Origin of the sequence: Stenotrophomonas sp. ESTM1D_MKCIP4_1 (genome assembly GCF_003086895.1) — a bacterium.
Lineage (GTDB): Bacteria > Pseudomonadota > Gammaproteobacteria > Xanthomonadales > Xanthomonadaceae > Stenotrophomonas.
The window spans coordinates 553,701-782,346 of sequence record NZ_CP026004.1 but is presented as its reverse complement, the minus strand read 5'-3'; the positions used below and the strand labels follow the sequence as shown (position 1 = coordinate 782,346).

At 67.3% G+C, this 228,646-nt stretch carries 196 protein-coding genes, 1 other RNA gene, 1 pseudogene and 3 riboswitches (2 of these 201 only partly in view); of the genes and pseudogenes, 78 read left to right on the top strand and 120 right to left on the bottom strand.

Going from position 1 to position 228,646, the window contains the following annotated elements:
• Positions 1-414, top strand: partial view of an SGNH/GDSL hydrolase family protein gene (locus C1924_RS03485; protein WP_108764095.1) — the 3' portion only. It extends 288 nt beyond the left edge of the window; the window shows 414 of its 702 coding nt (coding positions 289-702); its start codon lies beyond the left edge, outside the window; its stop codon occupies positions 412-414.
• A 127-nt stretch (positions 415-541) separates the two neighbouring features.
• Here C1924_RS03485 and C1924_RS03480 read toward each other — a convergent pair whose 3' ends face one another.
• The 3 genes from C1924_RS03480 to C1924_RS03470 form a co-directional block, all read right to left on the bottom strand.
• Positions 542-1,813, bottom strand: a complete 1,272-nt coding sequence (locus C1924_RS03480) for a HAMP domain-containing sensor histidine kinase (RefSeq protein WP_108764094.1) — start codon at positions 1,811-1,813, stop codon at positions 542-544.
• A 150-nt stretch (positions 1,814-1,963) separates the two neighbouring features.
• Positions 1,964-2,677: a response regulator transcription factor gene (locus C1924_RS03475; RefSeq protein ID WP_002811889.1), complete on the bottom strand. Its 714-nt coding sequence runs from the start codon at positions 2,675-2,677 to the stop codon at positions 1,964-1,966.
• Positions 2,678-2,764: 87 nt separating this feature from the next.
• Entirely contained in the window at positions 2,765-3,409 is a 645-nt protein-coding gene (locus C1924_RS03470) for an arylesterase (RefSeq protein WP_108764092.1), read from the bottom strand.
• 75 nt (positions 3,410-3,484) lie between these two features.
• On the opposite strand from C1924_RS03470, the gene C1924_RS03465 reads away from it, so the two are divergent.
• From C1924_RS03465 to C1924_RS03455, 3 genes are all read left to right on the top strand, one after another.
• Complete coding sequence (locus C1924_RS03465; protein ID WP_108764091.1) at positions 3,485-4,132, top strand: ATP-binding cassette domain-containing protein; 648 nt, start codon at positions 3,485-3,487, stop codon at positions 4,130-4,132.
• Complete coding sequence (locus C1924_RS03460) at positions 4,129-6,645, top strand: FtsX-like permease family protein (protein ID WP_108764090.1); 2,517 nt, start codon at positions 4,129-4,131, stop codon at positions 6,643-6,645. The genes C1924_RS03465 and C1924_RS03460 overlap by 4 nt, the downstream gene beginning before the upstream one ends.
• 68 nt (positions 6,646-6,713) lie before the next feature.
• On the top strand, positions 6,714-7,067 hold the full coding sequence (locus tag C1924_RS03455; RefSeq protein WP_108766955.1) for a DMT family protein: 354 nt from the start codon (positions 6,714-6,716) through the stop codon (positions 7,065-7,067).
• 77 nt (positions 7,068-7,144) lie between these two features.
• Here the strand turns inward: C1924_RS03455 and C1924_RS03450 are convergent, their stop codons facing one another.
• From C1924_RS03450 to C1924_RS03430, 5 genes are all read right to left on the bottom strand, one after another.
• Complete coding sequence (locus tag C1924_RS03450) at positions 7,145-8,071, bottom strand: DUF6607 family protein (RefSeq protein WP_108764089.1); 927 nt, start codon at positions 8,069-8,071, stop codon at positions 7,145-7,147.
• A 71-nt stretch (positions 8,072-8,142) separates the two neighbouring features.
• Positions 8,143-8,745 carry a Hemin transport protein gene (locus tag C1924_RS03445; RefSeq protein ID WP_079220664.1) on the bottom strand — a complete coding sequence of 201 codons (603 nt, stop codon included), beginning with the start codon at positions 8,743-8,745 and terminating at the stop codon, positions 8,143-8,145.
• Between the two features lie 5 nt (positions 8,746-8,750).
• Complete coding sequence (locus C1924_RS03440; protein WP_174208935.1) at positions 8,751-10,937, bottom strand: TonB-dependent hemoglobin/transferrin/lactoferrin family receptor; 2,187 nt, start codon at positions 10,935-10,937, stop codon at positions 8,751-8,753.
• A 149-nt stretch (positions 10,938-11,086) separates the two neighbouring features.
• Positions 11,087-11,281, bottom strand: coding sequence for a hemin uptake protein HemP (locus C1924_RS03435; RefSeq protein ID WP_005412278.1), 195 nt, complete (start codon positions 11,279-11,281; stop codon positions 11,087-11,089).
• A gap of 271 nt (positions 11,282-11,552) precedes the next feature.
• Positions 11,553-12,524 (bottom strand): aldo/keto reductase, encoded by a 972-nt coding sequence (locus C1924_RS03430; RefSeq protein WP_108766953.1) that lies wholly within the window; start codon positions 12,522-12,524, stop codon positions 11,553-11,555.
• A gap of 190 nt (positions 12,525-12,714) precedes the next feature.
• On the opposite strand from C1924_RS03430, the gene C1924_RS03425 reads away from it, so the two are divergent.
• Both C1924_RS03425 and C1924_RS03420 read left to right on the top strand, forming a co-directional pair.
• Positions 12,715-14,013, top strand: coding sequence for a nucleoside transporter C-terminal domain-containing protein (locus tag C1924_RS03425; RefSeq protein ID WP_108764088.1), 1,299 nt, complete (start codon positions 12,715-12,717; stop codon positions 14,011-14,013).
• Positions 14,014-14,038: 25 nt separating this feature from the next.
• On the top strand, positions 14,039-15,004 hold the full coding sequence (locus C1924_RS03420) for a ribokinase (protein WP_108764087.1): 966 nt from the start codon (positions 14,039-14,041) through the stop codon (positions 15,002-15,004).
• Between the two features lie 101 nt (positions 15,005-15,105).
• Here C1924_RS03420 and C1924_RS03415 read toward each other — a convergent pair whose 3' ends face one another.
• On the bottom strand, positions 15,106-16,281 hold the full coding sequence (locus C1924_RS03415; RefSeq protein ID WP_108764086.1) for an MFS transporter: 1,176 nt from the start codon (positions 16,279-16,281) through the stop codon (positions 15,106-15,108).
• A 93-nt stretch (positions 16,282-16,374) separates the two neighbouring features.
• On the opposite strand from C1924_RS03415, the gene C1924_RS03410 reads away from it, so the two are divergent.
• From C1924_RS03410 to C1924_RS03400, 3 genes are all read left to right on the top strand, one after another.
• Positions 16,375-17,343, top strand: a complete 969-nt coding sequence (locus tag C1924_RS03410; protein WP_108764085.1) for a LysR family transcriptional regulator — start codon at positions 16,375-16,377, stop codon at positions 17,341-17,343.
• A 134-nt stretch (positions 17,344-17,477) separates the two neighbouring features.
• Complete coding sequence (gene dusB, locus C1924_RS03405) at positions 17,478-18,473, top strand: tRNA dihydrouridine synthase DusB (RefSeq protein ID WP_108764084.1); 996 nt, start codon at positions 17,478-17,480, stop codon at positions 18,471-18,473.
• A gap of 81 nt (positions 18,474-18,554) precedes the next feature.
• Complete coding sequence (locus C1924_RS03400; protein ID WP_108764083.1) at positions 18,555-19,382, top strand: class I SAM-dependent methyltransferase; 828 nt, start codon at positions 18,555-18,557, stop codon at positions 19,380-19,382.
• 104 nt (positions 19,383-19,486) lie between these two features.
• Here C1924_RS03400 and C1924_RS03395 read toward each other — a convergent pair whose 3' ends face one another.
• The 4 genes and pseudogenes from C1924_RS03395 to C1924_RS03380 form a co-directional block, all read right to left on the bottom strand.
• Positions 19,487-20,542, bottom strand: a complete 1,056-nt coding sequence (locus tag C1924_RS03395) for a metal-dependent hydrolase (RefSeq protein WP_108764082.1) — start codon at positions 20,540-20,542, stop codon at positions 19,487-19,489.
• 172 nt (positions 20,543-20,714) lie between these two features.
• A pseudogene (locus C1924_RS20695) lies at positions 20,715-20,816 on the bottom strand (UDP-2,3-diacylglucosamine diphosphatase); the annotation flags it as partial.
• A 120-nt stretch (positions 20,817-20,936) separates the two neighbouring features.
• Positions 20,937-21,737: a UDP-2,3-diacylglucosamine diphosphatase gene (locus C1924_RS03385; RefSeq protein WP_108764081.1), complete on the bottom strand. Its 801-nt coding sequence runs from the start codon at positions 21,735-21,737 to the stop codon at positions 20,937-20,939.
• Positions 21,734-23,443, bottom strand: coding sequence for a lysophospholipid acyltransferase family protein (locus tag C1924_RS03380; RefSeq protein WP_108764080.1), 1,710 nt, complete (start codon positions 23,441-23,443; stop codon positions 21,734-21,736). The genes C1924_RS03385 and C1924_RS03380 overlap by 4 nt, the downstream gene beginning before the upstream one ends.
• A gap of 325 nt (positions 23,444-23,768) precedes the next feature.
• On the opposite strand from C1924_RS03380, the gene metK reads away from it, so the two are divergent.
• Both metK and C1924_RS03370 read left to right on the top strand, forming a co-directional pair.
• Entirely contained in the window at positions 23,769-24,980 is a 1,212-nt protein-coding gene (gene metK / locus C1924_RS03375; protein ID WP_108764079.1) for a methionine adenosyltransferase, read from the top strand.
• Between the two features lie 185 nt (positions 24,981-25,165).
• Positions 25,166-25,672 carry an acyl-CoA thioesterase gene (locus C1924_RS03370; protein ID WP_108766952.1) on the top strand — a complete coding sequence of 169 codons (507 nt, stop codon included), beginning with the start codon at positions 25,166-25,168 and terminating at the stop codon, positions 25,670-25,672.
• A gap of 98 nt (positions 25,673-25,770) precedes the next feature.
• On the opposite strand, the gene ppc is transcribed toward C1924_RS03370, so the two are convergent.
• Together ppc and C1924_RS03360 are read right to left on the bottom strand one after the other, a co-directional pair.
• Positions 25,771-28,482: a phosphoenolpyruvate carboxylase gene (ppc, locus tag C1924_RS03365; protein ID WP_108764078.1), complete on the bottom strand. Its 2,712-nt coding sequence runs from the start codon at positions 28,480-28,482 to the stop codon at positions 25,771-25,773.
• 273 nt (positions 28,483-28,755) lie between these two features.
• Complete coding sequence (locus tag C1924_RS03360; protein ID WP_108764077.1) at positions 28,756-31,266, bottom strand: prolyl oligopeptidase family serine peptidase; 2,511 nt, start codon at positions 31,264-31,266, stop codon at positions 28,756-28,758.
• 125 nt (positions 31,267-31,391) lie between these two features.
• A riboswitch (S-adenosyl-L-homocysteine riboswitch) is annotated at positions 31,392-31,475 on the top strand.
• Positions 31,476-31,511: 36 nt separating this feature from the next.
• Here C1924_RS03360 and ahcY point away from each other — a divergent pair.
• The gene (gene ahcY / locus C1924_RS03355) at positions 31,512-32,957 is read left to right on the top strand and encodes an adenosylhomocysteinase (RefSeq protein ID WP_108764076.1); all 1,446 of its coding nucleotides are present in this window, start codon (positions 31,512-31,514) and stop codon (positions 32,955-32,957) included.
• 188 nt (positions 32,958-33,145) lie between these two features.
• On the opposite strand, the gene C1924_RS03350 is transcribed toward ahcY, so the two are convergent.
• Complete coding sequence (locus tag C1924_RS03350) at positions 33,146-33,901, bottom strand: energy transducer TonB (protein ID WP_108764075.1); 756 nt, start codon at positions 33,899-33,901, stop codon at positions 33,146-33,148.
• 98 nt (positions 33,902-33,999) lie between these two features.
• Here C1924_RS03350 and ybaK point away from each other — a divergent pair, with 98 nt between their 5' ends.
• Positions 34,000-34,473 (top strand): Cys-tRNA(Pro) deacylase, encoded by a 474-nt coding sequence (gene ybaK, locus C1924_RS03345; RefSeq protein ID WP_108764074.1) that lies wholly within the window; start codon positions 34,000-34,002, stop codon positions 34,471-34,473.
• Complete coding sequence (locus C1924_RS03340; protein WP_108764073.1) at positions 34,473-34,916, top strand: hypothetical protein; 444 nt, start codon at positions 34,473-34,475, stop codon at positions 34,914-34,916. Before ybaK ends, C1924_RS03340 begins: the two co-directional genes overlap by 1 nt.
• 45 nt (positions 34,917-34,961) lie before the next feature.
• Here C1924_RS03340 and C1924_RS03335 read toward each other — a convergent pair whose 3' ends face one another.
• From C1924_RS03335 to C1924_RS03320, 4 genes are read right to left on the bottom strand one after another with little or no spacing between them, the layout of a single operon-like run.
• Entirely contained in the window at positions 34,962-35,519 is a 558-nt protein-coding gene (locus C1924_RS03335) for a DUF3228 family protein (RefSeq protein ID WP_108764072.1), read from the bottom strand.
• A gap of 47 nt (positions 35,520-35,566) precedes the next feature.
• Positions 35,567-36,298, bottom strand: coding sequence for a LytTR family DNA-binding domain-containing protein (locus C1924_RS03330; protein WP_108764071.1), 732 nt, complete (start codon positions 36,296-36,298; stop codon positions 35,567-35,569).
• Complete coding sequence (locus C1924_RS03325) at positions 36,295-37,341, bottom strand: histidine kinase (protein WP_108764070.1); 1,047 nt, start codon at positions 37,339-37,341, stop codon at positions 36,295-36,297. The genes C1924_RS03330 and C1924_RS03325 overlap by 4 nt, the downstream gene beginning before the upstream one ends.
• Positions 37,342-37,367: 26 nt before the next feature.
• Positions 37,368-38,294: an alpha/beta hydrolase gene (locus tag C1924_RS03320; RefSeq protein ID WP_108764069.1), complete on the bottom strand. Its 927-nt coding sequence runs from the start codon at positions 38,292-38,294 to the stop codon at positions 37,368-37,370.
• Positions 38,295-38,496: 202 nt separating this feature from the next.
• Here C1924_RS03320 and metF point away from each other — a divergent pair, with 202 nt between their 5' ends.
• Together metF and C1924_RS03310 are read left to right on the top strand one after the other, a co-directional pair.
• Complete coding sequence (gene metF / locus C1924_RS03315; RefSeq protein ID WP_108764068.1) at positions 38,497-39,324, top strand: methylenetetrahydrofolate reductase [NAD(P)H]; 828 nt, start codon at positions 38,497-38,499, stop codon at positions 39,322-39,324.
• A gap of 41 nt (positions 39,325-39,365) precedes the next feature.
• Positions 39,366-39,947, top strand: coding sequence for a DUF4124 domain-containing protein (locus tag C1924_RS03310; RefSeq protein WP_108764067.1), 582 nt, complete (start codon positions 39,366-39,368; stop codon positions 39,945-39,947).
• 43 nt (positions 39,948-39,990) lie between these two features.
• Here C1924_RS03310 and C1924_RS03305 read toward each other — a convergent pair whose 3' ends face one another.
• The 3 genes from C1924_RS03305 to C1924_RS03295 form a co-directional block, all read right to left on the bottom strand.
• Positions 39,991-40,944, bottom strand: coding sequence for a Nudix family hydrolase (locus tag C1924_RS03305; RefSeq protein WP_108764066.1), 954 nt, complete (start codon positions 40,942-40,944; stop codon positions 39,991-39,993).
• Between the two features lie 101 nt (positions 40,945-41,045).
• The gene (gene secA / locus C1924_RS03300; protein ID WP_108764065.1) at positions 41,046-43,778 is read right to left on the bottom strand and encodes a preprotein translocase subunit SecA; all 2,733 of its coding nucleotides are present in this window, start codon (positions 43,776-43,778) and stop codon (positions 41,046-41,048) included.
• A 260-nt stretch (positions 43,779-44,038) separates the two neighbouring features.
• Entirely contained in the window at positions 44,039-44,992 is a 954-nt protein-coding gene (locus tag C1924_RS03295) for a M23 family metallopeptidase (protein ID WP_108764064.1), read from the bottom strand.
• 12 nt (positions 44,993-45,004) lie between these two features.
• On the opposite strand from C1924_RS03295, the gene C1924_RS03290 reads away from it, so the two are divergent.
• Positions 45,005-45,454, top strand: a complete 450-nt coding sequence (locus C1924_RS03290) for a DUF721 domain-containing protein (RefSeq protein WP_108764063.1) — start codon at positions 45,005-45,007, stop codon at positions 45,452-45,454.
• Positions 45,455-45,736: 282 nt separating this feature from the next.
• Here C1924_RS03290 and lpxC read toward each other — a convergent pair whose 3' ends face one another.
• The 15 genes from lpxC to mraZ all read right to left on the bottom strand — a co-directional run bounded on the left by lpxC (position 45,737) and on the right by mraZ (position 62,564).
• On the bottom strand, positions 45,737-46,648 hold the full coding sequence (lpxC, locus tag C1924_RS03285; RefSeq protein WP_079220636.1) for a UDP-3-O-acyl-N-acetylglucosamine deacetylase: 912 nt from the start codon (positions 46,646-46,648) through the stop codon (positions 45,737-45,739).
• A gap of 184 nt (positions 46,649-46,832) precedes the next feature.
• Positions 46,833-48,068 (bottom strand): cell division protein FtsZ, encoded by a 1,236-nt coding sequence (gene ftsZ, locus C1924_RS03280; RefSeq protein ID WP_079220635.1) that lies wholly within the window; start codon positions 48,066-48,068, stop codon positions 46,833-46,835.
• Between the two features lie 161 nt (positions 48,069-48,229).
• Entirely contained in the window at positions 48,230-49,465 is a 1,236-nt protein-coding gene (ftsA, locus tag C1924_RS03275; protein ID WP_079220634.1) for a cell division protein FtsA, read from the bottom strand.
• Complete coding sequence (locus tag C1924_RS03270; protein ID WP_108764062.1) at positions 49,462-50,211, bottom strand: cell division protein FtsQ/DivIB; 750 nt, start codon at positions 50,209-50,211, stop codon at positions 49,462-49,464. Before C1924_RS03270 ends, ftsA begins: the two co-directional genes overlap by 4 nt.
• Positions 50,208-51,170, bottom strand: coding sequence for a D-alanine--D-alanine ligase (locus C1924_RS03265; protein WP_108764061.1), 963 nt, complete (start codon positions 51,168-51,170; stop codon positions 50,208-50,210). The genes C1924_RS03270 and C1924_RS03265 overlap by 4 nt, the downstream gene beginning before the upstream one ends.
• The gene (gene murC, locus C1924_RS03260; RefSeq protein WP_108748530.1) at positions 51,167-52,603 is read right to left on the bottom strand and encodes a UDP-N-acetylmuramate--L-alanine ligase; all 1,437 of its coding nucleotides are present in this window, start codon (positions 52,601-52,603) and stop codon (positions 51,167-51,169) included. The genes C1924_RS03265 and murC overlap by 4 nt, the downstream gene beginning before the upstream one ends.
• Positions 52,604-52,643: 40 nt before the next feature.
• A complete protein-coding gene (murG, locus tag C1924_RS03255) occupies positions 52,644-53,741 on the bottom strand; it encodes an undecaprenyldiphospho-muramoylpentapeptide beta-N-acetylglucosaminyltransferase (protein WP_108764060.1) in 1,098 nt (365 codons plus the stop codon).
• Positions 53,738-55,057, bottom strand: coding sequence for a putative lipid II flippase FtsW (gene ftsW / locus C1924_RS03250; RefSeq protein ID WP_108764059.1), 1,320 nt, complete (start codon positions 55,055-55,057; stop codon positions 53,738-53,740). The genes murG and ftsW overlap by 4 nt, the downstream gene beginning before the upstream one ends.
• Before the next feature lie 2 nt (positions 55,058-55,059).
• On the bottom strand, positions 55,060-56,145 hold the full coding sequence (mraY, locus tag C1924_RS03245) for a phospho-N-acetylmuramoyl-pentapeptide-transferase (protein ID WP_079220628.1): 1,086 nt from the start codon (positions 56,143-56,145) through the stop codon (positions 55,060-55,062).
• Complete coding sequence (murF, locus tag C1924_RS03240) at positions 56,135-57,529, bottom strand: UDP-N-acetylmuramoyl-tripeptide--D-alanyl-D-alanine ligase (RefSeq protein WP_108764058.1); 1,395 nt, start codon at positions 57,527-57,529, stop codon at positions 56,135-56,137. The genes mraY and murF overlap by 11 nt, the downstream gene beginning before the upstream one ends.
• The gene (locus C1924_RS03235; RefSeq protein WP_108764057.1) at positions 57,526-59,034 is read right to left on the bottom strand and encodes a UDP-N-acetylmuramoyl-L-alanyl-D-glutamate--2,6-diaminopimelate ligase; all 1,509 of its coding nucleotides are present in this window, start codon (positions 59,032-59,034) and stop codon (positions 57,526-57,528) included. The genes murF and C1924_RS03235 overlap by 4 nt, the downstream gene beginning before the upstream one ends.
• Positions 59,031-60,878 (bottom strand): penicillin-binding protein 2, encoded by a 1,848-nt coding sequence (locus C1924_RS03230; RefSeq protein ID WP_108764056.1) that lies wholly within the window; start codon positions 60,876-60,878, stop codon positions 59,031-59,033. Before C1924_RS03230 ends, C1924_RS03235 begins: the two co-directional genes overlap by 4 nt.
• Positions 60,875-61,138 carry a cell division protein FtsL gene (ftsL, locus tag C1924_RS03225; RefSeq protein WP_079220624.1) on the bottom strand — a complete coding sequence of 88 codons (264 nt, stop codon included), beginning with the start codon at positions 61,136-61,138 and terminating at the stop codon, positions 60,875-60,877. Before ftsL ends, C1924_RS03230 begins: the two co-directional genes overlap by 4 nt.
• The gene (gene rsmH / locus C1924_RS03220) at positions 61,135-62,103 is read right to left on the bottom strand and encodes a 16S rRNA (cytosine(1402)-N(4))-methyltransferase RsmH (RefSeq protein ID WP_108764055.1); all 969 of its coding nucleotides are present in this window, start codon (positions 62,101-62,103) and stop codon (positions 61,135-61,137) included. The genes ftsL and rsmH overlap by 4 nt, the downstream gene beginning before the upstream one ends.
• A 14-nt stretch (positions 62,104-62,117) precedes the next feature.
• The gene (gene mraZ / locus C1924_RS03215; protein WP_004143635.1) at positions 62,118-62,564 is read right to left on the bottom strand and encodes a division/cell wall cluster transcriptional repressor MraZ; all 447 of its coding nucleotides are present in this window, start codon (positions 62,562-62,564) and stop codon (positions 62,118-62,120) included.
• A 323-nt stretch (positions 62,565-62,887) separates the two neighbouring features.
• Here mraZ and C1924_RS03210 point away from each other — a divergent pair, with 323 nt between their 5' ends.
• The gene (locus C1924_RS03210) at positions 62,888-63,676 is read left to right on the top strand and encodes an NRDE family protein (RefSeq protein WP_108764054.1); all 789 of its coding nucleotides are present in this window, start codon (positions 62,888-62,890) and stop codon (positions 63,674-63,676) included.
• 105 nt (positions 63,677-63,781) lie between these two features.
• On the opposite strand, the gene rnpB is transcribed toward C1924_RS03210, so the two are convergent.
• The 3 genes from rnpB to rsmI form a co-directional block, all read right to left on the bottom strand.
• Positions 63,782-64,133: RNase P RNA component class A (gene rnpB, locus C1924_RS03205), an RNA gene on the bottom strand.
• A 77-nt stretch (positions 64,134-64,210) separates the two neighbouring features.
• Entirely contained in the window at positions 64,211-65,029 is an 819-nt protein-coding gene (locus C1924_RS03200; protein ID WP_108764053.1) for a PDZ domain-containing protein, read from the bottom strand.
• A 359-nt stretch (positions 65,030-65,388) separates the two neighbouring features.
• Positions 65,389-66,207 (bottom strand): 16S rRNA (cytidine(1402)-2'-O)-methyltransferase, encoded by an 819-nt coding sequence (rsmI, locus tag C1924_RS03195; RefSeq protein WP_108764052.1) that lies wholly within the window; start codon positions 66,205-66,207, stop codon positions 65,389-65,391.
• Between the two features lie 81 nt (positions 66,208-66,288).
• Here rsmI and C1924_RS03190 point away from each other — a divergent pair, with 81 nt between their 5' ends.
• The 5 genes from C1924_RS03190 (at position 66,289) to C1924_RS03170 (ending at position 71,445) form a co-directional block, all read left to right on the top strand.
• Entirely contained in the window at positions 66,289-68,010 is a 1,722-nt protein-coding gene (locus tag C1924_RS03190; protein WP_108764051.1) for a penicillin-binding protein activator, read from the top strand.
• Positions 68,000-68,368: a YraN family protein gene (locus C1924_RS03185; protein WP_174208934.1), complete on the top strand. Its 369-nt coding sequence runs from the start codon at positions 68,000-68,002 to the stop codon at positions 68,366-68,368. The genes C1924_RS03190 and C1924_RS03185 overlap by 11 nt, the downstream gene beginning before the upstream one ends.
• Positions 68,369-68,513: 145 nt before the next feature.
• Entirely contained in the window at positions 68,514-69,158 is a 645-nt protein-coding gene (locus C1924_RS03180; protein WP_108764049.1) for a metal-dependent hydrolase, read from the top strand.
• Complete coding sequence (locus tag C1924_RS03175) at positions 69,155-70,540, top strand: FAD-linked oxidase C-terminal domain-containing protein (RefSeq protein WP_108764048.1); 1,386 nt, start codon at positions 69,155-69,157, stop codon at positions 70,538-70,540. The genes C1924_RS03180 and C1924_RS03175 overlap by 4 nt, the downstream gene beginning before the upstream one ends.
• 497 nt (positions 70,541-71,037) lie before the next feature.
• On the top strand, positions 71,038-71,445 hold the full coding sequence (locus C1924_RS03170; RefSeq protein WP_108764047.1) for a hypothetical protein: 408 nt from the start codon (positions 71,038-71,040) through the stop codon (positions 71,443-71,445).
• A 138-nt stretch (positions 71,446-71,583) separates the two neighbouring features.
• Here the strand turns inward: C1924_RS03170 and C1924_RS03165 are convergent, their stop codons facing one another.
• From C1924_RS03165 to C1924_RS20510, 3 genes are all read right to left on the bottom strand, one after another.
• Positions 71,584-72,093 carry a fimbrial protein gene (locus C1924_RS03165; RefSeq protein WP_108764046.1) on the bottom strand — a complete coding sequence of 170 codons (510 nt, stop codon included), beginning with the start codon at positions 72,091-72,093 and terminating at the stop codon, positions 71,584-71,586.
• 29 nt (positions 72,094-72,122) lie between these two features.
• Positions 72,123-74,615 (bottom strand): fimbria/pilus outer membrane usher protein, encoded by a 2,493-nt coding sequence (locus tag C1924_RS03160; protein WP_108764045.1) that lies wholly within the window; start codon positions 74,613-74,615, stop codon positions 72,123-72,125.
• A 116-nt stretch (positions 74,616-74,731) separates the two neighbouring features.
• Positions 74,732-75,619: a fimbrial protein gene (locus tag C1924_RS20510; RefSeq protein WP_254051206.1), complete on the bottom strand. Its 888-nt coding sequence runs from the start codon at positions 75,617-75,619 to the stop codon at positions 74,732-74,734.
• Between the two features lie 285 nt (positions 75,620-75,904).
• Here C1924_RS20510 and C1924_RS03150 point away from each other — a divergent pair, with 285 nt between their 5' ends.
• From C1924_RS03150 to C1924_RS03140, 3 genes are read left to right on the top strand one after another with little or no spacing between them, the layout of a single operon-like run.
• A complete protein-coding gene (locus C1924_RS03150; RefSeq protein WP_108764044.1) occupies positions 75,905-76,417 on the top strand; it encodes a fimbrial protein in 513 nt (170 codons plus the stop codon).
• 58 nt (positions 76,418-76,475) lie between these two features.
• Positions 76,476-77,195 carry a molecular chaperone gene (locus C1924_RS03145; protein WP_108764043.1) on the top strand — a complete coding sequence of 240 codons (720 nt, stop codon included), beginning with the start codon at positions 76,476-76,478 and terminating at the stop codon, positions 77,193-77,195.
• A 44-nt stretch (positions 77,196-77,239) separates the two neighbouring features.
• Entirely contained in the window at positions 77,240-77,611 is a 372-nt protein-coding gene (locus tag C1924_RS03140; protein ID WP_108764042.1) for a DUF805 domain-containing protein, read from the top strand.
• 101 nt (positions 77,612-77,712) lie between these two features.
• Here C1924_RS03140 and thiL read toward each other — a convergent pair whose 3' ends face one another.
• From thiL to C1924_RS03115, 5 genes are all read right to left on the bottom strand, one after another.
• Positions 77,713-78,669, bottom strand: a complete 957-nt coding sequence (gene thiL / locus C1924_RS03135) for a thiamine-phosphate kinase (RefSeq protein WP_254051257.1) — start codon at positions 78,667-78,669, stop codon at positions 77,713-77,715.
• Positions 78,670-79,007: 338 nt separating this feature from the next.
• Positions 79,008-79,487 (bottom strand): transcription antitermination factor NusB, encoded by a 480-nt coding sequence (nusB, locus tag C1924_RS03130; RefSeq protein WP_108752162.1) that lies wholly within the window; start codon positions 79,485-79,487, stop codon positions 79,008-79,010.
• Complete coding sequence (gene ribH / locus C1924_RS03125; RefSeq protein WP_010481977.1) at positions 79,484-79,951, bottom strand: 6,7-dimethyl-8-ribityllumazine synthase; 468 nt, start codon at positions 79,949-79,951, stop codon at positions 79,484-79,486. Before ribH ends, nusB begins: the two co-directional genes overlap by 4 nt.
• Positions 79,952-80,108: 157 nt before the next feature.
• Complete coding sequence (gene ribB / locus C1924_RS03120; protein WP_108764040.1) at positions 80,109-81,209, bottom strand: 3,4-dihydroxy-2-butanone-4-phosphate synthase; 1,101 nt, start codon at positions 81,207-81,209, stop codon at positions 80,109-80,111.
• Positions 81,206-81,832 carry a riboflavin synthase gene (locus tag C1924_RS03115; RefSeq protein WP_108764039.1) on the bottom strand — a complete coding sequence of 209 codons (627 nt, stop codon included), beginning with the start codon at positions 81,830-81,832 and terminating at the stop codon, positions 81,206-81,208. The genes ribB and C1924_RS03115 overlap by 4 nt, the downstream gene beginning before the upstream one ends.
• A gap of 77 nt (positions 81,833-81,909) precedes the next feature.
• Positions 81,910-82,054, bottom strand: a riboswitch (FMN riboswitch).
• A gap of 333 nt (positions 82,055-82,387) precedes the next feature.
• On the opposite strand from C1924_RS03115, the gene C1924_RS03110 reads away from it, so the two are divergent.
• Both C1924_RS03110 and C1924_RS03105 read left to right on the top strand, forming a co-directional pair.
• Positions 82,388-83,014 (top strand): hypothetical protein, encoded by a 627-nt coding sequence (locus C1924_RS03110; protein WP_108764038.1) that lies wholly within the window; start codon positions 82,388-82,390, stop codon positions 83,012-83,014.
• A gap of 139 nt (positions 83,015-83,153) precedes the next feature.
• On the top strand, positions 83,154-84,032 hold the full coding sequence (locus tag C1924_RS03105; RefSeq protein WP_108764037.1) for a hypothetical protein: 879 nt from the start codon (positions 83,154-83,156) through the stop codon (positions 84,030-84,032).
• A gap of 76 nt (positions 84,033-84,108) precedes the next feature.
• On the opposite strand, the gene ribD is transcribed toward C1924_RS03105, so the two are convergent.
• From ribD to C1924_RS03070, 7 genes are all read right to left on the bottom strand, one after another.
• Positions 84,109-85,194, bottom strand: a complete 1,086-nt coding sequence (ribD, locus tag C1924_RS03100) for a bifunctional diaminohydroxyphosphoribosylaminopyrimidine deaminase/5-amino-6-(5-phosphoribosylamino)uracil reductase RibD (RefSeq protein ID WP_108764036.1) — start codon at positions 85,192-85,194, stop codon at positions 84,109-84,111.
• Between the two features lie 123 nt (positions 85,195-85,317).
• Entirely contained in the window at positions 85,318-85,839 is a 522-nt protein-coding gene (gene nrdR, locus C1924_RS03095; RefSeq protein ID WP_108764035.1) for a transcriptional regulator NrdR, read from the bottom strand.
• 95 nt (positions 85,840-85,934) lie between these two features.
• On the bottom strand, positions 85,935-86,369 hold the full coding sequence (locus C1924_RS03090; protein ID WP_108764034.1) for a hypothetical protein: 435 nt from the start codon (positions 86,367-86,369) through the stop codon (positions 85,935-85,937).
• Positions 86,362-86,823: a hypothetical protein gene (locus tag C1924_RS03085; RefSeq protein WP_108764033.1), complete on the bottom strand. Its 462-nt coding sequence runs from the start codon at positions 86,821-86,823 to the stop codon at positions 86,362-86,364. Before C1924_RS03085 ends, C1924_RS03090 begins: the two co-directional genes overlap by 8 nt.
• Before the next feature lie 121 nt (positions 86,824-86,944).
• Entirely contained in the window at positions 86,945-88,198 is a 1,254-nt protein-coding gene (glyA, locus tag C1924_RS03080) for a serine hydroxymethyltransferase (RefSeq protein ID WP_108764032.1), read from the bottom strand.
• 131 nt (positions 88,199-88,329) lie between these two features.
• Positions 88,330-89,823, bottom strand: coding sequence for a hypothetical protein (locus tag C1924_RS03075; protein WP_108764031.1), 1,494 nt, complete (start codon positions 89,821-89,823; stop codon positions 88,330-88,332).
• Between the two features lie 489 nt (positions 89,824-90,312).
• The gene (locus tag C1924_RS03070; protein WP_108764030.1) at positions 90,313-90,786 is read right to left on the bottom strand and encodes an RcnB family protein; all 474 of its coding nucleotides are present in this window, start codon (positions 90,784-90,786) and stop codon (positions 90,313-90,315) included.
• A gap of 254 nt (positions 90,787-91,040) precedes the next feature.
• Here C1924_RS03070 and ettA point away from each other — a divergent pair, with 254 nt between their 5' ends.
• Together ettA and C1924_RS03060 are read left to right on the top strand one after the other, a co-directional pair.
• On the top strand, positions 91,041-92,705 hold the full coding sequence (gene ettA, locus C1924_RS03065; protein WP_108764029.1) for an energy-dependent translational throttle protein EttA: 1,665 nt from the start codon (positions 91,041-91,043) through the stop codon (positions 92,703-92,705).
• Between the two features lie 92 nt (positions 92,706-92,797).
• Entirely contained in the window at positions 92,798-94,114 is a 1,317-nt protein-coding gene (locus C1924_RS03060) for an NCS2 family permease (protein ID WP_108764028.1), read from the top strand.
• Between the two features lie 235 nt (positions 94,115-94,349).
• On the opposite strand, the gene C1924_RS03055 is transcribed toward C1924_RS03060, so the two are convergent.
• The 4 genes from C1924_RS03055 to C1924_RS03040 form a co-directional block, all read right to left on the bottom strand.
• On the bottom strand, positions 94,350-95,375 hold the full coding sequence (locus C1924_RS03055) for a fimbrial protein (protein ID WP_108764027.1): 1,026 nt from the start codon (positions 95,373-95,375) through the stop codon (positions 94,350-94,352).
• The gene (locus C1924_RS03050) at positions 95,366-97,990 is read right to left on the bottom strand and encodes a fimbria/pilus outer membrane usher protein (RefSeq protein ID WP_343125677.1); all 2,625 of its coding nucleotides are present in this window, start codon (positions 97,988-97,990) and stop codon (positions 95,366-95,368) included. Before C1924_RS03050 ends, C1924_RS03055 begins: the two co-directional genes overlap by 10 nt.
• 33 nt (positions 97,991-98,023) lie before the next feature.
• On the bottom strand, positions 98,024-98,749 hold the full coding sequence (locus C1924_RS03045; RefSeq protein WP_108764026.1) for a fimbria/pilus periplasmic chaperone: 726 nt from the start codon (positions 98,747-98,749) through the stop codon (positions 98,024-98,026).
• A 74-nt stretch (positions 98,750-98,823) separates the two neighbouring features.
• Complete coding sequence (locus C1924_RS03040) at positions 98,824-99,372, bottom strand: fimbrial protein (protein ID WP_108764025.1); 549 nt, start codon at positions 99,370-99,372, stop codon at positions 98,824-98,826.
• 432 nt (positions 99,373-99,804) lie between these two features.
• On the opposite strand from C1924_RS03040, the gene C1924_RS03035 reads away from it, so the two are divergent.
• Entirely contained in the window at positions 99,805-100,170 is a 366-nt protein-coding gene (locus tag C1924_RS03035; RefSeq protein WP_108764024.1) for a type 1 fimbrial protein, read from the top strand.
• A 33-nt stretch (positions 100,171-100,203) separates the two neighbouring features.
• Here C1924_RS03035 and pncB read toward each other — a convergent pair whose 3' ends face one another.
• From pncB to purL, 17 genes are all read right to left on the bottom strand, one after another.
• Entirely contained in the window at positions 100,204-101,394 is a 1,191-nt protein-coding gene (gene pncB / locus C1924_RS03030) for a nicotinate phosphoribosyltransferase (RefSeq protein WP_108764023.1), read from the bottom strand.
• Between the two features lie 142 nt (positions 101,395-101,536).
• Positions 101,537-102,376, bottom strand: coding sequence for a glycosyltransferase family 2 protein (locus C1924_RS03025; protein ID WP_108764022.1), 840 nt, complete (start codon positions 102,374-102,376; stop codon positions 101,537-101,539).
• The gene (locus tag C1924_RS03020) at positions 102,373-103,227 is read right to left on the bottom strand and encodes a glycosyltransferase (protein WP_108764021.1); all 855 of its coding nucleotides are present in this window, start codon (positions 103,225-103,227) and stop codon (positions 102,373-102,375) included. The genes C1924_RS03025 and C1924_RS03020 overlap by 4 nt, the downstream gene beginning before the upstream one ends.
• Positions 103,228-103,460: 233 nt before the next feature.
• Positions 103,461-105,683 carry a type II secretion system secretin GspD gene (gene gspD / locus C1924_RS03010; protein ID WP_108764019.1) on the bottom strand — a complete coding sequence of 741 codons (2,223 nt, stop codon included), beginning with the start codon at positions 105,681-105,683 and terminating at the stop codon, positions 103,461-103,463.
• A 9-nt stretch (positions 105,684-105,692) separates the two neighbouring features.
• Positions 105,693-106,487 (bottom strand): general secretion pathway protein GspN, encoded by a 795-nt coding sequence (locus tag C1924_RS03005; protein WP_108764018.1) that lies wholly within the window; start codon positions 106,485-106,487, stop codon positions 105,693-105,695.
• On the bottom strand, positions 106,477-107,184 hold the full coding sequence (gene gspM, locus C1924_RS03000) for a type II secretion system protein GspM (RefSeq protein ID WP_108764017.1): 708 nt from the start codon (positions 107,182-107,184) through the stop codon (positions 106,477-106,479). Before gspM ends, C1924_RS03005 begins: the two co-directional genes overlap by 11 nt.
• Complete coding sequence (locus C1924_RS02995; protein ID WP_108764016.1) at positions 107,159-108,322, bottom strand: PilN domain-containing protein; 1,164 nt, start codon at positions 108,320-108,322, stop codon at positions 107,159-107,161. The genes gspM and C1924_RS02995 overlap by 26 nt, the downstream gene beginning before the upstream one ends.
• Positions 108,319-109,182 (bottom strand): general secretion pathway protein GspK, encoded by an 864-nt coding sequence (locus C1924_RS02990; RefSeq protein WP_108764015.1) that lies wholly within the window; start codon positions 109,180-109,182, stop codon positions 108,319-108,321. Before C1924_RS02990 ends, C1924_RS02995 begins: the two co-directional genes overlap by 4 nt.
• Complete coding sequence (locus C1924_RS02985) at positions 109,179-109,811, bottom strand: type II secretion system protein J (RefSeq protein WP_108764014.1); 633 nt, start codon at positions 109,809-109,811, stop codon at positions 109,179-109,181. Before C1924_RS02985 ends, C1924_RS02990 begins: the two co-directional genes overlap by 4 nt.
• Positions 109,808-110,227 (bottom strand): prepilin-type N-terminal cleavage/methylation domain-containing protein, encoded by a 420-nt coding sequence (locus C1924_RS02980; RefSeq protein WP_108764013.1) that lies wholly within the window; start codon positions 110,225-110,227, stop codon positions 109,808-109,810. The genes C1924_RS02985 and C1924_RS02980 overlap by 4 nt, the downstream gene beginning before the upstream one ends.
• A complete protein-coding gene (locus tag C1924_RS02975) occupies positions 110,224-110,718 on the bottom strand; it encodes a GspH/FimT family pseudopilin (RefSeq protein ID WP_108764012.1) in 495 nt (164 codons plus the stop codon). The genes C1924_RS02980 and C1924_RS02975 overlap by 4 nt, the downstream gene beginning before the upstream one ends.
• A gap of 6 nt (positions 110,719-110,724) precedes the next feature.
• On the bottom strand, positions 110,725-111,168 hold the full coding sequence (gene gspG, locus C1924_RS02970) for a type II secretion system major pseudopilin GspG (protein WP_108764011.1): 444 nt from the start codon (positions 111,166-111,168) through the stop codon (positions 110,725-110,727).
• A gap of 49 nt (positions 111,169-111,217) precedes the next feature.
• Positions 111,218-112,438 carry a type II secretion system F family protein gene (locus tag C1924_RS02965; RefSeq protein ID WP_108764010.1) on the bottom strand — a complete coding sequence of 407 codons (1,221 nt, stop codon included), beginning with the start codon at positions 112,436-112,438 and terminating at the stop codon, positions 111,218-111,220.
• 24 nt (positions 112,439-112,462) lie between these two features.
• Positions 112,463-114,184, bottom strand: a complete 1,722-nt coding sequence (gspE, locus tag C1924_RS02960) for a type II secretion system ATPase GspE (RefSeq protein ID WP_108764009.1) — start codon at positions 114,182-114,184, stop codon at positions 112,463-112,465.
• Between the two features lie 143 nt (positions 114,185-114,327).
• Entirely contained in the window at positions 114,328-116,190 is a 1,863-nt protein-coding gene (locus C1924_RS02955) for a S8 family peptidase (protein ID WP_108764008.1), read from the bottom strand.
• A 188-nt stretch (positions 116,191-116,378) separates the two neighbouring features.
• A complete protein-coding gene (locus C1924_RS02950; protein ID WP_108764007.1) occupies positions 116,379-124,781 on the bottom strand; it encodes an ESPR-type extended signal peptide-containing protein in 8,403 nt (2,800 codons plus the stop codon).
• A gap of 441 nt (positions 124,782-125,222) precedes the next feature.
• Complete coding sequence (gene purL, locus C1924_RS02945; protein WP_108766949.1) at positions 125,223-129,107, bottom strand: phosphoribosylformylglycinamidine synthase; 3,885 nt, start codon at positions 129,105-129,107, stop codon at positions 125,223-125,225.
• A gap of 958 nt (positions 129,108-130,065) precedes the next feature.
• Between purL and C1924_RS02940 the strand changes: the two genes are divergently transcribed.
• A complete protein-coding gene (locus C1924_RS02940) occupies positions 130,066-132,180 on the top strand; it encodes a glycosyl hydrolase family 18 protein (protein WP_108764006.1) in 2,115 nt (704 codons plus the stop codon).
• 119 nt (positions 132,181-132,299) lie between these two features.
• Here the strand turns inward: C1924_RS02940 and C1924_RS02935 are convergent, their stop codons facing one another.
• Together C1924_RS02935 and xerD are read right to left on the bottom strand one after the other, a co-directional pair.
• Positions 132,300-133,082 (bottom strand): DsbC family protein, encoded by a 783-nt coding sequence (locus C1924_RS02935; RefSeq protein ID WP_108764005.1) that lies wholly within the window; start codon positions 133,080-133,082, stop codon positions 132,300-132,302.
• 98 nt (positions 133,083-133,180) lie between these two features.
• Positions 133,181-134,158, bottom strand: a complete 978-nt coding sequence (xerD, locus tag C1924_RS02930; protein ID WP_108764004.1) for a site-specific tyrosine recombinase XerD — start codon at positions 134,156-134,158, stop codon at positions 133,181-133,183.
• 56 nt (positions 134,159-134,214) lie between these two features.
• On the opposite strand from xerD, the gene C1924_RS02925 reads away from it, so the two are divergent.
• Positions 134,215-134,706, top strand: a complete 492-nt coding sequence (locus C1924_RS02925) for an RDD family protein (protein ID WP_108764003.1) — start codon at positions 134,215-134,217, stop codon at positions 134,704-134,706.
• Between the two features lie 70 nt (positions 134,707-134,776).
• Here C1924_RS02925 and C1924_RS02920 read toward each other — a convergent pair whose 3' ends face one another.
• From C1924_RS02920 to lptF, 3 genes are all read right to left on the bottom strand, one after another.
• On the bottom strand, positions 134,777-135,634 hold the full coding sequence (locus tag C1924_RS02920) for a hypothetical protein (protein ID WP_108764002.1): 858 nt from the start codon (positions 135,632-135,634) through the stop codon (positions 134,777-134,779).
• A 124-nt stretch (positions 135,635-135,758) separates the two neighbouring features.
• Positions 135,759-136,859, bottom strand: a complete 1,101-nt coding sequence (lptG, locus tag C1924_RS02915) for an LPS export ABC transporter permease LptG (protein WP_108764001.1) — start codon at positions 136,857-136,859, stop codon at positions 135,759-135,761.
• Positions 136,856-137,938: an LPS export ABC transporter permease LptF gene (gene lptF / locus C1924_RS02910; protein ID WP_108764000.1), complete on the bottom strand. Its 1,083-nt coding sequence runs from the start codon at positions 137,936-137,938 to the stop codon at positions 136,856-136,858. The genes lptG and lptF overlap by 4 nt, the downstream gene beginning before the upstream one ends.
• Before the next feature lie 104 nt (positions 137,939-138,042).
• Here lptF and C1924_RS02905 point away from each other — a divergent pair, with 104 nt between their 5' ends.
• The 4 genes from C1924_RS02905 to C1924_RS02890 all read left to right on the top strand — a co-directional run bounded on the left by C1924_RS02905 (position 138,043) and on the right by C1924_RS02890 (position 143,871).
• Positions 138,043-139,521 carry a leucyl aminopeptidase gene (locus tag C1924_RS02905; protein WP_108763999.1) on the top strand — a complete coding sequence of 493 codons (1,479 nt, stop codon included), beginning with the start codon at positions 138,043-138,045 and terminating at the stop codon, positions 139,519-139,521.
• 96 nt (positions 139,522-139,617) lie between these two features.
• The gene (locus C1924_RS02900; RefSeq protein WP_108763998.1) at positions 139,618-140,043 is read left to right on the top strand and encodes a DNA polymerase III subunit chi; all 426 of its coding nucleotides are present in this window, start codon (positions 139,618-139,620) and stop codon (positions 140,041-140,043) included.
• Between the two features lie 72 nt (positions 140,044-140,115).
• Positions 140,116-142,944: a valine--tRNA ligase gene (locus tag C1924_RS02895; protein WP_108763997.1), complete on the top strand. Its 2,829-nt coding sequence runs from the start codon at positions 140,116-140,118 to the stop codon at positions 142,942-142,944.
• Between the two features lie 105 nt (positions 142,945-143,049).
• Positions 143,050-143,871 (top strand): EamA family transporter, encoded by an 822-nt coding sequence (locus C1924_RS02890; protein WP_108763996.1) that lies wholly within the window; start codon positions 143,050-143,052, stop codon positions 143,869-143,871.
• Positions 143,872-143,915: 44 nt separating this feature from the next.
• On the opposite strand, the gene rimI is transcribed toward C1924_RS02890, so the two are convergent.
• From rimI to pssA, 3 genes are read right to left on the bottom strand one after another with little or no spacing between them, the layout of a single operon-like run.
• On the bottom strand, positions 143,916-144,413 hold the full coding sequence (rimI, locus tag C1924_RS02885) for a ribosomal protein S18-alanine N-acetyltransferase (RefSeq protein WP_049418508.1): 498 nt from the start codon (positions 144,411-144,413) through the stop codon (positions 143,916-143,918).
• A complete protein-coding gene (locus C1924_RS02880) occupies positions 144,410-144,916 on the bottom strand; it encodes a hypothetical protein (protein WP_108763995.1) in 507 nt (168 codons plus the stop codon). The genes rimI and C1924_RS02880 overlap by 4 nt, the downstream gene beginning before the upstream one ends.
• Positions 144,913-145,689 carry a CDP-diacylglycerol--serine O-phosphatidyltransferase gene (gene pssA / locus C1924_RS02875; protein WP_049418505.1) on the bottom strand — a complete coding sequence of 259 codons (777 nt, stop codon included), beginning with the start codon at positions 145,687-145,689 and terminating at the stop codon, positions 144,913-144,915. The genes C1924_RS02880 and pssA overlap by 4 nt, the downstream gene beginning before the upstream one ends.
• A gap of 80 nt (positions 145,690-145,769) precedes the next feature.
• On the opposite strand from pssA, the gene C1924_RS02870 reads away from it, so the two are divergent.
• The 3 genes from C1924_RS02870 to C1924_RS02860 all read left to right on the top strand — a co-directional run bounded on the left by C1924_RS02870 (position 145,770) and on the right by C1924_RS02860 (position 149,015).
• The gene (locus C1924_RS02870) at positions 145,770-146,147 is read left to right on the top strand and encodes a DUF4124 domain-containing protein (protein ID WP_108766948.1); all 378 of its coding nucleotides are present in this window, start codon (positions 145,770-145,772) and stop codon (positions 146,145-146,147) included.
• A 565-nt stretch (positions 146,148-146,712) separates the two neighbouring features.
• Positions 146,713-148,404, top strand: a complete 1,692-nt coding sequence (locus C1924_RS02865) for a proline--tRNA ligase (protein WP_108763994.1) — start codon at positions 146,713-146,715, stop codon at positions 148,402-148,404.
• Between the two features lie 224 nt (positions 148,405-148,628).
• Positions 148,629-149,015: an H-NS histone family protein gene (locus C1924_RS02860; protein ID WP_108763993.1), complete on the top strand. Its 387-nt coding sequence runs from the start codon at positions 148,629-148,631 to the stop codon at positions 149,013-149,015.
• Positions 149,016-149,108: 93 nt separating this feature from the next.
• On the opposite strand, the gene C1924_RS02855 is transcribed toward C1924_RS02860, so the two are convergent.
• Positions 149,109-150,368 carry a threonine/serine exporter family protein gene (locus tag C1924_RS02855; protein ID WP_108763992.1) on the bottom strand — a complete coding sequence of 420 codons (1,260 nt, stop codon included), beginning with the start codon at positions 150,366-150,368 and terminating at the stop codon, positions 149,109-149,111.
• Positions 150,369-150,460: 92 nt separating this feature from the next.
• Here C1924_RS02855 and C1924_RS02850 point away from each other — a divergent pair, with 92 nt between their 5' ends.
• The 5 genes from C1924_RS02850 to C1924_RS02830 all read left to right on the top strand — a co-directional run bounded on the left by C1924_RS02850 (position 150,461) and on the right by C1924_RS02830 (position 155,106).
• Complete coding sequence (locus tag C1924_RS02850) at positions 150,461-151,582, top strand: ABC transporter permease (RefSeq protein WP_174208932.1); 1,122 nt, start codon at positions 150,461-150,463, stop codon at positions 151,580-151,582.
• 1 nt (position 151,583) lies between these two features.
• The gene (locus C1924_RS02845; protein ID WP_108763990.1) at positions 151,584-152,411 is read left to right on the top strand and encodes an ABC transporter ATP-binding protein; all 828 of its coding nucleotides are present in this window, start codon (positions 151,584-151,586) and stop codon (positions 152,409-152,411) included.
• 3 nt (positions 152,412-152,414) lie between these two features.
• Entirely contained in the window at positions 152,415-153,341 is a 927-nt protein-coding gene (locus tag C1924_RS02840; protein ID WP_079220561.1) for an MlaD family protein, read from the top strand.
• On the top strand, positions 153,338-153,979 hold the full coding sequence (locus C1924_RS02835) for an ABC-type transport auxiliary lipoprotein family protein (RefSeq protein ID WP_108763989.1): 642 nt from the start codon (positions 153,338-153,340) through the stop codon (positions 153,977-153,979). The genes C1924_RS02840 and C1924_RS02835 overlap by 4 nt, the downstream gene beginning before the upstream one ends.
• Before the next feature lie 164 nt (positions 153,980-154,143).
• Complete coding sequence (locus tag C1924_RS02830) at positions 154,144-155,106, top strand: glycosyltransferase family 2 protein (RefSeq protein WP_108763988.1); 963 nt, start codon at positions 154,144-154,146, stop codon at positions 155,104-155,106.
• 19 nt (positions 155,107-155,125) lie between these two features.
• Here the strand turns inward: C1924_RS02830 and C1924_RS02825 are convergent, their stop codons facing one another.
• From C1924_RS02825 to C1924_RS02815, 3 genes are read right to left on the bottom strand one after another with little or no spacing between them, the layout of a single operon-like run.
• Positions 155,126-155,713 carry an alpha-ketoglutarate-dependent dioxygenase AlkB gene (locus C1924_RS02825; protein WP_108763987.1) on the bottom strand — a complete coding sequence of 196 codons (588 nt, stop codon included), beginning with the start codon at positions 155,711-155,713 and terminating at the stop codon, positions 155,126-155,128.
• A 50-nt stretch (positions 155,714-155,763) separates the two neighbouring features.
• A complete protein-coding gene (locus tag C1924_RS02820) occupies positions 155,764-156,396 on the bottom strand; it encodes a CoA transferase subunit B (RefSeq protein ID WP_108763986.1) in 633 nt (210 codons plus the stop codon).
• A 1-nt stretch (position 156,397) separates the two neighbouring features.
• Positions 156,398-157,132, bottom strand: coding sequence for a CoA transferase subunit A (locus C1924_RS02815; RefSeq protein WP_108763985.1), 735 nt, complete (start codon positions 157,130-157,132; stop codon positions 156,398-156,400).
• Positions 157,133-157,271: 139 nt separating this feature from the next.
• Here C1924_RS02815 and C1924_RS02810 point away from each other — a divergent pair, with 139 nt between their 5' ends.
• On the top strand, positions 157,272-158,618 hold the full coding sequence (locus C1924_RS02810; RefSeq protein ID WP_108763984.1) for a phosphomannomutase: 1,347 nt from the start codon (positions 157,272-157,274) through the stop codon (positions 158,616-158,618).
• 11 nt (positions 158,619-158,629) lie between these two features.
• On the top strand, positions 158,630-160,033 hold the full coding sequence (locus tag C1924_RS02805) for a mannose-1-phosphate guanylyltransferase/mannose-6-phosphate isomerase (protein WP_108763983.1): 1,404 nt from the start codon (positions 158,630-158,632) through the stop codon (positions 160,031-160,033).
• On the opposite strand, the gene C1924_RS02800 is transcribed toward C1924_RS02805, so the two are convergent.
• The 5 genes from C1924_RS02800 to rfbB all read right to left on the bottom strand — a co-directional run bounded on the left by C1924_RS02800 (position 160,018) and on the right by rfbB (position 165,035).
• The gene (locus C1924_RS02800) at positions 160,018-161,448 is read right to left on the bottom strand and encodes a hypothetical protein (protein WP_159094747.1); all 1,431 of its coding nucleotides are present in this window, start codon (positions 161,446-161,448) and stop codon (positions 160,018-160,020) included. The genes C1924_RS02805 and C1924_RS02800 overlap by 16 nt on opposite strands.
• 188 nt (positions 161,449-161,636) lie before the next feature.
• Positions 161,637-162,527 (bottom strand): dTDP-4-dehydrorhamnose reductase, encoded by an 891-nt coding sequence (rfbD, locus tag C1924_RS02795; protein WP_108763981.1) that lies wholly within the window; start codon positions 162,525-162,527, stop codon positions 161,637-161,639.
• Positions 162,524-163,081 (bottom strand): dTDP-4-dehydrorhamnose 3,5-epimerase, encoded by a 558-nt coding sequence (rfbC, locus tag C1924_RS02790; RefSeq protein WP_108763980.1) that lies wholly within the window; start codon positions 163,079-163,081, stop codon positions 162,524-162,526. The genes rfbD and rfbC overlap by 4 nt, the downstream gene beginning before the upstream one ends.
• Positions 163,078-163,965 carry a glucose-1-phosphate thymidylyltransferase RfbA gene (gene rfbA / locus C1924_RS02785; protein WP_108763979.1) on the bottom strand — a complete coding sequence of 296 codons (888 nt, stop codon included), beginning with the start codon at positions 163,963-163,965 and terminating at the stop codon, positions 163,078-163,080. Before rfbA ends, rfbC begins: the two co-directional genes overlap by 4 nt.
• Positions 163,966-163,979: 14 nt before the next feature.
• Complete coding sequence (gene rfbB, locus C1924_RS02780; RefSeq protein WP_108763978.1) at positions 163,980-165,035, bottom strand: dTDP-glucose 4,6-dehydratase; 1,056 nt, start codon at positions 165,033-165,035, stop codon at positions 163,980-163,982.
• Positions 165,036-165,320: 285 nt separating this feature from the next.
• Here rfbB and C1924_RS02775 point away from each other — a divergent pair, with 285 nt between their 5' ends.
• From C1924_RS02775 to C1924_RS02725, 11 genes are all read left to right on the top strand, one after another.
• Positions 165,321-166,067 (top strand): electron transfer flavoprotein subunit beta/FixA family protein, encoded by a 747-nt coding sequence (locus C1924_RS02775; protein ID WP_032976362.1) that lies wholly within the window; start codon positions 165,321-165,323, stop codon positions 166,065-166,067.
• Entirely contained in the window at positions 166,067-167,005 is a 939-nt protein-coding gene (locus C1924_RS02770) for an electron transfer flavoprotein subunit alpha/FixB family protein (RefSeq protein WP_108763977.1), read from the top strand. Before C1924_RS02775 ends, C1924_RS02770 begins: the two co-directional genes overlap by 1 nt.
• Positions 167,005-167,988, top strand: a complete 984-nt coding sequence (locus tag C1924_RS02765) for a lysylphosphatidylglycerol synthase transmembrane domain-containing protein (protein WP_108763976.1) — start codon at positions 167,005-167,007, stop codon at positions 167,986-167,988. Before C1924_RS02770 ends, C1924_RS02765 begins: the two co-directional genes overlap by 1 nt.
• 113 nt (positions 167,989-168,101) lie before the next feature.
• A complete protein-coding gene (locus tag C1924_RS02760; protein WP_108763975.1) occupies positions 168,102-169,520 on the top strand; it encodes a UbiA family prenyltransferase in 1,419 nt (472 codons plus the stop codon).
• Positions 169,517-170,830 (top strand): FAD-binding oxidoreductase, encoded by a 1,314-nt coding sequence (locus tag C1924_RS02755; RefSeq protein ID WP_108763974.1) that lies wholly within the window; start codon positions 169,517-169,519, stop codon positions 170,828-170,830. Before C1924_RS02760 ends, C1924_RS02755 begins: the two co-directional genes overlap by 4 nt.
• 2 nt (positions 170,831-170,832) lie before the next feature.
• The gene (locus C1924_RS02750; RefSeq protein ID WP_108763973.1) at positions 170,833-171,564 is read left to right on the top strand and encodes an SDR family oxidoreductase; all 732 of its coding nucleotides are present in this window, start codon (positions 170,833-170,835) and stop codon (positions 171,562-171,564) included.
• 1 nt (position 171,565) lies between these two features.
• Entirely contained in the window at positions 171,566-172,510 is a 945-nt protein-coding gene (locus tag C1924_RS02745) for an NAD-dependent epimerase/dehydratase family protein (protein WP_108763972.1), read from the top strand.
• A 7-nt stretch (positions 172,511-172,517) separates the two neighbouring features.
• Complete coding sequence (locus tag C1924_RS02740) at positions 172,518-173,777, top strand: hypothetical protein (protein ID WP_108763971.1); 1,260 nt, start codon at positions 172,518-172,520, stop codon at positions 173,775-173,777.
• 325 nt (positions 173,778-174,102) lie between these two features.
• A complete protein-coding gene (locus tag C1924_RS02735; protein ID WP_174208931.1) occupies positions 174,103-175,398 on the top strand; it encodes an NAD(P)/FAD-dependent oxidoreductase in 1,296 nt (431 codons plus the stop codon).
• Positions 175,395-175,796 carry a GtrA family protein gene (locus C1924_RS02730; protein WP_108763969.1) on the top strand — a complete coding sequence of 134 codons (402 nt, stop codon included), beginning with the start codon at positions 175,395-175,397 and terminating at the stop codon, positions 175,794-175,796. The genes C1924_RS02735 and C1924_RS02730 overlap by 4 nt, the downstream gene beginning before the upstream one ends.
• Positions 175,793-177,175, top strand: a complete 1,383-nt coding sequence (locus C1924_RS02725) for a hypothetical protein (protein ID WP_108763968.1) — start codon at positions 175,793-175,795, stop codon at positions 177,173-177,175. Before C1924_RS02730 ends, C1924_RS02725 begins: the two co-directional genes overlap by 4 nt.
• Before the next feature lie 354 nt (positions 177,176-177,529).
• Here the strand turns inward: C1924_RS02725 and C1924_RS02720 are convergent, their stop codons facing one another.
• The 9 genes from C1924_RS02720 to C1924_RS02680 form a co-directional block, all read right to left on the bottom strand.
• Positions 177,530-179,791 (bottom strand): glycosyltransferase family 2 protein, encoded by a 2,262-nt coding sequence (locus C1924_RS02720; RefSeq protein ID WP_254051204.1) that lies wholly within the window; start codon positions 179,789-179,791, stop codon positions 177,530-177,532.
• A 112-nt stretch (positions 179,792-179,903) separates the two neighbouring features.
• Positions 179,904-181,316, bottom strand: coding sequence for a class I SAM-dependent methyltransferase (locus C1924_RS02715; RefSeq protein WP_216821575.1), 1,413 nt, complete (start codon positions 181,314-181,316; stop codon positions 179,904-179,906).
• Positions 181,313-182,653 carry an ABC transporter ATP-binding protein gene (locus C1924_RS02710; RefSeq protein WP_108763967.1) on the bottom strand — a complete coding sequence of 447 codons (1,341 nt, stop codon included), beginning with the start codon at positions 182,651-182,653 and terminating at the stop codon, positions 181,313-181,315. Before C1924_RS02710 ends, C1924_RS02715 begins: the two co-directional genes overlap by 4 nt.
• Complete coding sequence (locus tag C1924_RS02705; protein WP_254051256.1) at positions 182,643-183,389, bottom strand: ABC transporter permease; 747 nt, start codon at positions 183,387-183,389, stop codon at positions 182,643-182,645. Before C1924_RS02705 ends, C1924_RS02710 begins: the two co-directional genes overlap by 11 nt.
• 104 nt (positions 183,390-183,493) lie before the next feature.
• Positions 183,494-184,678, bottom strand: coding sequence for a cystathionine gamma-synthase (locus C1924_RS02700; protein ID WP_108763965.1), 1,185 nt, complete (start codon positions 184,676-184,678; stop codon positions 183,494-183,496).
• Positions 184,679-184,800: 122 nt separating this feature from the next.
• On the bottom strand, positions 184,801-186,171 hold the full coding sequence (locus tag C1924_RS02695) for a pyridoxal-phosphate dependent enzyme (RefSeq protein WP_108763964.1): 1,371 nt from the start codon (positions 186,169-186,171) through the stop codon (positions 184,801-184,803).
• Between the two features lie 411 nt (positions 186,172-186,582).
• On the bottom strand, positions 186,583-186,819 hold the full coding sequence (locus C1924_RS02690) for a YdcH family protein (protein ID WP_004141535.1): 237 nt from the start codon (positions 186,817-186,819) through the stop codon (positions 186,583-186,585).
• 324 nt (positions 186,820-187,143) lie between these two features.
• Positions 187,144-188,028, bottom strand: coding sequence for an OmpA family protein (locus tag C1924_RS02685; protein ID WP_108763963.1), 885 nt, complete (start codon positions 188,026-188,028; stop codon positions 187,144-187,146).
• Positions 188,025-188,390 (bottom strand): DUF4398 domain-containing protein, encoded by a 366-nt coding sequence (locus tag C1924_RS02680; protein WP_032968485.1) that lies wholly within the window; start codon positions 188,388-188,390, stop codon positions 188,025-188,027. The genes C1924_RS02685 and C1924_RS02680 overlap by 4 nt, the downstream gene beginning before the upstream one ends.
• Before the next feature lie 121 nt (positions 188,391-188,511).
• On the opposite strand from C1924_RS02680, the gene C1924_RS02675 reads away from it, so the two are divergent.
• The 3 genes from C1924_RS02675 (at position 188,512) to C1924_RS02665 (ending at position 192,501) form a co-directional block, all read left to right on the top strand.
• Positions 188,512-189,642, top strand: coding sequence for a PilT/PilU family type 4a pilus ATPase (locus C1924_RS02675; protein ID WP_108763962.1), 1,131 nt, complete (start codon positions 188,512-188,514; stop codon positions 189,640-189,642).
• Between the two features lie 110 nt (positions 189,643-189,752).
• Positions 189,753-191,036, top strand: coding sequence for a putative DNA modification/repair radical SAM protein (locus C1924_RS02670; protein ID WP_108763961.1), 1,284 nt, complete (start codon positions 189,753-189,755; stop codon positions 191,034-191,036).
• Positions 191,017-192,501 carry a UdgX family uracil-DNA binding protein gene (locus tag C1924_RS02665; protein ID WP_108763960.1) on the top strand — a complete coding sequence of 495 codons (1,485 nt, stop codon included), beginning with the start codon at positions 191,017-191,019 and terminating at the stop codon, positions 192,499-192,501. The genes C1924_RS02670 and C1924_RS02665 overlap by 20 nt, the downstream gene beginning before the upstream one ends.
• 22 nt (positions 192,502-192,523) lie before the next feature.
• Here C1924_RS02665 and maiA read toward each other — a convergent pair whose 3' ends face one another.
• Positions 192,524-193,192, bottom strand: a complete 669-nt coding sequence (gene maiA / locus C1924_RS02660) for a maleylacetoacetate isomerase (protein ID WP_108766945.1) — start codon at positions 193,190-193,192, stop codon at positions 192,524-192,526.
• Between the two features lie 14 nt (positions 193,193-193,206).
• Complete coding sequence (locus C1924_RS02655; protein WP_108763959.1) at positions 193,207-194,196, bottom strand: fumarylacetoacetate hydrolase family protein; 990 nt, start codon at positions 194,194-194,196, stop codon at positions 193,207-193,209.
• Between the two features lie 929 nt (positions 194,197-195,125).
• Here C1924_RS02655 and C1924_RS02645 point away from each other — a divergent pair.
• From C1924_RS02645 to C1924_RS02635, 3 genes are all read left to right on the top strand, one after another.
• A complete protein-coding gene (locus C1924_RS02645) occupies positions 195,126-196,547 on the top strand; it encodes a DEAD/DEAH box helicase (RefSeq protein WP_108763957.1) in 1,422 nt (473 codons plus the stop codon).
• A 232-nt stretch (positions 196,548-196,779) separates the two neighbouring features.
• Positions 196,780-197,403, top strand: a complete 624-nt coding sequence (locus C1924_RS02640; RefSeq protein WP_108766944.1) for a hypothetical protein — start codon at positions 196,780-196,782, stop codon at positions 197,401-197,403.
• A gap of 92 nt (positions 197,404-197,495) precedes the next feature.
• Positions 197,496-198,119, top strand: a complete 624-nt coding sequence (locus tag C1924_RS02635) for a hypothetical protein (protein ID WP_108763956.1) — start codon at positions 197,496-197,498, stop codon at positions 198,117-198,119.
• Positions 198,120-198,638: 519 nt separating this feature from the next.
• Here C1924_RS02635 and C1924_RS02630 read toward each other — a convergent pair.
• On the bottom strand, positions 198,639-201,233 hold the full coding sequence (locus tag C1924_RS02630; RefSeq protein WP_108763955.1) for a M14 family zinc carboxypeptidase: 2,595 nt from the start codon (positions 201,231-201,233) through the stop codon (positions 198,639-198,641).
• Between the two features lie 70 nt (positions 201,234-201,303).
• Positions 201,304-203,943, bottom strand: coding sequence for a TonB-dependent receptor (locus C1924_RS02625; RefSeq protein ID WP_108763954.1), 2,640 nt, complete (start codon positions 203,941-203,943; stop codon positions 201,304-201,306).
• 191 nt (positions 203,944-204,134) lie between these two features.
• Here C1924_RS02625 and queD point away from each other — a divergent pair, with 191 nt between their 5' ends.
• Both queD and C1924_RS02615 read left to right on the top strand, forming a co-directional pair.
• Complete coding sequence (queD, locus tag C1924_RS02620) at positions 204,135-204,497, top strand: 6-carboxytetrahydropterin synthase QueD (RefSeq protein WP_108745908.1); 363 nt, start codon at positions 204,135-204,137, stop codon at positions 204,495-204,497.
• Positions 204,498-204,612: 115 nt separating this feature from the next.
• Entirely contained in the window at positions 204,613-204,966 is a 354-nt protein-coding gene (locus tag C1924_RS02615) for a phasin family protein (RefSeq protein ID WP_108766943.1), read from the top strand.
• Positions 204,967-205,258: 292 nt separating this feature from the next.
• Here C1924_RS02615 and C1924_RS02610 read toward each other — a convergent pair whose 3' ends face one another.
• Both C1924_RS02610 and C1924_RS02605 read right to left on the bottom strand, forming a co-directional pair.
• Positions 205,259-206,731 (bottom strand): HAMP domain-containing sensor histidine kinase, encoded by a 1,473-nt coding sequence (locus tag C1924_RS02610; RefSeq protein ID WP_108763953.1) that lies wholly within the window; start codon positions 206,729-206,731, stop codon positions 205,259-205,261.
• Positions 206,728-207,447, bottom strand: coding sequence for a response regulator transcription factor (locus C1924_RS02605; protein ID WP_108766942.1), 720 nt, complete (start codon positions 207,445-207,447; stop codon positions 206,728-206,730). Before C1924_RS02605 ends, C1924_RS02610 begins: the two co-directional genes overlap by 4 nt.
• Positions 207,448-207,591: 144 nt before the next feature.
• On the opposite strand from C1924_RS02605, the gene msrB reads away from it, so the two are divergent.
• The 4 genes from msrB (at position 207,592) to C1924_RS02585 (ending at position 212,376) form a co-directional block, all read left to right on the top strand.
• Positions 207,592-208,167: a peptide-methionine (R)-S-oxide reductase MsrB gene (gene msrB, locus C1924_RS02600; RefSeq protein ID WP_108763952.1), complete on the top strand. Its 576-nt coding sequence runs from the start codon at positions 207,592-207,594 to the stop codon at positions 208,165-208,167.
• A 2-nt stretch (positions 208,168-208,169) separates the two neighbouring features.
• Positions 208,170-209,939 carry a cytochrome c biogenesis protein CcdA gene (locus C1924_RS02595; protein WP_108763951.1) on the top strand — a complete coding sequence of 590 codons (1,770 nt, stop codon included), beginning with the start codon at positions 208,170-208,172 and terminating at the stop codon, positions 209,937-209,939.
• A 15-nt stretch (positions 209,940-209,954) separates the two neighbouring features.
• Entirely contained in the window at positions 209,955-210,692 is a 738-nt protein-coding gene (msrA, locus tag C1924_RS02590; protein WP_108763950.1) for a peptide-methionine (S)-S-oxide reductase MsrA, read from the top strand.
• A 241-nt stretch (positions 210,693-210,933) separates the two neighbouring features.
• Positions 210,934-212,376 carry a PLP-dependent aminotransferase family protein gene (locus C1924_RS02585; protein ID WP_108763949.1) on the top strand — a complete coding sequence of 481 codons (1,443 nt, stop codon included), beginning with the start codon at positions 210,934-210,936 and terminating at the stop codon, positions 212,374-212,376.
• A 167-nt stretch (positions 212,377-212,543) separates the two neighbouring features.
• On the opposite strand, the gene bioD is transcribed toward C1924_RS02585, so the two are convergent.
• Entirely contained in the window at positions 212,544-213,221 is a 678-nt protein-coding gene (gene bioD / locus C1924_RS02580) for a dethiobiotin synthase (protein WP_108763948.1), read from the bottom strand.
• Positions 213,222-213,288: 67 nt separating this feature from the next.
• Between bioD and C1924_RS02575 the strand changes: the two genes are divergently transcribed.
• Positions 213,289-213,771: a GAF domain-containing protein gene (locus C1924_RS02575; protein ID WP_108763947.1), complete on the top strand. Its 483-nt coding sequence runs from the start codon at positions 213,289-213,291 to the stop codon at positions 213,769-213,771.
• A complete protein-coding gene (locus C1924_RS02570; RefSeq protein ID WP_108763946.1) occupies positions 213,768-214,118 on the top strand; it encodes a TfoX/Sxy family protein in 351 nt (116 codons plus the stop codon). Before C1924_RS02575 ends, C1924_RS02570 begins: the two co-directional genes overlap by 4 nt.
• A gap of 89 nt (positions 214,119-214,207) precedes the next feature.
• On the opposite strand, the gene C1924_RS02565 is transcribed toward C1924_RS02570, so the two are convergent.
• The gene (locus C1924_RS02565; protein WP_108763945.1) at positions 214,208-214,786 is read right to left on the bottom strand and encodes a histidine phosphatase family protein; all 579 of its coding nucleotides are present in this window, start codon (positions 214,784-214,786) and stop codon (positions 214,208-214,210) included.
• Between the two features lie 142 nt (positions 214,787-214,928).
• A riboswitch (cobalamin riboswitch) is annotated at positions 214,929-215,152 on the top strand.
• 115 nt (positions 215,153-215,267) lie between these two features.
• Between C1924_RS02565 and btuB the strand changes: the two genes are divergently transcribed.
• A complete protein-coding gene (gene btuB / locus C1924_RS02560) occupies positions 215,268-217,115 on the top strand; it encodes a TonB-dependent vitamin B12 receptor (protein WP_108763944.1) in 1,848 nt (615 codons plus the stop codon).
• A 192-nt stretch (positions 217,116-217,307) separates the two neighbouring features.
• Here the strand turns inward: btuB and gph are convergent, their stop codons facing one another.
• From gph to C1924_RS02545, 3 genes are read right to left on the bottom strand one after another with little or no spacing between them, the layout of a single operon-like run.
• A complete protein-coding gene (gene gph / locus C1924_RS02555; protein WP_108763943.1) occupies positions 217,308-217,964 on the bottom strand; it encodes a phosphoglycolate phosphatase in 657 nt (218 codons plus the stop codon).
• A 46-nt stretch (positions 217,965-218,010) separates the two neighbouring features.
• Positions 218,011-218,802, bottom strand: coding sequence for a class I SAM-dependent methyltransferase (locus C1924_RS02550; protein WP_108763942.1), 792 nt, complete (start codon positions 218,800-218,802; stop codon positions 218,011-218,013).
• On the bottom strand, positions 218,799-219,728 hold the full coding sequence (locus tag C1924_RS02545) for a LysR family transcriptional regulator (RefSeq protein ID WP_108763941.1): 930 nt from the start codon (positions 219,726-219,728) through the stop codon (positions 218,799-218,801). The genes C1924_RS02550 and C1924_RS02545 overlap by 4 nt, the downstream gene beginning before the upstream one ends.
• A gap of 108 nt (positions 219,729-219,836) precedes the next feature.
• Here C1924_RS02545 and C1924_RS02540 point away from each other — a divergent pair, with 108 nt between their 5' ends.
• Positions 219,837-220,475, top strand: a complete 639-nt coding sequence (locus tag C1924_RS02540; RefSeq protein WP_108763940.1) for an NAD(P)H-binding protein — start codon at positions 219,837-219,839, stop codon at positions 220,473-220,475.
• Positions 220,476-220,810: 335 nt separating this feature from the next.
• The gene (locus tag C1924_RS02530; protein ID WP_108763939.1) at positions 220,811-221,722 is read left to right on the top strand and encodes an MBL fold metallo-hydrolase; all 912 of its coding nucleotides are present in this window, start codon (positions 220,811-220,813) and stop codon (positions 221,720-221,722) included.
• A 142-nt stretch (positions 221,723-221,864) separates the two neighbouring features.
• On the opposite strand, the gene dinB is transcribed toward C1924_RS02530, so the two are convergent.
• Entirely contained in the window at positions 221,865-222,959 is a 1,095-nt protein-coding gene (gene dinB, locus C1924_RS02525) for a DNA polymerase IV (protein WP_108763938.1), read from the bottom strand.
• 191 nt (positions 222,960-223,150) lie between these two features.
• Here dinB and fabA point away from each other — a divergent pair, with 191 nt between their 5' ends.
• Positions 223,151-223,666 (top strand): 3-hydroxyacyl-[acyl-carrier-protein] dehydratase FabA, encoded by a 516-nt coding sequence (gene fabA, locus C1924_RS02520; protein WP_108748387.1) that lies wholly within the window; start codon positions 223,151-223,153, stop codon positions 223,664-223,666.
• On the top strand, positions 223,666-224,874 hold the full coding sequence (fabB, locus tag C1924_RS02515) for a beta-ketoacyl-ACP synthase I (protein WP_108763937.1): 1,209 nt from the start codon (positions 223,666-223,668) through the stop codon (positions 224,872-224,874). The genes fabA and fabB overlap by 1 nt, the downstream gene beginning before the upstream one ends.
• Positions 224,875-224,979: 105 nt before the next feature.
• Here the strand turns inward: fabB and C1924_RS02510 are convergent, their stop codons facing one another.
• Genes C1924_RS02510 through C1924_RS02500 form a run of 3 tightly spaced genes read right to left on the bottom strand, consistent with a single transcriptional unit; the run spans position 224,980 to position 227,422 of the window.
• Complete coding sequence (locus C1924_RS02510; RefSeq protein ID WP_108763936.1) at positions 224,980-225,663, bottom strand: HAD family phosphatase; 684 nt, start codon at positions 225,661-225,663, stop codon at positions 224,980-224,982.
• Entirely contained in the window at positions 225,660-226,361 is a 702-nt protein-coding gene (locus tag C1924_RS02505; RefSeq protein ID WP_108763935.1) for a pseudouridine synthase, read from the bottom strand. Before C1924_RS02505 ends, C1924_RS02510 begins: the two co-directional genes overlap by 4 nt.
• Positions 226,358-227,422, bottom strand: coding sequence for a class I SAM-dependent methyltransferase (locus C1924_RS02500; protein WP_108763934.1), 1,065 nt, complete (start codon positions 227,420-227,422; stop codon positions 226,358-226,360). The genes C1924_RS02505 and C1924_RS02500 overlap by 4 nt, the downstream gene beginning before the upstream one ends.
• A gap of 158 nt (positions 227,423-227,580) precedes the next feature.
• Here C1924_RS02500 and C1924_RS02495 point away from each other — a divergent pair, with 158 nt between their 5' ends.
• Positions 227,581-227,844 (top strand): hypothetical protein, encoded by a 264-nt coding sequence (locus C1924_RS02495; protein ID WP_108763933.1) that lies wholly within the window; start codon positions 227,581-227,583, stop codon positions 227,842-227,844.
• A gap of 61 nt (positions 227,845-227,905) precedes the next feature.
• Here the strand turns inward: C1924_RS02495 and C1924_RS02490 are convergent, their stop codons facing one another.
• Positions 227,906-228,196: a DUF3247 family protein gene (locus C1924_RS02490; RefSeq protein WP_108763932.1), complete on the bottom strand. Its 291-nt coding sequence runs from the start codon at positions 228,194-228,196 to the stop codon at positions 227,906-227,908.
• A 45-nt stretch (positions 228,197-228,241) separates the two neighbouring features.
• On the bottom strand, positions 228,242-228,646 hold the final stretch of the coding sequence (locus tag C1924_RS02485) for an ATP-binding protein (protein WP_254051203.1). The gene runs 1,581 nt beyond the window's last position; only the last 405 of its 1,986 coding nucleotides appear in the window; its start codon lies off the right edge, out of view; it ends in the stop codon at positions 228,242-228,244.

Here is a 228,646-nt window from a genome sequence, read left to right as displayed (position 1 = left end):
AGCACCTGGTACGCCGGTCAGATCGTGGTGCCGTATGCGCCCTGCAAGGTGTTCTTCTATGCCGGCGACAACGACCTCAACAGCGGCCGCAGCGCGACCCAGGTGCGCGATGACGTGGTGGCCTTCGTGCAGCGCGTGCACCGCGACCTGCCGAACACCAAGGTGGAATACCTGTCGATCAAGCCCAGCCCGTCGCGCGCACACCTGCTGCCGGCGATCAACCAGGCCAACGCGCTGATCAAGGCTGCGCTGGCCAAGCTTCCCAACACCGGCTACACCGACATCTACACCCCGATGCTGGGCGCCGATGGCCAGCCGGATGCGAAGCTGTTCCGCGAGGACATGCTGCACATGACCCCCGCCGGCTATGCGATCTGGACGAAGGCCGTGGCGCCGAAGGTGACGTGCGATTGAGGATTGACCGGCATGGGTAGATGCCAACTTTGGTTGGCATGCGCCGCAGTGGAGCGGGGTCAGAGCCCGTTGCGTCGCAACGGGATCCGACCCCGGGCCACCGCAACGGGATCCGACCCCGGCCGGGTCAGCGGAAGATGACCGTCGCTTCGGTGCCCTTGCCGGGCTCGCTGGCGAGGCTGACCTTCCAGCCGAAGCGGTCGCACAGCCGGCGCACGATCGACAGGCCCAGGCCGGTGCCCTGCGGACGGTCCGGCTCGGCGCGGTAGAACGGCTCGAAGGCACGCGCCAACGCCTCGGCCGACATGCCGATGCCGGTGTCACGCACCACGACACGGTCAGCGGTCACCTGCACGTCGATGCGGCCTTCATCGGTGTAGTTGCAGGCGTTGCGCACCAGATTGCTGACCACCACCTGCAGCACCCTCGGCGGCGCATGCAGCTGCACCGGGCCCGCGCTGTGCAGGTGCACCGCCACCGGCCGGTTGGCCAGCAGTTCGTTGGCGTTGTCCACCTCGTAGCGGACGATGTCGTTGACATCGAACAGTTCGATCTGCGGTTCGATGTCGGCCTCACGGGCCAGAATCAGGAAGGCATCGATCACCGCCTCCATGTCCCGCCCGGCACGCTGGATGCGCTGCAGGCTGCGGCGCAGGCGCGGCTCCAGGCTGTCATCGCCCAGTGCCATGTCACTGGCCACGCGGATCACGGTCAGCGGCGTGCGCAGTTCGTGGCTGGCATCGCGGGTGAAATTACGCTCGCGGGCCACGTGGTCGGTCACCCGGTTGGCCAGTGAGTGCAGCGCAGCCGCCAGCTGGCGGGTCTCGCCCTGCATGTCCGCCGGCAGCTTGTCCGGTTCAAGGTCGGCGGCCTCGGGGTGGCCCGGATCCCAGCGCGACACCCGCCGCGCCAGCCAGTTCACCGGCGACACCAGGCGCTTGGAGGCCCGGTAGGTCACCCAGCTGGCGCCATACACAGCCAGCAGGGTCAGCAGCACCGGTACGATGCCGAACCAGAACGCCAGCATTTCCGCACGTGAGCGCAGGAACACCAGGTACAGGCGGCCTTCGGCCCGGGCATCGACCAGCACCAGCTGGTCATCGCCAGGCAGCTCATGGAAACCGGGTTCGAGGTTGCGCAGATTGGCCGGCAGCGACAGGCTCGAGCGCCCACGCTCAAGCAGGTAACCGCGGATGTTCTGGGTGTTGGGCGGCGGCTGCGTGGGCGAGGCCTCGTGCAGCGTCCAGTAGTAGGCGGCCTCTTCGCGCAGGGCAGCGCCCACCAGGCTGTGCTTGATCACCAGCGACACCAGCCAGGCGCCGAGCAGGATGCCCACGCTGGCCAGCACTGCCTGCAGGATGAAAGCGATACGGATCTTGCGCGGCAGGCCGTGCGGCATTGCGGGGTCCCGGTCGAAGCGCTGCGATTATAGGCAGCGCGCCGCGCCGTCGTCGTGCACGGACGGTGACCGCCGGCACGGCCCGCGGCCCGTCCCCTGCCCCGCGACCCGGCCGGAGCCGGGGCGGGCCTGTTCCTGAACCGGCATGGCTCAGGCCATCGGCTGGGCGATGTCGGCGATGCGGTAACCGGCGCTCTGCACGGTATGCAGCAGCGGACGGTCGAACGGCTTGTCGATGATCTTGCGCAGGTTGTACAGGTGGCTGCGCAGGGTATCCGAGTCGGGCAGGCCGTTGCCCCAGATCTCGCGCTCGATTTCCTGGCGGGTTACGACACGCGGCGATTCCCGCATCAGGATGGTCAGCAGGCGCAGACCGATCGGCGAGAGCTGCAGTTCGGTACCGGCGCGGGTAGCGCGCATGCTGACCGGATCGAGCACGAGGTCGGCGACCTTGAGCACTTCCGAACCCACCTGGCGACGTTCGCGGCGGATCAGCGCGCGCAGGCGGGCTTCCAGTTCCTGGATGGCGAACGGCTTGGTCAGGTAATCATCGGCACCGAAACCCAGGCCGGTGAGCTTGTCATCCAGCGTGTCGCGCGCGGTCAGCATCAGCACCGGGGTCGACTTGCGGGCGTCGTTGCGCAGGCGGCGGCACACTTCAATGCCATCCAGGCGCGGCAGCATCAGGTCCAGCACGACCACGTCGTAGCTGTTTTCAGCCGCCAGACGGTAGCCGTCCAGGCCATCCTGCGCATAGTCCACCTCGAAGCCACGGCCTTCCAGGTATTCGCCGATCATCTCGGAGATGTTGCGGTTGTCCTCGACCACCAGCACCAAGCCGGAAGTCTCCTTCGTCTGACGCATGTGAGTACCTCTGTCTTCAGCTTTGTGAAACATGCCCGATCGACGGTGGACGCGATGTGAAGTTCCGTCAAGACGCTGAAAAAAGATTCAGAGCAGGGGTTTCAGCAGTGGCCATACGTTGTCCAGTACCCTGGGCTGGGCCTGTGCAGTGGGGTGCAGCCCGTCGGCCTGCATCAGCCCCGGCTGCAGGGCCACGCCCTCCAGCAGGAACGGCAGCAGCGGCACCTTGTACTGGTCGGCCAGCGCGCGGTAGGCAGCGGCCAGGCGCTGGCGGTAGGCCGGCCCGTAGTTGGGCGGCACGTCGATCCCCAGCAGCAGCACCTTGGCCCCGGCCGCGCGGCTGGCCAGCAGCATCTTTTCCAGGTTGCCCCGCACCTGTGCAGGGGTCAGCCCGCGCAGGGCATCGTTGCCGCCCAGGGCAATGACCACCACGGTCGGCTTTTCCCTGGCCAGCAGGCCCGGCAGGCGGGTCAGCGCGCCGGCGGTGGTTTCCCCGCTCATGCTGGCGTTGACGATGCGCGGCGGGGTTTTCGACTGCTGCCTGACCCGCTTGTCCAGCAGGCTGACCCAGCCTGCGTCGGCCGGGATATTGTGGGCAGCACTGAGGCTGTCGCCGAGCACCAGCACCGTGCCGGCCGGACCTTTGGCACACGCCAGGCCGGAGTACAGCAGCAACCCTAGCAGCAGCACCATCATCGTGCCGGCTTGCCGGCTCCATCCCGTCATACGCATTGGAGTCTCCTCATCGACAGCCTGTCCCCCCGCAGCGCGCCCGTCGCCATCGCCGTCGACCAGGTCGGCAAATCCGTGCATGGCCCGGAGGGTGAAGTCCACATACTGGACAACATCACCCTCACCGTCCATGAAGGCACCAGCGTGGCGATTGTCGGGGCCTCCGGTTCCGGCAAGACCACCCTGCTCGGCCTGCTGGCCGGGCTGGACCTTCCCAGCCGTGGTGGCATCACCCTGGCCGGGCAGGCGCTGGGCACGCTGGACGAGGAGGCGCGCGCGCAGCTGCGTGCACGCGAGGTCGGCTTCGTGTTCCAGAGCTTCCACCTGCTGCCGGCGCTGACGGCGGCGGAAAACGTCGCGCTGCCGCTGGAACTGGCCGGCCGCGAGGATCGCGCGCGTGTCGATGAGGTACTGGCCCAGGTCGGCCTGTCCCATCGCGCCCGCCACTACCCGCGGCAGCTGTCCGGCGGCGAGCAGCAGCGCGTGGCGCTGGCCCGCGCCTTCGTCACCCGCCCCCGCATCCTGTTTGCCGATGAACCCACCGGTTCACTGGACCAGGCCACCGGCCAGCACATCAGCGACCTGCTGTTCGAGCTCAATGCCGGCAGCGGGACCACCCTGGTGCTGGTCACCCACGATCTGCGCCTGGCCCAGCGCTGCCAGTACATCCACCGCATCGACAACGGCCGCCTGCAGGCCGTCGAGTACGGGGCGCAGGCATGAACCTGCTGCGGCACGCCTGGCGCGCACTGCGCCGCGAAGCCCTGGCCGGCGACCTGCTGACCGTGTTCGCCGCGCTGGTGCTGGGCGTGGCGGTGATGACCGCGGTCGGCACGCTGGTGAACCGGGTGAATCTGGCATTGACCGGCAGCGCCGCCGAGATGCTGGGCGGCGACCTCGGTGTGGCCGGCCGCAGCGATCCGCCCGCGGCCTTCGCCGAGGAAGCACAACGGCGCGGCCTGGCCCACACGCGCATCGCCGGCTTCGGCAGCGTCCTGTTCAATGGCGACGCCAGCCAGATGGCCAGCATCAAGGCCGTGCAGGCCGGCTACCCGCTGCGCGGCACGCTGCGGGTGCGGGCCACGCCGGGCGGCGCGCTGATTGCCGACGCGGGCATGCCGCCGCAGGGCCAGACCTACGCCGACCCGCGCTTGCTGCAGGCACTGGGGTTGAAGGTCGGCGATGCGCTGGAGTTCGGGGCAGGCGCGCTGCGCGTGGCCGGCATCATCGAAGCCGAGCCTGATACCGGCGGCGACCTGCTGACGCTGTCTCCCACCCTGCTGGTGAACCGCGCCGACGTGGACGGCACCGGCCTGCTGGGGCCCGGCAGCCGCATCAATTACCGGCTGATGGTGGCCGGCGCGCCGGACCAGGTGGCTGCCTACCGGCAGTGGCTGCTGCCCCAGGCGAAGGGCATGCGTCTGCTGAGCGTGGATGACACCCAGCGCGGCGTGCGGCAGGCGTTCGATCTGGCCGGCCGCTTCCTCGGCCTGAGTGCGCTGCTGGCCGTGCTGCTGGCCGGCGTGGCCACCGCGCTGGCAGCCAACCGTTTCGCCCTGCGCCGCATCGACCAGGTGGCGATCCTGCGCTGCCTGGGCGCACGCCAGCGCGACATCCTGGCAGGCCTGGCGCTGCAGCTGCTGATGCTGGCGGTGCCGGCCTGCGTGCTCGGCATCGGCCTGGGCATGGCCGCACAGGAAGGTCTGGTGCAGGTGCTGGGCAGCCTGGTGCCGCAGCGCCTGCCGCTGCCCGAGGCGACCCCGGCCCTGACCGGTGCGGGCATCGGCCTGCTGCTGTTGTTCGGCTTCGGCCTGCCCCCGCTGCTGCGCCTGCGCGGGGTGCCACCGATGCGCGTGCTCAACCGCTCCTTCGCTGCCCTGCCCCCGGCGTCGCTGCTGGCCTATGTGGCCGCGCTGGGTGCCAGCCTGGTGCTGGCGGTGCAGGTGACCGGTGATCTGAAGCTGGCGCTGTGGGTGCTGGGTGGCCTGGCCGCGCTGGCCGTGGCCGCCGGTGTGGTCGGCTTCGTGCTGCTGCAGCTGCTGCGCGGCCTGCAGCACCGCCTGCATGGCAACTGGCGGCTGGGCCTGGCCGCACTGACCCGGCGCCGCATGCTGGCGGTGATGCAGCTGGTGGGGCTGTCGCTGTCGCTGTGCGCGCTGCTGCTGCTGGCCGTGACCGGCCCGGGACTGCTGCAGCAGTGGCGCGAACGCCTGCCGGAGAACACCCCCAACTACTTCCTGATCAACATCCAACCCGAGCAGCGCGATGGTGTGCTGGCAGCGCTGCAGGGGCTGGGTGCGGCCGATGCCAGCGTTGAACCGATGGCCACCGGCCGCCTGATCGCGATCAACGGCAAGCCCCCGCTGCGCGTGGACCGCGCGCCGGAACAGAACGGCCAACCCGCACAGGGCGAGGGCCAGCGCGACGATGATGACGAGAACCGGCCGTTGAACTTCAGCTGGCGCAGCACCTTCCCGCCGGCCAACACCCTGGTCAACGGTACCTTCTGGAAAGCCGACAGCACCGCACCGGAAGCCTCGGTGGAGATCGGCTGGGCCAGGCGCTACGGCGCGCACCTGGGCGACCGCATCACCATTGCCGTGGGCGAGCAGGAACGTGAGTTCACCGTCACCAGCGTGCGCAAGGCGGACTGGAACACCTTCCGCCCGAACTTCTTCGTGTTGCTCAACCCCAATGCGGTGGGCGATACGCCGCACAACCTGCTGTCGGCCTTCCACCTGCCGGCGGGCAAGGCGGCGGGCCTGGGTGCGCTGGTGCGCGAGCAGCCCAACCTGTCGCTGCTGGATGTGGATGCAGTGATTTCGCAGGTGCGCGAGGTGATGAACCGCGTTGCGCAGGCGGTGCAGCTGGTGATGGTGTTCAGCCTGCTGGCCGGCGTGCTGGTGCTGCTGGCCGCCCTGCAGGCCACGGCCGGCGAGCGCCGCTACGACAGCGCGGTACTGCGTACGCTGGGCGCGACCCGGCGCCAGCTGCGCGGTGCGGTACTGGTGGAGTTCGGCGCATTGGGTGCGCTGGCCGCGCTGCTGGCGGTGGGCGCTGCCGCCGGCATCGGCGTGGCGGTATCGCAGAAGGTGTTTGAACTGCCGCTGCTGCCGCCCTGGCCGGGCCTGCTGCTGGGTGGCGTGGTGGGCATCGGCCTGAGCCTGCTGGCCGGCTGGTGGGGTACGCGGGCGATCCTGCATACCCCGCCGGCGCTGGCCCTGCGCGAGGCCTGACGCGGCCATGACACGCAACGGGTGGGGCCGGCGGTATGCTGCGCGCCCCACCCGATGAGATCGCCCGGATGCCCGGCACGTCGTTCGCCGCTTACCTGTACCCCGTGTTGCTGCTGCTCGGCAGCAACATCTTCATGACCTTCGCCTGGTACGGCCACCTGAAGTACAAGAGCGCGCCGTTGATGATGGTCATCATGGTCAGCTGGGGCATCGCGTTCTTCGAGTACTGCCTGCAGGTGCCGGGCAACCGCCTGGGCAGCGCGGTGTATTCGGCGCCGCAGCTGAAGGGTATGCAGGAAGTCATCACCCTGGTGGTGTTCGCGGTGTTTTCCGCGTCCTATCTCGGCCAGCCGCTGAAGTGGAACCACTACGCGGCGTTCGGGCTGATCGTGCTGGCCGCGTTTTTGATGTTCAAGGAATAACGGCATCCACGCATGGCGTGGATCTACTGACGAATGACGGCATCCACGCCATGCGTGGATGCGGTTGCGGCCCGGGGTTACCGGGCCTTTTCCACGAACTCGGCGAACACGGCGTCGATCTGCGAATCCTTCACCTTCTTGCCCGACTGGATGTCGTCGGCCTGGGTGAACAGCGGGATGATCATCGCCATGCCGTCGAGCTTGGTCTTCAGGTGCACGCCCGGGGCCTGGGTCAGGAAACCGTCCCAGCGCTGGCGCACCTTGGCCCAGTAGCCGGCCGTGGCCTTCCAGTAATCGCGCGCCGGGCTGAAATCGACCTCGGTGGTCTTGATGTAGTCATTGAAGCCGAACTCACGGGCGATCTCCACCTGGCTGCTGTCGGCATTGCGCTGCACCTTGGTGTTGAACTGTTCGTGGGTCCAGCCATTGGGCGTGAGCGTGTGGCGGTTGACCACGGCCAGGGCGTTGTAATCGCTGCGCTTGGTGTATTCGCGGCGCGGCAGGGGGCGCCAGCTGATGTCACTGGTCCAGGTCGGCACGTTGTTGTCGTAGGTCCAGGTGCCGGTGCCGCAGTAGCGCGGCGCGTCGCTCACCTCGTACACGCACTGGGTCCAGGCGCCCTTGTTGGTGGCCGCAGCGATCGTGCGCACCTGCCAGGTCTGGTCGGCACTGAACTCGAACCGGTTCGGTGCTTCATACACCCAGTCCTGGCGCCAGTGCTTGGTTACATGGCCGCTCTTGGCATCCACCAGCAGGTGCTGCAGGACAACGCGGCGCGGGCTGTCTTCAACCACGATCACCACTTCGTTGCCGGCGCTGCGCATGGCCGGCGCACGCTCGTAGCCCGGCTTCAGCAGCACGGTTTCATCGAAGGCGAAATCCACGGTGTATTCGCCCTGCATGGCCAGGATGCTGGCGTGGTCGCGGGCGATATCGGAGGGCTGCGCGCTGGCTGCACCGCTTGCGGCGATCAGCACCATCACGCTGGCTGTCTGCAACTTCATCTGGAATTCCTTCGGGGTATCACGTTCGATGGGTGGCCATCCCTGGCCGCATTCGATCCTTCGGGTTCGGATTACAGGCGGACCAGCGGCAGTTCGCCCGGAATGCGCGGGGCCGGCCTGCGGGCGGCATCGGCGCAGCAGCAGTCGTCAATGGACAGCTCGCCTTCGGCGCCTTCCAGCCGCGCGATGCGGCGCGCCGTTGCGGCGCCCAGCGAGGACAGCGTGGACAGGCTGGCGGCCAGGGTGCGGCCTTCGTCGGCGGCATGCAGTCGCAGCGCGCACAGGCGCCAGCGCTGCCCTCCCAGGTGGCCGGCCAGGCGCCGCCACAGGCGCTCACCAACGCTGCCTTCGGCATCATGTTCCGGGCCCGGCGGCAGCGATGCCACCAGCCGGTCCCACGCCAGGAAATCGCTGTCCGGCAGCAGGTACAGGCGCCAGACGCAGCGGCCACGCCCGTCGAGGAAGCACAGGCTTTCGCGCACCCCTTCGCTGTCCACGCCCTGGCAGGCGTGCACCGAAACGGCCTGGCGCCAACCGCCCAGTTCGCTGCTGTCGGCGTGGTACAGGCACAGCACGGTGCCCAGCGCGGCCAGCTGCGCCGGCGTGGGCCAGGCCTGCAGCGCGTGGTGCGGCAGGAAGGACGACAGACGACGTGCAGACAGGGCTCGGCTCATGGGGTTCACCAGGAAACGGCAAGGCTGGCCGACAGCGTGCGGCCGGGGCTGGTATAGCGGTCCAGGACGGTGCTGCTGGCCGACAGGGTCGAGCCCACGTTGGACCAGTCGATGTAGCGCTTGTCACCCAGATTGAACACACCGACGTTGAAGGTGGCACCCGGCGCGAAGTTCCAGTGCGCCATCAGGTCAGCCACGCCGTAGCCGGCCGGGCGGTAGACGGTCGCTGTCGCGACGCGGTCCTTGCGTTTGACGAAGGTGCCGGCCAGTTCGACGCCCCAGGTGTCGGTGTCGTACATCAGGCCGACGGTGCCGCGCAGCGGGTCGATGGAATCCAGCGGCGTATCTTCGGTCTTGTTGTCACCGCGCGACCAGGCCACCGCACTGCGCAGTGCCCAGCCCTGCAGCGCCGGACTGACCTGGCCGAAATCCACGCCGGCCTTCAGTTCGGCACCGTAGATGCGCGCGTCGGCGATGTTGCGCGACTGGAACACCATCAGGCCCTGGTCATTGGTTCCGACCATCGACTGCGACTCGATGAAATCCTTGTAATCGTTGTAGTAGCCGCTGAGGCTGACATAGGCCACCGGCGCGGCGAACCGCAGGCCCAGCTCCACGCCATCACTGGTTTCCGGCTTGAGGTCCGGGTTGGGAATGGCCGTGTAGCCGAACGCGAAATTGGTGAAGCCGAGATTGACGTCGTTGTACGGCGGCGAGCGGAAGCCACGCGAATAGCCGGCAAACAGCGACCACGCATCGGTGAAGCGGTAGACCAGGCCGAACTTCGGCGACACGCTGGTCTTGCTCAGCTTGGATACCGGTACGCCGGGATTGTCTTCGGCGAAGATGCTGTCCACTTCCGGCTTCAGCTCGTAACGGTCCACGCGCACACCGGGCACCAACGAGAGCCTGCCGTCGGCCAGGCGCATTTCATCCTGCGCGTACAGGCCCAGCTCGGTGGTCCTGCTGATCGGGAAGTCGCGCACCGGGAAGATGTCGGGCAGCAGCGTGCTGGTGACCTGGCCGGTGGCCAGCACCTGGTAGCCGTCGCGCTTCTGGCGGATGTCCGTGCGCGCGCCGTCGAAACCGTAGGTCAGCGCGTGTTCGACGCTGCCGGTGCTGAACGCCTTGTTGAGCTGCAGCTGCAGGCCCCACGCACGCTGGTCGAAATTGAACTCGCGATGACGACGGCTGCGGTTGGCGCGGCCTTCATCGGTGATCTGGGTGGTTTCGCTGTGCTGGGTGTACAGCTGCCAATGCAGGCTGTCAGCAAAGCCCTTGTCCAGCGCATCCATTTCATGCGCGAAGGACACCCGCGTGCGGTTCTGCGTATCGCGCGCCTTCATGCTGGTCGTGGTCGTGCGGTCGATGGAAGACAACACATCGGTATCGGTGTTGTCTTCGTTGCCTTCCACGGTCAGCCGGAAGCGCTGGTCTTCGCTGGGCGCATACACCAGCTTGGCCAGGCCGCTGCGACCGTCGCGATCCTGCGGGTTGGCTGCGGTGCGGGTGTTGTCGAGGCTGCGGATGTCGCCCTGGTTGTCGGTTTCCTGGCCCTGGCGATGGTTGATGTTGACCATGCCGCTCCAGTGCTCGCCGCCCCAGGCGCCGGTGACGCCGCCCAGCAGGCCCTTCCACTCGCCGTCATAGCCGAATTTCAGGCCTGCGTAGCTGTCCTTGCCGTCCTTCAGGTAATCGGCCGGGTCCTTGGTGACGAAGGCCACCACGCCGCCGAGGGCGTCCGAGCCGTACAGGGAACTGGCCGGACCGCGCACGATCTCCACCCGCTTGAGCGTGTCCAGATCGGTGAAGTTGCGGTTGGCGTTGGAGAACGAGCCGATGCTGAAACTGGTCGGCATGGCAATGCCATCAGTCTGGATGCGCACGCGGTTGCCGTCCAGGCCACGGATGCGGATGCTGCCCAGGCCGAAGCGGGTGGCGCTGCGGCCGGCCGACAGTCCGGGTTCGTAGCGGATCAGGTCCTTGATGTCGTGCACCAGCTGCCGGTCCATCTGCTCGCGGTCGATCACATCGACCGTGGCGGCCACGTCACTGACCGCACGTTCGGTGCGGGTAGCGGTGACCTGCACCCGATCGAATTCGCGCGTCTCCGGCGCGGCATCGGCAGCAGCGTGGGCGGACAGCGGCAGGGCCATCCACAGGGCAACGGACAGGGCGGTCGGGCGGGTCATCGGCGGTGATCGATCAGGCAGGGGGAGCCCCCGGCCACCGGCACGCAGAACGTGCACGGACAGCCGAGGGGGAGAGAGCGGGAGCGGACGGGTCGCCCACCCTGCCAGCGTGGCCGGCAGGAGGGAGGGCGGCGGGCGACCAGACCGCGTTACTTGGTCAGGATCAGCTTGTCGTTGCTGGTGTGGCGCAGCCGGTAGAAACGGTCGCCGTGCTGGATCAGGATTTCGCGGCGGCCCTTCAGCAGGGCTTCGCTGTCGATCACTTCTTCCGGCGGGACGACACGCACCGGGCGGTCGCGCAGGGTCAGCGTTTCGGGGCGCAGCAGTACAGGTTGAGCATTCATGAGCATCTGGACTCGTGCGAGGGACGATTCAGATGATAATGATTCTCAGTTAACAATCAACAACCATTCTCAATTCCATTGATGGGATTTATGATCGAAATCGCAATTTCGATAGATCGCATCAATCGAAAGCGGTGGCGTCGAACCCTGCTCGACTGCTTTGGCCCTTGTAGAGTCGAGCCTTGCTCGACTGCTTTTCGATGCCAGACAAGCGGCATCCGCGCTTCGCGCGGCGTCGAGCAGAGCTCGACACTACCAAGAGCAGGCGCGGTCAGATGAAGGCTGCTTCCACCTTCGCCCAGCCGGCGTCGTCCACCTGCTGCAGGACCTCCAGCGCCTGCAGGTTCTGCAGCAGCTGGCTGACCCGGCTGGCGCCAAGGATCACGCTGGAAACATTGGGATTGCGCAGGCACCAGGCGATCGCCAAGCTGGCCGGGGCATGGCCGAGCTCAGCGGCCACCTCGCTGAAGCGGCGCACCTGGGCAAGGCGCACGGCGGCGTTCTGGCCCAGCACCAGGTCCTGCAGCCAGCCCATGCCCTCGCGGCCCAGACGCGCGTCAGCCGGAATGCCCTGGTCGTACTTGCCACTGAGCAGGCCCGAGGCCAGCGGCGAGAAGATGGTCGTGCCCAGCCCGGCACTGGCATACAACGGGGCGTATTCCACTTCCACCCGCTCACGATGCAGCAGGTTGTACTGCGGCTGCTCCATCGAGGGCGCCTGCCAGTTGTGGCGCGCGGCGATGTCCACCGCCTCTTCGATCTGCGTGGCCGACCATTCCGAGGTCCCCCAGTAGAGCACCTTGCCCTGCCGCACCAGCGTGTCCATGGCATGCACGGTCTCGGCGATGGGCGCGTCCGGATCCGGGCGGTGGCAGTAATAAAGGTCCAGGTAATCCACCCGCAGGCGCTTGAGCGCGGCGTGGCAGGCGTCGGTGACGTGCTTGCGCGACAGGCCGCGCTGGGTGGGGCGCGGGTCCTTGGCGCTGCCGAAGAACACCTTGCTGGACACGCAGTAGCCATCACGCGGCAACCGCAGGTCGGCGATCACATCGCCCATTACCTGCTCGGCGCGGCCGTTGGCGTAGCCCTCGGCGTTGTCGAAGAAGTTGATGCCGTGATCCCAGGCGGCGGCCACCAGGTTACGGGCCTCGTCACGCGGCACCTGGTCGCCGAAGGTCACCCAGGCGCCAAAGGACAGGGCCGACACCGGCAGGCCGGTGGAACCAAGGCGACGGTAGAGCATGCGATTCTCCTGTTGCAGGCCCGCATACGGGCCGGGATCGAGCACCATTCTACCCGCGCCCCGCGGCGGCAACCCCTTGCCGTTGCTGGCTTGTTCGATGCCGATGCCCCCCCGCACGCCGCTTTTCCTTGCCCCAGCCCCGGCCCTGCACTAGGCTTCCCGTTTTTCGCGCGCCCCCGGGGGAGCTCTCATGGTCGAAGGTTTGGGCAGGATCGGCTTCGGCCTTTTCGGGTTGGCGGTGCTGATCGGCATCACCTGGCTGTTTTCCAACAACAAGCGTGCGGTGGACTGGAAGCTGGTCATCACCGGTATCACCCTGCAGATCGCGTTCGCGGCGCTGGTGATCCTGGTCCCCGGCGGGCGCGACGTGTTCGATGCCCTGGGCAAGGGCTTCGTCAAGATCCTCAGCTTCGTCAATGAAGGCTCGGGCTTCATCTTCGGCTCGTTGATGGACACCCAGAACTACGGCTTCATCTTCGCCTTCCAGGTGCTGCCGACCATCATCTTCTTCTCGGCGCTGATGGGCGTGATGTACCACCTGAACGTCATGCAGGCCATCGTCCGCGTGATGGCGTGGTCGATCACCAAGGTGATGCGCGTGTCCGGTGCGGAAACCACCAGCGTCTGCGCCAGCGTCTTCATCGGCCAGACCGAGGCGCCGCTGACCGTACGCCCGTACATCGCGAAGATGACCCAGTCCGAGCTGCTGACCATGATGATCGGCGGCATGGCCCACATCGCCGGCGGCGTGCTGGCGGCCTACGTGGGCATGCTCGGCGGCGGCGATCCGGCGCAGCAGGCCTTCTACGCCAAGCATCTGCTGGCAGCCAGCATCATGGCGGCCCCGGCCACCCTGGTCGTGGCCAAGCTGCTGATTCCGGAAACCGGCACCCCGCTGACCCGCGGCACGGTGAAGATGGAAGTGGAAAAGACCTCCAGCAACATCATCGACGCGGCTGCCGCCGGCGCCGCTGATGGCCTGAAGCTGGCGCTGAACATCGGCGCGATGCTGCTGGCCTTCATCGCCCTGATCGCCCTGCTCAACGCCCCGCTGACCTGGATCGGTGATGTCACCGGCCTGGCCGCTGCGATCGGCAAGCCGACCAACCTGTCGACCATCTTCGGTTACGTGCTGGCCCCGATCGCCTGGGTCATCGGCACCCCGTGGGCCGACGCCACCACCGTCGGCTCGCTGATCGGCCAGAAGGTCGTCATCAACGAGTTCGTGGCCTACACCGAGCTGTCGCAGATCGTGAACGGCCAGATCGCGGGCGTGTCGCTGTCCGACGAAGGCCGCCTGATCGCAACCTACGCCCTGTGCGGCTTCGCCAACTTCAGCTCGATCGCCATCCAGATCGGCGGCATCGGCGGCCTGGCCCCGGAACGTCGCCACGACCTGGCCAAGTTCGGCCTGCGCGCCGTGCTGGGCGGTACCATCGCCACGTTCATGACCGCGACCATCGCCGGCGTGCTGACGCACTTCAGTTGAACCCTTGTTTGAGAAGAAATCCCCTATGAGCAGCAGTGTCGTTGTCGTCGGTTCCTTCAATGTCGATCACGTGTGGCGGTGCGAAGCGCTGCCGGCGCCGGGTGCGACCATTGCCGGCCGCTACAGCACCGGCCCGGGTGGCAAGGGCTTCAACCAGGCCGTGGCGGCCTGCCGTGCCGGCGCCGACACCACGTTCGTGTGTGCGCTGGGCGATGACGTCGGTGGCGCCACGGCGCGTGCGCTGGCCGCGCAGGATGGCTTCGCACTGATCGCCGAGGCCAGCAGCGAGCCCACCGGCACCGCAGGCATCTACGTCGATGCCCGTGGCCGCAACACCATCGTCATCGGCCCCGGCGCCAATGCCGCGCTGAGCACCGGGTTCCTGGAGCAGCAGCAGGCCCTGCTGGCCGGCGCCAAGGTGGTGCTGGTGCAGCTGGAATCGCCGGTGCAGACGATTGAAGCAGCCCTGGCGGCAGCGCGCGAAGCCGGTGTCACCACCGTGCTGAACGCCGCGCCGGCAGATGCCCCGTCCAGCATCGGCCTGCTGAAGCTGGCCGATGTGCTGACCCCGAACGAGACCGAGTTCGCTTCGCTGCTGGGCCGTCATGTCGGTGAGCGCGTGGATGCCGACGACGTGGCCGCACTGGATGGCGCCAGCCTGCACGCGCTGTGCCGCAAGCTGGTCGGCAACGGCACCGTGGTGGTGACCCTGGGCGCGGTGGGCGTGTTCGTTTCGCATGCCGACGAGAACCTGCGTGGCGATACCCAGCCGTACTACCGCGTGGGTGCCGAGCAGGTACAGGCGATCGACACCACCGGGGCCGGCGATGCCTTCAACGGCGCGCTGGCGGCGTCCATCGCCCAGGTACCGGACGCGCCGTTCGCCCGCCATGTGCGTTTCGCCAACCAGTTCGCCGGCCGCTCCACCGAAAAGGAAGGCGCCGCCGCGGCGATGCCGCGCTTCACCCCGGCCGACGCTGAAGTGAAATAACGCTCCATTGCTGGAGTAGATCCACGCCATGCGTGGATGAGAAGCCCGGGCATGCAGATGCCCGGGCTTTTTCATTCAGCGGCGGGCAGCGCCGCGCCCACCTATTGCCAGCGTCGCAGCAGCAGGCCCCCCGCGATCACCAGCAGTGCCACGGCCGCCGCTGCCGCGCCCAGCGACACCAGGCCGCTGCGCTCGATCACCCCGCCGCCCAGCAGGGCACCCAGGCCGATGCCGGCATTGGCGGCCGACACGTTCAGGGTGCCGGCCAATGCCTGGGCCTGCGGTGCGGCACGCATCACCCGCACCTGGCACAGCGGGAACAATGCGGTGTGTGCCACGCCCCACACCGCCAGCGCAAGGACTGCCAGGGCGCGATGTTCTGCCAGCGCGGTGCTGCCCAGCATGCCCAGGGCGAGCACGGCACAGAAAACCAGCGTCGCACCCAGCGGCGCGCGGTCCACCCAGCGCCCGCCCAGGAAGTTGCCCAGCAGGCCGACGGCACCGAAGCCCATCAACCACCAGCCGACCTGTGCGGTGGGGATGCCCAGCAGGCGTTCGAGGACATCGGCCAGATAGGTGTAGGCCGCGAACATCGCGGTGAACACCAGCACGGACAGCAGCACATTGCCGAGCAACGCAGGCCCACGCACGGCCTTGAGCTGATCGCCCAGTCGGCGCGACGGCGCGGCCGCTGTCGACGGCAGCCAGATCCACAGCGCCGCCGCCATCAGCAGCGGCAGCGCTGCGAGCAGCCAGAAACTGCCGCGCCAGCCGACGCTGTCGGCGGCCAGTGTGCCCAGCGGGATGCCAAACACCATCGCGGCGGCGATGCCCATGTAGACGCGTGCGACTGCCCGCCCCTGCTGCCCGGCAGGCGCCAACTGTGCCGCCGTTTCACTGGCAGTGCCCCAGAACACAGGCAGGGCCAGCGCAGGCAGTACCCGTGCCACGGCGAGTGCCCACGGCTGTTGGGCCAGGGCGGCCAGGGCGTTGGAGACCGCAAACAGCACGAGGATGGCAATGAACAGCCGCCGCCTGTCGATGTGGGAAAGCAGCGCGGTCAGCGGTGGGCCGGCCAGCATCACCGTGAAGGCGAACAGCGTGACCAGCCGCCCTGCCGATGCAATGCTCAGCCCCAGATCACGGGCCAGTGCCGGCAGCAGACCGACGATCAGGAATTCGGTGGTGACAATGAGAAAGGCGGAAACCGCCAGCAGGACCGTTGCAAGGGTGCGGTGCCCGCTGTCGATGGGCGTGGTGGGTGACGGAGGGGACATGCGCAGCCGAGGTGAAGGGGCTGCCCAGCGTATTCACTCCCTGGATTCCGAATACTGCTATTTTTTCCAGAGATTCCGGAATCCAGCTCTCCAATGCTCCCGAACGAACGGTTGCGCGGCATCGAGGCGTTCGTCGCCACCGCTGATGCGGGCAGCTTCACCGCCGCCGCGGAACGCCTGCACCTCACAGCTTCGGCCGTGGGCAAGACCGTGGCCCGGCTGGAAGCACGCCTGGGCGCGAAACTGTTCGAGCGCAGTACCCGGCGCCTGCGCCTGACCGAGTCCGGTGAGGGCTTCTACCGCACCTGCGTGAGGGTGCTGGGCGAACTGGCCGATGCCGAATCGGTGCTGGCAGCCCACGCAGGCGCACCCGTGGGTGGGTTGCGGGTGGATGCGCCCGCTACCTTCGGGCGCCTCAAGGTCTGGCCGGTGCTGCTGGCGCTGGCCGAGGCCCATCCCCGGCTGCAGCCGCGGGTCACGCTGAGCGACCGCTTCGTGGACCTGCACGAGGACGGCATTGATCTGGCCGTGCGCATTGGCGGGCCCGAGCCACTGCCCTCCACGCTGGGAAGTCGCCTGCTCGGCTACGAGTGCCTGCGTTTCTGCGCCTCCCCCGCTTACCTGCAGCGGCAGGGCACGCCTGTATCTGCGGCCAGCCTGTCCGATCACGATGGCGTGCTGTTCGGCCGCGCCGACGGCAGCGTCGGGCCATGGCAGGTGGCCGAGGGTGGCCAGCACACGCTTCCCATGCAGGCACGTGCACGGCTGGTGGTAGGCAGCGCCGAGGCCCAGGTGGCCGCCGTCGAAGCAGGATTCGGCATCGCCCAGCTCGCCACCTGGCTGACCGACGATGCGCTGGCACGCGGCACGCTGGTACCGATCCTGCCTGCCCTCGACTGCCGCGGCCTTCCCCTGCGGCTGCTCTGGCCGCAGGGCCGGCAGCTGCTACCGCGCGTGGACGTCGCTCTGCAGCGGCTGGCGGCATCGCTGCACATCGCGCCGGTGCCGGCCGCCTCTGCCGCCGGTCCGCGCAGCGCGTCCACACCCAGCCGCCCACCATGATCCTGCCGTGGGGGCGGTGGAAGCGACGATCAAGCATCTGCTGATGCCCGTGTGGCATGAGGTCGGTCCGGATTGGCCTGAACAGGCGCGGCGCTGACGGCGCGGCGGGGAGCCCTGCGGCCTACAATGGGTGCATGCAGATCGGCCCGTACACCATTGCCCCCAACGTCGTGCTGGCCCCCATGGCCGGCGTCACCGACAAGCCCTTCCGCCTGCTGTGCAAACGGCTGGGTGCGGGTCTGGCCGCTTCGGAAATGACCATCAGCGACCCACGCTTCTGGAACACGCGCAAGTCGATCCACCGCATGGACCACGAGGGCGAGCCGGCCCCGATCAGCGTGCAGATTGCCGGTACCGAGCCGCAGCAGCTGGCCGATGCGGCGCGCTACAACGTCGACCACGGCGCGCAGATCATCGACATCAACATGGGCTGCCCGGCCAAGAAGGTGTGCAACGCCTGGGCCGGATCGGCGCTGATGCGCGACGAACTGCTGGTGGCGCGCATTCTCGAAGCCGTGGTCAACGCGGTGGACGTGCCGGTCACCCTGAAGATCCGCACCGGCTGGGACTGCGACCACCGCAACGGGCCGGTGATTGCCCGCATCGCCGAAGACAGCGGCATCGCTGCACTGGCCGTGCACGGGCGCACCCGCGACCAGCATTACACCGGGCAGGCCGAGTACGGCACCATCGGCGAGATCAAGGCCGCGCTGCGCATTCCGGTCATCGCCAACGGCGATATCGATTCCCCGCAGAAGGCGGCGCATGTGCTGCAGCAGACCGGCGTGGATGCGGTGATGATCGGCCGTTCCGCGCAGGGCCGGCCGTGGATCTTCCGCGAGGTGGCGCACTACCTGGCCACCGGCAAGGAACTGCCGCCGCCGTCGCTGGCCGAAGTGCGCGACATCCTGCTGGGCCACCTGCATGCGCTGCATGCGTTCTATGGTGAGCCGCAGGGCGTGCGCATCGCCCGCAAGCACCTGGGCTGGTACGCCAAGGACCGTCCTGAAAACGCGGCCTTCCGCGCGGTGGTCAACCGTGCCGAAGATCCGGCCAGCCAGATCGCGCTGACCACCGAGTATTTCGACCGCCTGATTGCCGGAGAACCGGCGATGCCTTCCGCCGCCTGACCACCCGTCCACCGTAGAGTCGAGCCTGCTCGACTGGCCTCCCCGAACAGTCGAGCAAGCTCGACTCTACAAGAGCACCCCATGACCCCGCCGATCTCTTCCCCGACCTACCTGCACGGTTTTTCCGGTACCGAACAGCAACGCTTGATGACCCAGGCTCGCCTGCTGGAATCGAGCATCTTCAGCCAGATCGACTACACCGGCGCACGCCACCTGCTGGAAGTCGGCAGCGGTGTCGGTGCGCAGACGGAAATCCTGCTGCGCCGTTTCCCGGAACTGCATGTGACCGGCGTGGACCTGAGCGAAGCACAGCTGGCCACCGCGCGTGAGAATCTGGCGCGCACGCCTTGGTGCAGCGACCGCTATACCCTGCAGCAGGCCGATGCCGGCGAACTGCCGTTCGAGGCCCGCAGTTTCGACTCCGCCTTCCTGTGCTGGGTGCTGGAACACGTGCCCTCCCCCGCCCGCGTGCTGAGTGAAGTGCGCCGCGTGCTGGCCCCGGGTTCGCCGGTCTACATCACTGAAGTGATGAACGCCTCGTTCCTGCTGGATCCGTACTCGCCGCACATCTGGCGCTACTGGATGGCCTTCAACGATTTCCAGCACGACCACGGCGGCGATCCGTTCGTCGGCGCCAAGCTGGGCAACCTGTTGCTGGCCGGCGGCTTCCGCGATGTGCACACCGAGATCAAGACCATCCACCTGGACAACCGCGAACCGGCACGTCGCAAGACGATGATCGCCTTCTGGGAGCAGCTGCTGCTGTCGGCCGCTGACCAGCTGCTGCAGGCCGGTGCCGTGGATGAAGAGACCGTGGAAGGCATGCGCCGCGAGTTCCGCCTGGTACAGAACGACCCGAACGCGGTGTTCTTCTATTCCTTCGTGCAGGGCCGCGCGACGGTGTATTGAGGAAGCCATCCACGCATGGCGTGGATCTACTGCTGGGCCCTGCTGATGCTGGCCCTTGCGGCCATCCACGCATGGCGTGGATCTACCGGGCCGCGCGGCACGGGTCAGGGATCGATGCGTGGGGTCGCCGCCGCTGGCGCATGCCAGATCCGCTGCCACATCGCCGCCAGCCGGCGGCCAACATCGGCGCGCGCGGCAGGGCTGCTGTAATCCGCGCGCCGCTGCTGCGGCACGATCCCACGCCACTGGCCATCCACCTGCTCGGCCACGGCGAAGTTGAACGTGTAGTCCGGTTCCAGGCCCATGCGCAGATCGCTCAGCACCAGCTGTCCATCCACCACCTGCGCACGCATGAATCCGCGGTTGAACCACTGCAGCCGCTGCACCGCCGGAAGGGCGGAGGCCTCGCGCAGCGCCTGCACGTTGGACGGATAGCCTTCAAACCGCATCGGCCCGTGGTCGGCCACCAGCGAACGGTCGCCTACCACGTAGCCGTTGGGGGTCATGGCCACCACCCGCCACAGCAGCGTATTGAACGGCATCGGCACGGAGAGGCGCGGCGCATCACCCAGGCCCATCGCGGCCAGGCTCTGCTGCGCGGCGCGGTCGACCTGCGCTTTGGCCACCAGGCCCCAGCCCAGGTAGGCCGTGCTGACCAGCAGCGACGCCGCCAGCACCTTGCCAGCCCACGGCCGTGCACGGGCAAACCAGGCCACCACGCAGCCCAGCAGCAGCCACACGGTATAGGCCGGGTCGATGATGAAAACGCTGGACCCCATCGTCGGATGCGGCTGCAGTGGCCACCACAGCTGGGTGCCATAGACAGTGAATGCGTCCAACAGCGGATGGGTGACCAGCGCCAGTTGGATCGCCCAGAACCAGCGCTGCGGTGACTGCGCGACCCGACCGTTGCCGAAGCGCTTGAACAGCCACCAGATCAGGGCTGCCACCCACGGCAGCACCAGCAGCGAATGGCTGAAGCTGCGGTGGTCGACCATGTTGGCGACCGGATCGGCAGCGGCGAAACCCAACCACAGCGCATCGAGGTCGGGCAGCGTGCCCAGGGCCGCACCGGCAAGCAGCGCGGCACGCCGGTGGCCAGGCGGAGCAACGGCAGCGGCGACGGCGCCACCAAGAACGATCTGGGTCAAAGAGTCCATTCGCCGATGCTAGCGCGATGGCGCGCGCAACGTCGATGTGTGATGGGCCGAGCGGCGGAACGGCGGAACGGCGGTAGAGTCGACTGTCAGTCGACTATCGCGCGAAGCGCGGGATTTTCGCGGGGTGACGGAAGAGCAGTCGACTGACAGTCGACTCTACCCCCCGCCCTCATCACGCAGCCTGCCGGATACGGGCGCCGGGCAGTTCCACCAGCGTCTGCCCATGGTGGTCCAGCAACCGCAGCGCGCCGTCGTGGTCTTCAGCCAGCGTCGATGTGTGATGGGCGGAACGGCGGTAGAGTCGACTGTCAGTCGACTATCGCGCGAAGCGCGGGATTTTCGCGGGGTGACGGGAGGGCAGTCGACTGACAGTCGACTCTACCCCCCGCCCTCATCACGCAGCCTGCCGGATACGGGCGCCGGGCAGTTCCACCAGCGTCTGCCCATGGTGGTCCAGCAACCGCAGCGCGCCGTCGTGGTCTTCAGCCAGCGCGGTCAGGCTTTCCACCCAATCGCCATCATTGGCGTACACCAGGCCATCTCGCTCGACCAGTGCGGCGCGGTGGATGTGTCCGCAGATGATGCCGTCCAGCCCACGCCGTCGCACATCATCCAGCCCCGCCTGGACGAAACGCGCGATGTAGCGTTCGGCCGCTCCACTGCGCTTCTTCAGGAATTCGGACAGCGACCAGTAGCGCATGCCCAGCCGACGCCGCACCGTGTTCAAAGCCTGGTTGCCCGTCAGGATGCGGTAGTACAGCCAGTCGCCGAAGCGTTCCTGCAGGCCACCGAAGTGGGTCACGCCGTCGTAGTCGTCGCCGTGCGCCACCAGCAGCCGGCGTCCGTCAGCAGTCACGTGGATGGCACGGCGGCGCACCTGCATCGCCGGCAGCATCAGCCCGCACACATGGCGCAGCGAGGCATCATGGTTGCCGGGGATGTAGATGATCTCGGTACCGGCACGGCGGAGCGCGTGCAGCGCCTGGATGACATCGCTGTGCGAAGCGCGCCAGTGTGCGCGCCGATGTGCCATCCACCACAGATCGATGATGTCGCCGACCAGGTACAGCCGCTCGCAGCGCAGCTGGCCGAGGAAGGCGGCCAGTTCGGCCGCGTGGCAATGGCGCGACCCGAGGTGCACATCGGAGACGAACACTGCGCGCCGATGCGGCGACAGGTTCGCCAGCGCGCTCATGCCGGCATTCCCGCATCACGCAGGTAGCGTTTGCGCTTGTTCGGGCGGATTGCCTGCAGGTCCACTTCGATCAGGCCATCGATCGAGTTGCTGAAATCCGGATCGACACCGAAGGCGAGGAAGCGCGCGCCACCGGGCTCACACAGATCGGTGTACTGCCGGTACAGCGTCGGCACGCCGGTGCCCAGCGTGGCCAGGTTGGCCTTGAGCACATCGAAGGCCGCACCGGCATCGAGGTCACCAAAGCTGGGCGGTGCAGCGAAGTACTGGAACGGCTGGTTCGATTCGACCAGACCGCTGCGGCCACCGTAGTAGCGCTGGTAGTAGGCCACCAGTTGCTCGCGCGCCTCACGCGGCAGCGCGGCGCTGATCGACACCGCACCGAACAGATAACGAATGCCCGGCTGGCACTGCAGATAGGCGCCAATGCCCTGCCACAGGTAATCCAGGCTGCGGCTACCCCAGTAGTCGGGCACCACGAAGCTGCGGCCCAGTTCCAGGCCTTCGGCAATGCGCGGGATCGCGTCGTCGGAATAGCGGAACAGTGAGGCGCTGTAGAGCCCGCCCAGGCCGCGGCGGGCCAGGGCCTGGGCACCCCGCATGATGCGGTAGGCACCGGCAATGCGCTGGGCGCTGCCATCCCAGATCACGATGTGCTGGTACTGCAGGTCGAAGTCGTCCAGGTCGCGGCTGCGGCCAGTGCCCTCGCCCACCTCGCGGAACGTCAGTTCGCGCAGACGGCCCAGTTCGCGCAGCAGGGCCGAATCGGCCGTGCCGCTGGCCAGCAGGATCTGCTTGCCGTCGCCGGTCTTGCCCAGCACGGTGGCTCTGGCGATATCGGCGGCCACCTGGGCCGGTGGCTCCGGCGCGGCCAGCGGCTCGGGTCCGGTCGGCGTGCTGCCGGCGCGGCTGCCAGCGGGGCCCAGCGCGTACAGCGCCCGGCGCACGGCCAGCAGCTGCGCGCCGGGGTCACCCTGGCCCAGCTGCATCGGATGGCCGATGCGCAGGCGCAGCGGGCGGCCGCGGTGGGCGAACATCTCGCGCGCCAGCAGGGCGGTTCCGGCCGGCTTGAACAGGGTCGAAGCGCCGTAGAACAGCGCCGAGTTGCGCGCTTCCACCCGCACCGGCAGCACCGGCGCAGCGGCCGCACGGGCGAAACGCACGAAGCCGCGCTGCCAGCGCCCGTCGCGGATGCCCTGCAGCGACAGCCGGGACACCTCGCCCGCCGGGAACACGATCACGCACTGCTCGGCATCCAGCGCCTGTTCCACCGCGTGCAGGCTGCCGCGCTGGGCTTTGCCGCCGAGGATGCGCACCGGCAACAGCAGGTCCTGCAGGGGGACGATGGCGCCCAGCAGATCGTTGGCGACGATGCGTACGTCGCGCCGTACCCGCCCGACCGCATCCAGCAGGGCCAGCGCGTCCAGCGCACCGGAGGGGTGGTTGGCGACGATCAGCAGCCGGCCCGTGGCTGGAATCCGGGCCAGGTCCTGCGGGTCGACCTGGTAGCCGCTTTCGAGGAACGCCAGCCCGGCGGACACGAAATCGAAGCCGCGCAGATGGGCGCTGCGCTGCAGGAAGGCCTCCACCCGGTCCAGACGGGACCAGCGGCCCACGGTGCGCAGCAGGGGCCGCGCCAGCCGCCCCCGCGGGCCGTGGAACCACTCGGGGAAACGTTGCTGCAAGCGCTGCTGGAGTTCCTGCATGGCGTGGTCACTGATGCCCGGCGGCCGGATTGGCCGAGAGCCTGCGCCCGCCACGCGGCAGGCAGATGGCGGTTTGGCGGCAGAACGATGACGGCCCTGGCCCGGCGCCGGTTCAGGCCGGAGGGCCGCCGGACGCCCCTGCCAATGGTCACGCCAGTGGAACACTGCCTGCGCACCATGGGCCCCTGCCGCCCGCCAGGCCTTGTCGCGACGGGCACAACACCTTAACCACCGCCAACCCGTACGGGTTCACAATGCACAGGCGGCGCACCACGTGTATCATGCGCGCCCATCTTTCCATCCGAATCAAGGGATATACCGCCTGATGTCCAGCTATCTCTTCACCTCCGAGTCGGTCTCCGAAGGCCATCCGGACAAGGTTGCCGACCAGATCTCCGATGCGGTGCTGGACGCGATCCTGACCCAGGACCAGCGCGCCCGCGTGGCCTGCGAGACCATGGTCAAGACCGGTGTTGCCATCGTGGCCGGTGAAATCACCACCAGCGCCTGGATCGACCTGGAAGCGCTGACCCGCAAGGTCATCACGGACATCGGCTACGACAGCTCCGACGTCGGCTTCGACGGCGCCACCTGCGGCGTGCTGAACCTGATCGGCAAGCAGTCGCCGCACATCGCCCAGGGCGTGGACCGCAAGAAGCCGGAAGAAATGGGCGCGGGCGACCAGGGCCTGATGTTCGGCTACGCCACCAATGAAACCGACAGCTTCATGCCGGCGGCGATCCACCTGTCGCACCGCCTGGTCGAGCAGCAGGCCAAGATCCGCAAGAAGCGCAATTCGCCGCTGTCCTGGCTGCGCCCGGACGCCAAGAGCCAGGTCACCCTGCGCTATGAAAACGGCGTGGTCTCGGCCATCGACGCCGTCGTCCTGTCCACCCAGCATGCCCCGGGCATCAAGCAGAAGGACCTCATCGAGGCCGTCCGCGAAGAGATCATCAAGCCGGTGCTGCCGGCCAAGTGGCTGCACAAGGGTACCAAGTTCCACATCAACCCGACCGGCAAGTTCGAGATCGGCGGCCCGGTGGGCGACTGCGGCCTGACCGGCCGCAAGATCATCGTCGACACCTACGGCGGCTGGGCCCGTCACGGTGGTGGCGCCTTCTCCGGCAAGGACCCGTCCAAGGTCGACCGTTCGGCTGCCTACGCTGCCCGCTACGTCGCCAAGAACGTGGTTGCCGCCGGCCTGGCCGACCGTTGCGAAGTGCAGGTTTCCTACGCCATCGGCGTGGCTGAGCCGACCTCGATCTCGGTCACCACCTTCGGCACCGGCAAGATCAGCGACGACAAGATCGAGAAGCTGATCCGCAAGCACTTCGACCTGCGCCCGTACGGCATCATCAAGATGCTGGACCTGGTGCACCCGATGTACCAGCAGACCGCCGCCTACGGCCACTTCGGCCGCAAGCCGAAGGAATTCAGCTACATCAACGGCGAAGGCGAGACCGTCAACGCCACGGCCTTCTCCTGGGAGAAGACCGACCGCGCCGCCGCCCTGCGCGCCGACGCAAAGCTGAAGTAAAGTCGGCTGATAAAGCCGACGGGTAGAGCCGACTGTTAGTCGGCTTACCTCCCAGAAGGGCCGCGAAAGCGGCCCTTCTGCTTTCTGGTAGAGCCGGCCGCTGGCCGGCTTTTTAATGGCCGATGGCGATCGCCGCGTGGTTGCCGGCCAGCGGCCGGCACTACCGGTTCCGATACAATCGGCGCATGTCGACTGAACTGAAAACCCACCAGCTGTCCATGACCGTGCTGATGTCGCCGGATATGGCCAATTTCTCCGGCAAGGTCCATGGTGGCGCCATCCTGCGCCTGCTCGACCAGGTCGCCTACGCCTGCGCCAGCCGCTATGCGGGCAGTTACGTGGTCACCCTGTCGGTGGACCAGGTGATGTTCCGCCAGCCGATCGCGGTGGGCGAGCTGGTCACTTTCCTGGCCTCGGTGAACCATACCGGCACCTCGTCGATGGAGATCGGCATCAAGGTCGTGGCCGAGGACATCCTCAAGCGCAGCGTGCGCCATGCCAACAGCTGCTTCTTCACCATGGTCGCCGTGGATGAAGACGGCCGGCCGACGCCGGTACCGCCGCTGCAGCCGGCCAGTTCAGATGAAAAGCGCCGCCAGGCCGCCGCGCAGATCCGCCGCCAGCTGCGGCAGGAAATGGAACAGCGGCACCTGGAACTGCTGGCCTCCAATCCACCTTCACCGGAGGATTGACCGCGAACCCGGTAGTGCCGGCCGCTAGCCGGCAATCACGGGGTACCCACGATTCATGAGGTTGCCGGCCAGCGGCCGGCACTACCGTTGCATGGCGGTCAACCGGTGTTCTGCACGCCCTGCGAAACGCCATTCACGCACGCCACCAGCGCGCGCAGCAGTTCGTCATCCTCGCGCCCGCTGGCCCGCCAGCGCTGCAGCAGATCCACCTGCAGCACACTGATCGGATCCACATAGGGATTGCGCAGCCGGATCGACAGCGCCAGCCGCGCATCGTGGTCGAGCAGGGTCTGCTGGCCCATCAACGCCAGCAGCCAGTGCCGGGTGAGTTCAAGCTCACGCTGCACCTGCGGGAAGAACCGCCCGTGCAGATCGCCGGACAACTGCGAGAACTGTTCGGCAATGGTGATATCGCCCTTGGACAGCACCATCGCGATGTCGTCGAGGAAGGTGCGGAAGAACGGCCAGTCGCGTGCCATCCCGCGCAGCGTCTGTTCGTGGCCGGCATCGACTGCCGCCTGCAGGCCGCTGCCCACGCCGTACCAGCCGGGGATGACCGCACGCGCCTGGCTCCAGGCGAACACCCACGGAATCGCGCGCAGGTTGCCCAGCGCCGCGTCCTGGCCCAGCCGGCGCGACGGTCGCGACCCCAGCGTCGTCCGTTCGATAACGTCGATCGGCGTAGCCGTGCGGAAGTAATCCATGAAGCCCGTCTGGCCGACAAAGGCGCGATACACCTCGCTGCTGGCCGCTGACACGGCGTCCATGACCGGCCGCCAGTCGTCCTCGCGCGGCTCGGCCGCACGTGGGCGCAGGCTGGCACGCAGCACCGCACCGGTGGCCTGTTCCAGTGAGCGCAACGCCAGCGCGCGGATGCCGTACTTGCGGTGGATCACTTCCCCCTGCTCGGTCACCCGCAGGCGGCCATCGATGCTGCCGCGCGGCGACGCATCCACGGCGTGGGTAGTCTTGCCACCGCCACGGCTGATGGAACCCCCACGACCATGGAAGAAGGTCAGGCGGATGCCGGCCTCGGCCGCCACCTCCAGCAGCTCCACCTGCGCACGCTGCAGGCCCCAGCGCGAGGCGGCAATGCCGCCGTCCTTGCTGCTGTCCGAATAACCCAGCATCACCATCTGCACGTCGTCACGCGCACGCAGGTGCGCGCGGTACACCGGGTCCTCCAGCAGGTCGCGCAGGGTGGCGGTGCCGCGCTTGAGGTCATCCACGGTTTCAAACAGCGGCGCGATGTCGAGCGGCACACCGCCATCGGCAGCGACCAGGCCACCGCGACGTGCCAGCGCCAGCACGGCCAGCACGTCGCCGCGATCGTGTGCCATGGAAATGATGTAGCTGCCCAGTGCATCCCCGCCATGGCGCGCACGCGCATCGGCCAAGGCTGCGAACACGGCATCCAGGCGCTGGTTGCCCTCGTCATCGCCCCTGGGCAGCAGCGCTTCGCCGCTGGCATGCGGTCCAAGCAGGCGCGCACGACCCAGCGCGTCCAGCGCATGCCAGGCGTCTTCGCCACCCAGTACCGCAGCGAGCGCGCGTGCATGCACGCTCGATTCCTGGCGCACATCCAGCCGCGCCAGATGGAAACCAAAGGTCTTCACCCGCCACAGCAGCCGCTGCACGGCAAAGCCGCCGGCATGTTCGCCACGGTTGGCACGCAGGCTGTCGAGGATCAGCTGCAGGTCGTCAATCAGTTCATCCGGGCCGGCGTACGCCCCTTCGCCATCATCCAGCGTGGCCTGCAGGCGCGCACGCATGCGGTCGTTGAGCAGGCGGTACGGCATATCGGCATGACGCGGCCGCGACTGCACCTGCGGCAGCAGCTGCTGGTAATGCGCCACGCGCGACTGCAGTGCATCACTCACCCCCACCCGCTCGGTGGATTGGCTGAGCAGACTGGCCAGCTGCAGCAGTTCTTTCTGGTAACGGCCGAGCACGGCCCGCCGCTGCGCATCGAGCGTGTTGCGGATGGTGCTGGCATCCACGTTCGGATTGCCATCCATGTCCCCGCCCACCCAGGTGCCGAAACGCAGCAGGCGCGGCAACGGCAGTTCTTCGCCATAGGTATCGCGCAGCGCCTGCTGCAGCGATTCGTACAGCACCGGAATCACCCGGTACAGCACCTGCACCAGGTAGAAGCCAACGTGTTCGCGTTCGTCATCGACCGTCGGCCGCACTGGCGAGGAATCGGTGGTCTGCCACGAAGCCGTCAGCGCCATGCGGAAGCGCGCGGCATCGGCCGCCGCCTCACCCGGCGTGCGCTGGCCATCCAGGTTGTCCACCAGGCTGGCCACCATCAACTGTTCTTTTTCCAGCAGCGCGCGGCGCACCGCCTCGGTCGGGTGTGCGGTGAATACCGGTTCGATGTCGATGCGCGGCAGCCACTGCGCCAGCTCGTCCAGGCCGACGCCCTGCGCCTTCAGGTGCTGCAGCGCGTCCTGCAGGCCATCGGGCTGCGCGCCTGCGGTTCCGGCGCGCTGGTAGTCGCGGCGGCGGCGGATGCGATGCACGCGCTCGGCGATGTTGACCACCTGGAAGTACGTGCTGAACGCACGCACCATGGTTTCGGCCTGCTGCGGGGTGCGTCCGGCCAGGCCATCGGCCAGTTCGGACAGCGGCGCCTGGTTCTCGCGCCGCGCGATCGCGCGGGTGCGCACGTCCTCGACGTCATCGAGGAAGGCTGCTGAGACCTGTTCGACCAACAGGTCGCCGACCAGTGCACCCAGCCGGCGCACATCATCGCGAAGCGGAAGATCGGGAGAAGCGAATTCGATGCTGCTGCGGTACTCGTTCATCGGCGACGCACGAACCTCGGGGCATGATCCGTCGCCAAGCCTACCCCAGTTGACCGCCGTTGCTGCGTCGCGGAAATGGTTTCATCTGCACGTATCGTCCGGCTACAGATACACATCGGGAAAATACCGACGGGGTAGAGTCGACCGTTGGTCGACTATTGCGCGTAGCGCGCGATTTCCAGCGTCTGACAGAACGGCAGTCGACCAACGGTCGCCTCTACCCCGTTGCAACCAGCGGCCCCCATTGCAGGAGCCGCCATCTTGGCGCGCGGATCAGCGCTTCTTCTTCGCTTTGCCCTGCTCTGCCGGGCCAATGGTCTGTTCCAGCCAGCGCTCGCTCTCGGCCAGCATGGTCATGATCGACTCGCGCGCACGGTAGGCGTGAGATTCGTTCGGCAGCATCACCAGCCGCGCCGTGCCACCCAGGCCCTTCACCGCAGCGAACATGCGCTCGCTCTGGATCGGGAACGTGCCGGAGTTGTTGTCGTCCACACCGTGGATGAAGAGGATCGGATCCTTGATCCTGTCGGCGTAATTGAACGGCGCCATCTTCTGGTAGACGTCCTGCGCCTGCCAGTAGTTGCGCTCCTCGGCCTGGAACCCGAACGGGGTAAGCGAGCGGTTGTAGGCACCGCTGCGGGCGATACCCGCCTTGAACAGGCGGCTGTGCGCCAGCAGGTTGGCGGTCATGAACGCACCATAGGAATGGCCACCGATGGCGATGTGCTCGCGGTCGGTCACGCCACGGCGCACCACTTCGTCCACCGCTGCCTGTGCATTGGCCACCAGCTGTTCGATGTAGGTGTCGTTGGGCTCCTTGTCACCCTCGCCGATGATCGGCATGGTCGGGCTGGCCAGCACCACGTAGCCCTTGGCCAGGAACGCCTGCGGGCCCCAGTAGCTGATCGCGTTGAAGCGGTACGGCGAGTCGGTCACCTGGCTGGCAGCCGCGGCGCTCTTGAACTCACCCGGGTAGGCCCACATCAGCAGCGGCCGCGGGCCATCGCGCTTGGGGTCATAGCCCGGCGGCAGCAGCAGCGTGGCGGTCAGGTCCACGCCATCGGCACGCTTGTAGCGGATCTGTTCCTTCTGCACGCCCTTCAGCTGCGGCAGCGGGTGGGCAAAGTGGGTCAGCGCGCGCGGCGCGGCATCGGCCTGGGCCAGCGACTGCACGTAGAAGTTGGTCGGCTCGTCCGGGCTTTCGCGGGTCAGCAGCAGCGAGGTGCCTTCCTGGTCCAGCAGCGCGACCGGCGCCGAATACGCCGGTGCCTGCGAATGGAACAGGCGGGTAGCCGTGCGGCTTTCGATGTCGAAGCGGTCGATGAAGGGACGGTCGCCTTCCGGCGATGCACCCTGGCCGTACAGGAAGATGCTGCGGCCATCGGCGGTGGTCTGCAGGCGGCTGCGGCCGTTGACGTCGCGCACCACGCCGGCACGGCCCGGGTCGTTGTAACGGTCCTGTGCGTCACGGTCCCACAGCAGCTGCGGCGACTGCGTCGCATCGTCCGGGGCAATGCGCCAGGTCTTGGTCCTGCGCGTCTTCCACCACGATTCGCTGAGCAGCGCCAGATCACCCCGGCCCCAGGTGATGCCACCAAAGCGGCTGCCCAGCTGGGCCAAGGTCACCGGCGGCGTCTCGAACGGCGCGGCCTGCATGAACACGGCGTCGCGCACCTTGGCCTCGCGGTTCGGGTCACCACCGTCCTGCGCTTCGGCCCAGACCAGGGTGGCCGGTGCATCGGCACGCCAGCTGATATCACGCACGCCGGTCACCTCGGCATCGTTGCCGGTCGGCAGCCCTTCCACCAGCGGGCGCGATGCCACGCTGTGGGCGAGCTGGCCATTGCGGTCCAGTACGTCGATGCGGCGCGGGAAGCTGCCCACCGGCACCACGTAGGAATACGGGCGCTGCACGGTCTGGCTGAGCAGGTAGTTGCCGTCCGGCGAGGCGGACAGGCCGAGGTAGATGCCGGCCATGCCGATGGCGCGGGACTGCCCGTCGAGGCCGACCTGCACCGGCTGCGCACGCGCGTAGTAGTCGAACAGGCGCGCGTCGGCTTCGTTCTTCAGCAGGTCCTGGTAGGTGCGGATGGACACCACGCCACTGCTCTTGCCGGTCTGCTGCACGGCCGGGCCGATAGGAATGCCATCGGCCGGCGGCGGATCACCCGCGTTGGCCACACGGGTCATCACGATCAGGCCGCGGCTGTCGGGCAGCCACTGGTAGCCGTCACCGAACACGGTGTTGAGGCCGGTCCGCAGGCGGCGCGCACTGGCATTGGCCACGTCCACCAGCCACAGCTCATTGGCGCCGCTGGCGGCGTCCACCTGGTTGAAGGCCAGCCACTTCTGGTCGGGCGACCAGGCCAGGCCGGCGATCGACAACTGCGGCGGCAGGCCGCTGATCTGCCGTTCCTTGCCGTCGGCCACGTTCATCAGCCACAGCTTCTGGCCGAAGCTGAAGCGGCTGTCGGAGAACGTGCGCGGATTGATGCGGATGCCAGCCAGCTTCAGTTCCGGCTGCGCCACCACCTGGATGGACGGCAGCGGCGGCATCTGCATCAGGGCGGCCACATCGCGGCGCGGCGACAGGAACAGGCCAGGCGCACGCGGCGCATCGACCACCGCCTGCAGCGCGGCCGACGGCAGTTCGTAGCCGGTCTCGCCCTTGGCCGCGGCCACCTGCGGGGAGTCGGCCGACCAGGCCTGCGGAACCACCGCCAGCAGGGCCATGGACAGCACCAGGCCGGTCCAGCGCCGGCTGCGGCGCGCGTGCTTGCTCATCGTTCGTCCTGTTTTTGGATGCGTGAAGACCTTCGACCTTAACAGGCACCGACCCGCACCCCATCTGCCGATGGTTGGGTCGCTCCGGTTCCCCCCCCGGGGCCGCGATATACTGGGCGTTCTCCCCTGCCGAGGGGCGCTGCGACCGGAACCCATGAGGCCCGGCCAGGCTCGGTAAGGTGGCTTTGTAACAACGGCGCCCGGCTAGATGCGAGTACCCGCTCGCCCACAACCGGAGCTACTGCATGAACGCTGTTGCCAAGACCTTCTCCACCGAAGGTGACTACAAGATCCGCGACATCACCCTGGCCGACTGGGGCCGCAAGGAACTGGACATCGCCGAGCACGAGATGCCGGGCCTGATGTCGATCCGCCGCAAGCACGCCACCAGCCTGCCGCTGAAGGGCGTGCGCGTGACCGGCTCGCTGCACATGACCATCCAGACCGCGGTGCTGATCGAGACCCTGAAGGATATCGGCGCCGACGTGCGCTGGGCCTCCTGCAACATCTTCTCGACCCAGGACCACGCCGCTGCGGCCATCGCCGCCACCGGCACCCCGGTGTTCGCCTGGAAGGGCGAAACCCTGGAAGAGTACTGGGACTGCACCCTGGACGCGCTGACCTTCACCCTGGCCGACGGCACCCTGACCGGCCCGGAGCTGGTGGTGGACGACGGCGGTGACGTCACCCTGCTGATCCACAAGGGCTACGAACTGGAAAACGGCAGCGACTGGGTCAACACCGCGTCTTCCTCGCACGAAGAACAGGTCATCAAGAACCTGCTCAAGCGCGTGGCCGTCGAGCGCCCGGGTTACTGGGGCCGCGTGGTGAAGGACTGGAAGGGCGTCTCCGAAGAGACCACCACCGGCGTGCACCGCCTGTACCAGCTGGCCCAGGCCGGCACCCTGCTGATCCCGGCGATCAACGTCAACGACTCGGTCACCAAGAGCAAGTTCGACAACCTGTACGGCTGCCGCGAATCGCTGGCCGATGGCCTGAAGCGCGCGATGGACGTGATGCTTGCCGGCAAGGTGGCGGTGGTCTGCGGCTACGGCGACGTCGGCAAGGGCTGCGCAGCCTCGCTGCGTGCCTACGGTGCGCGCGTCATCGTCACCGAGATCGACCCGATCTGCGCCCTGCAGGCGGCGATGGAAGGCTATGAAGTCAACACCATCGAATCGACCCTGGGCCGTGCCGACCTGTACGTCACCACCACCGGCAACAAGGACATCATCCGCATCGAACACCTGAGCGCGATGAAGGACCAGGCCATCGTCTGCAACATCGGCCACTTCGACAACGAGATCCAGGTCGATGCACTGGTGGCGTTCCCGGGCGTGCAGCACGTGAACATCAAGCCGCAGGTGGACAAGTACATCTTCCCGAACGGCAACGCGATCTTCCTGCTGGCCGAGGGCCGCCTGGTGAACCTGGGCTGCGCCACCGGCCACCCGAGCTTCGTGATGTCCAACTCGTTCGCCAACCAGACCCTGGCCCAGATCGACCTGTGGGCCAACAAGGACAGCTACGAGAAGAAGGTCTACCTGCTGCCCAAGCACCTGGACGAAGAAGTCGCCCGCCTGCACCTGGAAAAGATCGGCGTGAAGCTGACCACTCTGACCCAGGAACAGGCCGACTACATCGGCGTGCCGGTGGAAGGCCCGTTCAAGCCGGACCACTACCGCTACTGATGCCTGCGGGGTGCCGGCCAGCGGCCGGCACTACCGGTGCATGCGACACACGGAACGGGCGCCTTCGGGCGCCCGTTCTGCGTTTGCCGCACCCCGTTCCGGGGTCGGATCCCTTTCCACAGGAAAGGGCTCTGCCCCCTGCCCGCACAGTGCCGCGAGTGCTCGCGGATGAGCCGCACCGCGCGTGCTCAGAAATCGAAGTTGATCGGAATCCTGACCAGGCTGACCTCCGGCGGATCGCTGCGCTTGCTGGTGAACGTCCAGCTCGAAACTGCGTTGAGGGCCGCCTGGTCCAGCACGGCATGGCCACTGGACCCGGCAATCATCTTCCCGGTAACCCGACCCTCGCGGTTGATCACCATCAGGATGACGGTTGTGCCCTTCATGCCCTGGCTGAAGGCTTCCTGCGGATATCTGGGCGGAGGCGACGACAGCGGCCACCAATCCACCGGTGGCGCATCCTTCGCATCGGTGTCGACCAGGCAGCGCTCCGGCACGCGGATGCCCAAGCGGGTGTGCTGCCTGGGATCCACGTCCATCGCGATACCGCGACAGTTGCCTGCCAGCGCAGAGAGGAACAAAGCCTGCCGCCAGGTTGCCTGGATATCCGACCCCACCCCGGTGAAACGGCACTGGTCACCCTTGCGGTGCGAGGCCATTGACACCATGCCGGCATCGATGAGATCGCGCACGGCTTTTCCACGCGTGCAACGACCTTCATCGGCCAGCGCTGGCCCGGCAGCCACCATCATGCCGGCAAGCACACCTGCCGCGATCATCCTCTGATATGCCACGCCACTCCCCTGTGCGGTGTCCTGTTGCGCCCAGTCTGCCACGTACGCGCCAATGCGGGCAGCGGCCGCTGGCGTAGGTCCACGCCATGCGTGGAGGCAGGGGATAGATCCACGCCATGCGTGGATGCCGGGGTAGTAGATCCACGCCATGCGTGGATGCCGGGGTAGTAGATCCACGCCATGCGTGGATGCTTTTCGGCAATAGCCTCAGTCAAGGCAAGCCATGCACCACGCGCTACGATGCCTCCATGACGCCCGCCATCAACCTGCTCAAGCGCGAGAAGATCGCCCACACCGTGCGCAGCTACGTGCACGACGCACACGCCGAGTCCTACGGTGGCGAAGCCGTGGAGAAACTCGGCCTGGACCCGGCGCAGGTATTCAAGACCCTGCTGGCCAGCACCGAAACCCACGAATTGCTGGTGGCGATCGTGCCGGTGGCCGGCCAGCTGGACCTGAAGGCACTGGCCGAAGCCGCCGGCTGCAAGAAGTGCGAGATGGCTGCGGCCGATGCCGCCCAGCGCGCCACCGGCTACCTGGTCGGTGGCATCAGTCCGCTCGGCCAGAAGAAGCGCCTGCGCAGCTTCCTCGATGCCAGCGCGCAGGCGCTGCCAACGCTGCACGTCAGCGCAGGCCGCCGCGGCCTGGAAGTGGAACTGGCACCGGCCGACCTGCTGCGCCTGACCGCAGGCCACTACGCGTCCATCGGCAAGCCACGCTGATGGATGAGCCCGACGCTCTGCTGCAGGACCTGCTGAGTGGCGATGCCACACGCATCCATGCCTCGGCGTGCCGGGTGGCGGTGACGTTCGACCACACACTGCTGAACGCACTGGCGCCGCACGCCGATCGTATCGAACGGGCCTGCGCCGGGGTGACGCTCGGCGGCGCCCTGCTGGCCAACCAAGTGCATCTGCAGGCGGCGCTGCAACGCCTGCGCTACTGGCAGGCACGGACCGGCTGCCTGTGCGCGCTTGCGCCGACGTATCTGTTCTTCGATCCCCGCAAGCTGATCGCACAGGGGCATATGCAGCTGCTTTCGGTAGGCGACGCTGAGGACGGCTGGGGCGAATGCCACTACGTCGCCTGCACGCAGTGCGGCCAACGCTGGGAAGCGACCGACCGCGAATACCATTACCCGTGGTGGGAGTGGAAGACCGCCTGACGGAAGATCATCCACGCATGGCGTGGATCTACTGGGGCCAATGGTTCACGGCCGCCAGTTGGCGTTGTTTTCCCAGAACTGCACCGCGCGCTGGTAAGCCTCCCTGTCCAGCGGGACGCCGGAACCGCCCTCCTCCACACCCAGCGCATTGCGCATCATGGTGATGGGCGCCATCGGCACCTCTTCCGGTTCGGCGGTGTAGATGCAGCCGACGATGCCCCAGTCCGCGTCGATCGGCGAGCCTTCCTTCGCCAGCTGCTCGGCGCTGTACAGGATCACAACAAGATAGTTCGCGCGCGGCGATTCCACGCCCTCGAACCAGCGCACCAGCACCGGCAGCTCCTCGCGGTTGCGCGCTTCGTAGCCGCTGCGCAGCAGGTGGCGGTTGGCCTCGGTCACCGGCACGGTCAGGCAGCGCGTGCTGGTCCAGTTGTCGTACACGAACAGCTTGCAGAACGGCGCGTAACCATCGAGTACCTTCAGCGGCGCATGCGCGTTGAGGTGCGCCTGGAACTGCTCGGCGCTGACGTCCTGGATGGTGTTGGCGCGCGGCACGCGCGGGAACAGGCGGGGGCGGGCGAAATCGGTGAGGACGATGGACATGGCGTGTGGTTGGAGTATCTGGCGCACAGGGTAACCGCTGCGGTCAGCTACAGCGCCATCCGCTCACGCAGCTCACGTGCCTGCCGGCGTGAGACTTCCACCTCGCTGCCGTCATCCAGCGTCAGGTCGTAACCATCTCCCACGCTGGGGCTGACCGCGCGGATCCGCCGCAGGTTCACCAGCGTATTGCGGTTGGCCCGTAAGAACAGCTCCGCGGGCAGGCGTGCTTCCAGTGCGCTCAGACTGCGTGCCAGCAACGCGTTCTGGTCGCGGAACCACAGGCGGGTGTAGTTGCCATCCACCACCAGCCGGCGGATCTCTCCCACGGCCACGAACCAGCAGCGTTCACCGTCGCGCACGAATACCTGGTCCTGCACCGCCAGCGCACTGCGTGTTGCGGTGATCCCACCCTCTTCCGCCTGCGGAGGGCGGGCGCGCTGCAGTGCTTCCAGCAACCGCGGCGCTTCCACCGGCTTCACCAGGTAATCCAGCGCGTTGGCCTGGAAGGCACGCACGGCATAGGCGTCATAGGCGGTAACGAACACCACCGCCGGTACGGCATCCAGTCCCTCCAGCACGTCGAAACCGCTGCCGGACGGCATCTGCACATCCAGCAGCACCAGGTCCGGTTTCAGCTGGTCGATGGCCTGGCGCGCCGCCGCCACGTCATCGGCTTCGCCCACGCACTCCACCCACGGCAGCGCTGCCAGCAGCGTCTGCAGTTCCTGCCGCGCCAGCCGCGCATCGTCAACGATCAGTACCCGCAACAGCGCACTCATTGCATGATCTCCAGCAGGGCCCGCATCCGCTCGCCGTCAGGCTGCAGGGTAAACCGCCCGCGTGTGCCCAGCTGTGCCCGCAGATACGCCAGCCCCACGCCATGCCCATCGGTCGGTTCGCTGGTGCTGCCCAGCGGGTTGTCCACCTGCAGCCGCAGCACGTCGCCCTGCAGACTCGCGGCGATATGCACCTCGCCGCCTCCGGCACGGCAGGCGATGCCATGCTTGATCGCATTCTCCACCAGCAGCTGCAACGCCATCGCCGGCAGCCGCGCCTGCATCGCGTCGGCATCGATGTGCTGGCGCACCTGCAACCGCTGCTCGAAGTGGATCGCCTCGATGGCCAGGTAGTCGTCGACCACGGCCAGCTCGTCGGCAAGGCTCACCGGTTCGCGGCGGTTGTGTGCCAGCGCCTGCCGCAACGTGCGCGACAAGCGGGTCACCATGTCGCGTGCACGCTCGGGGTCTTCCAGGATCAGCGCGCGCAGGTTGTTCAGCGCATTGAACATGAAGTGGGGGTTCAAGCGCGCCCGCAGCGCATCGCGTTCCAGCGCACTGCGCTCTGCTTCCGCACGCAGGCGCGCCAGTTCGGCCTGGCGCGCACTGCGCAGGCCGTGCAGACCGGCCCACAGCGCGGTCCACAGCCCCAGTATCACCACGGTGTTGAGCCAGTAGAGCAGGCGCGCGACCAGGCGGAAATCACCTGATCGGCCGCCGAAATCCACCCATCCCATCGCCAGCGCCGGCTGCAGCACGGCGGTCAGCAACAGCTGGGCCAGCGCCGCGCCCAGCAGCACCGCCAGCGCCAGCCGCAGCACCAGCGCGCCCAGGTCCAGCCGCCACCAGTGCCAGCGCAGCGCCAGCGCGCGCACGCCGCCGCTGATGCCATACAGCAGCACGGCCAGGCCGACGCTGATCAGCGTGCCACCACTGCCGGCACCGCCCGCGAACGCGCCGGTCGTGGCCAGGCTGAGCACGCAGAACAACGCCCAGCCGAAAGTGTTGACCAACCAGAAGCGCAGAGTGGATGTGGATGCGTGCATGGCAGTGGCGGCCAATGAAGGAAGGATCAGCGGTGGCTGTCCAGGAACGCCTGCACCTGCCCACGCAGCCACTGCGGATCATCCCACATCAGGAAGTGGTGGCCGGTCGCGCTCAGTTCGATGCGCACGCCGGGCAGCGCGGCGTACTGCGACTGGAAGATCGCGCGCGCCGACGCCTCGGTCGCACCGAACGCCTGGTAGGACGCCCACGCGCCCAGCACCAGGGTGGGCGCGCGGATGGCGGCCACCTCGCCGCGCAGGTCAGTCACCATCACCGAGTACATCGCATCGGCGGTGGTGGCGCGATCACTGTCGCGGCCCCAGCGCTTCAGTTCGGGCAGGCGCGCGGGGGTGGCGGTCATCGGGCCCAGTGCGGCATCGGCCTGTGCCTGGTAGCTGGCCGGATCTGCGGCCAGCATCGACGCACGCAGCTGCTCCGCCATGGGCCGCACGCTCTGCGCGGTGGCCTGCGGGTTCTGCATGCCCGCGTAGAACGGCACCGCGTCGACGATGACCAGCGGCCCCAGTGCCTGCGGCTCCTTCACTGCCATCTGCAGCGCCAGCACACCGCCCAGACTGTGGCCAATCACCGCTGGATGATCGATCGCGTGGTCGTGCACATAGGCCAGCAGCTGGTCACGCATCGACGACAGGAAGTCCGCCGGGCGCGGATCGGCCGCACGGGCGCCGGCAAAGCCGGGCAACTGCACCAGATGGCACTGCACGTCCTTCAGCGCCAGGCAGGTCTCGCGCCAGACGTCGGCGCTGCTGTTCAGGCCGGGAATCATCAGCAGCGCGCGACCACGGCCGACCACCTCCACCTGCACCGTGCCGCTGCCGGCAGGCGTCGCGGCATGGGCCGGGCCCGAACCGAGGACAGCCATCGCCATGCCCAGCATGGCCATCCGGGCCAGGGCCTTCATCGCGTAATACAGCGCCAGCATCATCTTCATCGCGTGGTTCCTCCAGGGACGGGTGCGTGGGGTATGACGCCAGCGTGGCGGCCCTGCGCGCCGGCCGGGTGCACTTCCGGAGCAACGGCCGCTGCAGCGGGTGAACGGTCGCTGCGCTGGGCCACCTCTTCACGTCGCAACGCTTCACATCCATCTTGATGGAGCGATATACTCGAATACACCCGCCGTCACCGCCCGTGCCATGACCGCCATCAGCTTCGAGTTCTACCCGCCCAAGACCGATGAGCAGCGTGGCCAGCTGGACCGTGCTGCTGCCCGGTTGAAGACCTACGCGCCCGAATACGTGTCCTGTACCTTCGGTGCGGGCGGCTCGACCCTGAGCTACACCTCCGAAACCGTGCGCCACCTCAAGCAGCACCACGGCTTCGAGGCGGCACCGCACCTGTCGTGCGTGGGTGGCACCCGGCAGGAGATCCGCGAACTGCTCAAGCTGTACCGTGCCATCGGCTGCCGCCGGATCGTCGCCCTGCGCGGCGACCTGCCTTCGGGCATGGGGTTTCCCGGCGACATGCGCTATGCCGCCGAATTGATCGAATTCATCCGCGCCGAGCATGGCGATGCCTTCCACATCGAAGTCGGCGCCTACCCGGAAACCCATCCGCAGGCGCCGGATGCGTTGACCGACCTGAAGCACTTCAAGGCGAAGATCGATGCCGGCGCCGATGCCGCCATCACCCAGTACTTCTACAACGCCGATGCTTACTTCCACTTCGTCGATGAAGTGCGGGCGCTGGGCGTGCAGGTGCCGATCACCCCGGGCATCATGCCGATCGCCAACTTCAGCCAGCTGCGCCGCTTTTCCGAACAGTGCGGCGCCGAGATCCCGCGCTGGATCAGCCGGAAGATGCTGGCCTATGGCGATGACAGTGCGTCGGTACGCGCCTTCGGTGCCGAAGTGGTGGCCAGGTTGTGCCAGCGCCTGGTGGAGGGCGGCGCGCCGGGCCTGCACTTCTACACGCTGAATCTGGCCAAGCCGACCGTGTCGGTGCTGGCGCTGCTGGATGCCTGAAAGCACGCCGCGTCATCACGTTCGACGCTACCCTGTCGGGCATGAAAGCTGTCCTGTCCCTGCTGCTGGTGCTGCTGTCCGCCACGAGCGTCGATGCCCACGCCCAATCCACCCGCTTGAACCGCTGCACCGATGCGCAGGGCCAGAGCGTCTACACCGACCGCCCCTGTGACAGCCTGGGCGCGCAGTCGCGGCGCCCGCCGCCGCCACCGGCCGGCAGCACCCTGCAGCGCGACAGCCTGGGCGCCAGCTGCCCGCGCCGCCTGAGCGAGCTGGTGCAGGCCCTGCACGACGCGGTCAACACCCAGGACGTCAACCGGCTGTCCACGCTGTACCTGTGGAGCGCGGTCTCCGACGCCGGGGCACAGCGCATCCTGGGCCAGCTGGAATCGGTGGTGCGGCGGCCGCTGGTGGACGTGGTGCCGGTGTATCCGCAGCAGGACGTCGAGATGCCGGTGGTCGAGGGTCAGAGCGCTGCTGCGCAGGGAACCGCCCCTGAGACGACTGCACCACGGCATCCGGTGGGCCTGCGCCTGGAACAGACCCTGCCGGGCAGTGCGACGCGCGCGGCGACGGTGCTGGGGCTGCGGCGGCAGTACGGGTGTTTCTGGATCACCTTGTAAGGTCGCATCCACGCATGGCGTGGATCTACTGACGGGGCGTGCATCACGCCGGCCACAGGCCGCGGATCGCGGCGATGCCCTGGCCGCCGTGGCGGCGGGCCTGGCTGACCTGGCCGGCATCCAGCCCGCCCAGCGCGTAGATCGGCAGCGATACCTGGGCGCGCAGCGCGGCGAAGGCATCCCAGCCCAGCGGCGTAGCCTCGGGATGGCTGGCGGTGGCCTGCACCGGGCCCAGCACCGCGAAGTCGCAGCCCAGCTGCTGCGCGGCCTGCAGCTGCTGCAGGTCGTGGCAGGACGCGGCTACCAGTTGGCCTTCGGGCAGCGGCCGCTGCGACAGCTGCAGCAGCTGTTCGCTGCCCAGGTGCACGCCCACGCCCAGTGCACGGGCCAGGTCGATATCGCGGTTGAGCAGCCACTGCACGCCCTGCCGGTGCGCCTGCAGCGCCTGCTCGATCAGCACCTGCCGCTGCGGATGCGCGGCCGGCAGCCGCAGCTGGATGCGCTGCTGGCCCGCAGCCACTGCCCGCTGCAGCTGCTCCTGCCAGCGCTGTACGCCGGTTTCGCCCGCGTCAGGCGCGGGCGTGATCAGGTAGCGGTCGGGCTGGCGCAACGCGGCCACCACCGGCAGGTCGGCCGGCGGCATCGAATAGCGGCCCAGCTTGTCCGCGGCCACCCAGGTGATGGCCTGGCCCTCGCGCCCGCGCGGGGTGCCCTTCCAGCTGCGGATATGCCGCACTTCCAGGGTGAGGTGCTTGTCCGGGTAGTGCTGCGGCACGTCCATGATCCACTCGCCGATCTCGGCCTCGATGCCGAGCTCCTCGCGCAGTTCACGCACCAGCGCCTGTTCGGAACTCTCGCCCGCCTCGCGCTTGCCGCCGGGGAATTCCCACAGGCCGGCCATGTCGCGGTTTTCGGTACGGCGGTTGAGCAGCACACGGCCACGGACGTCAGTAATGACGCCGGCCACGACATGGATCGATCGTTTCGGGGAAGGCATGGGGGCAGAATGCCGAATCGACCGGGCCCGGCGCAATGCCGGCAGCGGGCCCGCGCCCTCGCCCACAACGAAGAAGCCCCGCTTTCGCGGGGCTTCCGGGGTCAGCTCAGCTGGCCGTGGCAGTGCTTGTACTTCTTGCCACTGCCGCAGGGGCACGGATCGTTGCGGCCGATCTTCGGCTCGTCACGCTGCAGCGGCGACACACCCTGCTGGGCGGCCTCCACCTGCGCGGCTTCCTCGTCGGCGCTGTAGCTGCCGGCATCCTGGTGCTGGAACTGCGACTGGCTCAGGCGGGCTTCCACCTGCTGCCGTTCGGCCGCTTCCAGCGCCTGCACTTCCTCATCGCTGCGGATGCGCACGCGGGCCAGCAGGGTCACTACTTCGCGCTTGACGTTCTCCAGCATGTCCGAGAACAGCTCGAAGGCTTCCTTCTTGTACTCCTGCTTGGGCTGCTTCTGCGCGTAACCGCGCAGGTAGATGCCCTGGCGCAGGTAGTCCATGCGGGCCAGGTGTTCCTTCCAGCTCTGGTCGAGCACGGTCAGCATCACGTGCTTTTCCAGCGCACGCATGGTTTCCTCGCCCACGCCGGCTTCCTTCTCGGCGAAGTGCTGGTTGATGCGTTCCTGCACCTTGGCAGCGATGCCTTCGGCGTCCAGTTCCTCGTGCGACTTGACCAGGTCCACCAGCGACATCTGCAGGCCGAAATCCGACTCCAGGGTCGCTTCCAGGCCACGCAGGTCCCACTGTTCGTCCACCGAGTTCGGCGGCACGAAGCGGGCGACGATGTCGAAGATCACGTCGTCGCGGATGCCATCGACGTTGTCCTTCACCGATTCGGCGTCCAGCAGTTCATCACGCTGGGCGTAGATCACCTTGCGCTGGTCGTTGTTGACGTCGTCGAAGTCCAGCAGGTTCTTGCGGATGTCGAAGTTGTGGGCCTCGACCTTGCGCTGCGCCTTTTCGATCTGGCGGCTGACCAGGCGGTCCTCGATGACGTCGTCTTCCTTCATGCCCATCATGCGCATGGCCTTCTGCACCCAGTCGGAGGCGAAGATGCGCATCAGGTTGTCTTCCAGCGACAGGTAGAAGCGGGACGAACCCGGATCACCCTGGCGGCCCGAACGGCCACGCAGCTGGTTGTCGATACGGCGCGATTCATGGCGCTCGGTACCCACGATGTGCAGGCCGCCGGCGGCCTTCACCGCGTCATGGCGCTTCTGCCATTCGGCCTTGACCGCAGCCTTCTGCTCGTCGGTCGCGTCCTCGCCCAGGGCGTGGATTTCCGCTTCCAGCGAACCGCCCAGCACGATGTCGGTACCACGGCCGGCCATGTTGGTGGCGATGGTCACGGCGGCCGGACGACCGGCGTTGGCGACGATGGTCGCTTCGCGGTCGTGCTGCTTGGCGTTGAGCACTTCGTGCTTCACGCCGGCCTTGCTCAGGTGCTCGGACAGCATTTCCGAGGTTTCGATCGAGGTGGTACCCACCAGCACCGGCTGGCCGCGCTTGGCGCACTCTTCGATGTCGGCCAGCACCGCATTGAACTTGCCCTTGCGGTTGAGGAACACCTGGTCCGGGCTGTCCTTGCGGATGGTCGGGCGATTGGTCGGGATGACCACCACTTCCAGGCCGTAGATGCTCTGGAACTCGAACGCTTCGGTATCAGCCGTACCGGTCATGCCGGACAGCTTCTTGTACATGCGGAACAGGTTCTGGAAGGTGATGCTGGCCAGCGTCTGGTTCTCGCGCTGGACCGGCACGCCTTCCTTCGCTTCCACCGCCTGGTGCAGGCCGTCGGACCAGCGGCGGCCGGCCAGGGTGCGGCCGGTGAACTCATCGACGATGACCACTTCGCCATCGCGCACGATGTAGTCCACGTCACGCTGGTAGATGGCGTGCGCGCGCAGGGCGGCGTTGAGGTGGTGGACCACGGTCAGGTTCTGCGGCGCGTACAGGCCCTCGGTCTCGCTGTCGAGGATGCCGGCGTCCACCAGCAGCTGCTCGGCATGCTCCATGCCCGCTTCGGACAGGTGCACCTGCTTGCCCTTCTCATCGACCCAGAAATCGCCCTCGCCGTCTTCCGCTTCCTGCTTGACCAGGTTCGGCACGACGCGGTTGACGCGGATGTACAGCTCCGGGGAATCGTCGGCCGGGCCGGAGATGATCAGCGGGGTACGCGCTTCGTCGATCAGGATGGAGTCGACTTCGTCGACGATGGCGTAGTGCAGGCCGCGCTGGTAGCGGTCGGCCTTGGACAGCGCCATGTTGTCGCGCAGGTAGTCGAAACCGAATTCGTTGTTGGTGCCGTAGGTGATGTCCGAGGCATAGGCTTCGCGCTTGTCGCTGTGCGGCATGCCCGGGTAGACCACGCCCACGCTCAGGCCCAGCCAGTTGTACAGCTTGCCCATCTGGGCGGCGTCGCGGCGGGCCAGGTAGTCGTTGACGGTGACCACATGCACGCCCTTGCCTTCCAGCGCGTTCAGGTACACCGGCAGGGTCGCCACCAGGGTCTTGCCTTCACCGGTGCGCATTTCTGCGATCTTGCCCAGGTGAAGCACCATGCCGCCGATCAGCTGCACGTCGTAGTGGCGCATGCCCAGCACGCGGCGGCCGGCTTCGCGGCAGACCGCGAAGGCTTCCGGCAGCACCTTGTCCAGGGCTTCACCACCGGCGATGCGCTGCTTGAACTCCGGCGTCTTGGCCTGCAGCTGCTCGTCGGAAAGCTTCTCGATCTCCGGCTCCAGCGCATTGATCTTGGCGACGATGCGGTTGAGCTGGCGCAGCTGTCGTTCGTTACGACTGCCAAATACGCGGGTAAGCAGGCTGTTGATCATTGAAGGAACCGGGTTGGATGGACACAGCGGCCCGGTCGTCCCCCTGGGGATCCGTCCGCCGCAAACGAAACAGGGCGCCTGGCGCCCTGTCGATGGCAACACCCATTGTAGCTTGGGACGGGCATGAGGGGTTTCAACCCTTCGGCGATGGGGTCAGAGCCCTTCCGCGTTGCGGAAGGGATCCGCCCCCGGGCGGGTCCGGCGGATCGGGGTCGGATCCCTTTCGCCACGGCGAAAGGGCTCTGACCCCGGCGCTGGGTTCAGCCGCGGCTGATGCGGCCGACCGGCGTGTTGCCGCCGTCACCCAGGAACTTGCGCGGGTTGACCACGTTGCCGTTTTCCCACACCTCGAAGTGCACGTGGGCACCGGTCGAGCGGCCGGTTGAACCGGCCTTGGCCACTTCCTGGCCGGCACGGACCAGGTCACCGACCTTCACCACCAGGCGCGAGTTGTGCGCATAGCGGGTGACATAGCCGTTGCCATGGTCGACGTCGACCACGTTGCCGTAGCCGCCCTTCACGCCGGCGAAGCTGACCACGCCATCGGCCACGGACATCACCGGGTCGCCGACGCGGGCGTGGAAGTCCATGCCCTTGTGGGTGGCGGCACCGCGACCGAACGGATCGGCACGGGTGCCGAAGCTGGACGTGATGTAGGTGTTGCGGATCGGCATGCGCGAGGGCACGGCGTTCTGCTGCAGCTGGTGGTCGAACATCAGCGATTCCATCACCGACAACTGGCGGCCTGAAGCAGCAAAGCGCTGCTCCAGCACCTGTAAGTCGGCGTTGACGTCCTTCACCGGGATGTCCGCGGTCGGGCCGCCGGCATCGCCGTCACCCAGGCCGGGGGTCTCGTTGAAGTCGAACTCGCCGTCTTCCAGCTTGCCCATCTGGGTCAGGCGCTCGCCGAGGGCGTTCAGGCGGGTGGCCTGTGCCTGCAGCTCGCCCAGCCGGGCGGCCAGTGCGTTGACCTGGGTCTGCGCATCGCGCTGGACCTTGGCCAGTTCCGCTTCCTGGCGGTCGACCTTGGCCTGCAGGCGCGAGTCGTTCAGCGCGCTGGCGCCAAAGCCACCGGCAAGGCCGATAATGCAGCCTACCCCGAGCACGCTGCCCAGCAGGGCGCGGGGGCGGTCCTCGAAATAGAACCGCAAACGCGCGATCGGCGATTTGGCCTGCCCTTCACGCGTTTTGATTACGATCTTTTTGAATGCCATCAGTGAGTTTTCATGTCTGAGCCGAAATCCAGCGTTCGTCCCGCGACCAGGCCGAAACCGGCGCTGGATGCAGTGATGGCGGACAAAAGCGGGAACCCTCTGCGTCGTGCCTTGTGGCTCGACGCGCTGGACCGTCAGTTGCGCCCCCAGTTACCGCCCGCGTTGCGCAACCGTTGCCGGCTGGCCAATGTGGACGGGGAACACCTCGTTTTTCTCGTCGAATCCCCGGTCTGGCATGCCAAGGTGCGGCTTGCCGAAGCCCAGTTGCTCGACGCGGCCCGGTCCATCGGGCTGAAGGCCACCAAGGTGACCATCAAGACTGCGTCTCCCACTCCCACGCGCTCCCCAGCGCACGACAACCGGAATGGCCCCCACGCAGTTTCAGCCGCCACGCACAAAGGGCTACGCGACGCCTTGGCGGCCCTGCAGGATGCCCCGGTCAAACCGAAGCACGGGTCCTGAGAACAACGGAGCATCCAGCTCCGATCCCCGTCGCGCGTGTCACCGCAGCGTGAAACATTTTCGGGGGCCGGGTCGCATCCTAGCCGCCCGGAGTGGTCGAGTCGTTAGATTGTTGTTAAATAATCGTTATGTTCAGGCTTTCCCGCGCTCTGGTTCACAAAACCGTGATCCGGAACCGACAGTCGCGTCACGCGCTGCGCCATTCAGCCCGCCGCGCCCGGAAACGACAACGCCGCCCTGGAAGGCGGCGTTTTCTGTTTTTATTTCAACAACCTGCGGCGGTCAGGCGTAAGCGGGAACCGCGTACACCACCGGATCCTCGGCCGTCGGCGACTCGTAGGTCACCCACTCCCACGCGGTGGCGTCGGCCATCAGCGCGCGGACCAGCTTGTTGTTGAGCGCATGGCCGGACTTGAAGCCTTCGTAGGCGCCCAGCACCTGGCCGCCGGCCAGATACAGATCGCCGATCGCATCGAGGATCTTGTGGCGCACGAATTCGTCGGCGTAGCGCAGGCCGTCTTCGTTGAGCACGCGGAACTCGTCCAGCACGATGGCGTTGTCCATCGAACCGCCCAGGCCCAGGTTGCGCTCGCGCATGTACTCCAGGTCACGCATGAAACCGAAGGTACGCGCGCGGGAGATTTCCTTGGTGTAGGCCATCGTGGAGAACTCGATTTCCTGGCGCGACTGCTTGGCCGGGATCATCGGGTGGTCGAACTGGATGGTGAAGCCCAGCTTGTACCCTTCGTACGGGGTGAAGCGGGCCACCTTGTCGCCCTCGGTCACTTCCACGGTCTTCAGCACGCGGATGAAGCGCTTGGGCGCATCTTGTTCCACGATGCCTGCCGACTGCAGCAGGAACACGAACGGGCCGGACGAACCGTCCATGATCGGCAGCTCGGCCGAGGACAGTTCGACGATGATGTTGTCCACACCCAGGCCGGCCAGCGCCGACATCAGGTGTTCGACGGTCTGGATCTTGGCGTCGTTGCAGGTCAGGCCGGTGCACAGGGTCACTTCGGTGACCAGCTCGGCCTTGGCCGGCACTTCCACCACCGGGTCCAGATCCACGCGCCGGAACACGATGCCATGGTTGACCGGTGCCGGGCGCAGGGTCATGTAGACCTTGTCACCGCTGTGCAGGCCAACGCCGGTGGCGCGGATCGTGTTCTTGAGGGTGCGTTGCTGGATCATGGGGGTAGACCGGAAGTGACACGCTAGATTAACACGCAGGGTCCCATACCCCGGCTGAAACGCCTTTGAAGGCTGCCGGTGGGACACACGTCAAGCAGGGCCGCCGGGCCCATCCTGGCCCGGCGCCCGCATTTTCAGGACATGGTGGCGCTACCCGGGGGGGACAAGCCCCGGGAGGCTCCGCTCAGTCCGCCTGGCGGCGCAGGAAGGCCGGGATGTCCAGGTAATCGTTGGGCAGCTCGGCCGATGCCGGCGCCGAGGAAGCCGGCGCCGACGGGGTCGAAGCGGCCACGCTGTCACTGCTGGCACGACGCAGGCCCAGGCCCATGCCGCCCACTGCCTTGGACACCGCGTCGCCGCCGTTGTCGAAGTCGCCGAACTCCGGCTGGCCGGTGGTGGCGTTGCGGACCAGCTTGATCGGCGCGCGTTCGCCCGGGCGCTGGCTCTTGCTGGCCGACACGCGGTTCAGGCCGGTGGCCACCACGGTCACGCGCACTTCGTCCTGCATGTCCGGGTCGAGCACAGTACCCACCACCACGGTGGCGTCTTCGGAAGCGAAGCCGTCGATGGTGCGGCCGATCTCGTCGAACTCGGCCATGGTGAAGTCGGCACCGGCGGTGATGTTGACCAGGATGCCGTTGGCACCGGCCAGGTTCACGTCGTCCAGCAGCGGGTTCTGGATGGCGGCTTCGGCGGCGGCCTGGGCACGGTCATCGCCACGGGCGGTGCCGGTACCCATCATCGCCAGGCCCATTTCAGACATGACGGTGCGCACGTCGGCAAAGTCGACGTTGATCAGGCCCGGACGCACGATCAGATCGGCGATGCCCTGCACGGCGCCCTGCAGCACGTCGTTGGCGGCACGGAAGGCCTGGATCATGGTCGCGTTGCGGCCCAGCACGGTGATCAGCTTTTCGTTCGGAATGGTGATCAGCGAGTCGCAGTGCTGGCTCAGTTCCTCGATGCCCTTCAGCGCCACCTGCATGCGGCGACGGCCTTCAAACGGGAACGGCTTGGTGACCACGGCCACGGTCAGGATGCCCATTTCCTTGGCCAGCTGCGCCACCACCGGTGCAGCGCCGGTGCCGGTGCCGCCGCCCATGCCGGCGGTGATGAACACCATGTCCGCGCCCTGCAGGGCGTCCATGATGCGCTCACGGTCTTCCAGCGCGGCCTGGCGGCCGACTTCCGGGTTCGCGCCTGCGCCCAGGCCCTTGGTCACGTTGGTACCCAGCTGCAGCTGCAGCTTGGCACCGCAATTCTTGATGGCCTGCGAGTCGGTGTTGGCGGTGATGAATTCCACACCATCCACTGCCGAGTTGACCATGTGCGCCACGGCATTGCCGCCGCCGCCGCCCACGCCAACCACCTTGATCACCGCATTGGGTGCCATCTTTTCGATCAGTTCAAAATGCGCCATGTCCGTGTCCTCGTTGTATCCGCTTGTCGGTGGCATGGGCGTTCAGGCCTCCTGCCTTTGCGCGTCATGTTGCCGATGCGGCTGTGTGGGTTGTGTGTTGCGTTGTTGCGTCTTGTTGCCGGTAATGCAACCGGGCAGGCCCGGGTATTGCAGGTTCCGCGTCAGAATTCGCCGCGGAACCAGGTCTTCAATTTCTTGAACATGCTGCCTGCGCGTCCGGTCGGCAGCGACGGCCGGCGCGGATGCTCGTTCTGGCTGCCCATCAGCAGCAGGCCCACGCCGGTGGCATGCACCGGGTTGCCCACCACTTCGCCAAGGCCGGTGACGTGCTGCGGAATGCCCACGCGTACCGGCATCTGCAGCATTTCCTCGGCCAGTTCGACCACGCCTTCCATCTTCGAGGCGCCACCGGTCAGCACCAGGCCGGCACGCACCAGTTCCTCGAAGCCGGAGCGGCGCAGTTCGGCCTGCACCATCTCGAAGATTTCCTCGTAGCGGCCCTGTACGGCCTGAGCCAGCGAATGGCGCGGCATGCGGCGCGGCGGGCGGTCACCCACCGACGGCACCTGGATGCTTTCCTCGGCGGTGGCCAGCTGGGCCAGGGCGCAGGCATAGCGCACCTTGATCTGCTCGGCTTCCGGGGTCGGCGTGCGCAGCATGTGCGCGATGTCGTTGGTCACGTGGTCGCCGGCGATCGGCAGCGAGGCGGTGTGGCAGATCGCACCCTGCACGAACACCGCGATATCGGTGGTGCCCGCGCCCATGTCGACCAGCACCACGCCCAGTTCCTTTTCGTCGGCGGTCAGCACCGCCACGCTGGAAGCCAGCGAGGACAGCACCAGGTCGTCCACCTGCAGGCCGCAGCGCTGCACGCACTTGCTGATGTTGGCGGCAGCGGACTGCGCGCAGACCACCAGGTGGGCGTGCACTTCCAGGCGCACGCCGGTCATGCCGACCGGGTTGCGGATGCCTTCCTGCGAATCATCCAGCACGTACTCGCGCGGGATGGCGTGCAGGATCTTCTGGTCGGCCGGAATGGCCACCGCCTTCGCTGCGTCGAGCACGCGATCCAGGTCGCCCCAGGTCACTTCCCCGTCGCGGATCGGCACGATGCCCGGCGAGTTCTTGCACTGCACGTGGTTGCCGGAAATGGAGGCATACACCGAGCGGATCTCGCAGCCGGCCATCAGCTCGGCCTCTTCCACCGCGCGCTGGATGGACTGCACCGTCGATTCGATGTCCACCACCACGCCGCGCTTGAGGCCACGCGACTCGTGCGAGCCGATGCCGATCACTTCGATCGGGTTGCCCGGCGAATACTCGCCCACCAGCGCCACCACCTTGGAGGTGCCGATATCCAGGCCGACGATCAGCGATTTATCACCCTTGCGATTCATGTCCTTTCCTGCGTTCTTCTGGCCGGGGTCGCGGGTGCGCCGGCCGGCGTGGCCGGCGTTCCCCAGCTCAGGGTGAAACCATTGGTGTATCGGAGGTCGGCGCGCTCGATCGGCGCGGCCTGGTTGGCCAGCTGCGGCAGCACGCGCACGAAGCGCTGCAGGCGCGAGCGGGCATCGTCACGGCCGACCACCACTTCGGTGCCATTGCTCAGCAGCAGCGACCAGCTGCCGCGCGCGTCCATGGTCAGGCGGCGCACGTCCACGCCGGCCGGTGCGAACAGCGCGCGCGCATCGTTGTACAGCTTCACCACTTCTTCGGTCTGGCTGTCCGGGCCATCCAGCTCGGGAAGCTGCAGGTCGGCCAGCTTCTTCGGCGTGGGGAACAGCTTGCCCTGCTCGGAAAGCAGGCGGTCTTCGCCCCAGCGCGCGAACGGCTTGTGCTCGACCAGCGTCACTTCCAGCACGTCCGGCCACTGCTTGCGCACCTGCGCGCTTTCCACCCACGGCAGCTTTTCCAGGGCGTCCTGCGCGTCCTGCAGCTTGACCGCGAAGAAACCGGCATGCGCATACGGCAGCAGCACCTGCTGCAGCTGTTCCGCCGGCACCCGCTTGAATTCACCGTGCACGCGCAGCTTCGCCAGCGGCCAGCGCTCAGCGCCAACCCAGCCATTGACCACGGCCACCACCGGTAGTGCCACCACCGACAGGGCCAACAGCCAGACGAAGATGCGCAGCAGCGCGTTCATGCGTGCGATGCCTCCAGGGTCTGTTCAAGCACGCGCCACACCAGCTCCTCGAAACCGATGCCGGCCTGCGCCGCGGCCTTGGGCACCAGCGAGTGGCTGGTCATGCCCGGGGCGGTGTTCACTTCCAGCAGGAAGAAGCGGCCGCTGGCGCGATCGCGCATCACGTCCACGCGGCCCCAGCCAAGGCAGCCGGCGGCGCGGAACGCGGCCAGGGCGATGCGGCGGATCTCTTCCTCGTCAGCGCCGTCCAGGCCCGGGCACAGGTACTGGGTGTCCTCGGCGATGTACTTGGCGTTGTAGTCGTACCACTGGCCCTTGGGCACGATGCGGATGGAGGGCAGCGCGACATCACCGAGGATGGCCACGGTCAGCTCATCGCCCACCACCATCTGTTCCATCAGCAGCTGGCCGTCGTAGCGCGCCGCCAGGGCCACCGCTTCGTCCAGGCCGGCCTCATCGGTCACCCGGCTGATGCCCACGCTGGAACCTTCATTGGCCGGCTTGACCACCACCGGCAGGCCGAGTTCGGCGGCCAGCGCATGGACCGTGGAGGCTTCCACTTTCCTGTACTGCGGGGTCGGCAGGCCCAGCGACAGCCACACCTGCTTGGTGCGGATCTTGTCCATGCTCAGCGCCGAACCCAGCACGTCCGAACCCGTGTACGGCACGCCGAAGGCGTCCATCAGGCCCTGCACGATGCCGTCCTCACCGCCACCGTTGTGGCCATGCAGGATGTTGAACACGCGGTCGACGCCACCGGCCGCCAGTGCCCTGGCCAGCGCCGGGATGCCGTCCACGGCGAACGCATCAACGCCGCGCGACTGCAGCGCCTGCAGCACGTTGCGGCCCGAATCCAGCGACACCTCGCGTTCGCTGGAGCTGCCGCCCAGCAGCACCGCGACGCGACCGAACACGGCCGGGTCGGTGCTGCGCAGCGGCGGGAAGGTCAGCGCGCTCATGCCTGGCCCTCCACCTTGAAACCTTCCACGGCGATCTGGCTGGCCACGGCGCCGATGTCACCGGCCCCCATCATCAGCAGCAGGTCACCATCCTGCAGCACGTCCGGCAGCACGCTGGCCAGTTCGGCAGCCTTGCCAACCACGACCGGCTCGCTGCGGCCGCGCGCACGGATGGCGCGGGCCAGCGCATGCGAATCGGCACCGGCAATCGGCTCCTCGCCGGCCGGGTAGACCTCGCTCAGCACTAGTGCATCAACACTGGACAGCACCGCAGCGAACTTGTCGAACTGGTCGCGGGTACGGCTGTAACGGTGCGGCTGGAAGGCCACCACCAGGCGCTTGTCGGTCCAGCCGCCGCGGGCAGCGGCAAACACCGCTTCCAGCTCGCTGGGATGGTGGCCGTAGTCGTCGATGATGCGCACCTTGGCGCCGCTGGCGGTGGTCACTTCGCCCAGATCGTTGAAGCGACGGCCCACGCCGGCAAAGCTTTCCAATGCACGTGCGATGGCATCCGGGGCGACGCCCAGCTGCCAGCCCACCGCGGCTGCGGCCAGCGCGTTCAGCACGTTGTGCTTGCCCGGCAGGGCCAGCACCACTTCCTGGCTGGTGCCCTGCGGCAGACGCAGGGTGAAGCGCATGCGCGAGCCTTCCTGCACCACGTTCTCGGCGCGCACATCGGCCTGCGGGCTCATGCCGTAGCTCATCACATGGCGCGGAGTCTTCGCTGCCAGCGCGGCCACTTCCGGGTCGTCGATGCACAGCACGGCCAGGCCGTAGAACGGCAGGCGCTGCAGGAATTCGGCGAAGGCCGCCTGCACGCGGGCGAAGTCGTTGCCGTAGTTTTCCAGATGGTCGGCATCAATGTTGGTGATGATCGACATCAGCGGATTCAGGCGCAGGAAGCTGCCATCGCTTTCGTCGGCCTCAGCCACCAGCCACTGGCCACCGCCCAGCTTGGCGTTGGCACCGGCGGCCAGCAGCTGGCCACCGATGACGAAGGTCGGGTCCAGGCCACCTTCGCTCAGCACCGCGGCAGTCAAGCTGGTGGTGGTGGTCTTGCCGTGCGTGCCGGCCACGGCGATGCCGCGGCGGAAGCGCATCAGCTCGGCCAGCATGGCCGCGCGCGGCATGATCGGAATGCGCTGGCTGCGCGCTTCCATCAGTTCCGGGTTGTCTTCGCGGATGGCGCTGGACACCACCACGCAGTCAGTGCCCAGCACGTTGGCGGCCGAGTGGCCGCGCATGATGCGCGCACCCAGGCCGGCCAGGCGGCGGGTGGCCGCGTTGTCGGCGTTGTCCGAACCGGAGACTTCATAGCCCAGCGTCAGCATCACTTCGGCGATGCCACTCATGCCGGTGCCGCCGATGCCGACGAAATGCACGCGCGGGAACGCGCGCACCAGGTCGTTGGTGTCATGCAGGCGGCGGATCATGCGCGGCCTCGCGCGTGGCAGGCGCTATGGCAGGCCTTCTTCATACTGCTTCCTCAAGAATGATATCGGCGATGCGCTCGGCGGCATCGACCTTGGCCAGCGCACGCGCGGCTTTCGCCATCTGCATGCGGCGGGCGGGATTTTCGGACAGTTCGCGCAGCAGTGCGGCAATGCCGTCGGCCAGCGTTCCATCCTGCTTCAGCAACACGGCCGCGCCACGCTCGACCAGGTACTCCGCATTGCGGGTCTGGTGATCGTCGACGGCAGCAGGGAACGGCACCAGCACGCTGCCCACACCCACCGCGCACAGCTCGGCCAGGGTGGACGCGCCGGCGCGGCACACCACCAGGTCGGCCCAGGCGAAGGCATCGGCCATGTCGGCAATGAACGGCGTGATCTCAGCCTGCACGCCCGCTTCGGCATACGCCTGCACGGCTTCACCATGCAGCTTTTCACCGCTCTGGTGGCGCACCTGCACCTGCACGCTGCCCGCCAGCGCGGCGATGGCCTGCGGCACACCGGTATTGAGTGCACGCGCGCCCTGGCTGCCGCCCACCACCAGCAGCCGCAGCGGGCCCTGGCGATCGGCGAAGCGCTGTTCCGGCGGCGCAATGGCGGCGATTTCCGCGCGCACCGGGTTGCCCACGAACTCCTCGCCCTTGGCGAAGGTGCCCGGGAAGCCGGTCAGCAGGCGCCGCGCGTAGCGGGACAGGATGCGGTTGGTCATGCCCGGCGCACGGTTCTGCTCGTGCACCAGCAACGGCAGGCCATGCAGGCGCGTGGCCATTCCGCCCGGGCCGGAGGCGAAGCCACCGAAGGCGACCACGGCACGCGGCTGGCGCTTGCGGATGATCATGCCGGCCGCGCGCAGCGCGCGCATCAGCCGCCACGGTGCACCCAGCAGGGCCAGCTTGCCCTTGCCGCGCAGGCCGGTGATGGCCAGGGTGTCGATCGGAATGTCGTGCTGCGGTACCAGGCGGGTTTCCATCGCACCGTCAGCCCCCATCCAGGTGACGGGCACGCCACGCTGGCGCAGCACGCGGGCCACGGCCAGGCCGGGGAAGATGTGGCCACCGGTACCCCCTGCCAGGATCATTACCGGGCGGGCGCTGGAGGTCGGGCGGGGGGCGCTGCTCATGACAGCCTCCCGAAGGTCGGTTCAATGCGCGACTGCAGACGGCTGGTGCCACGTGCAGCGGTAGGTGCAGCGGCCGCCACCGGCTCGGCCCCCATCGGCGCGCTGCTCGCAGCGGGCGCGGACGGTTCGGTCACAGGCGCAGCCATGGCGTCTTCGCCACCGCCGATACGCACGGCCTGGCGGCGCTCGGCGCGCTTGAGTTCATAGGACACGCGCAGCAGCAGGCCCATCGCCACGCAGGTCATCAGCACCGACGAACCGCCCGACGAAATCAGCGGCAGGGTCAGGCCCTTGGTCGGCAGGATGCCCAGGTTCACGCCGATCGAGACGAAGGTCTGCATGCTGATCCACAGGCCGATGCCGAACGCGATGTAACCGGAGAAGTGGCGCTTCATTTCAACGCAGCGCATGCCCAGCCAGAAGGTGCGGCCGACCAGCAGCGCGTACAGGGCCACGATCACGCAGGTGCCCAGGAAGCCGAATTCCTCGGCGGTGACCGAGAAGATGAAGTCGGTATGCGCTTCGGGCAGGTAGTACAGCTTCTGCACCGAATTGCCCAGGCCCACGCCGGTCCACTCGCCACGGCCCACGGCCATCAGCGCGTTGGACAGCTGGTAGCCGTCACCCTGCTGGTCGGCCCACGGGTCCAGGAAAGAGGTGATGCGGCGCATGCGGTACGGCTCGATGATCGCCAGCGCGCTCATGCCGACCAGGCCGATGATCACCGGCATCGACATGCGCGGCATGTTCACCCCGCCCAGCACCAGCATGCCGGCGGTGATCGCCAGCAGCAGGGTGGACGAACCGAAGTCAGGCTGCAGCAGCAGCAGCACGACCAGCGCACCGGCCACGCCCAGCGGCTTGAGCATGGCCGGCCAGGTTGCATTGACCTCGTCGCGGAAACGCACCAGGTAGCTGGACAGCCAGACGATGTAGAGCACCTTCACCGCTTCAACCGTCTGGAACTTGGAGATGCCCAGGTTGATCCAGCGGCGCGCGCCGTTGACGGTGCTGCCCAGGCCGGGCGTGAACACCGCCAGCAGCAGCACGAAGCAGCCCAGCAGCAGGATCTGGTTGTACTGCTCGATCGACTTCAGCTCGGTGCGGGCGGCCACCACTGCCAGCACGATGCCCACCGCCAGGAAGATCAGGTGGCGGTTGAGGTAGTAGAACGGGCTGCTCATCAGCGCGATCGAGCTGGACGCCACCATCACCACGCCAATGCCCGTGAGCGCGATGATCGCGCCCAGCAGCCACTTGTCGTAGCTGCCTTCGATGGCTTCGAGGCGTGTTGCCTGGCGGGACAGGTCGTTCATTCTCAGCGCACCTTCAGGGTGGCAAGGCCGATCAGCACGAGCACGACCGAGATGATCCAGAAGCGCACGATCACGCGCGGCTCCGGCCAGCCCTTCAGCTCGAAGTGGTGGTGGATCGGCGCCATGCGGAACACCCGCTTGCCGGTCAGCTTGAACGAGGCCACCTGGATCATCACCGACAGGGTTTCGATGACGAACACGCCCCCCATGATCACCAGCACCAGTTCCTGGCGGGTAATCACCGCAATCGTGCCCAGCACCGCGCCCAGCGCCAGCGCGCCGATATCGCCCATGAAGACCATGGCCGGGTAGGTGTTGAACCAGAGGAAGCCCAGGCCCGCACCGGCAATGGCCGCGCAGATGATGACCAGTTCACCGGCACCGGGAATCTGCGGAATCTGCAGGTAGTTGGCGAACACCACGTTGCCCGACGCGTAGGCGAACACGCCCAGGCCACAGGCCACCAGCACGGTGGGCATGATCGCCAGGCCGTCCAGGCCATCGGTCAGGTTGACGGCGTTGGAGAAGCCGACGATCCAGAAGTAAGCGATGGCCACGAAGCTGATGCCGGCCAGCGGCAGCGCGATCGACTTGAACATCGGGATGTAGAAGGTCAGCGCGGCGGGCACGTCGGCGGTCTGCAGCAGGAAGATGCCTGCCGCCAGGCCGAAAATCGACTGCAGCAGGTATTTCCAGCGCGAAGCCAGGCCGTTCGGGTCACGGCGCACGATCTTGATCCAATCGTCGTACCAGCCGATGGCGCCGAAGCACAGCATCACCGCCAGCACCAGCCACACGTAGCGGTTGCGCAGGTCGGCCCACATCAGCACCGACAGGGTGACGGTCAGCAGGATCAGCGAACCGCCCATGGTGGGCGTGCCGGCCTTGACGAAGTGCGTCTGCGGGCCGTCGGTACGGATCGGCTGGCCCCCCTTGAACTGGGCCAGCCGGCGGATGACCGCCGGGCCAAGCCACAACGACAGGAACAGCGCCGTCAGCGCTGCCAGGATCGCGCGGAAGGTCTGGTAGTTGAACAGCCCGAACAGGCTCTCCAACTGCTGCAACCATCGGGCCAGTTCATACAACATGCGGGGATTCCTCTCCTTGCGCCAGCAGCGCTTTGACGATCAGGTCCATGGCACTGCCACGGGAACCCTTGACCAGGCAGCGCACACCAGCGTGCAACTCATCCTGCAGCGCCTGTGACAGCGCATCATGGGTGGCGAAATGACGGCCGCCTTCGCCGAACGCGGCGGCAGCGGCAGCACTGAGCGGGCCCAGCGTGTACAGGCGCTTGAGGCCCGCCGCGCGCGAGCGCAGGCCGGCCTGTGCGTGCAGGGCCTCGGCATCCGGACCCAGCTCGCGCATGTCGCCCAGCACCAGCCAGCCCTCTTCCGGAGCGGCCGCCAGGGCATCGATGGCAGCCGCCAGCGAACCGGGGTTGGCGTTGTAGCTGTCGTCCACCAGCACCGCACCGTTGTGCAGCTGGTGGGCGATCTGGCGGCCCGGCACCGGCTGTGCGGCTGCCAGGCCCGAAGCCACCTGCGCCAGATCGATGCCAGCGGCCAGCGCCAGGCTGGCGGCGGCCAGCGCATTGCTGATGTTGTGGCGGCCCGGCAGGCCCAGCGCAATGCGCGCCTCGCCCTGCGGCGACACCAGGGTGAACTGGCTGCCCTGCGCACCCGTGCGGATGTCGCGCGCGGTGACATCGGCCGTGTGGTCCAGGCCGTAGCGCAGCACCGTGCAGCGCGCGGAGGTACCGACGAAATGCTGCTCGAACCAACGGCCGTAGGCATCATCGACATTGATGACGGCCACACCATCGGCCGGCAGGGCGGCGTAGATCGCGCCCTTGGTCACCGCCACGCCAAGCAGGCTGCCCATGCGTTCCAGGTGGGCCGGCGCAATGTTGTTGACCAGCGCGTAGCGCGGGCGGGCGATGTCGGTCAGGTAGGCGATGTCGCCCGGCTTGCCGGCGCCCATCTCGTAGACGGCGTAGTCGGCATCTTCCGGCGCATCGATCACCGCCAGCGGCAGGCCGATCTCGTTGTTGCGGTTGCCCGGATTGGCGTAGACCACCTTGTGGGCATGCGCGGCTTCCTGCTGCAGGATCGCCAGCAGCAGGCTCTTCACGCTGGTCTTGCCGTTGCTGCCGGTGATCGCGAACACCGCGGTGTCGCGGTCGCGCTGCATGCCGGCGGCGATCTTCGCCAGGGCCAGTTCGCTGTCGGCCACCAGCACCTGCGGCACGTCCAGCGGCAGCAGGCGCTCGACCAGCAGCGCGCTGGCGCCACGCGCCTGCGCGTCGGCGGCGAAATCATGGCCGTCGAACCGCTCGCCGCGCAGCGCCACGTACAGGCTGCCGTTGGCAAGGCTGCGGGTGTCATTGCTGACCGCATCGATGGCCACGTCATCGCCGTGGATCTCGCCACCGGCCCAGTGCGCGATCAGCGAAAGCAGGGTGCGCTTCATGCGATGCCCTCCCCGGCCTGCGTCGCGAGTACACCGGCCTTGGCAGCCAGCGCAGCGGCCGATACTTCGGTGTCGTCGAAGTCGTGGCGCACGCCCTTGACCTCCTGGTAGGGCTCGTGGCCCTTGCCGGCGATCAGAATGATGTCGCCCGCACCGGCGCGCTTCACCGCCAGGCCGATCGCCCGCGCGCGGCTGCGCTGCACGGTCACGGCCGAGGCATCAGTGAATCCGGCCAGGATGTCGGCCACGATCACATCGCCATCCTCGCCGCGCGGATTGTCGTCGGTGACGATGACCTGGTTGGCCAGGCGCTCGGCAATGGCGGCCATCTGCGGGCGCTTGCCGGTATCACGCTCGCCGCCGCAGCCGAACACGCAGTACAGCGTGCCCTGCAGGTGGCCGTGCAGGCTTTCCAGCGCCTGTTCCAGCGCATCGGGGGTGTGGGCGTAGTCGACCACCACGGTCGGCAGGCCGTGCTCGCCACCCAGGCGGTTCATGCGGCCGCGGATCGGCTGCAGCGCCGACAGCACCCCGGCAATCCGCTCGAGCGTCTCGCCCAGTGCATGCAGGCTGCCGGCCACGGCCAGCAGGTTGTCCACGTTGAAGCGGCCCAGCAGCGGCGACTGCACCGAGGCATGCGCACCGTCGATGACCAGCTCGAAGCCGATGCCACGCCCATCCAACTGCAGGCCTTCGGCACGCACGCGGGCATCGGCGGCGCCACGCGAGCTCAGGCCGATGGCCTGCACACCGGCCGGCAGGCCGGCAAACAGCTGGCGACCGAACGCATCATCCAGGTTCACCACCGCGGCCTTCAGGCCCGGGCGATGGAACAGTCGCGCCTTGGCTGCGCCGTAGCTGGCCATGTCACCGTGGTAATCCAGATGGTCGCGGGTGAGATTGGTGAACACCGCCACGTCGTAGTGCACAGCGTCCACGCGGCCCTGGTCCAGCGCGTGCGAGCTGACTTCCATCGCCACCGCGCGTGCACCGTCATCGCGCAGCTGCGCCAGCAGCGCATGCATCTGCAGCACCAGCGGGGTGGTGAAGCCGGTCGGTTCGACAGCGCCATAAAGTCCGGCACCCAACGTGCCGATACTTCCACTGGGCGTGCCAAGCAGGTGCCAGGCCTGGGCCAGCAGCTGCACGGTGGACGTTTTGCCGTTGGTGCCGGTCACGCCCACCATGGTCATGGCACGCGAAGGTGCGCCATGGAACTGGTCGGCCATCGCGCCCATGCGCGCGCGCAGGCCGGGCACGGCGATGGCATCGGCCGGCGCCGGCAGCTCGGCCGGGGCCGGCGGCTCGAACAGGATGGCGCTGGCACCGGCCGCGCGCGCCTGCTCGACAAAGCCCAGGCCATGCGCGCCGAAACCGGCGATGGCGACGAAGGCATTGCCGGGGCGCACGGCACGGCTGTCCAACACCAGGCCGGTCACCACGGGGTCGTGCCCTGCCAGGGCAACGTCGGGGAGCAACTGCGAAAGCAACATCGAAGGACTCATTGCGTGCCTCCCGCGGGCGGGGCCGGCACATGGTTCTGCGCGCTGGGCAGCGCGGCATCGAATTCGGCGGCAGCGTCGGCCGGCAGCGCGGTCTCGGCCGGTGGCGCCGGCAGGATGGAGGCCGAATGCCCCATCTTTCCGGACTGCTGGGCGGCCAGCCACGACTGCAGGTCGTCCAGCGGGACGTCCATCAGGCGCAGCGTGCCTTCCATTACGTTGTGGTACACCGGGGCCGATACCAGGCCACCGTAGAACTTGCCACCCTGCGGGTCGTTGATGACGATGACCGTGGCAAAGCGCGGGTTGGTGGCCGGCACCACGCCAGCGAACAGCGAGTTGTAGTGGCCACGCTCATAGCCGCCCGGGCCGGCCTTGCGCGCCGTACCCGTCTTGCCAGCCACGTGGTAACCGAGCACGGCCGCCTGCTTGGCGCCGCCCTGGGTCACCACGGTTTCCATCATGGCCACCACTTCCTTGGCCACCGCCGGGTCGATGATCTGCTTGCCTTCGTTGCGCTGACCTTTCACGAAGGTCGGCGCGATCAGCTTGCCGCCGTTGGCCAGCGCCGAATAGGCAGTGGCGATCTGCAGCGGCGTCACATTCAGGCCGTAGCCGTAGGACATGGTGGTCTTGGTGGCGCCATCCCAGTTGCCGGGGCGACGCACCACGCCACCGGATTCACCGGGGAAACCGCTGTGTGGCACCGAGCCATAGCCGAAGCGGCGCACACCGTCATAGAACGTCTGGTCGGTCATCTTGGCGGCGATCTTGGCCGCGCCGATGTTCGAGCTGCGGGTGATCACGCCGGTAACGTTCAGCACGCCGTTGTTGCGCGGCACGTCGCGGATGGTGAAGCGGGCCACCTGCATGTAGCCCGGGTTGGTATCGATGATGGTGTCCTTCGTCACCGCGCCGGACTGCAGCGCGGTGGCGATGGTCAGCGGCTTCATCGTCGAACCCGGCTCGACCAGATCGGTCACGGCGCGGTTGCGGCGCGTATCCGGCACCGCACCGTTGAGCGAATTCGGGTTGTAGGTCGGCAGGTTGACCATGGCCAGGATTTCGCCCGTGGCCACGTCCATGATCACCATCGAACCACCGGCCGCCTTGTTGGCCACCAGCGCGTTGCGCAGCTCCTTGAAGGCCAGGTACTGGATGCGGCGGTCGATGCTGAGGGTCAGGTCCTTGCCCGGCTCGGCGGCGCGCAGCAGATCGCTTTCGACCGTCTCACCCTTGCGGTTGCGGATGACGCGCTTGGCGCCGGCCTTGCCGCGCAGCCATTCGTCAAAGGCCAGTTCCAGCCCTTCCTGGCCGCGGTCGTCGATGTTGGTGAAGCCCAGCACGTGCGCCATCGCCTCACCCTGCGGGTAGAAGCGGCGGAATTCGCGCTGCGCGGCCACGCCCGGAATCTTCAGCGCGACCACTTTCTCTGCCTCGTCCGGATTGATCCGGCGGCGCAGGTACATGAATTCCTTGTCCGACTTCTGCGACAGGCGGCTGCTCAGTTCGTCCACCGACATGCCGACCGCCTGGGCCAGCTCGGGGATGCGATCCGGCGCGCGCAGCAGATCCTGCGGGTTCACCCAGATCGAAGCGACCGGCGTGGACACCGCCAGCGGCTCGCCATTGCGGTCGGTGATCATGCCGCGCGAGGTCTTGATCGGCAGCTCGCGCAGGTAACGCGCCTCGCCCTGCCGCTGGTAGAAATCGCTGTTGATGATCTGCACGTAGGCCGCACGGCCGACCAGCGACACCGAGCACAGGCCAAGCGCCAGCGCGACCCAGCGCAGGCGCTGGCGCAGGTTGAAGGCGTTGCGCGGGCGGTTGCGGCCGGCCTTGCTCATGGGCGCACCACCACCACATCGGCGGCTTCGGGGAACTTCATGCCCAGCTTCTCGCGGGCCACGCGGTCAACGCGGTTGGCTTCGGCAAGCGTGGCCTGTTCCAGCTGCAGGCGGCCGAATTCCAGGTTGATGTCATCGCGCGTGCGCTCGGCACGCGACAGCTCGATGAACGTCTGCCGATGACGGTGACGCACGAACACGACGCCGATCGCCGAGGCCACGGTGCAGGCCAACAGGATGATCAGCAGCAGCCGGCTCATGCATCGGCCTCCCGCTTCTGGGCCACGCGCAGCACAGCGCTGCGGGCACGCGGGTTGGCGGCCAGTTCTTCATCGGTGGCCTTGATGGCACCGCCGATCAGATCCAGGGTCGGCACGAAGGCGACGGCCTCGGGCAGGCGGCGGTTGGCCGGCGGCGCCTTGGCCAGGCGGTTCATGTACTGCTTGACGATGCGGTCTTCCAGCGAATGGAAGCTGATGACCGCCAGGCGGCCACCGGGCTTGAGCCGTTCCACGGCCGAATCAAGCCCGGCTTCCAGATCGGCCAGCTCGCGGTTGATGTGGATGCGGATGGCCTGGAAGCTGCGCGTGGCCGGGTGGATCTTGTCCTTGCCACGCGGCATCACCGAGGCAATGAGCTCGGCCAGTTCGGCGGTGCGGGTGAACGGCTGCTTCTCGCGGCGGGCGACGATGGCACGGGCGATGCGGCGGCTCTGCCGCTCTTCGCCGTAGGTCCACAGCACATCGGCAATCTCGCGGTCTTCGACGCGGTTGATCCACTGCGCCGCGCTTTCGCCGCTGTCCGGGTCCATGCGCATGTCCAGCGGGCCGTCCTTGCCGAAGCTGAAACCACGCTCGGCCACATCCAGCTGCGGCGAGGACACGCCGAGGTCGAACAGCACGCCATCCAGCCCTTCGGCGGTCGCATCCCACTGCAGCAGCTGGGCGAAGCTGCCACGGAAAATGGACACGCGCGGGTCCGGCGCGAAATCGCGCTCGGCCACGGCGATGGCTTCCGGATCCTTGTCCATGACCAGCAGGCGCCCCTCCGGGCCCAACTGGGTGAGCACGCCACGTGCATGACCGCCACGACCGAACGTGCCATCCAGATAACGTCCGTTTTCGATCACCCTCAGGCCGTCAATGACCTGGGTGTACAGGACCGGCAGGTGCACCGCCGGCGACTGCGACACCGGAAGGTGACCGGTCTGCGCTTCTGGGCGCATCCGGGCACCCCGGCTCACAACTTCAGGTCGAGCAACCCATCACCCAGATCCTCGTCAGACAATGTCTGCTGGATCAGGGCCCGATGCGCCTGCTCGCTCCACAATTCAAACTTGTCGCCCATACCGAGCAATACCGCCTTCTTTTCAATGCCCACCGCACCGCGGTGGCTGGCGGGAATGCTGATACGACCGTTGCCGTCCAGCTCCAGATGGGCGGCCGAGCCGACCAGCTTCTGCTGCAACAGGCGCACGACGCGCTGGGTGTTGGGCTTGGACATGACGTCGTCGCGGACCCGTTCCCATTCCGACTCGGCATACAGCCACAGGCAGCCGGCCTCGAACGGGTTGTAGGTAAGAACCAGGCGGTTGTTGCTGGCACGAGCGACGAGGTCGCGGTAAGCGGTGGGAACCGCCATGCGTCCTTTATCGTCAACTGTGATGGCCGTCTCGCCCTGGAACACGACGCGTGCACCCTTCCTTCGCCCGGTGAAACATTGAACCACGAAAACCCACAAAACACCCGGATTTCCCTCTGATGCCCACCTTAGCAGCGGCCCTAGGGTTGTCAACAACTTTTCAGCGGGGAAATCGCCAGCCACATCAATGGCTTGCAGCAATGTTTAGAGAATTGTTCAAGGCTTATCCACAAGTTGCTGATCCGTCTCAATTTTTGAGATTGAACAGAAGTTCAGGGGTGTGGAGAGCGCGTGAAACATGCGCTGCGCATTCATCCAGAACGCGGTGAAACCGGCGTCGGACTGCGCAAACCGGGCACAATGAGGCCATGTGCCTGCTTGCTCTTGGCTGGTTGCACCACCCGCGTTGGCGGCTGGTGATGGCTGGCAACCGTGATGAGTTCCACGCCCGCCCCACGGCGGCCCTGGCCCCCTGGCAGGACGAGCCGTCCATCATCGGTGGCCGCGACCTGCGCTCGGGTGGCGGCTGGGCCGGCGCCGGCCCGGCCGGCCGCATGGCCGTGGTGACCAACGTGCGCGATCCGCTGGCGGCGCAAGCCGGGCCTTCGCGCGGTGCACTGGTGGCCGATTTCCTGCGCGGCCGCGAAGCGGCGGCCGTGCACATGGACCGGCTGGCCGGCATCGCCGCCGCCTATGCCCCGTTCAACCTGTTGTTGGCCGATAACGACAGCCTGGAGTATCTGGGCAACCATCCGGCCGAGCGCCAGACCCTGGCCGCGGGCGTGCACGGCATGTCCAACGGCGCACTGGATGCGCCCTGGCCGAAGACCCGGCGGCTGATGGCCGCGCTCTCGGCGTGGCTGGAGGAAGACGGGGCCGCCGACGGGGTCGGATCCCTTTCGCAAAGCGAAAGAGCTCTGACCCCCTTATGGAATGCCCTCGCCGACGAACACCGCCCCGCCGACAGCGACCTGCCCGACACCGGCATCGGCCTGGAACGCGAGCGCTGGCTGAGCCCGGCCTTCATCCGCGGCGACGACTACGGCACCCGTGCCAGCACGGTACTGCTGATCGATGGACACGGCCACGGGCAGATGCACGAACGCCGCTTCGGCGCGCAGGGTGTATTCCTGGGCGAAAGCCGCGTCGATTTCTGACGTGACCGCACTTGCCGGCCGGCGGCCGGCACTACCAGGGGATTCCAGGCGCGTACCCGGTAGATCCACGCCATGCGTGGATGGCATCGCCGATGTAAGAAATGGAGGCGGAGCCGGCCGATAAGCCGGGTTCTGTCGTGGACAGTCATTCCTCTAGGCGTTACGTCACCGCAACGCTCAAGCAACCTACCCGGATCCAACGCGGGCCGCGCCAAAGGATCCCTATTTGGTCTTGCTCCAGGTGGGGTTTGCCGTGCCGGTCTGTTACCAGACTCGCGGTGCGCTCTTACCGCACCATTTCACCCTTACCGGCCTTCCGAAGAAGACGTAGGCGGTATCTTTCTGTTGCACTTTCCGTCGGCTTTCGCCGCCCAGGCGTTACCTGGCACCTTGCCCTATGGAGCCCGGACTTTCCTCGGCACCCCCGAAGGGATGACGCGACTGTCTGGCCGGCTCCGCCAGCGCATATTCTAGCGCAGTAGCGCCACGCCATGCGTGGCTGTGGAAACTTCGCCATCCACGCATGGCGTGGATCTACCGCCCGCGCATGACCGACAGCGCCACCAGCGGCACATCGAAGGTCAGCTCCCGCTCGAACACCTGCGAAGCGGCGCCTTCAGTCAGCCCGCCCTCGAAACGGCGGACCGTCACCGCCACGCGGTCTTCCGGCTCGTATTTCCTCAGTACCCGGCCGATGGCCAGCACCGTCGTCACCGGCGTGCCATCCACCGCCAGTACCCGGTCATGACTGCGCAGGCCAGCACGGTGGGCCGGTGAATCGACCACCACTTCTTCAATCAGGGTGCCCGCCTCCATGGTCACCCCCAGCATCGCGCGCATGCCTTCCGGACGGTCATCCGGTGCAGCCGCAGCCGCCAGAGCGATATCCGCCTGCGCGACCAGCAGCGTATCCAGGTAGGCATCAAAGCCGTTTGCCAGTGACACCAGACGAGCACAATCGGTGCGCGTGCGTGCGGGCGGCGCATCCCCGTTGGCCTCGACCGCTGCCGCCAGCGCCTGCCATTGCCGGGCCGCCACGTGCTTCACCTGGGTGGTGCTGAGCTGCCGGTACGCCCGTTCAATGCGCTCGCGCAGATCCGGCGCGCCCTGCAGGCAGGCGTCGCGGGTGTCGATCACGTCACGCGCGGCGTAATAGCGCATGCGCGCGGGTACGCCCAGTTCCGGCACGCCATCGGGAATCGCGCTGCGCTGCGGGTCGATGATCTCGTAGCCAACCAGCCCTTCGCCGCGCGCGCCGTCCTGCGCTGGGGCCGCCTGCGCGGCCAGCAATCCCACCAGCACTGCAAGCAGGCGCTGCAGTCGTATCGGTTGCGGAATCCATTGCCTTGCCATCGTTACCTCCCTGTTGTGCAGGAACGGCTGAACCTGCGTTCCAGAACGTCGGTACTTCTTTCCTTTCAACAGACAGCATGGAACACCTGCGCCAGGGCTTATCCGTGCAATGGCCCAGGCTTTGCGGGTCGAAGCCCCTGCGGGGATCCGACCCCACCCTAGTAGAGCCACGCCATGCGTGGCTGCATGGATTACGTCATCCACGCATGGCGTGGATCTACTGGGGTGCGACTCATCCACGCATGGCGTGGATCTACTGGGGTGCGACTCATCCACGCATGGCGTGGATCTACTGGGGTGCGACTCATCCACGCATGGCGTGGATCTACCGTTCGCCGGGCATGGCCCGGCGCTGCCGGTCAGCTGCCGTACAACGCCTTGCGCGGGGCGCCGGTCAGTTCGGCGGCCAGCTTGGCGGCGGTCGACGGCGGCAGGTGCTCGCTCAGCTTGGCGTAGACGTGGCGGCCATGCGCCAGCTGCGCTTCGGCATCATCGCCGGCACCCTGCACCATCACCACGAACTCGCCCTTGCGCTGGTTCTCGTCGGCCTCGACCCTGGCCAGCAGGCCGGCCAGATCACCATCCAGCACGGTCTCGAACAGTTTGGTCAGCTCGCGCGCCAGCACGGCCGGGCGCTCGCCGCCGAAGATCGCGGCCATGTCAGCCAGCGATTCGGCGATGCGGTGCGAGGATTCGTAGAACACCATCGTGCGCACTTCGCCGGCCAACGCCTGCAGGCGGTCACGGCGGCCGCTGGCCTTGGCCGGCAGGAAGCCCTCGAAGCTGAAGCGGTCGCTGGGCAGGCCGGCCACGCTGAGCGCGGCGATGGCGGCGCAGGCACCGGGAATGGGGCTGACCTTGATGCCCGCCGCGCGCGCGGCGCGGACCAGGCGGAACCCGGGGTCACTGACCAGCGGCGTGCCGGCATCACTGACCAGGGCCAGCGACTCGCCGGCCTGCAGGCGCGTCACCAGGCGCTGCGACAGGGCCTCTTCGTTGTGCTCGTGCAGGGCCACCAGCGGCTGCTGGATGCCGAAGTGGGACAGCAGCTGGCCGCTGCGGCGGGTGTCTTCGGCACAGATGGCCGCCACCGAGCGCAGCACCTCCTGCGCGCGCGGGCTCAGATCGGCCAGGTTGCCGATCGGCGTGGCGACGACATACAGGGTTGGCACACTCATTTCAGCGGTACTCACGGGGCAAGGGTAGAATCCTAGCGTGTACCTGGCCAAGGCCGCTGCCCTCATCGCATGGACCCGATCATGAACAAGCCCGCCGCACGCATCTCCGCCCTGTCGTTGTCGCTGATGCTTCTGGCCGGTTGTGCCACCACCAGCCTTGTCAGCGCCCCCGAATCGCCGGCCCAGAGCCAGGCGCTGGCGCTGATCGAACAAGGCAAGCCGCGCGACGCTGCCCTGCAGCTGGAAGCGCAGGCCGCCACCCTGCGCGGCGGTGCCCGCAGCAATACCCTGGCCGATGCGGCCTGGGCCTGGCACCTGGCCGGTGACAGCGCCCGCGCGCGCAGCCTGCTGGGCCAGCTGACCGCCCGCCAGCTGTCCGGCGCCAGCCTGCAGCGCTTCCAGCTGGCCAGCGCCGAGCTGGCACTGGCCGACAAGCAGCCGGCGCAGGCCCTGGCCCTGCTGAAGGAGCACGGCGACAGCGTGCACCCCAGCCTGCGTACCCGTTGGTACCTGGCCCGCGCCAGCGCCCTGCAGGCCAGCGGTGACAGCTTCGCCGCAGCGACCGAGCGTGCCCGCGCCCATGCCGGCCTGACCGGCACCGCCCGCAACGAGAACCAAGCCGCGATCGCCGGGCTGCTGGGCACCCTGGACGATGCCACCCTGCGCAGCCGCGCCGCGGCGCTGCCGGCCAACGACCCGCTTTACAACTTCGCCGGCCGCGCGTTGATCGCCCGCGGCCTGCCGCTGCCGCGCCCGTTCGATCGCGACGGTGCCGCCCAGTTCGATACCAGCAAGCGCCCGCCGGCCATGAGTGATGGCTACCGCCCGCCGGCGAAGATGGCCGTGCTGCTGCCGCTGAGCGGCCGCCTGGCCACCGCCGCACAGCCGGTGCGCGATGGCCTGCTGGCCGCCTATTACGGTGAAAGCCGCCGCCGCCCGGACATCAACTTCTTCGATACCGCCGGTACCCCGGCCGGTGCGCTGGCCGCGTATGACAAGGCCGTGGCCTCCGGTGCCGACTTCGTGGTCGGCCCGCTGGGCCGCGACGAAGTGGATGCGGTCTACGGCCGCCAGCCGCTGCAGGTGCCGGTGCTGGCCCTGAACCGCGGCAAGGACGCGCCGCCGGCCGGCAGCGCCGGCTTCTCGCTGGCGCCGGAAGACGACGGCATCGTTGCCGCCGAGTACCTGCGTGGCCGCGAGCGCAACCGCGCCCTGGTCATCAGCAGCAACGACGACACCGGCCGCCGTGCCGCCGCCGCCTTCGCCCAGCGCTTCGCCCAGCGCGGTGGCCAGGTGGCCGCCACGGTCTCCGTTGCCGAAGCGGTGGGTGATGTCAGCGCGCAGGTGCGCAATGCCGGCCAGATCGATGCCGTGTTCCTGGCCGTGCGTGCGCCGCAGGCGCGCCTGCTGGCGCCGCAGCTGGCCCTGGCCGGTGCCGGTGGCGCAACGCGCGTCGGTACCAGCCAGCTGACCACCGGCAGCGGCAAGGCCGAGGAAGACGTGGCGCTGGACGGCATCATCTACCCGAACGAAGCCTGGAACGTGCGCAGCGTCTCCGGCGTGCCGTCGGCCGCGCAGGTGGCCCAGACCCTGCCCAGCGCACGCGGCGCCGCCAGCCGCCTGTTCGCCTTCGGTGCCGATGCGTGGAAGATCAGCGCTTACCTGGACAAGCTGTCGAACGAGGGCGGCCTGGATGGCGCCACCGGCACGCTGTACCTGGACAGCAACGGCAACATCCTGCGTCAGCCGGCGTGGTCCACTTTCAGCGGTGGCCGCCCGATGCCGATCGTCGGTGGTCGCTGAGCATCTGCAACGGGGCTCGGCGGTGGAAGCCGCCGCCGAGCAGCACCTGCAGCAGGCCGGGTTGCAGCCGCGCGCACGCAACGTGCGCTATCGCGGCGGTGAACTGGACCTGGTGATGGACGACGCGGGCACCGTGGTGTTCGTGGAAGTGCGTTACCGCGCGAGTGCGGATTTCGGTGGCGGCGCGGCCTCGGTGGATGTGCGCAAATGCCGGCGCCTGGCCCATGCCGCGCTGTTGTACCTGCAGGCGCATCCCGCGCTGGCCGATGCGCCCTGCCGTTTCGATGTGGTGGAAGCCAGTGGCGATCCGCCGCAGCTGCGGTGGCTGCGCGATGCGTTCCGGCTGGATGACTGCTGATGCCTACCCTTGCTCTGGTAGCGGCCGAACTTGGTCGGCGCCCGCCCGCTCTGGTAGAGGCCGACCTTGGTCGGCGCTTCTGTGCCAACCAAGGTTGGCACCTACCAGAGCGCAGCCTGGCCAGCACTACCCTGGTTTGTGACTGATGCCGTCGATCATCACCCATGCCGCCGTGCCGCTGGCGCTGTGGTGCGCCGCTGACCGCGGCCGCATTCCGCCGCGCCTGCTGGCCGCCGGCGTGATTGCAGCCATGCTGCCCGATGCCGACGTACTGGCGTTCGCGCTGCACATTCCCTACGCCGATGCGTTCGGCCACCGTGGCGCCAGCCATTCGCTGCTGTTCGCCTGCGTGCTGGCGGCATTGGCCGCAGTGTTGGCGTTCTTTGCTGGCGGCCGATCCTGGTCGCCGCCACACAGCTCCGGTAGTCGCCGACCTTGGTCGGCGGTTCTGTGCCAACCAAGGTTGGCACCTACCAAGGCAGGGCCAACGGTGGCATCGCCCCTGCAGGCTGCCGCATTCGTCTTCGTCTGCGCGGCCAGCCACCCATTGCTGGATGCGATGACCTCCGGCGGGCTGGGCGTCGCCCTGGCCTGGCCGTGGAGCGAACACCGCTTCTTCGCGCCGTGGCGGCCGATCCGCGTTTCACCGTTTGCCCCGCAGTTCTTCAGCACACGTGGCCTGGCCACGTTGTTGTCGGAACTGCGCTGGGTGTGGCTGCCGCTGGCCGGCGCCGTCGTTGCCTGGAAACTGATCAACCCCACCCCTGCTGCCCCACGAGATACACCATGAGTACTGCCCTGCCCGCCGCGCTCGTTGCCGAACTGTCCACCCTGCTGGGCACGGAGGGCTGGCGCGTGGATGACGGTGCGCTGGACGCCAACGCGCAGGACAACTCCTGGCGCCGCCAGCGCCCGGAGGCCGTGGCGCTGCCGGCCGACATCGAACAGGTGCAGGCCCTGGTGCGCACCTGCCGCGCGCATGGCGTGGCCCTGGTGGCGCGTGGCGCAGGCACCGGCACCACGGGCGCCGCTGTACCGCAGCCGGGCAGTGTCGTGCTGTCGTTCACCCGCATGGACGCGATCCTCGACATCCGCGCGGGCGACCGCTGCGCCGTGGTGCAGCCGGGCGTGCTGAACGGCACGCTGCAGCAGGCGCTGGCCCCGCACGGCCTGTTCTGGGCACCCGACCCGTCCAGCGCGGAGATCTGCAGCATCGGCGGCAACCTGGCCTGCAATGCCGGCGGCCCGCGCGCGGTGAAGTACGGCACCAGCCGCGACAACGTGCTCGGCCTGGTGGCCGTCACCGGTACCGGCGAGGTGATCCGCTGCGGTGGCGCCTACACCAAGGATGCCACCGGCTATGACCTCACCCACCTGCTGGTGGGCAGCGAGGGCACGCTGGCACTCATCGTGGAAGCCACCTTGAAGCTGACCCCGCTGCCCGTCAGCCAGGCCGGCCTGCGCGTGCTGTACCGCGATGCCGATGCGGCTGCGGCCGCCGTCTCGAGACTGATGTCGCAGCCGGTCGTGCCCACCCGGCTGGAATTCATGGATGCACGCAGCCTGCAGCTGCTGCGCTTGAATGGTGCCGAGGTGCCCGAAGCCGGCGCGATGCTGCTGGTCGAGGCCGACGGCGACCACGACACCCTGCCCTACCTGCTGCAGGCGCTGGCCAGTGCCGCCGAAGGGGACGGCGTGCTCGAACTCGATGTGGCGATGGAAGGCCGCGCGCGCGACCAGCTGTGGGCTGCGCGCAAGGCGTTGTCACCCGCGCTGCGCAGCGTTGCGCCGGGCAAGATCAATGAAGACGTAGTGGTGCCGGTCTCGCGCATTCCCGATCTGGTGGCCGGCGTGCAGGCGCTGGCGCGCGAGTACACGCTGACCATCGTCACCTTCGGCCATGCCGGCAACGGAAACCTGCACGTCAACATCCTCTACCACCCGGAGGATGCCGACGAAAACGCACGCGCACATGCGGCGCTGCCGAAGATCTTCGCACTGACGCTGGCACTGGGCGGCACCTTGTCCGGCGAGCACGGCATCGGCCTGGCCAAGCGCGATTTCATGGCGCAGGCATTCACCCCGGCCACCTTGGCAACGATGCGGGCGATCAAGGCGGCGCTGGATCCGGATGGGATCCTCAACCCCGGCAAGGTGCTGCCGCCAGCGTGAGGTTTCGCCGTACGGCGACTTTGCTCGGCTTTTGTAGAGCCGAGCCCGTGCTCGGCTGCTCTTCGCCTTTGTAGAGTCGAGCCATGCTCGACTGCTCCTCGCAACAGCCGAGCATGGGCTCTGCTCTACAGGTCTGTCGCAATCGGCACGCACAGCCGGTGTGTCATCGCTTTGCGAGTTTTTCGAGCTTTCCAACTTTCCTCATTGGCAGCACAAACGCTGCGTGCAAATCATGTGGGGCCACCGACAACGGGTGGCACGGGCTTCCAATCCCGTTTGGTAACACTGTTGTTTACGCTTGTCTGCCGGCGTCGCGCATCCCCTGTGCGTGACGTCGGCAGGCAATCCGTCCGCGTGCTTCATGGCGGGCGGTGCGTGGGGGCCTCGTGCCCGCCGGCGTTTCGCAGTGTTACCACCGGTATTGGAACCACGCACCGTCCGCCACCCTCGCTGCCAAGCGGGGTGGCTCCCTTTGCCACACGCATGAGGACGCCGCCATGAGCGCCAGTCACTATCCCTTTCTGTTTGCCACCCTCGGCGAGGCCGCCGCGCGCCTGCCCGATGACCTGGCCCGCACGCTCGAAACCACGCTGTCCAGCCTGCAGGCGGGCGCCGCCAACGGCGTCACGCTGTTGGGTTGCCTGCGCACCATCCACGACGTGGATGCTGCCGATGGTCAACCATTGCCTGCCGCCGGGCGCACCCAGAGCCAACGCTGGGCCCTGTCCCGTATCGACCGCGCCAATGCTGGCCTGACCTTCCTGGTGGAACTGCTGCAGGCCAGCGAACGCGTGCGCGTGGATGGCGATGAAAGCCAGCAACTGGGGGATGGCGCGCGCGAAGCGCTGCTGCTGGCGTGTCGAGGGCTGTGCGAGTACGTGGGGTTGCAGGTGCACGCGGCCTGACAGGCTCGGTCTTCGGTTGCCGCCGGGCATGGCCCGGCGCTACCGGTGCATTGCGCGTTTGCCGCCGGGCGTGGCCCGGGGTACCGCGCCAGGGTGGGGATACTGGCGGCTGCGTTGCGCCTGCCGCAGGCGTTGCGCTTAGTCGTAATCCGCCGTCACCGTGATTTCGGTCTGCACCGCACCCGCCGTAACCGCACCCAGCGTTGGCAGGTAATACCCGGCGCGCAACGCGAAGGTCGCGGTGGCACCGGTCACCGGCACGTCAATGCCGGTATCGCCGTTTTTCAGGTAGGTCGTGCCAGTGGCGCCCTGCAGCAGCGCAACTGATACGCCGTCGGCCGCGTCGGTGGCGGCGGTGTTCTTCCAGCGCTCGGCATCGCCGTCGGCGGCGGTACCGGCGAAGGACAGCGTGGCCTTGGTCACGCCTACGCAGCCAGTGAAATCCAGCGTGCCGGCTTTGAGCTGGTTATCCCCCTGGGTGAGTTCGTTGGCTTTGACCGGGTCCAGCGTGATGGCCGGCGCGTTCAAGGTGCAGGTCCCGGGCAGCACGCGGCCGCTGATGGTGAGCGTGGCGGAATCCGCCAGTGCGGCAGGCGCGGTGGCCATCAATGCGAGGAACAAGGCGTTACGCAGGACAAGGGCAGTCATGAGAATCTCCTGTGGAAGGGAATGGCGGATCAGTACGTTTCGGGCGCGGCGGCCTGCAGGCCCCGCACGGGGGCAGCCAGGGGCACGCACAATGCCTGGCTCCACGACAGGCCGTAGCCATCGGGTGCATCGGGCATGCGGTAATCCAAGCGGCAGCGCTTCGGGCCTTCCGGGTCGACGATCAGCGTGCCGGCATCCTGCGCGCCACGCAGCTGGATGACGCCGCCCTGCCCGACGGCGCCCCTGGGCACACCGTGCTCGTCTTCCACCCGCGCAGCGAACGGCAATGGCTGGCCCAGTGCGTCGGTGGCATCGATGAACAGCGTGCGCTCGCGCGCTGCACTGAAGGCCACGCGCACGATGCTGCCGGCCGTGGGTGCCACGCGCTGCGAGGTCTGCAGCAGTTCCACCTCGATCGGCAGGCCGGACGGGTCGAGGTCGATCTGGTTCCACCGGTACGGGCTGATGTGCGGCAGCAGCGCATAGCCATTGCCCGCCACGCGCACCTGGCCGCCATAGCCCACCTGCGCCCCCTCCGCCCCTTCGGCATGGATGAGTGCGAAGCCCTCACCCACCGGCGGCCCCAGATTCATGCCACCGCGGTGCAGCGCGACGCTGCCGCTGGCCCCCAGCGACAGGTTGCTATAACTGCCGCTGCGGCTGTAGCCGGCATTGGCGTTGCCGCGGCTGCCCTGGTAGGCGGCATAGGCACTGGCGCTGCCCTGGCTGCCGCCACCGTCGCTGGCCGACAGGCTGTAACTGAGGGCACGCCTTTCGCCCAACACACCGTTGATGCCCAGCTGTGCCTGCGTACCGTTGGCGGCGTGGCTGAGCTGGCTGTTGAAGCGCGGCGTGCTGGGGCGACGGCCCAATGGCACGCTGACGGTGAGCCCGTAGCGGGTATCCGCATGCCCTGCACTGAGCTGGTAGCGCAACGCGGAAACGCCGATGTTGGCCACACCCACCACCGTCTGCACACCCAGCTGCACATCGCTGCGGCGCCGTGTATCACCCCAGTAGCGGGTATGGCCGCCGCTGAGGTACAGCGTGCTGCGCTGGCCCAGCTTCTGCGAGAAATTGACCTGGTAGCGCTGGCGGGCACGGCTGGCATGGCCCCAGTCGTCGCTGCGCACGCGGGCGAAATCGCCCAGCGACAGGTAGCCGCGCGTGCTGTAGCGGTAGGCGGCCAGACCGAAATTGGTGCCGCTGCGTGCGACATAGCGCTGGTAATTGATGCGGACGCTGTTGCCGCTGACCGGCCCGGCATGCAGCGGTTGCGCACGTGAATGGGTGACGTCTGCACCAAAGGCACCCACCGGCGTGTTCACTGCTGCACCGGCCAACAGCGACCGGTAATCCTCACCCAGCTGCGCACCCCCCAGCAGGGTCAAGCGGTTGCTGATGCCGCGTGCGTAGGTGGCCTCGGCAAAGCGCAGTTCGTCCCAGCGGTCGCTGGTGTCGCGCAGCTGGCCGACCGTAGCGCTGAATCGGCTGGCGCCCGGACGCAACGCCTGTGGCACAGCGGAGAAGTTGACGGTGAAGCGCTGCTCGCGGCCATCCGGCTCGGTAACGGTGACTTCAAGATCGCCCCCGAAGTGGGTGGGGTAGAGATCGTCGATGACGAACGGGCCCGGCGCCACCGTGGTCTCGTGGATGATGGTGCCGTTCTGGCGGATGCGTACCACCGCGTTGCCCTCGGCGATGCCACGCACTACCGGCGCAAAGCCGCGCAGCGAATCGGGCAGCATGCGCTCATCGGTGGCCAGCCGCAGGCCGGTGAAGGCGACACTCTCGAACAGTTCGCCGCCGGTATTGCCCTGCCCCAGCAGCAGCTGGCTGTCCCAGCCGGGCAGGTCGCGCTGCAGCGAACTGGCGATCACATCGTGATGGCGGCCTTCCGAGCCCTGGCTGACGGCCGAGCGATGGCGCAGCCGCCACGCGCCCAGGTTCAACCCGGCGTTGACGCCCAGGTAAGTGCTGTCGCGGCCACTGCTGCGGTTGTGGTTGAGGCTGTAATCGATGAAGCCAGCGGTGATGCCGCGATCGCGCTGGTCCGGTGCCACGTACCCGCGAGCACTGCGTGCCTGCGCCGCCTGTGGCACCCCCAGGCGCAGTTGCAATGCACTGCTGTCCAGTTCAACGGTGGCACCCTCGATAAGGCCAGGCAGATCCACACAGGTGTCCGGATCGTCATCCAGCCGGGCAAGGATGTCGTGCTTCAACTCCAGCTGCCGCACCGCTGCTGTCGGCAGGCACAGCGCGCCACCACGCACGGCAACATCCACGTTGCCCTGGAAACCCTCATTGACCAGCAGTTCCAGCGGATGTTCGCCATCGGGCAATGAATTGCCCTGCGCATAGCGCTGCATGTCGATGGCCTGACCGCCAATGAGGAAGCCACTGCTGAACTCAAGGTCGTCGGCCACGGCCGCAGGGCTCGCGCCGCACAGCGCGAAGGCAATGGCGGCAGGCAGCGCACTGCACGGCGGGACCGGTCGGGGCGGGAGGAAACGCAGAGTCATGAGAAGTGCCAGGTTGCAGCCCGCACACGCGCGGGCATCGCGGCGAAAACTGGGCATGCATGTCGTGGATGCCTATCGAATTTATTGCGACTGGAGCAATGGAGCTGAAAGCGACATCAGCGGTAATCCGCGGTGAGCACCGCCTCACCCTTGATGTCACCCGGCACAACGTCCGGACCGGTACGCAGGTAACGTGCAGTGAACTCCAGGTCTTCGGTGCCGCCGATGGACTGCCCGTGGCCCCAGCGCTGCCCGAACTGCACGGGCTGCCCGCCGCGCAGCAGCTCGATCCGGACCCCTGAGGCATCCGAATCCGCCGTGGGCCGCAGCGCACTGCCGGTAGCTGCAGGATCATTGGCATCGGCCAATGACAGGTCGACTGTGACGCCGGGGCCCGGGCAGCGCATGACCACCACGACCGGCTTCTCACCGGCGGTACCGCCGGCCCCGGCCAGCGCGTCCGCACTGATCACGTCGAGCACCGCACTGGTATCGGACAGCGTGCATGCCGGGGCCATCATGTCCACGCCAAGGCTGATCGGCACCGTGCGCCTGATGGCGGGAAAATTCTGCGGCCAGGTCGTGGCACTACCGATGAGCGTGTAGGGAACGGACGTCATCACGCCGCCGCGTGAAACGACGTAGACCGTCACCAGGGATCGATAAGCGTCCGCCGTGGGCCGTGTGCCGTTGGGATCCACGTTGCGTCCCAAGCTGAGCGGTATGGTGTTGACGTCTCCGCCCGCGTAGCCCGACGTGTGCTGGAACACGAACAACGGCGAGGTCGGCCCCATTGCATACGCAGCATAGGTCCGCCCGCTCATCTGAACGTCCTGGACATAGGTCAGGCCGGTTACCGCCAGGTCGATTTCGATGGGCTGGCGCCCCGAACAGCCGCCGAAAGGAAATGCGCTGCCCTGCCAGGGAATGGAGGCGAGGCGTTTTCCGGTGGGATCCGCATTGGCCACCGTGACGGTCCCGTCGATGGTCTGAGACGCGATCACGGATGTGCAGGCCAACGCAGGGCATGGCATCAGCAGTACAACGCTGAATACGGAAATGGATGAGCGAGAGCACAGGCGCATGTCGAGCCACACAGGAACCAGAGAGCGCGCAGTCTAGGAACACCGCATCTCCAATCCCATCCGATTAGTTGCAATCGCCGGGCCATGAACGCAATTTGCAACTAGTTTCATTGGCACCCTCTTCGTGGGCAGGGAGACTGCGCGCTGCTGACCGGGCGCAAGGCGTTCGTCGGCGTTTCCTTTCCGCTCCACCGAGAGAATCCCATGACGAACTTCATACGCGCCCTGGGCGCCTGCCTGCTGGTCGCTGTCGCGCCGGCCGCCTCTGCTGAAAAGCTGGAAATCACCGGCGAAATCATGCCCACCACCTGCGCCGTGCAGGCCGCCGCCGGCACCATCACCGTGGCGATGGGCAAGGTCGAGTTGACCTCGATCAACGCCAACACCCGCGCTGGCCAGAAGAACTTCAGCATCCTGCTGGACTGTTCCGGCTCGGGCGCCGATCAGGACGTGGGCGTGCGTTTTGGCGGTGCGCCGGATGGCGCCACCGGCAACCTCGCGCTCAACACCGGTTCCAGCGCCACCAACGTGGGCGTGGCCCTGTATGACGTCGCCGGCAATCACCAGAAGATCGGCGAAGACCCGCTGCAGTGGGTGACCATCCCCGCTGCCGGCAGCGGCCAGCTTGACTACAGCGCCTGGTATGCCTCGCCGGCCCAGAATGCCACTGCCGGCACGGCCAATGCGTCGGGCGACTTCGTGGTTGTCTACAAGTAAGACCCTGCCCGTTGCCGGCCCTGACACGGCCGGCAACGGCATGCACAAGAATCAAGCCATGAACTTTCGAGCAATCGCATGCGTCGCCGCACTGGCGGGCGCACTACCGCTGCCCGCGCACGCCGCCGTGACCCTCCAAGGCACGCGCATCGTGCACGATGCCGGCAAGGGCCGCGACGTGACCGTGCAGGCCAGCAACCGCGGCGAACAGGCGGCGATGGTGCAGGTCTGGATCGACAACGGCGACAGCGCGGCCCGGCCGGAACACGTGCGCACCCCGTTCCGGCTGACCCCGGCCGAGCCGCGCCTGCTGCAGGCGCACCAGGGGCAGGCATTCCGCATCACGTACGCGCCGCGTCCTGGTGAAGCACCGCTACCCGCTGATCGCGAATCGGTGTTCTATTTCAATCTGCTGGATATCCCGCCAAAGCCCAGGGACGCGGCGGACAAGAACCTGCTGCAGTTCGCCGTGCGCACGCGGGTGAAGCTGTTCCATCGACCGGCCGGCCTGCCAGGCAGTGCCCGCGATGCGGCTGGCCAACTGCAGTGGCGGGCGCGGGCGGGCAGCTTGCAGGTGAGCAACCCCAGCGCCTATCACGTGACGCTGAGCACGCTGTCGCTCCCCGACGGCAGCAAGGTGGACGTGGACATGATTGCCCCCGGTGCGCAGGTGAACCTGCCGCTGCCTGCCGGTACAGCGCTGCCGGCGACGCTGAAATTCCAGTGGCTGGATGACTACGGCTCGCCGCGCGATGCCGACGCGACCGTCGATCGCTGACTCCAGACGCGACGCATTGAGTCGTTCAAGAAGAACTACCCAGCATGAAAAAGATGATTACGCCCCTTACCCGCTACGCACAGTTCAGCGGGCGCGCGAGCCGCAGCGAATTCTGGTGGTTCCAGCTGTTCATCCTGATCGTCTCGATCCCGTCGTACGTGCTGGGCTTCATTGCCGGTTACGCCGATTCGCAGGCATTGGCGCTGGCATCGACCGGCCTGAGCGTGCTGATCTGGCTGACCATTGCACTGCCAATGCTTGCCGCCACCGTGCGCCGCCTGCACGACACGGACCGATCGGGCTGGTGGCTGCTGCTGGGCGTCGTCCCCATCGTGAGCCTGGTGCTGTTGGTGTTCCTGGTACTGCCCAGCACCCCGGGCGGCAATCGTTTCGGTGTGTCCGCACCGCGCGATTGATCGCGGCCGGTTACGCCCCGAATGGATCATGCGTGCCAACCAAGGTTGGCATCTACCAGGGCAACACAAAAACGCCGGGCGATGCCCGGCGTTCTCTTTGGTCAGGCGAAGTGCTGGTAACCGCCGCTGGCGGATTCGCCATCCACCTGCACGCCCTGCCCTTCGGTGATGCGCCCTATGCGGGTCAGCGGCAGGTTCAACGAATCGGACAGATACAGCAGCGCATCGCGCTGGTCGGCCGCCGCGGTGAAGCACAGCTCGTAATCATCGCCGCCGCGCAGCGCGCAGTCGCGTGCGTCTTCGCGGCCCAGCAGGGTGCGCAGTTCCGGTGAGATCGGCAGGCTGTCGGTGTCCACTTGTGCGGCTACACCACTGCGTGCGGCGATGTGGCCCAGGTCGGCCAGCAGACCATCGGACACATCCACCGCGGCGTGGGCGAAGGCGCGAAGGCGCAGGCCCAGGGTGACGCGTGGCGTCGGCCGCAGCAGGCGCAGGCGCAGCGTCTCGTAGTCAGGCAGCAACGTGGCGGCGGACACCTTCAAGGCGCCCTTCTGCCACAGGCGCAGCGCACCGGCAGCATCGCCCAGCGTCCCGCTTACCCAGATGTCATCACCCACCTGCGCGCGGTCGCGGCGCAGGGCCTGGCCGCGCGAGACCTGGCCCATCGCGGTCACGGTCAGCGACAGCGGGCCACGCGTGGTGTCGCCGCCGATCAGCGCGATATCGTGCTGGTCAGCCAGGGCGAAGAAGCCATCGGCAAAGGCGTCAATCCAGTCTTCGCTGGTATCGGGCAGCGACAGCGCCAGCGTGCACCACGCCGGGCGTGCACCCATCGCGGCCAGGTCGGACAGGTTGACGGCCAGCGTCTTCCAGCCGATATCAAAGGCGGGCGTTTCCGCCGGGAAATGCACGCCGCTGTTGAGCGTATCGGCGGTGACGACCAGTTGTTCATTGGCGCGCGGCTGCAGCAGCGCGGCGTCGTCGCCGATGCCGAGCGGAATGTCATCGCGCTCGCTTGTGCGGGCGCGGATACGGTCGATGAGGGCGAATTCGGCCAGGGACATGAGGCGCTCCGGCGGGGTGCATGGATGGGCGGCGGGCGCGAATGCGGGCGGGTCGTGCCGATGAAATGAACTTGGCGGGGCCCAGCCGACTGGAACCGACTGGGTAGAGTCGACTGTTAGTCGACTGCTCTTCCGTCCGACGTCTTGATCGCTGATCGAAAGGCAGTCGACTAACAGTCGACTCTACCAAAGCGGGTTCCCGCATGTTTCGACGATCCCGGCGGGTTTCCCCCACGTTTCGACGACCAAAGCGGGTTTCCCCATATTTCGACGATCACGCGAGCATCCAGCCGTGCCAACCAAGGTTGGCATCCGCCAGACGCGGAACCGGGTCAGTGACCCGATTCGACCTTGCGCCATTCCACGGCGGCGCGATCCAGCACGCCGTTGACGTAGGTGTGGCCATGCTCGGAGCCGAAACGCTTGGCCGATTCGATGGCTTCATTGATGACCACGCGGTACGGCACGTCCAGGCGGTAGCGCAGTTCGTAGCCGGCCAGGCGCAGCACGGCGCGTTCAATGGCGTCCACTTCTTCGATGCCACGGTCCAGGTACGGGGCGAGGGCTTCGTCGATGTCGCGGCGGTTATCCAGCACGCCATGCACCAGCGCTTCGAAATACGCCAGATCGGCAATTTCGCGGGCCTGCTCGTGGGCGAACTGGGCGATCAGCGACTGGGCGTTGCCACCGGAGATCTGCCAGGCGTACAGAGCCTGCACGGCACGGCGACGGGCGCGCGAACGCAGCACCGGGTCGATGCCATCGCGGCGGACGGGTTTACCGGAGGGCTTGCCCTGGGTGTTCTTGTTCATGGCAGTTGCTCCAGCAGATTGACCATTTCCAGTGCGGCGAGTGCGACTTCCTCGCCCTTGTTGCCGTGGCTGCCGCCTGCGCGGGCCTCGGCGTCTTCAACGCGTTCGACCGCCAGCACGCCGTTCAGCACCGGCACGCCGAAATCCAGCTGCACGCGCATCAGGCCTTCGGCGCAGCGATCGGCCACGTGTTCGTAGTGGCGGGTGTCGCCACGGATGACGCAGCCCAGGGTGAGGATGGCGGCGTGTTCATGGGCGGCGGCCAGGCGCGCGGCAACCAGCGGCAGCTCCCAGGCACCCGGCACGCGGATCACGTCGATGTTGGCTTCGGTGATGCCGTTGCCAGCCAGGCTCTGGCGGGCGCCAGCAACCAGGGTATCGGTGATGCGGGCGTTCCAGCGGCTGGCCAGGATGGCAAAGCGCGCCGACTCGGGGGTGCGAAGATCGCCTTCGTAGTGGCTCATATGCGGCTTGGGGGGTTCGATAAGGGGGTGATTCTACCGCATGGTGTGCCGACCAACGGTCGGCACCTGCCAGGGGCCGCGGGATGTCCGCCGGGCATGGCCCGGCGCTACCAGGGTCGGAGCCCGCGGTGCGGGATCCGACCCCATCGGGAGACGATTACAGGGTCACCGTCTCCACCACTTCCAGGCCGTAGCCGGCCAGACCCACCTGGCGGCGGGGGGTGCCCAGCACGCGCAGCTTGCCCAGGCCCAGGTCGGACAGGATCTGCGAGCCGGCACCATTACGGCGCCACTGGCTCACGTCCTTGTCCTTGCCCGGCACCACCGGCGCCGGCTGCTGGCGCAGGCGGGCCAGCAGGGCCTCGCCGTCGCGCGGGGCCTGCAGCACCACCATCACGCCCGCCCCTTCGGCGGCAATCGCGCGCAGGGCATCGGTGGCGGCCACGCCGAAATCATCGCGACGCCAGTGCAGCAGGTCGGCCAGCGGGTTTTCCACCTGCACGCGCACCAGGGTCGGGGTGTCCGCCACCGGGGTGCCGCGCACGAGGGCGAAATGCAGGTCGTGGGCGATGCGGTCGCGGTAGGTCACCAGCTTGAACGGGCCGAACTCGGTGTCGATCTCGCGCTCGTCCACGCGCTCGACGGTCTTTTCGGTGGCCAGGCGGTAAGCGATCAGATCGGCGATGGAGCCCATCTTCAGGCCGTGCTCGCGCGCGAACACTTCCAGTTCCGGGCGGCGCGCCATGCTGCCATCGGGGTTGAGGATCTCCACCAGCACACCGGCCGGTTCCAGGCCGGCCAGCATGGCCAGATCGACGCCCGCTTCGGTGTGGCCGGCGCGGGTGAGCACGCCGCCCGGCTGGGCGATCAGCGGGAAGATGTGGCCCGGCTGGTGCAGGTCGGCCGGCTTGGCATTGGGCTTCACCGCAGTGCGGATGGTGTGGGCGCGGTCATGGGCGGAAATGCCGGTGGTCACGCCTTCGGCCGCTTCGATGCTGACGGTGAAGTTGGTCTGGAACTGCGCGGTATTGGCCTGCACCATCGGCGCCAGACCCAGATCGGCCGCACGGGTACGGGTGAGCGGCAGGCACACCAGGCCACGACCGTGGGTGACCATGAAGTTGATGTCCGACGGCTTGACCAGCTCGGCGGCCATGATCAGGTCGCCTTCGTTCTCGCGGTCCTCGTCATCGACGATGACGACCATGCGGCCCTGGCGGATGTCTTCCAGGATCTCCGGAATGGGGGCGAAATTCATGCGGCATCTCCCTGTGCGTGCTGACCGTTGCTCGGCACACCGATCAAACGCTCTACATAACGGGCCACCAGGTCGATCTCCAGGTTCACCGCGCTGCCCACGCCGGTTACAGAAAAGGCGGTGTTGGCCACGGTGTGCGGAATGAGGGCGACCTCGAAGCCTTCGCCGTCCACTTCGTTGACGGTCAGGCTGACACCGTCCACGCAGATCGAGCCCTTCTTGGCGATGTAGCGGCGCAGGGCGGCCGGGGCGGCAAAGCGCCAGCGCTGGGCGCGCGCGTCTTCATGGATGGACAGCACCTGGCCGAGGCCATCGACATGGCCGCTGACCAGATGGCCACCAAGGCGATCGGTCGGGCGCATGGCACGCTCCAGATTGATGACCGCGCCTTCGGCCAGCTGGCCCAGCGTGGTCAGCCCCAGCGTTTCGGTGGAGGTATCGGCCTGGAAGCTGGTCGCGTCGAACGCGATGACGGTGAGGCAGACGCCGTTGATGGCGATGCTCTCGCCCATCTGCACGTGGTCGAACGGCAGGCTGCCGACGTTGAAGGTGAAGCGGACATCGCCGCCGATGGCTTCGCGAGCGGCCAGACGGCCGACGCCTTCGATGATTCCAGTAAACAAGAAACGTTCTCCGCGGAAAGTGAGCGAAAAACGCCGCAAGGCAAACAGGCGGGCGCAGGGCCTCGAAGGCCCTGTAGCACCGTCTTCTTTCATCCGGACTATACCGTCGGCTCCGGCATTGGACCGGATCTGCTGACCCCCGACCGATGGCCGGGGCGCTCGCGGGCTCGTGCGTACGCACCTACCGCCGGTGGGGAATCGCACCCCGCCCTGAAGACGTTTGTGTACCGGCGAACCGGCCCGTGCAGTGTACCAGCCCGGGCTGAACGGGGTGATGCCTGGGGTCAGAGCCGTTTGCCTTGGGCAAACGGATCCGACCCCTCCTGCTGCCTGGGCCTGGGGTCGGATCCCTTTCCACAGGAAAGGGCTCTGACCCCGCCTGGCCGCTGCAGGGGGCAGACAGATCCGACCCCCAGCTGAACCGGCCGCCACCTGTGACGCCCGTCGCTCGCAATCTGTAAAAGTTTCATTAAACTCGGATCCCGGTCGACATGAGGTCGCCACGGACTGCCGAGAGGGTGGCCCGCCAATGGACTGAAATTCACAGGAATTCCCATGCGCAAGATCCTGATCGTGGCCGCACTGCTGGCCGCCGCTCCGTTCTCGGCCTTGGCCGACGGCCTCAGCTACACCTATGTGGAAGGTGGCTGGACCCAGTTCCAGACCGACGATGACCTTCTGGACGACCCCAAGCTGGACGGTGGCTACGTGCGCGGCTCGTTCGCCCTGGCCGAACAGGTCCACGTGTTCGGCGCCTGGAACTACGCCAGCAAGTCGTACAACTACGACTACGGCCGCTACAAGCTGGAACTGAACCAGCCGGAGCTGGGCATCGGCTACCACATGCCCTTCAGCGATCGCGTGGATTACACCGCCGATATCGCCTGGGTGCGCCAGCAGGCGGAAATCACCGTGGATTCGGACATCTACAACGTTCGCCTGCGCAACAAGGACCACACCAACCTGGTGCGCGCCACCATGGGCCTGCGTGGCAAGCCCTCGGCCATGACCGAAGCCTGGATCAAGGCCGGTTACATGGATGGCGGCAACAACTTTGAAGGCACCTGGGTCGGTACCCTCGGCGGCCAGATCAACTTCACCCGGACCTGGGGTCTGGTAGGCGAGATCTCCGGCTACCGCGATGTCACCCAGTTCTCGGCCGGCGTACGCGCCAGCTTCTGATTGCTCGATCCTCGTCGTGTAATCGAACGGGCCCCGCAAGGGGCCCGTTTTTTTTTCAGCAGCTGCGATTCCATGCGCATGCGGGAATGGGCTAGGCTTGCGCGGCTTTGCACCATCCCACTGGAAATGGAACACCGTCATGAAGACTCCTCTGCGCACCCTGCTCGCCAGCGCCCTGCTGTGTGCCCCCGTGTTCGCCACCGCCGCACCGGCGCTGACGCCCGAACAGACCCTGGACCTGTACGCACGCGTGCTGATTGAAGACGATGCCGCTGCCGCGCGCACGCTCAACGATGCCCTGCGCAGCGCCCACGATGGCAACGACGCGGTGACGCCCACGCCCGGCGCGCTGGCCAAGGCACTGGCCGAACCGTGGATGGCGCTGCAGGCCAGTGTGGGTGGCAAGGTCGACGCGGCCGCCACCGAAGCGCTGTACGCCAGGGTGCTGAAGGCATCTGCCTGCCGCGCCACCGGCAGCACCATCGAAGACAACGAGTACGTGGACGACCAGAAGATCGCCACGGTCGACTTCACATGCCAGGTGGCCAACCTGGACAGCGTGCGTCCGCTGTTCGCCGCCAGCATGACCAGTGACGAGCCGGCCAGCCGCACCCGTTTCATCGAGGCTTACACGCAGGCGCTGGAACGCGGCACGCAGCGCACGGTGAAGGGCAGCCAGACGCTGTACTCCGGTGCGGACCAGGCGTACTGGTTCAGCGGCAGCTTCGATGCGCTGGTGACCCCGGTGCTGGAAGCGCTCGCCCCGTTCCAGGTGTGGATGGAAGAGGCCGAAGCAGCCAGCGCCCCGAAGGTGACTGGCGTGCCGGGCTGCGACCTGTTGTTGCAGCAGCACCGCAGCTGCGTGGCGAAGATCGCCCCGGAACAGATCAGCGGCGTGGACGCGATGGCCGAGGAACTGAAGGCCAAGGCGCAGGTGCTGTCGGCCGATGAGATGACGCAGGAGTGCAAGGCCCTGCGCCCGATCGCGCAGATGATGTGGACCGAAGAGTGCGTGTAATGCCACGGCGCCAACCAAGGTTGGCGTCTACCAGAGCACGGTAGATCCATGCCATGCGTGGATGGCCTTCACCGCATCACGCGCGCAGCAGCAGGCGAAGGTCGTCACCCACTTGGCGCTGGTCGATCACGCGCAGGCGGCGCTGCTGGTCCATCGCTTCGATGCCGAGGCCGGCCAGCAGCGGGCGGCCGCGATCACCCAGCAGCGTGGGTGCCTGATAGAGCAGCAGCTCATCGGCCCAGCCACCACGCAGCAATGCGCCGGCCAGGGTGGCACCGGCTTCGGTATGCACTTCGTTGATGCCCCGCTCGGCCAGCAGTGCCAGCACCGCGCCCAGATCGAGCCGGCCGTCGACGCTCGGCACGCTGGCGAATTCGGCGTCGGCCGCATCCGGCGCGCTGACCGCTGCATCGTGCAGGTAAAGGGTGGGTGCCCCGCCCTCGCGCACGCGGCTGCATTCCAGCGAACGCAGGCGCGCATCCAGCACCACGCGCAGCGGTGGCAGCACCTCGGTGTTGTCCAGGCGCACGGTCAGCATCGGGTCATCGGCCAGCACGGTGCCCGCCCCGGTGAGGATGGCGCCGGCACGCGCGCGCCAGTGCTGCACGTCTTCGCGTGCGGCCGCGCCGGTAATCCACTTGGAACTGCCATCGGCCATCGCGGTGCGCCCGTCCAGGCTGGCGGCCAGCTTCACCCGCAGCCAGGGACGGTTACGCTCCACGCGCGACAGGAAGCCCTTGTTGAGCTCGCGCGCCTGCGCGGCCATCAGGCCTTCGGCCACTTCGATGCCAGCGTTGCGCAGCAGGTCGAAACCGCCGCCATCGACCTTCGGGAAGGGATCGCGCATCGCCGCGACCACGCGCGCTACACCGGCCTCGATCAACGCCAGCGCACACGGGGGCGTTCGCCCGTAATGTGCGCAGGGCTCAAGGGTGACGTAGGCGGTGGCGCCACGCGCTTCGCTGCCGGCGTCGCGCAGGGCGAAGACTTCGGCGTGGGGGCCCCCGGCACGCTGGTGCCAGCCCTGCCCGACCACGCGTTCGCCATGGGCGATCACGCAGCCGACCATGGGATTGGGGCGGGTGGTGTAGGCGGCACGTTCGGCCAGACGCAGTGCGTTGGCCATGTGCAGGTGGTCAAGGACGGTGAACGGAGTGCTCATGCGGCCATGTTAACGCCGCCATCAGTGCCAACCAACGGTTGGCATGCACCCGGGCAGCGGCGCCAACCAAGGTTGGCATTTACCGGGGCGAAGTAGATCCACGCCATGCGTGGATGGAGGCTGTCAGCCCTTCTTTTTCTTCGTCAGGGCGATGACATCGCCCAGCAGCTGCAGCTGTCCGTTGCTGGATGGCAGCTCGCGCTCGAGCTTCTCGATCTCCTCGCGGAAATCGGCGACGTCCTCGAAGCTGCGGTAGACCGATGCGAAGCGCACATAGCCGACGTGGTCGAGCTTGCGCAGTTCATTCATCACGAACTCACCGACCTTGATGGACGGCACTTCGCGTTCGCCGCTGATGCGCAGCTGGTGGACCACGGCGCGCACGGCCGCTTCGATCTTTTCCTCGGGCACCGCGCGCTTCTGCAGCGCGCGGTCGAAACCGGCGCGTACCTTGCGCTGGTCGAAAGCCTCGCGGGTGCCATCGCTCTTGACGATGGCCGGCAGCTTCAGTTCGACCGTTTCCAGGGTGCTGAAGCGCTCGTTGCAGGCCTCGCACTCACGCCGACGGCGGATCGTCGCGCCGTCTTCGGAAACGCGCGAGTCGATGACCCGGGTATCGGCATGTTGGCAGAAGGGGCAGTACATGGAACGCCTGGCTCAGGGGAAGACCGGCTGGCCATCGTCATGGCAGCGTCGCAACGGTACCTGAGAAGGGCTTTTCCAGCAAATGGGGCCGGTGCTCAGGCCGCTTGGGCAACGGGGTACCGCCAGCGCAGCCAGGCCAGATGCGCGGCCGGCAGCAGCAGTGGCGGGCCAAACAGCAGCAGGGCAAAACCTTCCGCGCGCTCGGTCAGCCCGACCACTACACCCAGTACAACGGCGGGCATGGCTGCCAGGGCCCCCAGCAGCAGCAGGATCCACCAGACCCAGCCGGCCATGTGCAGGCCGGCCCGGCCACGCAGCAGGACATCACTGCCGAGGCGCAACCAGGCAACGATGCCCAGTACCCCGGCGGTCCCCCAGCCCACCAGCAGGATCTGGTTCAACAGGCGGGTTTCCTTTGCCAGGCCCACGTGAACCGCCGCCAGTGCCACGGCGCCGCCCAGCAGCACGCCCGGCAGGCCGAACAGCAGGGCCTGCGCGAGGAGAAGGCGTTTGTGCAGGCGCTCATCCAAGGCCCGTTTCCTGCGCGGACCCAAGAGCGCGCAGCCGCAGCAACATCAGCATGCCGGCAGGTACCAGCACAGGCGGCCCAGCCAGAAGCCCGGTCAGGACGCTGATGCCCAGTTCGAGGAAGTAGTACAGCGCCATCGCGAGCATGGGCAGGCACGCCAGCATGCCCAAGCCCAGCAGCCACCACCAACGCGGTGAGGCGGCGCGCAGACCGCCACTGCCATCGCGCAGCCAGATGATGCTAAGGGCGACCCAGGCCAGCAGGCCGGCAAGGGCAAGCATTCCCCACGCGAACATGGCTGCGGCGAAGCCCAGCTTGTCAGGGTCCATGGAGGCCAGGCCCAGTACACCCATGACCACTGCCATGCAGGCACCCATGCCGCCGGTCAACAGGCCAGGCAGGCCGAATACCACGGCCAGCGCGGTGTAGAGATATTTGAGGCGGCGCTCATCCATGTGCGTCGTTTCCTGGTGTGTGGGTCAAAGCCCTTTCCTGTGGGAAAGGGATCCGACCCTGCGCGGTCCTGGGTGGGGGCAGATCCCTTTCCTTTCGGAAAGGGATCTGACCCTGCTTCAATCAGCCGTAGACCGGGTACTTGCGGCATTGCGCGCTGACGGCATCGCGCACGCGGGCGATGACGGCGTCATCGTTCGGTGCGTCCAGCACGTCGGCGATCCAGTTGGCCAGGTCGACACAGTCCTGTTCGACATAGCCGCGGGTGGTCACCGCCGGGGTACCCAGGCGCAGGCCCGAGGTCACGAACGGCGAACGCGGGTCGTTCGGCACCGAGTTCTTGTTGACGGTGATGTGGGCCTTGCCCAGCGCGGCCTCCGCGTCCTTGCCGGACACGTCCTTGCCGATCATGTCCACCAGCATCAGGTGGTTCTGGGTGCCACCGGAAACGATCTTGTAGCCGCGCGCGATCAGCGTGTTGGCCATCGCCTGGGCGTTCTTCACCACCTGCTGCTGGTAGGCGGTGAAGCCCGGCTCCAGCGCTTCCTTGAAGGCCACGGCCTTGGCGGCGATGACGTGCATCAGCGGGCCGCCCTGGATGCCCGGGAACACCACCGACTGCAGCTTCTTGACCAGGTCTTCGTCGGCGCCCTTGGCGACGATGATGCCGCCGCGCGGACCGCGCAGGGTCTTGTGGGTGGTCGAGGTGACCACGTGGGCGTGTTCCAGCGGGCTCGGGTAGACGCCAGCGGCCACCAGGCCGGCTACGTGGGCCATGTCCACGAACAGGTACGCACCGACCTTGTCGGCGATGGCGCGGAAGCGCGCCCAGTCGATGACCTGCGAGTAGGCGGAGAACCCGGCCACGACCATCTTCGGCTTGTGTTCCAGGGCCAGGCGCTCGACTTCGTCATAGTCGATCAGGCCCTGGTCGTTGACGCCGTACTGCACGGCGTTGAACAGCTTGCCCGACGCATTCACCTTGGCACCGTGGGTGAGGTGGCCGCCGTGGGCCAGGCTCATGCCGAGGATGGTGTCGCCCGGCTGCAGCAGGGCGAAGTACACGGCCTGGTTGGCCTGCGAGCCGCTGTGCGGCTGCACGTTGGCGTAATCGGCACCGAACAGCTGCTTCAGGCGGTCGATGGCCAGCTGCTCGGCGATGTCCACGTATTCGCAGCCGCCGTAGTAGCGCTTGCCCGGATAGCCTTCGGCGTACTTGTTGGTCAGCTGGCTGCCCTGGGCTTCCATCACCGCCGGGCTGGTGTAGTTCTCGCTGGCGATCAGCTCGACGTGGTCTTCCTGGCGCTGGGTTTCGGCAGCAATGGCCTTGGCCAGTTCGGGATCGTAGGTTTCGATGCGGACGTCACGCGGGAACATCGGTTACTCCAGGCTGGGTAAGAGGTACAGCAGGCCCGCCATTGTAAGCCCGACGGACGCCCGGGCGGGCGCCCCGACGGCCGGCACAGGGCGCTCCTGCCCCGTGCCGGCCTGCCCGCCAGGACCCAGCCTCAGGGCCGCACCTCCAGCACATACCGGGAGGTTTCGACCGGGATGCCGGGCCATTCCACCTTGCGCAGCTCGATGCTCAACCGGCCCGCCGGCAGGCCGGTGACCGGTATCGACCACCGCCCGTCGGAATCGGGCTGGGCGGACGGCGTGCGCCCGTCCGGCAGGGTCAGTACCACGGCACCGGTAATGCCACTGGGGTCGATGCCCTGCAGGGTGGTGGTCGGGGTCACGGTCAACGGCGACGTCAGCTCAGGGCCGGCGCGCAGCAGCGGCACGGCCACGGCATCGCCCAAACCGGAGCCCAGACTAGGCAACGTGAGCCAGGCGAGCTGGGCGTAGCGGTCACCATCCACCTCGCCACTGGCAAGGGCCATGTCCTGCGGCACGGCCCCCCGGTAGTCCCAGTTGCCGGCTTCGTCGATGGACGTCAGCGCCCTCCAGCTGCGGTCCTGCGCAAGGTACTGCACCTGCAGATCGGGGCTGTCCGGCGCGACCGTTCCGTCGGTGAACAACCGGGTCTGCCCCGGCAGCACATGCAGCACCAACCGCTCGGCGCGCAACGCCCCGAACGGCGCAACCTGGACGTTCTGGCGCACCTGCTCGCCGGTGCCGGGAAGCGAGGCCTGCAGCACCACCGTGCCATGCACCGGACTCTGCACGTAGGCGGTCCAGGCATGGTTGGAGGGATTCACCGTGGCTTCGACCACGGCCCCGCCGCCCACGCTGACCCGTACCGGCCCGCGCTCCGGGGTGGCGACGCCGCGCGCGACCAGCTTGCGATCAACCGGGAAACCCGGCGCCGGCGCGGTGATGGCCAGGGGCCGGAGAATGTCCCCCTCGGCCTGCACTTCGCGGGACACCCACGCCGACGCCGGGAAGGTGTTGAGGGTGTCGACCACGCGTGCGGTGGCCAGATGGGTGCCACCGGGTACCTCGCTGAAGGTGTGCGACCAGTCGCCGGTCGGCCCGCTGCTGGCGACCCGCTGCGACTGACCCGCCACGGTCAGTTCAACGTGCGCACCCGGCAGCGCGGTGCCATGCAGTGTGACGCTGCGCCGGCCACTGGTGGCCGAGGTGATGGCCGGCGCTGGCAGTTCGATGCGCTTGGCGTAGACCACCTTCGGGCTGGGAAGATGGGTGCCATCCTCGGACGGAGAGATGAAGAAATTCGGCTGCCCGTTACGCTCGATCGAATGCAGGCTCATCGTGAGCGGAAAGCGGAAGTCGCCCGGAGTGAAGCGCCCGGGTGAGACCTTCCAGCCGCCGATGGCACCGTGGCCCGGGTCCACGAACAGATTGACCGCAGACGGCGCATCGGCGTAGCCGCTGATCGTGCCTTGCAACGTGCCGTCCATCATCGAGAAACGCGTGGGGGTGATGGTGTCGATGCGGACGAAGGATTGCGCCAGCGCGGTGCCTGGCAGGGCAGAAGCGGCGCCGAGCAGCAGCGCGGCGAACGCGGACTTGCGGCGACGGGAAATTTGGAACAACACGGCAGAACTCCTGTGGAAAGGAGCCCTGACCGTAGCGGGCAGAAGGCGCGGGATACGCGCGGCCGAGGCGCCGGATGCAGATGCGGAACCGGCGATGCGGCGAATGCGTTGATGCGGCGGGGATTGCGACGGATTAGGAATCGTTGCAATCGTGAAGGCGGTGGCGTTGTGCCTGCGCCGATAAAGGGTGGTCGCGACAGGATGCCGGGTACTGCCTGGGGTCAGAGCCCTTTCCCATGGAAAGGGATCCGACCCCGGTGGTCGGCTGCGGATTGGGGTCAGAGCCCTTTCCCATGGAAAGGGATCCGATCCCGGTGGTCGGCTGCGGATTGGGGTCAGAGCCCTTTCCCATGGAAAGGGATCCGATCCCGGTGGTCGGCTGCGGATTGGGGTCAGAGCCCTTTCCCATGGAAAGGGATCCGACCCCGGTGGTCGGCTGCGGATTGGGGTCAGAGCCCTTTCCCATGGAAAGGGATCCGACCCCGGCCTTCAACGGCTGAGCACGTATTGGGCGATGACGCCGGTGGCGATGGCAACCAGCAGCATGTTGCCGCGGTCATCGCGGATCCACTGGTGACCGTACGGCGGGCGGCGCAGGTGGTAGCGCGGGTAGTCGTTCACCACGTAGACCGGCCCGCGGTAGTAGTCGCGATAGCGGTGGCCGACCTGCCAGCCGTAGCCCGGACCCGGGCCCGGACGATAGCCGGGGCGATAGACCACCCGCGGCGGCGGCGGTGCCGGGCGGTAGCCGTGGTCGTGGCGCCAGTCACGGCGGGCGTCGCGGCGGTCCCGTTCGTAGTCGCGACGGGCCTCGCGCACGTCATGCCGGTACTCGCGGCGGTCTTCGCGGCGGTCCTCCCGCCATTCGCGGCGGTCACGGTCGTTGTCGGCAAATGCCGGGGCGACAGCGCCCAGCGCCAGCACAGAGGCCATGGCCCCGGCCACGATAAGGTTGATGCGCATGACAGACCTCTGCTGCAGTGGATGGTGATGTCCATATTGCGCAGGCGATCTGAACCGTTTCCGGCTGGAAACGCTTCCCGCTGACGCATTCCGCTTTGTATTCAGCCTTCGGCCAGCCCCGCAGCGCCCCAGCAGGCGCGGCCGGGAACCGGTTCCGGCTATAATCGGGGGTATTCCATTCAGTCTGTGCCCGCTGTCGTCCGGGAGCTTCCCGCTGACGGACGGGTGCAGGGCCGCGCCCCTACGGAGACCTCATGTCCTCGCAATACATCTACACCATGAACCGCGTGTCCAAGGTGGTCCCGCCCAAGCGGCAGATCATCAAGGACATCTCGCTGTCCTTCTTCCCGGGCGCGAAGATCGGCCTGCTGGGCCTGAACGGCGCCGGCAAGTCCACCGTGCTGAAGATCATGGCCGGCGTGGACACCGATTTCGAGGGCGAAGCCCGCCCGCAGCCGGGCATCAAGGTCGGCTACCTGGCGCAGGAACCGGAGCTGGACCCGACCAAGACCGTGCGTGAAGCGGTCGAGGAAGGCGTGGGCGAAGTGCTGCAGGCGCAGGCCGCGCTGGACGCGGTGTACCTGGCCTATGCCGAGGAAGGCGCCGACTTCGACGCGCTGGCCAAGGAACAGGAACGCCTGGAAGCGATCCTCGCCGCCGGCGACGCGCACACCCTGGAAAACCAGCTGGACGTGGCCGCCGATGCGCTGCGCCTGCCGCCGTGGGATGCCGTGGTCGGCAAGCTGTCCGGTGGTGAAAAGCGCCGCGTGGCGCTGTGCCGCCTGCTGCTGCAGAAGCCGGACATGCTGCTGCTCGACGAACCGACCAACCACCTCGACGCCGAGTCGGTGGAATGGCTGGAACAGTTCCTGGCGCGCTACACCGGTACCGTGGTGGCCGTCACCCATGATCGCTACTTCCTGGACAACGCCGCTGAGTGGATCCTGGAACTCGACCGCGGCCGCGGCATTCCGTGGAAGGGCAACTACACCGAGTGGCTGACCCAGAAAGACGAGCGCCTGAAGCAGGAAGACAACCAGGAAAAGGCCCGCCAGAAGGCAATCCAGAAGGAACTGGAATGGTCGCGCCAGAACGCCAAGGGTGGCCGCACCAAGGGCAAGGCGCGTCTTGCCCGCCTGGAAGAGCTGCAGTCGGTCGATTACCAGAAGCGCAACGAGACCAATGAAATCTTCATCCCGCCGGGCGAGCGCCTGGGCAACGCGGTGATGGAGTTCAAGAATGTCTCGAAGAAGTTCGGCGACCGCCTGCTGTTCGACAACCTGAGCTTCCTGGTGCCGGCCGGCGCCATCGTCGGCATCATCGGTCCGAACGGTGCCGGTAAGTCGACCTTGTTCAAGATGATCACCGGCCAGGAAAAGCCGGATTCGGGCGAAATCGTGGTCGGCCCGACCGTGAAGCTGTCCTACGTCGACCAGAGCCGCGACAAGCTGGAGGGCAACCACAACGTCTTCCAGGAAATCGCCGGCGGCCTGGACATCCTCAACATCAACGGCATCGAGATCCAGTCGCGCGCCTACATCGGCCGCTTCAACTTCAAGGGCCAGGACCAGCAGAAGATGGTCGGTTCGCTGTCCGGTGGTGAGCGTGGCCGCCTGCACATGGCCAAGACCCTGCTGCAGGGTGGCAACGTGCTGCTGCTCGACGAACCGTCCAACGATCTGGACATCGAAACCCTGCGTGCGCTGGAAGATGCGCTGCTGGAATTCCCGGGCAACACCTTCGTCATCTCGCATGACCGCTGGTTCCTGGATCGCATCGCGACCCACATCCTGGCGTTTGAAGGTGATTCGCACGTGGAGTTCTTCCAGGGCAATTACCGCGAGTACGAAGAAGACAAGCGCCGCCGCATGGGCGACGACGCCGCGCCGAAGCGCCTGCGCTTCAAGGCGCTGAAGTAAGAAAGAAAGAACGGCCGCGCTCTGCGCGGCCGTTCTGCATTCTGGTAGGTCACCACCGTTGGTGGTGACGCCCAATTGTTGTGAGAGACCCCATGCCCCTGTTTGAACGCCTGTTCCAGCTGCAGCAGCACGGCACCACCGTGCGTACCGAGCTGCTGGCCGGTGTCACCACCTTCCTGACGATGTCCTACATCGTCTTCGTCAACCCGGAAATTCTGGGCACTACGGGGATGGATGCTGGTGCGGTGTTCGTGGCCACCTGCCTGGCTGCGGCGCTGGGTTCGGCGGTGATGGCGCTGGCGGCGAACTTCCCGGTGGGCATGGCGCCGGGCATGGGCTTGAACGCGTTCTTCGCTTTCACCGTGGTGGGTGCGGCGGGGCTGCCCTGGCAGCAGGCACTGGGCGCGGTGTTCATTTCCGGCCTGGTGTTCCTGGTGCTGTCGCTGACCGGCGTGCGCGCGTGGCTGGTGGCGGGCATACCTTCGTCGCTGCGCTCGGCCATCGTGGCGGGCATCGGCCTGTTCCTGGCGATCATCGCGCTGCAGAAATCCGGCGTGATCATCGGCAACGAAGACACGCTGGTGGCGCTGGGGCCGCTGAACACCGCGCCACCGCTGCTGGCGCTGGGCGGCTTCCTGCTGATTGCCGTGCTGGAAGCGCGCCGCGTGCGCGGGGCCATCCTCATCGGCATCCTGGCCGTGACCGCGGCAGGCTGGGCGCTGGGTGACGTGCAGTACCACGGCCTGGTCTCGCTGCCGCCGAGCCTGGCGCCGACCTTCCTGCAGCTGGACCTGCCCGGCCTGCTGCACCACGACGGCGGTGCACCGATCGCGGTGCTGCTGCAGGTGGTGCTGGTGTTCGTGCTGGTGGAAGTCTTCGATGCCACCGGCACGCTGTACGGCGTGGTAGGCCGTGCCGGCCTGCTGAAGCTGCCGGGCGCGCAGAAGCGCTTCGGCCGTGCACTGCTGGCCGACAGCACCGCCATCGTGGCCGGTTCACTGCTGGGAACCAGCAGCACCACCGCGTTCGCCGAAAGCGCCTCCGGCGTGCAGGTGGGCGGCCGTACCGGCCTGACCGCCCTGGTGGTTTGCGCCCTGTTCCTGGCGGCACTGCTGTTCTCGCCCCTGGCGGCGATGGTGCCTGCCTATGCAACCTCCCCTGCCCTGCTGTTCGTGGCCGGCTTGATGCTGCGCGAGCTGGTGGAGGTGGACTGGAGCGACCTGACCGAATCGGTACCGGCGGCGCTGTGTGCGCTGGCGATGCCCTTCACCTATTCCATTGCCAATGGCCTGGCTTTCGGCTTCATCGCCTACGCCGCATTGAAGGCCGGTACCGGCCGCTGGCGCGAGGTGCACCCGGCGGTGTGGCTGGTGGCGACGCTGTTCGTGCTGCGCTACGCGTTGGAATGAACGGACGGGGTTGCCGGCCAGCGGCCGGCACTACCAGAGATGGGTGGCGGGGTGGCCGAGGCACCGCCCGGGAACGGGTGGCGGGGTGGCCGAGGCACCGCCCGGGAACGGGTGGCGGGGTGGCCGAGGCGGCGCCCGGGTAGAGTCGACTGTCAGTCGACTAGCGCGCGCAGCGCGGGGATTTCGGGCGTTTCATTGGAAGCAGTCGACTGACAGTCGACTCTACCGCTACCGTTCAGTTGTAGGTGATCGTGAACGTGGCGGTGCCGTTGGCTTCGCCCGGCCCTACCGTGCCCGCCTGGGTCTGGATGTAGCGCGCGCGCAGCGGCAGGGTCATCGACGAGGTGCCGGTCACCGTATCGCCCAGCATCAGGCTGTCGCCGAAGCTGATGTTCTGCTCGCTGCTGCCATTGCGGCGCACGATCTGGATGCCGATGCGGGTCGCGCTGTTGCTGCCGCTGGTGATGGCCAGCGTGCCCGGCTGGTTGCCGCTGGCCGCTGTGGCATCGAGCTGGATGCCGATCGTGCTCTGGTACTGCGCCACGTTGCTGCCTTGGCAGCGCAGGGTGATGCCGAAATCACGATCGACGGCACGCGAGCCCACGCCGGTAAAGGTGGCGTTTGGCACGCTGCCGAAATCCACCACGATGTTGCGGCTGCCCGCGTCCACTTCGCAGGTGGGGCTGACGACGGTGGTGCCCGAGCCCTTGAATGACGAGGTCAGCACGGGGCGACCGGGACCGTTGCCATCGAAGTAGTAATTGGTGAAGCGGCCATTGGGCGCGATCGTGCCTGAACCCGTCTGGGCAGCAGTCTTGATCAACTCGATCCGGAACATGCCGCCCACGATCGATACGGTGGTGTTGCCGCTGTAGTTGATCGAGTGGGGGTAATAGGTCTGGATCTCGCCCGAATCCCGATAGAGGCGGATACCCACGCCGGCGACGCCGGTCTGGTATACGTTGGCAAATGAGGTTGGGTTCTGCTGCGCAGCGTTGCTGTAGATGCCGATCAGCCGGCCCCCGCCAGTACACCGGCCGACACTGTCGCGCTGCCGGATCGGCACGCTCAGCTGCTTGATCACTCCTCCCACCGGCGTACTGGGAAGAATGACCACCTGCCCCATGTCCATCTCGACGTCCTGGGCGACATAGCCGCTGACGTTGATCGCACACGCGGCCAGCGCCTGCCCGGACAGGCCCATGCCCGCGGCCAGCAGCGCCATCACCAGGGTGCCACGGCGAATCTTCATCAGCGGCATGTGGCCTCCACGGTAGTCAGTCCGGCCGGGCCGGTGTCGGCGCCAGCGGGCACCGTGTATTCGATCGTGCAGCGCGCATCAGCGGCGCTGCCCCATTCAACCTGCAGTCGACCACTGTCATCTGCAGTACGCACGTACACACGTCCGCCCTGCCCGACCATGCCCACTGGCTGGCCCTGCAGATCCTTCACCTGTGCACCGAACGGCAGCGCGCTGCCATCGTCGCCATGCGCCTGGATCAGCAGCGCGCGCCCCTGTCGCGTCTCAAAGCGCAGCAGACTGATCGCACCGGCGTACGGGGCGATCCACTGGCTGCTTCCTTCCAGCTCGACGTCCAGCGACATGCCCTGCGGGTCGAGGGTGATGGTGTTGAGGCGGTACGGCGAAACATAGGGCACCACGGCATAGCCACGGCCGTCGATGCGCAGGCCCGGCGCATTGGCCACGCGGGCATCACGGGCGCCCTCGGCCTTCACCAGCACCAGCGTGTCGCCGCGCTGCGGGGAAAGCGTTACGCCACCGCCATGCACCACGAGGCTGCCTGTCGCGCCGATGGCCAACTGGCGGAATGCACTGGAGTAACCATAGGAGGCGCTCGTCGCGGCGTAGCGGCTGCGGTACTCGGCGTTGGCGATGCCGGTGGTGCCACCCTCGCGGCTGTCGGACAGTGCAACGCCATAGCTCAGTTCATTGTCACTGCCGGCAGAACCGGTGATGCCGAGGCGGCTGGAGTCATAGCCAGCGCTGTCACGCATGCCCACGTCGGCGCTGAACGACATCGGCTGGCGGCGGCCCTGCCCCAGCGGCACGCTCAACGACAGCAGGTACTGCGTGTCGGCGGTACCGGCGAGTCCTTCTTCGGTGCGGATGGCGGACACGCCGAAGTTCAACGAGCGCCAGGCGTTGTTGTAGCCCACCTGGTACTGCTTGCTGGTGCCGGGACGATCATAGAAGTCGCGCAGCGCGCCGGTGACATACAGCGAGCCGCCGCGAAGACCCAGCGGCTGGTTGAGGGTCACCTGGAACTGGCTGCGCTGGCGCCCACGCAGGCTGGGATCGTTGCCGCGGCCAAGGTCATCGCGCACCAGCAGAGCGTCCTGCAGGCTGTAGAAGCCACCAGTGGAATAACGGTACGCAGCCAGGGTCAGATTGGTGTTGGTCTCGCCGATCAGGTTGCTGTAGCTCAGGCGCACGCTGGCGCCGGAGCGCTCGCCCAACGTGTCCAGGCGTGTCCGCGCGTGGGTGACATCGGCAGCGAACGCACCCACCGGGGTCGACACGCCCGCCCCGTACAGCAGCGAAACGTAGCCCGTGCTCAAGGCACTGCCGCCGTAGACCGTCACCCGGTTGTCGATGCCGCGCTGCCAGGTGCCCTGCAGCAGCCACGGATCATCGCGCAGCAGGTCGTTGCGCACCTGACCGGCGGTGACTGCATAGCGCGAGACACCTGCGCGCAGCATCTGCGGCACCGAGCCGAACGGTACGCTGAAAGTGCGGCGGCGGCCATCGGCTTCGATGACCGACACTTCCAGGTCGCCGCCGTAGCCGGTGGGATACAGATCGTCGATGACGAAGCTGCCTGGCGAAACGGTGGTGGAGTAGATCAGCTGCTGGCTCTGCCGCACTTCCACCCGTGCATTGGTTTCAGCAATGCCGCGTACCACCGGCGCGTAACCGCGCAGCGAGTCGGGCAGCATGCGGTCATCGGTGGCCAGGCTGGCCCCCCGGTAGGCGATGGAATCAAACAGTTCGCCACTGGTGAACGCCTCGCCGACCGTCAGCATGCCGCGCACCTGCGCGATGCCACGCTGGGCATAGGTGGCGATGCTCTGCCAATGGCGCCCGTTGCCGTCACTCCAGGTCAGGTTGGAATCATGGCGCAGCTGCCAGCCCCCCAGGTTGATGCCGGAATTCAGGCCCAGGTACGCCGTGCGGTTGCGGCCACCGCCTTCGGTACGCGTCCTGCTGTCGACGGCATTGAAGGTGTAACCGAGGAAGCCGGCGTTGATGCCACGGTCCCACAGCGCCGGGTTGACGTAGCCGCGTGCGTGGCGTCGCAGGAACACCTGCGGAATGCTCAGGTCGTAGCGCAGGCTGCCACTGTCGAACGTGCCGAACGCATTGGCCATGCGCTGCTGCACCGGTACGCAGGCATCGTTGGATGCAGGCACGGCAGCATCCTGCTGGACCAGGACCGCCTCGGTATCGACACCGAATTCTTCCAGCAGCGGCAGGCTCAGGCAGGCGTCGACCTTGCCCTCGGCATCGGCCTTGAACTCGACGTCACGTCGTCCCTGCCACGCGCCGTTGACGTAGACATCCACCCGATAGCTGCCCGCGACCATCGGATTGCCGTTGGCGAAGGCGGCAAGATCGACCTGGCCGGCCTTGCCGGACAGGAAGCTGGAATTGAACTGGGCCTGCGCCGGTGCGGCGGCGGTCACTGCAGCGCTCTGCGCCATCAACGCCTGCTCGCCCAGGTTTGCAGGTGCTGCCACAGCCCATCCTGGGCACGCCACGCCAGCGGCCAGCAGGCACATGGCCTGCCGGATCGACAATGTCAATCTGTTTCCAATCACACTGACATTCCTTGACGACGGCCGCGGTGCAGCCATGACGGGGGGTGCTGCCTGCATGCAGCGGTTCGATCAGTTCCCGCGGGCGAGATCGACGGTGCGCTCTACGCGGCCGCCAAAATCATTGATGGTGATGAAGCGCACCTGCGTGGTTGCCGCAGGCACGGTGAATTCGAGGCTTTGACCGGGCGCGGCCATTTTTCCCTTGTCCTCCACCACCTCGTCGCGTGTGCCTGCCAGCGCATGCACTTCGGCCAAGGTGACGTGGTACGCACTCGGGTTTTCCACGCGAAGGCGGTCGCCCGTGCGGCTCCAGCGCAGCAGCGCGGGCGCTTCGTTGGCGGTACCGGGAAGCCCCTGCGGGCGATAGAAGAGCTTGAGGCGCGAGCGGAACGCCACCTGCAGCAGGTTCTGGTCGGCATCGCCCGTGCGCGTCGGCGACGGCGGCACGTCCAGCACGTTGAACCAGAAAACCGTTTCGCGGTCGGTCGGCAACGTTGCGCCGGTGAACATCACCCGCAGCGCCTGGCTGCGACCCGGCTCGACGCGACTGATGGGCGGCGTCAGCGCGAACGGCGCGTCGCTGCTGTCGGCGGTCTGGTTCGCATCACCACTGTCGATCCAGGCCTGGACCAGCGAAGGCGAATCACCCACGTTGTCCACCTGCACGGTGACTTCGCGCGCCTGGCCGGGGTAGATCACCCGCGTACCGTTGATGACGACGCCAGCGAGCGCCGTCGGGCACAAAGAGAGTGAGAACGCGGCCGTCAGCAGCGTCCGGGAAAGGAAGGCTTTCATCGGAGGAACTACCCGTGGGTGGATGCAGTGCCCCTGCCCGGTGCCAGCACCGGACAAGGGCCGTGCTGCAACGATCAGTTGTAGATGATCGTGTACTTGACGTTGGTGCTCACTTCGCCGGCCGATGCTGCGCCGGTCGCGTAGTACTCAGCGTAGTAGTTCAGGTCAGCGGTGCCGGCGGTGCCGGTGTTGACCCACTGCGAGTTGGTCTGGGCCAGGCCGGTGCTGGCGGCCTTGATCGGCAGGACGTCGAACGAGCTGCCCAGCAGCTGGACCTGCACGTTGCCGGCACCGTTGGCGGTGGTCGGGGTCTGGTTCAGCAGGCGGCCGGTCGCGAAATCAACGGTGGCACCCGGCTCGAAGTAGGTGGCGACGTTGCTGTTGGTGCCGCACTTGCTCAGGTTGATCGCGAACTGGGTACGACCGGCAGTGGCACCGGCGACGGCCAGCGAGGCCTTCGACACGGTCGGCAGGTTGACGGTGAAGTCCTTGCCGGCCGGGGTGGTGATCTGGCAGGTCACGTCGGTGACCTTGCCCTTGAAGGTGATCGTGCCATCGGCGGCGTTGGCGGCCAGCGGTGCGGCAGCAAGCAGGAGGACGGCGAACAGATTGATCTTGCGCATTTGCTTTCTAACCCTACTGAGGAATGTGGACGTAGAGGAGGAAGCAAGGAGCACTGCCGGGCATCAGACCCATCCTTGCGTCTCACCTGTGGCCGGACCCGCGATGACGCCATCCTTGGGTCCGAGTCGACAGTATAGATCACAAATGTGATCCAGTTCACGTAATAGGTGTGTCGCAACGCACATTGACGCCAAATATTTGGCGTGATAGCTCGCCATGCCTCTGACGCAGATCGAACGTGCGTCACACTCCTGCACCACGCGGTTTACGCGCGCATCACAGGGCGAGGAAGAGGCTGTATTTCAAGGCAAAAACTCAATATTTGACGTGCATCACTATTGTTCAGTGACGCACCTTCCAGATCGAATTTCTGACCCTTAAAGACTGTTCTGGCCTGTCGTTAACAGACATATGTCGAACCAGAGAACGTCATGAAGACCTCGATCCTGCTCTGTGTGGCCCTGATGGGCGTCAGTTCACTGGCACATGCCGATGGCGGCACGATCCGCTTCAGCGGCCGGATTGTCGATCCCGGTTGTTCGGCGCGCGTGGATCAGCAGCAGTTGCGCCTGGAAGGTTGCCCGCTGTCGGCCAAGGGCGCGACGGTGGCGCTGGTGGCCATGGACGAAGGGCAGAGCGCGGTGCTGCGCGATGGCAAGCGCCAGGGCCAGCAGTTGGCCGTGGCTGCCCGCAGCCTGCGCGCGGGCGATCTGGTGTTCTCGGAAAGCTATCGCCTGGAAGCCCCGAAGCAGCAGCCGCTGCAGGGCGCGTATCTGGTGCGTGTCGACTACCCCTGAACGTGATCGTTCCGGGGTAGCCGATCGGGTGGATCAGCCCTGGGGCACTTCCGGGGGCAGCTCGAACACCTGCCGCAGGTAGGACAGGTAGCCGGGGTCATCGCACATGCTCTTGCCGGGCGAATCGCTCAGCTTGGCCACCGGCTGGCCATTGCAGCGGACCATCTTGATGACGATGTTGAGCGGGGTCGGGCCCAGATCGTTGGTCAGGTGCGTACCCACGCCGAAGGCCACCTGGCAGCGGCCACGGAAATAGTCGTACAGGCGCATCACCTTGGTGATGTCCAGGCCGTCACTGAAGACCAGCACCTTGCTGCGCGGATCGACGCGGCGCTGCTGGAAATGGGCGAGCATGCGATCGCCCCAGTCGAACGGATCGCCGGAATCGTGGCGCACGCCGTCGAACAGCTTGCAGAAGTACATATCGAAATCGCGCAGGAACGCATCCAGCCCCACCACGTCGGACAGGGCGATGCCCAGGTCGCCGCGGTACTCGCGTGCCCACGATTCCAGTGCGGCCACCTGCGAATCGCGCAGGCGCGGGCCGAGGGCCTGGAAGGCCTGCAGGTACTCATGGGCCATGGTGCCGTGCGGGGTCATGCCATACAGCCGCGCGAAGTGCACGTTGCTGGTGCCGACCAGCTGCGGGCCGAGCGCATCACGCAGCAGCGGCAGCAGGCGCGCATGCCAGTCCCGCGAGTAGCGGCGGCGGCTGCCGTAGTCGGCGATGCGGCACTGCTCGAATCCGGGGGTATCGCGCAGCAGTGCGGCCTTGGCCTGCAGGCGGCGCTCACCCTCGGCGAAATCGGCGGTGGTGGTATTGCGGAACCAGACTTCGTTGATGATCGCCAGCAGCGGCACTTCAAACAGGATGGTATGCAGCCACGGACCGGTGATGTCCAGGTCGATTTCACCCGGCACCGTCTTCGACGGCGTCAGCTGGATGTACTTGCGGTCCAGGTGGAACAGGCCGAGGAAATCGGCGAAGTCGGGCTTCACGAAGCGCAGGCCACGCATGTAGTCCAGCTCTTCATCGCTGAAGCGCAGGCTGCACAGGTGGTCGATTTCCTCGTTGATCTGGTCGATGTAGCTGGCCAGGTCGATACCGGGGGTGCGGCACTTGAACCGGTACTGGACCAGGGCGCCGGGGTGCTGGTGCAGCACCGCCTGCATCATGGTGAATTTGTACAGGTCGGTGTCGAGCAGGGACTGGATGATGGCCATGGGGCAATTATGCGCCCGAAAGGGTGAATCGCGGATTCGCGGCGGCGCTGTGTAGTGCCGAGCCGATGCTCGGCTGCTCTTGCCTCAGACGTCATGGACCCGGAACGGAATGCAGCCGAGCGTGGGCTCGGCGCTACAGGGATCAGAGTGCCTTGCGCAGCAGCTTCGGCACCAGCATCGCCGCGTGTGCCCAGATCGCGCCCCACACCATCACCCGTACCGGCCACGAACGCTGCTTCGCCTCGAACTTGCTGAAGTAGCGCCACAGCCCCCGGTGCTTGTGCCATTCGACGAAGAACGGCCGCGAACGGCTGGAGACGCCACGCACATGGACCACCCGCAGGTCGTTGGCGATGGCCACCACGCCCCCGGCATCGCGGACGCGACGGCACAGGTCCAGGTCTTCGGCGTGCAGGCGATAGCCGGCGTCCCAGCCGCCGATGCGGTCGAACAGCGCGCGCGACATCAGCAGCAGCGCACCGGACAGCGCCGGCACCTGCTGCAGGGTCTGCGCCGGGTCACGCGCAATCGCAAGCCGCCCACCGCGGGCGGGCGAGCGCAGCATGGCCAGGAAATCCGGATCGCGCCGACGCACTGCGTCATCGGCGAAGCCGTGTTCGTCCACCTGCTCCACGCCCAGCAGGCAATCGCCCACTGTCTCTGCGCGCGCCCGCAGTGCGGCCAGGGTGTCCGCTTCCACCAGCAGATCGGGGTTGATGAACGCCAGCCACGGGCTGGTCGAATCCGCCACACCCTGGTTGTTGGCGGCGGCAAAACCGGGGTTGTCCGGGTTGCCGATGAAACGCACGCGCGGATCGTGGCTGGCGTGGCGCTGCACGATGTCCAGGGTGTCATCCTGCGAACCGTTGTCCACCACCCGGATCTCGGCCACGTCCTGTGCCTGGCGCAGCCGCCCCAGGCAGGCATCGATGGTGCTGCCGCTCTGGTAGGTAACGACGATGGCGGCGATGGCAGGGTTCAAGCAGGCGACTCCGACGGCGGGGGCGAGGCGAACAGGTCGCCCTGCTCTCGCGGCATTATCGCCTGCTGCACCCGTTGCTGCAGGTCATCGCGCAGTGCATGCACGGGATCGTGCATGAGGAAATCGGCCAGCCGCGGCATCCAAGCCGGCCAGCGCGTGGCAAGCGCCTCCAGATCACCCTCGCGGCTGACGGCTTCGCCGGCACGGCTGACGAAGGCGTTCTCGCACAGCACGTTGCGCCAGCCCAGCCCGGCCATGCGCAGGCTCAGGTCCACCAGGGCGGCGTTCCACCCCAGGTAACTGTCGACGTCCAGACCACCGGCACGGCGGCGCGCGTTGCCGCGTACCAGCACGGCGTGGGTCACGGCAGAGGGCAGTTCCGGGTGCAGGTTCGGCAGGCAGGCACAGGCGTGGGCCAGCAGCGCGCTGTCGGTCGGTTCCGGATTGATCTCCCCCAGGCGTGGCCACGCAGCGGTTTCACCGGCATTGCACCAGGGCGTGGCCGTGGCAATGGCGGCATCGCGGGCGAAGGCGGCCTGCAGCTGCTGCAGCCAACCGGGTGCAGGCACGCTGTCCGGGGCCAGCACGGCCACGTCCAGGCCCTCGCAGGCGCGCAGCATTTCATCGAGGTGGGCGACTTCGCCCAGCGGTCGCGAGCGGCGGGTGTATTCGGCCTGCAGCGGTGTATGCGCCAGCCAGTGTTCAACGACGGCCTGGGCACGGGGCCCGGCCTGTGCGTCATCGGCCAGCCACACGGCGGTGCCCGCCGCCGTGCCCGCATCGAGCGCGGCCAGACAGCGGTCCAGCGCGGCATCGTCCACGCCCAGCGGCAACAACACGATCGCCCCCATCCCGCCTCCGTGGTAGTCGGTGGCGGTAGCGTAGCACCGGCAGGGCTGCGCCCTGCACCCGCGGTAGTGCCGGCCGCTGGCCGGCAGCAGCAACGGCAACGGCAACAACGGGCGATCCGTGGGTGGGCGGGGTCGGATCCCGTTGCTGAGCAACGGGATCCGACCCCATGTCCAACATCGATATCTGACAGTTCATCCACGCATGGCGTGGATCTACTGCCCAGCGGCCGGCACTACCGCTTGCGGTCGCGGGAGGGGAACGGTTCCATCGCGCGGAAGCGGTTGCTGTATTCGTCGGTCAGCGTGCGTGCTTCCTGACCGTTGCGGACAATGGTCGGGGTCAGCAGCACGATCACTTCCGAGCGCTTGTTCAATTTGCCCTTGCTGCCAAACAGGCCACCGACGATCGGCAGCCGGCTCAGGCCCGGAACACCCCTGGAGGTGTCTTCATCGGAATTGGTGATCAGGCCGGCCAGCATGATCGTGTCACCGCTCTGCAGCGCCGCCTCGGTGGAGATCTTGCGGGTGTTGATCGGCGGGTTGCAGGTGGTCTTGGTCGCGTCGCAACCGGTCGGAATGGCACCGGCCGAGCTGACCTCCTGCACGATGTCCAGGAACACCACGCCATCACGGGTGATGCGCGGGCGCACCTTGAGGATCACACCCGTATCCAGGTACTGCACCGTGCTGTAGGTGCTGTCGCTGATACCCGTGTTCACCGACACCGAGTTGATCGGAATCTTGGTGCCGACGTTGAGCTGCGCTTCGGCATTGTTGCGCACGAAGATGGACGGGGTCTGCAGCAGGCGCAGGTTGGTCACCTGGTCCAGCGCGCTGACCACGGCGGCAGCGTTCTTGCCGAGGAACGTCCAACCGGTCTCGCTGCCGGTGATGGCGCCGGCAAAGCTGCCCCAGATGTTGCGGCCCAGCGCGCTGGGCAACGTGGCGCCGCCGGTGGCACCGGTGAAATCCTGGCCCTGCACGGCATTTTCAAAGAACCAGTTGACGCCGTACTTGAGGTCGCCGGTCAGGTCGACTTCGGCCACCTGTGCTTCGATGTGCACCTGCATCGGCATCACATCCAGCTTCTCGATCACCTCGCGGATCGAACGCCAGGCCTGCGGGGTGGCACGCACCAGCAGTGCATTGGTTTCTTCCACGGCCGAGACACCCACGGTGTCGCCTTCCACGTCCAGGCTGACGCTGATGTTGCCTTCCTGGCGCTGCGGCAGGTTCATCGTGCTGGCCATGCCGCCGTTGGCGCTGCTGGTGCCCGACGTGCTGCCGCCGAAATCGTTGCCGTTGACGCTGCTGTTGTCGATGCTGCGGGAGTCGCCGCCGCGGCTGTCCAGCTGCATCGGCGTTGCACCCGGTGCCAGCCCGGCTGAAGCGCCGCGGCTGTTGCGGTTGTTGCTGCTGGCAAAGGCTTCGGCCAGGCGCTGGGCCAGGTCGCGCGCCTTGATGTAGCGCAGCTCATACGAGAACAGGCGGGCACTGCCACCGGCGGTGTCGATCCGATCCAGCCACTGCTGGATCTGGTCCAGGTAACGCGCCTGCGGGGTGATGACCAGCACGGCATTGGCGTTTTCCAGCGGCAGGAAGCGGAACATGCCGGCGCTGGGCGTCTTGCTGTCCTCGCCGAACACTTTCTCCAGATCGCTGGCGACCTGCTCGGCCTTGCCCGACTGGATCGGGAACACGCCCACCGACATGCCCGAGAGCCAGTCGACGTCGAAGATCTCGACGGTGTGCAGGTAGTTTTCCAGCTCGGACCGGGTACCCCCCAGGGTGATCACGTTGCGGCCGGTGTCGACGTTGACGATGGCGTTGGGCCGCGCGTACGGCTCGAGCACCTTCTTCATTTCGCTGGCTGAAATGAACTGCAGCGGCACCACGCGCACTTCAAAACCACGCGCACTGGATGCCGGGGCGGTACTGGGCGCCACGGTACCGGCCAGTGCCTGGTCGGCGGCGACGATGTTGTAGCGGCCACCGCTGTAGACCATGCGGGCGTTGTTCCAGCCCAGCACCATTTCCAGCAGGTTCAATGCCTGTGCCGGCGACACCGGCTTGGGGGTGGCCAGGGTGACCGTACCCTGCACGCCCGGGGCGATGACGTAGTTCTGCCCCAGCATGTCGCCGAGAATGGCCTTGACCACCGCGTGCACCGACTCGCCCTCGAAGTTGAAGGTGGCGCTGCCGCCACTGGCCGAATGCAGGGCCGGTGACGGCGCACGCGCGGCCTCGCGGTTGATCATGGTGCCGCTGCCACGGCGGATGACCGCCTGCGGCGTTCCGGCGGCGGCATCCCCTTCGACCACCTGGGGATCGGCAGCGGCGGCACCGGCCTCCGGCGGCGGCGTGGTGGCACTGCGATGGACGTGCGGGCCGGACACGGTGGCGCAGCCGACCAGCAGCGTCAGGGCGAGAGACCAGGGCAGAAAACGCAGGTTCATGCATTCACTCTATCGGTTGGTGCCATCGCCCGGGGACGGCGACGGTTGTTGCTGCTGTTGCTGCAGCTGACGACGACGGGCCTGGATGCGTTCGCGGATGGCCTGCATCTGCGCTTCGCTGGGGCCGTTGTTGGCGGGGGCGGCCGGGGTGGCCGATGGCGGAGCGGCCACGCCAGCAGCTGCGTTGACGACATCGGCGCTGGGCCGCGCGCTGGTGGCGGCAGCGCTTGCTGCCGGCGGTGGTGGGGGTGGCAACGGCACGACACCAGCCGGGGGCACGGCGCCATTGGCACCGCGCAGTACCGTGGGGGGTTCACCGCCCTGCCCGTTGAAGGTGACCAGCTCCAGCACCTGGCTTCCGCTGGGGCCGATGACGGTGGCCTGGCGCGGCTCCAGGGCGACCAGCTGCCAGCCATCCACCGCTTCGCCGTTCAGGCGCAGGCGCAGTGAACGGTTCTGTTCGGTGGTGAAGGTACCCATGCTGAAGCTGTCGGTGAGCAGCACGCCGGTCAGGCGCAATGCGGCACTGCCCGCCGGTTCGCTGCCACCCAGCAGGTAGGGGCGCGGCCGGCGGTCTTCGGCAAACAGGGGACGTTCGCCGATGGCGCTGTAGCTGTCGGCGGCGGCCATGCGCTCGGCGGCCATCGGCGGCAGGCCAGGCAGCGCCGGCTGCACGCCGGCTTCGCTGATGGCGGGTGGCAGCTGGCTGCCCAGGCCGAACCCGGTCGCCAGCCAGGTCGCGCCTGCCCAGCCGGCCAGGGCCAGCAGGAAGCCGGTGCGCAGGGTGATGGGGTCACGTTTCATCGGCGCCCTCCGCGTCCACCGGCGGCTCGGCCGGTGCTGCGCCGGCATCGGCATCGGCGGCGGGCGGCACTGCGGGAGCTCCCGCCGCCGGCGCGGCGACATCGCCAGCGGCACCGGGCAACAGATAGCCCGCCAGCTCGAACGACACATCCAGGCCCAGACCCGATTCATTCGCCGATTGCTGGAAGCGCTGCGCGATCAGGTTGAGGTTGTCGACGAACAGGCGCGGGCTGCCGGTTTCCAGGCTGTGCAGCACGGTCGCCAGTTCGGCCACGCCGCAGCGCAGGCGTACCTGCATGGCCACACGCACGAACTGCGCATCGCGGCGGTTGTCGGTGAGCGGCGTGCGGTTGCTGATGGTGCAGCTGCGATTGCCCGGGCTGGCCGTGGCCACCGCATCCTGTACGCGCGCGCCCAGGGCGGCGGCGGCGGCCTCAGCGGTCGCTTCGCGCAGGAAGCCGGGGCGCTGCTGCAATGCTTCGCGGGTCTGCTGCAGGCGCTGCTCGATCTGCGGCTGCTGCTGCAGCTGCGCCTGCACGCGCTGCTGCCGCTCGCGCAGCGCGGCCACGTCGGCGTTGATGGCCAGCAGGGGTTGGGTGAACCACGGATGCACCAGCAGCAGGTAGGCCAGGCCAAGCACCGCTGCCAGCAGTGCCAGGGCCAGCCAGCGGTCACGGCGTACGCTTGGCATCGGCATCGGCCGCCTCCCGGGTGGCTGCGGCAGGCGAAGCGGCGTTCGCGGCCGGCAACGGCTGCAGTTCGGCGGTGAGGGTGAAACGATCACGGCCGCTGCTGGCACCATCGGCCTGCAGCACGCCGGTCAGGTTGACCTTGCGCCACTGCGGCGCGTCCTGCAGCAGCTGCACCAGCTGCGAGGCTTCACTGCTGAGGCCGATCAGCTGCAGGTTGTTGTTCTCGATGGCCAGTTTTTCCAGATAGGTGCCATTGGGCAGGCGCTGGGTCAGTTCGTTCCACAGCTCCACCGTGCTGGCGCGCTGGGCACGCTGCTGTTCCAGGAAAGCGGCGCCATCCAGCAGTGCCTGCAGTTCGCTGCGTTCGCTGGCCACGCCACGCGCACTGCGGGCGCTGCGCTCGACGTCATCGCGCAGCGCGTCGGCCGCTTCGCGGCGGTTGTCCAGCAGTTGTGCGGCCGCCAGCACCAGCATCACCAGTGCGGCCAGACCGAGCAGCAGGTTCCAGCGCCGCATCGGGTCATGCCGTGGCGTGCGCTGTGCCTGCGGCAGCAGGTTGACCTGCAGCGGCTGGCCCTGTGCGTCGAGTGCATCGACACCGGACAGCGCATCGGCCCAGGCGCCGACCTCGCTGCGCCAGGCATCGAGCTGGCGCAGCGGCCAGGCCACCAGTTCGACCTGCAGCAGGCCTTCACCGGCACTGCCGCGTTCACAGACGTCGTAGCTGACCTGGCTGGCCTCGAACGGCGTCTGCCGGTCGATCTCGTAGCCCACCACCGCGCGCAGGCGGTCGCCGGCCGCCATCGGCAGGCGCAGCGTGCGCCGCAGCACCTGCGGAGCGGCCAGCAGCCAGACCCGCGGCAGGCTGCGCAGGCGCGCTTCCAGCACCCGGTCCAGATCGGCGGGCGAGGTTGGCCAAGGCAGGCTGGCCACCGGTTCCAGGCCTTGCCCGGCTTCGCGCCAGACCTGCAGCAGGTCGCCCTGCCGCTGCAGCAGCAGGCGGGTCTGCGACCAGCCCAGCGCCCACTGCCAACGCGCCGGCACCCAGGCCAGCAGGGACTGCCGCCACCAGCGCAGGAAACGGCCCGCACCGGGGCCAACCCGCCCCTGCACCTGCCGCAGGCTGTCCTGCCATGCCGTCATCTTGCTGCCATTCCCTGCTCCCAGCGAAGCACCGTGTAGGTTCGTCCGGGCACACCGCCCGATCCATTGCGTACCACCGCCTGCAGGACCGACAAGCGACCGCTGCCGTCGAGGGCACGGGACTCGATACTATAGGTGCCGCTGCTGCTGGCAAGCGTTGACGGCGTCGCTCCGGAACGTTCGTCACGCTCCTGCTGGGCACGCTGCGCCAGCACCTGCTCGGCATCCAGGCCCAATGCGGTCAGCACCGGGGCCCCTGCAACGCGGGCATCCGGACGCGCCTGGCGACTGTAAAGCGTCAGGTACGGCAGCATCCGCGAATACAGCGACGCACGCATGCCCAGCACCCGCTGCAGTTCGCCCAGGGTCTCGAAGCGCTTGTTGCGCGGGCCATACGGCAGGCCGGCCGCAGCATAGTCGGGCGCCTCGGCACCGCCGCCGGGCTGCAGCAGGCTGTCTTCGTCACGCCAGTCGATGATGGCACCGGCCAGCTGCCGTGCCGTTTCCGGAGGCTCGCCCACTGCCTGCAGGAACGCGGCCAGCAAGGTTGCGTCAGCAAGATTCAGGTTGATCTTGCCGCTCTCATCCACGATGCGGATCTCGACAGGTACATCATCGAACTGCCAGCGATAGGTGCGCCCGTCAGCCTGCCAGGCCGGCCGCAGCGGGTCCTGGCGCAGTCGCAGCAGCGCGTATTCCAGGCCGGCGCGGGCACGCTCCTGGCCGCGTGCATCGTCGTCCAGCACACGCTGCTGCAGATGCTCCACGCGTGCGGTCAGCGCAAAGGCGCCGACCAGCGCGGTCATCAGCGCGATCAGCCACAGCACCAGTACCAGCGCGGCCCCCCGCTGTCCGTTCATCGCGCGCCACCCATGCCGCCTGTGCGCGGCGCTACCACCAGCGGTGGCCACGGCGTGCCGCGCTCCGGCGCGATCTGCACCTCCACCAGCAGCGGCAGCCGCCGGGTGTCATCCCAGCGCGGCAGCCAGTCGCTCATCTGCCCGGTGGCAGGATCCACGCCGCGGTAGCGCAGTGTTACTTCCTTCAATCCATCGACCAGTACTTCGGGTGGACGCGGCGGCGTTTCCGGCAGGCGCTCGCCCTCCTGCAGCAGCACCAGATCCAGCAGCAGGCGGCGCTGGCCGGGCGGGCCATCCACCTGCAGGGTATGCAGATAGGGACCACCGCGGCCCAGATAGCCGGGCAGATCGGCGACGAACTGCATGCCTTGGTCATCGCCCTGGAAATACACCGGTTCACGCGTGGGATCGGGCGCCTCGATCGGGCTGCGCAGGGCACCGCCCAGCTGCCGCCGCAGCAGCGCCTGCACGGCACGCATGCGTTCGCTGTCGGCGGCGATCTGTTCGCCACGCTGGCTGACCGTCATCGCCGCGCGCACGCTGGCAAAGGCCAACGCCAGGCCACCGGCCAGCAGTACGGTGGCCAGCATCACTTCCACCAGGGTGAAGCCGGCTGCACGACGCTTCATCGTGCGCTCTCCAGGTCCGGCGGCAGCAGGCGCAGGCTTCGCCACTGCAATCGTTCGCGTTCGCCGTCCCCCCAGCGCACCTGCAGCTGCAGTTCGGCCAGCCACGGCGCCCCCGGCGACTGCGTGGGTGCGGCATCGCCGGCACGCGGCTCGCTCCACGGCCGCACCTGCAGCTGCCACTGGTAGCGGCCCTGTTCCCACTGGCCGCTCTGGCTGCCGACCTGCAGGGGCGCTTCGATGCCGGCACTGGCCAGCAGCGACTGCGCGTGCAGCACGGCGCGGGTGCGCAGCTCGGCCTCGCGTACCTGGCGCGCACCACCGGACAGGCTGCCCAGCAGCAGCGTCAGGGCCAGCCCCAACAGCGCAAAGGCCACGATCACTTCAAGCAGGGTAAAGCCGCGCTCCGCGTGTTTCATTGCGCCCGCCACGGACCGGATCGGACCTCGCCGGTCAGCCAGCCGACATCGATGCGCCATTCGGCGGCGTCGCGCTGCAGACGGATACGGCCGCCACTGGAGCCCCCATCGGGATGGAACTCGATCACGCCCTGCCCTGCGACATCGGACAGCTGCGCGGCGCCTTCAAACCGCACCTGTATCGGCGCGGGCACCGTGCCCTGGCGCTGGTCCGCACCCTCCCAACGGTGCCCGGCCGGCTCGATCATGAAGCGCTGCGGCTCACCACGGGCGATCGCCTGCGCACGGACCATGCGCAGCTGGTTGGCGATGTCCTTGCCAGCACTGCGCAGCTGCATGCCGGCAAAGCCACGCGACAGGCCGGCCGCCGTGATCAGGCCGATGGCCGCGATCAATGCGATCACCAGCAGCATTTCCAGCAGCGACAGGCCGGTCGCACGCCGGCCCTGCAGGCGCGGGCCCGGCAGCCGACGTGGCAGGTGCAGCGTCATGCGCGATCAGGGCTCGTAGCGGATATCGGCGTCGACGCTGCTGCCGCCGGTCTTGCCATCCTTGCCCAGGCTGAGCAGATCGTAGGCCTGGCCTTCGCCCGGCGCGCGGTATTCCAGCGCATGGCCCCACGGATCGTTGAGATCGGCGGCCTTGGCGTACGGGCCCAGCCAGCCACCGACACCGGCCGGCGCGGTCACCAGGTCGTTGAGCGAAGCGGGCAGCTTGCCGGTGTCGATCTGGTAGTTGTCGATCTTCGAGGCCACGGTCTGCACCTGCGCCTTGGCGATGTTCGCCTTGCCGCGATCGGCGCCACCCAGCACGCGGCTGGCGACCAGGGTGAGCACCGCGCCGATCAGCACGATGACGATGATGATTTCCAGCAGGCTCATGCCGGTCTGGTGGCGGGCGCTGGCGAAGGACAGGCGGATCGGTCGACGGGAAGCAAGCATGGTCGGTCCTCTCAGTTGCGGTGAGTCGGGGTTGCAGGGAAAGCCATCGTCAGCCGATGGCGTTGGTCAGGTCGTACAGGGGCACCAGCACGGCCACGATGACCGCACCGACCACCGAGGCCAGCACCAGGGTGATGGCCGGCACCATCGCCGCCAGCAGGCGGTCGATGCGGCGTGCGCTGTCCTGCTCGAACGTGTCGGCGGCCTTGAGCAGCATGGTATCGAGTGCGCCGGATTCCTCGCCCACCTGGATCATCTGCAGTGCCAGGCGCGGAAAACGCTTGCCGCGTGACAGCGCCAGCGAAAGGCCGGTACCGTTCTTCACTTCGTCGGCGGCCGCCTCCAGATCCTCGGCCAGCGCGCGGTTGCCCAGCACGTTGCGGGCAATGCCCAGCGCGCCCAGCAGCGGCACGCCGTTGCGCAGCAGCGTGCCCAGGGTGCGGGCCAGGCGCGCGGTTTCCAGTTCGCCCAGCAGGCGGCCGATGCCACGCCGCTGCAGCAGCCAACCATCCAGGGCCAGGCGCGTGGCGGGCTGCCGCAGCTGCCGTTCCAGCAGCAGGGCCAGCACCGCAGGCACCACCAGCAGCACGATCCACCAATCACGTACGAACAGGCCCAGCTGCAGCACGGCGTTGGTGAACCACGGCAGTGCCACATCCAGGCTTTCGTACATCTGCGCGAACTGCGGCACCACGTAACCCAGCAGGAACAGCAGCGCGCCACCGACCACCACCAGCAGGATGGCCGGGTACACCAGTGCGTTGATCACCTTGCCCTGCAGCGCGCGGCTGCGTTCGAGGTAATCGGCCAGACGCTGCAGGGTGTCATGCAGGCTGCCACCGGCTTCACCGGCCCGCACCATGTTCACGTACAGGCGCGAGAACAGGCCGTGCTGGCGTTCCAGCGCGGCGGACAGCGGTGCACCGCCGCGCACCACGTCGCGGATGTCGGTGATCGCGCGCCGCGAACGTTCGTCCTCGGGCAGGCCCAGCAGGATGGACAGGGCGCGGTCCAGCGGCTGCCCGGCACCCAGCAGGGTGGCCAGCTGCTGGGTGAACTGCAGCAGCGCCGCGCCCTGCAACGGGCGCGGACGGAACAGGCCACGCAGGCTGCTGCCGCCGGCCGCGCCACCGTCGGCCAGCCGGGTTTCCATCGGCAGATGGCCCTGGTCCTGCAGGCGGGCGATCAGCTCGGCTTCGCTGGCCGCTTCCATCTGCCCGTCGAAGACTTCGCCGTGCGGGTTCAGTGCCTTGTAGCGATAGATGGGCATGTCAGCGTCGAGCTCCCGCGCGCATCAACCCTCCTCGGTTACGCGCAGGACTTCCTCGATGGTCGTCTGCCCGCTCAGGGCCTTGGACAGGCCGTCTTCGTACATGGTGCGCATGCCGGCCTCGCGGGCGATGCGTTCGATCTCGCCCATGCCGTCGCGGCGCATCACCGCGCGCCGCAGCGCGTCGTTCATCACCAGGAATTCCATGATGGTGGTGCGGCCCAGGTAACCGGTCGGTGCCAGTGCCGAGGGCTTCGGACGGAACAGGTGGATCGGCCCCTGCGGCTGCAGGCGGCGCAGTTCAAAACGTTCGATTTCCTCCGGCGAGGCTTCATAGCGCTCGGCGTGGGTGGGTTCCAGCCGGCGTACCAGGCGCTGGGCGAGGATGCCGTTGATGGTGGAGGTCAGCAGGTAGTCCTCCACGCCCATGTCGAGCAGGCGGGTGATGCCGCCGGCCGCGTTGTTGGTGTGCAGCGTGGACAGCACCAGATGGCCGGTCAGGGCCGACTGGATGGCGATGCGCGCGGTTTCCAGGTCGCGCATTTCGCCGATCATGATGATGTCCGGATCCTGGCGCACGATGCTGCGCAGCGCGTTGGCGAAATCCAGGCCGATCTGCGGCTTGGCCTGGATCTGGTTGATGCCTTCGATCTGGTATTCGACCGGGTCCTCGACCGTGATGATCTTGACGTCGGCGGTATTGAGCTGGCTCAGCGCGGTGTACAGCGTGGTGGTCTTGCCCGAACCGGTCGGGCCGGTGACCAGCAGGATGCCGTGCGGCTGCTCGAGCACCTTGCGGAACTGCGGCAGGAACGCATCGGTGAAGCCGAGCCGATGGAAGTCGAACACCACTGTCTCGCGGTCGAGCAGTCGCATCACCACGCTTTCGCCATGAGCGGTGGGTACGGTGCTGACGCGCAGGTCCAGTTCCTTGCCCTGCACGCGCAGCATGATGCGGCCATCCTGCGGCAGGCGGCGCTCGGCGATGTTGAGCCGGGCCATGATCTTGATGCGGCTGATGACCGCCGCAGTGAGGTTGGCCGGCGGACTTTCACCCTCCACCAGCACGCCATCGACGCGGTAGCGCACCTTCAGGCGGTTCTCGAACGGTTCGACGTGGATGTCCGAGGCGCGCAGTTCCACCGCACGCTGGATGACCAGGTTGACCAGGCGGATGACCGGTGCCTCGGAAGCGAGATCGCGCAGATGTTCGATGTCATCGACCGCACCGCCTTCGCCGTCGGCGGTTTCCACGATCGCACCCATCGCGCTGCGCCCCTGGCCGAACCAGCGCTCCACCAGGTCGTCGATTTCCGCGCGCATGCCCAGCACGGGAGTGACCGGCACGCCCAGCGCCAGCTGCACGGCCTGCTGCGGGTAGGGATCGTGCGCATCGGCAAGCCACAGGCGTACGCCGTGTTCATCCAGGGCCAGCGGGCACACATGGAACTGTTTCAGGAAGCGCAATGACAGCGGCAGACCTTCGGCCAGCGACTGCGGCGGTGCCTCGGGCAGCTGCTTGCCTTCCAGCAACGGCAAACCCAGCACATCGGCGCTGGCCTGCGCCTGGTCACGTTCGGACACCAGCCCCAGCCGCACCAGCAGGCCCAGCAGGCTGCCGCCGGCCTCGGCATGCAGCGGTCGTGCACGCGCCAGATCGCCTTCCTTGAGACGTCCACGGGCCAGCAACGCATCGAGGATGCGACCTTCGGCGTCATCGATGGCGGTGGCAGCGAGCGCGTTCACGTGACTCTCCTGTCGATCATTCCGACTTTAGCAGTTCAGCCCGGACTTCCGCTGTCCCGTCGGCGTGTTTCGTAGAAACACGAAGCCCGTCACACAGGGGTGACGGGCCTCGCTTGTTCATTTACGACAGAGCAATGGCGGACTTACTGGGTCGCCAGGATGCTCACGCCGCTGTAGGCCGCCTCACCCACCACCTTGATGTAGTAGGTGCCCGCCACCGGTGCAGCCACGCGCACGGTTTCGGTGTTGCCCGGACGGGTCGACTTGGCGTCGTTGTCGGTCGCGGTGGGCACGCGGCCCTGCGCCAGATACACCGAAACGTTGCCGCTGCCGCCGTAGGTCAGCACGCTCAGCGCCTTGCCGGCAGTGGCTTCAAAGGTATACACCGTCTCGCTGGCGGCAGCGCCGGCCAGGCCACCGAGGGCGGCCTTGTTGGTCAGCGGAATGCCCTCCGGCTCGCAGTTCTCGGTGCACGGTTCCTTCAGGGCGGCATCCAGCGCGGCCTTGGCATCGACGATGCCGGTGCCGATCGGGGTCGCGGCCGGAATGGTGGCCGGGAAACGACGGGCCGACTGCTTGAGCAGCGCTTCCAGCGCGGCCGGGCTGAGCGGATCCTTGCCGTTGGCAGCCAGTGCACTCTGCACCAGCGCCGCCACGGCGGCCACGTGCGGCGAGGACATCGAGGTGCCGCCCTTGCCCATCAGCACCCACTCGCCGCCGTCCGGGGTGGTTTCCGAATCGGAACCGACCTGCCAGATGTAGCCGTTCGGGTTGCCATCGACGCTGCCGCCACCGCCCGGTGCCGACAAGTCCACGGCGGTGCCGTAGTTGGAGTAGTAGGTGATGCCGCCGGTGACGCGGGTCGCGCCGACGGCCACCACGTTGTTGCAGCTGGCCGGACGGTAGTTGGAGGCGTTGTCGGTATCGTTGCCGGCCGCGACCACCACCAGGGTGCCGCGCGAGACCGCACCGTTGATCGCATCCTGATAGGCCGCGTCGCACGAACCGCCGCCGCCCAGGCTCATGTTGATGATCTCGGCCGGGGTGGTGTTGGCCGGGATGCCTGCCACGGTGCCGCCGGAAGCCCAGGTGATGGCATCGCTGATGTCGGCCAGGGTGCCGCCGCACTTGCCGAGCACGCGCACCGGCAGCACCTTGGCCTTGTAGGCCAGGCCGGCCAGGCCGACGCCGTTGTTGGTCACCTCGGCAATCGTGCCGGCCACGTGGGTGCCGTGCCAGGAGCTGCCTTCCGGCTGCGAGCCGTTGTAGCACTCGTTGGCCGTTTCCACCCAATCGCCGTAGTCGGTCGCGCCCGGGGCACGGCCGTCGGTCGGACGACGCGAGGATTCCTTGTCGCTGATAAAATCGTAGCCTTCCAGCAGGTTGGTGCCGAAGTCCGGCACGCCCGGCAGGATGCCGGTGTCGAGCACGGCCACGACCACGCCTTCACCCTGCGAGACGTCCCATGCGGCCGGTGCGTTCACACCGCTGGTGGCATTGAAGAAGTTCCACTGGTACTGCGCGTAGTTCGGGTCGTTGGGCACCAGCGCCGGCTGGGCATTGGCCGCGCGCAGTTCTGAGCGCTGCAGGCGCACGTTGGCCACGGCGTACTGCACCGACGGATCGGCATTCAGTTCAGCCAGCACTTTCTGCATGTCCGCGCCGCCGAGCTTCGATTTCAGGCGGATCAGATCACTGCCGGTGCCGAGCTTGCGTTCGACCTGCGGCGACAGTGCCAGCGCGCGGCTGGTGGTGCCGGTGCTGACGATGGCGCGCGACAGCGCCGACTGCACGACCGACAGCTTGCTGGAACGGTCGCTGGCGGCTGCCGTGCCGGCCTTGTACTTGACGATGATGCCGTCCACGTTCTGCTGGCTGGCGCTGGCCACGCGCGCCGGCGCCTTGGCCTCACCCGGGTTGATCGCATGGGCGGCACCGGCGCCGACGGTCAGCGACAGCACCGCGGCAGCCAGTACGTTGATGCGAAGGGTCTGCTTCTTGGTCACGTTTGAAATCCTCTTCAAGGTCATGGTTGAGCTTTCCTTACTCGACCCGCAGCGCGGGCAGAGCTCTCTACGGCCAATACTCCCTGCGACGTCCCTGGCTGGCCCACCAGGGTTGTCGTGCCTCGCCCCCTCAGGCCTCTACTGCATGGCGTGCCGGTGGCGGCTGGCCACCGGCGCGCGGTTGCTGCTTACCAGCCGAAGCCGGCACCGACGCCCACCGAGGCGTCATCACTGCTGAACGCACCGCCGAGGGTGACCGTGGCGCGATCGCTGATCGCCCGCTGGTAGCCCAGCGACATCGCCGATTCGCCGCCCTGGAAACCGATGCCGACACCGACCCGGTTCTGGGTACGGATGCCCGCGGCACTGGTGGCCATGTTGAGCATGGCCGCGCTCATCGCACCCTGGCGGTCGATGCGGCGATCCATGTGGCGCAGGCGTCCATCCACTTCACCCTTGAACACATCGAAGCTGTCGGCGACGGCCTGCACGCGGCTGTCGGTGTAGCTGTTGGCGGTGGTGATGCCGCGGTCCAGCTGGCCCTTGTTCACCGCATCGGTGGCCGCCGTACCAGCGGCCACGTTGGTGACCTGGCGTTCGTTGCCTTCGCTGCCCACCGACACTGTGTTGGCGCGGTCGGCGACCGACCCCTGGCCCAGCGCAACTGCGTTGGCAGCGGTGGCGGTGGCGCCCTGGCCGATGGCGGTGGAAGACGCTCCGCTGGCCACGGCGCCGTCCCCCATGGCGACGGCGTTGGCACCGACGGCAGGCTGCGCCGCGGTGGCCCCTTCCACGCTGGGCTTGGCCACCACGTTGGACCGCGAGGCCACTGCATCGGCCTCGGCCACGCTGGCCACCTGGGCGGTACTGGCCTGCACGCTGGCGCTGCGCAGGCTGGCACTGCGTGCGCTGCTGCCGCTGGTGCCGGCCGTGCGCTGGTCAAGCTCGGTCACCTTGCGATCCAGCGCCCCCAGTGCATCGCCGACATTGCTGTAGGTCGAGCCCTGGATGACGTAGTTCGGTGCAATGAACACGCCCTGCATGCCGACGCTGGCGCCGCCGCCGAGGATGCTGGCGGCATCGCTGAGCGACTGGAACAACTGGCCGCCGTTGATGGCCTGGCGGCTGCCGGAGGCGATGCTGCCGGCGCCGACGTTGTCGATGACGGTGCCTTCGATGCCGGACAGGGTCAGGCGGTCGCGGCTGGCATCGTCGTAGCCGACGGCGTTGGCGCTGCTGTTTTCCACGGTGGCGATGCGCGAATCGAAATCACCCACGCGGGTTTCGACCGCACCCACGCGCTGGTTGGTGACGTTGAGCTGCGAACCGGTGACGGCATCACTGCTGCCGGCGGCAATGCGGCCATCGGCCACGTTGACGATGCGGCGGGTGGCCGGACCATCGGTGCCGTTGCCGCCACCGACCGAGACCACATTGGCTTCCACCGCACGTGCGCCGGCACCCAGGGCCACCGAGTTGCTGCCGCTGACCGCGCTGCTGGCACCCAGCGCCAGCGATGCGTTGCCGATGGCGTTGGCGCTGCTGCCGACCGCATTGCTGCGGTTGCCGCTGGCGGTGGCGTTGGAGCCCACGGCCACCGCATCGGTGCCGCTGGCGGTGGCCACGCCGCTGCCGTTGGCCTTGAAGCGCTGACCGACCGCATCGGCGGTGGCGGCCACGGCGTCGAGCTGACCCTTGTTCACTGCATCGGTGGTTTCGGTACCGGCGGCGACGTTGGTGATCTGCCGCTGCGTGGCCGCGTTGCCCACCGACACCGTGTTGGCACGGGTGGCCTGCGAGCCATTGCCGAGGGCAACGCTGTTGGCCGCGCTGGCGCTGCTGTTGGCACCCAGTGCGGTGGCATCGGCCGCGTCGGCCCAGGCGTTCCAGCCGATGGCGGTGGCGTAATCGTCGGTGGCCCACGCACCGGCACCGAAGGCCGCCGCGCCGGTCCCGCTGGCACGCGCCGGGATCAGGCCGTAGTAGGTGCTGCCGCCGATCGCCACGCTCTCATCGCCGGTGGCTTCGCTGGACTGGCCCATCGCCACGGCATTGGCGCCTGCCGCGGCTGCGCCGAAGCCCACCGCCGTGGTATTGGCACCGGTGGCCGCCGAGCCGTAGCCCAACGCCGTGCCCAAGCGGCCGCTGGCTTCGCTGTAACCACCGACGGCGGTGGTGCCATCGGCGGTGGCAGTGGCGCGGAAACCGCTGGCCAGCGACTGCGCACCGCTGGCGACGGCCTCAGCGCCGTTGGCCGTGCTGTACACACCCGTGGCCTGTGCCGCGTTGCCGGTGGCGGTGCTGCTGATCTCGCTGGCCACGGCACCGCTGCCAAACGCCGCACTGTTTTCGCCGGTTGCCTGCGCCTCGTTGCCGACGGCCGCCGCGTTGGCACCCGTGGCCAGGCTGTTGAAGCCGACGGCCGTGGCATTTTCAGCCAGGGCGGTGGCGCCGCTGCCCAGCGCGGAGGCGCCGTTGCCGATGGCATTGGACGCTTCGCCTGCGGCCAGTGCGTTGTCACCTTCCACGTAGGCGCCGGCATCGCTGTCGTCGCTGCCGCTGGCCTGGAAGTACTTGCTGGTGCTTTCCGCAGTGGCGGCGACGGCATCCAGCTGGTTCTTGTTGACCGCATCGGTGCCTTCCGTACCGGCAGCCACGTGGGTCACCTGGCGCTCGCTGCCATCGCTGCCGACGGCCACCGTGTTGTCACGGTCGGCACGGGAGCCAGCGCCAAGCGCGACGCTGTTGATCCCATTGGCGGTGGCGCTGGCACCCAGCGCGGTGGACTGCGCAGCGTCGGCCCACGAGTTCCAGCCAATGGCGGTGGCGTAGTCATCGGTCGCCCAGGCACCGGCACCGAAGGCGGCCGCGCCATAGCCACTGGCCCGTGCCGGCACCAGCCCGAAGAAGGTGCTGCCGCCGATGGCCACGCTTTCATCGCCCGTAGCTTCGCTGGAATCACCCATGGCCACCGAACTGGCGCCCGTGGCGGTGGCGAACACACCGGCCGCGGTGCTGTTGGCACCGCTGGCCAGGGTGCCGTAGCCCAGCGCCGAACCGAGGCGGCCACTGGCTTCGCTGTAACCACCGACGGCAGTGGTGCCATCGGCCGAGGCCGCTGCGCGGAAGCCGCTGGCCAGCGACTGCGCACCGCTGGCGATCGCTTCGGCACCGTTGGCCGTGCTGTACACGGCCGTGGCCTGTGCACCGGCACCGGTGGCGGTGCTGCTGGTCTCGCTGGCTACGGCGCCGCTGCCCAGTGCGGCGCTGTCTTCGCCGCTGGCCTGGGCATTGTTGCCGATTGCCGCCGCGTTGCTGCCGGTGGCCAGGCTGTTGAAGCCCAGCGCGGTGGCATTGGCCGCCAGCGCGGTGGCACCGCCGCCGAGCGCGGTGGTGCCATCGCCGATGGCGTTGGCCGCTTCACCGGCCGCCAGCGCGCTGTCGCCCTCGGCCAGCGCACCGGCATCGCTGTTCTCGCTGCCACTGGCCTGGAAGTACTTGCGGGTGTTCTCTGCGGTAGCGGCGACCGCATCCAGCTGGTCCTTGTTCACCGCGTCGGTGCCTTCGGTGCCGGCCGCGACGTTGGTGATCTGGCGGGTGTTGCCCGCACCACCGACGGAGACGGTGTTGTCACGCTCGGCAATCGAGTCGGCACCCAGCGCCACGCTGTTGGCACCCTGTGCTTCTGCCGCGTTGCCCAATGCAGTTGCATTCGTGCCCGGCGCCCAGGCGCCGCCACCGACGGCGGTGGAATAATCGCCCGATGCTTCGGTGGCAAGAATGCCGAACAACGAACCGCCGACGGCCACGCTGTTCACGCCGGTGGCCAGGCTGCCTTGGCCGGTGGCGGTGGCGTAAGCACCAGACGCTTCCGAGTCGCCACCCAGCGCCACGCTGTTGGAGCCGGATGCGTTGGCGAAGTTGCCGAACGCGGTGGCGTTGAACGCCGAGGCACTGGCATAGCCGCCGATGGCGGTGCTGTAGCCGCCGATGGCTTCGGCGCCGATGCCGAATGCCGCCGAGGCGGTACCGCTGGCCACGCTTTCGCTGCCTACCGCGGTGGCGGCTTCGCCGCTGGCGGTGCTGAAGTAACCCACTGCCACGGCTTCTTCACCGCTGGCTTCGGACAACACGCCCGTCGCCGTGCTGCCGGCGCCACTGGCCACGGCGGCAGCGCCGAAGGCGGCACTCTGCTCGCCGCTGGCCTCGCTTTCCGCACCCTGCGCGGTGGCGTACTCACCGGTGGCCTGCGCATTGGCGCCGATGGCGCTGGCGTTGTCCGCCGTGGCCAAGGCATTGAAGCCGATCGCCTGTGCATTGGTGCCGATGGCATTGGCACCGCTGCCCAGTGCGATGGCGCCGTCACCGATGGCGTTGGCGGCTTCGCCGGCCGCGAGTGCATTGTCGCCTTCCACGTAGGCGCCGGCATCGCTGTCGTCGCTGCCGTTGGCCTGGAAGAACTTGTTGCCGGTACCTGCGCTGGCGGCCACGGCATCCAGCTGGGCCTTGTTCACTGCGTCGGTCGCCTGGGTGCCGGCGGCGACGTTGGTGACCTGGCGTTCGCTGCCGGCGCTGCCGACCGACACGCTGCGGTCGCGGTCAGCCACCGAGCCTGCGCCCAGGGCCACCGCGTTGTTGCCGTTGGCGGTGCTGCCGGCACCGATGGCGATGGCGCTTTCGCCACCGGCCACGGTGTTGGTGCCCACCGCGATGCTGTTGATGCTGTTGCCCAGTGCCTGGAAGCCCAGCGCCAGGCTGTAATCGCCGTAGCTGAAGGCACCGCGGCCAACCGCCGTGGAACTGATGCCGTTGGCCCAGCTGTTGTAGCCGATGGACGTCGCGCCGTTGGCACTGGCCCAGGCCGCCGGGCCGAAGGCCGAGGCGTTGGTACCGGTGGCCCACGCACCGGCACCGAAGGCAGTGGCCCCTTCTTCGCTGGCGGTGCTGTAACCGCCGACGGCGGTGCTGTCATCCGCCTTGGCGAACGCACTGTCGCCGATGGCAACGGCGTAGCTGCCGGTGGCGCGCGACTTGCCGCCCGCAGCAAAGCTGTTGTCGCCGGTTGCCTGTGCCGCGTTGCCGAAAGCGCTGCTGCTGGCACCGCTGGCCTGTGCGGCGTTGCCCACGGCCGTGGAGCCGGCCGAGGCGGTAGTGCCGATCTGCACCGGATTGCCTTCGTCATCCAGCAGCGGCTGGTTGTATTCGTCGTAGGCCTGGCCGAGGCCACCGATGGCGACCGCACCGTCGCCATCGGCGAAGGTGTTGCGGCCGAGCGCCACCGTGTCGGCGCCGATGGCAGCGGCGCCCGCGCCCTGTGCGAGGGCACCCGCACCGATCGCATTGCTGGCCGAACCGGCCGCGACCGCACCTTCGCCCTCTGCGTAGGCGCCGGCATCACTACCCTCTTCGCCCTGCGCCTGGAAGAAGCGCGCGGTGGTGTCGGCAGTGCTGGCCACTGCGTCGAGCTGGGCCTTGTTCACCGCATCGGTATCTTCGGTACCGGCCGCCACGCTGGTGATCTGGCGTTCGTTGCCTTCGCTGCCAACGGCCACGCTGTTGTCGCGCACGGCTTCGGAGTTGGCACCCAGCGCAACACTGTTGGCGCCGCGTGCCGTGGAGTAGTAGCCCACGGCGGTGCTCTGCGTACCGCTGGCCCAGCTCTGCGCACCCAGCGCGCTGGCGTTCTCGCCCGGCGCATAGGCGAAGTAGCCGACGGCGACCGATTCGGCACCGGACGCTTCGGTCAGGCTGCCGTTGGCCACGGCATGGTCGCCGCTGGCGATGGCACCGGCACCGACGGCCGTCGCTGCTTCGCCGCTGGCCTGGGTCTGCACGAAGAAGCCCAGGCCCGGAATGAGATCGGCCGGGCCACCGATGGCCACGCTGCTGGTGCCGGTGGCATTGCTCTGCGTGCCCAGCGCGGTGGAGTAATCACCCACCGCGTTGGCCACGGCACCGAACGCCGAGGACTGCGCGCCGGCAGCGTAGGCGCCCACACCGTACGAGGACGCCGCGAAGCCGCTGGCTTCGGCACTGGCACCGACGGCGGTACCGCCGACGCCGGCACTGGTCGCACCGGTTTCCACCGGCACACCGCCGCTGGTGATCAACGGATTGCCCTCTTCATCCACCGCAGCGCCACCCACGGCCACGCTGCCCGGCCCGACTGCCTGCGCGTTGTAACCGAAGGCCGCACTGTTCTGGCCGCTGGCCAGGGCGTTGTTGCCCACGGCGGTGGCGTTCTGCGCGACGGCGGTCGCGCCGGCACCGACGGCGGTGGTGCCGTTGCCGATGGCATTGGCGGCTTCGCCGGCGGCCAGCGCGTCATCGCCGTCGGCCAGGGCACCGGCATCGCTGTTGCTGCTGCCGGTGGCCTGGAAGCGCTTGGCAGTGGTGTCGGCCACCGCAGCCACGTCCTTCAGCTGGGCAACGTTCACCGCGTCGGTGTCTTCGCTGCCGGCGGCGACGTGGGTCACCTGGCGTTCGTTGCCGTCGCTGCCGACGGCCACGGTGTTGTCACGGTCGGCGGTGGAACCAGCGCCGAGCGCAACGCTGTTTGCACCATTGGCCGTGGCGCTGGCGCCCAGCGCAGTGGACTGCGCAGCGTCGGCCCACGAGTTCCAGCCGATGGCGGTGGCGTAGTCTTCCGTGGCCCAGGCACCAGCACCGAAAGCGGCCGCGCCGTAACCGCTGGCGCGCGCCGGGATCAGACCAAAGAAAGTGCTGCCGCCGATGGCCACGGCTTCATCGCCGGTGGCTTCGCTGGAATCACCCATGGCCACCGAGCTGGCGCCGGTGGCGGTGGCGAACACGCCTGCGGCGGTGCTGTTGGCACCGCTGGCCAGGGTGCCGTAACCCAACGCCGAGCCGAGACGGCCGCTGGCTTCGCTGTAGCCGCCGACGGCCGTCGTGCCGTCGGCCGAGGCCGAGGCGCGGAAGCCGCTGGACAGCGACTGTGCGCCGCTGGCGATGGCTTCGGCGCCGTTGGCGGTGCTGTAGACGGCCGTGGCCTGTGCACCCGCACCGGTCGCGGTGCTGCTGGTCTCGCTGGCCACGGCGCCGCTGCCCAGTGCGGCGCTGTCGCTGCCGCTGGCCTGGGCGTTGGTGCCGACGGCCGAAGCGTTTTCGCCGGTGGCCAGGCTGTTGTAGCCGACCGCCGTGGCCTGTGCAGCGATGGCCACCGCACCGCCGCCGAGCGCAGTGGTGCCATCACCGATGGCGTTGGCCGCTTCACCGGCCGCCAGCGCGCTGTCGCCCTCGGCCAGCGCACCGGCATCGCTGTTCTCGCTGCCGCTGGCCTGGAAGTACTTGCGGGTGTTTTCGGCCACCGCAGAGACCTCGTCCAGCTGGTCCTTGTTCACCGCATCGGTGCCTTCGGTACCGGCCGCGACGTTGGTGATCTGGCGGGTGTTGCCGGCACCACCGACGGAGACGGTGTTGTCACGTTCGGCAATCGAGTCGGCACCCAGCGCCACGCTGTTGGCACCCTGTGCTTCTGCCGCGTTGCCCAGTGCAGTTGCATTCGTGCCCGGCGCCCAGGCGCCACCACCGACGGCGGTGGAATAGTCGCCCGAGGCTTCGGTTGGCAGCAGGCCGAACAGTGCACCACCCACGGCCACCGAATTGGTGCCGGTGGCCAGGCTGCCCTGGCCGGTGGCGGTGCTGTAGGCACCGCTGGCTTCCGCATCGCCACCGACGGCCACGCTGTTGGAGCCGGTGGCAGCGGCGGCATTGCCGACCGCGGTTGCGTTGAATGCCGAGGCGCTGGACAGGCCACCCAGTGCGGTGCTGTAGCCGCCAGTTGCTTCGGCACCGACGCCGAAGCTGGCCGACGCAGTGCCGCTGGCCGTGCTGCCGGCGCCGACGCTGGTGCTGCCGCTGCCCGAGGCCTGCGCCTGCGCGCCGACGGCGGTAGCGCTGTCAGCGGTGGCCTGCGCGGTGTGACCCAGTGCGGTGGCATCGTCGCCATCGGCGGTGGCCGAGGCGCCGGCAGCCAAGGCGCCTTCGCCATCAATCTGCGCTGCATCGCTGTCATCACCGGCGCCATCGGCCTTGAAGTAGCGGCTGCCCTCGGCGGCTGCGGCGGCCAGCGCGGCCTGGGTGGCCTGTGCCTGTGCATCGAGCTGCGCACGGTTGACGGCGTCGGTGGCCGCCGTACCGGCGGCGACGTTGGTGATCTGTCGTTCATTGCCGGCTGCGCCGACCGAAACGGTGTTGGCGCGGTTGGCAGTGGAGCCGGCGCCCAGAGCAACGCTGTTGGCGGCGCTGGCGGTGCTGCCGGTGCCCACGGCCACCGCATTGCGGCCGCTGGCGTTGGCGCTGCCGTCGACCACGCACTGGTCGATCAGGCTGCTGCTGAGGGTCACACAGTTGGCGTTGCCACCCACTTCCACCGATTGCGCGGCGGCGAGGCCTGCGCCTCCCAGTCCCATGGCCAGAGCAAGCGCTGCGGCCAGTGTCACCGGCCGTACGTGGTCGGCATCGCGGCGCTGGTCGACGACCCCACCGCGTGCGTCGGAAGAGGCCAGTTCCGAGGCCACCACCAACTGACCCAACGCTTTGTTCCAGACCTTGCGATAAATCCGATTCATCGGTACGGCTCCTGATTTTTTGGACTGGTTTTGGGCAAAGCAACGCCATCGCCGGACCTTCTGGTCCAACGTCCCCTCGGGGCGTTATTCGCGTGATTTACTGCGGGTATTGCCGAACGCCGCGCAGCGACAGAAAACCGGGCGCGAGCGACGTGCGGTTACTGCGGTATGAACAGATTTGAAACAGGGCTCAAGTGTTAACGGGAACTTTCAAGGTCGTCAAGAGTTTGACGCAGGAAATGCCATTGCCGTGAACCAGTTCACTATTCCGCGTATTTATCAGCTGATTTTGTTAGGAGCGCGTGACGCACCGTTGACGCCATGTAAATGCATGTAACTGACGGGCACGGCAGGAGTTTCTGCCCGGATAATGAAAAACCCGGCAGTCGCCTGCCGGGTTTTCCGTACTTCAACGCATTGCCGCCTGCGCGGATGCTGCTATCAGCCGCACCACACGCGTGCGTTGCGGAACATGCGCATCCACGGCGAGTCACCCTGCCACTCGGCCGGGGCCCAGCTCAGGTTGAGTGCACGCGGGGTGCGTTCCGGGTGCGGCATCATGATGGTGACGCGGCCGTCGGTGCTGGTCAGGCCGGTGATGCCGTCCGGCGAACCGTTCGGGTTCAGCGGGTACTGGCTGGCCACGTTGCCATTGCCATCGACGTAGCACAGCGCCACGCGCGCGGCGGCCTGGTCCACGGCAGAATCGAACACTGCCTGGCCTTCGCCATGGGCTACGGCCACCTGCAGTCGCGAACCGGCCATGCCACGCAGCAGGATCGACGGCGACTCCACCACTTCCAGCAGCGCGGTACGGGCTTCAAACTGCTCGCTGGCATTGCGGCGGAACTGCGGCCAATGCTCGGCACCGGGGATGATGGCCTTCAGCTGGCTCATCATCTGACAGCCGTTGCACACGCCCAGGGCGAAGCTGTCTTCGCGTGCGAAGAACGCAGCGAAGGCATCACGCAGGGCGCTGCGCTCGAGGATCGAGGTCGCCCAGCCGCGGCCGGCACCGAGCACGTCGCCGTAGCTGAAGCCACCACAGGCCACCAGGCCGGTGAATTCCTGCAGGGCCACCCGACCTTCGATGAGGTCGCTCATATGCACGTCGAAGGCGCGGAAGCCGGCACGTTCAAAGGCGTTGGCCATTTCGATCTGGCCGTTGACGCCCTGCTCGCGCAGCACGGCCACGCGCGGGCGCGCACCGGTGTTGATGAACGGTGCCGCCACGTCCTCATTGAGGTCGAAGCTGAGCTTGGGCTTCAGGCCCGGCGCGGTAAAGGCACGGGCAACTTCACGCTCGGCATCGGCATTGGCGGGGTTGTCGCGGCGCTTCTGCATCGCGTGGGTAACCGACCACCAAGCGTCGAACAGCGCTTCCCAGCGCCATTCGGCCAGGCTCTCGTTGCCCAGCGACACACGCACCACCGGTGCGGTGGTCGGCCGGGCAATGCGCTGCGCACACTCGGTCAGGGCGTGGCGCTCGACCAGGTCGGCAAAGGCCGCGCGGTCTTCGCGGGCGATCTGCACCACGGCGCCCAGCTCTTCGTTGAACAGGCTGCGGAACGGATCGTCGCCCCAGGCATCGAGGGTGATGTCCAGGCCCAGGCGCGAGGTGAAGGCCATTTCGCACAGCGCGGCGAAGGCACCGCCGTCGCTGCGGTCGTGGTACGCCAGCAGCAGGCCGGACTGGCGCGCATCGCGGATCAGTTCAAAGAAGCCCCGCAGGCGCTGCGGGTCATCCAGATCCGGGGCGGCACCGGCGAACGCAGGCAGGTCACCATGGTCGGCGTGCACCTGGGCCAGGATCGAACCGCCCAGGCGCTGCTTGCCGGCCCCCAGGCCGATCAGCCACAGCTCGCTGTCCACGTCGCGGTCAAGCAGCGGGGTCAGCTGCTGGCGCACGTCGGCCACCGGCGCGAACGCCGAGATGACCAGCGACACCGGCGAGACGCTCTTGTGCGCTTCGCCCTGGTCGTGCCACTGCGCCTGCATCGACAGCGAGTCCTTGCCCACCGGGATGCTGATGTCCAGCTGCGGGCACAGCTCCATGCCCACGGCCTTCACCGCGTCATACAGCAGCGCGTCTTCACCTGGGTGGCCGGCAGCGGCCATCCAGTTGGCCGACAGCTTGATTTCATCCAGTGCATCGACCGGGGCCGCACACAAATTGGTCAGTGCTTCGCCCACGGCCATGCGTGCCGATGCGGCGGCATCGAGCAGGGCCAGCGGGGTGCGCTCGCCCAGCGACATGGCCTCGCCGGCCACGCCGTCGAAATCGGCCAGGGTGATGGCCACATCGGCCACCGGCAGCTGCCACGGGCCGACCATCTGCTCACGCGCGGTCAGGCCACCGACGCTGCGGTCGCCAATGGTGACCAGGAAGTTCTTCGAGGCCACCGTCGGGTGCGCAAGCACGCGCAGGCCGGCCTCGTGCAGATCCAGGCCGCCGGTCTTCAGCGACGGCCAGCGCGGTGCCGGCGGGTGCGCGGTATCGCGGTGCATCTTCGGCGGCTTGCCGAACAGCACGTCCATCGGCAGGTCGATCGGCGCATCGGCCGGGGTGTGGCCGGGCACGGCGCCGTAAGCCACGACAAGGTGTTCTTCGGCCGTGGCCACGCCCACCGCAGCGAACGGGCAGCGCTCGCGGGCGCACAGCGCAGCGAACTCAGCCAGGCGTTCCTGGGCCACGCCCAGCACGTAGCGTTCCTGCGATTCGTTGCACCACAGCTGCATCGGCGACAGCGACGGATCATCGGTGGGCACCTTGCCCAGGTCGATGACACCGCCGACATTGGAGTCGTGCAGCAGCTCGGGGATGGCATTGGACAGGCCACCGGCACCGACGTCATGGAAGAACTTGATGGGGTTGTTGCTGCCCATCGCCACGCAGCGGTCGATGACTTCCTGGCAGCGGCGCTCCATTTCCGGGTTGTCGCGCTGCACGCTGGCGAAGTCCAGGTCCTCGGCGCTTTCGCCGGAGGCCACCGAACTGGCGGCACCACCGCCCAGGCCGATCAGCATCGCCGGACCGCCCAGCACGATGACCGCATCACCGGCCTGCAGGCGGATCTTGTCGACCTGGATGCGATCAATCGCGCCCAGGCCACCGGCCAGCATGATCGGCTTGTCGTAGGCGCGGACCAGATCCGGCCCTTCGGGCAGCTCGAAGCTGCGGAAGTAACCAAGCAGGTTCGGGCGACCGAATTCGTTGTTGAACGCAGCGCCGCCCAGCGGACCGTCGGTCATGATTTCCAGCGCCGGGGCCATGCGCGGGTTCAGCGCGCGCGGCGCTTCCCACGGCTGCGGCAGCTCGGGAATGCGCAGATGCGAGACCGAGAAGCCGGACAGGCCCGCCTTCGGCTTGCCGCCACGACCGGTGGCGCCTTCATCGCGGATCTCGCCACCGTTGCCGGTCGAGGCACCCGGGAACGGCGCGATCGCGGTCGGGTGGTTGTGCGTTTCCACCTTGATCTGGAAGGCGCTGGCCACGCGCGGTTCGGCGCGGTATTCGCCACTGGCCGGATCCGGGCGGTAGCGTGCAGCCAGATGGCCTTCGATCACCGCGGCATTGTCGCTGTACGCGCTGAGCGTGTGCTGCGGGGTCTGCTGGTGGGTGTTCTTGATCATCCGGAACAGCGAACGGTCCTGTTCCTGGCCGTCGATGGTCCAGCTGGCGTTGAAGATCTTGTGGCGGCAGTGCTCGGAGTTGGCCTGCGCGAACATCATCAGTTCGACGTCGGACGGGGAGCGGCCCAGCGCGGTGAAACGTTCGCGCAGGTAGTCGATCTCGTCCTGGGCCATGGCCAGGCCAAGGCGCTGGTTGGCGGCTTCCAGCTGCTCCACCGGTACGCGTTCCAGTTCGCCGCGGGCCGGGGCGGTGAACAGGGCCTGGCCCTGGTCCACCGTCTCCAGCACCGACTGCGTCATCGGGTCATGCAGGGCCTTGACCAGCGCCTGCTGGGCGGCAGCGTCGGTGGGCCAGCCCTGCACGTCGATGCGAAGCCCGCGCTCGACCCGGCTGACCGGCTGGCCGGCACCGCGGACCAGTTCGGTGGCCTTGCTGGACCAGGGCGAGAGGGTGCCCAGGCGGGGCACGACGATGCGGCTGACGGCGCCGTCGGCGGCGGCTTCGGCCTGCGGCCGGGCTTCCAGGATGCGGCACAGGGTGTCCACATCGGGGGCGGCCGTGCCTTCGGGCTGCACGAAGTAGACGTGCCAGGCACCGCTGATGCGCAGGGAGGGAGCGATGGACTGCAGGCGGGATTCAAGGCGTTCGCGGCGGAACAGCGACAGGGCGGGCGCGCCCTCGAGGACCATCATGTCCGGGGAACCGTAGTTGGGAAACGGGCCCGACATTGTACCGGAACCGGGGGGTGGGTCTTTGGCCGGGCGGCGCCCGGCACCCGCAGAGGCGCCCAAGCCACGGCAACGGCCGGAGCAACAGCCGGAGCAACAGCAACAGCGGGTTTTCTGGGGGATGGCGGGGTGGCTCAGGTTGCGGGGGACGGCGCAAGTACGTCCATGGGGGCTTGGTCGCGCCTTGCTCGTGTGCGCTGTCCTGCGCACACCGCAAGACCGGGGTTGGGCGTCCTGCCCAACCCGCCCGAGGCATGCCTCGGGCCCATGCCGCTCCCCCCCCCGCAACCGGACCCACCCCGCCTTCGACAGTTTCCCGCGAGCTGCCGGAACGGCACGGGGTCGGATCCCGTTGCCTGGCAACGGGCTCTGACCCTGGTTCTGCGATGCGCGGCCGCTGGCTGGCAACAGGGAAACAAAGCAAAAGCAGGAAGTCAGGCATCGAGAGCGAAGCGACCGGCTTTTGCTTTTGAATTTTTCTTTTGTCTTTCGTGGCTGGGCGCGCAGGAACCTGTCCGTGGCCGGGCGGGTGGGTTGCGCAGGGGCGCAGGCGCCATGGATGGCGCCTACGAGCTTACATGGACGTACTTGCAGCGTCCCCTGCGCAACCCACCCGCCCGGCCAACCCACAAATTTCACAGAACGCCCAAGCCACGAGGGGCCCCGCCGATGGCAGCCAACCGCGCGCCAGCGCCGCCCTTCGCCGGAATCCCGGAATCCCGGAATCCCGGAACCATGCGCTCGCTCACGGATTGGCCGGGCAATTGATGACAACGTTGTCCCCACTTGGCCCCGGACTCTCTCCCCGGCCAGCCAGGTACCCCGTCCGCCCCCACCGTCGCCCTTACCCGGGCGACGTCCGGACCTGCGTCACGCGCGGTGCCATCCGGGCCCGCACGCCATCCGAGATCGGAGACACACCATGTACGACAAGCTTGTGCAGAGTGCCGATGTACGCAGTGCCGAACGCTCCTCCCGCTCCCCCCGCCCGCGCCGCCTGGCCTGGCTGCTGGCCCTGGCCGCCGGGGCTGCCGCCCTGCCCGGCCTGGCCCAGGCGGCCAGCTGTGCCGGCGTCGCCGAATGGAACCAGGCCAGGATCTACCGGGCCGGCGATACCCTGCAGAAGGGAGGAGTCCTGTACCGGGCGAACCAGGACATCTGGAACGCGCCGCCGGACCACCCGGCTGGGGCGCCCTACTACACCAACCTCGGTGCCTGTGACGGCAGCGGCGCCAACCAGCCGCCGGTGGTCAGCCTGACCTCGCCCGCCAACGGCGCCACCTTCAGCGCCGGCAGCACGGTCACCGTGAACGCCAGCGCCAGCGACCCCGATGGCAGCGTCAGCAAGGTCGAGTTCTTCCGCGATGGCAGCTCCATCGGCGTGGATACCAGCGCGCCGTACAGCGCCAGCTGGGCCAACGCCAGCGCCGGCAGCCACACCCTGCGTGCGGTGGCCACCGACAACAACAACGCCACTGCCAGCACCGCCACCATCACCATCACCGTCAACGCCGCCAGCGGCGATACCACCGCGCCGAGCGTGCCCGGCGGCCTGGCCGTGGGCACCCGCACGGCCAGCAGCATCGCACTGAGCTGGAGCCCCTCCACCGACAACACCGGTGGCAGCGGCCTGGCCGGCTACGATGTGTACCGCAACGGCAGCCTGGTCGGCTCGCCGTCCAGCGCCAGCTACGTCGATGGCGGCCTGACCGCCTCGACCACTTATAGCTACCGCGTCCGTGCCCGCGACAACGCCGGCAATGCCTCGGCGCAGGGTACGGCGGTCAGCGCCACGACGCTGGCCGGCACCGGCGGTGGCACCGGCAAGCGGGTCATCGGCTACTTCACCCAATGGGGTATCTACGGCCGCAACTACCGGGTGAAGAACATCGACAGCAGCGGCTCGGCCGCGCGCCTGACCCATATCAACTACGCCTTCGGCAACGTCCGCAACAACCGCTGCGAAGTTGGCGTCACCCAGCCCTCGGACCCGAACACCGGAGCCGGGGGCGATGCGTTCGCCGATTACAGCAAGGCCTTCGGCGCCGGTGAGAGCGTCAGCGGCGGCGCCGATACCTGGGACCAGCCGCTGCGTGGCAACTGGAACCAGCTCAAGCAGCTCAAGGCCAAGTACCCGAACCTGAAGGTACTGATCTCGCTGGGCGGCTGGACCTGGTCGCGCGGCTTCTCCAGCGCGGCGCGCCCGGAAAACCGCCAGGCCTTCGTTGCCTCGTGCATCGACGCCTACATCAAGGGCAACCTGCCGGTGACCGACGGTGCCGGTGGCGTGGGCGCTGCGCTGGGCGTGTTCGATGGCATCGACATCGACTGGGAGTACCCGGTGGCCTGCGGCATCGACTGCGGCAAGCCGGAAGACAATGCCAACTTCACCGCGCTGATGGCCGAGTTCCGCCGCCAGCTTGATGCGGTGCGCCCGGGGCTGCTGCTGACCGTGGCGGTGGGCGCGGGCATCGACAAGATCCGGGTGACCGATCCGGCCGCGTACCACCCGTACCTGGACTACATCAACGTGATGACCTACGACTTCCACGGTGCGTGGGATGCGAAGACCAATCACCAGTCGGCGTTGTTCGATTCGCCCAGTGACCCGTCCACTGGCGACCAGAAGCTTTACAACAGCAATGACGCCATCGAGGCCTTCATCAGCCGTGGGGTGCCGGCAGCCAAGCTCAACCTGGGCATCGGCTACTACGGCCGTGGCTGGACCGGGGTCGCCAACGGCAACAACGGCATGTACCAGACTGCCGGCGGCGCCGCACCGGGCACCTACGAGGCGGGCATTGAAGACTGGAAGGTGCTGAAGAACCTGGCGTGGCAGGGCTACACCGACAACACCGCCGGCGCCACCTGGATCTACAACGGCAGCACGCTGTGGAGCTTTGACACCCCGGCCAACATCACCCGCAAGATGGGCTACGTGAAAACCCAGGGCCTGGGCGGCGCGTTCGTCTGGGAATTCAGCGGTGACGATGCACAGGGCACGCTGACCAAGGCGGTCAGTGACGGTCTGCAGTAAGGAAAAAGCCGGGGACGCATCGCGTCCCCGGCCTCTGGCCTGTAGAGCCGAGCCCATGCCCGGCCGATGTTTCCGCAGCCGAGCATGGGCTCGGCTCTACAGCAGATGACGTGCAGCGTTCAGCGCTTGGCCGACAGCTTCTCCAGTGCTGCGCGCAGCTGTGCCGGTGGCAGGTAGCCGCCCAGCTGGGTGCCATCGGGCGCGAAGATGGCCGGCGTGCCGCTGACGCCCAGCTGCTGGCCCAGCGCGTACTGCATGGCCACCGGGTTGGTGCAGTTCTTCGCTGGCACCGCGCCGCCGCGCTTGGCATTGGTCAGCGCCTGGCGACGGTCAGCCGCGCACCAGACCGAGATCATGTCGACGTAGTCCTTGCTGCCCAGCCCCATGCGCGGGAAGGCCAGGTATTCGACGGTGATGCCGTTGCGGTTGAGCTCGGCGATGTCCTGGTGCAGCTTCCGGCAGTAACCGCACTCGATGTCGGTGAACACGCTGATGGTGTACTTCGCGTTCGGTGCCGCGAACACGATGCGGTCACCGTGGTTGGCCTTCGCCAGCAGATCGCGCCGGTAGCCCAGCAGGCCTTCGCTGTTGGCCGGGCCCTTGGCCTGGATGTCGTAGGGCTGCGACTGGAACAGGTAACGACCATCATCGGATACGTACAACAACTGGCCGGACACCAGCACTTCGCGGAACCCCGGGAACGGCGCCGAGCCGACGTAATCCACCTTGGAACCAGGGATGAGCGTGGCCAGTGCAGCGCGCACCTTCTGTTCGGGCGTGCCATTGGCGGCCGGGCTGGCCTTGGCGGCTGCGGCCGGTGCCTTGGCGGCAGGCGGTGCGGGTTGGGCGCAGGCGGTCAGGCTGGCCGCACTGAACAATGCAGCGATGGCAAATCGGAACATGGGCAATCCGCTGGGAATCAGACCCCGGATTCTGACACAGGCCCAGGTGACGGGCCGCGACCGTGCGCACGTCCGCCGACCACAGCGCCGCAGGTTGTTCAGCCGCGCGGATGGTGGCGGGCGTGCAGCTTCTGCAGGTGCTCGCGCGCCACCAGCGTGTAGATCTGGGTGGTGGACAGTGAACTGTGACCCAGCAGCATCTGCAGCGCGCGCAGATCCGCACCGCGATTCAACAGGTGGGTGGCGAAGCTGTGGCGCAGTCCGTGCGGACTGATCCGCGCCGGGTCGATGCCGGCCACCTGCGCATGGCGCTTGACCAGGTGCCAGAAGGACTGCCGGGTGAGTGCATGCAGGCTGGGCTCGACGAACAGTGGCGTCTGCCCATCGGCCAGCGCATGCACCTTGCCCTTGCCCACCAGCTGCGGCCGCGACTGCTGCAGGTAACGCTCCAGCCAGTACTGCGATTCCTCGCCCAGTGGCACCAGGCGCTCCTTGCTGCCCTTGCCGGTCACCCGCAGCACCCCCTGGCGCAGGTTCACCGCCGTCGCCGGCAGCAGCACCAGTTCACTTACGCGCAGGCCGGCGGCGTACATCAGTTCCAGCATGGCGCGGTCGCGCAGCCCCAGCGGGCTGTCGATGTCCGGCGCGGCCAGCAGCGCATCGATCTGGCTTTCAGCCAGCGCCTTGGGCAGCAGGCGGGGCAGCTTGGGCGGATCCAGCAACGCGCTGGGGTCTTCGCTGCGCTCGCCACGGCGCACGCCATCGGCGAAGAACGCGCGCAGCGCCGACAGCAGGCGTGCGTTGCTGCGCGGCGACCAGCCATGGCGGGTGCGCCAGGCAAGGTAATCAAACAGCCCCGGACGCTCGATGCCGGCCAAGCCGCCCTCGCGGCCATCCCTCCAGCGCGCCAGCCCTTCCAGGTCACGCCGGTAACTGTCCAGGGTGGCGCGGGCCAGGCCGTTCTCGGCCCAGATCGCATCGAGGAAGCGCTGGATGCGCACGCTGTCGTCGGCGCGCAGTTCCGGCAGCTGGGTGACCAGCTGGCGGCGTTCGGCAGGGGTGGACATGACGGCCATGCGTGCAGGATACGAGGCCCACTGCGGGCGCGGCCAGCTTTGCGTATGCTCGGCGCATGTCCCGCCCTGCCACCGACACGGCCACTGCGGCCACCACCGGAACGCCCCGCCCACGTGCGCTGCTGCCGTGGCGCGTGCTGGCGATGGTCTACGACGCATTGCCGGTGCTGGCGCTGTGGATGCTGGCCGGCACGCTGTTCACCCTGGCCTACACCTTCAGCGGGCATGCCCAGCGCGAGAACATCGCCCCGTTCAGTGCCTGGCAGTGGCTGCTGTGGGCGGTCTGCTGGGCGGTGACCGGGTGGTACGCCACGGCCAGCTGGCGCCGTGGCGGGCAGACCCTGGGCATGCGCCCGTGGCGGCTGAAACTGGAATCGCATGATGGCATGCCGCTGCGGCGCCGCCAGCTGTGGTTGCGCTTTGCCGTGGCCACGCTGTCGCTGCTGCTGGGCGGGCTGGGCTTCTGGTGGGCATGGCTGGACCGCCAGCGCCTGACCTGGCACGACCGCGCCAGCGGCACCCGCATGGTGCGGATGCCGAAGCGCTGAAGGAATCCGCCGGGCATGGCCCGGCGCTACCGATGTGTAGTCGAACTTGCTCGACTACGCCGCACGCGGGTCAGGTTTCCGGCAGGATCACCGCCGGCTGCGTCCAAAGATCGAAGAACTGCGACGAGAACTCGCTGGCCTTCACGCCGTCGGGCACCGACATCTTGCCGTTGAGCTTTCCCTGGGCCGTGGCGAAGTCCTGCCAGAGCTTCAGGCTGGCCTTTTTCAGGCGTTTCTGCTCACCGGCATCACTGGCAGCCAGGTACTGCGCATACAGTTCGCGCATCGGCTTGCCCTGCTCCTCGAACGCCGCCGGCAGTTCCGGCAGGCTGGCCGCGGTGAACGCAACCGTCGCTTCAGGCGTTCTGTAACCGCCTGGTCCGAACGCAGCGCGCAGATCGTCCTCGGCGTCGAGGTACTCGAAGAACCCAGGCACGTTGTAGAGCTTGGTGCGGTAATCCGATGAGGTATCCGGGCTGTTGGACATCACCATTTCCGGCAGCTCGCCCAGCAGGCCGACATCCCAGCGGCGCGGAATGAACAGGCCGGTCGCCTTTACGTACGGCCCTTCGATCTCGACGTCATTCAGCTCGACCTTCGAGGCCAGGCCGCCGGAATTGGTCTTGCTGGTGACGTACTGCTCGGTGACGATCACGTACTCACCCAGCGTCGGGTTGATCAGGCCGCCGATACCGTCGGCATAGACCACCATGCGCACCGTGCCGATCTTCTCGCTCTGCAGCCGGTACTGCCCCGGTTCCAGGCTGATGGGCACGGCGGTATGCGGCGCAATGACGTGCTGCTGCGCGTCGATGGTCAGGGTGACCGGCTTGTCGGTGGGATTGTCGATCTCGAAATCGACCGGACGTGAACAGCCCACCAGCAACAGCAGGGCAGCAAGCGAGGGAAACAGACGTGTACGGATCATGTTCATCCTTGAAGTGAAGGCGAGCGCAACGCGCGCGCTCGCAGTGAAGGCGGGCCCGCGTGACAACGTGCGGGCCCGCCGGGTCCAGTGAAACAGTTGCGGGCGGCCTCCGGCCGCGCCGACGCTATCGGCGCCGGAACAACCAGCCGGATACCGCCAGCATGACGATGGGCGGCAACGCGTAGGCAATGCGGTAATCGAACTTCAGGGCACCGGCCATGCGCCCGAAGAACAGCTGCAGCAGCCAGAAGCCCAGCGCGAACAGGATGCCCAGGAACAGGCGCTTGCCCATGCCACCACTGCGCAGCGAACCGAACGCGAACGGCACGGCCGCCAGACACAGCGCCAGCACGTTCAACGGGTAGAACCAGCGGCTCCAGTAGATGTCCTCGAAATCGCGGGCATCCAGGCCGTTGCGCTCGCGGTACTCGATGCTGGTGCGCAGTTCGGACACGCTCAGGTTGCGCGGCTTGGCGATGCCCGTCGCCAGCGCGCCAGCGTCCAGCTTGGAATCCCAAGGCTCGCGTGCGGCTTCCTCGCGGGTCGCGCCACGCTCGGCGAAGGTGTCACGCTTGACCCCGGTCAACACCCAGCCGTCCTTGTCGTGCTCGGCGGTCGCCGCATGGGTGAGCGAGGCGATGTTGCCGTCCTCGGCGATGCGGTACAGACGCACGTCGCGCAGGATCAACCGCGTTCCCTTGTCACCGACCAGCTGCTCTTCGCCACTGGCGGCATTGAGGAAGGTGTCTCCCTCGCGGGCCCACAGGCCCGAATAACGGGCCGTGGTCACATCGGTGCCCCACTTGGCGCTCATCTTCAGCGCATCGGCACGGCTCTGACCCCACGGGCCGAGGGTCTCGGCACTGATCACCATCACGCCGGTCAGCAGCGAGAGCGCGATCGCCACCGAGACGCTCAGGCGCCTGCGCGACAGGCCCAGCGCGCGCAACGCGGTCAGCTCGGAGGTGGCGGCCAGCTGGCCCAGGCCCATCAGTGCGCCGATCACCGCAGCGGTCGGGAAGAACGTATAGGCACGGCGCGGCACGGTGTACAGCACCCACGCGGCGGCATGGCCCAGCGAATAGCCGTTCTTGCCGATGTCCTTGAACTCGCCGGAGAACGCCATCACCACGTCCAGGCCGGTCAGCACCGCCCAGGTAAGCAGCACGGTGGTGAACACCGCACGGCCCAGGTAGAAGTCGAAACGCATCGGTCGCAGCGTCATGCGCGGGCTCCCTTCGGGCGCGCCAGGCGGCCATCGCGGAAATACATCCACAGCGCGAAGCCCAGCAGTGGCAGGGTCAGCCACCACAGGCCGATGGCGGGCGGAACCTTGCCGTCCGTGATCCAGCCACTGCCGATGAACATCAGGTTGGTGCCGACCATGTAGGCCAGCAGGGCCAGCATCATCCGCCCATAGCGCTGCTGGCGCGGCGAACTGCGGCCCAGCGGCACGGTCAGCAGGGCGAAGGCCAGGGCGATCAGCGGCGGGGCGATGCGGCGGTGCAGCTGGGCCTTGGCCTCGGGCCGGTCGTCACCCAGCAGCTGCAGGGTCGGCATCAGCTCGGGGTCGTCCTCGGCCTTGGCCTGGGCCCCATCCGGCAGCGCCACGTCGTTGCGGGCGAAGGTGGCCAGGCGGTAATCCAGCGCGCCCGCCAGCGGGCCCTCCACCTGGTGGCCATCGTCCAGTTCCAGGAAGCGCTGCTGCTTGCCCTCGAAGAACATGCGGCCCCCGGCGGCGGACACCACTTCCAGGCGGTCATCCTTCTGCCGCTGCAGGAACACCCGGCCCAGCTTGGTGCCATCGGGCGAAATCGAGGACAGGTAGACCACCCCGCCATTGGGCAGCGGGGTGAAGCGGCCCGGCTCCAGGCCGGCCATCAGCACGCTGCGGTTGGCGTCCTGGATCATCTGCTCGGCGGTACGGCCGGCCCAGGGGCCCAGCCACAGGGAGCAGGCCCCGACCAGCAGCACCACCGGCACCACCAGCATCAGCAGGGGCCGCAGCAGGCGCTTGGGGCCCACGCCAATGGCCGTCAGCACCGCCATCTCCGAATCGCGGTAGAGGCGGCCAATGGCCAGCAGCAGGCCCAGCATCAGCGCCAGCGGCAGGATCAGCGGCATGTAGGCGATGAACTGCAGGCCCAGCTGCGAGAACAGCAGCTTGGCCGGCAGGCGTCCGTCGGCGATGTTGCCGAGGATGTCCACCAGCACGCCGCCCACGCTGACCACCAGCAGGACGATCAGGGTAGCCAGGAAACTCTGGACGAAATCGCCCAGCAGGTATCGGTCGAGCTTCAACATGGGGCGGTGGTTTAAACTCTGGGGTTCGTTCGCGGTGCCGCCCAGTCTACTGTCTGGGCGTAAACGGCCTGCGATTGTACGGACTCGCCAATGGAATCTGCTCAATGGCCCTCGAATTCACCCTGAACCACCTCGCGCCGGCCGCCGCCAGCGTCGACTGCCTGGTGGTCGGCGCGTATGCCGACCACTCCCTGACCCCGGCCGCCCAGGCCCTGGACGCCGCCAGCGGCGGCCGCCTGGCCGCCCTGGCCCAGCGCGGCGACCTGTCCGGCAAGACCGGCGCCACCACCCTGCTGCATGACCTGCCGGGCGTCAGCGCCCCGCGCGTGCTGGTGGTCGGCCTGGGCGAGGCCGCCCGTTTCGGCGTGCCGCAGTACCTGAAGGCTGTCGGCGACGCCGTGCGCGCACTGAAGGCCGGCGCCGCCCGCAGCGCGCTGTTCACCCTGTCCGAAGTGGCCATCAAGGACCGCGACGCCGCCTGGGCGATCCGCCAGGCCGTGATCGCCGCGGACCACGCCGCCTACCGCTACACCGCCACCCTGGGCAAGAAGAAGACCGACGATGCCGGTCTGGCCCAGCTGGCCATTGCCGGTGACGACGCCCAGGCGCTGGCCCAGGGCCAGGCCATCGCCGCCGGTGTCGAGTTCGCCCGCGAACTGGGCAACCTGCCGCCGAACTACTGCACCCCGGCCTATCTGGCTGAAGTGGGCGTGAAATTCGCCGGCGAGCATGAAGGTGCCGAAGCCGACATCCTCGACGAACACCAGATGGAAGCGCTGGGCATGGGTTCGCTGCTGGCCGTGGCCCGTGGTTCGGCCAACCGCCCGCGCCTGGTCGTGCTGAAATGGTCCGGCGGCGGTGACGCCAAGCCGTACGTGCTGGTCGGCAAGGGCATCACCTTCGACACCGGTGGCGTGAACCTGAAGACCCAGGGCGGCATCGAGGAAATGAAGTACGACATGTGCGGTGGCGCCAACGTCATCGGCACCTTCGTCGCCACCGTGAAGGCGAAGCTGCCGCTGAACCTGGTGGTGGTCGTGCCGGCCGTGGAAAACGCCATCGACGGCAACGCCTACCGCCCGTCCGACGTGATCACCTCGATGTCCGGCAAGACCATCGAAGTGGGCAACACCGACGCCGAAGGCCGCCTGATCCTGTGCGATGCGCTGACCTACGCACAGCGCTTCGAGCCGCAGGCCCTGGTGGACGTGGCCACCCTGACCGGCGCCTGCCTGGTGGCCCTGGGCCACCAGACCGCCGGCCTGATGAGCAAGCATGACGATCTGGCAAACGAGCTGCTGGCTGCCGGTGAGCACGTGTTCGACCGCGCCTGGCGCCTGCCGCTGTGGGACGAATACCAGCCGATGCTGGATTCGACCTTCGCCGACGTCTACAACATCGGCGGCCGCTGGGCCGGCGCCATCACCGCCGGCTGCTTCCTGTCGCGCTTCGCCGAAGGCCAGCGCTGGGCGCACCTGGACATCGCCGGCGTAGCCAGCGATGAAGGCAAGCGTGGCATGGCCACCGGCCGCCCGGTGGGCCTGCTGAGCCAGTGGCTGCTGGACCAGGCCGCCCGCGCCTGATGCCGTACCTGCCCCTGGCCGGCGCCCGCCGGCCGGGGCATTCTCCGGCCTGCCCCCGCCCGGCACGCCGGGCCCCTGCCCGACCCGGACCCTGCCATGCCCCGCGCTGATTTCTACCTGATCGCCAAGCCCCGTTTCCTGACCGAGCCGCTGCGCCTGGTCTGCGAACTGGCACGCAAGGCCAACGATGCCGGGCTGCCCGCCCTGGTGCTGGCACGCGACCAGGCCCAGGCCGAAGAACTGGACGAACTGCTCTGGTCGTTCGACGAGGATGCCTACATCCCGCACCAGATCGTCGGCGAGGACGTGGACGAGGAAGAGGCCGTGGTGCTCATTTCCATCCCCGGGGATGAGGCGCCGATGCGCCCGCTGGTCATCAACCTGCGCGACGACCCCTGGCTGGGCCAGTGCGAGCGCGTGCTGGAAGTGGTACCGGCCGACCCGGAAGCGCGCGAACCGCTGCGCGAGCGCTGGCGCCAGTACAAGACCGCCGGCTACGACCTGAACAAGCACGACATGTGAGCCCGCGGCGGCCCCCTTGATGGGCCGCCCCGGCGCCCTGATCCTTCAACGATTACCTCCTGGTTCCCCCGCATGACCCAACTCGACTCCAGCTACGCTCCGAAGTCCTTCGAGACCGATCTCTACGAGAAGTGGGAGAAGGACGGCCACTTCAAGCCGTCCGGCAAGGGCGAGCCGTACACCATCCTGCTGCCGCCGCCGAACGTGACCGGCACCCTGCACATGGGCCATGCCTTCCAGCAGACCCTGATGGATGCGCTGGTGCGCTACCACCGCATGCGCGGCTACGACACGCTGTGGCAGGTCGGTACCGACCATGCCGGCATCGCCACCGAAATGGTGGTCAGCCGCAACCTGGCGCTGGAAGGCAAGGGCGAGACCCGCGATTCGCTGGGCCGCGAAGGCTTCATCGGCAAGGTCTGGGAGTGGAAGCAGCAGTCCGGTGACACCATCGAGCGGCAGATGCGCCGCCTGGGCACCTCGGCCGACTGGTCGCGCAGCACCTTCACCATGGACCCGCAGCCGTCCGAAGCGGTGATCGAGGCCTTCGTGCGCTGGCACGAACAGGGCCTGATCTACCGCGGCCAGCGCCTGGTCAACTGGGATCCGGTGCTGAAGACGGCGATCTCGGACCTGGAAGTGGAGAGCGCCGAGGAAGACGGTTTCCTGTGGTCGATCGCCTACACGCTGGATGAGGGCCTGAGCTACGAACACGTCGAGCGCGATGCCGACGGCGTGGAAACCCTGCGCGAAACCCGCGATTACCTGGTCGTGGCCACCACCCGCCCGGAAACCCTGCTGGGCGACACCGCGGTGATGGTGCACCCGGAAGACGAGCGCTATGCGCACCTGATCGGCAAGAGCGTGGTGCTGCCGCTGACCGGCCGCCGCGTGCCGGTGATCGCCGATGACTACGTGGACCGCGCGTTCGGTACCGGCGTGGTCAAGGTCACCCCGGCGCACGATTTCAACGATTACCAGGTAGGCGTGCGCCACAGCCTGCCGATGATCAACCTGTTCACCCCGGTGGCGGCGCTGAATGAAAACGCGCCCGAACGCTTCCAGGGCCTGGACCGCTACGAAGCGCGCAAGGCCGTGCTGGCCGAGCTGGAAGACCTGGGCATCCTGGTGGAAACCAAGGCGCACAAGCTGCAGGTGCCGCGCGGTGACCGTACCGGGCAGGTGATCGAGCCCTACCTGACCGACCAGTGGTTCGTGAAGATGGATGAGCTGGCGCGTCGTGGCCTGGAGCTGGTCGAGAACGGCAGCATCGCCTTCGTGCCGCCGAACTGGATCAACACCTACCGCCACTGGATGGCCAACATCCAGGATTGGTGCATCAGCCGCCAGCTGTGGTGGGGCCATCGCATTCCGGCCTGGTTCGATGCCGCCACCGGCAGCTGCTACGTCGGCCGTAGCGAAGATGAAGTGCGCGCAAAGAACAACCTCGGCAGCGACGTGGTGCTGACCCAGGAAAGCGATGTGCTGGAGACCTGGTTCTCCTCGCAGCTGTGGCCGTTCTCCACGCTGGGCTGGCCGAACGAACAGGCCATGGCCGAGCGCGGCTTCGACCGCTACCTGCCGTCGTCGGTGCTGGTCACCGGCTTCGACATCATCTTCTTCTGGGTGGCCCGCATGATCATGGCCACCGACAACCTGACCGGGAAGATCCCGTTCAAGGACGTCTACTTCACCGGCCTGATCCGCGACGGCCAGGGCCAGAAGATGTCCAAGAGCAAGGGCAATGTGCTCGATCCGCTGGATATCATCGACGGCATCAGCATCGACGACCTGGTGGCCAAGCGCACCGGCGGCCTGATGCAGCCGAAGATGGTGGAGAAGATCGAGAAGGCGACCCGCAAGGAGTTCCCGGACGGCATCGCCGCGCACGGTGCCGACGCGCTGCGCTTCACCATCGCCGCGCTGGCCACCCACGGCCGCGACATCAAGTTCGACATGAACCGCGCCGAGGGCTACAAGAACTTCTGCAACAAGCTGTGGAATGCCAGCCGCTTCACCCTGATGAATACCGAGGGTGCCGCGTTCAACGGCGTGCCGACGCCGCGTACCGATGCCGAGCGCTGGATCCTGGCGCGCCTGGCCGCCGTGTCCGCCGATGCACAGGGCCACTACGCCAACTACCGCTTCGACCTGCTGGCGCAGTGCCTGTACGAGTTCGCCTGGAACGAGTTCTGCGACTGGTTCCTGGAACTGAGCAAGCCGGCACTGAACGGCGCGGACGCTGCCGATGCCGACAGCACCCGCCACACCCTGCTGTACGTGCTGGAAGCGCTGCTGCGCCTGCTGCACCCGCTCACCCCGTTCATCACCGAACAGCTGTGGCAGCAGCTGGCCCCGCGCCTGGGCCTGGCCGAAACCACCCTGTCGCTGCGCCCGTACCCGACCGCCGACGAATTCGCTGGCGATTTCGCCCAGGCCGAGGCCGACGTGGAATGGCTGAAGGCGGTGATCAGTGCGGTGCGCCGCGTGCGCAGTGAACTGAACGTGGCCCCGTCCAAGCTGGTGCCGCTGCGTCTGCAGGCCGGCCTGGAACTGGACCGCGTGCGCATCGAGCGCTTCAGCGCCTCGCTGTCGTTCCTGCTGAAGCTGGACAGCATCCAGTGGCTGGGTGAGGGGGAAAGCGCACCGCCGGCCGCCGCCGCGATCGTGGGTGAGCTGAAGCTGCTGGTGCCGCTGGAAGGCCTGGTCGATCTCGACGCCGAGCGTGCGCGCCTGGACAAGGAGATCAAGCGCGTGGAAAGCGAGAAGGAAAAGAGCGAGGCCAAGCTGGCGAAGTTCACCGACAAGGTGCCGCCGGCCGTGGTCGAGCAGGAGCGCGTGCGACTGGTCGACTGGAACACCCAGCTGGCCGGCCTGCAGGAACAGCGCGCGAAGCTTTAACAGCTGCAGGCGGGTGCCAACCAGGGTTGGCATCTACCAACGCGGAATCGGAAACGCCGGGCACTGCCCGGCGTTTCCCTTTCTACCCCATGGCATCATCAGGCGATGCCGCTTTCCATCTTCCTGCTGGTCCTGGCCGCTGCTGCGCTGCATGCCAGCTGGAACGCGATCGTCAAACGCGGGCCGGACAAATTCCTCGGCACTGTGCTGGTCACCGGCAGTGCCGCGCTGCTGTCGGCCGCAGCCCTGCCCCTGCTGCCATTGCCGGCGTCGGACAGCTGGCCGTGGCTGGCCGCGTCGGTGTTGCTGCAGGTGACCTATTACGGTCTGGTCGCACGCTGCTACCAGCAGGTGGACATGAGCCTGGCCTACCCGCTGATGCGCGGCTGCGCACCGATCCTGATCGCGCTGGCCGGCAGCCTGTTCGGGCAGGCGCTGCCGCCGGCCGCATGGCTGGGCGTGGTGCTGGTCAGTACCGGCATCCTGTGCATGGCATTGGGTGCGCGCGGCGGACAGCTCGGCCTGCCGCTGCTGACAGCGTTGATGATCGCCACCTACACACTGGTCGACGCACACGGCGCGCGGCAGTCGGGAAGCGCGCTGGCCTACACGCTGTGGCTGTTCCTGCTGTCCGGCCTCCCCTTGCCGCTGTGGGCGCTGTACAGGCGGCGCAGTGCGGTGCTGGCCTATGCGCGCCAGCACTGGCCGCTGGGGCTGGCCGGCGGCGTCGGCACCACCGCCTCCTATGCGATGGCACTGTGGGCGATGACCCAGGTACCAGTGGCGATGGTGTCGGCACTGCGCGAAGCGTCGATCCTGTTCGCGCTGCTGATTTCGGTGTTGGTACTGCGCGAGCGCGTGCCGCGGGCGCGCTGGCTGGCAGCGGGATTGATCGTCGGGGGCGTGCTGGCGCTGCGGATGGCATGAACACCCCATCGGCAGTGCCGGCCACTGGCCGGCAACCCTGCCCCTTACAGCGGCGGCATCGTCTGCAGGTCGTCGCTCACCAGCTCGATGGCCATCACCAACGCATCTTCGCGGCCGTTTGCCGCCGGGTAATAACGCGGACGGCGGCCGATCTCGTTGAACCCTTCGCTGTGGTACAGCGCCAGCGCCGGCGTATTGGACGGGCGCACTTCAAGGAACACACGCTGTGCACCGCGATCACCGGCCAGGCGCACCAGCGCACGCATCAGCTGCCGGCCGAGGCCGCGCGACTGTTCAAGCGGGTCGACACAGACGTTGAGCACGTGGGCCTCATCGGCGGCGATGCTCAGCACGCCATAGCCGATCAGCAGGCCGTCACGCTCCATCGCCAGGCCGGGATAGCCGGCACGCAGGCAGTCCAGGAAGATGCCGCGCGTCCATGGATAGGGATAGCCACGTACTTCAATGGCCATCACCGCATTGAGGTCGCTTTCGCGAAGGGCACGCATCGACACCGGGCCAGGCCGGGCCACCGCACTCACGGCGCGCCCCGCTTGCGCAACGCGCGCAGCTGCGGCCACAGCGCGCGCTTGGCTGCCGGATCGCGGCGCAGTTGTTCCAGCGGCCAGCTGTCCATCAGGGCCTGCGTGGCCGGGTCGTTCGGGTTGCAGCCGGAAGCCCGCAGCAATGCGATCTGCAACCGGTCGGGCAGCCGTACCGACGGCTGGCGCGCCGTACCGCTGGCCTGCGGGCGCGTGGCGGCGGGCGCCGTATCGGGTGCCACCACCGGCGGGGTCCGCGACGGTGGCGCGGCACGTTCGTGCGGCACCCGCCCGCGTTCGGCCGAGGCATCGGACTGGCGCGGCGGCGGCCGGGGCGCTTCGCTGCGCACCGGTGCTGCAGCGGCCTCGGCCTCGGCCACGCTCAGCTGCAGGGCCGCGTCCAGCTCGGCGGCCAGCTGGCCGTCGTGGTAGACGGTGTAGCCCATGGCCTGCAGCCAGGCCTGCTGGGCCGGGGACCACAACACGGGCAGGTCCTCGCTCACGTCGCCTCGGGCTTCTTGCGCAGGCGCTGCAGGGCCCACATCACCGGGCCGGACAACGCGTAGAGGATGCCCACCACGAACAGCACACGCGGCAGGTCGATGACCGCGATGGCGATGGCGATCGGCACCAGCGCCAGCACCAGGAACGGCACGCGGTCGGAACGGGTGCCCTTGGCAGCGCCGCCCTTGAAACTCCAGAAACGGATGCGGCTGACCATCAGCAGGGCCGCGACCAAGGTCACGCCCAACGCGACGAAGCGCAGCTCGTTGCCATTCCAGCCCAACCGGCCATCGGCGAAGGCCCAGACAAAGGACATCATCAACCCGGCCGCGGCCGGGCTGGCCAGGCCGACAAACCAGCGCTTGTCGACCACCGCCACCTGGGTGTTGAAGCGGGCCAGCCGCAGCGCCGCACAGGCGGCATACAGGAAGGCCACCGCCCAGCCGAGACGGCCGAGCAGTTCGCCGTCGTATTTCAATTCGGACAGGGACCAGTGGTACATCACCAGTGCCGGGGCCATGCCGAAGCTGACCAGGTCGGCCAGCGAATCGTACTGCACGCCGAACTCGCTGCTGGTGCCGGTCAGGCGCGCAACGCGGCCATCCAGGCCATCCATCACCGCCGCCACGAACACCGCGATGCTGGCATTGACGAAATCGCCATTGGCCGCCGCGATGATCGCGTAGAAGCCGGAGAACAGGCCTGCCGTGGTGAACAGGTTGGGCAGCAGGTAAATCGTGCGCGAACGCGGCGGCGGTGTGATCGGGTCCATGGAATCCAGTTTAATCGACTTGCCAGCGGTCGGCGGCAATGCTGCAATCGGCGTTCTACGCCCATTCCGTGGAGTTTGCCATGCGTGCCTTGTCCTGCCTGGGATGCCTACTGTTGTTGGCCAGTGCCAACGCGGTGGCCGGGCCCGTCTACAAATGGAAGGATTCCAAGGGCGTGACCCAGTATTCGGAAACGCCGCCAGCCGGGGTGAAATACGAAACCCGGGAACAGGCCCGCAGCACGCAACCGGCCGCAGCGCCCACCGCCGAGGCCGCACCGGTTCCAGAGCAGTGCAGCACTGCCCGCGCCAATGTGACCCTGCTGGAAGGCAGCGGACCGGTGATGCAGGACACCGATGGCGATGGCAAGGCCGACACCGCCCTGACCCCGGAACAGCGCACCGCGCAGAAGGCCCTGGCCGAAGCCGCCATCAAGGCGTACTGCCCGCCGGCCGGTTGAGGGGGGTCCGGCAGGGCTGCGCCCTGCACCCGCTTGAAGCCGGAGCAACGGCAACGTCAAAGGCGGGCATTCCGTGGGATGGCGGGGCGGTGTCGGACTGCGGGGACGCCGCAAGTACGTCCCTGTAGGCTTGGCAGCCGCATCCATGCGGCTGACACCCCGCATTCCGACACCGCCCCGCCTCTGATAGTTGGCCGGCGGCCGGTAGATCCACGCCATGCGTGGATGAATCTCTCGGATATCGAACTGAATCTGGGGTCAGAGCCCGTTGCTGCGCAACGGGATCCGACCCCGTGCCGTTCTGGCAGATCGCGGCCAACTGTCGAAGGCGGGGTGGGTCCGGTTGCGGGGGGTGTCCGCGGCATGGATGCCGCGGCCAAGCCTACATGGACGTGTTCACGGCGTCCCCCGCAACCGGACCCACCCCGCCAACCCACGGATAGCCCGCTCTTGACGTTGACGTTGCCTTTGATTGCAGCGGGTGCAGGGCTGCAGGCCCTGCCAGTACCCCCCACCCCGGCCGGGCTGGCAGAATAGGCGTCTCTGCCGTTATCCGAAGCCGCCGATGCGCCTCTCCCAGTTCCACCTGCACACCACCAAGGAAACCCCCAGCGACGCCGAGCTGACCAGCCATCGGCTGATGCTGCGGGCGGGCATGATCCGCAAGCTGGCATCGGGCCTGTACACCTGGTCGCCGCTGGGCCTGCGCGTGCTGCGCAAGGTCGAGCGCATCGTGCGCGAGGAAATGGACCGCGCTGGCGCCGTGGAATTCCAGATTCCCACCATCCAGCCGAAGGAACTGTGGGAGCAGACCGGCCGCTGGGAAAAGTTCGGCCCGCAGCTGCTGAAGATCAAGGACCGCAAGGAACAGACCTTCTGCTACAGCCCCACCGCCGAAGAAGCGGCCTGCGATTTCGCGCGCAGCGAGCTGTCCAGCTACAAGCAGCTGCCGGTCAACTTCTACCAGATCCAGACCAAGTTCCGCGACGAGATCCGCCCGCGTTTCGGCGTGATGCGTGCGCGCGAATTCCTGATGAAGGATGCTTATTCGTTCCACCTGCACGATGAGTGCCTGGTGCGCGAATACGAAAACATGAAGTCGGCCTACAGCCGCATCTTCACCCGCCTGGGCCTGGATTTCCGCATGGTGCAGGCCGATTCCGGCGCGATCGGCGGCGATGCCTCGCAGGAATTCCACGTGATCGCCGATTCGGGCGAAGACGCGCTGGTGTTCTCCACCGGCTCGGATTATGCCGCCAACATGGAAGCGGCCGTTTCCGCCGATCCCGCGCCGCGCGCGGCCGCTGCCGAAGCCATGCGCAAGGTGGAAACCCCGACGCAGAAAACCTGCGAGGACGTCGCTGCCCTGCTCGGCATCGCGCTGGCCCGCACCGTGAAATCGGTGGCGCTGATGACCGAAGGTGGCTTCGTGCTGGCCCTGGTGCGCGGCGACCACGACGTCAACGAGATCAAGCTGGGCAAGGTCGCCGGCCTGGAAGAGCAGCGTTTTGCCAGCGAAGCGGAAATCGCTGAACACCTGGGCAGCGTACCGGGCTTCCTTGGCCCGGTCGCTCCGGCCAAGCCCATCCGTGTTGTCGCCGACCGTGAAGTGGCGGCCATGGCCGACTTCGTTGTCGGTGCCAACGACGCTGGCTTCCACCTGGCCGGCGTCAACTGGGGCCGCGACCTGGCCGAGCCGGAAGTGGCCGACATCCGCAACGTGCAGGCCGGTGACCGTGCCGTGGACGGCGGCGAGCTGAAGATCGCCCGTGGCATCGAGGTCGGCCATGTCTTCCAGCTGGGCCGCAAGTACGCCCAGGCGCTGGATGCCACCGTGCTGGACGAGAACGGCAAGGCCGCGGTCATGGCAATGGGCTGCTACGGCATCGGTATCTCCCGCGTGGTCGCTGCCGCGATCGAACAAAACCACGATGACGCCGGCATCATCTGGCCGGAGGCCATGGCGCCGTGGCAGGTGGTGGTGTGCGTGATCAACCCGAAGGGTGACGCTGGCGTGGCCGATGCGGCTGCCGGGCTGCTGCAGGAACTGCGCGATGCGGGCCTGGATGCGGCGCTGGACGACCGTGGCCTGCGCCCGGGCGCCATGTTCGCCGATATGGAACTGATCGGCATCCCGCACCGGGTGGTGGTCAGCGAACGCGGTCTGGCCGCCGGCACCTTCGAGTATCGTTCGCGCCGGGCCAGCGAGGCGGAAAGCCTGGACAGGGCCCGCCTGCTGCAGCGGCTGCAGGGCTGATCACAGGGACCGGGGTTCGCCCCGGTCTTTTTTTTTGCCGGTTTTGTGCGCACCAGCAAAATGAAGGCGGACATAATGCGGCCAAAATAGGCGCATTGGCGCCATCCGGGCGCCATGTCGCGACTGCCGATGTTTGTGTTGGGATTAATTCGTCATTATTCTGTCCCGCGACGCCACGGACCGGCTCGTCCCTGTCCCTTAATTAGTTTCCGGAGTAATCGTAGATGAGCATCGACCTGAGCGGCCTGTCGGCACGCGAACTGGGCGCCCTGATCCGCACCGCCAAGAAGCAGCAGACCATCGTGGCCAAGCGTCGCCCGATCACCAAGGTGCGCGCACAGCTGAGCAAGCTGGCCAAGGCCGAGGGCTACACCATCGAGGAACTGTTCGGCGACGCCCCGGCCGCTCCGCGCGCCCGCAAGGCGGCCAAGGCCACCAAGGCACCGGCGAAGACCGCTGGCCGCAAGCTTGGCAAGGTGGCCCCCAAGTACCGTAATCCGGCCAATCCGAAGGAAACCTGGACCGGCCGTGGCAAGCAGCCGCGCTGGATGGCCGAACTGACCGCCAAGGGCGGCAAGAAGCCGGAAGATTTCCTGATCAAGAAGGCCTGAGGCCGGGTCGGGAAGCGATGAAAAACGCCGGCGCAAGCCGGCGTTTTTTCATTCCCCTTTGTGTGGACCAACGGTCCACACCTACCGACAGCATCACAGGGTTTTTCTCGCCGGCATCAGCAGGTTGCCGAACAGCAGGCCGGCCACCAGTGCCATCACCACGTTGAGCACGGTGAGGAACACGCTCTGCCCGGCACCCACATCCTGCTGCTGCACCAGGGTCAGCACGCCGCGCAGGCTGGTGCTGCCGGGCACCATCATGATGATGCCCGGCAGGCGGATGATCGCGCCCGGACGCCCGACCAGCCGGCCGAACAGATTGCCGCCGGCGGTGAGCAGCATCGCCGACAGGAAGATGCCGGCCGGTGCGCCCCATGCATGGCCGCCAAACTTGGAAATCGCATAACCGGCCACCGAGGCCGCCATGACCCACGGATAATCCCGTCGGTTGGCCTTGAACAGCATGGCGAAGGCGAACGCCGCGGTCAGCAGCGATCCCCATTCAACCCACGGCCCCTGCGGCCGCGAGGCGCGGATGACAGGGTCCAGGCCCAGCACATCGGCCAGGGTCACCGCGATCATCGCGCCGACACTGAGTTTCATGATGGTGGTGAGCGCGCCGGCAAAACGCGCCGTACCCGATACCCAGTGCTGGCTGGCCAGTTCATTGACCGCGTTGGTGAGCGACATGCCGGGCAGCAGGACCACCAGCGAGGCGATGATGACGGTGTTGAGGTTGAGCGCACCAACGAAGGCCGCCACCAGGGTCGCGACCATGCCGGCCAGCAGCGCGGCCAGTGCTTCGGCTGCCTCGCGGGTGGCCGGGCGGCGGTCGGTGACCATGCCCAGCAGGCCGATCATCATGCCGATGACACCGGCCGTGGCGATGTCCAGCCACGGCAGCTTCCACATGCCAGCCACACCCGCCGCGCCCAGGCTGAAGGACAGGATGGTGCGCAGCTTGCCGCGTCGGCCGGGGTCCTTGTCCAGCTGGCGCAGCGCGGTGTGCCCCTGGGCGATGCTCATGCGGCCGTTGGAGACTTCCTCGGCGATGCGGTCGGCCACGCTCAGCTTGTGCAGGTCGTTCTCGCCCGGCGCCAGGCGGATCACCCGGGTGATGTCGCTGGAACCGATGGCCTGCGCCGGGTCGCTGAAACTGAGGATGATGCCGGTGGGGTTGGACCACGGTTCACAATCCAGGTCGAGCTGGCGCGCCAGTGCCACCACGGCCGTTTCCAGGCGCTGGGCGGTGGTGCCATAGCTGTGCAGGCGCCCGGCGATCTCGGAAACGAACGCTACGCGCTGTGCGTAGGTGGCCTGGGGCGTGGGGATCGTGTGAGCGTCTGCAGACATGCGCCGTAGTATTACCTACGTCGGCCCCGGCAGGAGAAATTCATCAGGGTTCGACGCGACGTGCAGGGCGAAACGGTTATGCTGCGAGCCGAATGGCCCCCATGACCCCGAACCACGCCCCCCGGCTTGAACAGGACGCCCACGATCCCGGGCTGATCCGCCTGTCCGGACACTGGACCTTGAAGACCGCGCTGGACGCGGCCGAGGTGCTGCGTGGCATTCCCGACACATTGACCGGCATCGATGCCACCGGCATCGAGCAGCTCGACTCGGCCGGCGTGCTGCAGGTGCTGCGCGTGGCCCATCGCGCCGACCTCGGCGAACAGGCCCTGCAGTTCCGCCCGGACCACCAGGCACTGGTGTGCACCATCGAGGAAGTGGCCGACGACCGGCCCAAGCCCAAGCGCGATTTCGGCGTGCTGGCCGCACTCGAACGCCTGGGCGTCAGCGTCCACGCCACGGCCCACAACATCAAGGCGCTGTGCAGTTTCCTCGGCGAGAACCTGGTGAAGGCGGCGCGGCTGGTGAAGGAGCCGCGGCGCTTCCGCCTGACCGCCACCGTGCACCAGATGGAACAGGTGGGACTGGACGCGGTGCCGCTGGTGGCGCTGCTGTCCTATCTGGTCGGTGCCGTCATCGCCTTCCTCGGCTCGACCATCCTGCGTGACTTCGGCGCGGAGATCTACGTGGTCGAGCTGGTCAACATCGCCTTCCTGCGCGAATTCGCCGTGCTGCTGACCGCCATCGTGCTGGCCGGCCGTACCGCCAGTGCGTTCACCGCGCAGATCGGTGCGATGAAAGCGCGCGAGGAAATCGATGCGATGCGCACGCTGGGCCTCGACCCGGTCGACCTGCTGGTGCTGCCACGCCTGCTGGCGCTGCTGGTGACCCTGCCGTTGCTGACCTTCATCGCGATGATCGCCGGCCTGGCCGGCGGCATCACCGTGGGCGCGTTCGACCTGGATATTCCGCCACAGATGTACATCGCGCGCATGCACGAAACGATGGAAGTGCGGCACATGCTGGTGGGCCTGTCCAAGGCGCCGGTGTTCGCGCTGGTCATCGGCCTGATCGGCTGCCTGGAAGGCCTGAAGGTGGAAGGCACGGCGCAGTCGGTGGGCGAACGCACCACCTCCAGCGTGGTGCAGACCATTTCGCTGGTCATCATCATCGACGCCTTCGCGGCGTTGTGGTTCATGCACATGGACTGGTGAGATGAGTATCTACGACAGCGACAGCACTACCGCGATGCAGGACGACCAGGGCCATGACCTGGCCATCCGCGTGCGCGGGCTGGTCAACCGCTTCGGCAGCCAGACCGTGCACGAGGGCCTGGACCTGGACGTGCGCCGTGGCGAGATCCTGGGCGTGGTGGGCGGTTCGGGCACCGGTAAATCGGTGCTGATGCGTTCGATCCTCGGCCTGCGTGTTCCCGACGAAGGGCAGATCGACGTGCTCGGCCGCGACGCACGCGCCGACGACGCCGAAAGCCGCCTGCACATCGAACGCAACACCGGCGTGCTGTTCCAGGATGGCGCGCTGTTCTCCTCGCTGACCGTGGGCGAGAACGTGCAGGTGCCGCTGAAGGAACACCACCGCGAACTGCCCGAGCGCTGGCACTACGAACTGGCACTGCTGAAGGTGAAGCTGGCCGGCCTGCCTGCGGATGCCATCAACAAGCTGCCCTCGCAGCTGTCCGGCGGCATGCGCAAGCGCGCCGGTCTGGCCCGGGCGCTTGCACTGGACCCGCCGCTGCTGTTCCTGGACGAACCGACCGCCGGCCTGGACCCGATCGGCGCGGCCGCCTTCGACCGCCTCATCAAGACCCTGCAGGAAGCGCTGGGCCTGACCGTGTTCCTGATCACCCATGACCTGGACACGCTGTATGCGATCTGCGACCGGGTGGCGGTGATCGCCGACCGCAAGGTGGTGGCCAACGCGCCACTGTCCGAACTCGAACAACTGGACCATCCGTGGATCCAGGAATATTTCCACGGACCCCGCGCGCGTGCCGCACGCGGCGAACAGATCAAGAGTGCCTGAGCCATGGAAACCAAAGCCAACTACGTGCTGATCGGCGCGTTCACCCTGATCACCGGCCTGGCCCTGCTGGCCTTCGGCCTGTGGGCGGCCAAGTATTCCTCCGACCGCACCTGGCAGGAATACCGCGTGGTGTTCCGCGAGGCGGTCACCGGCCTGTCGGTCGGCAGCCCGGTGCAGTACAACGGCATCGCGGTGGGGTCGATCACCGAACTGAACCTGGTGCCCGATGACCCGCGCCAGGTCGTGGCACGTATCCGCCTGAATTCCAACACGCCGGTCAAGACCGATACCCGCGCCAAGCTGGCCATCACCAGCCTGACCGGCCCGTCGATCATCCAGCTCAGTGGCGGCACGCCGCAGGCGCCGACGCTGACCACGGTCAACAAGGATCCGGCGCCGATCATCCCGACCACGCCGTCGGCGCTGCAGAACATCACCGACGTGGCCAACCGCATCGTCGAGCGGATGGACCAGATCCTCAGCGACCGCAACGTGGCCTCGATCAACGCCACCCTGGCCAACCTGGAAACCATCAGCGGCGGCCTGGCCGACCGTGACCAGGGCACCCAGGCGCTGCTGCTGAGCGCACGCGATGCGGCACGCAGCCTGGACACCACGCTGAAGACCACCAACGGCACCATCGAGCGCCTGGACAAGAACCTGGTGCAGCAGCTGCCGGGCATCATCGACAAGCTCGATGCCACCCTGGGCAAACTCGATTCGGCCGCTGGCAATGCCGATTCGATCCTCGGCGAGAACCGTGCGGCCATCAACAGCTTCGCCAACGATGGCCTGGGCCAGCTGGGCCCGACGCTGAACGAACTGCGCGGCCTGATCCGCGACCTTCGCCGGGTCAGTGACCGTCTCGAGAACAACCCCGCGCGCTATCTGCTGGGCCGCGACGCACCGAAGGAGTTTGAACCCAAATGAGCCCGATGACCCTTCCGCGCCTGCTGCTGGCCGCATCGGCCGTTGCCCTGCTGGGTGGCTGCTCCATCCTTGGCAGCGGCGACAAGAGCCCGGTCACCCTGTATTCGCCTGCGGTGCAGGTGAAGGTGGACCCGAACTGGCCGCAGGCCGACTGGCAGCTGGTGGTGTCCAAGCCCAGCGCCGCGCGCATGGTCGACAGCCCGCGCATCAACGTGCGGCCAACACCATCCGAGCTGGAGATCTACAAGGGCGCCAGCTGGGCACAGCCGGCCACCGACATCATTGAAGACACCCTGCTGCGTGGCTTCGAGGATTCCGGCCGCCTGCGTGGTGTGGCCCGCACCGCTGCCGGCATCCGCGCCGATTACAAGCTGGCCACCGATGTACGCCGCTTCGAGTCGGACTACCAGGGCCAGGCCACGCCGACGGTGGTGATCGAAGTCAACGCCAAGCTGATCCACACCACCGACCAGCGCGTGGTGGCCGACCGCACGTTCCGCCAGGCACAGCCGGTGGGCAGCACCGACGTACCCGCGGTGGCGGCCGCGTTCGAGCGCGGCCTGCAGCAGCTGGCGCAGGATGTGGTGGGCTGGACGCTGGTGAACGGGCAGAACGACGCGGCGACGCCGAAGCGTTGACCGTTGCCGGGGTCGGATCCCTTTCCCGCAGGGAAAGGGCTCTGACCTCATCCGCGCGCCCGTGGTCGGATCCTTTTCCCGCAGGGAAAGGGCTCTGACCCCGAACCAGCAGGGGGCCGGCAGGCGCATGCGATAATCACACGCCACGGCCCATTTCCACGCTGATGCCTGCTTCCGTCTCCATCGCAGTCTGTACCTACAACGGTGAGCGCTTCCTGCAGGCGCAGCTGGACAGCCTGCTGGCACAGAGCCGCCGTCCGGATCAGATCGTGATCCGCGACGATGTCTCCAGCGACGGCACGCTGGCACTGCTGCAGGCCTTTGTACCGCGCGCCGAAGCCGCGGGCATCGCGGTAGATCTGCAGGTGAACCCGCAGAACGTAGGCTATCGAAGCAACTTCGACGGCGCGCTGCGCGCCTGCAGCGGCGAGCTGATCTTCCTGTGCGACCACGACGACGTCTGGCACGCCGACAAACTGCAGCGATTCTGCGCCGCCTTCGCTGCGCGCCCAGCGCTGCTGGCCCTGCACTGCGATGCGCGGCTGATCGACGCAGCCGGCCAGCCGCTGCCGGGCGCGCTGTTCGACGCCCTGCACTACACCGCCGCCGAACGCGCACGCATGCACGCCGGCGACGGTTTCCGGCTGATGCTGAAGCGCAATCTGATGACCGGCGCGGCCATGGCCTTCCGCCGCCAGGTCCTGACCGATGCCCTGCCGCTGCCGGCAAGCGGTTGGGTGCATGACGCCTGGATCGGCACGCTGGCGGCCATGCGTGGCCAGATCGACAGCCTGCCCGACGCACTTATCGGCTATCGCCTGCACGGCAACAATCAGCTGGGGCTCGGCGGCAATGACACGGCATCGCGTTCAGTGCGCCGCCAGCGCCAGCTGCAGACCGAAAAAGAGCAATGCGACACGCTACTGCAGCGCACACGCCTGCTGGGCCTGCCTGCGGAGATGATCGCGCTGATCGAGCGCAAGTACCGCCATGTCAGTGTACGGGCCGCCCTGCCGGCATCGCGCCTGCGGAGGGTTCCGCTGGTGCTGCGCGAACTGCTGGATGGCAACTACCGGCAGTTCGGGCGTGGCGTCCTCTCCGCCGGGATCGATCTGGTCCGCCGCTGAAGCCAGCGCGGGCCCGTGCTCAGCCGGGCTCGATCCAGCGGAACGTCAGGTTGATGCGCTCGCCCTGCACGCGCGCCATCTTCGGCAGCGCGTGCTGGTAGCAGCGCTGGGTGCTGCCGCCCATCAGCAGCAGGTCGCCATGTGCCAGCAGGAATTCGGCCTTGCGCGTGGTGTCCTCGCGCCGCCGCAGCAGGAACCGGCGCGCCGCACCCAGGCTGAGCGAGGCGATGAGCGGGGATGGCCCCAGTTCGGGCTCATCATCGCTGTGCCAGCCCATGGAGTCGCCACCGCTGCGGTAGCGGTTGACCAGCACACTGTTGAAGGTGCCGATGCCCTGCCCCTGCAGCTGCTCGCGCAACGCCTGCAGCTGCGGTGGCCACGGATGTGGCACGAACTCGGCACCGGAATAGCGGTAGCGCGCCTGCGGGTCACCGATCCAGCAGCTCAGCCGTGGCGAATCCACCCAGCGGCCGAACATGCGGATGCGGTGCACCTCCCACGGCAGTTCCGACTGCAGGGCCGGCAGCAGCGCATCGGCGGCAGCGGCCGGCAGCCAGCCGGGCAGGTGCCGGACATCGGCATCGGGCAGGTCAGGCGGAAACAGCATCACGGTCGTCCTCATGCGCGGGGCGGCAGACGCGCCCCGCGCACGGCCACTCAGGCACGCCGGAACGGCACGCCGGTCTTGTCTTTCAGCTCTTGATCGCCGACACCGGGCGCCGCTTCCACCAGCAGCAGGCCGTCGTCGGTCACATCGAACACGGCCAGGTCGGTGATGATGCGGTCGACCACGCCCACGCCGGTCAGCGGCAGCGTGCAGTCGGCCAGGATCTTGTGCTCGCCGTTCTTCGCGGTGTGCTCCATCAGCACCACCACGCGCTGCACGCCGGCCACCAGATCCATCGCGCCGCCCATGCCCTTGACCATCTTGCCGGGCACCATCCAGTTGGCCAGGTCGCCCGTGTCGGTGACCTGCATGGCGCCGAGGATGGCCAGGTTGACGTGGCCGCCGCGGATCATTGCGAAGCTGTCATGGCTTCCGAAATAGCTGGCCCCGGCGCGCGCGGTGACGGTCTGCTTGCCGGCGTTGATCAGGTCGGCATCCACTTCGGCGTCGGTCGGGAACGGGCCGATGCCGAGCAGGCCGTTCTCCGACTGCAGCCACACGTCCACGCCTTCGGGAATATGGTTGGCCACCAGCGTCGGCAGGCCGATGCCCAGGTTCACGTAGGCACCATCGGTCAGTTCGCGGGCGGCGCGTGCCGCCATCTCGTCACGGGTCCACGCCATGTCAGTTGCCCTCCGCGCGGATGGTGCGCTGTTCGATGCGTTTTTCAGGATGCGCGTTGTGAACGATGCGGTGCACGTAGATGCCCGGCAGGTGCACCTGGTCCGGATCGATGGCGCCTACCGGCACCACCTCTTCCACTTCCACGATGCAGACCTTGCCGGCCATGGCGCAGGCCGGGTTGAAGTTGCGCGCGGTCTTGCGGAACACCAGGTTGCCGGCTTCGTCGGCCTTCCAGGCCTTGACCAGGGCGACGTCGGCGCGCAGCGCGGTTTCCATCACGTAGTGCTTGCCGTCGAACTCGCGGGTTTCCTTGCCTTCGGCCACCACCGTGCCGTAGCCGGTGGCAGTGAAGAACGCCGGGATGCCCGCACCGCCGGCACGCAGGCGCTCGGCCAGGGTGCCCTGCGGATTGAACTCCAGCTCCAGCTCACCGGCCAGGAACTGCCGTTCAAATTCCTTGTTCTCGCCCACGTAGGACGAGATCATCTTGCTGATCTGGCGCGTTTCCAGCAGCTGGCCCAGGCCGAAACCATCGACGCCGGCATTGTTGGAGATGACGGTCAGGCCCTTGGCACCGCTGTCGCGCAGCGCAGCGATCAGCGCCTCCGGAATGCCGCACAGGCCGAAGCCGCCCACGGCCAGGGTCTGGCCATCGGCGATGATGCCCTGCAGGGCCTCCGCCGCACTGGCGAAGCGCTTGCTGCGCTTGCCACCGGTCGTTGCCGGGTTGTTCATCTACGCCCTCACCTCGTTGATGTAATCGCACCATTCTAGGCCAGCGCGCGGGCGGGTCACGTGGCGTTGCGGCATGGAAACGATTCCCACACAGGGCTGGCATTACACTAGCTGACTGAACTCACCAAGGACTCGCTCGATGCCCCTGCCCGCCTTCAAGGCCTATGACATCCGCGGCCGCGTGCCGGAAGAACTGAACGAAGACCTGGCCCGCCGCATCGGCGTGGCCCTGGCCGCTCAGCTCGCGCCGGGCCCGGTAGTACTGGGACATGACGTCCGCCTGACCAGCCCCGCCCTGCAGAACGCGCTCGCCGCCGGCCTGCGCGGCGTAGGCCGTGAAGTGATCGACATCGGCCTGTGCGGCACCGAAGAGGTCTACTTCCAGACCGACCACCTGGGGGCTGCCGGCGGCGTCATGGTGACTGCAAGCCACAACCCGATGGACTACAACGGGATGAAGCTGGTCAAGGAAAACGCGCGGCCGATCAGTTCCGATACCGGCCTGTTCGCGATCTCCGACGCGGTGGCCGCCGATACCGGCAGCGCGCAGCCGCCGAGTGCAGCGCTGACCTCACGCCACGACAAGCGCGCCTACATCGACCACCTGCTCAGCTACGTGGACGCCAGCAAGCTCAAGCCGCTGAAGCTGGTGGTCAACGCCGGCAACGGCGGTGCCGGTGCCATCGTCGACCTGCTGGCGCCGCACCTGCCGCTGGAATTCATCCGCATCTGCCATGAACCCGATGGCAACTTCCCCAACGGCATTCCCAACCCGCTGCTGCCGGAAAACCGCGCCGCCACCGCCGAAGCGGTGCGCGAACATGGCGCCGATTTCGGCATCGCCTGGGATGGCGACTTCGACCGCTGCTTCTTCTTCGACCACACCGGCCGCTTCATCGAGGGCTACTACCTGGTCGGCCTGCTTGCCAAGGCCATCCTCGCGCGGAATCCGGGCGGCAAGGTCGTGCACGATCCGCGCCTGGTCTGGAACACGGTGGAAATGGTCGAAGCGGCCGGTGGCGTGCCGGTGCTGTGCAAGAGCGGCCACGCCTTCATCAAGGAAAAGATGCGTGCCGAAGATGCGGTGTACGGCGGCGAGATGAGCGCCCATCACTACTTCCGCGAATTCGCCTACGCCGATTCGGGCATGATCCCGTGGCTGCTGATCGCGCAGCTGGTTTCGGAAAGTGGCCGTTCGCTGGCCGACTGGGTCGAAGATCGCATGGCTGCGTTCCCCTGCAGCGGCGAGATCAATTTCAAGGTGTCCGATGCCAAGGGCGCCGTTGCCCGCGTGATGGAACACTTCGCCGCGCAGTCGCCGGCGCTGGACCATACCGATGGCGTCAGTGCCGACTTCGGCGACTGGCGCTTCAACCTGCGCAGTTCCAACACCGAACCGCTGCTGCGCCTGAACGTCGAAGCGCGCGGCGATGCAGCGCTGCTGCAGGCGCGCACCGATGAGCTTTCGCGGCTCATCCAGCAGTAACCGAGGCCTCCATGAGCAGCATCCAACCTGTCATTCTGTCCGGCGGCTCCGGCACGCGGCTCTGGCCGCTTTCGCGCGAGGCCTACCCGAAGCAGTTCCTGCCGCTGGCCGGCCAGCTGACCATGCTGCAGGCCACCTGGCAGCGGGTGGCTCCCATCGCCAGCCGCGGCCCGCTGGTCATCGCCAACGAGGAGCATCGCTTCGTTGCCGCCGAACAGCTGCAGCAGGTCGGTGCCGAACCGGCAGCGATCATCCTCGAACCGGTCGGCCGCAACACCGCGCCGGCGATTGCGGTCGCTGCCCTGGAAGCCACGCGCGACGGTGCCGATGCACTGCTGCTGGTGTTGCCCTCGGACCACGTGATCACCGACGAAGCCGCCTTCCGCAGCGTCGTGCAGGCGGCCGCCAGTGCAGCCGAAACCGGCAAGCTGGTGACCTTCGGCATCGTGCCCACGGGGCCGGAAACCGGCTATGGCTACATCAAGGCGGCCGATGGCCTGGGCCTGCGCGCCGTCGAACGCTTCGTCGAGAAGCCCGACCTGGACACCGCCACCGGCTACGTCGCCAGCGGCCAGTACTACTGGAACAGCGGCATGTTCCTGTTCAAGGCCTCGCGTTACCTGCAGGAACTGGAACGCTTCCAGCCGGCGATGCTGGCGGGCAGCCGTACGGCCTGGCAGCAGTCGCGCCGTGATGCCGACTTCACCCGCCTGGACAAGGAGGCGTTCACGGCGGTGCCGTCCGATTCCATCGACTACGCGGTGATGGAAAAGACCGCCGATGCGGTTGTCATCCCGCTCGACGCGGGCTGGAACGATGTCGGTTCGTGGACTGCGCTGCGTGATGTCTCGCAGCAGGATGGCGACGGCAATGCGCACCAGGGCGATGTGATCGCCATCGACTGCCGCAACACCTACGCCTACGGCCAGCGCTTGGTGGCGATGGTGGGGCTGGACGACGTGATCGTGGTGGAGACCGACGATGCGGTGCTGGTCGGCAAGGCTGATCGCATGCAGGAGGTCAAGACCGTGGTGGCGCAGTTGAAGGCCGAGGGCCGCAGCGAAGCGACCTGGCACCGCAAGGTGTATCGCCCGTGGGGTGCCTACGATTCAATCGACAACGGCGAACGCTTCCAGGTCAAGCGCATCACGGTCAAGCCCGGCGGCACGCTCAGCCTGCAGATGCACCACCATCGCGCCGAACACTGGATCGTGGTCAGCGGCACCGCCGAGGTGACCCGCGGCGACGAGGTGATCCTGCTGAGCGAAAACCAGAGCACCTACATCCCGCTGGGCGTGACCCATCGCCTGCGCAATCCGGGCAAGCTGCCGCTGGAACTGATCGAAGTGCAGTCCGGCAGCTACCTGGGTGAGGATGACATCGTCCGCTTCGAGGACACCTACGGGCGCAGTTGAACCGCCCCCGCCGCCGGCGCGCTGTAAGCCGCCGGCGGAAGACCGGCGCCGCCCGGCGGCGCCGGTTCAGCCCGCTGGCCGGGCAGGACCCGGAGCAGCAGCGGATCAGCCAGGCGTTGCTTCAGGCTTTCCGCGTCCGGATAGGGCAGCTCGAATCCATCGGCCTGAAGCGGCGCCAGCAGGTCATCACCGGCCAGATGGCGCTGCACGTTGTCCTGCTGCAGCCGTGCTGCGGCAGAGAACTGCTGGAGCTTGACCGCGTCCTTGCCGGCCCGGCCCAGCAGCGGCCAGGCCACCACCAGCGCGAACAGGACCACGACCGTGCGTGTAGCCGTACACCATCGCGCGCCCTGGCCGGCGTCGCTCCACAACCGGAGGGCGAACCACGCACTGGCAAACAACCCGGGGACGAACAGTTCCGTATAGCGGGACATGGGCGCACGCATCTCATGCCCACGGCCGTAGGCAATGGCCAGCGCCTGCAGCGCGGACCACAGGCACAGCCCGGCCATCACCAGATCGGCGGGCGACGCCCTGCGGTGCACCAGCATGCGGACGATCATCACCCCTGCCGGCAGCCAGATGATCAGCGCGAAGGGTGCCGAGCGCATCGGCCATGACAGCACCCGGCCAGCGGCGTGGACGAATTCGCCGACGCTCTGCGCACGCAGGACCGCATGGGCGTCGATGACCGGGACCCACGCGCAGGCCGCGATGGCAATGACCGCCAGCAACGCGGTCGCGCACAGCGCGGGACCTCGACGCCCCGGCAGGCAGAGGCAGGCCATGACGCAGGTCGCGCCCGTGGCCACGGCGGTCAGCAGGCCCGAGGCCATGGTGGCGCAGGCAAACATGCTCAGCGCCACCGCAGCGGCCAGGGCGGCGATGCTCTGGTGATGCCGGGCCACCAGCGCGATGGCCACGAGGCTGGACAGGATCAGGAAATAGAACTGCGACTGGAAGCCGACCAGGACGTTTTCCCATGCGAACGGCAGCACCGACAGCAGGACCGCCAGCAGCGGCATCCAGCGGCGCGCCGACGCCTCTGCGTCGCGCAGCGCGTGCCAGGTCAGCAGTCCGGGAATGAAGCAGAAAACGACAGCGGCGATCCGCGCTTCATGGACGTTGTTCCACTCGCCGGTGGCCATATACGACAGCAGCGTGACCAGGCGCGTGGGCAGGATGCGGTGTTCGTTATGCGGAGCGATCAGCATCTGCCAGTGCAGCGCGCCTTCCAGCCAGGGCTTGAGCGCGCCCGCCCATTCTCCATCCCACTGGTCCATATAGGGCATGGGCGTGGCAAAGCACTGCACGTACAACAGCCTGGCCACCAGGGCCAGCGCGGATACACTCACGGCGAGCGCGAACGGAGAAACACCACGCGAAACGCGCAGCGTGGAACGGGACAGATGCATCGGTGCGTCCTTGAAGGTGCGGCGCAACGATGGGGACACGTTGCGCGGAATGATCCTGCCGCACAGGGTAGTCCACAATCACCGATACCGCCCCCGCGCGGCGCTCATCGCGATGGCATGCCACGGCCGCAGAACGCAGAAGCCCGGCCGAGGCCGGGCTTCTGTCCACCCCAATGCACGGGCATCCATCAGATTTCAGCGATGACCCGCTTCAGGCCGTCCTGCCACGCCGGCAGGGTGATGCCGAAATCCTGCTGCAGCCTGCGGTTGTCCAGCACCGACCACGCCGGACGCTTGGCCGGGGTGGGATACTCGGAACTGGCAATGGCTTCCACCGTCGGCACCTTGACCAGCACGCCGCGGGCCAGCGCCTCGGCGAAGATCGCTTCGGCAAACCCATGCCAGCTGGTCTGGCCACTGGCGGTCAGGTGCCAGGTGCCCGACAACGTGCCCGGATGTTGCAATGCCTGCGCAGTGACATCGGCGATCAGCGCAGCCGGCGTCGGCGTGCCGATCTGGTCAGCCACCACCCGCAGCTGGTCGCGCTCGGCGCCTACCCGCAGCATGGTGCGCAGGAAGTTGGCGCCGTGCGAGGCATACACCCAGGCCGTGCGGAAGATCAGGTGACGGCCGCCGGCAGCACGCACCGCCTCTTCGCCATCGCGCTTGCTGGTGCCGTACACGCCCAGCGGCGCGGTCGCTTCGTCTTCGCGGTAGGGCGCGCTGCCCTGGCCATCGAACACATAGTCGGTGGAGTAATGCACGAACGGCACGCCCTGGGCCGCGCACCAGCGCGCGATCACGCCCGGCGCCTGCGCGTTGGCCGCGAACGCGGCCTCCACGTCCTGCTCGGCACGGTCCACGGCGGTATATGCCGCAGCATTCACCACCACCGACGGCTGCAGCCGGTCCAGCAACGCTGGCAGGCTGTCGGGCTGGCCGAAGTCGGCCACCTCGCACGCACTGCCGTCGGGCAGCTGGCCACTGCGGGTGGTCGCCACCACCGGCCCCAGCGGGGCCAGCGCGCGCAGCAGCTCCTGGCCGACCTGCCCGTTGCCGCCAAATACCAGCACGGTCATGGGGTGTAGACCGGCAGGCGGTCTTCGGCGATGTCTTTCAGGAAGGGCGCGTTCTCGTCCTTGGCCGACAGGGTGGGCGCACTCACCGGCCAGTCGACGGCGATGTCTGCGTCATTCCAGCGCACGCCGGCATCGAAGTCCTTCAGATAGACCTCGGTGCACAGGTAGCTGAACACCGCGCGTTCGGAGAGCACGGCAAAACCATGGGCGAAGCCTTCCGGAATCCAGAACTGCTTCTTGTTTTCCGCGCTCAGCACCACCGCATCCCACTGGCCGAAGGTCGGCGAGCCGCGACGGATGTCGACGGCCACGTCATAGACCTCGCCTTCCAGCACGCTGACCAGCTTTCCCTGCGGGCGCGGCCACTGGTAATGCAGGCCGCGCAGCACGCCCTGCGCCGAGGTGGACACGTTGCTCTGCACGAACCGGTCCGGCAGGCCCAGCGCGGCGAAGCGTTCGGCGTTCCAGGTCTCGAAGAAGTAGCCACGCGCATCGCCGAACACAGCCGGCTCGATCACTACGCAGCCGGGCAACTTGGTTTCAATCACTTTCACGGAACGACTCCACGCAGGGCAAGTTTGTGCAGGTACTGGCCGTAGCCATTCTTGATCAGCGGGGCAGCCAGTGCCTCCAGCTGCTCGGCGTTGATCCAGCCCTGGCCGAAGGCGATTTCCTCAGGGCAGCACACCTGCAGGCCCTGCCGCGTCTGGATGGTCTCGATGAAGTTGGAGGCTTCCAGCAGCGACTGGTGGGTGCCGGTATCGAGCCAGGCATAACCGCGGCCCAGCGCTTCCAGATGCAGGTTGCCGTCGGCCAGGTAGCGCTTGTTGAGATCGGTGATCTCCAGCTCGCCGCGCGGCGACGGCTTCAGCTCGGCGGCATGATCGCTGGCGTTGCCATCGTAGAAGTACAGGCCGGTCACGGCGTAGTTGGAGCGCGGGTTCTCCGGCTTCTCCACCAGGTCGATCACCTTGCCACCCTTATCGAACTCGGCCACGCCATAGCGCTCCGGGTCGTTCACCCAGTAGCCGAACACGGTGGAACCGTTCACCCGCTCATCGGCGCGCTTGAGCACCTCGCGCAGGCCATGGCCATGGAAGATGTTGTCACCCAGCACCAGGCAGCTGGGCTTGCCGGCTACGAAATCGCGGCCGATCAGGTAAGCCTGCGCCAGCCCGTCCGGGCTCGGCTGCACGGCGTACTGGATGTCCATGCCCCACTGCGAACCATCGCCCAGCAACTGCTGGAACAGGGCCTGTTCGTGCGGCGTGTTGATGATCAGCACTTCACGGATGCCCGCCAGCATCAGCACGCTGAGCGGGTAGTAGATCATCGGCTTGTCGTACACCGGCAGCAGCTGCTTGCTGACGCCCTTGGTGATGGGGTACAGCCGGGTGCCGGAGCCGCCGGCAAGGATGATGCCTTTACGCTGCGTCATGTCGTCTCCTGGTTTCAGGCGCTGGTGCCGATGCGCTGCAGGCGGTAGCTGCCGTCGAGCACGCCGTTCACCCATTCCTGGTTGTCCAGGTACCAATCGACGGTGAAGGCAATGCCCTGCTCGAAGGTGTAGGCCGGTTCCCAGCCCAGGTCGTTCTTAAGCTTCGAGGCATCGATCGCGTAGCGGCGGTCATGGCCGGGACGATCGGCCACGTAGGTGATCTGGCTGCTGCGCGGCTGGCCATCCTCACGCGGGCGGCGCGCATCGAGCAGCGCGCAGATCGCCTGCACCACCTCGATGTTCTGCTTTTCCGAGTTGCCGCCGACGTTGTAGGTCTCGCCGACCTGGCCCTTGGCCAGCACGGTACGGATCGCTTCGCAGTGGTCGGTCACGAACAGCCAGTCGCGCACCTGCTTGCCATCGCCGTACACCGGCAGCGGCTCGCCGGCCAGGGCCTTGGCGATCACCAGCGGGATCAGCTTCTCGGGGAAGTGGTAGGGGCCATAGTTGTTGGAACAGTTGGTGGTCAGCACCGGCAACCCGTAGGTGTGGTGGAACGCACGCACCAGGTGGTCCGAAGCGGCCTTGGACGCCGAGTACGGCGAGTTGGGCGCGTACGGGGTGGTCTCGCTGAACTTGCCGGTCTCGCCCAGCGTGCCGTACACCTCGTCGGTGGACACGTGCAGGAAGCGGAAGGCCGCGCCCTGCTCGGCCGGCAGCGCCTTCCAGTAGTCACGCACCGCTTCCAGCAGGCCCAGGGTGCCGACCACGTTGGTCTGGATGAAGGCACCCGGCCCATCGATGGACCGGTCCACGTGGCTTTCGGCGGCGAAGTTCAGCACCGCGTCGGGGCGGTGCTCGGCCAGCAGGCGGGCGACCAGCGCACTGTCGCCGATGTCGCCCTGCACGAACACGTGGTCCAGGTTGCCGTCCAGGCTGGACAGGGTCTTCAGGTTGCCGGCGTAGGTCAGTGCGTCGAGATTGACGACCTTGATGCCGCGGGCGACCGCTTCGAGAACGAAGTTACCGCCAATGAATCCGGCGCCGCCGGTGACAAGCCATGTGGGCACTACCTGTTCTCCTGTTATTTGAGTTCTTCCAGCGGCGCCCCACGGGCCCCGGCACAGCGGCACAGCATACATCGCGGTCTTCTTCACGACTGCGTGCAGGACGTGAACAATGACGCCGGAAGCCACCTTTTTGCGGCACCGCAGCAAAACCATACGCATTCGCATGGTCACCTCAAGCCAGCTAGAATCGGGATCCCACCCCCGAACCGGTTGCTGTGCGAGGACCGGACGTTTCCCGTTACTGTGAACCGGCCAGGGGCCGGCACTACAAGGATCGAGTACCAGATGAAAATCCTCGTCGCGTACAAGCGCGTGGTGGACTACAACGTCCGCATTCAGGTCAAGCCGGACGGTTCCGGCGTGGTCACCGATGGCGTCAAGCTGTCCCCCAACCCCTTCGATGAAATCGCGCTGGAAGAAGCCCTGCGCCTGCGCGACAAGGGCATCGCGACCGAAGTCGTGGTGGCCACCATCGCTCCCGCCGATGCCCAGGCGCACCTGCGCAACGGCCTGGCGATGGGCGCAAACCGAGCCATTCACGTCGTCACCGACCAGGCCATCCAGCCGCTCACCGCCGCACGCACCCTGCTCAAGCTGGTCGAGAAGGAACAGCCGGACCTGGTGATCCTGGGCAAGCAGGCCATCGATGATGACGCCAACCAGACCGGCCAGATGCTGGCCACGCTCTGGGGCCGCCCGCAGGCGACCTTCGCCAGCAAGCTGGACATTGCCGACGGCAAGGCCACGGTGACCCGCGAAGTCGACGCCGGCCTGGAAACGCTGGAAGTGGACCTGCCGGCGGTGGTCACCACCGACCTGCGCCTGAACGAGCCGCGCTTCATCAAGCTGCCGGACATCATGAAGGCCAAGGCCAAGCCGCTGGAAACCCTGCAGCTGGCCGACCTCGGCGTTGAAGCCGCCGATACCTTCAAGACCACCCAGTACGCCGCGCCGTCCAAGCGCAGCAAGGGTGTGATGGTCAAAGACGCGGCCGAACTGGTTGCCGCACTCAAGCAGAAGGGGCTGCTGTAATGAGCAAGATTCTCGTCATCGCCGAGCACCACGACGGCAAGCTCAACGCCGCCACCGCCAAGACCGTCAGCGCCGCTGCCGCCATCAACGGTGCCAGCATCGACGTGCTGGTGCTGGCCGCCGACCCGGCCGCCGTGGCGGCTGAAGCCGCGAAGATCGCCGGCGTCGCCAAGGTCCTGACCGTGGCCAACGCCGCCAACGCGCAGGCCATCGCCCAGGTGCTGGCCCCGCAGATCGCGCAGCTGGCCAAGGGCTACAGCCACGTGTTCGGCCCGTCCACCACGTTCGGCAAGGACCTGATGCCGTGCGTGGCCGCCCTGCTGGGCGTGAACCAGGTATCGGACCTGATGGCTGTGGAAGGCAGCCACACCTTCAAGCGCCCGATCTATGCCGGCAACGCCATCATCACCGTGGAAGCACCGGCCGACCAGGTCGTGGTCGCCACCGTGCGTGCCGCATCGTGGCCGGAAGCCGCCCAGGGTGGCAGCGCCACCGTTGAAGCGGCCAGCGTCGATGCCGCCCTGCCTGCGCACACCCGCTTCGTCGGCCTGGCCGCCGGTGCAAGCGACCGCCCGGACCTGCAGAGCGCCAAGCGCGTGGTCTCCGGTGGCCGTGGCGTCGGCTCGGAAGAGAACTTCAAGGTCATCTTCCAGCTGGCCGACAAGCTCGGTGCCGCCGTCGGTGCCTCGCGCGCCGCGGTTGACGCCGGCTATGTGCCCAGCGACCTGCAGGTCGGCCAGACCGGCAAGATCATCGCGCCGGAACTGTACGTGGCCGTCGGCATCAGCGGTGCCATCCAGCACCTGACCGGCATCAAGGACGCCGGCACGATCGTTGCCATCAACAAGGATGCGGATTCGCCGATCTTCGAGATCGCCGACATCGGCCTGGTCGGCGATCTGTTTGCGGTCCTGCCGGAGCTGGAAAAGGCACTGTAATGACCCACCTCCGCCCTCCGCTGCCGGTGCAGCCGGCACGCGGAGGGCGTGCGGGCCTCTGGGTCACCGCCATTGCCGTGGTCTATCTGGCCGCACTGGCGTACTTCGATCGCGACCGGAACATCCTGTCGCAGTTGGCCGAACTTGCAGTGCCCCTGTCTGCCTGCGCCGCCCTGGTGCTGCTCAGTTATGTCTGCCGCTACCAGCGCTGGCGCCGCGTGCTCGCGGCACAGGGCCATCCCGTCCATGCCTGGTGGCAGGGACTGGTGGCCTACCTCGCCGGCTTCGCGTTCACGGCATCACCAGGCAAGGCCGGTGAGCTGCTGCGCATCCGCTACTTCAGCTGGCAGGGCATTCCCGCCCAGGCCACGCTGACCGCCTTCATCTTCGAGCGGGCCATCGACCTGCTCATCATCACGCTGCTGTCGATCGGGGCAGCCACGCTGTTTCCGGCGTTCGGCATGCTTGTGCTGATCATTCTCGTAGTGCTGCTGGCACTGCTTGCCCTTGCCTGCTGGCCGCCGCTGGCGCGGTGGGCGCGCGGGCTGAGCGCACGCCTGCCGGGCACCCGCGTGCGGCGCACGGCGGACTTCCTGATTGATGGTGGCACCGCGCTGGCGCCCCTGCTGCGCACCCGACTGCTGCTGGGCAGCATGGGCTGGGGCAGCGCGGCATGGTCGCTGACAGCAGCAGCCTTCGCCTGGCTGTGCCACAGCTCGGGCATCAGCGTGCCGGCCCCGTTGCTGCTGGGAATCTACCCGATGGCGATGCTGATCGGCGCACTGTCCTTCGTACCCGGCGGCGTCGGCACCACCGAAGCGGCCATCGTGCTGATGCTGGTGGCCTGCGGCATCAAGGCGGACGCTGCACTGGCCATTGCCATCGGCATCCGCCTGGCCAGTCTGTGGCTGGCCGTCCTGGTGGGCATGCTGGCCATGGCCGCGCTGGAATCCCGCGCGCTGAGGGCTGCAGCCAGGCGCTGAGGCCCGTACTGACCCGGTCACCACCTTCATTTATCATCCAGTCGGTCAACTGACGAAACATAAGGTTCAGCAATGCAACATTTCGATGCAGCACACCCCGGAGCATTCCCGCTGTGACGGCCTCCCACCGCCCGCTCTGCGTCGATCTTGACGGCACCCTGCTGCGCTCGGACATCCTTTACGAGTCCCTGCTGGCCCTGCTGGCCCACCACCCGCTGTACATTTTCCTGGTGCCGTTCTGGCTGCTGCGGGGCAAGGCCTACGTGAAGCGCCAGCTGGCGTCGCGCGTGCAGTTGCCCGCCGAGACCCTGCCCTACGACGAGCGCGTGCTGGAAATCCTGCGCACCACCACGCAGCGCCCGCGCGTGCTGTGTACTGCCTCCGACCGCCTGCTGGTGCAACCCATCGCCGACCATCTGGGCCTGTTCGAGGAAGTGATGGCCAGCGATGGCCAGACCAACCTGTCCGGCAGCAACAAGGGCCAGGCCCTGGCCGCGCGCTTTGGCGAACGCGGCTTCGATTACATGGGCAATGGCCAGGTCGACCTGAAGGTGTGGGCCCATGCCGGTGGCGCGATCGTGGTCAACAATGGCACCGGGCTGGCCAACGCCGCCGCCCGGCAGACCGAGGTGCTGGCCCACCTGCCCTCGCAGAACGGCGGCCTGATCACCTGGATCAAGGCGCTGCGCGTCTACCAGTGGCTGAAGAACCTGCTGGTGCTGGTACCGCTGCTGACCGCGCATCGGTTCTTCGATATCGGTTCGATCATCGATGCCGGCACGGCGTTCCTCGCGTTCGGCCTGTGTGCGTCGGGCGTCTACCTGCTCAACGACCTGCTCGACCTGACCCCGGACCGCATGCATCCGCGCAAGCGCAAGCGACCGTTCGCGGCCGGCACGCTGCCGCTGCTGCATGGCCTGCTGGTGGCGCCGCTGATCACCCTGGCCGGTTTCGCCCTGGCCCTGGCATGCAGCCCTGCCTTCGCCGGCGTGCTGCTGTGCTACTACGTGATGACCCTGAGCTATTCGCTCAAGCTCAAGCGCATCGTGATGATCGACGTCGTGCTGCTGGCCGCGCTGTACACCGTGCGCATCATCGGCGGTGCGGTGGCGATCAATTCCGAGCTGTCGTTCTGGCTGCTGGCGTTCTCGATGTTCGTGTTCCTCAGCCTGGCCATGCTCAAGCGCTACACCGAACTTGCCTCCGCCCTGGCCAGTGGCAAGGGAACGGCGATCGGCCGTGGCTACTCCGTGGCCGACCTGCCGCTCGTGCAGTCGCTGGGCGCCGCCGCCGGCTACATCGGCGTGCTGGTGTTCGCGCTGTACATCAACAGCCCGGAAAGCCTGGAGCTCTACCGCAACCCGAAGCTGCTGTGGCTGCTGTGCCCGATCCTGCTGTACTGGATCAGCCGCATGTGGATCGTCTCCCACCGCGGCGACATGCATGACGATCCGATCGTGTTCGCGGCCATGGACCGCGGCAGCCAGATCGTCATCGCGCTGTGCGTATTGATCGTGCTGATCGCCATATGAGTGCAGCGTCCGGCCAGTCCTGGGGACGCTACCCGCGTGTGCAGCAGCACCTCGTTCCGGTGCTCGACCGCGCAACGGGGCTGCCGTTGCCACCCGACGGCGGCACGGTGCTCCCGCACGGCAATGGCCGCAGCTATGGCGACAGCTGCCTCAACCCGGGCGCTTCGCTACTGACCAGCCGCGCCCTGGACCGCTTCATCAGCTTCGATCCGGCCACCGGCATCGTGCGCTGCGAGGCCGGTGCCACCCTGGCCGACATCCTCGACATCGCCCTGCCCCGTGGCTGGTTCCTGCCGGTCACCCCCGGCACCCGCTATGCAACCGTGGGCGGCGCCATCGGCAACGATGTGCATGGCAAGAACCACCATCGCGCCGGCACCTTCGGCCACCATGTGCGCTGCCTGGAACTGCTGCGCAGCGATGGTTCGCGCCAGCAGCTCACCCCGGCCGATGACAGCGGCCTGTTCGCTGCCACGGTGGGCGGCCTGGGCCTGACCGGTTTCATTACCTGGGCCGAGCTGCAGCTGCGGCGCGTGCCGGGTCCATGGATCGAAACCGAATCGATCCGCTTTGACAACCTGGATGCCTTCTTCGAGCTGTCGCGTGCATCTGCCAGCGACTTCGAGTACACCGTCGCCTGGATCGACTGCCTGGCCAGCGGGTCGAAACTCGGCCGCGGCCATTTCCTGCGTGGCGACCACGCGCCGGGCGACGCGCAGGCGGCCACGCCCAGCGCCGCCCCCCGGCGCAGCATGCCCGTCGTGCCGCCGGTGTCGCTGGTCAATCCGCTTACCCTGCGCCCGTTCAACACGCTGTACTACTGGCGCCAGCCGGCACGCCGTGCCCGCCACCTGTCGCACTACCAGAGCTACTTCTACCCGCTGGACGGCATCAACCACTGGAATCGCATGTATGGCCCACGCGGCTTCCTGCAGCACCAGTGCGTGCTGCCGCCCGCTGTCGCACGCGATGCCACCGCCGCCCTGCTGGCGGAGATCGCGCGCAGCGGACGCGGCTCGTTCCTGGCGGTGCTGAAGGAATTTGGCGACCGGCCTTCGCCGGGCATGCTGTCATTCCCGCGTCCGGGGACCACGCTGGCCCTGGACTTCCCCAATGACGGGCCGGAACTGCTGAAGATGCTCGATCGCCTGGACCGCATCGTCAGCGAGGCCGGCGGTGCCGTCTATGCCGCCAAGGACGCACGCATGTCCGGTGTGCTGTTCCGCCAGGCCTACCCGGCCTGGGAAGCATTCTCCCGCTTCATCGACCCACGATTCTCATCCGGCTTCTGGCGCCGGGTGATGGAGTAAGCATGCAGAAGATCCTGATCATCGGCGCCACCTCGGCCATCGCCGAATCCGTCGCGCGCCTGTACGCCGGGCGCGCCGCCGCGCTCTACCTGGTGGGCCGCAGTGCCGGCAGGCTGGACGCCATTGCCGCCGACCTGCGCGTGCGCGGCGCGCAGCACGTGCATACCGGTGTGCTGGACGTGAACGACCTGTCCGCACACGGTGCGCTGCTGGACGACGCCTGGTCGGCACTGGGCAGCGTGGACACGGTGCTCATCGCCCACGGCACCCTGCCTGACCAGGCCGCCTGTGATGCCTCGGTCGAGCTGTCGCTGCGCGAGTTCGCCACCAATGGCACCTCCACCATCGCCCTGGCAGCGGCCCTCGCCCAGCGCCTGCAGTCCGGCGCCAGCGTGGCGGTGATCTCCTCGGTGGCCGGTGACCGTGGCCGTGCCAGCAACTACCTCTACGGCAGCGCCAAGGCCGCCGTGACCGCCTACCTGAGCGGCCTGGGCCAGCGCCTGCGCCCGGCCGGCATCAACGTGCTGGTCATCAAGCCGGGCTTTGTCGATACGCCGATGACGGCCGCCTTCAAGAAGGGCGCGCTGTGGGCAACGCCGGACAAGGTGGCGGCAGGCATCCTCAAGGCCATCGGCAAGCGCAAGGCCGTTGCCTACCTGCCCGGCTTCTGGTGGGCGATCATGATGATCATCAAGAACATTCCCGAATTCGTCTTCCGCAGGATCAAGCTCTGACATGACCGACAAGCACGCCAAGATCGTCATCACCGGGGCCGCCGGGCTGGTCGGGCAGAACCTGATCGTCGAGCTCAAGCAGCAGGGCTACACCCAGCTGGTGGCCATCGACAAGCACGCGCACAACCTGGACATCCTGCAGAAACTGCACCCGGACGTGCGGGTGGTGCTGGCCGACCTGGCCGAACCGGGCGGCTGGGCCGGCGAGTTCAGCGGCGCGGCCTGCGTGGTGCAGCTGCATGCGCAGATCACCGGCAAGACCACCGACCTGTTCGTGCGCAACAACATCACCGCCACCGGCCACGTGCTGAAGGCGACCCAGGACGCCGCCGTGCCCTACATGGTGCACATCAGCTCGTCGGTAGTGAACTCGGTGGCCAAGGATGACTACACCAACACCAAGCGCGAGCAGGAAGAAATGGTGGTTGCCAGCGGCCAGCGCCACTGCGTGCTGCGGCCGACGCTGATGTTCGGCTGGTTCGACCCCAAGCACCTGGGCTGGCTGTCGCGCTTCATGGCACGCACCCCCGTGTTCCCGATTCCCGGTGACGGCCGGTTCATGCGCCAGCCGCTGTACGAACGCGACTTCTGCCGCTGCATCGCCAGGTGCATCGAGACCGAACCCGATGGCGAGGTCTTCGACATCGTCGGCGACACCCGCGTGGACTACGTGGACATCATCCGCACCATCAAGCGGGTGAAGAAGCTGCACACCGTCATCGTGCATATCCCGATCGGATTCTTCGCCTTCCTGCTGAAGGTCTACAGCCTGTTCAGCAGCAAGCCGCCCTTCACCGCCGACCAGCTGAAGGCGCTCAGTGCCGGCGATGATTTCAAGGGCATCGACACCGAGGCCGTGTTCGGCGTGAAGCAGACGCCGTTTGAAGAGGCCATCCGCGAAAGCTACACCGACCCGCGCTACGCGAAGATCGTGCTGGAGCGCTGATAAGACAATGGACTCCGCTCAGACTCTCCGGATGTCTTTCGCAAGAATCGACAGGCGTGGTGTCGCCTTGCTGTTGCTTGGCATGGCCATCATTGCACTGAAGTCGAATCACGGCCTTTCTTACCCACAATTGTGGGCAGAGGATGGCGCTGTGTTCCTCAAGCAGCAGATGGAGCAGGGAGGATTCCTACTGCTGACCCCCTACGCAGATTATCTGCATGCGGTGCCACGCCTGGTGGCATGGGTGTCCTCATTCTTCAGTGCCGCGCACACCCCGACCATCTACAACACCTGCGCGATCGTACTCGCGGGAATGTCCATAACCATCTGCGCGAAGCACCTGTCCTCGCTCGTCCCTCCCGTGGTGTTTCTTGGCGCCATGCTGCTGACGCCCACGAACGGAGAAATATTCGGGACCATCACCAACGCGCAATGGTTCCTTCAGTTCGCACTGGTGTCATTCTGCTTCCTGGGATCACCCAATCAATCCGCAGCCGTGCGCATGTGCGCCCGGATCTGTATCGCGGTCATTGCGTTGACGGGCCCATTCTCCATCCTCTGCACGATAATCATGGCAGCACTGGTTGGCGGGGCGCTTGTATCGCGTTTTGTCGGCAATGAGAATTGGCGGACAGAATACAGGCAATACCTTGGCAGTCGTGATCTCATTTCCTGGGCGATCGTGGTCGTTGCGGCAATGATCCAGCTCGGGTTTGTGCTCACAGCCAGCTCCAGCCATGGCGACGGTGCCCCTCTGGACAGGCTTCTGGTTGGCACTCTGGGACAGGCCGTTCCGCTTCATATCTTCGGCTTTAATCCAGTGCGCCCCATCCTGTGGCCCTTCATCTTCATCGGCGCGGGAATCTATATCCTCTTTTTTGCCAAAGCGAGCGTAGGCATGCGCTTGGGCTTCGCTGCGCTTTATGCGTTCACCGTGCTTGAGGTTCTCGCTGGCGCCCACAAGGTCACATTCCAGGAGATGCTCGCCAATTTCAGCGCTGATCGTTACATGCTGGCGATCAAGGTGGTGTTCTGGTGCGTGGTCTACGTGGTGCTGAAAGACATGTTGGGCAGCCGGCGCGAAGCCGTATCGTTCGTTGCGATGTTCGTGCTGTTCCTGGCCGCGCTGAACCATGACAAATTGATCAGACCCGCGTTCAGCGACTATGGCCGTCCCGATGTGTTCCGCAAACTTGATCAGCCCGGCACCCACACCATTCCGCTGAATCCTCCGGGCTGGGACCAGACCATCGTCGTCAAAGAATAGATCGGGTATGGGCATCTGTGACCGTAGCGGTGCAGCACGTCGTGCCCCAGGCGGCGTGAGTTACCCTTCCTGCGCTCGGACCAGCCACGTGTACCGTCCATCCCATCGCGGCGAAGTCGACCTGCATCTTCAGGTACCCGTGTCGATCCCGGCGACAGCCCTTCCGCGACACGGGAACCCTGTTGCCGGTATGCGAGCGTGATTCCCCCCCGGACTTGCGTCATAGTGCCTGCCGACAGCGATCCGTATGCGCGTGCTGAAATGTTTTCGCCTGTACCCGCCTTTTGCAGCACTCGTTGATACTGAAATGAATTCAAGGAGTTACATGAACAAGTATGCCATCGTCGGCGCTGGTCCCATGGGCCTGATGGCCGCCGTCCGCCTGCTCGACGCCGGGCACCAGGTCGATATCTACGAGCGTGACGACCGCATCGGCGGCATGTCGGCCGCCTTTGATTTCGACGGCCTGTCCATCGAACGCTACTACCACTTCATCTGCAAGACCGATGACCCGTTGTTCGCCCTGCTGGAACGCTACGGCCTGAGCCACACGCTGAAGTGGACCGATACCAGAATGGGCTACTTCTACAATGGCCGCCTGTTCAAGTGGGGCACGCCGTTCGCCCTGCTCGGCTTCCCGCACCTGGGGCCGATCAGCAAGTTCCGCTACGCCCTGCACGTGATGTACACCAAGGGCATCAAGGATTGGACGGCGCTGGACAAGGAGGAAGCCGGCACCTGGATCCGTCGCTGGATCGGCGAGAAGGCCTACAACGTGATGTGGAAGGACGCCTTCCGCCTGAAGTTCTTCGAGTACAAGGACAACCTGTCCGCCAGCTGGATCGGCACGCGCATCAAGCGCATCGCACTGTCGCGCCGCAACCTGATGAACGAGAGCCTGGGCTACCTCGAAGGCGGCTCGATGACGCTGCTTGACCGCATGGAGAAGGACATCCTCGACCGGGGTGGTCGCATCTTCCTCTCCCAGGGCATCGACGAGGTGGTCAGCGAAGGGGGCCGGGTCACCGGCATCCGTACCGGCGACACCGTCACCGCCTACGACGGCGTGGTCTCCACCGCGCCCATCCAGTACGTGCCGGCCATGGTTCCCGGCCTGCCGGAAGCGTTCCGCGCGCAGATCCGCGCCGTGGAAAACATTCCCGTGGCCTGCGTGATCCTCAAGCTCAAGCATGCGGTGAGCGAGAACTTCTGGATGAACATCAGCGATCCGGGCATCGCCATTCCGGGCGTCATCGAATACAGCAACCTCAACCCGGGCGAGCACCCGGACCAGAAGGTCCTGTACGCGCCGTTCTACATGCCCAAGACCCATGCCAAGTGGAAGGCATCCAACGCCGAGCTGATCGAAGAGGTGCTGGGTTACCTGCCCCGCCTGAACCCGCAGTTCAAGCGCGACTGGGTGCTTGCCACCCACTGCCACCGCTACGAGTTCGCACAGACCATCTGCCCGCCGGGCTTCCAGGACATGCTGCCGGCGATGCGCACGCCCGTGAGCGGCTTCTTCATGGCCGACACCGCCTATTACTACCCGGAAGACCGCTCGATTTCGGAAAGCCTGCAGGCGGCCGATCGCCTGGTCGAAGAAGTGCTGAAGGCATGATCAGTCCGCAGTTCCTGCGGTTTCTCGTCGCTGGCGGCATTGCCGCCGCGGCGAACTTCGGATCGCGCATCCTGCTCAGCCAGCTGATGCCTTATGCAGCGGCCATCGTCGTGGCGTACTGCATCGGCATGGCGACGGCCTTCCTGCTGAACCGCCGCTTCGTGTTTGAAGCCTCCAACAACCCGTTGCACCACCAGGCGGCGTGGTTCGTTGCCATCAATCTGCTGGCCGTGCTGCAGACGCTGGCGGTCAGCCTGGTGCTGGCCCGCTGGGTGTTCCCTGCCGTCGGCATGACCTTCCACCCGGAAACGCTGGCGCACGCCGTCGGCGTGGCCGTGCCGGTCTTCACCAGCTATGTGGGGCACAAAGCGCTCACCTTCCGCGAGAAGCATCCATGACCACTTCCTTGAACGTGGAACGACGCACCGGTCCGTCGGCCGCCACCCTCGCTGTCGGCGTCGCCCTGCTGGCCCTGGTGGCCAGGCTGCTGTACATCCAGTTCTATGCGGCTCCCATCCCCTACTGGGACCAGTGGGACGGCGAAGCGGCCTTCCTGCTCAAGCCCTGGATCGACGGCACGCTGCAGTGGGCCGACCTGATCCGCACGCATAACGAACACCGCATCCTGCCGACCCGCCTGGTCACCCTGGGCAGCTACCTGGTCACCGGCCAGTGGAACAATCTCTACGAGGCGCGGGTCAGTGCGCTGGTGTACTGCTTCATTCCGGCCCTGCTGGTGTGGCATGCCCTGCGCGATGAGCGCCGGTCCCGCTTCGACGGGCTGCTGGTGCTGGTAGCGCTTGCTGCAGCGGTGCTGCCGTTTGCATGGGAGAACATCCTGGTCGGCTTCCAGAGCCAGTTCTATTTCCTGATCCTTTCCAGCCTGCTGGCGGTCAGTCTGGCCGCCCGCCAGCACGAGAACATCATCGCCATTGCCGGCGCGGTGGGGCTGAGCATCTTCGCCGCATTGACGATGGCCTCGGGCATGCTCACCCCTGTCGCCGTGGGCGCCACCTACGTGCTGGCCTGCATCTGCCTGCCGGGTCGCCGCTGGCCTGCGCTGGGGGGCGTGGTCGTGCTTGCCGGCATCGCCGTCGCTGCCTACGTGGCCATCCCGGTCATTCCCGAGCACCGCACGCTGCAGGCGCAGGGCGCGCTTGAACTCGTCGATGCCCTCAGCCACGTGCTGGGCTGGCCGGTGTCCAGCCTCCACTTGGCCGTGGTGGCCCTGTGGCTTCCGTCGGTGCTGATGATCTCGCGCATGCTGCTGCGCCGGCAGGCAACCCGCAGCGAACTGGTCATGGCCGGCCTGTGCATCTGGTCGGCCCTGCAGGGTGCGGCCATCGCCTATGGCCGCGGGCACGGCATGGAAACGCCCACCTCGCGGTACACCGAACTGTTCATCCCCGGACTGTTCGGCAACGCCTGGTTCGCCGTGCAGCTGGTGCGGACGATGGCGCGACCGCCGGCCGTACGCGTCGGCGCCGTGCTGGTTGCCGGCCTGTTCGCTGTCACCTTCACTGCCGGCATGCTGCACCGCATTCCCGCGGACATGGCCATGGTCCGGGAACGTGCGGAATTCGCGCAGATCCAGCAGCGCAACGTCCTGCGTTACCTGACCAGCAACGATCCGTCTGCGCTGCAGGTGGAGTACCAGCACATTCCGTATCCCAACGCAGAGCGGCTGAAGGCCCTGCTGGATGACCCGGCGTTGCGTGGGGCGCTGTTCGTCGAGGTGGTGCCCGCCGTAGGCAAGGAGCCTGCGCCGGCCCACTGAGGGTGCATGGGCTATCGCACTAGGCAAGGAGCCTGCGCCGGCCCACTGAGGGTGCATGGGCTATCGCACATCGCCGTCAGGCTTTGCCGTGTAGCGGTTCGTCACGCATCATGGGATCGACGCGGGCTTCGTCCATCTTGATCGCCACAATCGACGGCAATGCTGAGCTTTCTCCGGAGTGAGGCCGCTCGGAATCAGACCAGGGCAGAGACCGCCATGCTGCCTTGGCCTGGTCTGCTTTTCAGATTCGCTGCATGGAACGCCCATGAGAACGAAGCAAGGGCGCCCTTTCGGGCGCCCTTCTTCATTCAGACAAGACTGAGCCTGCAACGTTGCAGTGGATCCAGCCCAACCTCAGCCAATCCGCCTGTGACGGGGTGGGAATGCCAGATCGAACGTGTTCCCGGTGGCCGCCAGGTTGAAGTTGTACGCGGGGTCGGCTTCGATCACCGACGACCAGCGCGACATCACCAGGGCGACTTCGCGATCGAAGCGCTCGCGCTTCGCGCCTTCCATGTCGCTGCCGCGGCTGGCCGATTCATGGTGGTAGAGCTCGGCATACGGCGTCCACAGGTTGCGGTAACCGGCTTCACGCACGCGCAGGCAGAAGTCCAGATCGTTGTAGGCCACCTGCAGGGCGGTATCCAGCCCTCCCACCTGTTCATACACGGACCTGCGCACCAACAGGCACGCTGCGGTCACCGCCGAGAAGTTCTGCAGCAGGCGGGCGCGAAGCATCATCCCGACCCAGCCACGGGGACGATCGGCGTAGGCGTGCACGCCCACCCCGTTGAAGCCCAGGATCACGCCGGCATGCTGGATGCTGTCGTTGGGGAAGTACAGCATGGCCCCCACCGCGCCCACTTCCGGGCGGGCCGCCTGGCTGGCCATCTCGGTAAGCCAGTCGCTGGAGATGACCTCGATGTCGTTGTTCAGCAGGCCGACGATCGTGCCGGTGGCCTTGGAAACGCCCAGGTTGTTGATCGCCGAATAGTTGAACGGCGCGTCATAGTCGATCACGCTCACCCGCGGATCCTGCTGCAGCGCCTGCAGCAGTTCCAGTGCCTCGGGTTCCACCGACTGGTTGTTGACGATGATGATCTCGTAATCCGGGTAGTCGGTCTTTTCCAGGATGGAGGTCACCGCCATGCGCAGCAGGTCGGCGCGGTCACGCGTCGGGATGATCAGCGAAACACGCGGCGCCGGCGTCGGCAGGCGATTGCGGACGCGGTAGTTGCCGGAGAAGTTCGGGATATCCAGGACTTCAGCATCCCGACCGATACGGTCCAGGTGCGACTGGATGCTCTTCATTGCCGCGTAATGGGCGTAGCTCTTTTCGCCGGGACCCAATGCCGTGGAACCGGGGATGGCACGCCAGTGGTAAAGCACGTGCGGCACATGGCCGATCTGGCTGTCATCCAGCGTCTCGATGCAGCGCAATGCCAGATCCCAATCCTGGCTGCCTTCGTAGCCAAGGCGGAACCCGCCCACTTTTTCCACCAACGCGCGGGAGTACACGCCAAGGTGGCTGATGCAGTTGTGGGACAGGAAGAGATCGTAGTTCCAGTCTGCCTTGAAGTACGGATCGAAGCGGCGTCCCTTTTCGTCGATCTTGTCTTCATCGCTGAACGCCATCTGCCACGACGGATTGGCCCGGAAGGCCTTGGCCATTTCATACAGCGCGTGCGGATGCAGCTCGTCGTCGTGGTCGAGCAGGACGATGTAATCGCCGGTCGCCAGCTTCAGCGCATCATTGGATGAGGCGGAGATATGGCCATTCTGCTCACGCACCACGAACTTGATGCGCGGATCAGCGGCAGCAAGTTCCTTCAGCACGGCCACCACGTGCGGCTTCGGCGACGCATCGTCGGCCACGCACAGTTCCCAGTGCGGGTAGCTCTGGTTGATGACCGTCTGCACGCAGCGGCGCAGCCACTTCTCGGGCGTGTTGTAGGTGGGCACCACGATCGAGAACAGCGGCGGCTTTTCCCAGGCCTCGATTTCGCCGCGTTCCGGCGCAGTCAGGGCCCCGTACAGCGCAACCCAGGCGTCATAGTCGAAGGCGTTGTGCAGGGCCATGGCGCTGTAGCGCCCACGCAGGAAACTGCCCAGGCCCGAGCGCCCGCCCGTGAGCAGCGCGCGCAGGCTGTCCAGGGAAAACTGCAGCTTGGCGCGGCGGCCGCGTTGGTGCTGCAATACTTCGCTGAACATCGCACGGGCCACATGGGCCTGGCCGACGCGGCGCAGGGCAAAGCGACCGATGCGGACCTCACACGGGCCGATGGAGGGGTCGAAACGAAGCTCGATCAACGGCCCGCCAATCGGCACCAGCGTGCGCGCCAGACCGTCGGCGTGAGGCGTGACATGCACCGGCACGCGCCCCTCTTCGGTCATGCCCGCGCCGCAGTTGAGGTACAGCAGCGGGTCCACCATGCGCGTCCCCGTTTCTTCCAGCACGAAACTGAGTTCGTACCAGCCAGCGCCGATCTGCTCGCCCTTGGCCGGCACCAGACGGCACTGCGGATCATCGCCGAAAGCACTCAGCTCAACCATTCCGTTTGAATCGACCGCGCCCAGCGTTACGCCACGGATCGGTTGCAACTGCAGTTCAATCATGTCATTCCCTGTCGGTATCGCCGCGCCAGTGGCCGCAAGGTGGGCGACGCCTGCCCCCCACGCTTGCGGCTAATTGCTCTCAATGACGATGGTCTGTCATCGTTACATTGGATTATGTGTGCGCAGTGTCACGGTTTGCACTGCCAGACGGCAAGTCACCGGCCAGAGCCGCAAGGCGCTGTTCGAGACCGGCCTGCGCCTGCAGCAGTGCTGCCAGCTGCTGTTCCAGCGCGGCATGCTGGGCACGCACCGTGCTGGACAGCTTGGCCAACGGCTTCTCGTCGCGCTTGCGCTGCAGGGTGTCCTTCAACTGCTGGATCGCCTGGGCGGCACGCACGGCCACGGCCTGCAGCGCCGGGGAGGTCACCACGTCCTCATAGGCAACGCCCAGCACCACGGTGGCCGCCTGGTCATCGTTGCCCAGCTGTTCCCACACGCCGCGCAGATCCACTTCCACGTACGGATCGTTGTGCAGGCTGACGAAGCGGATGCCTTCCTGGATCGCACTGGGCAGTACATCGCCGTTGACGACGAAACGCGGCGCACCCGGTTCGGCGAACAGATTCATGGTGGCGCCGCCCGCGCGCAGGCCCACCTTCACCAGGCGATAGGTACCCGGCAGGCTGGCCGGGTCCACGCGCACATGGTGCGGGCGCTGGCCCGCGGGGAACTCGAACTCGAACGTAGCGTCGGTACCACCGGCGTGGATGATCGACAGCGAACGCGTCTCTTCAAAGATTTCGCCATCGTTGCGGTAATACATCAGGCACTCGATCGAATGCTCCACCGCATCGGCACCGCTGGAAGGCATGCCGGTTTCAGGGTCCAGCAGCGCGGACGCGGCGGCCTCGAAAATCGCCCGCGTCGCTTCAGGGCGCGACAGCGCTTCGCGCATGAACGCCTTGAACGCTTCGGGCACGTCGGCACCGACCGGCACCACACCCAGGCCATTGCTGTGGTTGAACTCGAACACCTCGTAGGTGGCCCGCAGCTCATCCATGAAGGTGTGCACGCCGAAGTTGCGGTCATGCACCGCGCTGTCGTGGAAGATCACGACCGCCGAAGTGCTGAGCTTGGGCAGCCAGGTCTCGAAGTCATGCTTGACCGCTTCATACGTATGCAGGCCGTCGATGTGCAGCAGATCGATGCTGCCGTCTTCAAACTGCTCCAGCGCGTCGTCGAAGTACGCCTTCACCAGCGTGGAGAAGTCACCATAGCGAGGCTTCTGGTACGCCGACAGCGTCCGGTAGACATGGTCGCCGTAGAAGCGCGCGTGCTCATCCCCCTTCCAGCAATCGACCGCGTAGCAGTGCGTCTGCGCCTGCAGGCCCAGTGCCTTGACGGCCTGGCAGAACGCCAGGAACGAGTTGCCCGAATCGGTACCCAGCTCCACGAAGCTGCGCGGGCGCAGCAGGTCCGCCAGGACATACATGAAGGGAATGTGTCCCACCCAAGCATAGGGGTGGGTGATATGCGGCTTCAGGAAGATCACCGGGTGATCCTGCAGGCGGAACTCGGATGTCACGACACTCTCTCCAATTCAATCTGATGCATCGGGATGCCGATGATGCCGACCGGCAACCCCTGGCCAAGGGAACGCAATGCAAGGGCTTCGTGGATCCAGTGCTGGATCACGTGCTCATGCTGGGAGCCGGACGCCACGCCGGCAGTAATGAAGTAATCGCCCTGCTGCAGGCGCGGCATCTGGAACACGAAGGTCGCGCGGAAACGCTCGCCGGCACGCACGGCAAGATCGCCGCCGACGCGCGCAGTCTCGGTGTTGTCACCGAACAGCAGCTGCCCGAGCCGGTCCTTGAAATAGAAACCGACGATGGCATGCGGCAGGTCTTCGCTGGCATGCGCGATGATTTCCAGGCGGACCGTTTCACCGCCGACGATCGTCGGCAGCTGCCGGCCCTCGAGATCGCACAGGCAGACATCCTCGATCTTCGCCTTGCCCTCGCCGAAACCATCCACCGGTGCGAACTCGACCACCGTGATGTCGTTGCGGAGCTGGCTGCGATCAATCAGATCCAGGCGCTTGTCACGCACGCGGCTGGCCACCAGCGCCGGCGGCGCCGACTCGGCTCGCGCACTGCCGGTACGTCCTTCGCGGTCGGCGATGAACGCTTCCAGATAGGCATCCATCACTTCCTTGGGCTCGCCGGCCTGGCGCAGGTTGCCCTGGTCGAGCCAGATCGCCCGGTCGCACAATGCTGTGACCGAGCCACCGTCATGGCTGACGAACAGCAACGTGCCGCGCTGCTTGAAGTCACGCAGGAAGCGCATGCACTTCTGGGTGAAGAACGCATCGCCTACCGACAATGCTTCGTCGATGATCAGGATATCGGCATCGACGTGTGCGATCACCGAGAACGCCAGGCGCATCACCATGCCGCTGGAGTAGTTGCGGATGGGCTGCTCGATGAACTCGCCGATGGCGGCGAATTCGGCGATCTGGTCAAACCGCTGGTCGATCTGTTCCTTGCTCAGGCCAAGGATCGAGGCATTCAGGTAGACGTTCTCGCGCCCGGTGAATTCGGGATTGAAGCCGCTGCCCAGTTCCAGCAGCGCGGCCACGCGGCCACGCACCGCGATCTCACCATTGGTAGGCGTCAGGGTGCCCGCGATCAGCTGCAGCAGCGTCGACTTACCCGACCCGTTGCGTCCGACGATGCCGAGGGTTTCGCCACGCTTGACCTCGAAACCGATGTCCCTCAGCGCCCAGAATTCCCGGTAGTAGCGCTTGCCGCTGCCCACCAGGCCCTGCATCAGCCGATGGACCGGCTTGTCATAGACCTGGTAGCACTTGCCGATACCGCTGACCTGGATGACCGCGTCATCGTTCATCTCAAAGGACATCGGCAAATCCTCGGCGGGTCTTTTCAAAGAACGCAAAACCCAAGTACATCACGGCCAGCGACATCAACGCGTACAGGCCCAGGCCACTCCAGTCGGGCAACCGGCCCCAGAAGGCCACTTCGCGCACCTGGTCGATGATGAAGGTGAGCGGATTCAGCTTGAACACGAACTGGAACTTTTCCGGAAGGGTGGACACCGGGATGATGGCCGAGGACAGGAACAGCATTGCCGTGGAGACCACGCCCATGACCTGGCCCACGTCGCGCAGGTAGACGCCCAGCGCAGACAGGAACCAGCTCACGCCAACAGCCAGCATCGCCAGCGGCAGCACCACCACCGGCAGCAGGACGATCGTCCAATGGGGATCACGCAGCAGCACGGTGCTGATGACCAGATACACGATCGCGTTCGCGACGAGGTGGAACAACGCCGAAAGGACCGCCGTCCAGGGCAACAGGTGCAGCGGGAAGATGATCCGCTTGACCAGGTTGCTGTTGCCGACGATGAGGTTCGGGCTGCGGGTCAGCACCTCGGCGAAGAAGCCGTGCACGATCAGGCCGGCAAACAGGATCATGGCGAATTCGGCCATGTTGCCGGATGCGCCTGGCCAGCGGCTCTTCAGGATGTACCCGAAGGCCAGCGTGTAGACGCACAGCATCATGAAGGGGCTGATCAGCGACCACAGCAGGCCGAAGCTGGCACCACGATAGCGGCCACGGATATCACGCTGGGTCATCTCGCGGGTCAGCGAGCGGTGCAGGCCCAGGGCCGAGAACGGCCCGGTCAGCAGACTGTCGCGTGCACTGCGGCCGGCAGGCGTGATGCGAACGATCGGTCCGCTCATTCAGCGGCCCCGCCCAGCGCCCTTTCCAGGTCCACCTGCAGATCGCCCAGGTCTTCCACGCCCACGCTCAGGCGCACCAGTGCATCGCTGATGCCCAGCTGCTCGCGGCGCGCCACCGGGATCGAGGCATGGGTCATCACCGCCGGGTGGTTGACCAGGCTTTCCACGCCGCCCAGCGACTCGGCCAGGGTGAACAGTTCGGTCTTCTCGCAGAAGCGCTTGGCCGCCTCGAAACCGCCCTTCAGCACGATCGAGACGATGCCGCCGTAGCCGGCCATCTGCCTGCCCGCCAGTTCATGCTGCGGGTGCGAGGGCAGGCCCGGGTAGATCACCTTCTCCACCGCCGGGTGCTTGTCCAGCCACTGCGCCAGGGCCAGCGCATTGGTGCAGTGCGCCTTCATGCGCAGCGGCAGGGTCTTCAGGCCGCGCAGGGCGAGGAAGCTGTCAAAGGGCCCCTGCACGCCCCCCACCGAGTTCTGCAGGAACGCCATCTGCTCGGCCAGTTCGACGTTGTCGCCGGCCACGACCATGCCGCCCACCATGTCCGAGTGACCATTGAGGTACTTGGTGGCCGAATGCAGCACCAGATCGGCGCCCAGCGCCAGCGGGCGCTGCAGCATCGGCGAGGCGAAGGTGTTGTCCACCACCACGATCAGGCCATGGCGCTTGGCGATGGCAGAGACCGCGGCGATGTCCACGATCTTCAGCATCGGGTTGGTCGGGGTCTCGATCCACACCATCTTCGTCTTCGGCGTGATGACGGCCTCAAACGCAGCCAGATCGGTCAGGTCGACGAAGCTGAAATCCAGCCCGGCGGTGCGGCGGCGCACGCGCTCGAACAGGCGGAAGCTGCCGCCGTAGATGTCGTCCATCGCCACCACGTGGCTGCCGGCATCCAGCAGTTCAATCACGGTAGAGGTCGCCGCCATGCCCGAGGCGAAGGCGAAACCGCGGGTGCCGCCTTCCAGCGAGGCCACGCAGCGCTCGTAGGCGAAGCGGGTCGGATTGTGCGTGCGTGAGTACTCAAACCCCTGGTGCTCGCCCGGGCTGGACTGGGCATAGGTCGAGGTAGCGTAGATCGGCGGCATCACCGCGCCGGTGCTCGGGTCGGGCGACTGGCCGCCATGGATGGCCAGCGTGGCCAGGGCCAGCGCACGGTCGGGCGAAGTGGGGTTGGACATGTCGTTTCCTGAATGGCGCCGACGTACGGCGCCGTCAAAGGATCGGGAGTCTATCAGCGCAGCCTTAACGAGCTTTGACGCAAATAAACCGGAATTCAGCGGGAACGGCAGCGATCTGCAACTTATTGCACGCGGCGGCGCAGGAAGTTCAGCAGATCGATGCGGGTGATCAGGCCGAGGAAGGTGCCGCCGTCCATCACGATGGCTACCTGGCCGCGGTCGAACACCGGCAGCAGGGCCTCGATCGGCGACTTCACGTCCAGCCGGTCCAGCTTGCTGACCATGGCGGTGGCCACCGGGTCGCGGAAGCGGGCTTCATCGCCATAGACGTGCAGCAGCACATCGCTTTCATCGACGATGCCGACCAGCTGGTCGCCGTCCATCACCGGCAGCTGCGACACGTCGTACAGCTTCATTCGCTGGTAGGCAGTGGTGAGCAGATCGTTCGGGCCGATCACGACAGTATCGCGCTGGCCATACGGGCGCAGGATCAGGTCGCGCAGGTCGCCGTGCTGCGGGCGCTCCAGGAAGCCGTTGTCCAGCATCCAGTAGTCGTTGTACATCTTGGACAGGTACTTGTTGCCGGTGTCGGGCACCAGCACCAGCACCTTCTTCGGCGTGGTCTGCTCGCGGCAGTACTTCAGGCCGGCGGCCAGCAGGGTGCCGGTGGACGATCCACCGAGGATGCCTTCCTTGCCCAGCAGTTCACGGGCGGTATGGAAGCTCTCGGCATCGGTGATGGCATACGCCTTCTTGACGCGGCTGAAGTCCGAGATGGACGGCAGGAAGTCTTCGCCGATGCCTTCCACCAGCCAGCTGCCCGACTTGTCGTTCAGATGGCCGTCGTTGATGTACTCGGCCAGGATGGAGCCGACCGGATCGGCCAGCACCAGCTCGGTCTTCGGCGACAGCTTGGCGAAGGCGCGCGACAGGCCGGTCATGGTGCCCGAGCTGCCGCAGCCGAACACGATGGCGTCGAGGTCACCGCCCATCTGCTCGAGGATCTCAGGGCCGGTGCCGAATTCGTGCGCGGCCGGGTTGTCCGGGTTGCCGAACTGGTTGATGAAGTACGCGCCTGGGGTCTGGTCAGCGATGGTCTTGGCCAGGTCCTGGTAGTACTCCGGGTGGCCCTTGGCCACGTCCGAACGGGTCAGGCGCACTTCGGCGCCCATCGCCTTCAGGTTGAAGATCTTTTCGCGGCTCATCTTGTCGGGCACGACGAGGATCAGCTTGTAGCCCTTCTGCTGCGCCACCAGCGCCAGGCCCAGGCCGGTGTTGCCGGCCGTGCCTTCGACCAGGGTCGCGCCGGGCTTCAGATCGCCGCGCTGTTCCGCTGCTTCGATCATCGACAGACCGATGCGGTCCTTGATCGATCCGCCCGGGTTGGCGCTTTCGAGCTTCAGGTAGAGCTCGCAGACACCGGTATCCAGGCGCTGGGCCTTGACGATGGGGGTCTGGCCGATGAGTTCGAGGACGGAGGAATGGATGGGCATTCGGGGGACTTTCGCTTCGCGCCGCAGAGGGCCGGACAGTGGATTATCCGACGGATGACGACGAAAGTCAGGAGCGGTGAGGCGAGGTGTGCCGACCAACGGTTGGCACCCACCCGGGCACGGTCGGCACCTACCAGAGCACCGTCGGCACCCACCCGGGCAATCAGCGCCCGGCTGGCCTTTGCAGAGCCGAGCCCACGCTCGGCTGGCGTCCCAGGGGATGCGGACGGCCCTGGATCGACGAGGAGACCAGTACCGCCCGCATCGGTGGACAAGGTTGCAGGAAAGTTGCAGGCCGTGCCTGCAAGCCAAGGCACCACCGCCTGTGGTGCCTTGGCGCGGTGGCCGTTGCCGGCCGGACCGCGGGGCCATCAGTGGCCGGGTTGCGCCGTTCCCGGCGCGACCGGAGCGTCAGTGCGTGGGGGACGTCGTGGCGAGCGGTGTTTCGTACATCCGCATGAGGCGTTGCTTGGCCAGCAGCTTCTCGCGCTTCATGCGACCCAGGGTGACATCATCGATCGGGAGTACACCCAACTCCGCGTCCATGCACTTCTTGTTCAACTTGCGGTGCTGGTCATGGAGTGCCCGGAACTCCGGATCACGCGCGCGACGGGCGTCGATCTCGCTCTGGGGCTGATCTTCAAACATGATGGACCTCCTTCGACAGATACACGAACGCCCCGGCCGCAAGGCACGGGGCGTTGTTCATGGAGGAGTGCCGGTCAATGGCCACATGGGTGCCCACAACGACCTGCGGCACTGGCCTGCGCACGTCGATCTGCTGCGGTTCGCGCCCTGCTTTCATCGGCCCGGCCCTCCCATCGTCCGGTCCGCGGCATTGCGTCCCGGACGATTGACCCTACGCCTGCTCCGGGCCGGGTACAAGACCCCCGCGACAAAAAGACCGAACCCCGCCGGGGCGGGGTTCAGGCTGAATGCTCAGTGCAACGAAAAACAAACAAATTCAAACAATTACGGGGCGACGATGACCTCGGCCGAGCGGGCCTTGGTGGACGCGGCCTTCTTGCCGCTGACCTGGATCCGGCTGCTGGCGACGCCGGCTGAGACCAGGGCATCCCGCAGGGCTTCGGCACGCTTCTGGCCGACGCCGTTCGCGCTGTCATACGCCTCGATGCGGACCCGGCCCTTCTTGCCGATGTTCAGGTACTCGGCCAGCGCCTTGGCCTGGTTCTTCGCGCCGCCGGACAGGCTGGCCGCGCCAACGGCGAAGGCATCGCCGCCCAGGGTGAAGACCTCGCCGCGGGCATCGAACTTCGAGCCCGGCAGCTTCTGCCCGGACACCAGCTCGGCTTCCTCACGCGCCAGCTTGGCGGCGTTCTGCTGGGCCGAGCTGAGGCGCTGCTGCTGCTTGCCGGCCACGCTGGTCAGGGCGTTCTCTGCGTCCTGCCGGGCCAGGGTCTCCGCTTCCGCGGCCTGGCGCAGGCGCTCGGCCTCTTCAGCCTGCATCTGCGCCTGCATGCGCAGCTGTTCGGCCTCCTGGCGGGCACGGGCGGCATCGCGGCGGCTGGCTTCGATCAGCAGGTCGCTGCGGGTGCGCTCCAGGCGGTCGACCTCGCGGGCGGCCAGGGCGGCACGCACGCTGGTTTCGGCAATCTCGACCCGGCGCTCGGCCAGATAGGTTGCCAGCTCCTGGTCGCGGCGCTTGGCCTTGTCCAGCGTGGCGATGGCCTGCTGGGCCTGCATGCGCTCGAACGCGGCCAGCTCGGCGGTATCCGGATTGGCCTGGATGTTCATCAGGCGCTGGGTCAGCTGGCCGACCATCGGGTTGTCGGCGGCGCTGGCCAATGCCGGCAGGGCCAGCGCGGTGGCCAGGGCCAAGGCAGGGATCGACTTCATCGACGGTCCTCCCCGGTCGACAGCTGGCGCTGAAGCTGGTTGACCTCGTTGCGGCGCAGCTGCAGCTGGGCCGTGGCCGTGGCCTCCTCGCTGCGGGCACGGGCCAGGTCCGCATCGGCAGCGGCGCGCAGGGCCAGCGCCGGGGCGTTCTTGCGCTCGCGGCGGTCGCCGGCGGCGCGCTGGGCCTGCTCCAGGCCCTGGCGGGCCAGACCGATCAGATCGGGGGCGTACTGGTCGGCATCGGCCTGGGTGGCCTTGTCCACTGCCTGGCGGGCCTGGGCCAGTTCCATCGCACCGTCCTGCGCCCAGGCGGGGGCAGAGAGTGCGAATGCAAACGCCATCACATACAGGCTGTGGCGCATTCGTGCGAAGCTAAGTCGTTTCATTGGGGAGGCCGTACCGGTTGTCGGTTCACGGCCATTGTCGTCAAGCCGACACCGTGCTTGCAACGGGCGCCGGCAGTTTCGTTGGGGAAAATTCGCAATGGATATCGGCTACTTCCTGAAGCTGATGACCGAAAAGAACGCTTCGGACATGTTCTTGACCACCGGCGCGCCGGTCTACATCAAGATCGAAGGCAAGCTGTACCCGCTGGGCAATACCGGCCTGCCGCCGGGTATGGTCAAGAAAATCGCCTATTCGCTGATGGACGAGGGCCAGGTGCCCCAGTTCGAGCGCGAACTGGAGCTCAACATGGCCATCGCCCTGGCCGATGCCGGGCGCTTCCGCGTCAATGTTTTCAAGCAGCGGGGCGAGGTCGGCATGGTCATCCGTGCCATCCGCAGCCGGATTCCGAGCATCGAAGAGCTCAACCTGCCGCAGGTACTGAAGGACGTCATCATGACCCCGCGTGGGCTGGTGCTGGTGGTGGGGTCCACCGGCTCGGGCAAGTCCACCTCGCTGGCATCGATGATCGACCACCGCAACAGTACGACCACCGGGCACATCCTCACCATCGAGGACCCGATCGAGTACCTGCACAAGCACAAGATGTCCATCGTCAACCAGCGTGAGGTCGGCCTGGACACCCATGCCTTCCACAACGCGCTGAAGAACGCGATGCGTGAGGCGCCGGACGTGATCCTGATCGGCGAGATCCTGGATGCCGAGACGATGGAGGCGGCCATTGCCTTCGCCGAGACCGGCCACCTGTGCCTGGCCACCCTGCACTCCAACAACGCCGACCAGACCATCGAGCGCATCCTCAACTTCTTCCCGGAAAGCGCGCACAAGAACGTGCTGATGAACCTCGCGCTGAACCTGCGTGCCGTCATCAGCCAGCGCCTGGTGAAGAACAAGGAGGGCCGACGCCTGCCGGCCACCGAGGTGCTGATCAATACGCCGATGATCCGCGACCTGCTGCGCCGCGGCCAGGTTCACGAGATCAAGGCGGCGATGGAGGCTTCCCTGGAAGAAGGCATGGAAAGCTTCGACCAGTGCTTGTTCCGCCTGGCCAAGGCCGGGGTGATCGAGCAGGAAGAAGCGCTGCGCGCGGCCGACTCGCGTGACGGACTGGCGTTGAAGTTCCGCCTGTCCGAAGGCAGCAGCGGCGAGCATGATCCGTACGCGGATTTCTCCTCGCCCACCCAGACCAGCATCACCCACGGCTTCTGAGCCAGAAAGGGGACGAAGCCACCCGGTAGCGCCGGGCCATGCCCGGCGGAATCCTGAAGGGTTAAGGGGCTGTCTCATCCAATGAGACCCCCTGTCCGTAGGTTTCCTCAATGGAAACCATCCGCAAGCTGGCCATCCTGGCCGACGCCGCCAAGTACGACGCCTCGTGCGCTTCCAGCGGCGCGGGCAAACGCGATTCCCGCAACAGTGGCGGCATCGGCAGCACCGAAGGCATGGGCATCTGCCACAGCTACACGCCGGATGGCCGCTGCGTTTCGCTGCTGAAGATCCTGCTGACCAACTTCTGCATCTACGACTGTGCGTACTGCGTGAACCGCGTGTCCAGCAACGTGCCGCGGGCGCGCTTCAGCGTGGACGAAGTGGTTGCACTGACCCTGGACTTCTACAAGCGCAACTACATCGAAGGTCTGTTCCTTTCCAGCGGCATCATCCGCAATGCCGACTACACGATGGAACAGATGGTGGAAGTGGCGCGGCAGCTGCGCGAAGAACACCGCTATGCCGGCTACATCCACCTCAAGACCATTCCCGAGGCCTCGCCCGAACTGCTGGCCAGTGCCGGGCGCTACGCCGACCGCCTCTCCATCAACGTGGAACTGCCGACCGAAGCCGGCCTGAACGCGCTGGCGCCTGAAAAGACCGTGCATTCGATCCGTGGCGCGATGGGTGAGCTGCGCTGGCGCATCGAAGAAGCCAAGGAGGCGCGCAAGGCGCCGGCCGTGATCGCGCCAACGCCAACCCGCAGTGCACGCCCGCGCCCTCCCCGCTTTGCCCCGGCCGGGCAGAGCACGCAGATGATCGTCGGCGCCGACGGTGCCAACGACCAGCAGATCCTGGCCAGTGCCGATGCGCTGTACGGCAACTACCGCATGCGCCGGGTCTACTACTCCGCCTTCAGCCCCATTCCCGATGCCAGCCGCCAGCTGCCGCTGCAGCCGCCGCCGCTGCAGCGCGAGCATCGCCTTTACCAGGCCGACTGGCTGCTGCGCTTCTACGGGTATGGCGTGGAGGAGATCACCGATACCACCCGGGACGGCATGCTGGACCTGGACATCGACCCGAAGATGGCCTGGGCGATCCGCCACCCCGAGCGCTTCCCGGTGGATCTGAACCGCGCGCCGAAAGAGCTGCTGCTGCGCGTGCCGGGGCTGGGCGTACGTAATGTGAAGCGGGTGCTGATGGCGCGTCGCCACGGCCGCCTGCGGGTGGCCGACGTGGCCCGGCTGAAGGCGCCGATGAGCAAGCTGCTGCCGTTCGTGATGCTGGCCGACCATCACCCGCGCAAGGCGCTGGACGACCCGGCCGCGCTGCGCGCGCAGCTGGCCCCGCCGCCGCGCCAGGGCTCGCTGTTCGATGCGCCGCCCGCCGCCTGACGCACAGCGCTGGTCGCTGCGGGTAGACCCGCCGTGGTCGCTGGAGGCCTGGCGCGACGCTGCGCGCGAGGCGCTGCTGCGCGACGTGGCCCCGGCGCAGCTGGATTGGCTGGAAGGCACCGCGGCCTCGCTGCTGGACGCACCGGGCGTGCAGCAGGCGCGCCTGCCAGCGGCTGCCAGCGTGCCCGCGGTGCCACGCGATTTCCTGGAGTTGGCCGCGACGTGCCTGTGCCATCGCGAGCCACAGCGCCTGGCCCTGCTGTACCGGCTGCTGTGGCGCATCACCCATGGCGAGCGCGGCCTGCTTTCCAATCCGGCCGATGCCGATGTGCTGCGGGCGATGGCGCTGGCCCAGGCGGTGCGCCGCGACACGCACAAGATGAAGGCCTTCGTACGCTTCCGCGAGGTGCCCGGCCAGACCGATGCCTTCATCGCGTGGTTCGAGCCCGACCATCACATCGTCGAGCGGGTCGCGCCGTTCTTCGCGCGCCGCTTCGCCGGCATGCGCTGGGCCATCCTCACCCCTGGCCGCAGCGTGCACTGGGACGGACAGGCATTGGCCTTCGGGCCGGGCGGGCGCCGCGAGGACGCCCCGGCCGAGGATGCACGCGAATCGCTGTGGCAGACCTACTACGCCAGCATCTTCAACCCGGCGCGGTTGAACACCCGGATGATGCTGCAGGAAATGCCGGCACGGTACTGGCGCCACCTGCCCGAAGCACAACTGCTGCCGGGGCTGGTGCGCGACGCCGGCGACCGCGTGCAGGACATGCACGACCGGCCCGCGCAGGCGCCGCAGCGGAAGATTCCGCCACGCCCTGCCGCAGGCCAGACCGAGCGGGTGCCGGGCAGCCTCGACGCGTTGCGCGCCCAGGCCGCCGGCTGCCGGCAGTGCCCGCTGTGGGAACCGGCCACCCAGGTGGTGTTCGGCCAAGGGCCGGCCGACGCACGGGTGATGGTGGTTGGCGAGCAGCCCGGCGATACCGAGGATCTGTGCGGCCGCCCCTTCGCCGGACCGGCCGGCCAGCTGCTGGACCGGGCGCTGGCCGAGCTGGGCATCGACCGCGCCACGCTGTACCTGACCAATGCGGTCAAACACTTCCACCACGAACGACGCGGCAAGGTGCGCCTGCACAAGCGGCCGGAAAGCCGCCATGTGCAGGCCTGCCAACCGTGGCTGCTGGGTGAGATCGCGCGCGTGCGGCCGCAGATCATCATCTGCCTGGGCGCGACTGCCGCCGCATCGGTGTTTGGTGCGGGCTTCCAGCTGTCGCGCGACCGCGGTCGCTGGCACACGCTGGAAGACGGCACCCGCGGCTACGCCACCGTGCACCCGGCATGGGTGCTGCGGCAGGCGGACGATGCGCGGCGCGAGGATGCCTATCGGCTGTTCCGCGACGACCTGGCCCAGCTGCACGAGAAAGGGGACGGAGGGGATCAGGTCGTTTGTGCACAAACGACCTGATCCCCTCCGTCCCCTTTTTGGGTCAGGCGGCGTCGGGCTGGTTTTCCGGGCGGGCGCGGTCGAAGGCCTCCAGCGCCTGGCAGGCGGCTTCGATGCGGCGCAGGGTCGGGTACGGCGCCAGATCCAGGCCGAAGCGATGGGCGTTGTACAACTGCGGCAGCAGGCAGATGTCGGCCAGGCCGGCGCGGTCACCGTGGCAGAACATGCCGGTATCCGCACTGCCCGCGAGCATCGACTCCATCGCGGCCAAGCCTTCGGCCATCCAGTGCAGGGTCCACTCCGTGCGCGCGTCGGCCGGAACCTGCAGGCTTCGTTCGAGGTACTGCATCACCCGCAGGTTGTTGATCGGGTGGATGTCGCAGGCCACCAGCTGGGCCAGCGCCCGCACCCGCGCACGGCCGACCGCGTCGGCCGGCAGCAGCGGTACCTGCGGGAAGCGCTCGTCGAGATATTCCAGGACCGCCATCGACTGGGTGAGCGTATGGCCCTCGTGCAGCAGTGCCGGCACCAGCTGCTGCGGGTTGAGCGCGGCGTAGGCGCTGGCATGCTGCTCGCCCCCATCGCGCACCAGGTGCACCGGCCGGCCCTCCCAGGCCAGCCCCTTCAGTTCCAGGCCGATGCGCACGCGGTAGGCGGCGCTGGATCGCCAGTAGGTGTACAGCACGATGCCGTCGTCAACCGGAATCTCCATCACCGCCTCCATGCTCAGGGCGTGGCCGCGTGTTCGATGCGCTGTTCGATCGCGCCGAAGATGCTGTTGCCGGCCGCGTCGAGCATCTCGATGCGGACCACATCGCCGAAGGACATGAACGGCGTGCTGGGCTTGCCGTCGCGCAGCGTTTCCACGGTGCGCTGTTCGGCAAAGCAGGACGCGCCCTTGCTGGTGTCTTCGTTGGCGATGGTGCCCGAACCAACGATGGTGCCGGCACCCAGCGGCCGGGTTTTTGCCGCATGCGCGACCAGCTGGGCGAAGTTGAACTGCATGTCCACGCCGGCTTCCGGTGCGCCGAACCACTGGCCATTGATGTGGGTCAGCAGCGGCAGGTGCACCTTGCTGTCCTGCCAGGCGACGCCCAGTTCGTCGGGGGTGACGAATACCGGCGACAGTGCCGAACGCGGCTTGGACTGCAGGAAGCCGAAGCCCTTGGCCAGTTCGCCGGGGATCAGGTTGCGCAGCGAGACGTCATTCACCAGGCCCACCAGCTGGATATGGCCAGCGGCCTGTTCCGGGGTGACGGCCATCGGCACGTCGTCGGTGATGACCACGATCTCGGCTTCCAGATCGATGCCGTACGCCTCGCTGACCACCTTGACGGCGTCGCGCGGGCCGTAGAATCCGGCACTCGTGGCCTGGTACATCAGCGGATCGGTGTAGAAGCTTTCCGGCACCTCGGCGCCGCGGGCGCGGCGCACGCGCTCGACATGCGGCAGGTAGGCGCTGCCGTCGACGAATTCATAAGCGCGCGGCATCGGCGCGGCCAGCGCCTGCGGATCGAGGTCGAATACGCCATCGGCATCGCCGGCGTTCAGCGATTCGTAGAGGGCGTTCAGGCGCGGGGCAATGTGGTTCCAGTCCTCCAGGGCCTGCTGCAGGGTGGAAGCAATGCCGGTGGCGCGCACGCCGTGGCGCAGGTCACGCGAGACGACGATGAGGGTGCCGTCGCGGCCGCCTTCCTTCAAAGAACCAAGCTTCATGGGTGGGTGTCCGGAGTCGTGGGCAAACAAGTTTCAAGTGTAATCAAATGCGCGGTACAGCCAAGCTGCAGCGCGGCATCGGGCCACCCTACCGTAGTGGGGGGCGGCAGGGCTTGCAGCCCTGCACCTGCGGTAGTGCCGGCCGCTGGCCGGCAACAGCAACAGCCAGAGCGGCATTCCGTGGGATGGCGGGGCATTGTGGGTTTGCGGGGACGCCGTTAACCCGTCCATGGGGGCTTGGTCGCCGCTTGCTCGTGTGCGCTGTCCTGCGCACACGGCAAGACCGGGGTTGGGCGTCCTGCCCAACCCGCCCGAGGCATGCCTCGGGCCCATGCGGCTCACACCCCGCCAACCCGCAGTGCCCCGCCTTCGACAGGTTCACTCCGCTGTTGGTAGGTGCCGACCGTTGGTCGGCACATCTGTCAGATATTGAAGTAGATCTGGGGTCAGAACCCGTTGCGAAGCAACGGGATCCGACCCCGTTCCAATAGATCGCGCACAACTGTAGAAGGCGGGGCACTCCATGGATGGGTTGACGGCGTCCCCCTCCACCGGACCCACCCCGCCAACCCTCGGGAAGCCAGCTTTTGACGTTGCCGTTCGGGTTGCCGGCCAGCGGCCGGCACTACCGCAGGTGCAGGGCCCCCTACCTGAACAGGGGTTTTTGCGTGGAGTCTTGAAGATCGTTTAGAATTGCGGGGTCTGCAGCGGCCGTCCGTTTCCCTCCGGGATCGCCGGCGATCTGGGTCCGCCCTCCTCGCCCGCCCCCACTCCGACGCCGTTCGTCACGCATTCCAGCCTGCGCTCCGTGCCGGCTGCACCCAATTCTCGCAGCGCGGTTCACGGGAACGCTCCGAGTCAGCCGATCAGTTTGATCTGCCCCCGTCTGTCCGTTCGGACAGGCGTTTCTTGTACTTGGAGCAATCTCAATGTCTTTTGAATCCCTGGGCCTGGCGCCCTTCCTGCTGCGTGCGCTTGCCGAGCAGGGCTACGAAAACCCGACCCCGATCCAGCAGCAGGCGATCCCGCTGGCACTGGCCGGTCGCGACCTGCTGGCCGGTGCACAGACCGGTACCGGCAAGACCGCGGCCTTCGGCCTGCCGCTGCTGCAGCACCTGGGCACCGCCTCGCAGGAAGTGCGTGCCGGCCCGCGCAAGCCGCGCGCGCTGATCCTGGCCCCGACCCGCGAACTGGCCACCCAGGTGCATGACAGCCTGCGCGGCTACAGCAAGTACCTGCGCATCCCCAGCGCCTGCATCTACGGCGGCGTCGGCATGGGCAACCAGTTGGACATCCTGCGCCGTGGCGTGGACCTGCTGGTGGCCTGCCCGGGCCGCCTGATCGATCACCTGGAGCGCCGCAGCGTCGACCTGTCCGGCATCGAAGTGCTGATCCTGGACGAAGCTGACCGCATGCTCGACATGGGCTTCCTGCCGTCGATCAAGCGCATCCTCGCCAAGCTGCCGAAGCAGAACCGCCAGACCCTGCTGTTCTCGGCCACCTTCGAGGACAACATCCGCCAGCTCGCGCTGGAGTTCATGCGCAACCCGGAACAGATCCAGGTGACGCCGAAGAACACCGTGGCCGAGACCATCACCCACAAGGTGCACCCGGTCGATGGCAGCCGCAAGCGTGACCTGCTGCTGCACCTGCTGGCCCAGGACAGCCGCGAGCAGACCCTGGTCTTCGCACGCACCAAGCACGGCAGCGACAAGCTGGCCACGTTCCTGGAAAAGTCCGGCATCAAGACCGCGGCGATCCACGGCAACAAGAGCCAGGGCCAGCGCCTGCGCGCACTGGGCGACTTCAAGGCCGGGCGCGTGACCGTGCTGGTGGCCACCGATATCGCGGCGCGCGGCATCGACATCAACGAGCTGCCGAAGGTGATCAACTTCGACCTGCCGATGGTGGCCGAGGACTACGTGCACCGTATCGGCCGTACCGGCCGCAACGGTTCGACCGGCCAGGCGATCTCGCTGGTGGCGCAGGATGAAGTGAAGCTGCTGCGCGCGATCACCCGCCTGCTGGGCCGTGACATGGACATCCGCGATGTGCCCGGCTTCGAGCTGCAGACGCCGATCCGTTGGGGCAACAGTGCACCGGGCAAGGCCGAGCACGATACCGGCGAGCGCGCACCGCGCAAGAGCCACGCGCGTCGCCCGCACGGCGATGCGCCGCGCCATGCACATGCGGGCCCGAAGAAGACCGGCGGTGGCCGTCGCGAAGGTGGTGGCAACGGCCAGCAGCGTGCCGGTGCGGGCGCAGGCCAGGGCCAGCGCCGTGGCAGTGGTGGCAATGGCGGCGGCCGTGGCCGTGGCCAGGGCGGCAACGGCGGCGGTCGCGCCGGCTGATCTGCCGCATCAGGTAATGCAGAGAGGGACGCCGCGAATGCGGCGTCTCTTTTTTTGTGTCCTCGGCACGTATCGCGTTTCCTGAATGGATCGATACCCGTTTCGCCCGCGGCCCCGCACGATGTCTACGGCGCGTGAAATCTGGGTAGACTCGGCCAGCGACATGACGTCGCAGCCGGGTCACGTCCCTGCATGTCCCGGTCTGGATAGCCACTCGATAAGGACACGCATGATGCGCAAGTTTTTCCTGGCCTCCACGCTGCTGCTCGGCGCTCCTCTGACGGCCATTGCCGCTGACGGCATGAGCTACACCTACGTGGAAGGCGGCTGGAACCAGCTGCAGATCAGCTCCAATGCCCTCGACGATCCCAAGGCCGATGGCGGCTACATCCGTGGTTCCTTCGCCATCGCCGAACAGGTCAATGTGTTCGGTGGCTGGTCGCGCGTCAGCGACACCAGCCACTACGCGTATTCCAGCGTCAAGACCACGCTCGAGCAGCCCCATCTGGGCATCGGCTACCACATGCCGTTGAGCGAGCGCCTGGACTTCACTGCAGACATCGCCTGGAACCGCCGCACAGGCAAGAGCGAAGTCCAGTTCGACGGCGAGACCTACCGCAGCCGGACCTCCGTCAACACGGCCGTGGGCAACTTCGGCGTTCGTGGCAAGCCTTCGGCAAGGACCGAGGCGTGGTTGAAGGCGGGCTACATGGACGGCAACAACCACTTCGACGGCACCTGGACAGGCACTGTCGGCGGCCAGGTCAGCTTCAACCGCACCTGGGGCGTGGTTGCCGAAGGCCAGTTCTACGACGACTTTGCCGAGTACCGCGTCGGCGTCCGCGCGAGCTTCTGATTCCAACCTGCGTTTTCCAGGCACCTGCTCGGCCCATACTGCGGTACGGGCCGGCACTGCCTGGCGCCCTCGCGCCCCACAAGGACTTGAACATGCGCAAGATGCTTCTGGCCGTCGGCCTGTTGTGTGCAACGCCACTGCTGGCATTGGCCAGCGACGAACTCAGTTATACCTACGTGGAAGGTGGCTGGAACCGGCTGCAACTGGACGCCGGCAGCGCCGGTGACATCACCGCAGACGGCGGCTATGTGCGCGGATCGTTTGCGGTTGCACCGCAGTTCCACGTGATCGTCGGCGCTTCGCGCGTCAGCGGAAGCGAACGCGCAGGCGCCGCGCGGGTGAAGACCACCCTCGACGTTCCCTATCTGGGCCTGGGATATCACGCACCGATCGGCGACCGCGTGGACTTCACCAGCGAGTTCGCCTGGAACCACCGTTCGGCGACGTCGGACTACCGCCTCGGCGACGAGCGATCCCGCCAGACGTCCCGCTTCAACCAGGTGCTGGGCATGGTGGGTGTGCGTGGCAGATTCACCGACAGTCTCGAAGGCTGGCTGAAGGGCGGCTACGCCAACGGCGGCGATGGCCAGGACGCACGCTGGTATGGCGTGGTGGGCGGCCAGGTGAACATCACTGATACCTGGGGCGTCGTGCTGGAAGGCCAGTTCGACAAGGATGTATCCGAGTACAGGGCGGGCGTGCGCGCCAGCTTCTGACCATTGTTTCCGCTGCGCGGGGGCTATCGAGGGACGGCACTGAGGCGCCGTCCTTTTTTTTGTGCTGGGTACCTGGGGTGATTGAGAGCCTGCGGTTGGTTTTGCGTGGGCGTTGGGGAGCGGGGGCGGCGCAAAACACGCCGTAAACCCATCCATGGGGGCTCGGTCGGCGCATCCATGCGCCTCACGGTTTTGCGCCGCCCCCGCTCCCCAACGCTTCAGACATTTCCAACGCCTTCCTTCTCCCGCGGGGTAGCCGGAGGAAGAAGGATCAAATTCAAATTCAAGAGCAGAAGCCGAAGCCGCTGCTTCTGCTTCTGCTTTTGCTTTTGCCCTTGCCCCCGCCTTGGGTTTGATGCGTCCGCGCCCGCAGGAAACCGTCGAGGGGCGGACGGGCGGGCTGCGCAGGACCGTTGGCGCCATGGATGGCGCCATCGAGCCCCCAAGGATGGGTTTACGGCGTGTCCTGCGCAGCCCGCCCGGCCGCCCCCACACGCATCAGTCAAGGCGCCAAACGCCTCAACCCCGCGCCTTGGCCGGATTCACCAGATTCCCGAAGAAAATCGCATTGATCAGCAGGCGATCAGTACCGTGCCAGTACTTTCGATGCGCCGGATCATCGGCAAACAACACCACGTTGCCCTGCCCCTGCGCCGACACCAGCAGCCACGCACTCCCCGCCACCCGCGCACGGTTGCGCTCGGACAGGTAACCGTTCACCCGCGGCGTCCCGTCGATGCGCACCACCGTCGAGAACGGGTTCGCACTCGGCTGCAGCGTCACCGTGTTTTCCTTGTTGATCGCCAGCTGCCGGCGCGGCACGCCGAACGCCAGTGGGTGCGTGGTATCGACATCCGCGCTGAGGATGTTGCCGCTGACCCGTTCGATCGCAGCGATGTCACGCTGGTCACCGAACGCACGACGGTCGGTTCCGGGCACGTCTTCGTCCTTGCCCAGCGACTCACCATCGGCCAGCTTCTGCTCCACCGCCCACTTCGAGGCACTGCCGTAGGTCACCAGCGAACCACCGGCCTGCACCCAGCGCTTCAGCGCCGCCACTGCGGCGGCGTCGATGCCGGTGTAGGTGCCGCCGGACAGGACGATGGTGGTGTAGCGGTCCAGCGACACCTTGCCCAGCTGCTGCGGGTCCAGCTTGCTGGCCGGCAGGTGCAGCTGCTGGTCCAGCAGGAACCACGCCGAACCAATCTCGGTGGCGGACACGCCCTCGCCCATCACCAGGGCCACGGCAGGCCTGCGCAGCGCCTTGACGCCATCACTGCCCAGGTCGATACCTTCGCTGCTGCGGCCGCTGGACAGGGCATGCACCTGCACGCCGGCCTCGCGTGCAGCGGCGGTCACTGCTTCGAGCAGCGCCGCACCCTGCAGTGGCTGGCCGGCCACCGGAATCACCAGGCTGCCTGCGGCGAAGTCCACCTGGCCCTGCGCGGTGGCGCTGCCGAACGGCTTGAACGCCGCGCGGGCACTCAGCCCCTTGGCCTGCAGCGCGGCCAGCGCGCGGCCGGCGTTGTAGTCACGCCAGTCGATGGCATAGGCAAAGCCGGCCTGGCCGCCATTCACGGCGCCCTGCACGGTCGGCAGCTCCGCCACGCGGGCACCGCTGTCGATGCGGCTGCGGCTGCCGGCAAAGGCGACACCGTAGGCCGGTGCGATCGCATAGCTGGTGCTGCCGTAGAACACGTCGCCCTTGATCGGCGGAGTCTCGGCAAAGATCGAGTGGACCAGGCGGAACTGGGCCTGCTGCACCGGCACCACGTAGGCGCTGCCCGCGTCGAAGCGCTGGCCGTCGATCGTCACGGTGCGATCCAGTGCGTGTACCTCGATGCGATGCAGCAGCAGCAGTTCCAGCAGGCGCCGGGTCAGTGCGGGGTCATGCGCATCGCCGAACACGAAGCTCTTCACCGGCTGCTGCGCAGCCTGCTTCAATGCACTCTGGAAGAAGGTCTTCTGCAGATCGAACAGGCCGCTGCGCTCGGTCACCGCACCACGCACCGTGCCCAGGCCGGTGGCGACCTGGTTGCGGATGGTGAACGGGAAGGTCAGCAGGCCGTTCACCGATTCCTGTACGCGGCCGCGCGAGCTGGCCTGTTCCACGGTCACGCCGACCGCACCATGGAAGTCCGGATAGGTCGAGCCGTAGACCGGCGAGAAGTTGTCGTAGTTTTCGCCGGTGTAGTACAGCGAGCTCAGCGCATCCAGCGACTGTGCGTGGTACTCGGCCAGGGTCTTGTTGAACTCGTACGACGCGGCCGGAATCAGCGGGCTGTGCATGCTCTTCGGCGAAGGCTCGAAGTAGTACGTGCTGTCCTTGCCCATCTCATGGAAATCGATCTGCACATTGGGGTACCACTGGTGGAACACGGCCACCTTGGGCCGCGAATCCTGCTGGGTCAGGGCCAGCCAATCGCGGTTGAGATCGGTGAAGTAGTGGTTGGTGCGGCCCTGCGGGAACGGTTCGACGTGTTCCTTGTCCGCCGGGTCGGACGAGGCCGGGTCCGAAGCCCACGCGTTGTGCCAGTTGGCGGCGCGGTCGCGGCCGTCAGGGTTCTGCGCGGGGTCGAACAGCACCACCGACTGCTGCAGCCACTGCTGGGTTTCGGCACTGCGGTTGGCCACCAGGTAGTAGGCGGTCAGCATCGCCGCTTCGCCGCTGGAGGTTTCGTTGCCATGCACGCTGTAACCCAGCCAGACCACCACCGGGCTGTCCCCGGCCGCGCTGCGCGGCTGTGCCGGATCGACCAGGGTCGCGTGCTGCTGGCGGATCCGGTCGATGCGCGCCTGGTTGTCGGCAGCGGTGACGGTGGCGATCAGCAGCGGCCGGCCTTCGTAACTGCGGCCGATCTCCTGCACGCGGATCTTGTCCGAGTGCTTCGCCAGTTCCTGGAAGTAGGCCACCAGCTGGTCATGGCGGGTGTAGCGGCTGCCGATCGGGTAGCCGAGGAACTGCTCGGGGGTGGGAATGGCGGCATCGAACGCGGCAGCGTCGGTGGCCTGCGGGAAGAAGTACGCACTCTGGGCCTGCGCGGCCAGCGGCGAAGCGAGGACGGTGGCGGCGGCAAGCAGCAGCGGAAGAACGGCACGGCGGTGGAAGGACACGGTAACTCCCCGGGAAACAGGACAGCGGCAACGCGGCCAGCCACACCGGTGGCTGGCCGCGGCGGGTGGATCAGAAGCGGTAATCGAAGCCCAGCGTGAAGTAGCGCCCGCGCAGGTCGTACTGGCTGAAGTCGTACGGCGCGCGGATGCCCGGGAACGAGGCGTCGTACGGCGGCGTCTTGTCGGCCAGGTTCTGCACCTTGGCGTACACGGTCAGCTTGTCGATGCCCGCGTAGGCCAGATAGAGGTCGAACTGGTTGTACGCATCGACGCGGTCCTGCACGGCCGCAGCGGCGGTACTGGCCTTCTGGTCGTAGCCACTGGTGTAGTACCAGGTGACGGCGGCGGTGAAGTCGCGGAAGGTCCAGTCCAGCGTCGTGGTCGCCTTGTTCTTCGGCAGGGTGGCGCCAAGGTTGCTGCCGGCGTAGTCCACCAGCGGGCCGCCGACCACGGTGGGACGACGGTAGTCACGTACGTGGGTGTAGGCCGAGGAGAGGGTGAAGTCGCCAAGCGCGGCAGTCGGGATGCGCTGGCGCAGCTCGACATCAATGCCCGAGGTCTTCAGCTCGCTGAGGTTCTGGTAGCGGTTGAACACCGCCAGCAGCTTGCCGCGTTCATCGCGCTGCACAGCGCCGGCGACGTTGTCGTTGACCAGGGTCTGGGTGTTGTTGGTACCGACCAGGTTGTCCAGCTGGATGCGGTAGTAGTCCACGCTCAGGTTGGTGTTGGCCCAGGGCGAAAGCACCACGCCGAAGTTCACGCTCCTGGTGCGCTCGGGCTTGAGGTCGCTGTTGCCGACGGTGAAGAAGGTCGGGTTCTGCCGCGAACCCGGCACGTCCGGATCACGCGGATCGACCACGCTGCCGTAGGCGATGCTGGTGCTGTTGGAATTTTCCGAGAGCGACGGCGCGCGGAAGCCCTTCGACGCCGAGGCCCGCACCAGCAGGAAATCCAGCGGCTGCCAGCGCAGGCCGAGCTTGGGCGAGAACGCATCGCCGAAGTCGTCGTAATGGTCGGCACGCGCGGCCGCCGACAGTTCCAGGCGCGAAGCGAGCGGCACGTTCACTTCTGCATAAGCGGCGCTGACCTTGCGCTCGCCGTGCACTTCGGCGATGGCCGGGCGCACCTGCAGGCCCGCGTCGATCTGCCAGGGATTGTTGGAATCGAGCTTCTCGCGGCGCCATTCGGCACCGGCGGCGAAGCCGATGTCGCCGGCCCAGCTATGGCCCAGGGTGCCGGAAATCTTCGCATCCACCCCCTGCAGCACCGATTCGGCCGGGCGCAGGGTGGAGATGTTGATCGCATCGATCACCGACTGCGGGGTGGCCGAGGGGTCGAGCAGGTTGTAGCTGCCGCTGGCCAGTGCATCGGCCAGCGCCCAGCGGTTGGCGAAGCCACCGGAGACGGTTTCGCGCTCGCTGCTGCGTGCGCCGAACGCGGCCACTTCCCAATCCCAGGCGGCGGTGCTGCCGCGCAGACCGACCACGCCGCGGTAAGCGGTGGAGCGGTTGGTCTTGATGGTGCCGCCGAGGTCGAAGAAGGTGTACTCGATCGGCACTGCACGGCCGTAGGGGTTGTACGGGCTGCTGGACGGCAGGTTGGACGACACCGGTTCGGCCAGCCCGGTTTCGGCGTTCAGCGCGAAGCGGCCGCTTTCCAGGGTGAAGAACGGGCTGCTGCCGAACCAGGCGGCGCTCTTGATCTGGCTGTACAGCACTTCGCCGAATGCTTCGACGTTCTCACCCAGGCGGAACGTGCCGTTGGCATAGGCCTGGTAGCGCTTGGTCGAGGGAATCAGTGTGGTGTACGGCGCCTGGTTGTAGCCGCAGGTATCGCCGGCCAGACCGTCGATGGGGGCGCTGGCCACGCGGGTGGTGCCGGTGGGGCAGTTGCCGTCGGCGTCGAGCATCGGCACCGATACGCCGTTGACGAGGTAGCGCGCGCCCTTGGCCGACCAGCCGTTCCAGCGGCCGCCGGGCTGGTCGCTGTAGATGCCGCTCTTGGTCAGGTTGCGCTCGTCCTGGTCCAGGCGCTCGCGGTTGTAGCCCTGCAGGCTGAAGAGGATGTTGTAGCCATCGGTATCCAGGTCACCCAGGCCACCGACGAACTTCAGGTTCTGTTCGTGCAGGCCGCCCTGGTCGGCACCACCGAAGCTGCCGCCGATCTCGGCGCCCTGGAAGTTCTGCCGGGTGATGATGTTGACCACGCCGGCCACCGCGTCGGAACCGTACACGGCCGAGGCGCCATCCTTGAGCACTTCGATACGCTCGACGGCGACCAGCGGCAGCGCATTGAGGTCGACGAAGGTGTCCGACAGCCCGCCGGCCGGGAAGCCGTAGTTGGCCAGGCGGCGGCCGTTGAGCAGCACCAGCGTGTTCTTCTGCGAGAGACCGCGCAGGCCGATACCGGCCGAGCCGGACGCCCAGCCATTGTTGGTGGTTTCGTTGTTGGCGTTGCCGGTGTTGGCCGAGATCGAGCGCAGCAGGTCGGCGACGGTGGCCTTGCCGGTCTGCTCCAGCTGCTGGCGGCCGATCACCTGCACCGGGTTGGAGGCTTCGGTATCAGTGCGCTTGATGTTGGAACCGGTAACGCGCACGGCGGCCAGCGTGCTGGCTTCACCGCTGGCATCGGTGGTGGTTTCGGCGGCGGCGGACAAAGGCGCGGCCAGAGCGACGGCCAGGGCCGCCACGAGCAGGGTGTGCTGGGGCATGACGATGTGGGGGGTGGTAGTGGACGACGGAAGTTCCGCAGTAATCCATGCCAGGTCTGGCGCGACCAATAACATCTCTTCATACGGATATAAGAGAAGCTAACATCTCTTCATCCGGATGGAAAGAATTGAGTTGCGGAAACCGAACATCCGGGACGGTGGCGGCGGCAGGGCCGGCGTACAATCGCGCCATGGAAATCTTCAAAGTCTTCATGCTCGAGGCGGCCCACCGCCTGCCCAACGTGCCGCCGGGCCACAAGTGCGCGCGCCTGCACGGCCATTCGTTCCGGGTGGAACTGAAGGTGGAGGGCGAACCGGGCGCGCAGACCGGTTGGATCATGGATTTCGGCGATGTCAAAGCAGCCTTCCAGCCGATCTACGACCGCCTGGACCACCACTACCTCAACGACATCCCCGGCCTGGAGAATCCGACCAGCGAGAATCTGGCGGTGTGGATCTGGAACGAACTGAAGCCGGTACTGCCCGCGCTGAGCGAGATCACCGTGCACGAAACCTGCACCTCCGGCTGCCGTTACCGCGGCCCGACCGCCTGATCAACCCATTGATCTGAAAGGATTCATGAAGGCGCCTCGGGCGCCTTCATGATTTTTGTTGCAATGCGGCATGATCGGCGTATGCTGCATTGCATCAACCGCTTTCGATGCCGCCATGGCCACCGCCTTCGCCGATCGTTTCAGTGATGCCACCCGCCAACTGGCGGCGGCGGCAACGCGTGCGAACCGGCTGGCACTGGAAAACGCCGAAAGCATGTTCGGCGTGCAGTTGAAGGCGCTGGAACGCAACCTGACCGCAACCGGCGGCTGGCTGGGCGAACTGGCCCGCAGCGAGGATCCGGCCGGGTTGCTGCCCAAGGGTGCACAGCTGTGGCAGGACAACCTGCAGCGGATGGGCCAGGCCCAGCAGGACATCGTCGACCTCGGCCTGCAGGCGGGTCGCGCCTGGTCCGAGCTGGTGCAGGGCCAGACACACACAACGGCGGACGCCACCGGCAACAGCCACTGACGTCACGCCCACGCTCATTGCATGGGTCCCTCCCCCCATGCAATCCGGACCCGGCAGATCCCTCCCTCTGCCGGGTCTTTTTTTGCCTGCGATTTACGTGAAGTGCATCCACGCATGGCGTGGATCTACTGGATGGTTGCGATCTGCGCGAACAGCATCCACGCATGGCGTGGATCTACTGGATGGTTGCGATTTACGTGAAGTGCATCCACGCATGGCGTGGATCTACTGGATGGTTGCGATCTGCGCGAACAGCATCCACGCATGGCGTGGATCTACCACTGCGGCTCGGTCAGGTGGGTGCGTTGTCCGCACGCGGCAGGGCGAACACAAACAAGGCCCCCGTCTCGCTCGGCCGCAGTTCAATGCGCCGCCCATGCAACTGCACGATGCGCTGCACGATCAACAGGCCCAGGCCACCGTTCTCACCCCGCCGCGCACCCAGCGCTGCCGGCGCCTGGAACAGCTGCGCGCGCAGTGCCGGGGCCACGCCGGGGCCATCGTCGGCCACGCTCACTTCCACGCTGCCTTCGAGGGCGCGCAGCTGCACCCGCACCTGGCCGCCGTCGGGCGCATGGCGCAGTGCGTTGTCCAGCAGGTTGGTCAGCACCCGCTCGACCAGGCCAAGGTCGGCGCGTACCAGCGGCAGCCCCGGCGGGAAATCGGCCTGCAGATGCTGGCCACGCGCCTGTGCCGCCAGCTCGAACTTCTGCAGTACGTCCTGCAGCAGTTCCGGCAGCGCGAACACCTCCCACTCCAGCCGCACTTCGCCGTGTTCCAGCCGTGCCAGCTCGAACAGCGCGCGGGCCAGGCGGCCCACCTTCGCACTCTGCGCCAGGGCGATGCCCAGGTAGCGGCGGCGTTCGTCCGGCGACAGCGTGGCTTCCTTCAATGCCAGCGTTTCCAGGTAGCCATGCAGCGATGACAGCGGCGTGCGCAGGTCATGGGAGATGTTGGCCACCAGTTCGCGGCGCTGCAGGTCCTGCTGGCGCAGCTGCTGCCATTGCTCGCCCAGCCGCTGCGCCATCTGCGCATGGGCATGCTCGAGGATCTTCAGTTCATCGCGCTCGCCGCTGCGCAGGGGCACCGGCGCCGGCAAGGGCGTGGGTGCATCGATATCGAAGGCCTGGATGCGCCGGGTCAGCCGGCGCAGCGGCCGGGTGACCCAGTAGAACGCCACCAGCCCGGCCAACAGGCCCAGGCTGCCCACCAGCAGCACCGACCACAGGGTGGTGTTCCACTGGTTGCTGGCGGCCAGATCGTCGGCCAGCATCTGCCGGTGTTCACCCACCAGCACCACGTAGACGTAGCCGGCCGGGTGGCCCTGCACCACCAGCGGCGCCACGCTGAATACCTTGCGCCCGGCGGTGCTGCGCGGGTCGTCACCCAGGATCGGCAGCGGCGCACCCGCCAGCAAGCGGCGCAGCGGGCCCAGGTCGACGCGGTCGCGCAGCAGGTGCCCGCTGGGCGCATCGTGGCCGAGGATGCGCCCCTGGTCGTCCAGCAGATAGACCTCCACGCTGGGATTGACCGCCATCAACTGGCCGAACAGCGCGCGCACGGCGGTATCGCGCATGCCGCTGGTGTCCATCAGCTCGCTGCGCTGGGCGATGTGTTCTGCCAGGCCCAGCGACAGGCGCTGCACCACTTCCTGTTCGTGGCGGGTGTTGGCGTGCATCTGCAGCGCCAGCAGCGCCATGCAGCACATCAGCATCAGCGCGGCGATCACCGCCGCCAGCTTCTGCCACAGGTTGGGCGTGATCATGCTGCCGCCCCGGCTGGATCGACCAGCTTGTAGCCGCGCCCCCACACCGTCAGCAGCCGCCGCGGGTTGGCCGGGTCGACTTCGATCTTGCTGCGCAGGCGGTTGATGTGGGTGTTGACGGTGTGCTCGTAGCCATCGTGCTGATAGCCCCAGACCTGGTTCAGCAGTTCCATCCGCGCGAACACCTGGTCGCGGTGGCGGGCGAAGAACAGCAGCAGGTCGAATTCACGCGGGGTGAGTTCCAGGGCATTGCCATCGACCGACGCCGTGCGCGCCACCGGGTCCAGCTGCAGCCCACCGACTTCCACGGCACCGGCATCGATGCGCGCGTTCTGCGCCATCGCTTCGGCACGGCGCAGCAGCGCACGCACGCGCGCGACCAGTTCGGGCATCGAGAAGGGCTTGGCCAGGTAGTCATCCGCGCCCAGTTCCAGGCCGACGATGCGCTGGGTTTCACTGCCGCGTGCGCTGATGATGATGATCGGCACGTAGCGCGCCATGGCACGGGCGCGCTGGCAGATCTGCAGCCCATCCACGCCGGGCAGCATCACGTCCAGCACCAGCGCATCCCACGGGCCGTCCTGTTCCAGCAGGCGCAGGCCGGCATCGCCGGTGGCGGCGTGCGCGACGAGGTAGCCCTCGTCGCCCAGGTGCATGCGCAGCAGGTCGGCAATGTGGGCATCGTCTTCGACGATCAGGACGCGTTTTGCGGACATCGGCAGCTCGTGGCCAGTGGGGAGGCTGCACGCATTGTGGCGCGGCTTGGCCATCGATACCTCACGAAAAATTGAATCCTGCGTGAGGATTCGTTGACCCGGGCAGGCGCAGCATGGCCCCGTCGCCCCTTCCCGGAGTACGCCATGTCCCTTACCCGCCGCCACCTGCTGGGCCTGGGCGGTCTTGCCACCGCCGCTGGCGTGCTCGGCCTGGGCGCGTGCAGCCGTGCCGCCACGGCCGCCGCCGAGGCGCGCCCGGCGCGTCAATTTCCGCTGATGCACAGCGACGCCGAGTGGCGCCGGCTGCTGACCCCAGCGCAGTACGCGGTGCTGCGCCAGCAGGCCACCGAACGCGCCGGCAGCAGCCCGCTGGACAAGGAACATCGACAGGGCACGTTCGCCTGTGCCGGCTGCCAGCAGCCGCTGTTTTCCTCATCCACCAAGTTCGAGAGCGGCACCGGCTGGCCCAGTTTCTGGGCGCCGCTGCATGGCGCCGTCGGCGAAGACCGTGACACCACCTTCGGCATGTTGCGGGTGGAGGCGCACTGCAGCCGCTGTGGTGGCCACCTCGGCCATGTCTTCAACGATGGCCCACGCCCGACCGGCCTGCGTTACTGCATGAACGGTGTCGCGCTGCTGTTCCAGCCCGGCGCGGCGCAGCAGGACAGCAACGGTGGCTGGCGCGTGCCGCTGGGTTCTTCCCCTGTTTCTGGAGCCTGATGATGCTGCTGCTGCTGCTGGCCTACCTGGGCGGCGTTCTGACCCTGCTCAGCCCGTGCATCCTGCCGGTGCTGCCCTTCGTGTTCGCACGGGCCAACCGCCCGTTCCTGCGCAGTACCCTGCCACTGCTGCTGGGCATGGCGTTGACCTTCGCCGTCGTCGCCAGCCTGGCCGCCGTCGGCAGCCAGTGGGTGGCCCAGGCCAACCAGATCGGCCGCTGGGTGGCCCTAGTGCTGATGGCGGTGTTCGCCCTGGCATTGCTGTTGCCGCGCCTGGCCGACCACCTGCTGGCGCCGTTCCAGCGCGCAGGTGCGCGGCTGAGTGCGCGCGCCGATGCCGCCGATGACGCTGGCCGCGGCGGGGCGTGGACCTCGCTGCTGATCGGCATTGCCACGGGTCTGCTGTGGGCGCCGTGTGCTGGGCCGATCCTGGGCCTGGTGCTGACCGGTGCCGCGCTGCACGGTGCCAGCGTCGGCACCAGTGCGCTGCTGCTGGCCTATGCGCTGGGCGCGGCCACTGCCCTCGCACTGGCGGTGTGGATCGGGGGGCGCGTGTTCAACGCCCTGAAGGCGCGCCTGGGCCTGGGTGACGTGCTGCGCAAGGTGCTGGGTGTGGCCGCACTGCTGGCGGTGGTGGCGATCGGCATGGGCTGGGATACCGGCCTGCTGACCCGCCTGTCCTCGGTGAGCACCGCACGTATCGAACAGGGCCTGCTCGACGCCATGCCCGGTGCCCAGCCCGCTGCACCGCCGATGATGATGATGGCCGGTGCGAACACGGCCGCCGATACGCCGCTGCCGGTGGAAGGCACCCTGCCGACGCTGGACGGCGCCACCGGCTGGCTCAACAGCCCGCCGCTGAAAGCCGAGCAGCTGCGCGGCAAGGTCGTGCTGATCGATTTCTGGACGTACTCCTGCATCAACTGCCTGCGTGCGATGCCCTTCGTGCACGAGTGGGAACACCGCTACCGCGACCATGGCCTGGTGGTGATCGGTGTGCACACACCGGAATTCGCCTTCGAGCGCGACCCGCGCAACGTGATGAAGGCCGTGCAGCAACTGAAGGTCGCCTACCCGGTGGCGCTGGACAACCAGTATTCGATCTGGCGTGCATTCAACAACCAGTACTGGCCAGCGCAGTATTTCGTCGATGCACAGGGCAACATCCGCGCCCACCAGTTCGGTGAAGGAAACTATGCGCATTCCGAACAGGTGATCCGCCGCCTGCTGACAGAAGCCGGCCAGACCGCTCTGCCGCCCCCGGCCGACCCGGCGGCAGCCGACCTGCAGGGCGTGGCCACGCAGGCTGACATGGGCAATCTGCGCTCGCCGGAAACCTACCTGGGCCACGCGCGTGCCGAGCACTTCGCCTCAGCGGGCGGCCAGCGTACCGATGCCTCCTTTGACTACGCCCTGCCGCCCAGCCTGGCCTTGAACCAGTGGGGTCTGTCCGGGCACTGGACCATCACCGATGAAGCCGCGCAGCTGCAGCAGGCCGGGGGTCGCATCGCGTTCCAGTTCCATGCCCGCGACCTGCATCTGGTGCTGGCGCCCACCCGGGAGGGCAAGCCGGTGCGCTTCCGCGTGTGGCTGGATGGCAAGCCGCTGCCGGCCACCGATGCGGGCAGTGATGTCGATGCAGAAGGCCGCGGCGTGGTGAACGAAAACCGTCTGTACCAGTTGATACGCCAGCGTGGCGCGGTCGGCCCGCACCGCTTCGAGATCGAGTTCCTCGACGCGGGCGTGCAGGCCTATGCCTTCACCTTTGGTTGAGAGCAGGAGGAAACGATGAAATTCTCCTTTGAACAAGGCATTGCGGTGGGTGTTGCCGGGCTGGTCGCTACGGCGTTGGTGGCCGGCGTGCTGCTGGTGGACCGCGGCGCGATGGCCGCGCCGGCTGTCGCCAGCGCACAGGTGCAGGCATTGCCGGCACCCACCGGCGACGCGGCATTCAACGATGGCGCCACCCATGCCAGCGTGGTGTTCGCCGGGGGCTGCTTCTGGGGCGTGCAAGGCGTGTTCCAGCACGTGAAAGGCGTGAGCAATGCGGTGGCCGGCTACGCCGGTGGCAGTGCTGCCGATGCACGCTACGAGCGCGTCAGCAGTGGCCGTACCGGCCACGCTGAAGCGGTCAAGGTCGATTACGATCCGCGCCAGGTCAGCTATGGCCAGTTGATGCAGGTGTTCTTCTCGGTGGTGCACGACCCCACCCAGCTGAACTACCAGGGCCCCGATCACGGCAGCCAGTACCGCTCGGCGATCTTCAGCGATGACGCCCGGCAACTGGCCGCCAGCCGCGCCTACATCAGCCAGCTGGGTAGGGCCGGCAGCTACCGCAGCCCGATCGTCACCCAGGTGGCCAGCGGGCAGCGCTTCTACCCGGCTGAGAGCTACCACCAGAACTACATGGCCAACTACCCGCAGGCGGCCTACATCCGCTACTACGACGCACCGAAACTGGCCGCCTTCGGCAAGCAGTTCCCCGCGCTCTACCGGCGCGAAGCCTCGCTGGTGCCGATGCGCTGACGTACTCTTGTAGAGCCGAGCCTACGCTCGGCTATCCCGGCAATGCAGTCGAGCAAGCTCGACTCTACGAAACGCCAGACATCGTTGGCGCGGATTCGTTGACGTCCATGCAAAAAAAGACGCACGGCCCTGCGGCCGTGCGTTCTGGAATGTATCGGCGGGGCCCCGATCAGGCCCTACCGGCAGCACCATGCTAGGCTCGGCAGCATCATGGGTACAGCTGCAGATGCAGGGCAGTTCAATGGATACAGATCCCTCCGCCACCCCGGTTCCGCCGCGCTACCAGCGCCTGTCCGATGAACTGGCCGAGGCCATCCAGGGCGGTCGCCTGCCGGTCGGCAGCCGGCTGCCCTCGCTGCGGCAGATGGCCGCCCAGCGTCAGCTCAGCCTGAACACCGTCATCGCGGCCTACCGGCAGCTGGAAGATGCAGGACTGGTCGTGCCGCGGCCGAAGGCCGGCTTCGAGGTAGCCCCCCGGTTGTCGGTACCGCAGCGTTCACTGCGCGACGCGCCCTCGGCACCCACCGCCCCCCTGCAGCAGGCACTGATGGCTCGCGTGCTTGAGGCGCAGCGGCGGTCCGGGGTGGTCGATCTGGCCTTCGCCGGTCCACGCGGGCGGCAGTTCTATCCCGGCGCGCAGCTGGCCCGGCACACCGCGCAGGTGCTGCGCCATGGCCAGCAGACCGTGGAAACCTACGCGCGCCCGAACGGCTCGCCACGCCTGCTGGCGCAGATCGTACGGCGTGGCCCGCGGATGGGCCTGCACACCCATGCCGAGCGCCTGCTGCTGACCCACGGCGCGATGGAAGCGCTGCAGCTGGCCCTGCGCGCGGTCACCGAGCCCGGAGCGGCCGTGGGTATCGAAGCGCCCTCCTACTTCAACCTGTACCCCTTGCTGGCCAACCTTGGCCTGCAGGCGATCGAACTGCCCACCCACCCGCAGCACGGGCTGGACGTAGATGCGCTGGGCGCGCTGCTGGAGCACACCCCGCTGGCCGCACTGGTGGTGATGCCCACCGTGCACAATCCGCTGGGCTGCACCATGCCCGTCGCCGCCAAGCAGCGCCTGGCCGAGCTGGTCAATGCGCGCCAGCTGCCGCTGATCGAGGATGCGGTGTATGCCGAGCTGCAGTTCAGTGAGCCTCCGGCACCGCTGCTGAAGGCGTTTGACCGCGATGGCTGGGTGATGGTGGTCGGGGGCTTCTCCAAGACGCTGGCACCGGATTACCGCATCGGCTGGCTCGATGGTGGGCGTTTCGCCGAACGCATCGCGCTGCTGAAATTCCAGTCAACCGGTGGCGAGCCGCAGCTGCTGGGTGATGCAGTGGCCGCCTATCTGGAAGCCGGCAGCTATGAGCACCATCTGCATCGCATGCGGCGCCTGTACCGCGAACAGGTGGGTCGCCTGCGGCAGCTGGTGGCCGAACACTTCCCCGCCGGCACCCGCGCCACCGAGCCGCAGGGTGGCTTTCTGCTGTGGCTGGAACTGCCCGGTGTCGACACCCGCGAGCTGTTCGAGCGCGCGTTGCAGGAGGACATCGTGTTCATGCCGGGCCAGGTGTATTCGCGCGGCGCGCGCTACCGGCATTGCCTGCGGTTGTCGTGCTGCCAGGCGCTGGATGCACGTTTCATCAGCGCGGTGGAGCGGCTGGGTGCGATGGCGCGGGAGTTGGCCGCACGGTAGAGTCGACCGTTGGTCGACTGCTCTTCATTCACCACCCGAAAATCCCGCGCTGCGCGCGATAGTCGACTGACAGTCGACTCTACCGCCGCTCCGCCAGCGCATCCCGCGGGGTAGAGTCGACCGTTGGTCGACTGCTCTTCATTCACCGCCCGAAAACCGCCGCTCGCTCACAGGTGGCTGCTCAACACCTGTGCATCTGCACCTGGCAGGTGCGGCAGCCTGCCCCAGCAAGGCATCGGCAGGCGCTGCTGCAGCGTGGCGAAGTTGGCATCCTGGCGCTGCATGGTCGGGTCGATGTGGTTGCCGATCCAGCCCAGGCAGTCCACCCCGCTGGCCTGCAGCGATTGCGCGGTCAACCGTGCGTGGTTCACGCAGCCCAGCCGCATGCCCACCACCAGCAGCACCGGCAGGCGCAGCGCGCGCACCAGGTCCAGCTGGTCCAGCGTGGCCGATACCGGTGCCAGCCAACCGCCGACGCCCTCCACCACCACCACATCGGCCTGCGCGCGCAGGCGCTCGAACGCGGCCACGATCGGCGCCAGCTGCACCTCCACGCCGTCTTCGGCCGCGGCCAGTTCCGGCGCCAGCGGCTGCCGCAACGCATAGGGATTCAGGTCGGCATAGTCCGGTACGGGCCAGCTGGCGGCCTGCAGCGCCAAGGCATCCTCGTTGCGAAGGCCGTGGCCCAGATCCTGGCTGCCACTGGCCACCGGCTTCATGCCCACCGCACGCAGGCCGCGCCGGCGCAGTGCATGCAGCAGCGCGGCGCTGCTGGCAGTCTTGCCGATTTCGGTATCGGTGCCGGTGACGAACAGCGCAGGTGGCAACGAGGTAGGCAGGGACATCGACAGCTCCAAGCATGCAACAGAGCGTGCATTATCACTGGTCCCGTACGCTTGCTAGACTGCAGGCATGTTCGCCAATGCCTCGCTTACCGGCAGCAAGCCGGAACAATACGCCCAGCTGCTGGAACAGGCCCGAGGCCTGGTCTACGGCGAGTCCGACCGCATCGCCAACGCGGCCAACCTCTCCGCACTGGTCTACCACGCCCTGCCCGACCTGAACTGGGTGGGTTTCTACCTGTATGACGGCAAGGAGCTGGTGGTTGGCCCGTTCCAGGGGCTGCCGGCCTGCGTGCGCATCTCCCTGGACAAGGGTGTATGCGGTGCCGCCGCCAGCCAGCGCATCACCCAGCGCGTGGAAGACGTCGATGCCTTCCCCGGCCACATCGCCTGCGATTCGGCCTCTCGGTCGGAGCTGGTGGTGCCACTGCTGCGCGGTGATGAACTGATCGGCGTGTTCGATATCGACAGCCCGCAGGTCGGCCGCTTCGATGCCGAAGACCAGGCGGGACTGGAAGCCATCGCCCGCGTGTTCGTCGAGGCGTTGGGATGAGCGCACCCAAGCTGCGCAACATCGGTCCGAAGAGCGCGGCCTGGCTGCGTCAGGTCGGTCTGCGCAGCCGCGAGGACCTGGCCGCGCTCGGTGCGGTCGGGGCCTTCGTGAAGGTCAAGCGTGCCGGCTTCAAGCCCAGCCTGAACCTGCTCTACTCGCTGGAAGGCGCCCTGCTGGACTGCCATTGGCAGGAACTGGGCGAAGCCCAGCGCGAGGCTCTGGTACAGGATTACGAGGCGCGCATCGCCGCGCACCCGCTGAAGGCGGCCGGGCCGGCATCGGGCCCGGTGCATGAGCAGCGCTTCGACACCGACGACGATGGCGAGGACGGCCTCGCCGAGGACTGAGGGACTGGTGTGCCGGCCGCTGGCCGGCAACCGCACGATCATTGCGGCGTCACGGAGAATGCCGGCCAGCGACCGGCACTACCGCAGGTTCACGGCTGCTGCAGTTCCAGCAGCTCGCCCACCAGGCCCACTTCCCCGCGTTCCAGTGACACCCGCAGGCGCGTGCCGTGGTCGATGCGCAGCGCCCAGCACAGCGACAGCGGCAGCCCGCAGACCTGCGACAGCACCATGCGCAGCGGGCCGCCGTGGCTGACCACCACGGTGGGCAGCGGATCCTCGTCATCCAGCAGCCGATCCAGCGCGCGCGCGATGCGGCGCTCGAAATGGCCCCAGCTTTCGCCATTGGGCGGCGGGAAGGCATGCGGATCTCCATGGAACGCCGCCAGCGCATCCTCCGGCAGGTCGAACAGCGACTGTCCGTCCCAATCGCCGAAATCCAGTTCTTCCCACTCTTCGTCCGCGTCCACGTCCAGCCCGCGCGGCGTGGCCAGGGCCATCGCCGTATGCAGCGAACGCAGCCGCGGCGAGCTGATCACCCGCTGCCAGTCCTGCTGGGCGTAGGCATCGACCAGTTCCTGCGGCAGGCGGGCCAGCTGCGGTGGATCGCTGCGGCCATCGAGGAACTCATCGCGGCCGTTGCCGGCATGGCGGACCAGGTCGAGGATCATGCGTGCGTCCTGTACAGGCAACGCGGAAACAGCAGAAAACAGCGGGACATCGGCAACGGCACCACGGGATCGAGACGATATTCTAAAGGCAGAGCAAAGGCAGTCGAGCACGCTCGACTCTACGGGCCGGCCGCGATGCCGTAGACTGCGCGCACTTCCAGGTGACCTGCGGCGATGGCCGGCAGGTTGAAACGGGAAGCCGGTGACGCGTGGCAACACGCCAGGCCGGCGCTGCCCCCGCAACGGTAAGCACGTCTGTTCCAGGCAACACCGCCACTGTGCCATCGGCATGGGAAGGCGCCTGGACGGTGGCCTCGCGCCACCTGGCGGCAAGCCCGGAGACCGGCCCGGAAGCCTCAGGTCGCGATGCGGTGGGCGTGGCGCTGGATGACCGCGGCGGCGCCGCGGCTTCGGCGCATGCCAGCCTCCGTGGCTCCTCCCCTTCGCCGCGCGGGCGTGCGCGGCACCCGGAGTCCTCCCGATGAAGCTGCAGTCCCGAATGCTGTCCCTGGCCGTACTGGCCGCCCTGCCCGCCCTGGCCCATGGCCAGGCGAGCGATGACACCGCTGTGCTGGAGCAGGTGCTGGTCACCGCCACCCGCACCCCCATCGCCCTGCAGGACAGCATCGCCCCGGCACAGGTCATCGACCGTGCGCAGATCGAAGCCAGCCAGGCCACCTCGCTGCAGGAACTGCTGGCCGGCCGCGCCGGCATCAACCTGACCAATGCCGGTGGCCTCGGCAAGCAGAGCTCGTTGTTCCTGCGCGGCACCAACTCCTCGCACACGGTGGTGCTGGTCGATGGCGTACGCATCAACAGCGCCGATCTTGGCCTGGCGATGTACCAGGACCTGCCGCTGGCACAGATCGAGCGCGTGGAAATCGTGCGCGGACCGCAGTCGAGCCTGTATGGCGCCGACGCCATCGGTGGCGTCATCCAGATCTTCACCCGCCGCAACGCAGGTGATTTCGCTCCGCACTTCCAGCTTGGCGGCGGCAGCAACGGCCTGCGCGAAGCCAGTGGCGGCATCGGTGGCAGCGGCGAACGCGGCTGGTTCGGTGCCGATATCGCCTACCAGCACACCGACGGCATCAATGCCTGCCGGGGCTCGGCCACGCTGTTCACCGGCTGCTATGCCGATGAGCCCGACCGCGATGGCTACCGCAATCTGTCCAAGAGCCTGCGCGGCGGCTACACCTTCAATGAGCAGTGGAGCGTGGAAGGCAGCGCTCTGCGCGCTGAAGGCGAGAACCACTACGACGGCTACTACAGCTATTCGGAAACGCTGCAGCAGGTGATGTCCGGCAAGGTGCGCTACACCCCGTCCGAACGCCTGGCATTCACCGCCACTGTCGGCCGCAGCGACAACGAGTCGGACAACTACGGTGATTTCGGTGCGTTCGGCAGTGCGCAGACCCACCGCGACACCGCTTCGCTGCAGGCCGACATCGGGCTGGCCCAGGGCCAGCTGCTGAGCACCGGCGTGGACTGGAGCGAAGACAACCTGGATGGCAGCAGCGCCGGCTACCTGGTCGACAGCCGCCGCAACACCGGCGTGTTCGTGCAGTACCAGGGCCGCTTCGGCCGCCACCAGCTGCAGGTGAGCGCGCGCAATGATGACAACCAGCAGTTCGGCAACCACGCCACCGGCAGCGTCGGCTGGGCGATGGAGCTGGGCCACGGCCTGCGCGTGAATGCCAGCTACGGTACCGCGTTCAAGGCGCCGACCTTCAGCGACTTGTACGACCCGTGGAGCGGCGTGCCGACGCTGGACCCGGAGAAGTCCAAGAGTGCCAACATCGGCCTGTCGCAGCATGGGCAGGGGTGGCATTGGGGCGTGGACGTGTACGAAACCCGCATCGATGATCTGATCACCTACGATGCGGCGACCTTCATGATGCAGCAGGTCGAGAAGGCACGCATCCGTGGCGCCGAACTGACCGCAGGCACGGTGCTGGCCGGTTTCGACATCAACGGCCAGCTGAGCTACACCGACCCGCGCAACCGTACCCGCGGCAGTACCCAGTTCGACAACTGGCTGCCGCGCCGCGCGCAGCAGACCGCACGCCTGGACGTGGACCGCCGCTTCGGCGACGTCCGCGCCGGCCTGACCGTGCAGGGCGCGGGCAAGCGCTACGACGATGCCGGCAACACGGTGAAAGTGGGTGGCTACGGCACCCTCGACCTGCGCGCGGAATACGCGCTCACGCCGTCGTGGTCACTGCTGGCACGTGCGGCCAATGTGTTCGACCGCCGCTATGAGACCGTGGCGTGGTTCAACCAGCCCGGCCGCGAGTACCAGCTGAGCGTGCGTTACCAGCCGAAGTAAGGTCCTCGGCATCGACGCATGGCGTCGATCTACTGTACAGCCGAGCCCATGCTCGGCTGGGCCATCCAATTCGTAGAGTCGAGCTTGCTCGACTGCGGGTTCGCGCCGAAAGCAGCCGAGCGCAGGCTCGGCTCTACATGGGCGCATCAGCAGCAATGGCTTGCCGGCCAGCGGCCGGCACTACCCTTCGCGTCAGCCCTGCAGCCCCGGCAGTTCACGCAGGTCGTCGATCACTGCCACGGCATGGGCGTTGTCCAGGTCCAGCCCGCGTGGGTAGCCATAGCGCACCAGGGCGATCGGCATGCCGGCGTCCTCGGCAGCACGGTAATCGGTGAGCGAATCGCCCACCATGAGGCAGGCGTCCACCGCCAGCCCGAAGTGCGCGGCGATATGCCGCAGCGGTTCACCACTGGGCTTGCGCTGTGGCAGCGAATCGCCGCCCAGCACCAGCGAAAACGCCTCGTCGACCCCCAGGTGCTGCAGCAACGGCGGCACCAGCGCAGCAGGCTTGTTGGTGCAGATGGCCAGCGGCACGCCGCGCGCGCGCAGCAGTGCCAGCGCTTCAGGCACGCCATCGAACAGGCGCGGGCTGCGCAGCAGGCACGCGCGGTAATGCACCATGAAGATGGGCATCACCTCGGCCAGGTCGACGTCGCGACCCGCGGCGTGCACGGCCTGCTCGACCAGCCGCCGCACGCCATCACCGATCCAGCCCAGCACGGTGCTTTCAGGCACGCGCGCCAAGCCGATGGCTTCCAGCGTGCGGTTCAACGCTTCGGCAATATCGGACGCGCTGTCCACCAGCGTGCCGTCCAGATCAAACACGACCAACGGATAGGGGTACGACAAGAGACGGCACCTGTACGACGTGGGTCGTCCATTGTACGCCCCGGCCTCAACCGATCCGGCGCGCGCGCGTGGCCAGGAACGTGGGCAGGTAGCGATCAATCATGAAGCGCGGGCGCGGCTGCCAGTCTTCCATGAAGCGTTCGACCACGAAACCGGCATCAAGCTGGCCACCGATCAGATCACCCAGGCTGTGGCCGAAGGTCAGCGCTTCGCCGCGGGCCAGTTTCGCTTCGCGCTCTTCGGCCGGCAGGTCGTCCAGATCCGAATACGGAATGGCGTACTGCGGGCGGATGATCCCCTGTTCCTGCAGCTGCGGATCGCGCGCGCCCACGAACACCACCGGGTTGTAGAAGCTGGCCAGCAGCAGGCCATCGCGGGCCAGCACGCGCTGGCATTCGGCCCAGACCGGGCGCACGTCAGGCACGTACAGGTTGGAAATGGGATGGAACACGACGTCGAAGCTGCCATCGGCGAAGGCATGCAGGTCGCGCATGTCGCCCTGCACGGTGCGCAGGGACAGCCCATCACGTTCGGCCACACGGCGGTCCTGCGCCAGCTGCCCGTCAGACAGATCGAACACCGTGACGATCGCACCGGCAGCGGCCAGTACCGGGGCCTGCTGGCCACCGGCCGAGGCCAGGCAGAGGATGCGGCGGCCGCGCACATCGCCCAGCCAGTCCAGCGGCAACGCGCGGGGTGTCAGGTGCACCTGCCAGCGGCCCTGGCGGGCGGCGGCGATCGTTTCCGCGTCGACCGGGCGCGACCAGTCACTTGCCTGGCGGGCCTGGCGGTCCCACGCCGCGCGGTTGTGTTCGAGCAATCCCTGTCCATGGTTCATGTGTCCTCCTTGACCGGTGGGCGCCACTCCAGATCCTGGAAGGCCGGGCTGGCGAAACACTCGGCCAGGAAATCCAGGAACCGCCGCATGATAGCGGGCTGCTGTCGACGCGATGCGTACACCGCATGAATGCCCAGCTCGTCCAGTTCGTACGCCGGCAGCAGCTGCACCAGTTCGCCCGAACGCAGCAGCGGTGCCACCTGGTAGGTCGGCAGCATGGCGATGCCGGCACCGGCACGCACCGCTTCCAGCAGCAGCGATGCTTCGTTGGCGCTGATGTTGCCGCCCACCGCCACCGACAGCGAACGACCGTCGCGGTGCAGCTGCCACAGGCTTTTGCCGACGTAGTGATGGGTCAGGCAGTTGTGCGCGGGCAGCTGTTCGGGCGCGCTGGGCGTGCCATGCGCCTGCAGGTACGCCGGGGTGGCACACAGCACCGAACGGCAGCTGGCCAGGCGCCGCGCGATCAGGCTGGGATCGATCTGGCGGGCGATGCGCACGGCCAGGTCCACGCGTTCCTCCACCAGGTTCACCATGCGGTCCACCAGCAGCAGTTCGATGCGCGCGGCCGGGTGGCGCAGCACGAAGGCGGCGACCGCGCGCGCCAGGTGACTCTGCCCGAAGGACACGCTGGCGGTGATGCGCAGGGTGCCATGCGGCTCGGGATCGTCGCTGGCCAGTTCGCCCTGCAGCTCCTCGCCGATGGCCAGCATCTGCCGGAAGCGCACGAGCGCGGCTTCACCGGCACCGGTCAGGCTGATCCGCCGCGTGGTCCGGTGCAGCAGGCGCGCGCCCAGCCAGCCTTCCACCTCGGCCAGGTAGCGGCTGACCATCGCGCGGGACATGTCCAGCACCTCGGCAGCGGCGGTCAGGCTGCCGCGCTCGGCCACTTCGACGAACACGGTCATGGCGGTCAATCGGTCCATCTGCTCGATCCATGCAACAAACAAGCGCGTTATACGCTGTTTTTCGATCAACTTCAGCAGCCTAGAGTGGCCTCGTTCCCTCCCCATTCCGCCCCAAGGAGTTCTGCCATGAAGATTGCCCTCGTCGGCGCCACCGGTAACATCGGTCGCCAGATCGCCCGCCACGCCCTCGCCCACGGCCACCAGGTCACCGCCGTGGTGCGCAGTGAAAAGGAACTGCCGGCCGAACTGGCCGGTGCCCAGCTGGCCATCGCCGCGCTGGACGATACCGATGCCCTGGCCGCAGTGATCGCCGGCCATGATGTACTGGCCAGCGCCTATGGCCCGCGCCCGGGGGATGACATCGGACAGATCGCCACGGTGGCCGACCAGCTGGTCGCGGCCGCCCGCCAGGCCAAGGTGCCGCGCGTGGTGGTGGTAGGCGGCGCAGGCAGCCTGGAGATCGCGCCGGGCGTACAGCTGGTCGACACCCCCGACTTCCCCGCCGCCTACAAGCCTTACGCACTGGCCGCCCGCGAAGCGCTGAAGCGCCTGCAGGCGGTGGATGACCTGGACTGGACGTTCTTCTCGCCGGCGGCCGAAATCGGCCCGGGCGAAGAGCGCGGCCAGTACCGTGTGCAGGCGAAGACCTTCCTGGCCGATGCCAGCGGCCACAGCCGCATCAGCTACGCCGATTACGGTGCGGCGTTCGTGGCCGAGCTGGAAGCGGCGAAGTACCCGAAGCAGATCATCACTGCGGCGTATTGAGCACGCCTGCGTAGAGTCGAGATCCTATGTTCGCAGTCAAGCCTGCTGGAAGCGGGCTTGGCCCACCTTCAACAGGGCTGGATCGAAATCCTTGCCGCTCTTGAATACACCCCACGCAATCCTGGCCAGCTTTCTGCCGTACGATCCTTTATCGACGTTCGTGTGCGGGATGGGGATCGCTCGACTCGTCTGTCGGCTCGATTCCGCAGATGCTTGCTTGACGGTCCCTCCACCCTGGCTCCTACATACCTCGTAGGAGCCGGGAGGAACATACAAGCTTGCTCGACTGCCCAAGAAACCCCGTCGAGCAAGCTCGACGCTACGAGGATTCGTTGATGCGTACTGCTGCCCTGCTTCTTCCCCTCACCCTGGCCGCGGGTTTCGCCAGTGCACCGTTGCTGGCCGCGCCGGCGGCGTCGGTCGCCGCGCCTGTGGCGAAATCACAGCTGCGCCTGCAGACCTTCCATCCAGGTCCGCAGGCCATGTTCTCTGTCTCTTCGGTGCTGATCGAAGGCCGCCATGAGGCGATCCTGGTCGATGCGCAGTTCGCGGCCAGCGATGCGCGTGCATTGGTCGACAAGATCCGCGCCAGCGGCAAGCAGCTGACCACGATCTACATCAGCCACGGCGATCCGGACTACTACTTCGGCCTGGCCACGCTGCAGGATGCGTTCCCGCAGGCGCGCATCCTCGCCACCGCGCAGACCGTCGCCCACATCCAGCAGACCCAGGCCGGCAAGCTGGCGTACTGGGGCCCGAAGATGGGTGAGGACGTGCCCGCGCGCATCGTCGTGCCGCAGGTACTGGATGGAGATGCGCTGCAGCTGGAAGGCCAGCGCCTGCCGCTGGTCGGGCTGGATGGGCCGACGCCGGACAGGACCGTGCTGTGGGTGCCGTCGCTGCGTGCGATCGTCGGCGGCATCCCGGTGGTGGCGGGTGAGCACGTGTGGATGGCCGACACGCAGACGCCGCAGTCGCATGCCGATTGGCTGCAGACGTTGCAGCGGCTGCAGGCGCTGAAGCCAAAGGTGGTGGTGCCGGGGCACTACGCACCGGGCGCGGCGCTGGATGCGAGCGCACTGCGTTTCACGGCGGACTACATCCGTGCGTTCGACGTGGAAACGGCGAAGGCGAAGGACAGTGCGGCGCTGGTGAAGGCGATGCAGGCGCGTTATCCCAAGCTGGCCGGCGTGGAATCGCTGGAGCTGAGTGCGAAGGTGGCCAAAGGCGAGATGCAGTGGCCGTAAGGTAGGGGTTCTCCAGCAGGGCTGCGCCCTGCACCCGCTCAATGCAACGGCAACAGCAACAGCTGGGTGTCCGTGGGTTGGCGGGATGGCACGGGGTCGGATCCCGTTGCGACGCAACGGGCTCTGACCCCATCGGGATCGATCAGATAGAGGTGGAATCGTTCGGTTCGTTCCCGAACAACTCGCCCTGCACCACCGGTTCTTTCTCGCGGAATCCCCCCAGGCCGACGCCGACCAGCCGGTAGCGGGTGTCCGCCGGAAGATCGACGCGCGCGCGCAGGGACAGGGCGATGTCACGCAGTTCCTGCAGGGATTCGGGCGGTCGGTCGGGGGTGTAGCTGCGGGTGAGGATGCGGAACTGCGCGGTCTTCAGTTTCAACACCACGGTGTGGCCGATGCGTTCGGTCTTCCGTGTGGCATTCCAGGTTTTCTCGGCCAGCTGCACGATGGCTTCTCCCAGATCCTCCAGCAGCAGGTCTTCGGCGAACGTGTCCTCGGAGGAAATCGACTGCACCTGCTGGTCCGGCTCCACCGGCCGTTCGTCGATGCCGCGGGCGCGGTTGTACAGGCTGCGGCCGAAGCTGCCGAAGTTTTCTTCCAGGTCGGGCAACGTCCAGCTGCGCAGGTCGCCGCAGGTGACGATGCCGCGCTCGGCCAGCTTGCCTTCCATCACCTTGCCCACGCCCGGCACGCTTTTCACTGGCAGCGTCAGCAGGAACGCATCGACGCGTTGTGGCGGGATGACGAACTGGCCATCGGGCTTGCGCCAGTCCGAGGCGATCTTGGCCAGGAACTTGTTCGGCGCGATGCCGGCTGAAGCGGTCAGCTGGGTCTCTTCGCGGATCTGCGCGCGGATGGTGCGGGCGATCTCGGTGGCCAGTTCGATGCCGCTCTTCGGCGCGGTCACGTCCAGGTAGGCTTCGTCCAGCGACAGCGGTTCGACCAGGTCGGTATGGCGCAGGAAAATCTCGCGCACCTGGCGTGACACGGCTTTGTAACGCGCGAAATCCGGCGGCACGAAGATGGCATCCGGGCACAGGCGCTCGGCGCGCAGCGCCGGCATGGCCGAGCGCACGCCGAACACGCGCGCTTCGTACGAGGCCGCACAGACCACGGAACGCGCACCGCGCCACGCCACCACCACCGGCTTGCCGCGCAGCGACGGATCGTCACGCTGCTCCACCGACGCGTAGAAGGCGTCCATGTCAACGTGGATGATCTTGCGCAGTGCGTTCATGGTTGGCCAACATCATACCTGCACCGTACCGGTCCAGACGGCAAAGTATGGTCGTTGTGCATCAACGGGATGCGTGATTCCAAGGGAAAACACTACGCACGCGTACGGTGAGGCGGTTTGATTCCCGTTGCAACCGTCGTGCATGCTCGGGGACTTGTTGCCTTGTTTTCGCTCCCAGGAATGCGCTTTCCATGACTCGTCTCCACGCGTTCAACCGCGACCAGCTGCTGGCCAGCGCCCGCGGTGAACTGTTCGGCGCCGCCGCCGGCCGTCTGCCCAACGATCCGATGCTGATGTTCGACCGCATCACCGACATCCGCGAGGACGGCGGACCGCATGGCAAGGGCATGGTACGTGCCGAACTGGATATCCGCCCGGACCTGTGGTTCTTCGGCTGCCACTTCATCGGCGACCCGGTGATGCCCGGCTGCCTGGGCCTGGATGCCATGTGGCAGCTGACCGGCTTCTACCTGACCTGGCTGGGCGCACCCGGCAAGGGCCGCGCTCTGGGCTGCGGCGAGGTGAAGTTCACCGGCCAGGTGCTGCCGGAAGCCAAGCTCGTGCGCTACGAGATCGACATCACCCGCGTCATCAACCGCAAGCTGGTGATGGCCCAGGCCGACGCCCGCATGTACGTGGATGACCGCGAGATCTACAACGCCCGCGACCTGCGCGTGGGCCTGTTCACTGAAACCGGGAGCTTCTGATGCGTCGCGTCGTCATCACCGGCATGGGCATGACCTCCTGCCTGGGCAATGATCTGGACACCGTTTCCTCCGCACTGCGCGAAGGCCGTGCCGGCATCACCGCGCTGCCCGACCACGCCGAAGCCGGCCTGCGCAGCCAGATCGGTGGCCGCGTGGACCTGGACCTGGATGCGCAGATCGACCGCAAGCAGAAGCGCTTCATGAGCGATGCGGCGGCTTTCGCCTACATCGCCATGCGCGATGCGATCGCCGATGCCGGCTTGTCGCCGGAACAGGTGAGCGCACTGCGTACCGGCCTGATCGCCGGCTCCGGCGGTGGTTCCAGCGAATGGCAGGTGGGCGCTGTCGACCTGCTGCGCAGCCGTGGCGTGCGCAAGGTCGGTCCGTACATGGTGCCGCGCACGATGTGCTCCACCGTATCGGCCTGCCTGGCCACCGCGTTCCAGATCAAGGGCGTCAGCTATTCGCTGTCGGCCGCCTGCGCGACCTCGGCGCACTGCATCGGTGCGGCCGCGGACATGATCCGCCACGGCGCACAGGACATCATGTTCGCCGGCGGCGGCGAGGACCTGCACTGGTCGATGAGCGTGATGTTCGATGCGATGGGCGCGCTGTCCACCAGCTTCAACGACACCCCGGCCAGCGCGTCGCGCCCGTATGACAAGGACCGCGACGGCTTCGTCATCGCCGGAGGCGGCGGCATGCTGGTACTGGAAGACTACGACCACGCGGTCGCCCGCGGCGCACGCATTCATGCCGAACTGATCGGCTATGGCGTCACCTCCGACGGCGCCGACATGGTGGCCCCGTCCGGCGAAGGCGCGGTGCGCTGCATGAAGATGGCACTGCAGAACGTCGACCGTCCGCTGGATTACCTCAACACCCACGGCACCTCGACCCCGCTGGGCGACGTGACCGAGCTGGGGGCGATCCGCGAAGTGTTCGGCGATGCGGTACCGCCGCTGTCGTCGACCAAGGCACTGTCCGGCCACTCGCTGGGCGCGGCCAGCGTGCACGAGGCGATCTACTGCCTGCTGATGATGCGCGATGGGTTCGTGGCCGGTTCGGCCAACATCGCCGAGCTGGATCCGGCGGTGGAAAGCTTCCCGATCCTGCGCGAAAGCCGCGAGCAGAAGCTGGATACAGTGATGTCCAACAGCTTCGGTTTCGGTGGCACGAACGCGGCGCTGGTGTTCGGCCGCGTTTGATTGAAAGGCGTGCCGACCAGCGGTCGGCACCTACCAGAGCGGTAGCGCCGGGCCATGCCCGGCGAGAGCGGTGAAGCGTGCCGACCAACGGTCGGCACCTACCGGCTATTTCGGCAGCAGCGGCACCAGCAGGGCGTGGGCGTCCACCAGCGAGCCGACGATGCGGTGCCCCAGGGCGCGCTGTGCTTCATCCGGAGGCACCAGGTCCGGTACCTGGATCACGGTCATCCCGGCGGCCACGGCCGCGCGCGTGCCGGCCGGTGAATCCTCCAGCGCCAGGCAGCGTTCCGGCGCCTTGCCCAGCCGCTGTGCGGCCAGCAGGTAGATGTCCGGCGCCGGCTTCGGGTGGGCGACGTCGCCGCTGGTGATGACCGCATCGAAATAGGGCAACAGCCCGGTCGCGGCCAGCTTGCGGTTGGCCCGGGGCTGCCGCGTGGTGGTGGCCACCGCGCGCGGAATGCCATGGGCCTTCAGCAGGTCCAGCAGTTCCAGGATGCCCGGCCGCAGCGGCAGGCCGGTCTGCGTGCGTGCTTCGTACAGGTCGTGGCAGCGCGCCGCCATCGTCCCGATCATCGCGTCCGATACGCCCTGCCCGCGCAGCAGCGCCTGGCTGTCACGGTCACCCAGGCCGACCATGCGCACGAAGAAAGTTGCATCCAGCGGCAAGCCGAGTTCCCCGGCCGCTTCACTCCAGCAGGCGATCGACACCCGCTCGCTGTCGATCATCAGGCCGTCCATGTCGAAGATGACGGCGTCCGGGAGGAAGGGCAGCGCAGCGATGGCGGTCATGGAGCGAACAGGGTGTCCAGGTCGGTGGCGCCCAGCATCCGCCATTGCCCTTCCTGCAGCCCCTGCAGGTCCAGGCCGCCCACGCGGCTGCGGTGCAGGCCCTGCACGTGGTTGCCGGTGGCAGCGAACATGCGGCGCACCTGGTGGTAGCGGCCTTCGTGCAGCACCAGGCGTGCCGTGCGCGGCCCGAGCAACTCCAGCTCAGCCGGCAGCAGCGGCGTCTTTTCCGCTTCCAGCATCAGCGTGCCACTGGCGAACAGCGCCACTTCATCGCCGCGCAGGTCTTCGGCCAGTTCCACTTCATAGACCTTGGGCAGCTTGGACTTCGGCGAGATGATCCGGTGCAGCAGGCCACCATCGTCGGTCAGCAGCAGCAGGCCGCTGGTCTCGCGGTCCAGGCGGCCGACGGTGGACAGCACCGGGTCGCGGTCGCGGAAGCGCGGCGGCAGAAGATCGTAGATCAACCGACCGGTGTCCTTGGTCGAGCAGGTGTAACCGGCCGGCTTGTACAACGCCAGCGACAGGCCCGGCGGCGGGTCCAGCGGCTCGCCATCGACCCGGATCGCCTCGTGCGGCACCTGGTCATCGGCGTACAGCACCTCGCCGTCGGCATCGGTGATGCGGCCTTCGCGGAACATCCACTGCACCTGCTTGCGGCTGCCGTAGCCCAGGTTGGCGATGTGCTTGACCAGCTTCACTTGCCCTTCCCCTTCACTGCCTCGACCAGCTTGAAGCCATCGCGCTCGGCCACCACGCGTACCGCACCGAAGCTGTCGTTGAGGGTGTGTTCGTAGGGCAGATGGCGGTTGGCCACCACGTACAGGCGGCCGCCTGGGCGCAGCGCCTGTGCGGCCACCGCAATGAAGCGCTGGCCGATATCGGGGCGGTCGGCGCGCGACGGCGTGTGGAACGGCGGGTTGCTGATGATGACGTCGTAACCCGGCTCGATGCCGGCGGTGACGTCGCGCCACAGGAAGCGCAGCGGCAGCGCGCGTGGCGGCGGTGCCAGGTTCAGTTCGGCCAACGCCAGTGCGCGCTGCTCGGCCTCATACAGGTCCAGCGCGGTGATCTTCGGGCAGCGCTCCAGCAGTTCGCGCGACAGGTAGCCATAGCCCGCACCGAGGTCGGCGGCACGGCCGGCCAGGTCGGCCGGCAGGTGCTCGGCCAGCAGCGCCGAGGCTGGGTCGATGCGGTCCCAGGCAAACACGCCCGGGCGGCTGAGGAAGCGCCCGCCCACGATCGGCCGCACCGCATCCAGCGCGCTCCAGCGCTGGGCCAGGTCGGCGTCATGCTGGCCCTGCAACGGCGCGGTCCAGTACACCCGGCAGTGGTTCTTGGTCAGGCAGCCGCCGAGGCCGGTCAGCTGCTTGAGGTCGCCTTCGCCGGAGCGTGCACCTTCGTTGTTGGACTGGCAGGCCACAATGCGGCCGCCCTCGGCCACCAGCGCCAGGGCACGGGCGAACAGCGCGCGGGCCTCCTCACGCTGGCGCGGCGGCAGCACCAGCACCAGCGGGTAACGGCCTTTGCCGTCGGCATCGTCGAGCTGGCCGCTGACGGTCCAGCCGGCGGCCTGCTGCAGCGGCGCGGCAAACGGCGCGAAGCTCTGCTCGCAGTGCACTTCGCGGTTGCCGGCGATTTCGCGCAGCGGCCAGCCATCACGGGCACGGAGGAAGGCCACCGGCCCCTCGGGCCAGCGCAGGGTGCCGTTGCTGAACGGCAGGAACAGGGTCTGCAGGGGGGCGTCGTCGCTGGAGGCCATCGGCGCGGGTACTTCAAGCGTAGGGCCGTCCATTGTACCGGCTTGACCGCGCCGGCCCCGGCGGGCCGCTTTGCGAAACTTCAACGGGCCGTTGATGTGCCGACAACATCGAAGCGTTCAGGGTAGGGGCTCCCCCCAGCAACCCCAGGAGAACCTGCATGCGCGCTTTGTTCGTCGGTGGAGTGGTCGACAACAGTGAAATGGACCTGGAAGGCAGCCATCCGCCCGTGCATTACCCCGAGGACACCGGTGGTGGGCATTCGCGTTACCGCCTGCACCAGGTCGGGCATGGCGCCGATGGCAGTGTGGCCTATGCGGTCTATGGCGCGCCGGACCTGGCCGATGAGGAAGTCGCCCGCGTAGCCGACGAGCGTGCCTACGCGCGCCGGTTCGAGGCGACTCCGAGCGTATTCGAGCATTAGGCGCTGCAGCCATCACGCATGGCGTTGCTCTACGGTAGAGCCACGCCATGCGTGGATGCCTTCAGATTTTCGGCGGCAGCCGACTGACGCTGGCAATCTCATCCAGCCAGACGTGGTGCTGCTGCACCGGCGTGTCGTAGTCATCCAAGCGCAGCTGGCCGTTGCTGCCTTCATCGCCGGCCTCGTTGCGGTACTGCTGCAGCGTCGGGCGCACGGCCACGGTGCCCAGCAGGCGACGGCCATCGTGCAGGGTCAGCTGCACCTGCAGCTCACCATCCAGTTGCGGCAACAGGGCTTCCAGGCGCGCGATCTGCGCCGGGTCGGTATGGATGCGGGGCGCGATACGGGACATCGGTGAACCTCCTTTCCGGCAGGTTCGCCGATCTGCCGTGAATGCTCAGTGCAATGCGTTGGCCGCGCGCATCGGCTGCACGCTGCGCACCGCAGACACCAGCTGCGCCACCGAATAGGGCTTGGCCACGTGCTCCTGGAAACCGGACGCAAGCGCGCGGCGGCGGTCATCGGCGCGTGCCAGCGCGGTCACTGCCACCGCGGGCAGCTCGGCGGCCTCCACGCCCATATCCTCGCGCAGCGTACGCACCAGGCCGTACCCATCCATGCCCGGCATGCCGATGTCGGTGAGCATCACGTGGTACTGCAGGTGGCCGCTGTCGGCCAGCAGGGCCAACGCTTCGCCGGCCGAACTGACGCCGGAAACACTGGCGCCCTGCTCTTCCAGCATGCGCCGCAGGTATTCCAGCACTTCCGGCTGGTCTTCCACCGCCAGCACGTTCAGACCGCG

Excerpts from the sequence above, each read along its gene's own strand:
- C1924_RS02605 (WP_108766942.1), bottom strand. The coding sequence starts at position 207,447 with ATGTCCGCAAAACGCGTCCTGATCGTCGAAGACGATGCCCACATTGCC.
- C1924_RS02740 (WP_108763971.1), top strand. The coding sequence starts at position 172,518 with ATGGACTCCGCTCAGACTCTCCGGATGTCTTTCGCAAGAATCGACAGG.
- nrdR (WP_108764035.1), bottom strand. The coding sequence starts at position 85,839 with ATGTACTGCCCCTTCTGCCAACATGCCGATACCCGGGTCATCGACTCG.
- bioD (WP_108763948.1), bottom strand. The coding sequence starts at position 213,221 with ATGTCCCTGCCTACCTCGTTGCCACCTGCGCTGTTCGTCACCGGCACC.
- ftsL (WP_079220624.1), bottom strand. The coding sequence starts at position 61,138 with ATGAGCCGGCTGCTGCTGATCATCCTGTTGGCCTGCACCGTGGCCTCG.
- rsmI (WP_108764052.1), bottom strand. The coding sequence starts at position 66,207 with ATGAGTGTGCCAACCCTGTATGTCGTCGCCACGCCGATCGGCAACCTG.
- glyA (WP_108764032.1), bottom strand. The coding sequence starts at position 88,198 with ATGTTCCCGCGTGACGTCCGCATCGAAACCTACGATCCCGAACTGGCC.
- C1924_RS03165 (WP_108764046.1), bottom strand. The coding sequence starts at position 72,093 with ATGACTGCCCTTGTCCTGCGTAACGCCTTGTTCCTCGCATTGATGGCC.
- C1924_RS03370 (WP_108766952.1), top strand. The coding sequence starts at position 25,166 with ATGTCGACTGAACTGAAAACCCACCAGCTGTCCATGACCGTGCTGATG.
- C1924_RS03210 (WP_108764054.1), top strand. The coding sequence starts at position 62,888 with ATGTGCCTGCTTGCTCTTGGCTGGTTGCACCACCCGCGTTGGCGGCTG.
- C1924_RS02690 (WP_004141535.1), bottom strand. The coding sequence starts at position 186,819 with ATGTTTGAAGATCAGCCCCAGAGCGAGATCGACGCCCGTCGCGCGCGT.
- C1924_RS03455 (WP_108766955.1), top strand. The coding sequence starts at position 6,714 with ATGCCCGGCACGTCGTTCGCCGCTTACCTGTACCCCGTGTTGCTGCTG.
- C1924_RS03380 (WP_108764080.1), bottom strand. The coding sequence starts at position 23,443 with ATGCAGGAACTCCAGCAGCGCTTGCAGCAACGTTTCCCCGAGTGGTTC.
- C1924_RS02695 (WP_108763964.1), bottom strand. The coding sequence starts at position 186,171 with ATGCCCATCCATTCCTCCGTCCTCGAACTCATCGGCCAGACCCCCATC.
- C1924_RS02745 (WP_108763972.1), top strand. The coding sequence starts at position 171,566 with ATGACCGACAAGCACGCCAAGATCGTCATCACCGGGGCCGCCGGGCTG.
- C1924_RS02665 (WP_108763960.1), top strand. The coding sequence starts at position 191,017 with ATGCGCCGCCCGCCGCCTGACGCACAGCGCTGGTCGCTGCGGGTAGAC.
- fabA (WP_108748387.1), top strand. The coding sequence starts at position 223,151 with ATGACTCGTCTCCACGCGTTCAACCGCGACCAGCTGCTGGCCAGCGCC.
- C1924_RS02860 (WP_108763993.1), top strand. The coding sequence starts at position 148,629 with ATGAGCATCGACCTGAGCGGCCTGTCGGCACGCGAACTGGGCGCCCTG.
- xerD (WP_108764004.1), bottom strand. The coding sequence starts at position 134,158 with ATGGCCGTCATGTCCACCCCTGCCGAACGCCGCCAGCTGGTCACCCAG.
- C1924_RS03265 (WP_108764061.1), bottom strand. The coding sequence starts at position 51,170 with ATGAGCGCGCTGACCTTCCCGCCGCTGCGCAGCACCGACCCGGCCGTG.
- C1924_RS03190 (WP_108764051.1), top strand. The coding sequence starts at position 66,289 with ATGAACAAGCCCGCCGCACGCATCTCCGCCCTGTCGTTGTCGCTGATG.
- C1924_RS03035 (WP_108764024.1), top strand. The coding sequence starts at position 99,805 with ATGAAGACCTCGATCCTGCTCTGTGTGGCCCTGATGGGCGTCAGTTCA.
- C1924_RS02920 (WP_108764002.1), bottom strand. The coding sequence starts at position 135,634 with ATGATCCGTACACGTCTGTTTCCCTCGCTTGCTGCCCTGCTGTTGCTG.
- dinB (WP_108763938.1), bottom strand. The coding sequence starts at position 222,959 with ATGAACGCACTGCGCAAGATCATCCACGTTGACATGGACGCCTTCTAC.
- C1924_RS02775 (WP_032976362.1), top strand. The coding sequence starts at position 165,321 with ATGAAAATCCTCGTCGCGTACAAGCGCGTGGTGGACTACAACGTCCGC.
- murC (WP_108748530.1), bottom strand. The coding sequence starts at position 52,603 with ATGATCCGCCGCCTGCATGACACCAACGACCTGGTGCGCGCGTTCCCG.
- C1924_RS03180 (WP_108764049.1), top strand. The coding sequence starts at position 68,514 with ATGCCGTCGATCATCACCCATGCCGCCGTGCCGCTGGCGCTGTGGTGC.
- C1924_RS02865 (WP_108763994.1), top strand. The coding sequence starts at position 146,713 with ATGCGCCTCTCCCAGTTCCACCTGCACACCACCAAGGAAACCCCCAGC.
- C1924_RS03430 (WP_108766953.1), bottom strand. The coding sequence starts at position 12,524 with ATGCTCTACCGTCGCCTTGGTTCCACCGGCCTGCCGGTGTCGGCCCTG.
- C1924_RS02510 (WP_108763936.1), bottom strand. The coding sequence starts at position 225,663 with ATGACCGCCATCGCTGCGCTGCCCTTCCTCCCGGACGCCGTCATCTTC.
- C1924_RS03070 (WP_108764030.1), bottom strand. The coding sequence starts at position 90,786 with ATGCGCATCAACCTTATCGTGGCCGGGGCCATGGCCTCTGTGCTGGCG.
- C1924_RS02700 (WP_108763965.1), bottom strand. The coding sequence starts at position 184,678 with ATGTCCAACCCCACTTCGCCCGACCGTGCGCTGGCCCTGGCCACGCTG.
- C1924_RS02500 (WP_108763934.1), bottom strand. The coding sequence starts at position 227,422 with ATGGCCTCCAGCGACGACGCCCCCCTGCAGACCCTGTTCCTGCCGTTC.
- C1924_RS02540 (WP_108763940.1), top strand. The coding sequence starts at position 219,837 with ATGAAGATTGCCCTCGTCGGCGCCACCGGTAACATCGGTCGCCAGATC.
- C1924_RS03290 (WP_108764063.1), top strand. The coding sequence starts at position 45,005 with ATGTCTGAGCCGAAATCCAGCGTTCGTCCCGCGACCAGGCCGAAACCG.
- C1924_RS03230 (WP_108764056.1), bottom strand. The coding sequence starts at position 60,878 with ATGAGCAAGGCCGGCCGCAACCGCCCGCGCAACGCCTTCAACCTGCGC.
- btuB (WP_108763944.1), top strand. The coding sequence starts at position 215,268 with ATGAAGCTGCAGTCCCGAATGCTGTCCCTGGCCGTACTGGCCGCCCTG.
- msrA (WP_108763950.1), top strand. The coding sequence starts at position 209,955 with ATGAAATTCTCCTTTGAACAAGGCATTGCGGTGGGTGTTGCCGGGCTG.
- C1924_RS03410 (WP_108764085.1), top strand. The coding sequence starts at position 16,375 with ATGCTCCCGAACGAACGGTTGCGCGGCATCGAGGCGTTCGTCGCCACC.
- C1924_RS03040 (WP_108764025.1), bottom strand. The coding sequence starts at position 99,372 with ATGCGCAAGATCAATCTGTTCGCCGTCCTCCTGCTTGCTGCCGCACCG.
- C1924_RS02905 (WP_108763999.1), top strand. The coding sequence starts at position 138,043 with ATGGCCCTCGAATTCACCCTGAACCACCTCGCGCCGGCCGCCGCCAGC.
- C1924_RS03450 (WP_108764089.1), bottom strand. The coding sequence starts at position 8,071 with ATGAAGTTGCAGACAGCCAGCGTGATGGTGCTGATCGCCGCAAGCGGT.
- C1924_RS02985 (WP_108764014.1), bottom strand. The coding sequence starts at position 109,811 with ATGAAGCGTCGTGCAGCCGGCTTCACCCTGGTGGAAGTGATGCTGGCC.
- C1924_RS02575 (WP_108763947.1), top strand. The coding sequence starts at position 213,289 with ATGTTCGCCAATGCCTCGCTTACCGGCAGCAAGCCGGAACAATACGCC.
- fabB (WP_108763937.1), top strand. The coding sequence starts at position 223,666 with ATGCGTCGCGTCGTCATCACCGGCATGGGCATGACCTCCTGCCTGGGC.
- pssA (WP_049418505.1), bottom strand. The coding sequence starts at position 145,689 with ATGGACCCGATCACACCGCCGCCGCGTTCGCGCACGATTTACCTGCTG.
- C1924_RS03385 (WP_108764081.1), bottom strand. The coding sequence starts at position 21,737 with ATGAGCGCGCTGGCGAACCTGTCGCCGCATCGGCGCGCAGTGTTCGTC.
- C1924_RS02710 (WP_108763967.1), bottom strand. The coding sequence starts at position 182,653 with ATGTCCTTTGAGATGAACGATGACGCGGTCATCCAGGTCAGCGGTATC.
- queD (WP_108745908.1), top strand. The coding sequence starts at position 204,135 with ATGGAAATCTTCAAAGTCTTCATGCTCGAGGCGGCCCACCGCCTGCCC.
- C1924_RS03400 (WP_108764083.1), top strand. The coding sequence starts at position 18,555 with ATGACCCCGCCGATCTCTTCCCCGACCTACCTGCACGGTTTTTCCGGT.
- C1924_RS02805 (WP_108763983.1), top strand. The coding sequence starts at position 158,630 with ATGAGCAGCATCCAACCTGTCATTCTGTCCGGCGGCTCCGGCACGCGG.
- C1924_RS03425 (WP_108764088.1), top strand. The coding sequence starts at position 12,715 with ATGGTCGAAGGTTTGGGCAGGATCGGCTTCGGCCTTTTCGGGTTGGCG.
- C1924_RS03160 (WP_108764045.1), bottom strand. The coding sequence starts at position 74,615 with ATGACTCTGCGTTTCCTCCCGCCCCGACCGGTCCCGCCGTGCAGTGCG.
- C1924_RS03305 (WP_108764066.1), bottom strand. The coding sequence starts at position 40,944 with ATGCCTTCCCCGAAACGATCGATCCATGTCGTGGCCGGCGTCATTACT.
- C1924_RS03320 (WP_108764069.1), bottom strand. The coding sequence starts at position 38,294 with ATGAAGATGATGCTGGCGCTGTATTACGCGATGAAGGCCCTGGCCCGG.
- C1924_RS02855 (WP_108763992.1), bottom strand. The coding sequence starts at position 150,368 with ATGTCTGCAGACGCTCACACGATCCCCACGCCCCAGGCCACCTACGCA.
- C1924_RS02685 (WP_108763963.1), bottom strand. The coding sequence starts at position 188,028 with ATGAAGTCGATCCCTGCCTTGGCCCTGGCCACCGCGCTGGCCCTGCCG.
- C1924_RS03050 (WP_343125677.1), bottom strand. The coding sequence starts at position 97,990 with ATGGCTGCACCGCGGCCGTCGTCAAGGAATGTCAGTGTGATTGGAAAC.
- C1924_RS03475 (WP_002811889.1), bottom strand. The coding sequence starts at position 2,677 with ATGCGTCAGACGAAGGAGACTTCCGGCTTGGTGCTGGTGGTCGAGGAC.
- C1924_RS02550 (WP_108763942.1), bottom strand. The coding sequence starts at position 218,802 with ATGAACCATGGACAGGGATTGCTCGAACACAACCGCGCGGCGTGGGAC.
- C1924_RS02925 (WP_108764003.1), top strand. The coding sequence starts at position 134,215 with ATGTCCCGCCCTGCCACCGACACGGCCACTGCGGCCACCACCGGAACG.
- ppc (WP_108764078.1), bottom strand. The coding sequence starts at position 28,482 with ATGAACGAGTACCGCAGCAGCATCGAATTCGCTTCTCCCGATCTTCCG.
- C1924_RS03145 (WP_108764043.1), top strand. The coding sequence starts at position 76,476 with ATGAACTTTCGAGCAATCGCATGCGTCGCCGCACTGGCGGGCGCACTA.
- C1924_RS03325 (WP_108764070.1), bottom strand. The coding sequence starts at position 37,341 with ATGCACGCATCCACATCCACTCTGCGCTTCTGGTTGGTCAACACTTTC.
- C1924_RS02800 (WP_159094747.1), bottom strand. The coding sequence starts at position 161,448 with ATGCATCTGTCCCGTTCCACGCTGCGCGTTTCGCGTGGTGTTTCTCCG.
- C1924_RS02615 (WP_108766943.1), top strand. The coding sequence starts at position 204,613 with ATGGCCACCGCCTTCGCCGATCGTTTCAGTGATGCCACCCGCCAACTG.
- C1924_RS02495 (WP_108763933.1), top strand. The coding sequence starts at position 227,581 with ATGCGCGCTTTGTTCGTCGGTGGAGTGGTCGACAACAGTGAAATGGAC.
- C1924_RS02570 (WP_108763946.1), top strand. The coding sequence starts at position 213,768 with ATGAGCGCACCCAAGCTGCGCAACATCGGTCCGAAGAGCGCGGCCTGG.
- C1924_RS02995 (WP_108764016.1), bottom strand. The coding sequence starts at position 108,322 with ATGACGGCATGGCAGGACAGCCTGCGGCAGGTGCAGGGGCGGGTTGGC.
- C1924_RS02680 (WP_032968485.1), bottom strand. The coding sequence starts at position 188,390 with ATGCGCCACAGCCTGTATGTGATGGCGTTTGCATTCGCACTCTCTGCC.
- C1924_RS03360 (WP_108764077.1), bottom strand. The coding sequence starts at position 31,266 with ATGAGCAAGCACGCGCGCCGCAGCCGGCGCTGGACCGGCCTGGTGCTG.
- gspM (WP_108764017.1), bottom strand. The coding sequence starts at position 107,184 with ATGCCGATGCCAAGCGTACGCCGTGACCGCTGGCTGGCCCTGGCACTG.
- metK (WP_108764079.1), top strand. The coding sequence starts at position 23,769 with ATGTCCAGCTATCTCTTCACCTCCGAGTCGGTCTCCGAAGGCCATCCG.
- C1924_RS02830 (WP_108763988.1), top strand. The coding sequence starts at position 154,144 with ATGCCTGCTTCCGTCTCCATCGCAGTCTGTACCTACAACGGTGAGCGC.
- rsmH (WP_108764055.1), bottom strand. The coding sequence starts at position 62,103 with ATGCGCCCAGAAGCGCAGACCGGTCACCTTCCGGTGTCGCAGTCGCCG.
- C1924_RS02975 (WP_108764012.1), bottom strand. The coding sequence starts at position 110,718 with ATGACGCTGCACCTGCCACGTCGGCTGCCGGGCCCGCGCCTGCAGGGC.
- secA (WP_108764065.1), bottom strand. The coding sequence starts at position 43,778 with ATGATCAACAGCCTGCTTACCCGCGTATTTGGCAGTCGTAACGAACGA.
- maiA (WP_108766945.1), bottom strand. The coding sequence starts at position 193,192 with ATGGAGATTCCGGTTGACGACGGCATCGTGCTGTACACCTACTGGCGA.
- msrB (WP_108763952.1), top strand. The coding sequence starts at position 207,592 with ATGTCCCTTACCCGCCGCCACCTGCTGGGCCTGGGCGGTCTTGCCACC.
- C1924_RS02990 (WP_108764015.1), bottom strand. The coding sequence starts at position 109,182 with ATGAACGGACAGCGGGGGGCCGCGCTGGTACTGGTGCTGTGGCTGATC.
- C1924_RS02610 (WP_108763953.1), bottom strand. The coding sequence starts at position 206,731 with ATGATCACGCCCAACCTGTGGCAGAAGCTGGCGGCGGTGATCGCCGCG.
- C1924_RS02640 (WP_108766944.1), top strand. The coding sequence starts at position 196,780 with ATGCGCAAGTTTTTCCTGGCCTCCACGCTGCTGCTCGGCGCTCCTCTG.
- lptG (WP_108764001.1), bottom strand. The coding sequence starts at position 136,859 with ATGACGCTGCGACCGATGCGTTTCGACTTCTACCTGGGCCGTGCGGTG.
- purL (WP_108766949.1), bottom strand. The coding sequence starts at position 129,107 with ATGATGGTCCTCGAGGGCGCGCCCGCCCTGTCGCTGTTCCGCCGCGAA.
- ftsA (WP_079220634.1), bottom strand. The coding sequence starts at position 49,465 with ATGAATCGCAAGGGTGATAAATCGCTGATCGTCGGCCTGGATATCGGC.
- C1924_RS03440 (WP_174208935.1), bottom strand. The coding sequence starts at position 10,937 with ATGACCCGCCCGACCGCCCTGTCCGTTGCCCTGTGGATGGCCCTGCCG.
- C1924_RS03330 (WP_108764071.1), bottom strand. The coding sequence starts at position 36,298 with ATGAGTGCGCTGTTGCGGGTACTGATCGTTGACGATGCGCGGCTGGCG.
- C1924_RS02770 (WP_108763977.1), top strand. The coding sequence starts at position 166,067 with ATGAGCAAGATTCTCGTCATCGCCGAGCACCACGACGGCAAGCTCAAC.
- C1924_RS03020 (WP_108764021.1), bottom strand. The coding sequence starts at position 103,227 with ATGGGGGCGATCGTGTTGTTGCCGCTGGGCGTGGACGATGCCGCGCTG.
- C1924_RS02625 (WP_108763954.1), bottom strand. The coding sequence starts at position 203,943 with ATGCCCCAGCACACCCTGCTCGTGGCGGCCCTGGCCGTCGCTCTGGCC.
- ribD (WP_108764036.1), bottom strand. The coding sequence starts at position 85,194 with ATGAGCACTCCGTTCACCGTCCTTGACCACCTGCACATGGCCAACGCA.
- C1924_RS03460 (WP_108764090.1), top strand. The coding sequence starts at position 4,129 with ATGAACCTGCTGCGGCACGCCTGGCGCGCACTGCGCCGCGAAGCCCTG.
- C1924_RS03200 (WP_108764053.1), bottom strand. The coding sequence starts at position 65,029 with ATGGCAAGGCAATGGATTCCGCAACCGATACGACTGCAGCGCCTGCTT.
- ftsZ (WP_079220635.1), bottom strand. The coding sequence starts at position 48,068 with ATGGCGCATTTTGAACTGATCGAAAAGATGGCACCCAATGCGGTGATC.
- C1924_RS03235 (WP_108764057.1), bottom strand. The coding sequence starts at position 59,034 with ATGAGTCCTTCGATGTTGCTTTCGCAGTTGCTCCCCGACGTTGCCCTG.
- C1924_RS02490 (WP_108763932.1), bottom strand. The coding sequence starts at position 228,196 with ATGTCCCGTATCGCGCCCCGCATCCATACCGACCCGGCGCAGATCGCG.
- C1924_RS02655 (WP_108763959.1), bottom strand. The coding sequence starts at position 194,196 with ATGAAGCTTGGTTCTTTGAAGGAAGGCGGCCGCGACGGCACCCTCATC.
- C1924_RS03055 (WP_108764027.1), bottom strand. The coding sequence starts at position 95,375 with ATGCCGCTGATGAAGATTCGCCGTGGCACCCTGGTGATGGCGCTGCTG.
- C1924_RS02850 (WP_174208932.1), top strand. The coding sequence starts at position 150,461 with ATGGCCCCCATGACCCCGAACCACGCCCCCCGGCTTGAACAGGACGCC.
- C1924_RS03045 (WP_108764026.1), bottom strand. The coding sequence starts at position 98,749 with ATGAAAGCCTTCCTTTCCCGGACGCTGCTGACGGCCGCGTTCTCACTC.
- C1924_RS03170 (WP_108764047.1), top strand. The coding sequence starts at position 71,038 with ATGAGCGCCAGTCACTATCCCTTTCTGTTTGCCACCCTCGGCGAGGCC.
- C1924_RS02900 (WP_108763998.1), top strand. The coding sequence starts at position 139,618 with ATGCCCCGCGCTGATTTCTACCTGATCGCCAAGCCCCGTTTCCTGACC.
- pncB (WP_108764023.1), bottom strand. The coding sequence starts at position 101,394 with ATGGCCATCATCCAGTCCCTGCTCGACACCGACCTGTACAAATTCACC.
- C1924_RS03295 (WP_108764064.1), bottom strand. The coding sequence starts at position 44,992 with ATGGCATTCAAAAAGATCGTAATCAAAACGCGTGAAGGGCAGGCCAAA.
- C1924_RS03415 (WP_108764086.1), bottom strand. The coding sequence starts at position 16,281 with ATGTCCCCTCCGTCACCCACCACGCCCATCGACAGCGGGCACCGCACC.
- C1924_RS02980 (WP_108764013.1), bottom strand. The coding sequence starts at position 110,227 with ATGAAACACGCGGAGCGCGGCTTTACCCTGCTTGAAGTGATCGTGGCC.
- dusB (WP_108764084.1), top strand. The coding sequence starts at position 17,478 with ATGCAGATCGGCCCGTACACCATTGCCCCCAACGTCGTGCTGGCCCCC.
- C1924_RS02890 (WP_108763996.1), top strand. The coding sequence starts at position 143,050 with ATGCCGCTTTCCATCTTCCTGCTGGTCCTGGCCGCTGCTGCGCTGCAT.
- C1924_RS03340 (WP_108764073.1), top strand. The coding sequence starts at position 34,473 with ATGGATGAGCCCGACGCTCTGCTGCAGGACCTGCTGAGTGGCGATGCC.
- C1924_RS02675 (WP_108763962.1), top strand. The coding sequence starts at position 188,512 with ATGGATATCGGCTACTTCCTGAAGCTGATGACCGAAAAGAACGCTTCG.
- C1924_RS02940 (WP_108764006.1), top strand. The coding sequence starts at position 130,066 with ATGTACGACAAGCTTGTGCAGAGTGCCGATGTACGCAGTGCCGAACGC.
- C1924_RS02730 (WP_108763969.1), top strand. The coding sequence starts at position 175,395 with ATGATCAGTCCGCAGTTCCTGCGGTTTCTCGTCGCTGGCGGCATTGCC.
- ybaK (WP_108764074.1), top strand. The coding sequence starts at position 34,000 with ATGACGCCCGCCATCAACCTGCTCAAGCGCGAGAAGATCGCCCACACC.
- nusB (WP_108752162.1), bottom strand. The coding sequence starts at position 79,487 with ATGAACAAGAACACCCAGGGCAAGCCCTCCGGTAAACCCGTCCGCCGC.
- C1924_RS03435 (WP_005412278.1), bottom strand. The coding sequence starts at position 11,281 with ATGAATGCTCAACCTGTACTGCTGCGCCCCGAAACGCTGACCCTGCGC.
- C1924_RS02895 (WP_108763997.1), top strand. The coding sequence starts at position 140,116 with ATGACCCAACTCGACTCCAGCTACGCTCCGAAGTCCTTCGAGACCGAT.
- ftsW (WP_108764059.1), bottom strand. The coding sequence starts at position 55,057 with ATGAACGACCTGTCCCGCCAGGCAACACGCCTCGAAGCCATCGAAGGC.
- mraY (WP_079220628.1), bottom strand. The coding sequence starts at position 56,145 with ATGTTGTATGAACTGGCCCGATGGTTGCAGCAGTTGGAGAGCCTGTTC.
- C1924_RS02870 (WP_108766948.1), top strand. The coding sequence starts at position 145,770 with ATGCGTGCCTTGTCCTGCCTGGGATGCCTACTGTTGTTGGCCAGTGCC.
- gspG (WP_108764011.1), bottom strand. The coding sequence starts at position 111,168 with ATGCTTGCTTCCCGTCGACCGATCCGCCTGTCCTTCGCCAGCGCCCGC.
- C1924_RS03445 (WP_079220664.1), bottom strand. The coding sequence starts at position 8,745 with ATGAGCCGAGCCCTGTCTGCACGTCGTCTGTCGTCCTTCCTGCCGCAC.
- C1924_RS03270 (WP_108764062.1), bottom strand. The coding sequence starts at position 50,211 with ATGAACGCGCTGCTGCGCATCTTCGTCTGGCTGTTGGCCCTGTCGGTG.
- ettA (WP_108764029.1), top strand. The coding sequence starts at position 91,041 with ATGTCCTCGCAATACATCTACACCATGAACCGCGTGTCCAAGGTGGTC.
- C1924_RS03175 (WP_108764048.1), top strand. The coding sequence starts at position 69,155 with ATGAGTACTGCCCTGCCCGCCGCGCTCGTTGCCGAACTGTCCACCCTG.
- lptF (WP_108764000.1), bottom strand. The coding sequence starts at position 137,938 with ATGTTGAAGCTCGACCGATACCTGCTGGGCGATTTCGTCCAGAGTTTC.
- ahcY (WP_108764076.1), top strand. The coding sequence starts at position 31,512 with ATGAACGCTGTTGCCAAGACCTTCTCCACCGAAGGTGACTACAAGATC.
- C1924_RS02750 (WP_108763973.1), top strand. The coding sequence starts at position 170,833 with ATGCAGAAGATCCTGATCATCGGCGCCACCTCGGCCATCGCCGAATCC.
- ribB (WP_108764040.1), bottom strand. The coding sequence starts at position 81,209 with ATGAATTTCGCCCCCATTCCGGAGATCCTGGAAGACATCCGCCAGGGC.
- rfbA (WP_108763979.1), bottom strand. The coding sequence starts at position 163,965 with ATGACGCAGCGTAAAGGCATCATCCTTGCCGGCGGCTCCGGCACCCGG.
- C1924_RS02585 (WP_108763949.1), top strand. The coding sequence starts at position 210,934 with ATGGATACAGATCCCTCCGCCACCCCGGTTCCGCCGCGCTACCAGCGC.
- C1924_RS03105 (WP_108764037.1), top strand. The coding sequence starts at position 83,154 with ATGAAGACTCCTCTGCGCACCCTGCTCGCCAGCGCCCTGCTGTGTGCC.
- C1924_RS02765 (WP_108763976.1), top strand. The coding sequence starts at position 167,005 with ATGACCCACCTCCGCCCTCCGCTGCCGGTGCAGCCGGCACGCGGAGGG.
- C1924_RS02545 (WP_108763941.1), bottom strand. The coding sequence starts at position 219,728 with ATGGACCGATTGACCGCCATGACCGTGTTCGTCGAAGTGGCCGAGCGC.
- C1924_RS03335 (WP_108764072.1), bottom strand. The coding sequence starts at position 35,519 with ATGTCCATCGTCCTCACCGATTTCGCCCGCCCCCGCCTGTTCCCGCGC.
- C1924_RS02755 (WP_108763974.1), top strand. The coding sequence starts at position 169,517 with ATGAGTGCAGCGTCCGGCCAGTCCTGGGGACGCTACCCGCGTGTGCAG.
- C1924_RS03395 (WP_108764082.1), bottom strand. The coding sequence starts at position 20,542 with ATGGACTCTTTGACCCAGATCGTTCTTGGTGGCGCCGTCGCCGCTGCC.
- C1924_RS02565 (WP_108763945.1), bottom strand. The coding sequence starts at position 214,786 with ATGATCCTCGACCTGGTCCGCCATGCCGGCAACGGCCGCGATGAGTTC.
- C1924_RS03140 (WP_108764042.1), top strand. The coding sequence starts at position 77,240 with ATGAAAAAGATGATTACGCCCCTTACCCGCTACGCACAGTTCAGCGGG.
- murG (WP_108764060.1), bottom strand. The coding sequence starts at position 53,741 with ATGAGCAGCGCCCCCCGCCCGACCTCCAGCGCCCGCCCGGTAATGATC.
- C1924_RS02530 (WP_108763939.1), top strand. The coding sequence starts at position 220,811 with ATGCGTACTGCTGCCCTGCTTCTTCCCCTCACCCTGGCCGCGGGTTTC.
- rfbD (WP_108763981.1), bottom strand. The coding sequence starts at position 162,527 with ATGACCGTGCTGGTATTTGGCGGCAACGGGCAGGTCGGCCAGGAGCTG.
- ribH (WP_010481977.1), bottom strand. The coding sequence starts at position 79,951 with ATGAGCCACTACGAAGGCGATCTTCGCACCCCCGAGTCGGCGCGCTTT.
- C1924_RS03420 (WP_108764087.1), top strand. The coding sequence starts at position 14,039 with ATGAGCAGCAGTGTCGTTGTCGTCGGTTCCTTCAATGTCGATCACGTG.
- C1924_RS02725 (WP_108763968.1), top strand. The coding sequence starts at position 175,793 with ATGACCACTTCCTTGAACGTGGAACGACGCACCGGTCCGTCGGCCGCC.
- murF (WP_108764058.1), bottom strand. The coding sequence starts at position 57,529 with ATGAAGCGCACCCTGCTTTCGCTGATCGCGCACTGGGCCGGTGGCGAG.
- C1924_RS03470 (WP_108764092.1), bottom strand. The coding sequence starts at position 3,409 with ATGCGTATGACGGGATGGAGCCGGCAAGCCGGCACGATGATGGTGCTG.
- C1924_RS02705 (WP_254051256.1), bottom strand. The coding sequence starts at position 183,389 with ATGACCCAGCGTGATATCCGTGGCCGCTATCGTGGTGCCAGCTTCGGC.
- C1924_RS03480 (WP_108764094.1), bottom strand. The coding sequence starts at position 1,813 with ATGCCGCACGGCCTGCCGCGCAAGATCCGTATCGCTTTCATCCTGCAG.
- C1924_RS02810 (WP_108763984.1), top strand. The coding sequence starts at position 157,272 with ATGCCCCTGCCCGCCTTCAAGGCCTATGACATCCGCGGCCGCGTGCCG.
- C1924_RS03060 (WP_108764028.1), top strand. The coding sequence starts at position 92,798 with ATGCCCCTGTTTGAACGCCTGTTCCAGCTGCAGCAGCACGGCACCACC.
- C1924_RS02720 (WP_254051204.1), bottom strand. The coding sequence starts at position 179,791 with ATGATTGAACTGCAGTTGCAACCGATCCGTGGCGTAACGCTGGGCGCG.
- C1924_RS02595 (WP_108763951.1), top strand. The coding sequence starts at position 208,170 with ATGCTGCTGCTGCTGCTGGCCTACCTGGGCGGCGTTCTGACCCTGCTC.
- C1924_RS02835 (WP_108763989.1), top strand. The coding sequence starts at position 153,338 with ATGAGCCCGATGACCCTTCCGCGCCTGCTGCTGGCCGCATCGGCCGTT.
- C1924_RS02965 (WP_108764010.1), bottom strand. The coding sequence starts at position 112,438 with ATGCCCATCTATCGCTACAAGGCACTGAACCCGCACGGCGAAGTCTTC.
- lpxC (WP_079220636.1), bottom strand. The coding sequence starts at position 46,648 with ATGATCCAGCAACGCACCCTCAAGAACACGATCCGCGCCACCGGCGTT.
- C1924_RS03310 (WP_108764067.1), top strand. The coding sequence starts at position 39,366 with ATGAAAGCTGTCCTGTCCCTGCTGCTGGTGCTGCTGTCCGCCACGAGC.
- C1924_RS03150 (WP_108764044.1), top strand. The coding sequence starts at position 75,905 with ATGACGAACTTCATACGCGCCCTGGGCGCCTGCCTGCTGGTCGCTGTC.
- gspD (WP_108764019.1), bottom strand. The coding sequence starts at position 105,683 with ATGAACCTGCGTTTTCTGCCCTGGTCTCTCGCCCTGACGCTGCTGGTC.
- C1924_RS03110 (WP_108764038.1), top strand. The coding sequence starts at position 82,388 with ATGCGCAAGATCCTGATCGTGGCCGCACTGCTGGCCGCCGCTCCGTTC.
- C1924_RS03350 (WP_108764075.1), bottom strand. The coding sequence starts at position 33,901 with ATGGCGTGGATCTACTACCCCGGCATCCACGCATGGCGTGGATCTATC.
- C1924_RS03085 (WP_108764033.1), bottom strand. The coding sequence starts at position 86,823 with ATGGATGAGCGCCGCCTCAAATATCTCTACACCGCGCTGGCCGTGGTA.
- C1924_RS03005 (WP_108764018.1), bottom strand. The coding sequence starts at position 106,487 with ATGAAACGTGACCCCATCACCCTGCGCACCGGCTTCCTGCTGGCCCTG.
- C1924_RS02735 (WP_174208931.1), top strand. The coding sequence starts at position 174,103 with ATGAACAAGTATGCCATCGTCGGCGCTGGTCCCATGGGCCTGATGGCC.
- C1924_RS02820 (WP_108763986.1), bottom strand. The coding sequence starts at position 156,396 with ATGGCGTGGACCCGTGACGAGATGGCGGCACGCGCCGCCCGCGAACTG.
- C1924_RS02840 (WP_079220561.1), top strand. The coding sequence starts at position 152,415 with ATGGAAACCAAAGCCAACTACGTGCTGATCGGCGCGTTCACCCTGATC.
- C1924_RS02935 (WP_108764005.1), bottom strand. The coding sequence starts at position 133,082 with ATGTTCCGATTTGCCATCGCTGCATTGTTCAGTGCGGCCAGCCTGACC.
- C1924_RS02950 (WP_108764007.1), bottom strand. The coding sequence starts at position 124,781 with ATGAATCGGATTTATCGCAAGGTCTGGAACAAAGCGTTGGGTCAGTTG.
- C1924_RS02845 (WP_108763990.1), top strand. The coding sequence starts at position 151,584 with ATGAGTATCTACGACAGCGACAGCACTACCGCGATGCAGGACGACCAG.
- C1924_RS02670 (WP_108763961.1), top strand. The coding sequence starts at position 189,753 with ATGGAAACCATCCGCAAGCTGGCCATCCTGGCCGACGCCGCCAAGTAC.
- C1924_RS02645 (WP_108763957.1), top strand. The coding sequence starts at position 195,126 with ATGTCTTTTGAATCCCTGGGCCTGGCGCCCTTCCTGCTGCGTGCGCTT.
- C1924_RS02825 (WP_108763987.1), bottom strand. The coding sequence starts at position 155,713 with ATGCTGTTTCCGCCTGACCTGCCCGATGCCGATGTCCGGCACCTGCCC.
- C1924_RS02635 (WP_108763956.1), top strand. The coding sequence starts at position 197,496 with ATGCGCAAGATGCTTCTGGCCGTCGGCCTGTTGTGTGCAACGCCACTG.
- C1924_RS02815 (WP_108763985.1), bottom strand. The coding sequence starts at position 157,132 with ATGAACAACCCGGCAACGACCGGTGGCAAGCGCAGCAAGCGCTTCGCC.
- metF (WP_108764068.1), top strand. The coding sequence starts at position 38,497 with ATGACCGCCATCAGCTTCGAGTTCTACCCGCCCAAGACCGATGAGCAG.